Source organism: Burkholderia sp. PAMC 28687 (assembly GCF_001577465.1).
GTDB lineage: Bacteria > Pseudomonadota > Gammaproteobacteria > Burkholderiales > Burkholderiaceae > Caballeronia.
In genome coordinates this window covers 1,083,842-1,309,442 of the sequence record NZ_CP014507.1, presented here as the reverse complement: position 1 = coordinate 1,309,442, position 225,601 = coordinate 1,083,842, and the positions used below count along the sequence as shown (strand labels likewise).

Here is a 225,601-nt window from a genome sequence, read left to right as displayed (position 1 = left end):
ATCGTTGTGGCCGGCAGAATCGCGCGTCTTGTTGAGCGATGCCATCAGCAACGCGCTGCAGGGGCGGCATTCCCGCTTCGAAGCGCTTTGTCCGACAGCCAAAGGCACGCCGAAGTACTGGGAGGTGACGGTTTCACCCGTCAACGGTCCGACGGGCGTGGAATGGCTTGTATCGATTTCCCGCGATATCACTGCGCGCGTGCTCAACCTGCGTTCGCTCGACACGGCGCTGCAGGAGCAAAAACGTCTCAGCGAAGCGCTTGAGCTGCACAAAGAGACGCTGGAACAGCGTATCGATGAAGCCACTGCCGCGCTGCGCGTAAGCGAATCCGAACGCCGCGAGACCGCTGCGGTGCTCGCCCAGTCGCAGAAAATGGACGCGGTCGGCAAGCTGACCGGCGGCGTGGCGCACGATTTCAACAACGTGCTGCAAGTCATTGGCGGCAATCTGCAGCTTGCTGCGCAGGACGCCGAGGGTCACGAGTCCTTGACGCGGCGGCTCGCTGCCGCACACGAAGCAGTCGAACGCGGCGCGAAACTCGCTTCGCAATTGCTGGCGTTCGCGCGGCGCCAGCCGCTCGAACCGGTGGCGCTGGACGTCGCGCGGTTGTTGCGCAGCTCGGACGACATGTTGCGCCGCGTGCTGGGCGAGACCATCGAGCTGGAGACGGTGGTGTCGGGCGGCCTGTGGAATACGCTCGCCGATCCGAATCATCTGCAGAACGTGATCGTCAACCTGGCCATCAACGCACGCGATGCCATGGACGGCGCCGGGCGCCTCACCATAGAAGCCGGCAACGCGATGCTCGATGACGAGTACACGCGCCATTACGACGACCTGCGCAGCGGCCAGTACGTGATGATCGCTGTATCCGACACGGGTACCGGCATGGCGCCCGAGGTTATTGCGCGGGCCTTCGAGCCTTTCTACACGACCAAGCCGGAAGGCCGCGGCACGGGACTGGGTTTGAGCATGGCGTACGGTTTCATGAAACAGACCGGCGGCCACATCAAGCTTTACAGCGAACCGGGCGAGGGCACGACGGTCAAGCTCTACCTTCCACGATCGATGGAAGAAGAAGCGCACCGCGTGGAGACCTTGCACGAACCGGTCACGGGTGGCACGGAAACGATCCTGGTCGTGGAAGACGACCCGAACGTGCGCGCAACGGTTGTCGACACCTTGACCGAACTCGGCTACAACGTCCTGAAATCCGCCGATGCCCAGAGCGCGCTGAACGTGCTCGAAAGCGGCGTTCACGTCGACCTGCTTTTCAGCGACGTGGTAATGCCCGGACCGCTACGCAGCGTCGATATGGCGCGTCGTGCGCGCGAGATGCTGCCGTCGCTGGAAGTCTTGTTCACCTCCGGCTACACGGAAAATGCGATTGTCCACGGCGGCCGGCTCGACGCAGGCGTGGCGCTGATCAGCAAGCCGTACAGGCGGGATGCGCTCGCACGCAAGGTGCGTTCGATGCTGCGCACGGAACAAAGCCAGCCGCCCATTCAGGCGCACCCTGAGGAACCAGCCGGCCCGCAGGCGTTACGCGTCCTGGTCGTGGAAGACGATATCAACACGCGCGAGGCCACGCGGGAGTTGCTGGAACTGCTCGACGCGCAGGTCCACGCGGTGGACAGCGCTCGGGCTGCGCTCGATCTGATCGGCAATCAGACTTTCGATGTCCTACTCACCGATGTCCGTATGCCCGGCATGTCGGGCCTCGACTTGGCGCGCGCTGCGAGGCGATTGCAGCCGCGCGTGCGAGTGGTGCTGGCATCGGGTTATGGCGCGAGCATTGCATCGGAACTCGGCAGTGACTTGAGCGATGCGACATTGCTGGCCAAACCCTTCAACTTCGATCAACTCGAACAGGCCGTGTTCAAGAAGCCATGACGGGTTGCGGCGTGCGCGTGGTTTGCGTCGGCGCGCTGCCGCCTGCATCCGAATAGTCGGCCGCAACCGGCACCACGATCCGCACCATCAGTCCGTGTTCCGGCCCGTTGCTGATCTCGCACCGGCCGCCGAGTTCGCGTGCGAGGCGTCCGACTATCGCCAGGCCGAGTCCGCAATGGCCGTCTCCGGCGCGCGCCGGATCAAGCCGCACGAAGGGCTTGCGGGCATCGCTCAGACGCTCCGGCGGGATGCCGCCGCCGTAGTCGCGTACAGTGATCACCCATTCATTGCCGCGGCGGGATGTGCTGATATCGACGGGCGGTGCGCCGTGTTCCAGCGCGTTATCCACGAGATTCGTCACCAACCGGTCAAGCGATGTCCGCGGCAACCTGAATCCGTCCCCCGCCAGCAGCTCGAGCCGGAACAACGCGTCTTCGCCGGCCTCGTCCTGCGCGAATTGTTCCGCCAGGAAGCCGTCCACGCCGACCGCCGGACCCACCGACGGCGTGCTTGCCGCGAACTCCAGAAACTGCTGCACGATCCGCGTCAGCGAATCGATATCGCGGATGAAATGCGCGCGCTCGGCGTCGTCGTCGACAAGCACGCTCGCCCGCAGTTTCAAGCGTGTGAGCGGCGCTTTCAGATCGTGCGCGATGCCCGCCAGCATCACGGCTTTTTCGTCGTCGGCGTCGTTGATCTGCCGCATCATCTGGTTGAATGCGCGAATCAGGTCGCGCAATTCGCGCGGTCCGCGTTCTTCAACGGGCACCGGCCGCTCGCCCGTTCCGAACTGCCGCGCGCTTTGCGCGACACGCGACAACGGCCGCTGCAATTGCCATGCGGCGACCAGCGAAAGGATCACGGCTGCCAGCAACATCCCCACGGATTCGATCAGAATCGGCGGCGCCGCCGGCAAGTCCACGGGCGTCACGATCCAGTTGGGATTGTCGGGATAACGCACCCAGAGACGCGGCGAATGATTCGGGCCATCGACAGCAATCTGTGCGCCGCGCGGCAGCAGGTTGCGCAGCTCGCGCAGCAAATGCACGATCGGACCATGATCCGGTTCGCGCAACGCGACGCCTTCAGGAAGATTCGCGGCCAATACGAGCTTCGCGTTCAGCGCGGGCGCTATCCGCACGCCCTGGCGCGCGTCGTCGTTCGCGGCGGCCAGCACGAGCGTCAGGCCGCGTGCGTAACCTTCGGCATCGTGATGGGGACGCTGCACGGTCAGTACCGCGAACCAGCAGGCCTGCACGGCAAAGAGCACGACCAGTGAAATGAGCGCCATGCGCCCGAACAGCGAGTTGAACGGGTTGCTCCGGGCAGAGGAGCCTCGGGCAGGAAAGCCTCGGGCGGAAAAGCCCCGGGCAGGAAAGCCGAAGATCTTCATACCGGCGCTGCACGATCGGGGCGGTCGCGGACTCCATCGGGATCGGGGATGAACACGTAGCCCTGGCCACGCACGGTCTGGACATGGCGCGGACTCGCCGGATCTTCTTCGATGATCCTGCGCAAGCGCCAGATGGGAACGTCGAGGCTGCGGTCGTTGAAGGTTGCATCGTCACGATGCACGAGATCGTGAATCAGCACGCGCGACAATACCTTGTACGGATGCTTGACCAGTACCTTGAGCAACGCAAATTCGCTGTCGCGCAACGCAATGCGCTCGGTGCCGCTCAACAGCGCGCGCGTGACGAAGTCGAGCTCGAAGCGGCCGAAACGCTCGCTGGCGCGGGTTTCGGGACGCGCCGAGGACGCAGGCGCGCGCCGCCGCAAAACCGTATCTATTCGGGCAAGCAACTCGCGCGGATCGAAGGGTTTGGAAAGGTAATCGTCGGCACCGAGTTCCAGGCCTTCCACTTTCTCCGTCACGCTGTCGCGTGCAGTGACGAAGATGACTGGAATGTCGTCCCCGGCGGCGCGGACCTGGCGCAACGCGGTGAGGCCGTCGACGCCGGGCATCATGATGTCAAGGACCACAATGGACGGCCGTTCGACTTCCAGCCTCCGGCGCAAGGCGGTGCCGTCGTGCAGGACAGTGACTTCCAGCCCGCGCGTAATCAGGAAACGGCTCAGCAGGTCGCACACTGCCGGGTCGTCGTCGACGATCAATACCGATGTAGTCATGCGGGAAATTTTAGCTGTGCAGGATAAGGATGCGGCTTTTCCGTGACCTTTGCATGGTTACGGATTCTTACGCGACGCCGCCGGGAAAACCGTCGTTTTGCGCGCATTGCCGGCTCGGAGGCTTGGCCGGCGCGGCTCGCCGATTTCGTCTGAGGCACGCGAGCCATCGCTCCTCGTGCAATCCGATGAAAGGCGCGGAAAGGAATCCCTGTCGCGAAAGTCATATTGCGCGTCTTAGAATCGCTGCATGACCCAACACGTTCTTCTCGTCGACGACGACCCCGTAGTGCGCGACCTCGTGCGGGAATTCCTGCAAGGCCATGGCCTCGCGGTATCGGTAATGCACGACGGTACGGGCCTCAAGCGCCGTCTCGACGCAGAACGGCCGTCCATCGTCGTGCTCGACGTCATGATGCCCGAGCAGGATGGCATCAGCGCGTTGCGCGACCTGCGCGCAGCCGGCGACGATATTCCCGTCATCTTCCTGACTGCGCGTTCCGATGTGATCGATCGCGTGATCGGCCTGGAACTGGGCGCAGACGATTATCTGGCCAAACCCTTCGATCCGCGCGAATTGCTCGCACGCATCCGAACAGTCTTGAGGCGGCGTGATGCAGCGTCGCCGGGCGCGCCGGAAGACCGGCCGCCGTACCGGTTCGGTCCGTATGAAGTGGATTTCGCTGCGCGCGAGCTGCGCCACAACGGCCAGCGCGTGCCGCTGCGATCGGGCGAATTTGCAACACTCAAGATCTTCGTCAAGAACGAGATGGTCGTTCTCACGCGCGCGCAGTTGAATGAAAAGCTGCGCGGACAGGCCGGGACTTATCGCGACCGCAGCCTGGATGTATCCATCTGGCGCTTGCGCCGCCTACTTGAAGCCGATCCCTCCGACCCGCGCTACGTGCAGACCGTCTGGGGCCAGGGTTATATCTTCGTCCCGCAGGGCGAGACCGGCGCGGTCGAGCGGGCGCTAAGGCGGGCATCGACTGAAGGGTGAAAAGGCTGTATAGCGGGACTGCAAAGCGGGGCATTCCTATATGTATCCGCTGAAATGATCCGTTACCAACTGCATCAGTTATTTCTTCGCTGCCCGCATAAGATCATTTCCATAGTCCCGACCACGGGATCTGGAGAACTCAAATGAAACGCGTTGCAGCAGTCTTGTTGATGGCCGGTACGCTCACAATGGCAGGTCAGGCGTCCGCACACGATCACGGCGGAAATGGCGGCGCCGTAGTCGGCGCATTGCTGGGTGGTGCAGTGATTGGGGCACTGGTCGGGTCTGCCGTCACGGCGCAGCCGGTGTACGCAGCGCCTGTTTATGCCCCGCCGGTCTACGCTCAACCCGCTTATCAGCCGGTTTATGCGCAACCGGTTTATGCACAGCCGGGCCCGCCGCCGGGATCGTGCTACGACAATTATCGCGGTGCCTATGTGCCGTGCGCTCCGCCGCCCCAGCGCGGTTACTACCAGCAACAACAAGGTTGGTAATAACGGGGTATCGGAATGTTGGACCGAAGACCGGGCACGATGCCCGGTTTTTGTTTTGCGCCTCTAAAAGCCCTTTGACGATACCTTGTCCACGCAGGGCAAGGTCACAAGTGCCGCGCCCTCAGTAATCGCCTGGATGCCCGTCTGGCAAGGCTTACCGCCCATCAAATAAGTGCTTGAGCGGCACGCCGTTTGCAGTACAGGAAGGGCGGGCGTTGCGACATTGTCCTTCGCAACGCAATCAATGGAATTTCCAGGAGGCTGCAATGAAACATATATCCAAGAAAATTTTGGTATCGGCTCTTGTCCTTGGCTTGTCGGGCGGCGTGTACGCTCAGGCGGGCGGTGGCGGTGGTGCAGGCGCCGGTGGCGGCGGTGGCGCTGCAGGCGGAGCCGGCGGTAACGGCGCGGGTGTCGGCGGCGGAGGCGGCATGGGCGGCGCGAATTCGGGCGGCGCGAACGGTGCCGGCATGGGCGCAGCGCCGGGCAGCACCGCAACCGGCGGTGGCATGGGCACGGGAACGGGCACCACGCCGAACATGAAAGCCAACGGCAGCAGCACGAACAACAACGGCAACGTTGCGGCGCCTAATGGCGGCGCCATGTCGAAACCGCAGTAAGCAGGTGTTCAGGCATGAAGGTGGCCGGTTGCATCGATCGATGTAGCCGGCTCTTTTTTGTCCGCCGTATCGCTGAACGTGTTTGCCTACGCACGCCCCTGTTATTTCCGGCACATAATACAAAGCACGCAAGAGCCTTGCCCCGCGCGCGTTCGGCTGGTTATCCAGCTTTCCGTCGCCCGGCTTCAGGACGCTATTGACGTAACCCGATGCCGGGTCATACGCTCATGCGACCTGCTCGCCGGACGACCGGGTTACCCGATTTGGAGACTTCGCGCCTTGCATTCGTCGGATTCCTCGGCACTGGACTTGCCCTTGCCCTTGCGCAATTTCGCCGGAACGCGGCGGATCTTGCTGATGGTGCTGGCGGCATCGATTCTGTTTCCGGTCGCGTTTCTGCTCGGCTACGGTTATTACGATTACCAGCGCCGCATGGAAGATGCCGACGATATCGCCGACCGCATCGCACGCGTCGCCGACGAACATGCGAGCAAGGTGCTCGACCTGAACCGCCAGATGTCGATGCGCGTCGTGGAGATGCTCGGCAACAGCGACGATGCCCGCATCCATGCAAACCAGAAGCCGATTCACGAACGCCTGAGCGAGATAGGCGAATCTTTCGCGCACGTCGCCGGAATCACCGTTTTCGGCGCTACGGGCGACATGCTGGCGAGCAACCGCTTTTATCCGGTACCGTCAATTTCCATTGGTACACGCGATGACTTCGTTAATGGCCGCGCCATTCGTCCGGAACCGTATTTTTCGCTTCCGCTCGTGGGCAAGATTGCCCAGAGCGATGTATTTACGACGAGCGTCGGGCGCAGCGCGAGCGACGGACATTTCCTCGGATTGGTATCGATCGCGCTGAAGCGCGAATATTTCTCAAGCTTCTACAACGATTTATCGAACGGCGATCCGGGCGTGACCGTGGGCCTTTACCGGCGCGACGGCGGCATTCTCGTGCGCGAACCGCCGGGTCCTTCCAACGTGTCCCACGCTCGAAACTCAGCGTTCACGTCGGCCATGCGCAGCAATGAATTGTTCGGGCGCGTGCGGGTGAATTCGAGCGTGGACGGTGTCGAACGGATCCTGGCTTTCCGGCGAGTGGGCGACTATCCGCTATACGTGGCAAGCGGTTTTCCGACGTCCGTCATCTTTGCGAACTGGCGCCGGCATTACGCGCTGATCGCGGTGATCACGGCCGTGCCGTGCATCGCGGTCTGGTTGCTCGTGTTGTTCTCGCTGCGCCAGTTGCGCTCGCAGCAATCCGCATGGGAACGTTGGCAGGCGGAAGTGGCCATGCGGCTTTCGGCGGAAGCGTCGAGCCGGCAACTGCGGCGCATGGGCGCGCTCGGCAATCTGGTCGCGAACGTGGCGCACGACTTCAACAACTTGCTGATGGTGGTATCGGCGAACATGGAGTTGGCGCGGCGCAAGAACTTCAACGGGCTCGAACGGGAAGTGCTGGCGGTGGAACGCGCGACTGCGGGCGCCGAAGCGCTCGCCCGGCGTTTGCTCAGCGTTGCCCGCAAGCAGCCGCTCAAGCAGGAAGCCATCGATCTCACCACGTGGCTGCCCGCTGCGGCCGGGCTGATCGAAACGGCGGTCGGCGAGAAGATTCAGGTCAAGGTGCAGGTTTCGCCCGACATGTGGGGCGTTCGCGCCGACGCCACGGAACTCGAATTCGCGATCATCAATATTGCGGTCAACGCACGCGATGCCATGCCGCACGGCGGCCGTTTCGCGATCCGCTGCCAGAACGTGCGGGTCACTGCCGATAACGTCCTGGCCGACGGCGAATATGCGCTGCTGGCCTTTACCGACACCGGCGAAGGCATGAACGATGTCACCGCCCGCCGCGCGTTCGAGCCTCTTTTCACGACCAAGCTGAGCGGCGCGGGCACGGGCCTCGGGCTCGCTCAAGTGCTGGCGGCGTGCGAGCAGGCGGGCGGCACGGCGCGGCTCGACAGCGTTCCCGGACGCGGCACGACCGTGCGGCTCTATTTGCCGCGCTGGAACATTGCGCCGCAAGTGCCGCCGGATGATCCTGACGCGGACGCTTGCGGCCCGGCGCTGCCGAAGCCCGAGACAACGCAAGGCCCGGGTTCGGTCCTGCTGGTCGAGGACAACGAGGAAGTCGCCGCAGGCGTCGCGGCGGTGCTCGCCACGTTCGGCTGCGATGTGCGCCACGAACTCACCGCCGACAAAGCCTTCGACGTCCTCAACGAAGGTGGACGCTTCGACCTGGTGTTATCGGATATACAGATGCCTGGGCGGCTCAACGGCATCGACCTGGCGGAGAAAGTGCGCGGCACGTGGCCCGCGCAGCGGATCGTGCTGATGACCGGTTATGCCGATGAATTCGAGCGCGCGCGGCACACGGGCGTGACCATTCTGGCGAAGCCGTTCAATATCGACGAATTGCGTGAACTTGTGCAGGGTTGATACCGCAACTCAGCGCGGGGCCGCCGATGAAAAAAATTCGCTGAGCAATTCCGAGACTTGCCACATTGCGCACGGGCGCCGGCAATGGCCGTCGTAGCCGGCCGCCTGCAAGTCCTTCACCACGTCTTCCGGCAGGAAATTGCTCATGGCGAGCAATAACGTTCGAATGTGCGCGGAGTCGAGACTGAGGGTGCGAACGAAGCCGGTGTTACCAGCCAGGGTCAGCCGTGTATCGATCATCAGCGCCTGCGGACGCCATGTATCGATCAGCCCGGCCAGCGCCTCAAGAGTCGTCACGTGTTGGGCGGCCATGCCCTTCAGGCCCAGCAGCAGCACGAATGACTCGCCAATCATTGGATCTCGATGGGCAATGACGACGCGCCGCACGTCCCTGAAAAGGGGCGCACGTTTAGGGTTCCAAAGGGCGAACTGCTCATGGTTTGCTTCGAACGGGCGTCTGGTCACGGCTTCCTCGGAGATGAGGCGATCGGTATGCCGACCGTTGACGCATCGGGGAATCGAAGGCGTAAGGCACTGCGCCGCTGTTGCGGCGTTCAGTCTTCGATAAAAAGCGGAATCAGGAGAGAGCTGCAGCAAGAAACGGTCCGAAAGGGCGGACCGGAGTTGCCAACGATGAAGTGTTACGTCTGCTTATTTGGGGCGATCAATATCCCGCCTGAGCGCCAGCGGGCTCGGCATCGAACTGGGACGAGATCTTTTTGACCTGAAGACCAACTTTTTCGGCGTACGCTTTCGATCCGCCGTAGCTTTTCAGCGCGGCATCCACGTCACCGCGTGCCGACTGCACGTAACCATGCAGAATTGCGGACCCGGCTTCAATGTTGGCATCGGCTTCCGTCAGGTCGATATTGCGCACCAGTTTCTTGTGCGCAGACGGCACGACCTGCATCAATCCGGTTGCGCCATTCGCGCCGCGCGCGTTTTCCTTGAAGCGGGATTCGATCGAGATGATCGCGAGTAAAAGCGCGGGGGGAAGTGAATATTTCGATGCCGCCGACATCACCGCCGCCGAAATCTGCTCGGCCTTCGCACGCGCAACGCCGAATTTCTGCGAGATGAGACGGGAAACCTGGTGCTTTGCCTGGGCGTCGGCATCGGCTTCGCTTGCGGCGAGTTTTTGATCCATGACCGCTGCGGTCGTCTCCAAGGAACGTTCCTGAGCCGTGGCGTCGTGCATCGCGCCGAGCGACAAACTGAAGGTCAGCGTCAGCAGGAAGAGTAGTCGGCTCATGGAGGGGCGCCATCGGAGAGAAGGTCGCATTATACCGATGGAAAAAAACCTTGCAAATCATGCGCTTGGTCGAAATGGCGAATTACGCAGAGGATTGGCCGAACGAGCGCGGCGCGCGTCGTGCTTCAAGACTGCGCGATTTCGACGCTCGCGAGCGTCATCGGGCGGACGCAATCGCGGCCCGCGGCCTTGGCTTCGTAGAGCTGTTGATCCGCGTCGCTGAGCAGGCCGTAAGCGCCGCCGAGCCCCGGCGGCGCGGCCGTGGCGCAGCCGATGCTCACCGTCAGCCGCCCGATCAGACTCCCCCGATGCGCAATCGAACGCGTCCTGATGCGCGCACGGATCGTCTCGGCCAGATGAAGCGCGCCGTCGATCTGGGTATCGGGGAGAAGGACGACGAACTCTTCGCCGCCGTAACGCGCTGGAATGTCGCCGGGCCGACGCACCGACAGCGCGATGCATTCCGCGACCGCCGCCAGCGCGTCGTCGCCGAGAGCGTGGCCGTAGTTGTCGTTGTAGGCCTTGAAGTAGTCCACGTCGATGAACAACACCGATACCGCCGTGTTGCTGCGTCGTGCGCGCCGCCATTCCTCGTCCATGCGCTCGTCGAAGGCGCGCCGGTTGGGCAGGCCGGTCAGCGCGTCGGTGCCCGCGAGCCGCACGAGCTCTTCCTGCGCGCGCGCCCGTTCCCGCAACGACAGCGTCAAAAGCCACGACAGCGCGATAAAACTCAGCCCGAACAGCAGCGTCAGCACGCCGACCACGGTGCTGCGCGCGCGCCACGTTTCGAGCACATCTTCCTGCGCGGGCGCCACGCCCACGATAAACGGCGTGCCTGGCACGTGCGCGAACGTGAAGATGCGCTCGACCCCATCAACAGGCGATTTCGCCACGTATGACCCTGAGCTTGTATGCGTCATGCGGGCGAACGTGGCTGAGCCGGCGACGTTGCGATTGATATCCTCGCCGAGGAAGGGCTTTCGTACGATCAACGCGCCATCGTCCTGAACGATAAAAATCGATCCCTTCGGGCCGACTTCGATCTTGTCCAGGAGCGAACGGAAATACTGGAGGTTCACGGTCAGCAACGCAATGCCGGCAAACGATCCGTCGGGCGCGTTGATACGCCGGCTCATGCCGATCGCCGCGCCGTTCGCGTGGGTCAAGTAGGGATGCGAGAAAAACAAGCCGACCGATGGGTTGTTTCGATGGGCAAGGAAATATTCGCGCTCGGCGAAGGTTTCGGGCGGCGTGGCCGTGGGGTTTTCTTTTATGATGACGCGGCCGCGGGCATCGATAACGTAGCTGCCGCCTATGTATGCCGCCGTGGTCGCGCGGTCGAAGAGAATCCGGCGGCGCAGATTGAGCGGGAGCACCATGATGCTCGCGTCCTGCGCGCCATCGACCACGGCGCGAAGCGACAGATCGTAGATTTCGACGTTGCGGGCAATATCGCCGCCAATGATCGACACCAGATTGGCCGACGTCTCCCGGGCGTGGCTCAGTGCTTCTTCGCGGCCCTGGTACAACGTGGCGATCGACAAGCCTGCCATGACGACCGCAACGGCAGTTCCGGCAATCCCGGCAAGGAGCGGATAGCGTGACAGGGAATTTGCCATGCTGAGCGCTGTCCATCGATACCGGCCGCGGCGCTTTCGCGAAGCTGTTCCAGGTGGCAGGCCGGATCTCATGGCGCGCGCCTCGTCCGGCGTGCAGACGGTTTTGCGCCGGGAGGGCTTTCAGTCGTCAGCATGGATATCGTGATTGGCATCGCGGCTGTATCGGATCGAAGGCGCGGATCTGGGCTGGCCACCTTGTACGGGCCAGGACGTCGCGGAAAACGCGTGGTGGTGGTCAACCAGAGCGGAGGCGCATCGGCTGTGCCTGATGTACGGACGCTAAAAAAACCCGGAGAAGATTACAAATTCATTTCGAACGTGATAGCCTTTGTCCGTCCTTGGGGAGTAGCCGGCTTCCAGCCATTGGAAGCGCTCATGTCAACACGCTTGGTTCGATCGAACCGTGGCATGAGCAACCGATCTGTATTCTGGTTGGCAAGACCATCGATGTAATGCCGCGACCGGTCGGGCTCGGCGAGACATCGTATGTTCCTGTCCCGACCCGAACATGATCATTGTCCCCATGAATATCGCTTCCACCATCCTGCTCGCCTTCGCCATGTCGACGGACGCCTTCGCCGCCGCTGTCGGCAAAGGCGCGACGTTGCGCCGTCCGCGTATGCGCGAGGCGCTGCGCACCGGCCTGATCTTTGGCGTCATCGAGGCGATCACGCCGCTCGTCGGCTGGGCGCTCGGCAAGGCCGCGGCCCCGTACGTCATGTCGTGGGATCACTGGATTGCCTTCGGGCTCTTGCTCGTGCTCGGGTTGCGCATGATTCGCTCTGGGTTCAGCACGCCCACGCCCGAGGCCGAAAAACCCGTGCGCCACGGTTTCTGGCTGCTCGCCGCGACGGGCTTGGCAACGAGCATCGATGCCATGGCGGTGGGCGCGGGACTCGCTTTTATCGATGTGAATATTTTCTCTACGGCTGCGACCATCGGACTTGCGACGCTGATCATGGTGACCATCGGCGTGATGGTGGGACGCTTCTTGGGCCGCGCGGTTGGGCAACGCGCGGAAGTGGCGGGCGGCTTGATCCTGGTCGCCATCGGCTCGGTGATTCTGGCCGAGCACCTCGGATATGTGAGCTGACCGGTCTATTCTCAGACGGTCGAGCGCAGCCGGCGCGAGTTGCTGTCGTTGCGGAAAATGATCGGATGTTCTTCAGGTTCGCGTTGTACCGCAGCCTGCCGCACCACGTTGATCACCGTCTCGTGATGGGGTGATTTATCGCAGACCGGGTCCGCGTTGGCCGGGTCGCCCGTGAGCAAATAGGCCTGGCAGCGGCAACCGCCTGCATCGATCGTTTTCTCTTCGCAGCTTCGGCATGGCTCCTTCATCCAGTCGAAGCCGCGAAAACGGTTGAACGCATCGCTTTCGTACCAGATCTCGCGAACGGACGTGTCCTTGACGTTCGGGAACGTCAGGCCCGGAAGCGAACGCGCGGTGTGACACGGCAAGGCGGCCCCATCGGGCGCCACGCCGAGGAATACCGAACCCCAGCCGTTCATGCATTTCTTCGGCCGCGTCTCGAAGTAGTCGGGCACGACGAAGTAGATCTTGCAGCGATGCCCGATCTTCTCCCGATACCGCTCGACCACCGCTTCGGCTTCTTTTAGTTGCTCGGCTGTAGGCATCAGTTGCGCGCGATTTGCATGGGCCCAGCCATAGTATTGAGTGTTCGCGAGCTCCAGATATTCTGCGCCCATTGCGAGCGCCATGTCGATGATCTTGTCCACGTGCGGCAGGTTGTATCGATGGAGCACGCAATTCAGCACCATCGGGAAACCATGCGCCTTGATCGACCTTGCAACACGGTTCTTCAGGTCGAACGTGCGCGTGCTGCTGAGAAAGTCGTTGAGCTCCTGCGTGGAATCCTGGAACGATAACTGGATGTGATCGAGGCCGGCGTCCTTCAATGCGTCGAGACGCTTGTCCGTCAAACCGATACCCGATGTGATCAGGTTCGTATAGAAACCCAGTTGCCGTCCTTCGCGCACGAGCACTTCGAGGTCATCGCGCAACAGCGGTTCGCCCCCGGAGAAGCCGAGTTGTGCCGCGCCGAGCGCACGCGCTTCACGCAGCACGCCGATCCACTGGTCGGTCGTGAGTTCAGTGCTGTGGTCCGTGTAGTTGACGGGGTTGTAGCAGAACGCGCAATGCAACGGGCATCGATAGGTCAGTTCCGCGAGCAGCCACAGCGGCGGGGCAATGACGCTTGCGGTCATGTCGCTTCCTCCAGCCATCCACGACGCTCGGCTTCGGCGATGAACAACCTCACTTCGCCGCCGAGATCCTGAGTATTGAACGCTTGCTCCAGGTCGGCGATCAGCATGTCGATATCGCGCGTGCCGTCGCAGCGCTTCAGGATCTCGCCGGCGCTCTGATTGAGCTTCACCATGCCTTCAGGATAGAGCAGCACATGCGCGTCCTGCGCCGGTTCCCACTGCAGCCGGAAGATCCCCTTGAGCTTGAGCATTGGCGCTGGCGATGTCATTGCGGAAAGGCCTTTTCGATGGCGTCGAGCATCGACCACAAGATGTCGAGCTTGAATTGCAGGATTTCGAGCGCGCGTTCCTGCTGCTGGCGTGTCCTGAAGTAGTCTAGCGTGACTAGCAGGCCGTGCTCGACGTCGCGCTGTGCAAGCGAGATGCGCGAGCGGAAATACGTAAGGCCGTCGGCTTCGATCCATGGATAACACGTGGGCCATGTCGCAAGCCGGTCCTTGTGGATTTGCGGCGCAAAAATTTCCGTCAGCGATGAACACACCGCTTCTTGCCACGGCGCACGGCGCGCGAAGTTGACGTAGGCATCGACGGCGAATTTCACCCCGGGCGCCACATGTTCCAGCGACCAGAGTTCGTCGCGCGTGAGGCCGACTGCGTCGCCCAGGCGTGCCCATGTTTCTATGCCGCCTTCGTCATCCCCGTAACCGTCGTGATCGAGAATGCGCAGCACCCAGCGCCGCCGCGTTTCCCGATCGGGACAGTTCGACATGACCGCCGCGTCCTTCAGAGGGATGTTGATCTGGTAGTAAAACCGGTTCGCCACCCAGCCGCGAATCTGTTCTCGCGAGCAACCACCTTCGTTCATCTTGACGTTGAACGGATGATGAATGTGATACGCCGTGCCCTTCGCGCGAAGTTGCGCCTCGAATTCTTCGCGGGTCCAGGCAGTTTTGCCGGCGTCTTGCGTATCTGCGTGATTCGGGCCGTTCACATGTTTCTCCTGCGAAGCGCTAATGCATGTTCAAAGATCGAATGCCATTCCGTCGAAGGCGACTTCGATGCCGTGTTCGGCGAGCCGCTGCCGTTCGGGACCGTCTTCGATCAAGATGGGATTCGTGTTGTTGATGTGAATGAGGACCTTGCGCACGCCCGCACGTTCGATCGAATCAAGCACCTCGATCATGCCGCCTGGGCCCGTTTGCGCAAGATGGCCCATGTCGGCGGCGGTCTTCTTCGACAGGCCGAGTTCGATCATTTCGTCCGGCGTCCAGAGGGTGCCGTCGACCAGCAACAGGTCCGCGCCGTTCATTGCTTCGAGTACGTGGAGTTCGAGCGCGCCGAGTCCGGGCGCGTAGAACGCGCGCTTGCCAGTCGCCTCGTTGATGAACGTCAGCCCGATGTTGTCACCACGTTGGGGCGCCGCGCGATGCGGCGAATAGGGCGGCGCCTTGCTCGACAACGGCAATGCTTCAATGCGGATTCCGGGTAATGCGGGAATGCTGAACGACTCGCCATCAAGCGGGACCGCGTGGCGTTCGACGCCGCAGTAATGCGCGAGTATCGATACAACCGGCAAGCCCGTGCTCAGGTCTTGCAGCACGGCGTCGGTGACATAAAGGGGCAACGGGGTATCGCGTTCGCGCAGCATCAGGAGACCGGTGACATGATCGATCTGCGCGTCCATGGTGATGACCGCCGCAATGCCGCTGTCGCGCGGGCGGCGCGCCGGCTGCAACTCCGGATGGGCCGCGATCTGTGCGAGCAGATCCGGCGATGCATTGACGAGCAGCCAGTCGTCGCCGGTTGAACTCACGATGATCGACGACTGCGTGCGCGACTCTGCATCGAGCGTACCGCTACGCACCCCCGCGCAATTGCGGCAATTACAGTTCCATTGCGGAAACCCGCCTCCCGCCGATGAGCCCAGCACTTTGATTTTCATTGGCTGCGTGCCTCTAGAAAAAGACATCCGGGAGCATGATCGACGTCACGCGTGATGGCGAAGAAGGCAGGGTGCGGGATGGGATCGGTGAGCAACGTGAGGTCGGCGAGTAGCCGATAGTCGAAGAACGCTGTGGGAGAGACAGGAGCGCTGCTAAAGCCGCGCGCCGGCATCAACAGCCGACGGCGGCGGCAGCGCTTAACGCGTTGCGATATACATCGTGATTTCGAAACCAAAGCGCATATCGGTAAAGCTCGGGGTCGTCCATTTCATAGCCGTCTCCATCAGGTTAGCCAACGGGTGCCGGCGCCACGACGCATGCGCCAACAAGCTTACTTCGATGCAAGCAGCGTGCCCGAAATGCGTTCGAAAGCGACGCTGCGTGTTTGAAGTTCGTTTCTTACATCGCGGCGGGTGAGGGCGGAGGAACGAAAGAACTGAAAGCGCGCCTGACTGTCGCGGTATGCAGCAAAGTGTCCCACGCCGCAAACCCTTGCGGCCTCAGGGTGAACCCCATATTCGCGAGTCTCGAGAGCGCGCTGGGCTTGAAGCGTTCGATCCCCTGATTCGCTACACTGGAATGCATCCGTTCACGGCAAGGGAGATTACATGGCGACGCGAAAGACAGCGGCGAAAACGCCGGCGGCGAAAAAGACCGCACCGGTAAAAACCGCAAAAACAGCAAAGCCTGCGAAGGATGGCGGGGTCATTCGCGTCGGTATCGGGGGATGGACATTTGAACCTTGGCGCGGCCTCTTCTATCCGAAAGACCTCGTGCAAAAGCGCGAACTCGAATACGCGAGCGGGAAGCTGACGTCCATCGAAATCAACGGCACCTTCTACGGCTCGCAGAAACCTTCGACATTCGCCAAGTGGCGCGACGAGACGCCTGACGATTTTGTGTTCTCGCTCAAGGCGCCGCGCTTTTCGACAAACCGGCGCGTGCTCTCGGAAGCCGGCGAATCGGTCGAGCGTTTTCTTGCGAGCGGCGTGCTCGAACTGCAGGACAAACTCGGCCCGATCAACTGGCAGTTCGCCACAACCAAACAGTTCGACCCAAAAGACTTCGAGGGTTTTCTCAAGCTTTTGCCCGCCAAAGTCGAAGGCCATCCGATCCGTCACGCGGTCGAGGTACGGCACGAAAGTTTTCGCGACGAAGCGTTCGTCGCGCTCGCACGCAAATACGGGGTGGCGATCGTGATGTCGGGAGATTCGGATTACCCCCAGATCGCCGATGTCACCGCGCCCTTTGTCTATGCGCGGATCATGGGGACGACCGAAGGTGAGGCGCAAGGTTATGACAGCGCCGCTCTGGATTTGTGGACCAAGCGGGCGCGCGATTGGGCACAGGGTGCGACGCCGAAGGGACTCGAAAGTGTCGCGAAAGCCGCGCCGAAAGATACCCCGCGCGATGTCTATCTCTATGTGATCAGCGGCTTCAAGGCGCATAACCCGGCGGCGGCCATGGCGCTGCTCGAACGGCTGAAGAGCAAATAAGACGCAGGCGTTCAAGTCTCGGGCTGAGCTTTCACGCGCTTGCGAATCTCGGCGTCGAGGATCAGCCTGCCGCGCAGCTTGCCCTTCATGCGCTTCACGTAACGCGGCGCCTCGGTCATGTGAACGACCATGAGTTCGCGGACTTTATCGGCGTCGCGCTCGCGCGCGGCCTTCGTGATCGCCTTGTGGATTTTTACATTGGCCTGACCGAAGCGTTCAAGTTCGGCGGCCGGCGTGTCGTTACGGAATTCGATCAGTTGCCGGATCATTTCGTTGATCAGTTCGCAGCTAAAACGCAGGAAAGGATTTGGATTGGCGGCCGCGAGGATATCGTGGAAATTCACGTCCTCCTGCCGGCGCTTGACGATATCGCCATCTTGATGCGCGGACGGCGTGTCACAGCAGGCAATGCTGTCATCGAGCGCTGTAAAGTCTGCCTCGGTGAGATGCGCGACGGCGCCGGCGGCAAGTTCGGGCTCGAGCAATTTGCGCACGGTATAAATGTCGTCGATGCTGACATCCTTGAAAAACAGGTAGTTCTGCAGCAATTGCAGGGTGCGATCCAGCGGCACTTCAATAATGGTTCCGCCGCCGCCCGGGCCGGTCGTCACTTTGATCAAACCCTGCACCTCGAGCGACTTCAACGCCTCGCGGATGGTGCTTTTACTTACCGAGAACATCTGCTGCAATTCCACTTCCCGCGGCAGCTTGTCGCCGGGTTTCAGATCCCGTTCAGTGATGAGCCGCTTGATTTCCTCGGCAACCAGATCCGGGCGCTTCTGCTGCCTGATGTCGATCGTGGCACCTGCTTTTCCTCGCTCCATACCCTTCTCCAAAGCGCTTCCTGACGGCTGTTGCAGCGCATTCCGATACCCCGGAATTTTGCCTTATTGACACCCGAATTTATTGTACCTACGATCCAGTTCATCCTATTTATCATGATAAATAGGCACTGGCTAGCAACATAAAAGGTTTCCAGTCAAAGCTGCCGCATGACGTGCGTGGCCGCCAGCAAACATTCTGTAAAAGCTTTTTAGCCGGGCCCGTCAGTCATCCGGGTCTCGCCTTTTCCCGAGGAGCGTCAATTTTGAATCGCCGGAATGTCTTGAAGCTGGCCGCGCTGTCGGCTGTACCCGGGGCTTTGCAAACCCTCGCCACACGGAGCGCCTTCGCGCAAAGCGGTCCCATTCAGTTCGCCTGCCCCGTGCCCATGTCGGGCCCGTTTGCCGCGAACGGCAAGTACGCTGACCTGGGCATGAAGCTCGCCATCGAGCAGTACGGAAAGGTGCTTGGCCAGCCGCTGACTTATACGGTCCTCGATACCGAAGGCAAGCCCGCCACGGCTGTGCGCCGTGTGCAGGAAATCGCGCAGCAAAAGAATGCGCGCTTTTTCGCGGGCGGCATCCTGTCATCCGAATCGCTTGCCATGGGCAAGGAAGTCGAGAAGGCAGGCGGCATTTTCATTACGACCGCCGGCGCCGATGAAATCACCGGCAAGGACTGCAACAGCGCAACGTTTCGCTGGTCCGTGCCCACCTTCGGCGCGATCGAGCAGACCGTACGCCCGCTGATCCAGACGCTGCCGAAAGCGAAGCGCTGGTACACCATCACGCCGCAATATGTTTTCGGCGACGGTTTGTTGTCGGCTGCAAAAGCGATCTTCCAGGAGAAGGGTATCGAGCATGTGGGTAACAGCTACCACTCGCTCAATGAAAAGGAATTCAGCGGTTATCTGACCAATGCAGTCGCGGCGAAACCGGACGTGCTGCTGATCCTGAATTTCGGCTCGCAATCCTCCGATACCTTGCGCCAGGCTGTCAGCTTCGGCATGAAGAACAACTGCACGATCCTGATGGCATGGGCCTCGGGCCTGGAGCAATTCGAGGCGCTGGGTCCGGACCTTTGCGAGGGTGTGTATTTCGGTGCGCAATACTGGCATTCGATCGATTCGCCGCTCAACGCCGATCTCGTGAAGCGCGCGAACGACGCGTTCAAGGCGAACCCGAACTACAGTCTGGCGGGCTCGTACATCTGTACGAAGATTCTGCTGGATGGCATTGTCAAAGCGGGCACGGCTGATCCGAAGAAGGTCATCGCGGCGCTCGAGGGGATGAAGTATGCAGGCCTGACCGGCGCTGAGGAAATCCGCAAGGGCGACCACCAGGTGCTGAAAAACTACTACTTGCTCAAGGGAAAAGCGAAGGCGAAGATGAAGAACAAGGACGATTACGCGGACATCGTGAGTTCGGGCCAGTCGTTCCTGCCGCTCGATAAAACCCAGTGCAAGATGGCTTGATCGCGTGCGGGCGAGCGCGCGACCAAGCGCGTTCGCATCGATTCATTTCAGACGAAAAGCCATGAACGTTTATCTGTTGCAGGTCGTGAACGGCATTGGCATCGGGATGCTGTACTTCCTGCTCGCGGTCGGATTGTCGATTGTCTTTGGCTTGCTGCGCTTCGTGAATTTCGCGCACGGCGCATTCTATTTGCTGGGCGCGTACTTCTGCTACCAGGCCATGCAATGGTCGATGAGCTTCTGGGTCGCGCTCGCCGTGGTTCCAGTGGTGGTCGGCGTGCTTGCATGGGTGGTCGAGAAGCTGATCCTGCGGCACGTCTACGCGCAGCAGCACGAGTTCCATATCCTGGTGACCGTGGGCCTTGCACTCGTGCTGCAAGAGCTCACCATCGTCATCTGGGGTCCCATTGGCGATAACGTGCCGGTGCCTGACATCCTGAACGGCGTGGTGATCTGGGGCAGTTTCATCTACCCGAAATACCGCTTGTTCGTGATCGGCTTTACAGCGGTTCTCGCGCTGCTCCTTTGGTGGCTGCTCGAAGGAACCCGCCTGGGAAGCGCGGTACGTGCAGGCAGCGAATCTACAGAGATGGTGGCGCTGCTCGGCATCAACGTGTTGCGAGTATTCAGCCTCGTGTTTGCACTCGGTGCGGGGACAGCCGCGCTTGCCGGCGTGCTTGCCGCCCCGATTCGCGGGGTCGATCCGTTCATGGGCATCGAAGCGCTGAGCGTCGCGTTCGTGGTGGTCGTGATCGGCGGGATGGGGAATTTCCTTGGTGCGCTGGTAGGTGGCTTGCTGGTTGGAATCGTTCAGAGCGTCATGAGCACGTTGTGGCCCGAAGGCGCGCGTCTGATGATCTATGTCGCCATGGCGGCCGTCCTTTTACTGCGCCCGAACGGGCTGCTTGGCAGGGCCACGTGAATTCGAAACCACTCGATACCCGCGCCCCGCAGCGCTCGTTCAAGGAAGCGCTGTTTCACTATCGGTTCATCCTGTTTGCTGCAATCGTGGTCTGCCTGTTGCCGCTCACTTTGAGTTCGGGATCGCTCGCAACCGAAGTGCTGGTGTACGCGCTGGCCGCGCTCGGCTGCAACCTGCTGCTCGGCGCAACGGGATTGCTGTCCTTCGGGCAAGGCATATTCTTTGGCCTCGGCAGTTACAGCGCCGGTCTCGTGCTCACCAGGACGGGCCTCCAGATTCCGCTCGCTTTGGTCGCCGCGATGCTGGTCGGCGCACTGGCCGCTGCACTCGTCGGCTGGTTCTCGATACGCCAGCGCGGTACGTACTTCGTGATGCTGACGCTTGCGTTCGGGCAGATGTTTTATTTTCTCGCCTATACGTCGCCCGACCTCACGGGCGGCGACAACGGCCTGCTCGGGATTCCACGTCCCGCGCTTTCGCTCTTCGGCAAGCAGCTCTTGCCGCTTGCATCGCCATGGCAGTTCTATGCGTTTGTCGCCGTGCTGTTCCTGCTGGCGTTCTGGATCCTCATGCGCGTGTCGCATTCGGTGTTCGGCCGCACGCTGCTCGCCATTCGCGACAACGAAGCGCGCGCCGCCGCCGTCGGCTACGACGTCAAGCGTTTCAAGCTCGCGGCGTTTGTCGTGTCAGGCGCGGTCACGGGACTTGCCGGCGCGCTGCATGCGTTGATGACGGGCATTGCGCCGCTATCGAACATCGACTATCACACGAGCGAGATGATCCTCGTGATGACGGTGATCGGCGGCACGGGGAATCTGTTTGCCTCGGTGCTCGGCGCGGCATTCTATGTGCTGTTTTCCGACTGGCTTTCGACCTTGTGGCCGCGCTGGCTCCTGCTGCTCGGGCTGGTTTTGATTGGAGTCAGCCTCTTCATGCAGCGCGGCCTGTGGGGACTGGGCGAGCGGATCGTGCAGCGGCTGAGGCAACGCGGTGCGCGCAGCAATACGGAGGTCTCGTGAGCGAAGCCATTCTGCACGCAACAGCGGTGACGAAACGCTACGGCAAGTTCACCGCGCTCGACGACGTCACGCTGAGGATCATGCCGCGCACGGTGCATTCGGTGATCGGCCCGAACGGTGCGGGCAAGACAACGCTGTTCCACGTGCTCACGGGCACGCTGCCGATCACTTCCGGCAACATCGTGTTCGATGGACACGACGTCACGCGCGAAGCGGATTACCGACGTGTGAAGCGCGGCATCGCCCGGTCGTTCCAGGTGACGAGCCTGTTTGCAAACCTGAGCGTGCGCGAAAATTTGCGGGTGGCGGTCCAGGGCGTCGATTCAAATCACGCGTTCAACGCATGGATGCCACCGCGCGGCGCGCTCGAGCACACCGGCATTGTCGACCCCATCCTGGAGCGTCTCGCACTGACGCGTTTTGCAGGGACGCTTGCCGGCGCGCTTTCGCATGGCCAGCAGCGCAGGCTCGAGGTCGGCATGGCGCTCGCGGCGCGGCCCAAGGCGATCTTCCTCGATGAGCCGACGTCAGGCATGGGTATCGATGATCTCGACGACATGAAGCAGCTCATTCGCGGCCTGCGCGACGACTATACGGTGGTTCTGATCGAGCACAACATGGGGATCGTGATGGACATCTCCGACACCATCACGGTCATGCAGCAGGGACGCGTACTGGTCGAAGGCCGACCCGACGATATCCGCGGCGACGAACGCGTGCGCCGTGCCTATCTCGGCAACATGATTACCGGAGGCCGCGCATGAGCATGATCCTCGATGTGCAGGACGTCCACGCGTTTTATGGCAAGAGCCACATCTTGCAGGGCGTGTCGCTGAGTGTAGGCGAGGGTGAGACGGTCACGCTCCTCGGCCGCAACGGCGCGGGCAAATCCACGACGCTCAAAACCATCGCGGGCGTGGTCGCTGCTCAGCGCGGCAGCGTGAAGTTCAAGGGCGCGGACATCGGCAAATCGCAATCGCACAGGATCGCGGCCTTGGGCGTGTGCTTCGTGCCGGAGCACCGTGGCGTGTTCCGTTTGCTCAGCGTTGAGGAGAACCTGAAGCTCGGCGCCCGCCGCGATTCTCCGTGGCAGCTCGCCGATATCTATCGCATCTTCCCGCGCCTGAAAGAGCGTCGCACCAACGGCGGCGCGCAGCTTTCCGGCGGCGAACAGCAGATGCTCGCGATCGGCCGGGCGCTGATGAATCACCCGCGGTTGCTCATGCTCGATGAACCCGTGGAAGGCCTCGCGCCTGTGATCGTGGAAGAGATCGTCGCGCAACTGAAGCTGATCAAGGAGGCGGGCATTGCCATCCTGCTCGTCGAGCAGAACCTCGAAGTCTGCACGCAACTGGCGGATCGCCACACCATCATCGAGCAGGGTCGCATTGTGTATGAAGGCGATAACGCCGCGTTCACTCGCGACGATGCGATCAAGGACCGCTACCTCGGCGTAGGCGTGGTCTGAACCATTCGTGATCCGAAACAATTGACTGGAAGCCGCATGAAAATCCTGATTGCCCGAATGAATCACGAGACCAACACGTTCTCGCCGGTGGCTACGCCGCTGGAGGCGTTTGGCCGCAAAGGCCCGGTTCATGGCGAGGATGCGTATCGCGAGAACAAGGGCATGCAGACTGCGATGTCCGCTTTTATCGATGCCGCGGAAAACGCGGGCGCACAGATCGTCACGCCGGTGTCGGCATCGGCGAATCCGAGCGGGCCTGTCGCAGCGGCTGCCTACGACGCGATCTGCAATGCGATTGTCGATGCCGCGCAGGGTTGCGACGCCGTCATGCTGGATCTCCATGGCGCGATGGTCGCGGAGAATTCGAACGACGGCGAAGGCGACCTGCTCGAACGCGTTCGTGCCGCGCTGCCTGGTGCGCCCATCGCGGTTGCGCTCGATCTGCATGCGAACGTGACGCAGAAAATGATCGATAACGCCGACGTCATGGTCAGCTTCAAGACCTATCCGCACGTGGACATGTACGAATGCGGCGCGCATGCCGCGCGGCTTTTCTTCGATTTGCTGGAGGGACGGTCGCGTCCTGTGATTGCGTGGTCGCAGCCGCCGCTGATGACGCATACGCTGCGCAGCGCGAGCGCGGCCGGCGCGATGAAGCGCGCGGTGGAAGCCGCGCAGGCGGCGGAACGCGAGGGCATGCTGGCCGTTTCCATACTGGCGGGATTTTCTCTCGCTGATATTGCGAAGCCGTGCATCAGCGTGGTCGTGGTCGGCGACGGCGATCGCGAAGCGGCCGCACGCGTGGCCGAGCGTATTGGCCGGCAGATCTGGGACGAGCGCGAGGAATTTCTTTATCGCAGCCCGTCGCTGGCGGATTCCGTGGCGGAAGGTGCGGCGCTCGCTCTAGATGCCGACAAACCGGTCCTCCTCCTCGATCACGGCGACAACTGCATGTCGGGCGGCACATGCGACACCATGGACGTCTATGAGGAAGCTGTCCGTCAGGGCATGACGGGTATCGTGATGGGGCCGATATGCGATCCTGAGGCGGTTACGAAGCTGATGGCCGCTGGCGTGGGTGCAACCGTTACGCTGGACGTCGGCAACAAGCTTGCCGGTCGTGCCGCGCACCCCCATGCGCCGGTGGCGCTCACGGGCGTCGTGCGCGCGCTCACCGATGGCGAGTATGTGATCAGCGGACCGACCTACACGGGACAACGCGCGTATATGGGCCGGGCGGCGGTGCTCGATCTCGGCGTCGCGAAGATCGTCCTGACCGAGCGCACGCACGAACCTTGGGATCTCGGCGTGTTTGAAAGCGTGGGTATCGATCCACGGCGTGCCACCTTCTTGATTCTCAAATCGCGGATGTATTGCCGTCCGGTGTTCGTGCCGATAGCAAAGGGTCTGGTCGAATGCGACAGCCGGGGCGTAACCAGTTCGGATTTCAGTTTGTTTGATTTCGGTAATGTGCAGCGGCCGGTTTATCCGTTGGACGCTGACGTGAGCTGGTAGGTGATTGATCAAGGCAAATGCCGCGCGTTTTCCTGAATTTTTGCGGCGCGGCTCGAACGGATGAATCACCGCTTGGGCAAGCTGGCTTCGTCCTTGATTGCGGTGCAGCAAATGACACGGCGGTGGTCGAGGTCGGGCTCGACGTGAGTGTTGGCAAGAGTGCCACGGTGGGAATTTCGTATTCCGGCCAGTACGGCGGGGGGTATCGCGATAATGCGATTCAGGGAAATGTGATGTGGCGGTTTTGAGGGGTTGAGTGCGGCGGTCGTGGGGTTGATCGCAGCGGCTGCGATCAACCCCACGCTTACTGCCAAAAATCAGCACGAACGAAACGGGCGGCCCAAGCGCCCAACCAAACCTCCTGTACGATTGACGCCTCAATCCAGAGGCGGAGCGCCCAAGGCTCATGAACCTGCAACGATCCCGTGCACGCAATGCCCTTGCGCTGCTCGCCGCATTCCTGATGTGCATGCTCCGCCCCGCGTTCGCGGCCGACACCATGGAGACCGAACAACCATCCACCACGATCAGCGACGTCCACGTCTTTACCATCGCTGACGATGGTTCCCTCACCGAAGACGATGAAATCACGCTGAAAGCCAACACATCCGCAGGTATTGGCGATGTCGCGCAGCGGTATGTCTGGTTCGACAAATCCACATCGACGGTCCAGGTCAGCGACGCCTATTCCGTCAGCGCCGATGGCACCCGCCACGACGTTGCCCCCGACCAGATCCGCGAGATCCAGGAACCGCGCTCCGCCGGCGCCCCGACCTTCGCCGACGGCCGCCTCAAGGCGGTGATCTTTCCTGCCGTCGATGCCGGGTCGACCGTGCATCTGCGTTTTCACAAGACGGTGTCGAAGTCGGTCATCCCCGGACAGTTCGATTATTTCGTGGAGCCCGCCCGCGGTCCCGTTCAAAGCCAGACGCTCGTCTTCGACCTGCCCGAAGACAAGCCGCTTTACGCCGATGCACGCGGCTACAAAGCCCTGCCGCCTGTCACGCACAACGGCCGCACGCGCTACGAATTCGCATACAGCACGCTGCACTACGACCGCGTTGAAGCGGGTGCGGTCGGCTACGTGCAATTCGGCGATCGACTGATGGTATCGACGTTTCCCGATTACAAAAGCTTCGCGGCGAGTTATCGCGATGGCGCCATCGATCCAACCTCAAACGATCCCGCCATTCGCAATCTGGCTGAATCGCTGACGCGTAACAACGCCACCTCCCGCGAAAAAGCCGCGACGCTCTACGACTGGGTTCGTCACAATATTCGCTACGTATCGCTTTATCTGGGGCAAAGCCCCGCCGTCCCGCACAAGGCGTCGCAGATCCTCGCGAACCGCTATGGCGACTGCAAGGACTACGTGGCGCTGTATGGGGCGTTGTTATTGGCGGCCGGAATCGAGAACGAGCCGGCGCTGGTCGCGCTCGGATCGGTGTACACATTACCGTCGGTGCCGGGCTACGGCGCGAGCGCGATCAATCACATCATCACGTGGCTGCCGGGCTTGAATATGTACGCCGATGCCACCGCTTCCGCCGTCGAGTTCGGATATCTGCCGCTTGCCGAGATGGATCGGCCGGCATTGCTCGTTGGCGATGGCACGCTCACACGGACACCGCCAACGCAGCCGCTATCACGCGATGTGCGTTTGCAAATCGCGGTAGCGCCGGATGGATCAGCGGCGTTTTCGTCGCAAGTTGAAGATGGGGGGTGGAGCGCGGGACCCGAGCGCGCGATCCTGCGGCACGCGGCACCCCAGCGCCGTCAACAAATCGCCGATGCCCGTCTGCATGCGACCGGGCTGCGCGGCGCTGCGAGCCTGACGGCAAGCGACCTGGATGCCACCGGCACGCCTGTCACCACGACGTTACGCGGCACGCTCGATGACGTCGTATGGTCAACCGGAACCACGGCATTGCCGGCGCTCACGAGTTTGTCGGGCGGCATCGCATCGCAAGTCGAGAACCTGCTTGCCGAACGCGTTCGCACGCAACCGTTCGTGTGCATTGGCGGCAACTTCAACGAAGTCGCGCAACTCAGCTTGCCGAAGACCGTGCGCGTGAATGACGTCCCCGCGGACACCAATATCAGCGATACGTTCTTTACGTATTCATCTCGCTATGTATTCGATCCTGCGACCAACCTGCTCCAGACCGAGCGTCATCTGCAGGCGAACTTCGGCAAGCAGGTGTGCTCGCCCGCCGAGTTCGCCGCCATGCAGCCGGCGTTGAAACGCATTGAACGGGATACGAAGTCGCAGGTCGTCGTCAAGTCGACGACGAATTGAACGACATCAGGCGGCAGCCTTGGAAAAGTCCTGCTCGCCGCCAAGCGTATCGACGATATCCGCCAGCATCTTTGCGAGTTCGCCCGTCATCAGCGTGAAGTCGGAATCGAAGACTTCGTCGTCACCGTGCGCGGTGGGATCGGTCGCTTCCTTGATGACATCGAGCGGCGTGATGCGCTTGATGGTCAGTGACGGCGTCAGCACGAAAGAGATCCGGTCCTGCCACGTCATCGCAAGACGCATGCATTGCTTGCCCGCTTCGATATGACGGCGCATGTCGTCGATCTCGAGCGCATGGCCGACATAACGCACGGTCGCGTTGCCTTCGCCGCTCGAACGCAGCTCCGTGTCCTGATCGAGTGAAAAGCCACCGGGACCTTCGCCCGACAGCAGCCAGTCCGTCATTGCCGCGACCGGCGCCATTGCGACACGCACGCTTGCAAGCGGCAACTGATCGATCGATTTCACGAGCAGACCGAGGACGTCGTCAGCGAGCGTGGGCGATGCTGCATCGATCACGAGCCAGCCGTTGACGGTATCGATCCACACGCGCGTATCGCGGCGAATGCTGAAGGCGCGCGGCAAGAGTTCGTCGGTGACTTGTTCCTTGAGTTCGCGCATTTGCTTGCGGCCAGGCTTGAATCCCTGCTGCTCTTCCAGCTCAGCGGCGCGTTCCTTGACGAACTGCGTCACCACCGAGGCCGGCAGCAACTTCTTTTCCGCGCGCGCGACGAGCAGCATCTGGCGATTCTTGGCATAGACGAGTGATCCGTCATCGCGCGGCGCTGCCCAGCCGTGGCTCTGCATTTCCACGCCGCCACCCGGCACGAACGCGTGCGGAGCAAGCCATTTTTCGATCTGTTCAGGAGTGACGGCCCAAGGGGCCGGGAGACGATGAAGCTGAAGGTTCTTGAACCACATAGGCATCCGGGCAAAACGCACTATTCTATAGGACAGTGAACAGGCGTTTGCACAAATGAACCTCGACATGCGGCAAGCTGTATCGGCAGACTCTGAATGGTTGTACGAGACCTACAAAGAAACGATGGTCGGCTTCGTCACCCAAGCGACCGGCTGGGACGAACACGCTCAACGAACGGGATTCGCGAAAGGCCTTCGCCAGGGTTCGTGCAGGATCGTGATGCAAGGCGACGAGCGTTGCGGGTTCGTGCACTGGGAGGTCGAACCGGATCTGGTCTGGCTGCGGATGTTGTGCGTCGTTCCTGCGGTGCAGCGGCAAGGCATCGGACGCGAGATGCTAAACGACATGGTGTCGTTGGCGTACAGCTTGAACAAGCCGCTTTACCTGCATGTCTTCCGAAGCAACAGGATCGCGTATGCATGGTACGGCCGGGAGGGTTTTGTCGAGACAGACGATGACGCAACAGTCGCTACATTGATGCTGGGCGGCGGGTAGAACCGGAACCGCCCAACCGAAGCACAGGTTCTAGAGTTCGGCAATCTGCGTGGTCAGTTCCCTGATCATCCCGCCCAGATACATGGCCGTTTCTTTTCCCGATTTCTCCGGGTTGTTGAAGCTGCATGCCACGATTTCCTTCAGCAACCCCGCTTCGAGCGCTGCCTGCACCATTTCGACTGCTTTCCTTGCTGCCTCGTCCCTGGCGTACACGGTCATGGTCGTCCCCTCGAGTGGCCGATATCGGCTGGTTCGATTCTACGCGCGTGCTGACACCGTGCCGCTTGACGACGATACGTTTTAAATGGTGCAACGCAGGGACCATGCGATGAACGGATGATGGCGCGAAATGCGCGCCATCATCCGAGGTGTTTGAAGCGGGGCTGCAAGCTCACTCGCCGCCCCTGGCTCGCTGAAAATGTTTGGCAACAACTTTCGAGGAGAACGCGAGTTGTTTTTAATTTATCCGAAAAACGCGAGTTGCTCAACGGCAATCGAGTTTGTCCGAGGGACATACTTCGCCCAATACCATGTAGCGCCGGCAATTCGCCGGAAACGGCAATTCAGTTTTGCAGTTCTCTGGCAAATAATCGGAATGCGAAGGCACGCAATGCAACTTCAGCGCCGTTGCGTTGTGTGCCGTTTGTCAAAACTATCAGCTTTGATCTTGCGCGTGTTGCGCAGCTTGTTCGATTAACGCGGCGACTTCCTTCGGATGCGACTCATAAACGGAATGGCTGGCGCCCGGGATCTCGACAGTGTGACTGTGCGCACGCGCGGCGTACATGCGCTCCAGATCCGGGTTGATGATCTTGTCCGACTTGGCAACCATGTACCAGCTCGGCTTGGTCTTCCACGCCGGGTCGGGGATCTCGCCGGAGAAGACCGATGCTGCCGTCGGCATCTGCGCATTCGCTTCGAATTGAGCTTGCTTCAGCGGCAAGTCGGCCGCGAAGTCGGCCGGGTAATCGGCCGGATTCAAGAACAGGAAACCGTCCGGCGTCTTCACGACGGCCTTCGTCGAGTTCGGATACTTCTTGCCGTTGCTGACTTCGGTTTCACCCACATCGAGCGCATGTGCTGCGATATAGACCAGCGCCTTCACATGAGGATCGTTGCCGGCTTCCGTGATGATCGCGCCGCCATAGCTGTGACCCACGAGCACGACCGGGCCGTCTTCACGATCCAGAACGCGCTTGGTTGCGCTCACGTCTTCGCCAAACGATGTCAACGGCTCCTGCACGAGCTTCACGTTGTATCCGTCTTTCGTCAGGATGTCATAGACAGGCCGCCATCCGGCTCCGCCAACAAACGCGCCATGAACCAGAACGATGTTCTTGATCGGTCCGTGAGCCGGGGGCGCCGCCATCATGGCAGCGGGTGAAGCCTGCTGATCCTGCACGGGTTGCATCTTCATTTGCATTTGCTGAGCGAATGCGCCGGTTGAAACCAATGCGCTTGCGATGAGCGAGAGGACCAGTTTGGCATGGATCTTCATTTTCAAAACTCCAGGATATAAGCGGTGTGTGTAGGGGCGAACACCGTCATGTCCCACCTATTCCATTTGATCTGAAAAATTTTTAATCTGGCGCAGCGTTAAAGAATGGCGCTCGTTTGCCGTTAATCAGCCTTGGAGTTTCGAAGCGACGCTTGCTTCGAGCCCGGGCTAGACCGAAATTTTCTCCCGCACGGTCTGGCCATCAAATAGAGGGATGCGCGCGCGTTTTCCAAGATGCGAGCCGATTTCCCCTTGTGTCCTGTGGCGCCGAAACCGGAGTCATGACAGAGAGACGACACGCCCAGTTGTCATCGCGATGGCTTACAGCATCGAAAGCTAAGGCATCGTCATTTCGGAAGCCTTGCAAATGATTCGCTTTGGCTTCGCCATGCGCATTGGTATTGCCCGCCTTTCAAACTCAAATAACAAGGTCATGTTGATGAATCAGTTCAAAGTTGTGACGCGCCTCTCGGCGGCTTTTGGTGCATTGCTGGTGCTTCTCGGCGTGGTGGCTTTCGTCGGGCTGTTTGGAATGTCGAGAATCAACGACACGCTGACGAACATCGTGGATCGCAGCACTCAGGAAATGACGCTTGCGCAGACCATGCGTTCTTCGCTGGACCAGCGTTCCATTGCGATCCGCGACATGCTGCTGTTCGAGGACGAGAAAGAGGTCAAGGCCAACGTCGACAAGATCAGGCATGAAGAAGGCATCTATGACGACGCAGCGCGTGCGCTCGCCGCGACGTTTGCATCCAGCGGACATGTCAGCGACACCGAGCAGACGCTCCTGACCAAGCTCAAGTCCGACGAAGCCACCACCATGCCGCTGATGGCGCGCACGGCGCAGCAGATCTTGTCGAACGACAAGGCGTCGGCAAACCAGTCGCTGATCCAGGAAGTGCGTCCCAGGCAGATCGAATGGCGCGGGACGTTGCGCTCGCTGATCGAGCTGGAAAAGAAAACCATGTTCGACGACGCAAGCCGTGCGCAAGCCGGTTACGCGCGCCTTCGTGTGGTGACGCTCGGGGCGGCGCTGGCTGCGTTGATCATCGGCGTGGTGGCCGCGATGGTCATCACGCGAAGCATCCTGAAGCAACTTGGCGCGGAACCCGGTGAAGCGCAGCGCGTGGCAAGCGAGATCGCGGGCGGAAACCTGAGCGTGCCGGTCGTTCTCGGTCGTGACGATGACCGCAGCCTGATGGCATCGCTCGAAGCCATGCGCGCGCAGTTGAGCGCCATTGTCAGCGGCATCAAGACATCGGCGGATTCGATCGCGGTTGCCGCGAACGAGATGGCGCAGGGCAACCTGGACTTGTCGCAGCGCACTGAAGAGCAGGCGGCGTCGTTGCAGGAGACGGCGTCGAGCATGGAAGAGCTGACATCCACGGTCAAGCAGAATACCGATAACGCCAAACAAGCCAACATTCTTGCCAAGAGTGCGTCGGATGCAGCGGCTGCCGGCGGTCATGTGGTCGAGAGCGTGGTCAGCAAGATGCAGGAGATCTCCGCGAGTTCATCGAAGGTGGGCGAGATCATTACGCTGATCGAAGGCATCGCGTTCCAGACCAATATCCTCGCGCTGAACGCTGCGGTGGAAGCGGCGCGTGCAGGTGAACAAGGCCGCGGTTTTGCGGTGGTCGCAGGTGAGGTGCGCACACTCGCACAACGGTGCGCAAGCGCTGCGAAGCAAGTGAAGGATCAGATCGGCGAATCGCTCGGTCACGTGGATACAGGATCGAGTCTCGCCGCCGATGCAGGCCGCAGCATGAACGATTTGCTGACGTCGGTGAGACACGTGACGGACATCATGGCCGAGATATCGGCGGCTTCGTCGGAGCAGAGCACCGGGATAGAACAAGTCAACGTTGCTGTCAGCCAGATGGATGAGGTCACGCAGCAGAATGCGGCACTCGTCGAACAGGCCACCGCCGCGGCGCAAGCGATGGCCGATCAGGCCAACAGTCTGCGTGAAGCGGTCGGGGTGTTCAGGGTGGCAAGCCTGGGTGAGCGCGGGACCCGAATGCTTGCGGCGTGATTTTTTTAAACGCCGCCTGATGCTTGCACCGCCCATGAGGCGAACATGACGCGCTTGTAATCCTGGCGTCAGCCTGGAGCCACGGTTGGGTGCGCAGAATGACAGTCAGGCATCGCTCATAGAAAGCAGTGCCGCACTGACGTTCCACCACTCAAGAGGCAACCATCATGAAAGCATCGATATGCGCAACCATCGCCGCCGCTGTCATCGCGATTCCTTCCTTCGCTTTTGCTCAGGCCGATACCTCGGGCAACGCCCCTATCACGCGGGCACAGGTCAGGGCCGATCTGGTTCGGGTCGAACAGGCGGGGTATAACCCGGCAAGCAGCGACATAAATTACCCGGCGGATATCCAGGCCGCCGAGGCAAAACTCAACGCCGATCACGCTTATGGCGGCGTATCGAACGGTTCGGCGAACGGGGCTGCGGTTCAGAATTAGGGTCAGCGACGCGCCGCCTGAGTTGCGCGGGGTGCGGACAAGCGCCTCGCGCTCAATACTCGCTCGTTAGGCACCCGTCCTCGCGGCGCCAGGCGGATCAGGGTAATTGCCAGTATCTTAAAGTTGTTGGAAATTTGTATGATGACCACATCACCCAACAAATTAATGATGCTGCATACATGTTCGAAAAGATTCCCGCGCGGGCGCTGAGCGACTCCGTCGCGCAACAACTCCTTCTGCAAATCGAAAAGGGCGGCTTCACAAGCACCGGCAAATTGCCGACGGAAGCCGTGCTGGCGCAGGAGTTCGGCGTCAGCCGGACCGTCGTGCGGGAAGCGATTTCCCGCCTCAAAAACGAGGGCATGGTCGAACCGCGGCAGGGTAGCGGCGTGTTTATCGTCGAGCGGGCGGGGATCCGGCCGCTGCGCATCGACTACGCGCAGGCCGTGGAGCCGGGAGCGGTGGTGCAGATACTGGCATTGCGCCGGGCTATCGAAGCCGAAGTCGCGGCGGAAGCGGCCATGCGCCGGACCGATGAACAAATGGACGTCATTGAAGCGAAGCTGGCGCAAATCGATGTCGCCGTTGAGCAAGGCGACGACGGCGTCACTGAGGATGTTGAGTTCCATCGCGCCATTGCGAGCGCCACGGGCAATCCGTACTTCCTCACCACGCTCGCTTTCCTCAATCAATATCTTGAAGCGGGCACGCTGGTGACGCGCCGCAATGAAGCGTTGCGTGAAGATTTTTCTCGGCAAGTGCGCGAGGAACACGCGCGCATTGCAGCCGCCATTCGCGCACGCGATCCGCTGGCCGCGCGCAATGCCGCTCAGACTCATCTATATAACGCCGCTCGGCGCCTGGCGGAAGCCGGAATCTGCTGACGTATCAATCGAAAGGATAACGAAATGTCCAGAAATGTAGGCGTGATCGGTTTGGGTGCAATGGGTCTGGGCGTGGCGCGCTCGCTGCTGCGCGCAGGTTTCAAGGTGCATGCATGCGATGTCCGCACTCAAGTGCTCGAAGCCTTTGCAGGCGAAGGCGGGATTGCCTGCGCGACGCCTGCTGAGTTGGGCAGCCAGTGCGAGGTCGTGGTCACCGTTGTAGTCAACGCAGCGCAGACCGAGACCGTGTTGTTCGGCACAGACGCGCAACCGGGCGCGGTTGTATCGATGAAACCCGGCGGCGTGGTGCTCGCATGTGCAACGGTGTCGCCCGCGTTTGCAATCGAGCTTGGAAAACGCGTGGAAGCGGCCGGTCTGCAGATGCTGGATGCGCCCCTGTCGGGCGGCGCAGCACGCGCCGCCTCAGGCGAGATGACGATGATGACCTCCGGTCCCGCTGCCGCGTACGCTGCCTGCGAAGACGTGCTCGCGGCAATTGCGGGCAAGGTGTACAGGCTGGGTGACACCCACGGCAAAGGATCGAAGGTCAAGATCATCAACCAGTTGCTTGCCGGCGTGCATATTGCCGCGGCCGCCGAAGCCATGGCGCTTGGCCTGCGCGAAGGCGTGGACCCTGACGCGCTCTACGACGTCATCACGCATAGCGCCGGCAACTCGTGGATGTTCGAGAACCGCGTGCCGCATATTCTCGCCGGCGATTACACGCCGCTGTCCGCCGTGGATATCTTCGTGAAGGATCTCGGCCTCGTACTCGATACCGCGCGTGCGTCCAAATTCCCGCTGCCGCTGTCCGCTGCAGCGCATCAGATGTTCATGATGGCTTCCACAGCCGGTCATGGCGGCGAGGACGACTCGGCGGTCATCAGGATTTTTCCGGGCATCGACCTTCCGAAAGGAGAGAAGTAATGACGAAAGCCCTGCTTGGCTGCATTGCCGACGACTTCACCGGCGCAACCGATCTCGCAAATATGCTCGTGCGCAGCGGCATGCGCGCGGTTCAGACCATTGGCATCCCTGCATCGAATACGGAGATCGAAGCCGACGCGCTGATCGTCGCGCTGAAGTCGCGCACGATTCCCGCAGCGAATGCAGTTACGCAGTCGCTGGCCGCGCTCGAATGGCTTCGCGCCCAGGGTTGCCAGCAGTTCTTGTTCAAGTACTGCTCGACTTTCGATTCCACCGATGAAGGCAACATTGGCCCCGTTGCGGACGCATTGCTCGACGCACTCGGCGACGACTTCACCATTGCATGTCCCGCGTTTCCCGAGAACGGCCGCACGATCTATCGCGGGAATTTGTTTGTCGGCGATGTGCTGTTGAACGAGTCGGGCATGCAGAATCATCCGCTTACGCCCATGTCGGACCCGAACCTCGTGCGTGTGTTGCAGCGCCAGACAAAGTCGAAGGTCGGGTTGATCGCGTATGACGTGATCGCAAAAGGCGCGCAGGCGGTGCGCGAGAAGATCACCGCGCTGAAAAGCGAGGGCGTGCGTCTTGCCATCGCCGATGCTATTTCCGACGCCGATCTCTACGTACTCGGCGAAGCATGTGCGCAGCTGAAATTGATCACGGGCGGGTCGGGCATCGCGCTCGGTTTGCCGCACAACTTCCATGCAGCAAATCTGCTGGCTGAGGCCACGCATGCATCCGAGTTACCGTCGATCGAAGGAAGATCGGTCGTACTGGCGGGGAGTGCATCGAAGGCGACCAATGAACAAGTTGCGTATTGGCGCGAGAACAAACCGGGCTTTCGCATCGATCCACTTGCATTATCGCGTGGAGAGTCCGTCGTCGAACAAGCGCTCGCATTCGCCGCGGAGCGTTTGGACGAACCCGTGCTGATCTACGCCACCTCCACGCCCGATGAAGTGAAGGCCGTGCAGAAGGAACTCGGCGTGGACAAAGCGGGCCATCTGGTCGAGCAGGCGCTGGCGTCGATTGCAGCAAAGCTACGCGATGCCGGCGTGCGCAAGTTCGTGGTCGCCGGTGGAGAAACATCGGGCGCCGTGGTCCAGGCGCTGGGTGTGAAGTCATTGCGCATTGGCGCGCAGATCGATCCTGGCGTGCCGGCGACACAGTCCATCGGCGATGAACCCATCGGCCTCGCACTGAAATCCGGCAACTTCGGCACGAAGGATTTCTTCGTGAAGGCGCTGAAGGCTTTGGACGGAGCAGCTTGATGGCGACCGGTGAAACCCGCATTCGCGAAGAGATCTGCGAGACCGGCGCAAGTCTGTATGAGCGTCGATACACCGTCGGCAGCGCCGGCAACATCAGCGCACGTCTCGACGACGGCTGGCTCATCACCCCGACCGACGCCTGCCTCGGCCGGCTCGACCCCGCGGATATCGCCAAGGTCGATAATGCCGGCAATCACGTGTCGGGCGGCAAGCCCTCCAAGACGCTCGCCTTGCACAGAAAGATCTACGAGAACAATAGCGACGCACACGGCGTGGTCCATACCCATTCAACGCATCTCGTTGCATTGACGCTCGCCGGTGTCTGGCGCAACGACGACGTGCTGCCGCCCCTCACGCCTTACTACGTGATGAAAGTTGGACACGTGCCGCTGATTGCTTACCGGCGCCCGGGCGATCCGGCTGTAGCGGAAGAAGTCGCGGCGCTCGCATCGAAGGTGCGTGCCGTGCTGCTGGAACGGCTCGGCCCTGTCGTGTGGGAAAAATCCGTCAGCCACGCGTCTTATGCGCTGGAAGAACTCGAGGAAACCGCGCGGCTCTGGATGCTGGCGCTTTCGACCAATGCACCTCTTCCTGAGCCGCTCGAAGAAGCGGCCATCGATGACTTACGCAAGACCTTCAACGCGCGATGGTAGCGAAGCGGGTCTGATCACCCAACTTGATTCCTGGAGACAAGCATGACCCCTGAACAAGCCGTGCCGCCGGGCGGTACACGCGCGCCCGAAGCAGCCCGTTACGACGACAAAGAACTTGCGAGCACTTACAAGAAAGTCTTCTGGCGCATCGTGCCGTTTCTGATGTTGTGTTATGTGGTCGCTTATCTGGATCGCGTGAACGTGGGCTTCGCCAAGCTGCAGATGTCCCAGGATCTCGGTTTTAGCGAGACGGTATTTGGACTGGGTGCGGGTGTGTTTTTTCTTGGCTATTTTCTGTTCGAACTGCCAAGTAATATATTGATGCACAAGATCGGCGCACGCATCTGGATTGCGCGGATCATGATTACGTGGGGCATCCTCTCCGCGCTTTTCGTGTTCGTCAAGACGCCCACGCAGTTCTACATCTTGCGTTTTCTCCTGGGTCTCGCTGAAGCCGGTTTTTACCCGGGCGTGATCCTGTATCTGACGTACTGGTTTCCATCGCACCGGCGCGCGAAGATCATCGCGGTATTCATGTCGGCTATTCCGGTTGCGGGCATCTTCGGCAATCCGCTGTCCGGCTGGATCATGCAAACCTTCTCCGACAGCCGGCACTTCGAAGGCTGGCAATGGATGTTTCTCATTGAAGCGATCCCGGCGTTGCTGATCGGCATTGCGACCATTCTTTATCTCGACAACAACATCCGCAGCGCGAAGTGGCTGACAGAACCGGAAAAGCGCCTGCTGGAACACGAAATCAGCACGCAGCCGCAACACGCAAGCGATAGCACCAAACATTCGCTGCGCGCGCTTTTCGCCGATCGCCGCACCTGGTGGATGTCGCTGATCTACTTCGCATTCGTGACAGGGCAATACGGCCTCACGTTCTGGATGCCGACGTTCATCAAATCAACCGGTGTGACCGGGGCATTCAACATAGGCTTGTTGAGCGCGATCCCGTTCCTGGTTGCAATCGTCGTGATGAACATCCTGGGCCATAGCGCCGATAAACACCGGGAGCGCCGCTGGCATCTGATCGTGCCCGCGCTTGCAGCGGCGGTTGGCTTTTCGGTTGCGGCATCGTTTGCAGGCAATACAGCGATATCGATCATTGCGTTGTCTGTCGCCGCCGCCGGCGTATTGACCTGCGCGCCGCTGTTCTGGTCGTTGCCTACGGCGTTCATGTCAGGTGCGGCGGCAGCAGCCGGTATCGCGGTCATCAATTCGATCGGTAATCTCGCCGGTTTTGCAAGCCCGTACATGATCGGTTATCTCAAGGACCTCACGCACAGCACCGCGAGCGGCATGTATGTACTTGCGGCCATGCTGGTGATCGGCGCCATTGCCACATGGCTCGTGCCGGCCAAGCTCGTGAATCGCTGAACTGAAAAGGAGTTTATTGCCATGCCCCGTTTTGCCGCCAATCTCACGATGATGTACACCGAGCACGCCTTCCTCGATCGCTTCGCTGCCGCGGCGAAAGATGGCTTCAAGGCTGTGGAATTCCTGTTCCCGTATGACTTCCCGGCCGCCGATATCAAGGCGCGTCTCGACGAAAACGGCCTGAAACAAGCCTTGTTCAATGCGCCGCCCGGTGACTGGGCGGCAGGCGAGCGCGGGATTGCGTCGTTGCCTGGACGCGAAGAAGAGTTCGCGCGTTCGCTCGATAAAGCCCTGGAATACACCGCCGTGCTCGGCAACAAGACGCTGCACGTGATGGCCGGATTGATCACGCCGGAGCAGCCGCGCGAAGAACATCGTGCGGTCTATCTGAAGAACCTCGAACGTGCTGCAGGCGCGGCGCGTTCAGCGGGTATCAAGGTGGTCATCGAGCCGATCAATACACGCGACATCCCGGGATTTTTTCTCAACCGTCAAGACGATGCCCAGGCGATCTGCGCTGAAGTCGGTGCGCCTAACCTTCAGGTGCAGTTCGATTGCTATCACTGCCAGATCGTCGAAGGCGACCTTGCAGTGAAGCTCAAGCGCGACATGAAACGTGCGAACGCGGGCATCGGGCATATTCAAATTGCGGGGGTGCCGGATCGCAATGAGCCGGACGTTGGCGAACTGAATTATCCGTATCTTTTCGATCTTATCGATTCGCTGGGCTATGACGGCTGGATCGGCTGCGAGTACCGGCCGAAAGCGGCTACGTCGGATGGCCTCGTCTGGATCAAACCCTATCTGCAACGTGCGTGAGTGAAGCCATGAACATTCTCATTACCGGCGGCGCCGGTTTTCTGGGCCAGCGGCTCGCACGCGGCCTCCTCGAACGCGGCACGCTGATGGGCAAGCCGATTGCCAGCCTCACGTTGCTCGACGTGGTACGCGCGCCCGATTTCGACGATAAGCGCGTACGCGCCGAGACGGGCGATATCGCGGACAGAAGCGTGCTGGAACGCTGCATCACCACCGATACGCACGCGATCTTCCATCTTGCCGCGATTGTCAGCGGTCAAGCGGAAGCGGATTTTGAACTTGGCATGCGCATCAATCTGGATGCGTCGCGATTGCTGCTCGATGTATGCCGGACCCTCGGCCATGCGCCGCGCGTGTTGTTCACGAGCTCCGTGGCGGTATATGGCGGCGTGCTGCCTGATGTGGTTCGCGACGATACTGCGCTGAATCCGCAGTCATCGTATGGCACGCAGAAAGCGATCGCAGAATTGCTGCTGTGTGATTACTCGCGGCGGGGTTTTGTCGATGGGCGTGTGCTGCGCCTGCCTACCATCAGCGTGCGGCCAGGCAAGCCCAACGCCGCGGCTTCATCGTTTGCGAGCGGCATCATTCGCGAGCCGCTGAATGGCGAACGCGCGGTATGTCCGGTGGACGGCAATACCCGTTTGTGGCTCCTGTCGCCGCAACAGGCGATTGAATCGTTGATCGCAGGGTGCGAACTCGATCAGGCCGCGCTGGGTCTCTGGCCCGTGGTCAACCTGCCTGGTTTGTCGGTCAGCGTGACTGACATGGTCGATGCGCTGAAGGAAGTGGCAGGCGAAGAGGTGGCTTCGCTGATCGACTGGAAGCCAGATCCGAAGATTGAAAAGATCGTGGGAAGCTGGCCTGGCGCGTGGGACGTCTCACGCGGTGAGAAACTGGGCTTGAGCGCCGACAACAGTTTCGCCGATGTAATACGCGCATTCAGGAAAGGTTAGAAACGGTAATCCGGGGATCGCGCTTTGAGTGCGGATCCCCGGCCAACGCACTTAAAGCGCGACTTGCTCACGCCATTTGTATTGCTGCTGCCAGCCAAGCAGGCGCTTCAACTTGTCGTTGCTAAGCAGCGTCTCGAACTCTCCCATTTGCTTCTTCACCGGCACGCCCGGATAAAACTCCTTGAGCAAATCGGCGGTCGACCGGTCCGATGAAACGTCATCGGCCGCGACGTTCATCACTTCAAACCCGAGCCCGTCTTTTTCGATGCCAAGCCGGCACGCCGTCGCCAGATCGCGTCCATCGATATAACTCCATGCAATGCGTTTGCGCAGACCCGGGTCCTTGAGCCATGTCGGGAATTTCTGATAATCGACAGGGTCCAGTACATTGCCAATCCGGAAGCAGTAGATATCCGCGCCGGTGCGCGCATGGAAAGCCTTTGCTGTGACTTCGTTGATCACCTTTGACATGGCGTAGCTGTCCATGGGATCGACAGGATATTCCTCGTCCAGGGGGAAATACTCCGGATTGCGATGCCTGTGCGCGAACACTACGCCGTACGTGGTCTCGCTTGAAGCCACGATCACTTTCTTGATGCCGAGCTTCGACGCCGCATCGAGCACGTTGTAGGTCGCCATCACGTTGATGCGGAAGACCTCGTTGTCCGGCACGATCAGGATCCGCGGGATTGCAGCGAAGTGGACGATTGCATCGATGGGCTTGGGCTCGATGTCGTCCTCGAATTCCTTGAGCACCGTCGTCGACGCAAGCGCATTGAACACTTGGCCCGCATCGGTCAGGTCGGTGATCAGCGTTCGCGCAATAGGCTTTGCCATAGGCACGCGGTCGAGGTTCAACACTTCGTAGCCGTGTGCGACAAGATCCTCAACGACCCATTTGCCGGCCAGCCCGCTGCCGCCGGTCACTATTACTCGCTTCGTCATGTCTCGTGCTCCTGATCTGGTTTTATAGGGACGTCACCTTGAGATGCATGGTACAGAGGCCCGCACGCAGCTTCTGTGACGAACTTCATAGTCCCACGATGCCGCGCATCAGGGACAACCCCGATGCACATGTATGACGCCCGTCACAGACTCGCCAACCTTGCGCCGCCTACGATCCTACTAAACCAGAATCAGAACAAGGAGACATCGGTGGCTGCAATATCGTCCAAAGAAGATCCGCACCGGCAATCGTCGGGACTTACCGCCACGTTGCGCGGCCTGCTCAAGATCCGCGAGCTGAATATCTTCTCCGTATTGCTGCTTGTCGGAATCCTGATCAGCATCTTTTCCCCTTATTTCCTTACTACGAACAACCTGATGGGCGTCTTCAGGTCGTTCTCGCTGATCGCCATCATGGCAATAGGCATGATGCTCGTGATCATTACCGGTGGGATCGATTTGTCTGTGGGATCGGTGATGGGACTTTCATCGCTCGTGACTGCGCTGGCTTTCCAGCACGGCGCGGGTCCTGTGGTCGCGGTGATCGCGGGGCTCGTGGTCGGACTCGCGGTTGGCTGCTTCAACGGTTTGCTGATCACCTGGATTCAATTGCCGCCATTCATTGCCACGCTGGGGACGTTGAGCATTGGACGTGGCCTGATGTACATGATCACGAAGGGCGTGCCGGTCACGCCCGATGTTCCCGACAGTTTCACGTTCATCGGGCAGGGGTATGTGGGATTCGTCCCGTTTCCCGTGATCATCATGATTGTAATGACCCTCTGCTTTTCTGTGCTGATGCGGCAAACGCGTTTCGGCCGGCATGTTTATGCCACCGGCGGTAATGAAATGGCGGCGCGGCTCAGCGGCGTGCGTACGTTCCGCGTCAAGTTCATCGTCTATGCGTTGTCGGGTCTCATCGCCTCCATTGCAGGCGTCGTCAGCTTCTCGCGGTTTGTATCGGCGGAACCGGCTTCGGGGTTTGGCGCCGAGCTGGACGTGATCGCCGCAGCAGCCATTGGCGGTGCGAGTCTTTCCGGCGGTGCGGGCAGCGTGGAGGGCGCGATCATTGGCGCGGCGCTTGCCGGGATCATCACGAACGGCGTGGTGCTGTTGAACATCGATACCTATGCGCAGCAGGCCATTACCGGCTGTGTGATCCTGCTCGCGGTCAGCATCGATATCTGGCGCGTGCGCCGAAAGGGACGTTGAGATCTTCGCTTCCCAACCTTTGTTTCACCACTAAAAACTAGACCTTTGGAGACGAAAATGGATAAAGCATTTCGCAGCGTGATGAGCATGGCCGTGGCGACGGTTGCGCTTTCTATGGGTGCATCGGCAAACGCCAAGGACGCAAAGGATATCTCCGTCGCCGTGGTGCCGAAGGTGGCGGTTCCCTTCTTCGATGACTGCAACAAGGGAGCACAGACAGCCGCCGACAAGCTGGGCGTGAAGTATCAATGGGTCGTGCCGCAAAACACGCAGGGCTCCACGCAGGTCAAGATCATCGAAGACCTGATTTCGAAGCACGTGGATGGCATCGCCATTTCCGTCAACGAACCCAAGTCAGTTGAAAGCGTGATGAAGCGCGCACAGCAAAGTGGTATCAAGGTGTTGACGTTCGACTCGGATTCGCCGAAGAGCGGACGTTCCATGTACATCGGCACGAACAACGAATCGGCCGGCGCGACGATGGCCGAGACCATGGGTCGAGCGCTGAACGGCAACGGCGAGGTTGCGATCATCACTGGTCAACTCGGCGCGGTGAACCTGAACGAGCGCATTGCGGGCATCAAGAAGGGCCTGGCGAAGTATCCGGGCATCAAGATCGTGGAGACGCAGGGAACAGAAGACGATCTTGCAAAAGGCGTTTCGGTTACCGAGACCACCTTGCGTGCGCATCCGCAGTTGAAGGGAATCTTCGGGGTGAGTCAGGTGGGCGGCCCGGCGGTGTCGAAGGTGCTCAACACCAAGGAATTCGGCGCGATGAAAGGCAAGCTCGAAGTCTTGGCATTCGATGATCTCCCCGACACGCTCAAGGCGCTCAAGGACGGTTCCATTCAAGGGATCATGGTCCAGCGTCCCGTCACCATGGGCTCGCTTGCTGTCGATAACCTGGTCGCGCAGATCCAGGGAAAGGGCGAGGCGCCCAAAGATATCGATACAGGCGTGACGGTAGTGACGAAGGACAACATTGGCAGTTACACGAAGTAAGCAAAGGGAACGTCATGGCAACGCCATTCCTGGAAATGCGCGCGATTTCCAAAACCTTTCCCGGAGTGAAGGCGCTCGATGGCGTGAACCTTCAAATCCGGCAAGGCGAAGTGCTCGCGCTTGCCGGAGAGAACGGGGCGGGCAAGAGCACGCTCATGAAAATCCTGACGGGCGTCTACGCGCCTGACCCCGGCGGCAAGATCCTGATAGAAGGCAATGAGGTCGAGATGCGCGATGGCAATCATGCCCGCGCGCTTGGTATCGGCATCATTTATCAGGAGCTATCAGTCGTTGAAAACCTGAGCGTGGCTGAGAATCTTTTTCTCGCGCGCGAGCCGCTCAACCGAGTAGGGTTGCTCGACCGGCCGCGCATGGAGCGCGAGGCCAGGGCGATGCTCGAGACCATCGAACTGGATGTCGATCCGTCAACGCGTGTTAGCGAATTGAGCGTTGGGCAGCAGCAGATGGTCGAGATTGCGAAGGCGCTCGCGTATCAGTCGAAAGTCATCATCATGGATGAGCCGACGGCATCGCTCAGTCATCACGAGACACGCACCCTGCTGCAACTGATCAAGCGGCTGCGCGAGCGGGACATTGCGGTGGTTTATATCTCGCACAGGCTCGAGGAGATATTCGAACTCGCCGACCACGTGACCGTTCTACGCGACGGCCGTACCGTCGATACTTCGCCCATTGCGGAAGTCACGCGCGATTCGCTGGTTCGCATGATGGTCGATCGAGAACTGAGCGACCTGTATCCCGGTTCGTCCAGTTCGCACGCAACCGGGGTTCCCGTGCTGGAGGTTCGCGATTTGTCCTTGCGCGCAACGAAGGGCGCCGAGGCGCGGATCAGGGATATCGACTTCACGCTACATCGTGGGGAAATTCTCGGGGTTGCGGGACTGGTGGGTTCAGGGCGCACGGAAATCATGGAGATGATCTTCGGCATTCGTCCCTGCACGGGAAGTATCGCCGTCGACGGCAAGAGCGTGAGCATCCGCAATCCCCATGATGCGATTGAACATGGCATCGGCTTTGTGACAGAGGACCGCAAGGCGCAAGGACTGGTTCTCGGAATGAGCGTGCGCGAAAACTTCAGCCTCACGCATCTCAAACGTTATTCGCCTTTCCAGTTCTTGCAGCGCGCAAAGGAAGACGAGAGCTGCAAGCAATTCGTACGAAGTCTTGGCATCAAGACCCCAGGTACCGAGCAGAAGGTGGTCAACCTGAGTGGCGGCAATCAGCAGAAGATCGTCATCGCGAAATGGGTTGCACGCAATCCAAAGGTGCTGATCGTCGATGAACCCACGCGCGGTATCGACATAGGCGCGAAAGCGGAAGTGCATGCGCTGCTCGCGCGTCTCGCTTCGCAAGGCATCGGGATCATTGTGATCTCGTCCGATTTGCTTGAAGTGCTCGCCGTTAGCGACAGGATCCTGATCGTGCGTGAAGGGCGACTGAACGGCGAAATGACCCGCGCCGAAGCGACCCAGGAACGCGTGATGGCGGCAGCAACGGCATGAAATTCCCCAACGAACCAACCATTAAAAGCCATGACTACGATAGCTGTGATCCATACTGGACCCGTCACCGTCTTGCCGATCAAGGAGCAACTCAACGAACTGATCGCCGGCGCCCGCATCATCAACATCATGGACGACAGCTTGCTGAACGACGTCCGCGCGGCCGGACATCTGACGCCGGAAGTTGCGAGCCGAATCTATAGCTATATGTCGAACGCGCAGGCGATGGGCGCGGACGTCATTCTCAACGCATGTTCGTCGGTGGGTGAGGCGTCGGATTCGCTTAAGGGGTTCATCCGAACGCCAATAATCAAGATCGACGAGTCGATGGCCGAAGAAGCCAGCGCAATCGGCCGGCGTATCGGCGTGGTGGCGACCGTATCGACAACGCTGGACCCGACTGTACGCCTCATCCGGCGCAAGGCGGAGGAACTCGGCCGTACTGTTGATGTGACCGAGCGGATCGCGGAAGGCGCGTTCGAGGCGTTGCTCGCGGGAGATGGCACGCGCCACGACGAAATCCTCAAGCAGACGATCGCGGCGCTTGCCGACGAGGTCGACGTCGTGGTGCTCGCGCAGGTCTCCATGGCGCGTCTGGTGCCTGCGCTCGGCGCGTTGCGCGTACCGGTTTTGTCCAGTCCGCGCAGCGGCGTTGAGGCGGTCAAACGCGCGCTAGCGGCGCTTTGACATATTGCGAACTGAACGGGGACGGCGGCGCTGGAAATGTCGCCGACGAAATGTGTTGTGCGGGCGTTGCCTTATGCGGCAGATAGCGCGCCACGAAAAGCGGCGTCAGCACGATCTTGCGTTCATGCATGGCGGTGAGCCCGTCGGCCTTGAGATCGTTGAAATGCCGGTTGACCGATTCGCGCGATGTGCCAATGAACTCGGCGAGCTTGTCCTGCGGAATCGACAGGTCGATGAGCACCGAATCACCCGCATCGGCATAGTCGAATTCCACGCCGATCTGGTTGGCGAACATCACGAGGATATTCGTGAGCCGCTTGCGGACATCGTGCAGCGACAGGTTCTCTATGAGCTGCTGCGCTTCCTGCCACCGGCGGTAATGACTTTTCAAAACAAATTGGTTGATGACGTCATAGCGTGCGAGCAGGTGCTTGAAGTCAGGCTTGCGGATATAGCAAAGCATGCTTGGCGCAAGCGTCTGGGCATGATGCGAATAGTTGGCTTCGTTGAGCACGTCGCCATCTCCGAACAACATGCCTGCCTTGATGAACGACAGCGTGATTTCCTGCCCGTCCTCGGTCAGCCTGAAGAGCCGCACGCTGCCGCTCTTGAGCAAATAGACGTGATTGCTCGAATCTTCGGGCCGATAAATCGTCGTATTTTTCCGCACGGTTCGATGCTCGCTGAACGCAGGCATGACTTCATCTAGACAGTGACGTTCTATGAGCGAAAGCAATTCGCTTTTTCCGACAAACCACATTGGGTGTCTCCTTAAACTTTGCCTCGAAAACCGTGAACGGTCATGAGGTGTTTGAATGCACGCGGTCGCTGTCATTTTCCTGACTCATCAAGTCTACACAGAGCTCGCGATCATTGCGCGCAAGGGGTCAACCCCTACGCGCCCGCAAGCTCAAGCTGTCTGCGGCGCATTCGTTTCATGCGGTGCAAGCAGGGCACAGACGGCATCGGTCACCTGCCGCGTCGTGGCCTTGCCACCCAGGTCACCGGTATGCAGCGCAGGGTCGGCCATCACGCGTTCGATTGCATTCATCACGGTGCGGGCCGCATCCATTTCGCCGAGATGCTCGAGCATCATCACGACGGACCAGAACGTGCCGATCGGATTGGCGAGGCCCATTCCCATGATGTCGAACGCGGAGCCATGGATGGGCTCGAACATGGACGGGTAACGTCGTTCCGGATCGAGATTGGCCGTCGGTGCAATGCCGAGACTGCCAGCGAGTGCTGCAGCGAGGTCGCTGAGAATATCGGCGTGAAGGTTGGTGGCCACGATGGTATCGAGCGTGGCGGGGCGATTGACCATGCGCGCGGTCGCGGCATCGACGAGTTCCTTGTCCCAGGTTACGTCGGCGAACTCCTTCGAGACTTGCAGCGCGATCTCGTCCCACATCACCATGGCGTGGCGCTGCGCATTGCTCTTGGTAATGACGGTCAACAGTTTGCGGGGACGTGACGCTGCCAGGCGGAACGCGAAACGCAGAATGCGTTCAACGCCGGCGCGCGTCATGATGGAAACGTCGGTGGCAACTTCTATTGGATGACCCTGATGCGCACGTCCCCCAATACCTGCATATTCGCCCTCGGAATTTTCCCTGACGATCACCCAGTCAAGGTCATTCGGCCCGCAGCGTTTGAGCGGGGCATCGATACCGGCAAGAATGCGCGTTGGACGCACGTTGGCATATTGATCGAAGCCCTGGCAAATTTTCAGACGCAAACCCCACAGCGTGACGTGGTCGGGTATGTCTGGGTCTCCGGCCGAACCGAAAAGAATCGCGTCCTTGTCGCGAAGTGCATCGAGGCCATTGGGCGGCATCATCACGCCATGTGCCCGATAGTAATCCCCGCCCCAGCCGAAGCTCTCGAATTCAAATTTGAATCCGTTAGTACGCGCGGCTAGCGCTTCAAGGATTTCTTGCCCGGCCGGGACGACTTCCTTGCCAATCCCATCTCCGGGAATGGTCGCGATACGGTAATTCTTCATATTCATCTCTTGGCGGATTAAACGTCTAACGCATCCTAAAGCGCAAAAGCGCGTGCTAAACGCTGCTAGACTTAAATCGTTCTTAACCTGAAGTTAAGAATCTTTTTCTTCTGGCGGTTTGCAAAGTGATGCGGAATAACGATGACCTCTCCAATCCAGGCAGAAGACTTAAGCTTTTTTTCGATACTCGCGGGCAGCGGCAGCCTGACGGCGGCAGCCCGCGAGTTAGGATTGAGTACGGCGGCGGTAAGCAAACATCTCGCGCAAATGGAAACCCGAGCTGGCGTTGCGTTGGTGAGCCGCACCACGCGGCGCATGAGCCTGACGCCCGAAGGCGAGATTTACGTGTCGCGGGCGCGCCGCATCCTGACCGAAATGGATGAGCTTGCGCAATTGCTCGGTGGCGCTTCCGCCGCGCCAACCGGGCTACTGCGTGTGAATGCAACGCTGGGTTTTGGCAGAAGTCATATCGCGCCGGCAATTTCGCGATTCGTACGTGCCTATCCAGAGGTCGATGTCCAGTTGCAGTTATCGGTTGATCCGCCGGCGCTTAGCGAAAATGCCTTCGATGTATGCGTGCGCTTTGGCGAGCCGCCCGACGCGCGTGTCATCGCCCGACAGGTTGCGCCCAATCGCCGGTTGTTGTGCGCGGCGCCTGCTTATTTTGCGGACCGTCCGATTCCGCAAATGCCTGACGATCTGGTCCAGCACAATTGCATCGGCATACGCCAGGGCGACGATGGCTACGGTATCTGGCGCCTGATCAGCGGACACGGTGCCGCCGAGAAGACCGAGAGTGTCCGCGTGCGTGGCAACCTGACAACCAACGATGGCGAGATCGCGGTGAAATGGGCGCTGGAAGGCCACGGCATTTTGCTACGTGCGGAGTGGGATATAGCGGATTATCTGCACGATGGCAGGCTCGTGCATGTGCTGCCGGAATATCGCACGCCCGGCGCGGACATCTATGCGGTTATTCCGCAGCACTTGCAGACCACGGCGCGTGTAAAAGCGTTTATCGATTTCCTTATACTTGTCTTGCGCAAGGATGCCTAAAGCAGCGGCACGCAAATCTCCGTGAGCCAATCAGCGGGCGCCGTATCTTTCGGACTGTTCAGATACACTTCGAACGAAGGGGCATCGGCGGCTTCGCGTCCTGACCCTGTAAGCCAGGGTCCGTACAGCCACTCATATGCCGCATGCATCTCGCTATATGGTCCCTTGTGAAGCAGCACCGCGTATTGGCCGCCGAGTATCTGCGTCAAACCTACGGGCGGAGAAACTTCGACTTCGCGCGGCAGCACTGCACATGCCTTGGATCTTAGTTCGGATTCCGGAACGACTTTCGGATTATCGTAATAGATTCCCGCCATGCGGATCTCCGGCGACAGCAGGTCATGGCCTGCAAGCCAGCCGACGAGCGAATCAAACGCCTTGCTGATCTGGATATAAGGTCCCGTGTTATCGACGGAAACTACGGTCATTGCTGGAATGTCGCGAACAACGACATCGTATGTTGTCATTTGATTGTCTCGTGCCGAGCGTATGCACGGCTATTTCATCGTTCTTATGAGTTCATTCATCCATCTCGTTCACGAGCCCGATCAGTCTCCTTGGATCGGTCAGGCAATCTTCGATTGTGCCTTCATCCTCGAACAACATGCGCAAGACGCATGCTTCATCTTCGGTCAAACCGGAGTGCTCAAGTTCGCCATCACGGCCGATGGTGTCGCAATCTTCGAGCGTTAGCTCGGCGATCACTGCTGACGACAACGCCACGGGCCACTTCTCGCTGAACGCAACGGTGATCACCTTGCGTGTTTCATCGTAGGCCCTGATCTCGACGCTGATGTAAGACATGATGTCGAACTCTCCAGTGAAGCGGCCACGAGTGAATCAAGTGTAGCAACACAAAGCGGCTGTAGTAAACCACATGTACCTATGCACCAGAGCAAGGCATTCAATCGCACTAAGATGAAGCGCGTATTCAGAAAAGCATCATTTTGTATGTTTGTTGGCGCAAACCGATTTATATTCGACGTGACTTCCTTATCAACCTTCGCTTTGACACCAATCACCAGCGGCTTTCTCGTAACATTGGCATGAATACAAACGGATAAAACTCATGCCTCAACGACTATTCGACATCAGCGCTCCCATCGATTCGAACACGCCTGTCTGGCCTGGCGATACACCTGTCACGCTCGAACGAGTCTGGAAGATGGAGGCAGGTTCACCCGTGAATGTCGGACGCATGACGCTCTCGCCTCACACCGCCACACACGCCGATGCGCCGTTGCACTATGACCAGGACGGCGCCGCCATTGGCGCAGTCGGTCTGGATGTGTATCTGGGAGAGTGTCTGGTCCTTGCGATCAAGCCACGGGGTTCGCATGTCAGTGTCGAAGAGATCGAATCGGCATTGCGTAGCGCGCAGTTGCAACTCGCTCCACGCGTACTGATCCGGACCTACGCAAAGGCGCCGACGGCTAAATGGGACAGCGAGTTCGCCGCCATCTCGGCCGATGCGATCGACTGGCTCGCTGAGCGTGGCGTGAGGCTGATAGGAGTCGATACCCCGTCGCTCGATCCGCAAGAGTCGAAGACAATGGACGCGCATCACCGCGTGCGCGCGCACAAGATGGCGATCCTCGAAGGTCTGATCCTCGATGATGTTCGCAATGGCACCTATGAGTTGATCGCGCTGCCGTTGAAGTTGAACACGCTCGACGCAAGTCCGGTCAGGGCGATCTTGCGGAGCTTACCGAAGGACTAGCCGCCGGGCATAGGTGAATGCATGCGCGAGATCCGGATTATCATTCAGCGCTTGCCCTAATTTAATTCGGAGAAGATTGGATGATCCACGTCATTGCCACTATCACCGCGAACCCCGGTCAACGCGCCGACATTCTTGCGTTGTTCAGCAAGAACCAGCCGGCTGTCCTGGCAGAAGAAGGATGTATCAGTTATGAGGCCGTGATCGATGTACCTGGTGCCGGGGCAATCCAGACCCCTCTGGGGGACGATACTTTCTTGGTCATCGAACGCTGGGAAAGTATTGACGCGCTCAAGGCTCACGCCGCGTCTGCCCATATGGCGGAGTACGGTCGCAACACGGGGTCGTTTGTTGCCAAGCGAGCGATCAACGTGCTGCAGGTCGCTTAGTCCTAGATATCCGGTTCGCACCGCCGCAATTTGAAAAAACAAAATCTCCGATAGATCCAGTGCGAATCGATCGGAGAGATAAACCGCCGAACAGTTCAAGCCCGAAATTTACGCTTGCCCGCTGCGATTCTTGACGCTGGGCCGCTCCGAGATTTTCGCCTGCCACGCTGAGAGTGCGGTGCAATCATCCGGAATGGCCACGCTTGCAAAACCGGCGTGTAAAAGTGCCGCGTAGGCGGTGATATCGGCCATTGAAAATTCATCGCCCGCTATGTAGGGCTGTGTTTTCAGCACGCTGTCGAAGTAGCGCATGCCGCGCACGAACTTGTCGAGATGGCGCTCGCCCCACTCTTTGCGGTGCGCCCACTCTGGGCTTTTATAAGCCAGCAAGCGATCGCCGAGCCCCGGCGTTGCATGATGAAAGTAAATGCCGATGGCATCGATCAACTGATCATCCGCACGCTTTTGCATCATATGAATCACTGCTTTCTGCTTGGGTGTCTTTCCGGTAAGCGTAGGGTTGCCGTCCAGATTGTCCAGATACTCGGTGATCGCAACGCCTTCCGAGATGAATGTGCCGTCGTCCAGTTCGAGTACGGGAACTGTACCCGTCGGATTGATGGCGAGGAAGGCGTCCTGCTTGTGCTCGGCGGCAAACAGATCCACTTTGACGAACTCAATCTGCGGGTCCAGTCCTTTTTCGGCCAAGACGATGCGAATGCGTGCCGGATTAGGGAAGCCGGGGGTGTCGTAAATTTTCATGATCGTTTCCTTATCTATCGATAGGTTAAGTGTGGAGCGAAGATTAGGTCGTCGCGACCGCGCTGTCAACAACAATCTATCGATAGATAAGGGGTCAGCTCGAGTTATCTATCGGTAGAGATATAATCAAGCTTGATTACAAACAGAGGATGTTCCTCATGGCCAACACTGACACGCGGGAAAAAATAATGAGCGTGGGCCGTCTCATGGTACAGAGCAATGGCTACAACGCGTTGAGTTTTCGGGAAATCGGCAAGGAAGTCGGTGTGTCCAGCGCGAGCATCCATCATCACTTTCCGACGAAAGGCGATCTTGGCGCAGCGCTTGCGCAGCGTTATACAGAAGACGGCGTCGCCGCGTTCGAGCAAATACTCGCGTCGTCCAGGACGGTGCGCGAGTGCATCGACGCTTATGCGGGGATATTCCGGGCAGCGTTAGTGAACGAGAACCGGATGTGCCTTGTCGGACTGATGTCTGCGGAGCATGACGACTTGCCCGACGAGGTGCGCGCGGAAGTGAATCGCTTCATCAGCGTCAATGTCGCATGGCTTGCCGAAGTGCTGTCCCGCAGGAAAACCAAGGCGAGCAAGGAGGCGATTCAGCATCAGGCGCTTGCGATATACGCGGCGATCGAAGGCGCTCAGCTTGTCGCTAGAGGCCGGGGAAACATCGCGTTATTTGATCAGGCGGTGGCGGCCTACCGCGCCGCCGGATTGATTCCGTGAGGTGTTCCGCCTGATCTTCAAACGCGTGCATTCGAGATAAAAAGAATGCACGCGCAAGCGGTCACGGGGTGAACGTATCTCCGAGCACAACACCTTCACGGCGCGGATCGGTGCCGCCTTGCAGGACGCTCGACTGATTCACGCCCGTACGCAGAATCGTATTGACGCCGCTTGCCTGGGCTGCCGTGGACACGATATGACCCAATGCGGTCAAACCGGTGAGCAACGGATCGTTCGCGCCGCCGTTCGACGTGTTGATGTTCGGATGCTCGCCGCCTACCGTCGTAGTCGGACTATTGCTCGCGCCGAAGTCGACCAGATTCGCCGATTGCTGCGCGTCCAGTCCCCAGTCGAGCACGCCGACAACCGTCTTGACCACATATTGCGGAATCGTGCCGCCGCCGGGCGAACCCGTCGCCATCACGAAGTCGCCCTTCGATCCATCGGCGGCGATCTTGAAGACGAGCGTCGGGGCCATCGAGCTGCGCGGCCGCTTGCCAGGCTGCACACGATTTGCGACGAGAGCGCCGGTGGTATCGGTCGGGCTCGCGGAGAAATCGGTGAGCTGGTTGTTTAGCAGGAAGCCGTTGGTCATGTGAAACGAGCCCATGCTCGACTCGACCGTGGTGGTCGCCGTCACCACGTTGCCGCTACCGTCCACGATGGTGAACTGATTCGTGCCGTGTTCGATCAGCGTTTTATCCACGCCAAGCGGAACCGCGCCGAAGTTGCCTGCCGCAGCGGTGCCCATGCTCTTGTTCACGTTGATCAACGCAGCGCGGCTCTGCAGATACGGCTTGTTGAGCAACGTGTTCCACGTTCCGCCCGGTGGCGGGATGAAATCGGTATCGGCCACGTACTTGTCGCGGTCCGCATACGCGAGCCGCTCGGCTTCGGTGATCAGGTGGAAGCCCTGAACCGTGGGCTTGCCGCCTTCAAGATCGATGGCTGTCGGCTTTTGCTGCTGGAGATTGAAGTTCTCGAGAATCCCCAACGCGGACGCAACTGCAATGCCACCCGACGACGGCGGCGGCATGCCGCAGATCCAGTAGTTGCGGTACGTCGTGCAAATCGGCTCGCGCACCTTTGCCTGATAACCAGCGAGATCGGCGAGCGTGGTCTTGCCCGGCGTGATCTTCGATCCATCGGCGCCGGTAGTCACCGCGATCTTCGTCACGATGTCCTGTGCGATCTGGCCAGAGTACAGCGCATTTGCGCCGTTGTTCGCCATCGCCTGAAGCGTCGCGGCATACGCGGGATTCTTCAGCACCGTGCCCAAAGCCTTGGGCGATCCGTCCGCGTTGAAAAAGTAGGCCGCGGCTTCGGGGTCGCGCTTGAGGCTGCTTGCATTCGATGCAATCGCGCCGGCCAGCCGTCCGCCGATAGGAAACCCGTTGGACGCAAGCGAGATCGCGTCGCCGAACAAGTCTTTCCACGCGAGCTTGCCGTGATCGCGCTGCAGCGCCTCGATAAGACGAGGCACTCCGATCGTACCGATCGAGCGGCCGCTTGCCCGTGCGCTCGGTTGCGGCGCGGAATGGTCGCTGTTGTCATCGACATAACGAAGATAGTTTTCCGTGGCAGCGTCAGGTGCTGTCTCGCGGCCGTCGTACGCTTGTACCGCTTTCTTCGACGCGTCGTAATAGAGCAGCACGCCTCCCGAACCCAGTCCCGTTGCTTCGGGCACAGTCAGACCCAGTACCGCTTGAACGGCGACGGCGGCGTCGGCGGCGGTGCCCCCTTTCGCGAGCACGCCGCAACCTGCGGCGCTCGCATACGCGTTCGATGTCGTGACCATATAGGTCTTGGAATAAACCGGCTTCAGACCTGTTCGATAACCCGAAGCCGCTTCCGGGAGCGAGGGATCACCCGGCAGATTCGAGCCGATGACAACGCTCGATCCGTTGCTGTCCACGGCGAGACACGCCGTGTTCTGAGTGGGTGTTGTGGAGACAGGTTGTTTGTCGTCCGAGTCACCGCCGCAGGAGATCAGCAGAAGTGTGGCGGCGGACAGGGCTGTTGCGAGAGTCAGGGAGGGGTGGCGTTTCATCGTGCTCCGGCGAGTCCATTTATTGTCGAGTTCTTATGAAGAGAACTGCGGCCTGGGCGGTTCGTCAACGCACGCGCGAGCGGTCTCGCGACACTTGAACGGTGGCGTGGCGCCGCTGGCTGCAGTCGGCATTCGCTCACCGGGACGGTCTCAACAACTGACGTGCCGGCCCGCAATAAGCCGACAAAATGTTATATGAAACCTTACTTATTTTCTCTAGAAAAATATTATTTTAATGATCGTGCAAAGATTATCGAAAGTAGAAACGCGCACGGCCATCAGGCATGTCCGCGAAATAGCGCGACATCATGCTGAATCGCTCTGCTCAGGCAGTCAGAGGTCTGCGGGTCTGGCCGCGTTCGGTGATCAACGAATCGAAGTCGCCAACTTGTGAAAAGCGCACGGCCTTGACCTTGCCCATCTTGCTGGTATCGATCACGAGGTGCTTTTCCACGGCGCTCGCCATTGCAGCCTGTTTGATTCCAACTTCATGGAAGTTCCAGCACGTCACGCCGCGCGTTTCATCCACCCCGCCCGCCGACATGAACGCCTTGTTGATCCCCATGCGCTTGAGTGTGTCGATGCTTTCCTCGCTCGCGAACGAATCCGAAGACGGAGCATAGACGCCGCCTAGCAGAATCATTCGCACGTTGGATTTGCGGCGCAGGATTTCAGCGATATTGAGCGAATAACAGACCACCGTAAGATGCAGGTCCTCCGGAATCATGCGTGCGAGCGTGGTCAGCGTCGTGCCGCAGTCTATGAAAACTGTTTCGTTATCCGATACGATTCGCACCGCCGTTGCGGAAGCTTCGGCCTTCGCCTGGGCGAAATGATCCTTTTCCTCGTCGATGGTGTAGCTTGTGTGGTTGGGTACGTCGGAGGTCCGAACAATATAACCGCCGAGATAGGTGAACAAGCCGGGGCTTGCGGCAATGTCACGACGTACCGTCATCTCCGATACATCGAGCAGCGTTGCGGCTTCACGCAAGCGCAATACGCTTTGCTCGCGCAGCGTCTCGGCAAGCGTGCGCAGTCGTTCGTTCTTGGTCATGCGTGGGTCAAGCGTGAAAGAAGACGCGCCATTCGCTGGCGGGTTGGACCACCGCGCCCGGCAGCACATTGCACATTGGATGCGCTGCCGGGACCCTTCTCAACACAAGCAGCAAGTGATCAGCCGCAGGCGGGCGCGGCCTTCTTGCATGCGTCCGCGAGCGGGGCCGGCGGGTCTTTCTTGAAGACCGTCTTGTAGGCTTCGAGCACATTCGACTGAACGACCGGCAACGACTGCACGCCGATCCATGCAGGCGGCGTCTGGCCGAGAATGGCCTTCATCATCGCCATGGCTTCGGCCACGCCCTGATCGTAGGGACGCTGCGAACCGGTTGCCTTCAGCGGTCCGCCCTTCGCAATTTCGATTGCCGATTCGAGACCCAGGTCGACGGTCGTCATCGGAATCGTCACGCCTTGCGCGCGCATGGACGTGAGTGTGTCGAGCGCCGGCTGGTCCCATACCGCGAAAAGTCCTTTCACGTCCGGATTGCCGGTCAGGAAGTCGCCTGCGATTTGTCCGACCTTCGACGGATCCGTGAACGCGACCTGCTTGATCTTGATGTCCGGACGGTTCTTTTTCATCCAGTCATTGACGGCTTTTGTGCGCTCTGTCGTGCTGAAGTAATCGACGCCGAAATTCACCAGCCCGATCGTGCCGCCCTTTGCCACGCACGACGCCAGCACCTTGGCCGCGATCTGACCGTTGCCTTCGCTGTCGGCGGAAACCATGGCGGCATATTGTTCGGGATGCTTGAGACCGGTTGGCACGTTGTCCATGAACACGAGCTTGATGCCTGCCTGCGAGACCTTTTTATAGGTGGCGGCGGTCGCGGTGCCATCGACGGGGATGGAGATGATGCCGTCCGGATGACGCTGAATGGTGTTCTCTATATCCGCAATCTGCTTGTCGACCTGATATTCCGCCGAAGCCACGCCGATCACTTCCACGTTGTATTTCTTGAGCGTGTCCGTGATGCCGGCCACCTGTAATTGCGCCCAGTCGAGGTTCATGGTCTGCATGGAAATGCCGACCTTGTATTTGCCTGCCTTGATCTTGTCTGTTTCGGCGGCGGTGAGCTTGACCGTATCGACCGATGCAGCCTTTTCGCCGTTCGGTCCCTGGCCCACGATGGTTGACGGTCCGATCGATGCCACTGGCAAGCCGGTCACGCATTGCGCGCTCGCGTATGTGGTGCAGAGCGCGGCCACGACGCCGGTCAGCGCAATGGCGAAAGTTGATGAACGACGATGATCCATGATTTGTCTCCGTTGATTTTGTGTACTGAGTTTTAACCACACCACCACGGAACCATGCGAAACGTTGTCATGGTTCCTGCATCACGAGTCATCGACGTGCCTCGTTATTTTTTCGTGAAAGCCACCGCCGCCACAATGATCGCGCCCTTGATGACGAGCTGAAGCGACGAACTGACGCCGAGCAGCACCAGACCGTTGTTCAGCGTGCCGATGATCAGGCTCCCCAGCAAGGTTCCAAGCACAAAGCCGCGCCCGCCGAAAAGGCTGCAGCCGCCGAGCGTCACGGAGGCGATGACATCGAGTTCGAGTCCTTGCACCACGTCGGGCCGCGCGGCATGCGAGCGCGCGGCGAGCACGAGCGCCGCAAGACCCGCGAGCGCGCCGGTCAGGATGAAGGTGATCGTCGTCACGCGCCGGATGTTGATGCCGGAGTAGAGCGCGGCGGTCGGATTGCCGCCTGCGGCATAAACCCGTCGGCCGAAGACGCTGTAATGCAGCAGCAAGACGCCGCCGATCACCGCAAGCAGCGTCCACAGAATGGGTACCGGCACGCCGAAGATATCGCCTTCGCCAAAGATCGATACGAACGAGTCGTTGGTGATGATGACCGGCTTCGTGGTGGTGACGAGCAGGGCGAGTCCACGTGCGGCGCTGAGCGTGCCGAGCGTCACGAGAAACGATGGAATGTTCAGCCGCGTCACGACCACGCCGTTGATCGCGCCCACGATCGCGCCGGTCCCGATCCCGGCAATCGCGCCGATGATCCAGTTGTCGCCGAGGTGCGCCATTGCGAGCGCGGCGGACATGCCGGACAGCGCGAGCGTCGAGCCGACTGACAGATCGATCTGCCGCGCGATGATCACGAAAGTCATGCCGATCGCGATGATCGATACAAGCGCGGTCTGCCGCCCGATATTGAGAAAGTTGTCGATGGACAAAAACCACGGCGACGCGAGGCTGAATACGACCAGCAGGATTGCGAAGGCGACATACAGCATGTAGGGCCGTTCGCCCTGCAGCAAAAGCCGCGCGATTCGCAACGCGCGGCTGGGCGGTTGCGCGGTCAGCGGGTCGGACGCGAGCGGCGTGACGGAGTCGTTCATGTTGCGGGCTCTTCCTGGAAACGAGGGAGTTGGATCAGGTGATGCAACGCCTCGGCGTTGCTGACGCTTTCGCGATCGACCGTGTTGACGATGGCGCCGTCCACGACGATTGAAATGCGGTCGCACAGGCGTAGAAGTTCGTCGAGATCCGACGACACGACGAGCACGCCCGTCCCCGCGCGCGTAGCGTCGTGGACGACGGCGTAGAGCTCTTCGCGCGCGCCGACATCCACGCCGACGGTGGGTTCATCGAGTAAAAGCAGCGTGGGGCGCGGGTTGTTCCATTTCGCAAAAACGACTTTCTGCTGGTTGCCGCCGGAGAGGAATTTCACTTGCGTAGTGGGGCCGGGCGCCTTCACTGCAAGCAGTTTCATCGCGCTTTTCGCCTGTTGGGCCGCAGCGTGGCTTTGCAGCCAGCCCGCACGCGAAAAACGCGTGAGCCACGGCAGCGTCAGGTTCCGTTCTATCGAATGGTCCAGCACGAGACCTTCGACGTGGCGGTCTTCCGGCACGAGCGCAACGCCAAGCTTGATGGCGGCGGCGGGCGTCAAACGTCCGGCCTGCTGTCCGTTGATCGCAAGCGTGCCCTGGGTGACTTCACGAAGCCCGAACAGCGTCTGCAGGATTTCCGTACGGCCGCTGCCAATCAAGCCGGCGAGTCCGTGGATTTCGCCCTGGCGCACCATGAGACTGACGTCGTGCAGACGGTCGTTGCTGACGTTGGTCATGGTTAGGACGGGTTTCGCCTCGAGACCGGAAGCGAGCACGCGCGGCGTGCCCGCCGCAACTTCCCGTGCATGCATTGCGGCATGTCCCGGTCCGACGATCGCCGCGACCAGCTCTTTCATGTTCGTCTGAGCGGTCGTATAAGAACCCGCGTTGGCGCCGTCGCGGAACACGGTGACGCGCTGCGAAATACGGAACACTTCATTGAGCCGATGCGTCACATAAATCACGCCGACGCCGCGATCCGTCACCGTGCGGATCGCCTTGAAGAGGATCTCTTCTTCGCCGCCGGTGAGGGCGGACGTGGGTTCATCGAGGATGAGCACGCGCACGTCGCCCATCAGCGCCTTGCAGATTTCCGTCATTTGCCGATACGCGAACGGCAGTGATCCGACCATCGCGCGCGGATCGAGCGGAATGCCATGCGCCGTCAGAAATTCGCCGACGTGCGCCATGAGTTCGCGTTTCTTGACGAAGCCGAAGCGCGTGCGCGGCTCGCGGCCGAGCATCAAATTCGCGCCGACGGACATCGATTCGACGAGGCTCAGATCCTGGTAGACCACGGCGACGCCGGCACCGCGCGATTTCGCGGGGGAATCGAACGCGACGCGTGCGCCGTCGATCTCGATCACGCCCTGATCGCACGCATGTACGCCGCTCAGGATCTTGATGAGCGTCGATTTTCCCGCGCCGTTTTCGCCCAGCAGCGCATGGACTTCCCCAGGAAGCACCTCGAGATTCACGCCGCGAAGCGCCTGCACGCCACCAAATCGCTTGGTGACGCCGGCCATGCGTATCAACGGCGCGGCCATGTACGGCGATAAAGCGGCCACGGATGGCTCACTCATGTCGCATGTCTCCTTCGTCAGGACAATGCCTTCGATTTTTTTGTGCGTTGCGAGAAAAAGCACGCTTTGTTGTCAACTTCCCATCGTGCGGATGATCGATCGATAACATTTGATAGCTACATACTCGGCCCGCAGGAGCGAAGATGTAATAAGTGCATCTTCTAATGTGAAGATCCTGACTTTCCTGTTAGTTTGAACTGCTCGGATTTTGGCTTGCGGTCGGCCGGAGTCGCCGGCGAAATGATTAGTAACCATTGAGTAACCAAATCGGGCCGAATTTGCTCTATTTTCGTGACTTCAGTTTCCTTGGATCGTCACGAAATGAACTCAGGCAAGTTACTCAGCGCAGCCGTGCTCGGCGGCGTGGTGTTGGTCAGCGGTTGCGCGGTCGTGCCGCCAAGCGGGCCGAGTGTTGTTGCGTTGCCGCGTTCGGGCGAACCGCTCGCGACTTTTCGCGCGGACGACTACGAATGCCGTAATTACGCGTATCAGTCAGGTAATCCGCAAGGTGCGGCGCAAGCGGCGACCACGAACAGCGTCAACAGCAGCGTGCTGGGCACGCTCGGTGGGGCGGCTGCGGGTGCCTTGATTGGTGCGGCGGCGGGCAATGCGGGAGCGGGCGCGGCGATTGGCGCCGGCAGCGGGTTGTTACTAGGAAGCGCGGCGGGTGCGAACAGCGCCCAGTATTCTGCGGCCGGCTTGCAAGGCCAGTACGACGCGGCTTACGCGCAGTGCATGACATCGAAGGGCAACACGATTCAGCAGCCGCAAGTCTATGCGCCGCAGCCGGTCTACTATGCACCGCCGCCGCAGTATTACGCGCCGCCACCACCGGTTTATTACGCGCCGTATCCGTACTATTGATTGATATTTGTAACGGCTCGTCAGCTACGCACGCAACGGAACCCGGCGTACACATACTGATAGTGCGCTTGGAACCAGTTGCGAAAACTCGGTCTGAGCATGCATGCCGCCGTGCGCGGCGAGCCGCCTTTGAGCACGTAATGCTGGTCGTCGTAGAAATTCGCCGAGTAGCCCAGATAGAACGAGAACGGTTCGAACCCGGGTAATGGCCCGAACGGGGTCGATGTCCATTCCCAGCCATTGCCGAACTGTCCTTCCACGCCGGCCGCGCTGCGGTTTTCCGGATGCGCCTGAACGGGAGACGGTTCCCATCGGCGGAAATCGAAGTTGCCTGTCTGCGCGTGAGGCGCGCCTTCGGCGGCGCGTTGCCATTGCGCTTCGGTTGGCAACGACTTGCCCGCCCATTTTGCGTATGCGCTGGCTTCGGCATGGCTCACGTAGACGGGCCAGTCAGCCGGAAGGTCAATCTCGTCGAACATGGTTCGCAGTTTCCACGCATCCGCATTCGATGAATCCCGGACCCAGAACGCGGGTTGATCGATGCCTTCCTGCTCGATCCACGCCCAGTCGGCATCGCGCCAGAGATCGCGGTTCGAATATCCATCTGCCCGGATGAAGTCGAGCCAGTCGGCATTCGTCACCATATTGCGGTCGATCTCGAATGCCGGCACGTCCACCTTGTGTTCTCCAAACTCGTTGTCCCAGCCGAATGTTCCGCTTTCGCGCGTAAGGCCGAGCGTGGCCGTGCCCGCAGGCACGTGGACCATTTCGCGTTTTGAGCCGGTATCGAGGGGATGCCGCGCTTCCTGCTCGGTTACCTTCGGGCCAGTTTTCTGGTGTAGCGGCAACTGGTGCAGCATGTACGCAAGCGTCTCGGCATGCATCAGCCGATGCTCGATCGCAACTTCCAGCAACGTCTCCGGCTTGATCGCCGGCTCGACGAAACTGCCGTCCTTGTCGGCACCGTTTGTAATTTCGACGGGGTCGAAGCGCGCATCGATGTCATCGCGAATACGCTGCACATATGCGCGGATCTCTTCCAGCGTCGGCCAGTCTTGCGGCTGGTCGGTTGGCAGGCCGCCGTTGACAGGATCGATACCGAACGCGAACAACTGATCGAACTCTGCATTGGGACTGGGCAGGTCGAACAGGCGCTGATCGAAGAGATTCCGGTCGAACGCTTCCAGGTGACCAATGTAGAACACGATCCGATGCCGCTCGGCAATCGGCCGGTCATACAGGAATTCAGGCTTGACGACGGCGAACAGCGCGTCGGTTGCCTGGCGCGCTTCGCGCAGTCGGGCGAGCAGCGGATGCAGCGGGGTGGGTTCGCGATTCATCGCTCTTTTCTCCGGGCAGTGGCCGTGCGAAACGATAAATCGTAGCAGAGGACATGCCCGACGTGCTTGAACCGCCCGTGAACCGCATGAGCGGCATTCTTCAGACGGCGCGCAGACCTTCGAAGTCGAGGATATGGATCAATTTGCCGTCTGTGCGAAGCAGGCCTTTCGCCTGAAAACGCGAGAGGGTCCTGCTGACGGTTTCCAGCGTGATGCCAAGAAAACTGCCCATGTCGTCGCGCGTGAAACGCAGGTTGAATTCGCTCCCGGCGTACCCGCGGCGCGTGAGGCGCGAAGAGATGTCGAGAAGCAGCGCGGCGACACGTTCGTCGGCGCGCAAGGTGCCGAGGATCATGGTTTGTGTCGATTTGCGGACGACTTCACGGCTGAGCAACTGCAGCAGCCGCCGCTGAATGGCAGTGGTCTCGCGGCACGCGCGTTCAAAAGCGGACAAGGGGACGACGCAGACAGAACTGTCTTCCAGCGCTACGGCGCGGCACGCGTGATGGCCGTTCTCGAAACCTTCCAGCCCCAGCGCGTCGCCGCCCAGGTGCAGACCCATGACCTGATCGCGGCCATTCGCGCTCGTCACGACCGTCTTGAGTGACCCGGAGCGAATGGCGTAAAGCGCATCGAAGGTATCGCCGATACGGAACAGCGTTTCGCCGCGCCTGATGTTGCGCGCATTGACGATGACCGACTGCAGCTTGTCGGTATCGGTGGCGGACAAGCCTTCTGGCATGCAGTACTGCCGCAACGAGCATGTCGAACAGTGCGCGGCGTGGCGCGGGCCGGCGGAATGTGCTGATGCGGAAGTCTCGTGCAAGGTCTGCATGGCGTGCTCGGCTATAAGAACAATTTAGAACCTTGATCTGTAACAAGGAAAATTGTCCCATTGATACCATGCAAAATCCGGCGGCAGAACGTCGCGGACAATTTGTTGCAATGGCGCGGCGCCACCGGGCCCCGCGCGCATGACTGCTCCAACGCCTAAGCCGCGACCTGAGCTGCAACGTCTTCGCCTCCCGCTGCCGAAGGAATCAGCAGCACCGGCAGGGTTGCCTGCCGGAGACACCGCTCCGCCACGCTGCCAAGAATCAGCCGCTGGAATCCCTTGCGCCCGTGCGTGCCCATTACGAGGAGGTCGGCGTTGAATGCGGTCGCGGCCTTGAGAACGAGGTCGGCCACATCTTCCACTGACGACGCTTCACTCACCAGGACCTGGCCTTCCACCCCGCGCTGTTTCATCGCTGCGTTGGTTTCGGCGGCGAGCGTGGCGCCTTGATCCGCAAGCTGGGTACGCAGGATCGAGGGATCGTAGCCGGGGACATCGTAGTAGATGGGCGCCTCTTCGATCACGTAGAACGGCTGAAGCACCGCGTGATGTGTGACGGCGAGTTCGAGCGCGGTGTTAAATGCGCGGCTGGAAGTACGGCTGCCATCGATAGCGACGACTATTCGAGTGAACATGCGATTCTCCTTCTGCGGTTAAGCGTGGCTTTCAATCGTCCGACTGTATTTATTGCCGATCGTTCCATTCTGCACTCGCCGTCGTGGCGCCGATACGCGGAGGAAGACTTAATGGCGGCATACAATTCACCCCTCGCCTTCGATCATCTGCCCACTTTCTGCCCGTGTCCCAAGCCGCCGCCAGTACCGATCCGCATACCGCATCACCCCTTCCTTTTCGAAACGCCCTTTTAGCGATGCTCGGCATAGGTCTCGTCAACATGCTCGTTGCACTGGACCAGACCGTGGTGAGTACGGCGTTGCCGTCCATCGTCGCGGAACTGCATGGCTTCGAGTACTACGCGTGGATTGCGAGCGCGTATTTGCTGGCTTCGGTGGTGACGGTGCCGGTGTTCGGTCGGCTGGGCGATTATTTCGGGCGCAAGCGTTTCGTGATCGCCGCGGTGGTCACGTTCACGGTGGCGTCAGTGTTATGCGGCGTGGCGAACGACATGTTGTTCCTGGTCATCGCGCGCGGCTTGCAGGGCGTCGGCGGCGGCATGATGGTGGGTACCGCGTTTGCATCGATACCCGATCTTTTCCCCGATGCCCGTCTGCGCGTGCGCTGGCAAGTAGTCATGGCGGCGTCGTACGGCATTGGCACGGCGGCGGGGCCGTCGCTCGGCGGCTGGATGAGCGAGCACTGGGGATGGCGTTCCACGTTTCTCATCAACTTGCCGGTGGGCATCGCCGCGTTTTATTTCATCTGGGCGCATTTGCCGAACTATCGGCGGCCACGTCAGGGCGCGGTGAAAATCGACTGGATGGGAGCGGCGCTCGTGGCGCTCGTTCTCGGCGGATTGCAGGCATTCATTGAAGGCGTGCCGAAGAGCGGACTGACGACCGGCAACATCGTTCTCGCGATATGCGTAGTGATCGGCGCCGCAGCGTTATTGATGTGCGAGCGCCGCGCGACGCATCCGATCATTCCGCTCGATCTGTTCAAGGACCCGCAACTCGTGACCCTGTTCACGCTGTCCGTGCTGTCCGGATTCGTGATGTTTTCGCTGATCTTTTTCGCGCCGTTGTTGTTGCAGGGCGGCTTTGGTTTGTCGCCGCAGGAGGCCGGGTTGCTCGCCACGCCGATTGCGATGTTTATCGCGATTGGCAGCTTTATCAACACGCGGATCGTGATTCATTTGCGCAAGCCGACGATGATCCTTTCCATCGGCTTTACGTTGCTGTTGTTTGCGTGCATCGGGCTTTCGTTTGCCAATGCATCGACGCCGCATGTCTGGATCGAGATACCGATGGCCGGGATTGGTGTCGGACTGGGTTTCATCCTGAACAACCTGAATGTATTCGGACAGGAAATCGCCGGGCGCGAACGGTTCGGCATTACCACGGCGTTATTGCAATCCACGCGCATGGTCGGCGGGATGCTTGGAACCAGTGTGGTCGCGACGATCGTTCAGCATCATTATCGCGATGTCATCACGCGCACGCTTCGCGTGTTGGGCGAGCCGGCAAGTACCGCGTGGCTGCCGCGATTCAACGATCCGCGCATTCTCATCGATACAGCCTTGCGCTCCAAGCTTCTTGCCGATCTTGCGCCCGTTGGACTTGACGGCCCGGCGCTGATCGAAAGCGCGCGTGAAGTTCTCGTGCAGTCGATTCATATAGGCGTGCTGCTGACTGCAGTGGCTGCCTTGTCGGCGGTGCTGATGGTGCGGCGGGTTTCGCACATCACGTTTAAAAAGTAGCAGGGCTCGTTATGGATCAACGAGCCCTATCTCAAACCTCAATGCGCGCCGGCCGCCGCGCCGCCACCGCCGCCCTTCGCGCGCTTGGTGATCCAGATCAGCGGAATGATCAGGATGAAGATCACCGCGGACGCAAAGAAGATGTCGTTGAGCCCCATCATCGCGGCCTGGGTGTTCACGGTGAAGTCGAACAACCCGCGCGCCTGGGCTTCGTTGACATGCAATGTGTTCTGCGAAGCCTGAAGCGACGCCATGAAGGCCGGATTATTGGCATTCGCCTGCTCGGTCAGCCGTTCGTGATGAAGGGCAATCCGGTCGGTCCACGCGTTACCGCACAACGACGTGCCTACGGCGCCGCAAAAAACCCGGGCGAAATTCGATAAACCCGCCGCCGCCGGAATCTTGGAAGGCGGCAATCCCGACAAGATGATCGACGTCAGCGGCACGAAGAACAGCGCCATTGGAATGCCTTGCAACAGCGTGGGCAGAACCAGGTGCCATGTATCGATTTCGATCACGTACTTCGAGCGCATATAAAACACGATCGCGAAGCCGACAAACGCCATGGTCGCGACCACGCGTGCGTCGGTGCGCGGCAATACCTTGCCCATGACCGGGGCGAGAATCACCGCGAAAATGCCCAAAGGTGCGGTGACGAGCCCGGCGTCCACGGAACGGTAATTCAGGTACTGCTGCATCCATTGCGGCAGCAAAACGAGGTTACCGAAGAACACGCCATACGCCACGGAAATGGCAACCGTGCCGCCAAAGAAATTGCGTCCCGCGAACAAACGCAGATCCACCACGGGATTCTTTTCGGTCAATTCCCAGACTACGAAAAACGCGAACGCAATTATCGCGATGATCCCGAGCCAGACGACTAGCGGCGATGAAAACCAGTCGAGGTCGCGGCCTTTGTCGAGCATGATCTGCAGGCATGCCACCCATGCGATCAACAGCATCAATCCGACCGTATCGATAGGCGCTTTGCGCGTCGCCGATTCACGTTTGCGGTAGATGAACCACGTCACGCTTGCGGCGAATAATCCCACCGGGATGTTGATATAAAAGATCCATGACCACGAGTAACTGTCGGTGATCCAGCCGCCTAAAGCCGGACCCGCAATGGGGCCGACGACCGCGGTCATCGCCCAGAGGGAAAGCGCCATGGACGCTTTCTCCTTTGGATAAGAGCCCAGCAAGATGGCTTGCGAAAGCGGAATCAGCGGCCCGGCAACGGCGCCTTGCAACACGCGGGCGGCGAGCAGGATCGGCAGTGTCGGCGCAAGTCCGCAAAGCCACGAAGAGATCACGAATAAAATAATCGCGCCGACAAACAACTTGATTTGCCCGATGCGCTGGGTCAGCCAGCCGGTCAGTGGAATCGATACCGCATTGGCCGCGGCAAACACGGTGACAACCCACGTGCCTTCGTCCACGGACACACCCAGATTGCCGGATATGGTCGGAATGGCGACGTTCGCAATCGATGAATCGAGCACGTTCATGAACGTGGCAAGGGCCACGGCGACGGTTGCAAGGACAAGTTGCCCGCCTTTGAGAGGTTCAGGCGGGGCAGGCGCAGCGGGTGCGGCAGCAGGCGCAGTGCTCATGGCAGATCCAGATGAAGCGGCCACACGGAGAACCCATGCGGCCGGCGGTGCTAAAGCATCAATGGATGCTACGACAATGAATGTCATAGCAACGAATTGCCGCTAGTGTGCCAGCGTTCAATAAACCGCGCTGATCACAATACTTTCATTCAGATCCGAAATGCTTTCATTTAACCGACACGTCGATATCGCCGAGATGTTTCTTTGCTGCCCTGGCGATGGTTCCGTCAGCTTGCAACTTCGCGATGGCTGTGTCCAGGCGTTGCTTCAGCGCCTTGTCGCCCTTGCGGATGCCGAACGCAATGCCGCTGCCGAGGATTTTTTCATCGTGCACGGGACCGCCCGCGAATGCGTAACCCGCGCCATCCGGTTTCGATAAAAAGCCCGATTGACCCGCAGCCGACATCACGAGCGTGCCGTCCAGACGCCCGGCCTTCAGGTCCGTATAAGCCTGGTTCTGGTCCTGGTACGCCACCACGTTCACGCCCGCATTCGCCCAATGCGCCTTCGCAAACGTCTCCTGAACCGACCCCGCCAGCACGCCGATGTTCTTGCCCTTCAGCGACTCAGGCGTGGGCGTGAGGCCGCTACCCGTCTTGGCGATCAGTTGCGTCGGCACGTGATACACGATACTCGAGAAGTCGATGGCCTGGCGGCGTTGATCGGTGGCGTTCATCGCGGAGTTGATCGCGTCGAACTTGCGGCCTTGCAGCGCGGGAATCAGGCCGTCGAACGAGGTCTCGACCCACGCGCATTTCATCTTGGCCGCGGCACACACAGCGTTGCCGATATCGATATCGAGTCCCTGCAATTCACCCGATGCCGACTTCGATTCGAACGGCGGATATTGCGCCTCGATGCCGTAGCGCAGCGTGTCGGAATCGGCGGCGAAAGCGGTTGCCGTCGTGCACAACGATGCCGCAACCAGCATGGCGCCGGCCAATGCGTAAAGGCGCTTCTTCATATGATGTATCTCCCTTTGAGTATCGATGAATTCAAACCGCGCACAAACGGCGTGCGCCTTCGCGCAACGTGTCGTCGTCCTTCGCGAAGCTCAGGCGGATGATGCGGTTGTCGGTGCCGTCGGTGTAGAACGCGGATAGCGGGATTGTAGCGACACGCGTTTCACGGATCAGGCGCAGAACGAAGTCGCTGTCGGTTTCATCGGAGAACGCACCGAAGCGGGCCAGCAGGAAAAAGCTGCCCGCGCTCGGCAGCAGTTCAAAGCGCGAACCGGCAAGCGACTCGGCCAGCAAGTCGCGTTTCTTTTGGTAGAACGCGCCGAGGCCCAGATAGCTCGATTCGTCGCCGAGTGCTTCGGCGAACGCGATCTGCATGGGGGTATCGGCGGAGAAGGTCATGAACTGATGGACCTTGCGGATCTCGTTGGTCAGTTCCGCCGGGGCAAGCGTGAAGCCGACGCGCCACCCGGTCACATGATACGACTTGCCGAACGACGAGACGATCACGCTGCGCTCGGCCAGTGCCGGATAACGCGCCATGCTGTGATGCAGGGCGCCGTCGAAGACCACGTGCTCATACACTTCGTCCGACAACACGATGATCTTCGAGTCACGCGTTAGCGCGGTGAGGCGCTCGATATCCACACTCGTGAACGCGCTGCCCGACGGATTGTGCGGCGAATTGACGATGATCATGCGCGTGCGCGGCGTGACGGCGGCCTGAACTTCGTCCCAGTCGATGTGAAAATCCACCGGCGAAAGTTTGATCGCAACGGGCGTCGCGCCCTGCAACTGGACGATCGGGCCGTAGCTGTCGAAGGAAGGTTCGAAGTAGATGACTTCGTCGCCGGGGTGCACGAGCGCGCTGATGGTTGCGTACAGGCCTTCGCTCGCGCTCGCGACCACGGTGATTTCGCTTGCCGGATCGTAGGTCGCGCCGTAGAGCTTTTGCGTTTTCAGCGCGAGCGCGTCGCGCAGCGCGTGAACGCCGGACATGGGCGCGTACTGGTTATGCCCCGCGCGCATGGCTCGCGCGGCGCTTTCCACGAGCTTCGGGTCGGGCGCGAAGTTCGGTGCGCCTTGCGAGAGATTCAGCGCGTGATGTTCCTCGGCAAGCTGGCCGATCACGGTAAAAATGGTCGTGCCGACAGCGGGCAGCTTCGATTGAGGGGTCCAGGCACTTTTCACGACAAATCTCCGTAAGACTGAATTCATATACCGACGATCATTCGACAGCAGTCATTAACCGCCGACAATCGAAAGTTTGTCATACTAGCCATGCCTGCCGCTCATGGCTCACAAGGTTCCCCGATGAAACCGCTGCCTTCTCTCGATGTCCTGAAGACGTTTTCTGTCGTTGCGCAGCGCCTCAACTTTACGCGCGCCGCCGATCTGCTCAATGTCACGCAAGGCGCCGTCAGCCGGCAAATTTCCGGGCTGGAGGCGCATCTTGGGTATGCGCTCTTCGTGCGCCAGCCGCGCGGCCTGGCGCTCACGCCGAACGGCGCCATGCTGCTCGCGCCTGTGCAGCAGGCGCTTGCGCAGATCACCGAAGCGCTCGAGCGCAGCGGCGCGCAGTCGGGCACCTTGCGCGTGAAATGCCCGACGTGCGCCATGCGCTGGATCTTGCCGCGCGTGATCCGTCTGCAGAACGAGAGGCCGGAACTGGTGATCGAGGTGACGGCGGCGGTGTCCCATGGGGTGGAATTCAACGCCGAGCAATTCGATGCCGCCATCGTTTTCGGTCAGCCGGCGCTGAAGGGCGTGAGTTCGCATCATCTCTTCGACGAAGTCCTGACGCCCGTCTGCGCGCCTGGTTTGCTCAAGCGCGTGACGCGAGACATCACGCCGGACGACCTCGCCGAGCAGACCTTGCTGCATCCCACACGGGACCGGCGCGACTGGCTGAGGTGGCTTGCAGCTTATGGGTATCGTGGATTGCCGTCGGCGAAAGCGCAGCACTTCGACACGCTCGACCTTGCGATTTCATCAGCGATGCAGGGCATGGGCGTGACGATCGGCGATTTGTCGTTGATCGAAGAGGATTTGCTCGCGCAACGGATCGTCACGCCGTTTTCGCTTTGCGTGCCGAGCGGAGCTTCGTATTACCTGATTTATCCGGAACGCCCGGCGGCATCGAAGGTATTGAGCGAGTTTGCCGAGTGGATGGAAAGCGAGGCCGCGCTGACGCGGGCGGGGCTTTCGAGGTATCTGGAACGGGCGTAAGCAATTTTCCGCTATGGCAAAACGCGTCCCCGAGCCTTGGTACAAACCACCCGCCGCCGATGAATCCTGCGCGCTATGCGGCCGGCCGGTTCCGGCAAGCCAGCGCGACGAACATCACCTCGTGCCCAAGTCGAAGGGCGGCAAGGACGTCGCGGTGCTGCATCGGGTTTGCCACAGGCAATTGCACGCGCTTTTTAGCGAAGGTCAGCTCGCGAAGGAATATTCGACCGTCCCGGCGTTGCTCGCCAATGACGATGTCCGCAAGTTCGTCGACTGGGTGAGGACCAAGCCGCCCGGCTTCTACGAACGAACCCGGCGAAGCTCCACGAAACGATAGGCGTCGAGTCGCGAGTGTGGCCATGCCGCTATAGTGGGCGACCACACTCAACTCCATGGATCACGCGATGCGTCTGTTTTTTGCCGGGCTTTTTTTGGTGCTGGGCCTCGCCGGTTGCGCGAGTCTGTTCGATCGCGACGCGCCTCGCGTGAGCGTCGCGGGTATCGAACCGATTGCAGGGCAGGGGCTCGAGCTGCGGTTTGTCGTGAAGCTGCGCGTGCAGAACCCCAACGAAACGCCGATCAACTACGACGGCATAGCGCTGGACCTCGAACTCGACGGCAAACCATTCGCGAGCGGCGTGAGCGACGCACGCGGAACATTGCCGCGTTTCGGCGAGACCGTGTTGAATATCCCGTTGACGGTTTCCGCATTCGCCGCCGCGAGGCAGGCATTCGGCCTCTCCGGCGTGATGCAGCGGGGCAGCGTGCCCTACACCGTGCGCGGGAAGCTCGCGGGCAATATGTTCGGCAGCGTGCGCTTCACCAGTTCCGGGACGATCAAATTACCCGCCTCATTGCAAGGCGGGTACTGAAGAGGGCGGCAATCGCCTGATTGCCGCCGCGCTTCATGATGCTTACGTGCCGCTCTTCGTGACGATCGGCACCCAGGCGCCGCTCTTGACCTGGTACATGGTAGAGGAAGCGTTCTTCAAGGCGCCTTTGTCATCGAAAGCGATGGTTCCCGTGATTCCCGGAAACGAGATCGCTTTCAACACCGGCCGATACACCTTAGGATCGATCGATCCCGCTTTTTCCATTGAGTTGATCGCCGCCCACGCCGCGTCATAGCCGAACGGCGCGTACGACAGGATCGCGACGCCAAACCGCTTCTGGAACTTGTCGGCGAACGCCTTGCCTTGCGGCATCTTTTCAAGCGGGCTGCCGTACTCCCAGGCCATCACACCTTCGGCTGTGTCGCCGGCGAGCTTCAGGAAGTCAGCATCCATCACGCCGCCGCCGCCCACGAGCTGCGCGTTGACGCTCAACTGCTTCATCCGCTTGGCCACGGCCGCAGCTTGCCGGTCGAGGCCGCCGAAGAAGATCAGGTCCGCGCCTGCGCCCTTGAGCGCCGTCAGTTGCGCCGAGAAATCGACGGTTTGATTGTCGCTGAACTGACGCGCGATGATCGAGCCGCCGGCTGCTTTTACGGCCTTCTCGAACTCGTCAGCTTCGCCCTGGCCGAAGGCCGTGCGATCATCGATGATCGCGATCTTCTTTGCCTTCGTGACCTTCACCGCGTAGGTCCCGGCGTTGCCGGCGTTCTGGGCATCGCTGGAAATGACGGTGAAGACGTTGTCGAAACCGCGTTGCGTGATGGTCGGATTGGTTGCGGCTGGATCGATCACGGGAATGCCCGCGTTTTGATAGACCTGCGACGCGGGAATCGTCGTGCCCGAATTGAAGTGTCCGACGACCACGGCGACGCCGCCATCCACGAGCTTTTGCGCCGCCTGCACGCCCACGCGCGGGTCGGCCTGGTCGTCTTCGGCCTGGATGATGAAGTTGGCCGTCTTGCCGCCGATCTGGATCTTCTTGGCGTTGGCTTCATCGAGTGCAAGCTGCACGCCGTTCTGCAAGTCCTTGCCATAACCGGCGTTTGCGCCCGTCAGCGGCGCAGCGAAACCGACCTTCACATCGATGTTTTCAGCAGCGGCGGACAGTGGCAACGCACCTGCGGCGGCAGCACACGCGATGATCCAGGCAAGCGGTTTGAGGCTTGTTCGAAGATGCATTTTTTCTTCTCCTTCGGGTTGGACAGGTCGGGCGGCCAGGACGGTTTATTGGTTTGATGACGCGGTTCAGCATCAGGAATGAACCATGGCCGATTTAGCTCGGCAAGGCGGATTTCCCCGCGTCGTCATTATGTTGTCGACGAAATAACTGCTTAAACCAAACCGGGCTTTGAACGCGAGGAAATGCGATTCATCGCCACCAGCAATTTAGGAAACCAAATTAGCGACGTCTTGGCAGTTCATCGCATTCGCGATGCGCATTTCGGCATAGCGGATTTAGCTGAAGCCAAACGGGGCCGCCAGACGGAAGGCACGCCCGGATTGATTCATTTACGCGTTTGTTCAATACAACAGATCGCAGTGTCAACCCACGCCTGAAGATTGCGGCACAAATCAGCTCGGACCGGGGGAGTACTTTCAAGAGACTGGGAATCAATCATATATATCGAAAGCATTACGGATTAATTTCATCCAAGTCATTGAAAGACTTGCGAAAACGGCTAGTTGTAATGTGGTCTTCAACTCGGTGTAATTATAATGAGAATCGTTCTCATTTGTGTTGACGATTCGGGATCGTCTCGGTACGATTCCGTCGCCGGTGCCTTATGGAGAACGGTTCCGGAGAGATTTTCGATATGCGTCGTTACCACGCAACCGGCGATTACCGCCGGCGAAAAGGTCTCAAGAATAATCAACGCGACGCTCGCGTTCGCTTCAATCGCCGCGACAGCCGCCGCAACAAAGACAAAGGATTTCGATGCAACCCGTCCACCCGGTCCAACGCGATATGCGCGTTTCGAAAGCGCCCTTGCGCCGTGCCTTGCTGAGTGCGTGGCTTGCGCTGGCTTCATCGGCGGCAATGGCAGCCGGCAACCCGGCGAATCCGGACGCGACACCCACGGACGCGCCCGAGGCCGACCTGAACATCCAGGCGCAACAAGCGGGTCAATGGACGGGTGTGTGGACCCGCTCGACCTTGCTCGGCGACATGGGCGGCATTCGCTCGTTCCTCGGTAAATACGGCGTCTCGCTCCAGGCGACGGAAACATCGGAATACCTGGCCAACGTGCGCGGCGGCCTGAAAACCGGCGGCACTTACGACGGCCTGACCACGGTCACCCTCGGCCTCGATACGCAAAAGGCTTTCGGCTGGGAAGGCGGCACGTTCAACGCGAGCGCGCTGCAGATCCATGGCCGCAACCTGAGCCAGTACAACCTTGGAACGCTCAACACGGCGAGCGGCATTGAAGCGCAGGACACGACGCGTCTCTGGGAACTCTGGTACCAGCAATCGTTCTTGAACAAGCGCGTGGACGTGAAGGTCGGCCAGCAAAGTATCGACCAGGAGTTCATGGTCAGCTCGTACGCGGCCACCTTCGTGAACACCATGTTCGGCTGGCCGGGCCTGCCGTCCTACGACATGCCCTCGGGCGGTCCGGCTTATCCGCTGTCCGCGCTTGGCGTGCGGGTGCGCGGCCAGATCACGCCGGCGATCACGGCATTGGCGGGCGTCTACGACGGCGATCCGCTCGGCAACAATCCGAACAATCTCAGTGGCACGAACTTCAACCTGCATAACGGCGCGCTGTACATAGGCGAGTTGCAGTACGCGATCAACCAGCCGTCCGATGGCGAAATGGTCGGCCTGCCGCAAAGCGGTTTGCCGGGCACGTACAAGATCGGCTTCTGGTACAACAACGAACGTTTCGACGACCAGGGTATCGACGATACCGGTGTGTCGCTCGCCAATCCGGCAAGCAGCGGCAACGCGCAATCGCACCGCGGGAACTACAGTTTCTACGCGGTCGCGGACCAGATGATCTGGCGCCCCGACCCGGATGAACCGCGCAGTATCGGCGTGTTTGCGCGCGTGATGGGTGCGCCGGGCGACCGCAACCTCGTGAGCCTTTCGGCGAACGCGGGCATCGTGATGAAGGCGCCGTTCAAGGGGCGCGACAACGACAGCGTCGGCATCGGCCTCGCGTACATCAAGGTCGGCAATCACGTGCACGATCTCGACGTGCAGAGCGCGGCGTTCAGCGGCGCCCCGTACGGCGTGCGCACCAGCGAAACCGCGGTCGAAGCCACGTATCAATATCAGGTCACGCCGTGGTGGATCATGCAGGGCGACCTGCAATACACCTTCAACGCAGGCGCGGGCCAGAACCCGAACGACCCGACTGCGGCCCTGCGCAATACCCTCGTGGTCGGCGTGCGCACCACCATTACCTTCTGATCGACGGGACTCGTGACCATGAACCTCGATGCACGCACCCGGAACACTCGCATGAAAAAACTTATCGGCATCATCGCGCTTGCGGGCGGCCTCGCAGGAACCGCCGCACAAGCAGCGCCTGTCGGCTTTCTCGAAACGCTGCATAGAAACACCACGCTCGTGAACACCGTGCCGTCCAACGGCGACCAGAATCCGTATGCGCTCGTGGTCGCGCCGGTTTCAAGCGGGACGGTCAAGCAGGGCGACGTGCTGGTCGGCAACTTCAACAATGCCGCCAACTTGCAGGGCACCGGCAGCACCATCGTCAACTATCACCCTGACACCAAGGAGCTGAGCGTCTTCGCCACCGTGCCGCGCGACTTGAAGGAATGCCCGGGCGGTATCGGCCTCTCGACCGCGATGACCATGCTCAAGTCGGGCTGGGTGATCGTCGGCAGCACGCCGAGCAACGACGGCACGACCAACACCAAGGGCGCGGGCTGCCTGATCGTGCTGGACAACCAGGGCAAGGTTGCATCGACGATCGTGAGCCCGAACATCAACGATCCGTGGGGCAACATGGCGGTGGTCGACAACGGCGATCACGCGACGCTCTTCGTGAGCAACGCGGGCTTCGGTGTGGGCGCCGCGGACGGCACGCCGCCGGTCTTCAAGCAGGCGACCATCCTGCGCCTGGACCTGGATATTCCCGAGGGCCGTGCGCCCGTCGTGAAGCAGGAAACCGTGATCGCAAGCGGCTTCGGCGCGCAGGCGGACAAGGGCGTGTTCCTGGTCGGGCCGACGGGACTGGCGTTGTCTCAGGATCAGAAGTTGTTGTACGCGTCGGACGCCATCGGCAACCGTGTAACGGAAATCGATGACCCCATGACGCGCGACACCAGCGCGGGCGTGGGCCGCCAGTTGACCGCCGACGGCTTCCTGCATCGGCCGCTCGCGATGGTGACCGCGCCCAACGGGCACCTGCTGGTCACGAACGCGTTGAACGGCCAGGTGGTGGAGATCGATCCCGCGACGGGCAAGCAACTGTATGCACGCTGGATCGATACCGACAAGGCGCAATCGCCTCCGGGCAACGGCGACTTGTTCGGCATTGCGCTGACGCCGGAAGGCGACGGTTTCTATTACGTCCAGGACGATGTGAACACGCTGGTCCTGGCGAAGTAACACGCAACACGTAACAAGGCAGGGCGACATCATGGCAAACGATCAGGATCCACCGCGCAGGCGCTTTCTCAAAGCGGGCGTTGCCGCGGGCGCGGCGCTCGGCGCGGGTTCGGTCGCGCACGCGGCGACCAAGGCGCAGTTCAAGCAACCCGCCGACCCGATGACCGTGGTCGAGCCGTTTTTCGGCGAGCATCAGGCGGGCATCGTGACACCGCAGCAGAGTCATACGTATGTGGCCGCGCTCGATCTCACGACCGACAAACGCGACGACGTCATCAACCTTCTCAAGCAATGGACCGATGCGGCGGCGCGCATGTCGCGCGGCGAGACGGCGAAACCGCTGCCCACCGACGATAAATCCGCGCCCGATTCCGGCGATATCCTCGGCGTCGGCGCGGCGGGTCTGACGGTCACGTTCGGCTTTGGCCCGGGCATGTTCGAGCACGAGGGCAAGGACCGCTATGGCATCGCGAAGCACCGGCCGGCTGCGCTCGTCGATTTGCCGCGCTTCAATGGCGACCAGTTGCTGCCGCAGAAAACCGGCGGCGACATCCTCATTCAAGCCTGCGCGAACGATGCCCAAGTCGCGTTTCATGCGGTGCGTCAGCTCGCGCGCATGGGGTATGGCATGGTCGCGATGCGCTGGGGCCAGGCAGGATTCCTGTCGGGTCCGCGCGGACAGACGCCGCGCAACCTGATGGGCTTCAAGGACGGCACGAACAATCCGTCGACGGCGCAACCCGCGCTGATGAACCAGTTCGTCTGGGCCGACGCGCCCGACGCGCCGTGGATGAACGGCGGCACGTACACGGTCGTGCGGCGTATCCGGATCACCATCGAACACTGGGACCAGATGGAACGCGGTTTCCAGGAACAGGTGATGGGCCGCGAGAAATACAGCGGTGCGCCTATCGGCAAGAAGAACGAGTTCGACGCGCTCGATCTCGACGCCGCCGATAAAGACGGCAACCCTGTGATCCCCGACAACTCGCACGTGCGCTTGTCGAACCAGGCGACGAACAAGGGCGCGCAAATCTTGCGCCGCTCGTATTCGTACAACGACGGCACGGATTTTTATATCGAACGGTGGCCGCCGTGGCGTCAGGAAACCGAGTACGACGCGGGGCTAATCTTTATCGCGCATCAGAGTGATCCGCGCACCGGTTTCATTCCGATCAACGACCGGCTCGCGAAGTTCGACATGATGAATCAGTTCACCACGCACGTAGGCAGCGGCGTGTTCGCGTGTCCGCCGGGTGCGCGGCCGGGGTCGTACATCGGTGCGGGATTGTTCGAAGCTTGACCCGTAGTCGCAGTTGCTCAACGTCAAAAACACAACAGGAAAGAATGCAATGAAGACCACACGCTCCATGCCCGTATTGCGCGCGCTGTGCGGCATCGCGGTGCTGTCCGCCTCGGCTGCCCTGCCGTTGAGTTCGGCTGCAGCCACGCTGACCCTGTACAACGCGCAGCACGAACAGGTCGTGGCATCGCTTGCGAAAGATTTCGAGGCGCAAAGCGGTGTATCGGTGAAGGTCCGCAACGGCGAAGGCCCGGCAATGGCCGCGCAACTCGTTGCCGAAGGCTCGGCTTCTCCCGCCGATGTCTATTTCACCGAGAACTCGCCCGAACTCGTGCTGCTCGGCGAGAAGGGCATGCTGGAAAAGACGGATGCGTCCACGCTCTCGGTGATCCCGGCGCGTTTCAACTCGCCGCAGGGCGACTGGGTCGGCGTGCTCGCGCGTGAGAACGTGCTGGTCTACAACACGAAGAAGGTCGAGGCGGCGCAACTGCCGGCATCGCTGATGGATCTCGCCAAGCCGGAGTGGAAAGGCAAGGTCGGCATTGCGCCAAGCGACGGCGATTTCCTGCCGGTCGTGAGCGCCGTGATCGCAATGAAGGGCGACGACCAGGCGCTGCAATGGCTCAAGGGTCTCAAGAAAAACGCGCAACTCTTCGATGACGACGAAGGTGTGGTCGCGGCCGTGAATCGGGGCGGCGTGGCGACGGGCGTGGTGAACAACTACTACTGGGCGCGCCTGCACACGCAACTCGGCGACAGCGCGACCCGCAGCGCGATCTATCACTTCGGCAACGGCGATGTGGGCGCACTGGTGAACGTATCGGGCGCGGCGGTGTTGAAGTCGAGCAAGAACCAGCAGGTCGCGCAGCAATTCCTCGCGTATCTGGTGAGCGAACGTGCGCAGCAACTGATCGCGAAGGGCAAGATCGCGTATGAATATCCGTTGCATGCTGGCGTCGCGCCTGACCCGATGTTGAAGCCTTTCGACCAGTTGAGCCCGCCGTCGTTGAGCATCGAACAACTCGGCGATGACAGCAAGGCCGCGAAGCTGATGCGTCAAGCCGGCTTGTTGTAAAGGCATGAGCGATGTCGTGAACGCCACAGGCATTCAGGCGTCGCCCCAACCCCGCGGCCGCAAACGCGCGCCGCGGGGTTTGCTCGTGGCGGCAGGGTTGTGCGCGCTGCTCGTGCTGATGCCGCTTGCTTTCACGGTTTATCGTGCAGTGACGTATGGCTGGGACGATGCGCTCGAGTTGATCTTCAGGCCGCTTGTCGGCGAATTGCTGATCAATACGTTGTCCATAACGATCAGCGCGACGCTGGTCTCGGCAGTGGTCGGCACGGCGACGGCGTGGTTTATCGAACGCACGCGCGTGCCTGGGAGGCGCTTCTGGGCCGTGCTGACGGTCGCGCCCCTTGCCCTGCCCGCGTTCATCACGAGTTATGCGTGGGTATCGTTGAGCCTGGATTTGCAGGACTTCGCGGGCGCGTTGCTCGTGATATCGACCGCTTATTTTCCGCTGGTTTATTTGCCCGTTGCGGCGGCGCTGCGCGGCATGGACCCGGCGCTCGAAGAAACCGCGCGGTCGCTCGGGTGCGGACGTACCGGCGTGTTCGTTCGCGTGGTGTTGCCGCAATTGCGGCCAGCGTTGCTGGGTGGAATGCTGCTTGTCGCGCTCGGCGTGCTTTCGGAATTTGGCGCGTTCACGCTGTTGCGCTTTCGCACCTTCACCACGCAAATCTACGCTGAATACCGTACGAGCTTCGACAGCAGCGGTGCTTCGGTATTCGCGTGCATCCTCATTGCGATGTGCCTGCTTTGCCTCGCGCTGGAAATGCGCGTGCGCGGCGGCGCGCGTTACGAACGCGTGGACCGCGGCGTTCGCCGCGCCGCATTGCGCTACGACCTCGGTCACTGGCGGTGGATCGTCGCCGCAGGCTTTGCCGCGCTGGCAATCGTGACGCTGGGCGTGCCTATCGGCATGATCGGTTTCTGGCTCACGCAAACCGGCGCAGCCGCGATCACGCCGGCCGAAGTGTCGCCTGAGCTGCTGGTCGAATCCACGTTGTCGTCGCTTGGGTATGGTTTTGCCGCGGCAATTGTCACCACGCTCGCATGCGTGCCGCTTGCGTTCCTGCTCGTGCGTTTTCCGAGCCGTGTCGCGACCATGTTCGAGCGCACCGTCTTTCTCGCGCAAGGCTTGCCCAGCCTCGTGGTGGCGCTCGCAATCGTGTCGTTGGCGGTGCATGCGTTGCGCCCGCTCTATCAAAGCGCCACGCTGCTGGTCGTGGCCTACGCCATCTTGTTCCTGCCGCTCGCGCTCGTGAGCGTGCGCGCAGCGTTCACGCAGGCGCAGCCGCGGCTGGAAGAGACCGCTCGCTCGCTTGGGCTCGGCTGGCGCGAAACCGTGCGTCGCGTCGTGTTGCCGCTGGCCGGTCCGGGTCTCGGCGCCGGCGCGACCATGGTTTTCATCTCGGTCGTCACCGAACTCAATTCCACACTGCTCCTGTCGCCCATCGGCACGCGCACGCTCGCAACGCAAGTATGGATCGACACCTCCACGCTCGCGTTTGCTGCCGCTGCCCCATACGCCGCGTTGCTGGTGGGCATTTCGCTGCTGGCATCGGGCACGTTGTTCGCGTTGCTCGGACGGTCCGCCGTCGCGGGCCGAGCAGGCGATATCAAGGCAGGACTTCAAATCAATGCGCAAGCCGGTTCGCCGTCTGACAAATAGAACGATATGAGCGAACTTCGCGTGACCAGCCTCACCAAATCCTTCGATGGACAAGCCGTGCTGCATGGCGTGGATCTGTCGGTGGAACGAGGCACCTTGCTGGCCCTGCTCGGACCTTCGGGCAGCGGCAAAACCACGCTGTTGCGGGTGCTTTGCGGTTTCGAACGCGCCGACGGCGGCACGGTGGAAATCGATGGCGTGCGCGTCGCCGGACCAGGTGTTCATGTGCCGTCGGAAGCACGAAGGATTGGCTACGTGCCGCAGGAAGGCGCGCTGTTCCCGCACCTTTCTGTCGCCGACAACATTGTCTTCGGGTTGCCACGTGCGCAGCGGCGGGCGCGGTATCGAGTCGATGAACTGCTTGCGCTGGTCGGTCTGCCCGCTGCGTATGGCGACCGTGCGCCGCAGGCCTTGTCGGGCGGTCAGCAGCAACGCGTGGCGTTGGCGCGCGCGCTCGCGCCGTCGCCATCGCTCGTGATGCTCGACGAGCCGTTTTCATCGCTCGATGCCGCGCTGCGTATCGAGACGCGCGAAGCCGTGACGGACGCACTCGCGGCGACTGGCGCGACAGCCGTGCTGGTCACGCACGACCAGTCCGAAGCCTTGTCGCTCGGGCGCGAGGTCGCCGTGCTGTGGCGCGGGCGGCTGGTGCAGACGGATACGCCGGAGGCGGTGTACCGGCGGCCGGTTTCGCGGGAACTGGCGAGTTTTGTCGGCGATGCGGTAATCGTGCCGGGATCGATTGTTTCCGGCGATCCGATGCACGTGCGCTGCGAATTCGGTACGTTGCCAATCACGCGTGCGGTCGCGGCAAGGGATGTCGACGTAATGATCCGCCCGGAACAGATCCGCATCACGGATCACGGCGATGTCCACGCAACCGTCGAAAAAGTCGTCTTTTATGGCCACGATGCCAGCGTCATGCTGCGCTCGGGCGGTGGTTCGCACGGCATGCAGATTCGCGTGGCGGGGTATTCGTATCCGCGCGTGGGCGAGCGGGTGGGGTTATCCGTGGAAGGCGATGTGATGGCTTATCCGCGCACCTGATGACGCGCGTCAAAACATCGAAATGGTGCCAGCTTGACAAAGTGCATATGCACAAACTACTCTGTGCGTATGACTTCCCCTGAATTGTCCTATCTCGACTGCAATTGTTTCGCCATCCGCCAGGCGGCGCGCTTCGTCTCGCAGCTTTACGAGCGCCACGTCGGGCAGGCAGGCGTGACGGCCGCGCAGTACACGCTCCTCGCCGCCATTCACCGGCGGCCAGGGACGACTATGGCCGAACTCGCCGATGCAATGGTGATGGAGCGCACCACGCTGGTTCGCGCGCTGAAGCCTTTGCAACGCGATGGCCTGGTCACGGCCGACCAGCAAGACGCCGGCACGCGCGCTGTGGCGCTGAATCTCACCGAAGGCGGTAAAAAAACGCTTGGCGAAGCCGCTTTGCGCTGGCACGAGGCGCAAAAGGAATTCGAAGAGAAATTCGGCCGGGACCGCGCGAGGGAGTTGAGGAAGTCATTGCTGGAACTGACATCGATGGAATGAAACGAAGCCTGGCATACCGCCGGGCATTTTTTAAACTTATTTAGTGCATATGCACTTTAGGGAGCTGACATGGAAATCAAAGGCAAGGTAGTTCTGGTTACAGGCGCGAATCGCGGCTTGGGCGAGCAGTTCGCAAAGGCGCTGCTGGCAGCAGGTGCGTCCAAGGTCTACGCAACGGCGCGCGATAAATCCGCCATCAAGATTCCCGGCGTGGAAGCCGTCCAGCTCGACGTGACGAACGCGCAAAGCATCGCCGCCGCGGCCGACCGGCTGACCGACGTGCAGATCGTCATCAACAATGCGGGCGCGATCATCGGCGGTTCGCTGCTGGACGCGGGTTCCATCGATGCCGCCCGCTCATTGTTCGAAACCAATGTGATCGGCCCGCTCGCCGTCACGCAGGCGTTCGCGCCAGCCTTGAAGCGCAACGGCGGCGGCGCGGTGGTCAATATCCTGTCGGTGCTGAGCTGGCTGACTATCGATGGAACGGGTGCCTATAGCGCGTCCAAATCGGCCGTATGGGCGATCACGAACGGCCTGCGGACCGAACTGCGCGGCCAGGGCACGCTGGTGGTCGGCGTGCACCCGGCTTTTATCGACACCGACATGACCGCCGGCATCGATGCACCCAAAACCACGCCGCAAGAAGTCGTGCGCCAAGTGCTGGAAGGCATCGAGCAGGGCAAGGAAGAGATTCTCGTCGATGACGTCGGCCGCAACGTAAAGGGATCGCTGTCGTCTGCAACGCCTGCCTACCTGACGCCCGCCCACTAAAACGGGAGAACCACCATGAGTACGCAAAGCCAGTCACGCGAGATCGTGTTGTGCGCGCCGGTCAGAACGGCGATCGGCGCGTTCAACGGGACGCTGAAAGGCACGAGCGCGACCGACCTCGGCGCAGCCGTGATCCGGGAGACGCTGCGACGGTCGGGCGTCGCGCCGGAGAAGGTCGATTCAGTCACGTTCGGCAACGTGATCCAGGCGGGAAATCGCATGAATCCCGCGCGACAGGCGGCGGTGAATGGTGGTTTGCCGGTTTCCGTTCCCGCGCTGACCGTGAACCGTGTATGCGGATCGGGCGCGCAGGCGGTGGTATCGGCGGCAAACGAAATCAGCGCGGGATTCGTACAGCTCGCGGTGGCAGGCGGCATGGAGAACATGGACCGCGCGCCGTACTTGCTCGATAACGGTCGGTTCGGGTATCGCACGGGCAACGCGGAAATCCACGACAGCATGCTGCGCGACGGTCTAGACGATGCATTTTCCGGCAAGCATTCCGGGTGGCACACGGAAGACCTCGTGACGCAGATGGACATCACGCGCGAGGCGCAGGACCGCTTTGCCGAGCGTTCGCAGCAGCGGTTCACATCGGCTGAAGCGAAGGGATTTTTCAAAGCGGAGATCGTCGGGCTGGACGTGAAGGCGGGCAAGCAAACTGTCTTCTTCGATACCGACGAACAACCGCGCCCCGACACCACCCTAGCGACACTTTCGAAGCTCCGCCCCGCATTTCGTCCGGACGGCACGATCACAGCGGGTAACGCGCCCGGCCTGAACAGCGGCGCGGCGGCCATGCTGGTGGCGGACCGTGCGTTTGCGGATCGCAATGGGATCGCGGCATCGGTGCGGCTCGTGGCTTATGGCATCGCGGCGGTCGAACCCGGCATGTTCGGACTCGGACCGGTGCCGGCCGTGCAGCAGGCACTGGATCGCGCGGGCTGGAAGCTGGGCGACCTCGAGCGCATCGAGATCAACGAGGCGTTCGCTGCCGTGCCCATTGCGGTTGCGCGCACGCTCGGTCTGCCCGATGACATCGTGAATCCGGAAGGCGGCGCGATCGCCCATGGACACGCGATCGGCGCGACGGGCGCGGTGCTGGTCACGCGCCTCGTCCACGCGATGAAACGCGACGGCCTCAGGCGCGCAATGGTGACCTTGTGTATTGGCGGCGGGCAGGGCATTGCAGTGGCGCTTGAAAGCCTTTGATCTAGGCGCGTGCCGGCGCTGGATTGAACTCGCGGATGATATCGATAAATGCGCGCAATCCCGCCGGCACATGCCGATGCCCCGGGTAATACAAACACAACCTCGGACCCGGCGGCGACCAGTCTTCCAGCACGCGTACAAGGCGGCCCGAAGCGATGTCTTTCCCCACCGCCCATTCGCTCAGCCACGCGAGGCCGGCGCCGTTCAGCGCGGCGTCGAGCATCAGGTGATGGTTATCTAGCGTGAGCGCGCCTTTGACATCGATCTGGATACGCTCGCCGCGCTTCTCGAAATCCCATTTGTACACGCCGCCGCTTGAATAACGCGCGCGGATGCATTCGTGCGCGAGCAGGTCGTCGGGCACTTTGGGGCGGCGTTTCTTCGTCCTCGTGAAGTATTCGGGCGATGCCACCACGGCAAAGCGCACCGGCCGGCTGCACGGCACCGCGATCATGTCCTGGGGCACCATGTCGAGCACGCGGACACCGGCATCGAAACCTTCCGCGACGATATCGACCAGCCGTCCCTCGGTCACGATATCCAGTTTCATATCCGGATACCGAGCGAGAAAGGCGTAGGCGACGGGCTGCATCAGCTCCAGCGCCGCACCTTCCGACGCGTTGATGCGCAGCGTTCCCGCCGGCGTTTCGCGATGCAGGTTTGCGTCTTCCATGGCCGCCGAGATTTCGCGCAGCGCCGGGGTGACGCGCGCGAGAAACTGCTCGCCCGCCTCGGTGAGCGAGACGCTGCGCGTGGTCCGATGAAACAGCCGCACGCCCATGCGCTGCTCCAGCGCCGCGACCGCGTGGCTCAACGCCGATGGCGACATGCCAAGTTCCGCCGCCGCGCCACGAAAACTTCGATGCGCGGCGACCGCCGTCACTGCGCTCAACTCGGTCAGGCCGGTTCGGCTCATTTGGAACTCATTGTGCTGTTTGCTGCATCAACCTGTGCAGCGCTGTGCGTATTGTCTCACTGATTATCGGACCCTATTGTGATCGCATCTTTTCATTCAACGAAGGAATTCGCGATCATGAGCAAGACCGTTTTGATTACCGGGGCATCGTCGGGCATTGGCCGGGCGAGTGTGGGCTTGTTTGCCGCAGCGGGCTGGAACGTCATCGCGACAATGCGCCAGCTGGACGCGGCGCTTGCCGCCGATAACGTCCTCGTCACGCGCCTCGATGTCCAGGATACCGGCAGCATTCACGCTGCAGTCGATGCGGGCATCGCGCGGTTCGGGGGTATCGACGCGCTCGTCAACAACGCGGGATACGGGCAGTACGGTTTGTTCGAAGCGCTGTCGCGCGAAGACATCCAGACGCAGTTCGACGTAAACGTGTTCGGCGTCATGGACGTCACACGCGCGGTGCTGCCGCATTTCCGGGCGCGCAAAAGCGGAGTGATCGTGAACGTCAGTTCGGGTGCGGGCATTTTCACCTTGCCCATGATCTCGCTCTATTGCGCCAGCAAATTTGCGCTGGAAGGATTTTCGGAGGCGTTGTCGTATGAACTTGGGTCGCAGGGAATCGGCGTGAAGCTCGTGATCCCGCACGGCGGTGTGACCAGCACGAACTTCAACGCTCGCTCGCTGGAAAGCCATGTGCAGGAAGAAAAGCCTGGCAGTTACGATGGTTTTGTCGAACGCACGGCGGCGGCTTTTGGCGCGCTGGCCGCGGCGAGCACCATTCGCGCGGACGATGTCGCGGCGCTCATCCACGAGGCCGCAACCGATGGCACGGACCGGCTGCGTTATCTCATCGGCGATGATTCGCGTGGTTTTGTAAAAGCGCGCCGCACCCTGCCGGATCAGGATTACATTGACTTCATGCGAGCGAAGTTTCCCTCGGTTTAAGGGTTTTCACGCAACGGACCATGAGTCAACGCGCGAAGAAAAGCGGTCCAGCACGCGAAACAGGCCAGAAATGCGAAGACTTGGCGGATTTCGGCGATAGTCTTTCGCACGGGCCCGATGCACCGACAGTATGGTGAAAGCTCGTTTGACCGCGCCCGACCGGCCGTCCGGCTGGCGCGGTCTGGCCGGGTAAGGCCGATCCTGTTTCCGGAGTGCATGAGCTATGAGAGTTTCCCTGTTTGCCGGCGTTGCCATGTTGTGCGTGGGCGCAAGCGCGTTCGCCCAGCAGCCGCCCGCGTTTCCGATGCGCAGTCAAAATTCGGCGCAAGTGAGTATCGATAACGCCATGTGCTATGGCTACGCCAACCAGCACACGGGCGTGAACATGGCGAAGGTGTCACAAGTGCCGATCAAACCGCAGGCGACCAAGCCTGGCGCCGTGAAGCAGGTCGCGGTGGCGGCGCCGTTGCCATCGGCGATGGCTTCCGGGGCTTCCGCGGTTTACCCGGCATCCGCTACGGGCAAGGCGTCGGCTTCGCCTTCAGCTTCAGCTTCAGCGCCGGTGATGGCGTCCGGATCGGCATCGGCATCGGCCGCCAGACCGGGCGTCGCCTCCGATGCACGCGCCGTCGCGAACGCAAGTTCTTCATCCACCGATGCCCCCATGCCCGCGCTGCCTCCGCCCGAGCCGCCCATGGTCCAGTATTGGCGCGCATATAGCGAATGCATGACCGAGCGCGGTTACATGGTTAAGTGACCGCTCAACGTCTTTAACTGCTTGTTCATTGCGCCCGGTTCCGGGCGCAATTCATTTCTGCTCCCGCCCTGCACGAGACATCGCCGAATCAGGCGTAACGCTATATTTAATAAAATATAACGTAACGATTGATGATTTCGATCGTTGCAATGTAACCGTCCGCGCCTTGACGACGAATTAGCTAACAGAAGCATCTGAACGCGGGCTGTTTTCAAGTCAAATACATTTCCACGCGGTCAGGGATTAAACGCGCTTCAGATGTGTTTGCGTATTTATCCGCATGTCAAACGTTGTATTTGCTCAAGCAGCGAGTCTTGTCAAGGAGCACACCATGACCACCAGACGCCGTTTTTTATTCGCGAGCAGCACGTTGGCGGCAGCCGCTTTCGCCGCGTTCAGGCAACGCGATGTCCCGGGCGTGAGTCCGGCTTTGGCGGCCGACGCGAACGAGACCTTCGAGGTCGTTCATACCGATGATCAGTGGCGCAGCACGCTGACATCGGCGCAATACAACGTGTTGCGGCACGAAGGCACTGAGCGGCCCTATAGCAGTCCGCTCAACGCGGAGCATCGCAATGGCGTGTTCTCGTGCGCGGGATGCCAGCTCGATGCGTTTTCGTCGCGCACGAAATTCGAAAGCCACACCGGTTGGCCGAGCTTCTGGGCGCCGCTCGATCATGCGGTCGCCACGCACGACGACCTGTCGTTCGGGATGTCGCGCACTGAAGTTCATTGCCGGCGATGCGGCAGCCATCTCGGTCATGTCTTCGATGACGGCCCCAAACCCACCGGCCTTCGATACTGCATGAACGGCCTGGCGATGAACTTCAAACCGAGTGTCGCCTGAGCGCCGCACAGTCCTAATTTTCGAGATCCTTAGCCCATGCTGCTTATCATCCTGGCTTACCTTGGCGGCGCGCTCACTATCCTGAGTCCGTGCATCTTGCCTGTCCTGCCTTTCGTTTTTTCTCGCGCGGACCAGCCGTTCGTGCGCAGCGGATTGCCGTTGCTCGCCGGTATGGCGCTTACTTTTGCCGCCGTGGCGACACTCGCGGCCGTCGGCGGCGGCTGGGTCACGCAAGCGAACCAGTATGGCCGTTGGCTCGCGGTCGCGTTGCTCGGCATCTTCGGCCTGACGCTGCTGCTGCCGAGTTTTGCGGAACGCGTGATGCGCCCGTTCGTGAGCGCAGGCAACCGTCTCACGCAATTCGCGCAGGCCGACGGACAGCAGGTCAGCGCAGGTTCATCGTTTTTGCTGGGCATCGCGACGGGATTGTTGTGGGCGCCTTGCGCCGGCCCCATCCTCGGTCTCGTTCTGACGGGCGCCGCACTGCGCGGCGCGAGCGTCGGCACGACCTTGCTGCTCGCGGCGTATGCGGCGGGCGCGGCGACATCGCTTGCGGTGGCGTTGCTGATCGGCGGACGCGTGTTTGCAGCCATGAAACGGTCGCTGGGCGCAGGCGAGTGGATCCGGCGCGGCATTGGCGCTGCTATGTTGCTCGGCGTTGTTGCGATATCGCTCGGATTCGATACTGGCGTGCTCGCGCGGGTTTCGACCGTTGCGACGGGTGGGCTGGAGCAAAAGCTGGTCGATCGGTTTTCGCCGGCGTCAACGCCAGCGCCGGCAAGCGCGCCAAGCACAGCCGATACGGCCAACCCGCCCGCAATGATGCGCGCCACCTTCGACACCCCGCTACCAGTCGAACGCCAGTTGCCGCCGCTATCCGGCGCGGTCCAATGGCTCAATTCGGCGCCGTTGAGCGCGGAAGATCTGCGCGGCAAGGTCGTGCTCGTCGACTTCTGGACCTACTCGTGCATCAACTGCCTGCGTTCCCTGCCGTATGTGAAAGCGTGGGCGCAGAAGTACCGCGACAAGGGGCTCGTCGTGATCGGTGTGCATGCGCCCGAGTTCGCGTTCGAACGCAATATCGATAACGTCGAACGTTCCGTGCATGACCTGGGTATCGATTATCCGGTGGCTATCGATAACAACTACGCGATCTGGCGTGCGTTTGGCAACCAGTACTGGCCGGCGCATTATTTTATCGATGCAAAGGGACAAGTTCGCTTTCATCACTTTGGCGAGGGCGATTATGCGCACTCCGAAGAAGTGATCCAGCAGTTGCTCAAGGAAGCCGGCCATAACGACGTCGGCCCGGCCATTACCAACACGGACGCCAAAGGCGTGCAGCAATCCGCCGATAACGCCGACATGCGGTCACCGGAAACCTACGTTGGTTATGAGCGAGCGGAAAACTTCGCGGGGAACGGCGGCGAGGCGCACGACAAGGTCCACACGTACGCGGCGCCCGGCGAGCTTTCGTTGAATGACTGGGGACTCGCCGGCGCGTGGAAAGTGGGCGCGCAAGAGGCTTCGCTCGCGCAATCGAACGGGACGATCGTGTATCGGTTCCACGCGCGGGACTTGCATCTCGTGCTTGGGCCGGGCAAGGACGGCAAGCCCGTCAGGTTCCGTGTATCGATAGACGGCGCCGCTCCCGGCGACGCCCACGGCACCGACGTCGCCGCGAACGGCACGGGCACGGTAACCGAGCAGCGCCTGTATCAGCTCGTGCGGCAACCGGGCAATGTGAAGGACCGGACGTTCAGCATCGAATTCCTCGACGCCGGCGTGGAGGCTTATGCGTTCACGTTTGGCTGAGGCTGCTGCGTTGCGGCAGTTCAGTTGTCATTAAGCCGGTAGATCAGCAGGCGGCCCTTGTAAGCGGCCGTTTCTTGGAAGGCGACGCGATCGAGGCGTTCCTCGCGCATCCGGAAGCCGCGGTCGCCCATCTGCCGGTTGAACGCAGCGCGGTTGCCGCGGTCAGGGTCCACGATCCAGACTTCGGCGCAAGGCAACGCATGCAAGCCGATAAACGCCGCAAGCGTCGCGTTGGCATCGCGTTCGTAGAGCAGGTCGCTGCCCATGATCAGGTCGTAACGGCCATTGACGATACTGCGTCCCGCCGTATCTGCCAGCGTGCCTGCAAGTTCGGGGATGGACCAGTTGCCGTGCAGGTATTTCATCGGCGGGAGGTCGTTCAGGCGCAGGTTTTCATCGAGGAAACTTGCCGTCAGCGGATGGCAATCGCTTGCCGTGACATCCGCCCCTCGCCGGTGCCCCACAAGACTCGCGAGCGCAAGGCCGCAGCCGATTTCGAGGATTCGCTCGGTGGCGAGCACGGGACGCAGCGCGAGCCGCGCGGCTAGATGCGCGCCCGATGGCCACAGCATGCCGAAAAGCGGCCACATCGCGGACGAGATGCCGATGCGTTCGGCGTCGCCCAGAGGGTCGGAGAATTGCTGCAGGTCGAGCAGCGAACGGATGATGAGGTCGTCGACGCCCGTGACGGTGATGTTTTGCTGCTTGGTCAGATAACCGGGCATTGAACGGGACGGGAGGGAGCGGGGACGTAGTATGCGCCCGTTTCCCGTTTGCACCGCGGATTTGGTTTTTCAGATCTGCGCGTGCGCCCGCCGCAGTCTTTCGCGGCTGTTGCTCAGGTGCATCCGCATTGCGGCGCGGGCATCGTCGGCATCCTGGCGCACGATCGCCCGGTAAATCTGCCGATGCTCCGCGAGAACGCTGCGAAGATGAACCACACGGTCAAGCTCCGCAATTTCCGTCGATCCCAGCCGCGTGCGCGGACTTACTGCACGGCCTAGCTGGCTTAGGACATCGAAGAAATAACGATTCCCGCTCGCACGGGCAATCTGGATGTGGAACTCCACGTCGTGCGCCACCACGTCCGTGCTGCCACGTTCGAGTTCGGCCTCGAAACGCGCGAGCGCTGCATCGATCAGTTTCAGATGCTGTTGCGTGCGCCTGCCCGCGGCAAGACCCGCCGCTGCGGCTTCCGTGTCGATGCGGAACTCGATGATGGCCATGACATCCAGCATGTCCGACAGGTCGGATGCCGGCAAACGCAACGTCTCCGCCTGATTCGCATCGAGAATGAACGTGCCGATCCCGTGACGCGTCTCCACTATCTTCGCAGCCTGAAGGCGCGACATCGCTTCCCGCACGACTGAACGGCTGACCGACAATTGCTTCATCAGCGCGACTTCAGTCGGAACCTTGTCGCCTGGGCGCAGCGTGCCGCGCTGGATATCGCCGGACACGGTTGCAATGACTTTGTCGGTGAGGATGCTCATGTATGCGGCTCCAGCTTTGCGATGAACGGAGTCATTCGACCAGACTTACTTGTTGACCAGACGAGCTGGCGTGACCAGCGACAGCAAGCCACCCAGCAGCATGAAACCTGCCAGCAAGAACATGCCGGCCGACGTGCTGTGCGTGCGCACGGTGAGATAACCGAACAACGAAGGCGAGAACAGGCCGGCAAGGTTGCCGAGCGAACTGATCATAGCGATGCCGGCGGCCGCGGCGCTACCGCTCAGCAAGGCAGTGGGTTGCGCCCAGAGCAGCGGTGCGACTGCAAACACGCACATGGAGGCTGCGGTCATGGTGACGATCGTCATCGTGAGGTCGTTGCTCCAGACCGTGCTCAACGCAAGAAGCGCGGCCCCGGCAAACGCGGGGAGCGCCAGATGCCAGCGCCGTTCGCGCCGTTTATCGGAGCTCATCGACAACGCGATCATTGCAACTGCGGCGAAGGCGTAAGGGATGGCGGTCAGGAAACCCACGCTTAGCGAGCTCCCATGGCCTGCACGCTGCACGATGGTCGGCAACCAGAAGCTGATGCCCATGTTTCCCGTAGCAAACGCGAAGAGCATCAGGCTCATCAGCCATATGCGCGGATTGGTGAACACGCTGCTGGTGTTCGCGCTTGGTTTCTCGGCATTTTCAGTTGCGATATTCCGCGCGATCACGCGCTTTTGATCGTCTGTCAGCCACCTGGCGTCGTTCACGCGATCCGGAAGCACGAACCATATGACCACGCCGATCGCAACAGCCGGCAGCGCCTCGATGAAGAATAGCCATTGCCAGCCGTGCAGCCCGGACATGCCGGCAAAGCGCTGCATGATCCAGCCTGAGAGCGGGCCGCCGACCAGCCCGGAAATGGGCAGGGCGGCCATGAACAGGGCCACGATGCGCCCGCGCCGGTGAGCCGGATACCAGTAGGTGAGGTACAGGATGATGCCCGGAAACAGGCCGCATTCGGCCATGCCGAGCAGCAATCGCAGCGCATAGAACGACGCGGGCGTGCGCACGAACAGCATGCACATGGAGACGAGTCCCCACGATACCGCGATCCGTGCGATCCACCGGCGCGCGCCCACGCGATGCATGATCAGGTTGCTCGGTACTTCGAAGATCGCGTACGCAAGGTAGAAGATGCCTGCGCCGAATCCGTACACCGCGTCGCTGAAACCGAGATCGGAGGCCATCTGGAGCTTGGCTAGACCGACATTGATGCGGTCCAGGTAGGCGATGCAGAACGCGGTCAGCAGCGCGGGCAGTAGTCTGCGCGTGATTAACGAGTAGATCTCGTTTTCACCGGTCAGGCTTGAATCTGCGGTTCCGGGATTGCGTTGTGCGGCGCTTGCTGCCGTTTGGGTTTCCATGTCGTCTCCAGCTAAAGACATCTACGTCAAAGGTCATCAGACGTCCTAGTTCGTCTGCGGCGAACTTTGCGTTTGAGCGAGTATATTGCTTATGGCCCTGTTGCTGTTAGTTATCCAAATAGGGTAAACACGACATTGGACGAATTTTCACCGAAGAGTAGACTGTCGTCAGACGACATATAGATGACTTGTTGGTTTTGAACCCGTTGTCGAGCGCGCGGCGTTACGAGTAAGACCCGAGCCGTCGATACGGCACATTTGGAGACAACCTTGACGCCCGCTTTACACACGCCCACAAACCATGTGCTCGAATCGGCTGTATCGAAGGTAAAGCGCCATGTCTTGCCGCTTGTCCTCATCATGTTCATTGCGAACTACATCGACCGGGTGAACATCGGCTTCGTCAATTCGCACATGCAGGCGGATCTTGGCATCGGGGCTGCGGCTTATGGCCTGGGAAGCGGGCTGTTTTTCATCGGCTATGCGCTCTTCGAGGTGCCCTCCAATGTCCTGATGCAGCGATACGGCGCACGCGTCTGGCTGACGCGGATCATGGGGACGTGGGGCATCGTCGCGGCAGCGATGGCGTTTGTCTGGAACGACACGTCGTTCTACGTGCTGCGCTTCTTGCTCGGTATCGCTGAAGCAGGATTCTTTCCGGGCGTCGTGTTCTACTTCACGCAATGGCTTCCGCAGAAAGAGCGCGGCAAGGCCGTTGCCGTGTTCCTCGGCGGTTCGGCGCTGGCATCGGTCCTGTCGGGTCCGATTACCGGTTCGCTTCTCTCCATTCGCGGCTTCGGGCTTTACGGCTGGCAGTGGATGTTTCTGATCGAAGGCGGATTCTCGATTGTGTTGTGCGGCGTGAGCTGGATGCTGCTCAAGTCGCATATCAGCGACGCGAAATGGCTCAGTCCTGCCGAGCAAACCGCGCTTTCAAGTTCGATCGCGAACGAACAGGCCGAGCGCGAAGCGGTGAGCGGCGGCCACCATCTGCCCACGCTCAAGCTTCTCAAGGACCCGCAGATCCTGCTTTTCTGCCTGCTTTACTTTGCAATCCAACTGACCATTTATGCGGCAACGTTCTGGTTGCCGACCATCATTCGAAAGATGGGCGGACTGAGCGATTTCCAGGTCGGCATGTTCAACGCGGTGCCGTGGCTGATCGCGATGGCCGCAATGTATTGCTTCGCGCTTCTCTCCGCCAGATGGCGCTTTCAGCAAGCTTGGCTTGCCGCCGCGCTGGTCATAGCCGCGTGCGGACTGTTTGCATCGACGTCGGGGAATCCGGTTTTGTCGTTTGTCGCGATCTGTTTTTCAGCGATCGGTTTCAAGGCCGCTGCTTCATTGTTCTGGCCGATTCCGCAGGGTTACCTCGATGCCCGCGTGGCCGCCGGCGTGATTGCGTTGATCAACTCGGTAGGCAATCTCGGCGGCTTTTTTGCGCCGGCTACCTTCGGTTATTTGCAGCAACATACCGGCTCGATCACGGGCGGACTCTACGGCCTCGGCTTCGCTTCACTGATTGCTGCCGCCGCTTGCTTCCTGACACGTAACCGCCGGATCAATCGCGATGAAATGGGCGGCCACGTACCGAGCAAAGCGCTTTGATCCCTTCACCTTTTCGGGTCTTAAATACCATGTCGATGACTTCAGTCAAACCCAACGCCACCCCGACCGTCACCGAATTGCGCGTCGTTCCCGTCGCCGGCCGCGACAGCATGCTGATGAACCTGAGCGGCGCGCACGGTCCGTTCTTCACGCGCAACATCGTGATCCTCACCGATAGCGCCGGCAACACCGGCGTAGGCGAAGTGCCGGGCGGCGAGTCGATCCGCAAGACCATCGACGACGCACGCCCCTTGGTCGTCGGTCAATCCATCGGCAATTTGCAGGCGATCCTCAACAAGGCGCGCACGCAGTTCGCCGACCGCGATGCAGGCGGCCGTGGTCTGCAAACCTTCGACCTGCGCACGACGATCCACGCCGTCACGGCACTCGAGGCCGCGCTGCTCGACTTGCTGGGTCAGCACCTCGGTGTACCGGTCGCGGCGCTTCTGGGCGAAGGCCAGCAACGCGACGAAGTCGAGATGCTTGGTTATCTGTTCTACGTCGGCGACCGCAACAAGACGGATCTGCCGTACGCGAGCGGCGCCGATGGCAACGACGACTGGGACCGCTTGCGCACTGAAGAAGCGATGACCCCCGAAGCCGTTGTCCGACTCGCCGAAGCGGCGCAGGCGCGTTATGGTTTCAACGATTTCAAGCTGAAGGGCGGCGTCCTTTCCGGCGATGCCGAGATCGAAGCCGTCACCGCATTGGCTGAACGCTTTCCGAAGGCACGCGTCACGCTTGACCCGAACGGCGCGTGGTCCCTGGCCGAGGCGATCCGTCTGTGCCGCGACCAGCATCACGTCCTGGCATACGCAGAAGACCCATGTGGCGCGGAAAACGGCTATTCGGGACGAGAAGTCATGGCCGAATTCCGCCGTGCGACGGGTTTGCCGACTGCCACCAACATGATTGCGACTGACTGGCGCCAGATGGGCCATGCGATCCAGTTGCAGTCCGTCGATATCCCGCTTGCCGACCCGCATTTCTGGACGATGCAGGGTTCGGTTCGCGTTGCGCAGATGTGCAACGAGTGGGGACTTACATGGGGATCGCATTCGAACAACCACTTCGACATTTCGCTTGCGATGTTCACGCAAGTAGCGGCGGCGGCGCCGGGAAAAATCACGGCGATCGATACCCATTGGATCTGGCAGGACGGCCAGCGCCTGACGCGCAAACCGCTGCAAATCGTTGGGGGGAAGGTGAAGGTACCGGAGCAACCGGGCTTGGGCGTTGAACTCGACATGGATGAGCTTGCGAAGGCGAACGCGCTTTACGAGCAGCATGGGCTTGGGGCGAGAGATGACGGCGTAGCGATGCAGTTCCTGATTCCGAACTGGAAGTTCGACAACAAGAAACCGAGCCTGGTGCGATAGGGAGTTTCACTTCGCCTTGCGCCCTCAACGCGGGGTGGGCCATAAATTTCCTTGGACAGGCACCGCAAACCAGTGCCGCCAACCTTCGTTTGGGCGCCAGTGCGCGTAGCGCGGAAGCCTGGTTAGCGGATTCCCACACTGGTGGCGAAGCGTGTGGGTTGCGGTTGACGGAGGGGGAGGGTTTCAAGTGTTCTGAATTGCGGCGTCGAGCGTTTTTCTGAAGTACCAAACAGATAAACGTGCACGCTTGGGACACTTAAGAATTAGCGGTTGGAAGGCGTTTTCTTTGCTTCGTTTCTTTTTCGCCGTTGGAAAAAGAAATGAAGTCCCGCCACGGACAGTGGCTAAAAGTGCAAAAGAGAACAGCTAGGACAGAACGCGCGGTAGCGTAAAAAGCAGCAACCGAACACCAACCCCGACCGCCCCAAGTGCCAACGCCCCACCCTTGGCGTTTGTCCCTATCGCTAACCCCCCAACCCCGCCCAATAATGTAATCCATTACATCCCCCCATCGTGCGAACGAAAACCCTCGCCCATGCCCGAATCGTTTCGCATCGCCGATGAAATCTCGATCTCCGATGTCGCGCGGAAGGCGGGCGTATCCGTTGCAACGGTCTCCCGCGTGCTCAACGGCCACACCAACGTGCGCGAGCCGACCCGCGAAAGGGTCCTGGCGGCGATCGCATCGAGTGGCTACCGTGTCAACGAACTTGCCCGCAACCTGCGCACTGCGGAAAGCCGCCTGCTGCTCACCATGGTCCCGGACTTCGGCAACCCGTTCTACTCGGCGATCGTGCAAGGCATAGACAGCATCGCGCGCCAGAACGGCTACTTCATGCTGCTGTGCGACACGGGTGCGGACCCTGGCCGCGAGCGCAGCTACTTCGACTTGCTGCGCGGCCGCCGCGCCGACGGCGCCATTTGCCTGGACCCGGCCGCCGTGCAAAAAGCCCTCTCCGAAGAAGCATCCGCGCTCCCCTGGGTCGCATGCTGCGAGTTCGACCCGGCGGCGGGCGTGCCTTATGTGGGCATCGATAATCACAGGGCAGCCGGCGATGCCGTGCGCCATCTCCTCAGCCGCGGTCACAAGAAGATTGCGCTGATCAATTCGGGCCACGGTTATCTGTACGGGCGGCAGCGCGCGGAAGGCTATAGGGATGCATTGAGCGCGGCGGGTATCGATGCCGATCCGGCCTGGCACATCGACCTTGATACGCTCGATTACGCCGCGGGCGAAGCCGCCGCACACACGCTCGCACGCCTTCGACGCAACCGTCCGACTGCCGTGTTCGCCGTGTCGGATACCTTGGCAATCGGTGTGATCAACGGCTTGCGCAGCGCTGGCCTGCACGTCCCCGACGACATGGCGGTGATGGGCTTCGATGACATCGCCGTCGCCGCGCAAATCGATCCGCCGCTTACAACGGTCGCGCAGCCCATGCGAGAGCTCGGCGAGACGGCGGCGAACCTGCTGCTCAAGCGCCTGCGCGATCCGCATGCAGACGTGCCCGGCGTGCTGCTGCCGCACAAACTGATGATTCGAAGGAGCGCGTGACATGAGCCTGGCTGTCGGCTTCGATAACATCGCCAAGCAGTTCGGACCCGTGCGCGTGCTGCACGGCGTCACGTTCGATCTCGCGCCCGGCCGCGTCTATGGTCTACTCGGCGAAAACGGTGCGGGCAAGTCGACCCTCATGAAAATTCTTGCCGGCTACGAACGTCCGACCTCGGGCACGCTGTCGATCAACGGTGTCGTCCAGTCGTTCGACAGTTCCCGCGACGCCGAAGCCGCAGGTATCGTGCTGATCCATCAGGAGCTCAATCTTGCGGATCATCTGAGCATCGTGCAGAACATGTTTCTCGGCCATGAGAAGCGGCGCGGCTTTTTCCTCGATGAACCCACCATGCGTGAGGCCGCCCGCGCGCGTCTCGCCGATGTCGGCCTGCACCAGCATCCGGACACGCGCGTGCGCGATCTGATCGTCGCTGAAAAGCAGCTCGTCGAAATCGCGAAAGCCATGCTGCGCGATGCACGTCTCCTGATCATGGACGAGCCGACCGCGACGCTCACGCCCTCGGAAACGCAGCGCCTCTTTGCATTGATGGCGCGGCTTAAAGAGGACGGCGTGACGATCGTCTATATCTCGCACAAGCTCGACGAAGTGGAGCGCGTGACAGATGAAGTGATCGTAATGCGCGACGGCCGCTTCGTCACGCGCAGCCCGACGGCTGAAACATCGCGCCAGCAGATGGCGAACCAGATGGTCGGGCGCGAGGTATCGGACATGTTCCCCGACAAACCGCCGCTTGCAACGGATGCGCCCATCGCGTTCAAGGTCGATCACGCCTTCGTTCCCGGCTGGGCGGAGAACGTCAGCTTCTCGGTGCGCGCGGGAGAGGTGTTCGGCTTCGCGGGACTCGTGGGCGCGGGGCGCACGGAACTGTTCGAAGGACTCATCGGTTTGCGGGGTTTGACCGCGGGACGCATGGAACTGGAAGGCGTCCAGATCAATCCGCGCAACCCGCGCGCAGCCATGAAAAACGGCATCACGTACTTGAGCGAAGACCGCAAGGGCCGCGGCCTGCACGTCGACATGGCGCTCAAGGACAACCTCACCATGATGACGCTCGAACGCTACGCGCATCCGCTGCTCGATGGCCGCGCCGAACGGGATGCGCTCAAAGAAGCCGTACAGGACTTCGGTATCCGCACGGGCGATCTTGCGAGCCGCGCGCGCATGTTGTCGGGCGGCAACCAGCAAAAACTTGCGCTGGCGAAATTCCTGCATCCCGATCCGCGCGTAGTCGTGCTCGATGAACCCACGCGCGGTGTCGATGTCGGCGCAAAACGCGATATCTATTTCCTCATCCACGCACTCGCCGCCGAAGGGCGCGCGGTGATCGTCATTTCATCCGAACTGATCGAGCTGATCGGCCTGTGTCATCGCGTGGCGGTGATGCGCGGCGGCCAGCTCGTCGCGACGCTCGGCTCCGAACATCTCACCGAAGAGAGGTTGATCGCGCATGCGACCGGCACACACTGAAGGCGTGGAAGTATCGAAACGCAGCCGCCTCGGCGGACTCGCGCGGCGGCTGCACGGCGTCGGGCCGTTGCTCGGGCTGATCGCGCTGTGCGTGGGCGGGACGCTGCTCAATCCCGATTTCGCCACCTTCGACAACGCCATGAACGTTCTCACGCGGACATCGTTCATTGGCATCATTGCGGTGGGCATGACGTTCGTGATCATCTCGGGCGGTATCGATTTGTCGGTTGGATCGATGGCCGCGCTGATCGCCGGCAGCATGATCTGGACGATGAACACGCTCGCTCGCGGCGTGGGCGGCCACAGCTTTGCGCCGCTGACCATCATTGCCTTAGGAATTGTTCTAGCCCTTGTTCTAGGGGGTCTTTTCGGTTTGGCGCATGGTCTGCTCGTGACCAAGGGACGTATAGAACCGTTCATCGTGACGCTGGGAACGCTCGGAATTTTTCGCGCCGTGCTGACATGGCTCGCGGATGGCGGCGCGCTCACACTCGACAACAGCCTGTCCGATTTATACGGCCCTGTGTATTACGCAAGTCTGTTTGGCATCCCGGTGCCCATATGGGTGTTCCTGATCGTCGCGGCGGGCGGCGTGATCGTGCTGAACCGCACCGTCTTCGGCCGGCATGTCCAGGCAATCGGATCGAACGAACAGGTTGCGCGATACGCCGCCATTCGCGTGGACAGCGTGAAGATCGTCACCTATGTGCTGCTCGGTCTTTGCGTGGGCGTGGCGACCGTACTGTATGTGCCGCGTCTCGGGTCGGCGACGCCGACCACCGGCCTTCTCTGGGAGCTCGAGGCGATCGCGGCCGTGGTGGTCGGCGGCACGGCGCTCAGAGGTGGCGAAGGGCGCGTGATCGGGACCGTGATCGGCGCGATCCTCTTGTCCGTGATCGCAAACATCTTGAATCTCACCAGCATCATCAGCGTGTATCTCAACGCGGCAGTGCAGGGCGCCGTGATCATCTTCGTAGCGTTTTTACAGCGTGGACGTCGTTGAAGTCTGTTCGAACCGTGCCCTGAAACCCATCAGGCGCCTGTCATGACAATGGAGACACAGCAATGAAAAACATTCTTCGCGCACTCGGCGCACTGACGCTCGCGGCGAGCGCCGTCTCGGCCAGCGCGGCCGATAAAGTCACGCTCGGCGTCGCCATCCCGACCGCCACGCATGGCTTTACCGGCGGTATCGTGTGGTGGGCCAATGAAGCAAAAAAGGAACTGGAGGCGGCGCATCCGGATCTGAAGATCATCGTCAAAACGGCGGGTGGCGCGCCTGAACAGGCGAACCAGTTGCAAGATCTCGTGACGGTCAACAAAATTAACGCGCTGGTGATCTTCCCGTTTGAGTCGGCTTCGTTGACGCAGCCGGTCGCGCAGGTCAAGAAGAAGGGTGTGTATGTGACGGTGGTGGATCGCGGCCTGACCGACACAAGCGCGCAAGACGCCTACGTGGCCGGTGACAACACGGCCTTCGGCAAGCTGCCGGCCGAGTATCTGGCGAAGACGCTGGATGGAAAGGGTGACATCGTCGCGCTGCGCGGCATCCCGACCACGCTCGACAACGAACGCTGGACCGCGTTCGAATCGGTGATCAAGCAGCATCCCGACATGAAGGTGCTCGACGCGAAATACGCCAACTGGAATCGCGACGACGCATTCAAAGTGATGCAGGACTACCTCACGCGTTTCAAGCATATCGATGCAGTCTGGGCCGCTGACGACGACATGATGATCGGCGTGCTGAAGGCCATCGACCAGGCGAAGCGCACGGACATCAAGGAAGTGTTCGGCGGGGCGGGGTCGAAGGAAGCGGTCAAGCGGATCATGGATGGCGACAAGCGGGTGCAGGCCGACGTGTCGTACTCGCCGAAGTTCATCTACGACGCGATCAAGCTCACAGCCGAAGCGCGCCTGAAGGGCGAAAAACTGCCCGCCACGACCATCATTCCTTCGGTGCTGATCACGAAGGAAAACGCCAAGCAGTTCTATTATCCGAACTCGCCGTTCTGAGTTTTATCCTAGCTGAGCACACGTTCGTGGATCGACGATCATGAAAACCATCAAGGGCCCGGCCATTTTTCTCGCGCAGTTTCTCGGCGATGAACTGCCCTTCGACAACCTCGCGCACCTTGCAGGCTGGGCGAAGGGGCTGGGCTACGAAGGTATTCAGGTTCCTTGCGATCCGCGGCTGATCGATCTCGAACAGGCGGCCAAAAGCGATGCCTATTGCGACGATCTGCGCCGGATCGTAGAGGATGCGGGCGTGTGCATTACGGAGCTGTCGACGCATCTGCAGGGGCAACTCGTGGCGGTTCATCCCGCGTACGACACGCTCTTCGATGGCTTCGCAGCCAAGCACGTTCGCGGGAATCCGGAGGCCCGCACGGCATGGGCCATCGAACAGGTTGGATTCGCAGCGGCCGCGTCCAGGCGCTTGGGCCTGAGCGCGCACGTGACGTTTTCGGGCGCGCTGGCCTGGCCGTATTTGTATCCGTGGCCGCAGCGTCCGCCGGGTTTGATCGAGACAGCGTTCGGCGAGCTTGCCAAGCGGTGGCGTCCCTTGCTCGACGCTTTCGATCAGGCCGGCGTGGACGTGTGCTACGAGTTGCACCCGGGCGAAGACCTGCACGACGGCGTAACCTTCGACCGGTTTCTGGATGCGGTAGATCATCACCCACGCGCCAACATTCTCTTCGATCCCAGCCACTTCCTGCTGCAACAACTGGATTACCTACAGTTCATCGATATCTATCACGAACGCATCAAGGCCTTTCACGTGAAAGATGCCGAGTTCCGGCCAAACGGACGACAGGGCGTGTACGGCGGTTACTCGGGCTGGGTGGACCGCGCGGGCCGCTTCCGTTCTCTCGGCGACGGACAGATCGACTTCAGCGCAATTTTCTCGAAGATGGCGCAACACGATTTCCCTGGTTGGGCGGTGCTCGAATGGGAATGCGCGTTGAAACATCCCGAGGATGGCGCAAGCGAAGGCGCCACCTTTATCCGCGATCATATTATTCGCGTTGCAGATCGTGCCTTCGATGACTTCGCAGGAAGCGGCGCGAACGGTGAGTCTTTACGGGAGGTGCTTGGGATTCGCCGGTAGATTTCCTGCGCCCCACCCGTCCCGCTCTTGCGCTCTTGCACATCGTCACTCCGGACCGATCAAGGTGAAGCTGGTGACGTCGACCAGCGTACGCGGTTGTCGCCCGGGACGCAGCCGCCCTGCGATGCGGACGAAAGTCCGATCGTCCAGATGCGCGGCAACCGCGCTTGCATATTGATCGTGATTGAGCACAACGCGCGCCTTGATAGTTCCCTTGTCATGCTGGAGCAATCCGACGACGACCTCGCCCGCCCGGTTGCCTTGAAGATCGAATTGCCCATTCAGATGCTCGACTGTCCCAATGAATACGTCGTCGCGGTCATGCTCGACCGCACGCAACTCGCGGCGAACTTCGTCGATACGCCCAAAGTGATCGCTTTTTATTCGTATGCTTGCGGCCGCGGCGATCTCCTGGGGTAGCGCCACGGTTGTTGCCCAACGAAACGACAGGTCGATGCTGTTCTGCATTTCTTCATCATGCATACGCGTCAGTGCTTCGCACAGATTGGAAGAAACAACGGGCGAGCGCGCGTCTTTTTGCGAGTCGACGAAGCGGGTAAGCGTGTCTGTCTCGATGGCGTCAACCAGATCGCGCACGCCGCGACGGGCGCTCAGCATGGTCATGCGCACAAATGATTCGTTGGTGTTGGCGAGCGCAAGCGCGGCTGGCGTTTCCATGGCATCGACGGGGCACGAAACGCGCACGACGAAGCTGCCGCGCTCCGTGTGGCCGAACCGCGCATGACTGGCAAGCTGTGTGGCTTCGCTTCTGTGCAGACGCGGATGATGAGCCTGCGGCCGCAACACCGTGCAAGCCGAAGCAAGCAGAACCTGCTCCGCGCCAAGCAGCAACGACGCCGCAAACGACAAGGGCAGGCCTTCGTTGAACGCACCGCGCCCGGTCACCCGGTAATACATGGAGTCGTCACGGGAGATTGCTGCAAGCTGAATCAGCTCTGTGAGCTTCATACCCTGCAGGTCGGCGAGCTTTGACATGGCGAGCTCGCATGCCTCCGCGTAGTCCAGCGCGTGCTGATCCATTGGAATGACAATCTGGCGACGCGGTGCGCAATCATGATGGAACACGTACAGTCCATCCACCATGCCATCAGGCAGCAATTTCCACCCGAGCGATTGAACGAAATCGCGCAGGCCTGAAGGAGATAGCGTGCTAAGCGTCATGTGGCACCTGGTCAGAAAGGTTTCGATAAGCAGGAATTTCGCGCCGCGAGATGCTTGCCATGAGTTGCATGAGACCGGCTCCGTCGAACGTCTGGCTCTTCGGGATCTTCACGGTGACGCCTGCTGTGTTGTCCGTGGGCGGGGCGCCGCGCAGACTGACCCAGTACGCGCATTTTCGCAGCACGAGTTGCTCTTCTGAGTACTCCAGCCAGTCCTCGGCGTTGGGAGGGAGGAACAGTACGGCGAGTATTCGCGGCGACGCGTGCGTCTCCCGGCGCAGGGCGTCGTACTGTTGCGTCCTGGAGAGGAAGTAGGAGAGCGATTCACCGTCGTCGAACGGTGTCTTGACCGTTGCCTTCAACTGGACCTTGACGTCGACTTCGGTCAACGGGCCGCCGTTCGGAAATGGTTCCCAGCCCGTGAGCATGGCGTCGATGCCGGCGTTGTCGTCGTGCCGGTTGCTGATCTTGCAGTTGACCCCTGCGTGCGAAGCGATCGCATGAAGATAAGCGTAGCTCAGCTCCGATTCCCTGTTTAATACTGAAAGTGCAGTGGCCATGATCCCCCCGTTATGTTTCCATCGACAGGGAGATGCTAGCGACAAGTGAAAAATGTCGCCTGATGAAATTTTCACAGCGACAAAATTTGGCAATTCTGTGCGGCTGCAAAACAAAACGCCGACGCGTTTGCGTCGGCGTTTGCACTGCATCGATCAGCTATTTGAGAGGCTCTTACGACCAGTCAGCGTGGAAGCTGCCCTTCTTGTCCACACGCTCGAAGGTATGCGCGCCGAAGAAGTCACGTTGTGCCTGCACCAGATTCGCCGGCAGCGTCTCCGAGCGATAGCTGTCGTAATACGCGACTGCCGATGAAAACGCCGGCACCGGCACGCCTGCCTTCACCGCGGCGACCACGACGTCGCGCAGCGCGTCCTGATACTTCGCGGCGATATCGCTGAAGTACGGATCGAGCAGCAGGTTATGCAAATCGGCGTTGGTCTTGTAGGCATCCGTGATCTTCTGCAGGAACCCTGCGCGGATGATGCAACCAGCCCGGAAGATCTTCGCGATCTGACCGTACTGCAGATCCCATTTGTATTCTTCCGATGCCGCGCGAAGCTGCGCAAAACCCTGTGCATACGAAACGATCTTGCTGAGGAACAACGCGCGCCGCACGGATTCCACGAACGCATCGCGATCGCCATCGAACTTGGGCGAGGGGCCCTTTAACTGCTTGCTCGCTTCCACGCGCTGGTCCTTCAGCGACGACAGCACGCGCGCAAACACGGCTTCCGTGATCAGCGGCAGCGGCGCGCCCAGATCGAGCGCGTTCTGGCTCGTCCACTTGCCCGTGCCTTTTTGCGCGGCGCGATCGAGGATGACATCGACGAGATCCTTGCCGGTCTCTTCGTCCTTCTTCGCGAAGATCTTCGACGTGATCTCGATCAGGTAACTATCCAGTTCACCCTTGTTCCACTCGACATAAACGTCGCCCAGTTCCTTGTTCGACAAACCCGCCACGCGCTTGAGCACGTCGTAGCTTTCGGCGATCAACTGCATGTCGCCGTATTCGATGCCGTTGTGAACCATCTTCACGTAATGTCCCGCGCCGTCCGGGCCCATGTAAGCCACGCACGGCTCGCCGTCCGGCGCCTTTGCGGCGATCTCGGTCAGGATCGGGGCGACGAGATCATAGGCTTCCTTCTGGCCGCCCGGCATGATAGAGGGACCCTTCAGCGCGCCTTCCTCACCGCCCGATACACCCGTGCCGATGAAATGCAGGCCCGACTTCGCGAGGTCCGTATTGCGGCGGATGGTATCGGTGAAATGGGTGTTGCCGCCGTCGATCAGGATGTCGCCTTTTTCAAGCAGCGGGCGCAGCGAATCGATCGTCGCATCCGTGCCTTGGCCGGCCTTCACCATCAGCAGGATGCGGCGCGGTTTTTCCAGCGACTCGACGAATTCTTCCAGCGTGTAAGACGGCACGAGCTTCTTGTCGGGATGCTCGGCCATCAGGTCATCGGTTTTTTCGCGGCTGCGGTTGTAGACCGATACCGCGTGCCCGCGGCTCTCGATATTCAATGCCAGATTGCGTCCCATGACGGCGAGGCCGACAACGCCGATTGCTTGTTTGCTCATGTTTCTCTCCGAATGACCGGAGCGTTTGCGGTTCGTGGCCGCGCACGCTGCGGATGCGTTTGTGTCAATGGGGGCGGTGCCCGCGAGGCGTTCCGGCCGGACTTCTGCGCCACCATGTGGGGAGCGCCGGGGCACTGGGCCCGCCGCCTGCCGAACGCCGCGCAGCACGCGCAGACCGAGCGAGATTACCACTTTGACACGCAACTGGCAGACATGGGGTGTGGACGGGCGGTCCGCACAGGCACTATGCGCCAGCGTTTGACGGGTAAAAAAAGTGCCCTCGAAAGCACGCGCAATAAGCGCCTCGTTCAACGCCGGTCTAAAATAAGCGTCCCCAGCCCGTTCCAGGACCGATCTGCGCACGGAATAAGCGCAACAAGGCAAATGCATGGCGCTTCGAAGGAAGGTTCACCATTACCACGTCTACGTGATCGAACTCGCCGATACGGTCTGGAACGAAGCGCGTTTCCGGCGCGCCAACCCGGATTACGTGCTGGGCAAGCCTTTTGTATATGTGGGCATGACGGGTATCGACCCTGACGTTCGTTTCGATAAACACAAGGCCGGCATCCAGTCGAACCGTTATGTGCGGGATTTCGGCTTGCGCCTGTTGCCGCAACTGTACGAGTTGTATAACCCGATGCCGTACGAAGGCGCTCGGGAGATGGAAGTGGAACTTGCTATTGGCTTGCGGGAAGCGGGTTATGGCGTCTGGCAGGCTTGAGCTGCATGATCAGGAGCGGCGCGCGGTCACATGAAAATCCACGCGCAAAAAATCAGACTATTCAGGAGGAGTACATGCGGATTCTGGTGGTGGGCGCAGGCGCAATCGGCGGTTATTTTGGCGGACGGCTGCTTAACGCCGGAAGGGAGGTGACGTTCCTCGTACGTGAACGGCGCGCTGCGCAACTTGCGCAAACGGGCCTCAACCTGCGCAGCCCGAACGGCGATTTATCGATACCGAATCCGCCCGTCGTACTGGCCAAGGACGTGGCCGAACCGTTCGACCTGATCGTGCTCAGTTGCAAGGCTTACGATCTGGACGGCGCCATCGAATCGATAAAAACCTCGGTCGGCCCGAACACCGCCATCCTGCCGTTGCTCAACGGCATGCATCATCTCGATGTACTCGAAACGCAGTTCGGCCCTGACCGCGTGCTGGGCGGCCAGTGCGTCGCGGCTGTAACGCTCGATGCCGAAGGCACGGTCGTGCATCTGAACAAGCTGCATTCCCTGACGTTTGGCGAGCGCGCGGGCGGAACTTCGACGCGCATCGAGGCGATCACGGCCGAGCTGACTGGCGCGCAATTCGACGCCGTCGCAAGCCAGAACGTTCTCCAGTCCATGTGGGAAAAGTGGACCTTTCTCGCGACGCTTGCAGCCGGCACGTGCCTGATGCGCGCACCGGTGGGCGATATCATCGCGGCGCCGGGCGGCCAAAAACTGTTGCTCGATCTTTTCGATGAAGCCCGCGCCATCGCCGCGGCAAACGGTTTCCCGCCGGGCGAAGCCGCTGTGACCCGCACGCATTCCATGCTCACCGAAACCGGGTCCGGCATCACCGCTTCGATGCTGCGCGACCTCGAGAACGGCGCGCGTATCGAAGCGGATCACGTGGTGGGCGACCTGATTGCGCGCGGCAAGGTGGCGGAGCAAGAGCAACATTCGCCGATCTTCTCGACTGCCTATACGCATCTGAAAGCTTACGAATCCCGCCGGGATCGCAACGCGGCGAAGCCCTCTTAAAGATCTGGACAACGATACGCTGGCGCAGTCAACGCTTTGAATCCGCGCGAACAAAGCGTTACCCTCTCTCGCTTTTCCAAAGCACTCATTGCGATCAATGCACGAAGACGCTCACGCACAGCCGCCGGCGCCGCCGACCGTCGCGGATATCTTTATCGGCTTCCTGACGCTCGGGCTGACCGCGTTCGGTGGCGCGCTGCCGCTGGCACGCCGCGAAATCGTGGAGCGCCGCAAGTGGCTCAACGCCGACGAATTCACCGATCTGCTCGGCCTTTGCCAGTTCCTGCCGGGCGGCAACGTGATCAACTTGTCGGCCGCGATCGGGATGAAATTTCGCGGCGTGCCCGGCGCGCTCGCCGGGCTGCTCGGATTGCTGGTCGGGCCTTCGCTGATCGTGATCGGGCTCGGCGTGCTCTATCAGCGCACTCATAACGACGTACACATCCGCCACCTTTTCGCCGGACTGGCTGCTGCAGCGGCGGGTCTGCTGGTATCGATGGCCGTGAAAGTCGCGTGGCCCTTGCGCAAGAAAGTGTCGATGGCAGTCGTCGCCGCGCTGGCGTTCGTGGCGATCGCGTTGCTGCGCTTGCCGCTGCTGCCCGTGATGCTCGTGCTCACGCCAATATCGATATTCATCGCATCCAGAACGAATCGCGAGGCGAACCGATGAACCACGATCTCGCTTCCCTCGCCGCGATTTTCAGCCAGCTCTCGCTGCTCGCATTCGGCGGCGGCAACTCCATCCTGCCCGAGATGCAGCGGCAAGTCGTCGAGGTGCATCAGTGGATGTCGAAAGCGGATTTTTCCGCGATGTTCGCGCTCGCCCAGGCTGCGCCGGGGCCGAACATGATGATCGTGACACTGATTGGCTGGCACGTCGCGGGATGGCCCGGCGTGATCGTGACATCGATTGCGAAGTTCGGGCCTTCGTCCGTCGTGACCATTGCGGCCATGCACGCGTGGGAGCGCTTCAGGTTGCATCCGTGGCGACGATACGTACAACTCGGCCTCGTGCCGATGACCGCAGGTCTCCTTGCGGCGAGCGCCGCGCTGATCGCGGAGGCGTCGGACTCGCAATGGGTGCTTGGCGGCATCACGGCGGTGATCGCGGTGTTGTCTTTCAAGACGAAGGTGCATCCGTTGTGGTTGCTGGCGCTGGGAAGCCTGATCGGATTGACGGGGTTCGGCCAGTTCTAAGGCCAGCGTCAAGCCGCCGACGCCTCGACGCGCAGCGGCGACGCCAATACGCACCGCGGGCGCCGTGAGACCTTGCGCGAGACCGAACCGCCCGGTCCCGCGCATCAAGTCCTGCGCCATTACGACGGCGACCACTCAGAAGATTCCGGCCGTGGGATCAGGCAGCATCGACCAGCTTGGCGATGTCATGGACGTCGATCGTGCGGCCATACTTGTTCTTCACGCCGTTCCCCCATGCCTGAACACATGCGCCCGGGCTCAGATAGTCCACGAGTTCGGCCGCGGCGTGAGGCGGCATGCGCAGCGATGTGCCGTCGTCGAGAAGCGCGCCGCGCAGCTCGCCCTTCGGGCCATACAGCGACAGGGTCACTTCGCCTTGAACGTCCATTGGTTTGCTTTCGGGTTTCGGGGCCTTCGGACCGTGATGCTGCGGGCCTTCATCAACGAGCTCCGCGCCTTGCGCACTCGTCAGCGATACTGCCGCGATGACATTCGCGTCACGCGGTTTCACGCCGTGTACGCGAATGGCGTTGCCCACTGAAATGTGCTTCATGACCTGCTTCGTCATATGCGGCGGGAAGTGAACTTGCAGTGTGCTGCCGGCGGTATTCAGTACGAGTCCGTCGAGTTCACCGTGCGGATTCAACAGGAATTGCGTGACCTTGCCGCGCGTTTCCGGCAGGCAGGCGGGATCGATCCAATGCATGTGTGCTCCTTCATGAAGTTGAAAAGAATCAGTCGGCGCGGCCATATAGCTGCGTCAGATTGCCGGGGGTGCCGAAGGACGTGGCCTGCAGCGACTGACCGAAACGATTGCGGGTGCCGTAGCCGTGCGCTGCAACGAGCGCGCCCGGTTGCAGCAACGCAGGGAATTGACGTGCGCCCGGTGGCGTCAGCTTGATGACCGTGCCATCGGCGAGCAGCACGCCGTCCGGCTCGCCGCGCGGCGCGGTCGTCACCTTCAGCACGCGGCCGCTCGCATCGAGTTTGACGAGACTCACGCCACGAAGCGAGGGCGGCAAGCGCTGAGCATTGCCAGCGGGCGGTTGCTCGACAGCCGACTGTCCGTTGCGCGTATTGGTGATCTCTCTCGCGCGAAGTGCACCTTCCGCTTCGGGCACGCCGCTCACGCGAATGGTGTCACCCGGAGCGGCGATTGCCGCGACGTTCGCACCCATGTTCGGCGGAAAGCGGACAAGCGAATCGTCGCTGAAAAGCAGGCCGTCCACGTCGCCCTCCGGATTGATCACGTATTGCTTGATGACGCCGGTGGTGACGCTCGCCGCGCTCGTGCTATCCATAGGCCCGGTGGCATCCATTGGCGGGGGCGCGTTGCCCATGACCGGCGGTGGCGCCACGTCACGCGGCGTCGGTGCGGCCTGTGCAGCGCACGCAACAGCGCCGGTGATGATGGCCATAAGGCCGGCCGATTTAATTGCGATCGTAAGTGCTTTCATCTTGGCTCCTGCAAAGCTGCGAGTGGTGGCAGCCTTACTTTGCAAGCCCTATGCCATGCATGAAAGCCTCATCCAGCAAAGGTTTTGAGGCGGTCCCCGCTGATAGATGTCCAGTTTGATGACAGTCGATGTCGTTAATCTGGACAGCATCCGCTTTATCCGAGTCCGTAAGCGGCGAGCTTCGTGTAGAGCGATTGCCGGCTGATGCCAAGCCGTCGTGCCGCTTCCGCGCGGTTGCCGGACGTGACCGAAAGCGCGTGGGCGATCGCAAGCCGTTCGAGCTGTTCCACTGCATCGGGAAGCGGCAGGTCGAGCCATCCCGCGGGCAAACCGCTGGTGGTGTCGCCGGAGCCTGGCGTGCGGGAAAGAAAAGCGAGGTCGTTCGCTACAACCACGGGTCCGCGCGCCAGGGCGAACACGCGCTCCATCGCGTTCTTGAGTTCGCGGACATTGCCGGGCCACGCGTGCTGCAGCAGCAGTTTTCTAGCGTCGTCGCCGAGCGTTTTTGGGCGTGTCGAGCCCGTCGCTGCGATCGCAAGAAAATGCGCAGCAAGGGGAGCGATGTCGGCGGGGCGCTCACGCAGCGGCGGCAAATGAATGGGAATCACGTTCAGACGATAAAACAGGTCTTCCCGAAACCGCTGCGCTGCGACCTCCGCCTGCAGGTCGCGGTGAGTGGCGGCAACGATCCGTACATCGATGCGGACTTGCGCGTTGCTTCCAACCGGCGTCACGATGCGTTCCTGGAGCACGCGCAAAAGTTTCGCCTGTAGAGGCCACGGCAGGTCGCCGATTTCATCGAGGAAAAGTGTGCCTCCGTCCGCTCGCGCAAACTGGCCGAGCCGCTCCGATACCGCTCCCGTAAACGCGCCTTTGGTATGCCCGAAGAGTTCACTTTCGAGCAGGTCTGCGGGGATCGCCGCGCAGTTCACCGCAATGAACGGCGCCTGCCGACGGTCGGACGCATCATGCAGCACGCGCGCGGCGACTTCCTTGCCCGTGCCGGTTTCGCCATTGATCAGCACGGTGGCATCGGTCGCGGCGGCTCGGCCGATGCTCTTCTGCACATCGCGCAGCGCGTCACTGAAGCCGAGCAGGCGCGGGGCGCTGCGGGCTTCGCGGGCTTCATCGGGCAGCAAGGAAGCATTGGGTTGTATCGACGCCGCATCGCGCGAGCCCGATTGCGATAGTTCGATTTTCTTCAGCAAAGCGGCGATCTGATCGCGGCCGATGGGCTTTGTCAGGTGGTCGAACGCGCCGAGGCGCATCGCGCGCACAGTGTTCTCGCTGGTGGCGAATGCAGTGAGCACGACAACCGGCAAGGCGGCGCGTGCGGGCATGTTGCGCAGTTCTTCGAGCACTTCCAGGCCGCCGCCGGCGTTTGGGTCTCTTGAAACACCGTCGGGCATTCGCAGGTCGAGGAAAACGCAGTCGATGGGCTCCATGCTTTCAAGCAACCCGAGCGCTTCTCGTTTGCTGGCCGCTTCGAGCGTCTCGTGGCTCATATCGGCGAGCGTTTCGGCGAGGCTTTCGCGAAAGGCGCCGTCGTCGTCGACAATCAGGATGTGCGCCATGGAATCTCGATGACAAAACACGCGCCCGTGCTGCGCGCTTCATAAAACGCCCGGCCGCCATGCGCGGCTGCAATCTCGCGCACCACAGCCAGACCCAGTCCCGAACCGGCGGCATGACCCGTGACGAACGGTTCGAATATTTCTTCACGATCGTCTTGCGGCACACCAGGGCCGTCGTCGTTCACTTCGAAACGCAGGAGGTCGCGAGTCCGCGTTGCCTGTACCGTCACGCTGCCGTCGGGCGGCGTATGACGTATGGCGTTCAGCACGAGGTTATCAAGCGCGCGTGCGAGTTGCACGGGATCGAAAACGGCGTGCTCGGGCGTCGCTGCCGGTGCCTCCGCCACGGTAAGCACGACCTGCGCATGTGCCGCCGCTTCCTGATGCAGCGCGACTCGATCGTCGAGCCACGCCCGAAGCGGGACGTTCATATTGTCGATGCGAACCGGCTGAGTGAGCGCCAGCAAGCCCACAAGCTGTTGCTCCACCCGATGAATCTGCTCGAGGATCGTCGCGAGCGCCCGTTGCTTGCGATCTTCATCGCCGACGAGAGCGTTTTCTGCTTTGAGCCGCATTGCGCCGACTGGATTGCGGATCTCGTGCGCAATCTGCGCAGCAAGCCGGCCGAGTGCGGAGAAGCGCTCCGCTTGCGCGAGGCGAGCGCTCAGCGCTGCCGCTTGTGATCGCAACGCGGCGGTGCGCGCCGCGTGCGTGTTGAATGCATCCACGATGCGGTCGAGCTCCGGCTCGCCCGTCTTTCCGATCGGCTCGGAAATGGTGGCGCAGCCATCCGGTTCGGCTCCCGCATGTTGCGCGACGCTGCGCTCCACGTGAGCAAGGTTCGCGCGCCAGCTACGCAATCGCATACCGAGAGCGATGGAGCTACCGACGATGATTGCAAGCAGCGCGGCCAGCCCCGCAAGCAGGCTGCGTCCCCAGGCGCCGAGAGACGGCTGTGAGCGCGTGAGCGTCCACGCGAGCAGCGCCGGGTGGTGCGGGATCGTACACGCCGTCACGATCACCGCGCCTTGCTGACCACTGACGACATCCGTCAGCGCCGTTTGTTTGATCGCCGCTGCGCGCAGCGTACGCAGGATCAAAGGCGTTTCGGCGTCGGGCACATCGCGCTTGATGCCACTGCCCTCGTAGGTCGGGAATGCATACGCATCGAACACGCCCCGGTCAGTGCCTGCATTGCGCCAGAATCCGCCTTCCACGCCGGACATCTGCGCCAGCACGACATCGAGAATGGCGTGCATCAGATCGGCGTGCGGATCGAGATGATCGGCGCCGGCGTTTCTGTCGATGGAGAGATCGTAGCGCGACGCCACTGCCTGGCAGCCGGCCAGACTGCGCTCGCGAGCGATGTCGATACGCCGTCCCGCGTTTTCCTGGGCCATGAACAGCACGAGGGCGCAAAGCAGCGCGCACATGACTGCCACCAGCGCCCAGAAGAAGGCTAGCTGGCTGGAGAACGACAGGCGCGTGGAAGAAGCTGGCATGTACAGGCGTGGCGAGGAGGTGCAGCACTGGAGCAAGAAACCTGCCGGACCACCGCCCGCGCGCAAGAAAGCCACGCCAAGCGCGCAAACCCGCCGCCCAATAGAATGTCAGTGATCCGATAAAAGGAGCAACACTCATGGCCATGGCAACCGAATACACACCAGACGCGCCGGCGCGTGCGGATGTCGATGCTTTTGCGGGCCCGTCGGTGATCGAGTTCGGCACCAACTGGTGCGGTTACTGCAAAGCCGCCCAGCCCGCGATAGCGCAGGCGTTCAAGGACCACGCCGACATGCGGCATCTGAAGATCGAGGACGGCAGCGGCCGGCCGCTGGGACGGTCATTTCGGGTCAAGCTCTGGCCCACGCTGATCTTCATGGTCAACGGGCGCGAAGTCGCGCGGCTGGTCCGGCCAAACGATGTATCGGAAATCCGCGATGCATTTGCGCTCCTTGACCAGGCTTCCTCTGCGTAAAGTGCGTCCTGGCGAGGGTTTCCACTGAGCCTCGGCGGCGTGGAGGGGAGCAATATCATCGATGAGAGCGGGCGCAAGAGTTGCACGCCATGAGCAACCGTCTTGTCCCATCAGGAGGATCGTCATGCCGCGTTTCGCTGCCAACCTCACCATGATGTACAACGAGCACGCGTTCATCGACCGGTTTTCGGCGGCGGCGCGCGACGGTTTCAAGGCCGTGGAATTCTTGTTCCCGTATGAATTTCCGCCGTCGGACATCAAAACCCAACTCGACGATAACGCCCTCAAACAAGCGCTTTTCAACGCGCCGCCGGGTGACTGGAGCGGCGGTGAGCGCGGGCTTGCCTCGCTGCCGGGACGTGAGGATGAATTCAGGCGCAGCATGGACATTGCGCTCGACTATGCGCGCATTCTCGGCAATGACAAGCTGCATGTGATGGCTGGTCTCATTGCTCCGGAGCAGTCGCGCGAGCAGCATCGCGAGGTGTATCTGAAGAATCTCGCGCTCGCGGCCAACATGGCGGCATCCGCCCATGTGACTATAGTCATTGAGCCGATCAACACGCGCGACATGCCGGGCTTTTTCCTCAACCGGCAGGACGAGGCGCAAGCCATCTGCAGCGAAATCGGTGCGTCGAACCTGCAGGTCCAGTTCGACTGTTATCACTGTCAGATCACGGAAGGCGATCTCGCCGTCAAGTTGCGGCGCGACATGAAGCGGCGCAATGCGGGTATCGGCCACATTCAGATTGCGGGCGTGCCGTACAGGAACGAGCCGGATACGGGCGAAGTGAATTATCCGTACCTGTTCGATCTTATCGATTCACTTGGTTATAGCGGCTGGATCGGGTGCGAATACCGGCCGCGCGCCGGGACGTCCGACGGTTTGGGGTGGCTCGCGAATTACAGGCATTCCGGTCATTCACCGCGCACGTGACAAAGCGCGCTGCGATGCGGTCCATCGTCGGTAGATGAATTTTGAATGACGAGCCGTCAACGATTTATCCGCTGTTTTCAGGAGATTTCACATGCAGATCACGGGCGAAATGCTGATCGGTAGAACGGCAGTGCGCGGAACAGACTCGACGTTGCACGCCTTCGATCCCGCGCGCAATGTCGAGTTGAAACCGGCGTTCGGCGGGGGCGGCGCGAAGGAAGTTGCACGCGCGGCCGAGCTTGCCGAATCCGCTTTCGATGTTTACCGGCTCACTGCGCTCGAAACGCGCGCGCAGTTTCTCGAAGCGATCGCGGACAACATCGTGGCGCTGGGCGATGCGCTCATCGAACGCGCGCATGCCGAATCCGCATTGCCGAAGGCACGACTCGAAGGCGAGCGCGGCCGCACGGTCGGGCAGTTGAAGCTGTTTGCATCGCTCGTGCGCGAAGGGCGCTGGTTGAGCGCCACGCTCGATTCGCCGCAGCCCGATCGCAAGCCGTTGCCGCGTCCCGACCTGCGTCTGCAGAAGATACCGGTAGGCCCGGTTGCGGTGTTCGGCGCGAGCAATTTCCCGCTGGCGTTTTCAGTGGCCGGCGGAGACACGGCTGCCGCGCTCGCCGCCGGATGTCCTGTCGTCGTCAAGTCGCATCCCGCGCATCTGGGTACGTCCGAGATGGTAGGCCGCGCAATACAAAAAGCGGCGTTGGACATGGGTTTGCCCGAGGGCGTGTTTTCGCTCGTGGTGGGCGCGGGCAACGAGATCGGCGAAGCGCTCGTCGCGCATCCGGCCATCAAGTCCGTGGGGTTCACGGGCTCAAGGCGCGGCGGTCTTGCGCTGATCGATATTGCATCGAAACGGCGGGAACCGATCCCCGTCTTCGCGGAAATGAGCAGCATCAATCCGTTCTTCGTGCTGCCGGGCGCACTGGCCGCGCGTGCCGAGTCGCTCGCGAACGGCTTCGTGGATTCGGTCACGCTGGGTGTAGGGCAATTCTGTACAAACCCCGGGCTCGTGCTTGCGCTGGAGGGGCCGCATTTGCAGGGTTTTATCGACTATGCGGTGAGCGCGCTGGAAAAGAAGGGCGCTCAGACCATGCTCACGGCCGGGATTGCGAAGGCGTATGAGGAAGGCATCGCGCAACGCGATAAATCCGGCGTCGAGCGCATTGCGACGGGCGCCGAAACCGAGGCGCCCTTTGCCGCAATGCCCGCGCTCTTTTCCGTCAACGCCGAGCGTTTCGCGGGCACGCCGCATCTGGAGGACGAGATCTTCGGGCCGACTGCGTTGATCGTGATCTGCCGCGATGAAGACGAAATGCTGGACCTGGCGCGGCGTATCGAAGGGCAATTGACGGCCACTTTGCAACTCGAAAACGATGACGTGCCCTTCGCTCGCCGCCTGATGCCGATACTGGAACGCAAGGCCGGCCGCATTCTTGCGAACGGCTTTCCAACGGGCGTCGAGGTATCGTATGCAATGGTGCACGGCGGCCCGTATCCGGCGACCTCCGACAGCCGCGCTACATCGGTGGGCGCAATGGCAATCGAGCGTTTCCTGCGGCCGGTGTGTTATCAGGATTTGCCGGCGGCCTTGCTGCCGCTTGCACTTCAGGACGACAATCCGCTGAGCCTCTGGCGTTTGCGCGATGGCGAACTTGGACCCAACTGAAAGGAGACTTTATCTTGATGGAGCGCCGTTATCCCGATCCCGCTGTCCGCGTGCTCGATGAGCGATTCAACAAGCTGCGCGTGGCGGCGGCATCGGTGGAATGTTTGTATCAGGGCGCTCGATGGTCGGAAGGCCCGGTCTGGTTCGGCGACTCGCGCTCGCTGTTGTGGAGCGACATTCCGAACAACCGCATGCTTCGATGGGACGAGGAAACCGGCGTTGTCAGCACGTTTCGCAAGCCCTCGAACAACGCGAACGGCAACACGCGGGACCGCGAGGGCCGGCTTGTCACGTGCGAGCATCTGACGCGCCGCGTGACGCGCACGGAGTACGACGGATCGATTACGGTCATCGCGGATCAATACGAGGGCAAGCCGCTCAATTCGCCCAACGACCTGATCGTGAAGTCCGATGGCTCCATCTGGTTCAGCGATCCGACATTTGGTATCGATGGATTCTATGAAGGTGAGCACAAGTCGCCGGAGCTGATGCCGGGGGTGTATCGCGTGGATGCACAAAGCGGCGAGATCACGCTGATGATTTCGGATCTTGCCGGTCCGAACGGACTCGCGTTTTCGCCCGACGAGACCGTACTTTATGTGGTCGATTCACGCGCATCGCCGCGCGAAATCCTTGCATACGAAATGGCGCCCGACGGTCGTTCGTTCAAGGACTCGCGCGTGGTGATCGACGCACGGGACGGTACGCCCGATGGTTTTCGTGTCGATATCCACGGCAACCTCTGGTGCGGCTGGGGCATGGGCAGCGACGAGCTCGACGGCGTGCGCGTCTTTACGCCGCAAGGCGAAGCGATCGGACATATTGCGTTGCCCGAACGTTGCGCGAACGTATGTTTTGGCGGCCGTCACCGCAACCGCTTGTTCATGGCTGCAAGTCACGGCCTTTATTCACTCTACGTCAACACGCAGGGCGTGAAAGGCGGATGACATTTCATGGCGCCGCGCGCCTGACGTTCTTGCGTGGCGCACGGTGACCAGTAGCGGACTTCGCTCGAATAACGATGCACACATCGATGTCCGGCTCACGAATATCCGTTATCAGCGAACCTTGTAAATGCGGCCGGTTTCGAGGCCCTCCACACTGCGGCTATAGGCCAACGCGACGCGCGCGCCGGACGCGGCTTCAAAGCCACGGAAGTACGGGCCGAAGGCTTCACGCGCTTCTTCCAGCATGGTTGCATTGACGACATTGATGCGCAGGCCGCGCGGCAGTTCGATCGCCGCGCCGCGCACGAAACCTTCAATCGCACCGTTCACCGCAGCCGCGCTCGCGCCGTACTTGATCGGCTCATCGCCCACGATACCGCTCGTCAGCGTGAACGAGCCGCTGTCATTCAGATAGCGCTGCGCGTGGAGTACGAGATTGACCTGGCCCATGAGTTTGTCATCGAGGCCTATGCGGAATTGCTCCGAGGTCATCTGGGAAAGCTCGCCGAAATGTACGTGACCGGCGGTGGCGACGATGGCGTCGACGTGCCCGATCGATTTGAAAAGCGCATGGACGCTGTCGAGATTCGTCAGGTCCGCACGATGCGCGCCACGTGTGGCGCCAACCTCGAACACTTCATGACGCGGGGCGAATTCGGCGAGGACGGCACGGCCTACTGTGCCGGTTGCACCGATGACGGCAATTTTCATGAGAGGCTCATCGAAAAAGAAACGGGCTCTCATTGTGCGTTTTCACGGCCGCTTGAACAAGCTGCGGCTTCTGCAGACGGCTAGCTGTGTTCGCGCGATGCGTCCGGCGACAGCAGGAAGATCGATGCCGCCAGCTTTGCCACCAGCACCGCGCCGGTAACGACGGCTGCCGTGGGGAACATTTTCCACTCTGCGGCAAGCATAGGACCCACGAAGGCGACCGACGCAAGGCCAAGTGCAACGGTTGTCCAGCGCGCCCACTGCAAGCGCATTGCCACGCAGACATACAAGCCGCCAACGAGTATGCGCGATGCAACCAGCGGCGCCAGAGGCTCGTCCGGACCCACCATCAACGCGAGTCCCATTTCGGCCCACGAGAAGACGTAGGCGATGCCCAGACACGCGATAGCGGTCGAAAGCGCCTGCTGTGTCCAGGGTGCGCGCAGATCGAACGAGCGTGACGCGCCTTGCGGCGCGGCTTCGTTCGAGTAAGTATTGGTCGTAGTCATGTCTGGTCCCGTGGCGTACTTTTTCTAGAATTTTCGAAGCTTTTGTTTGACCCCGGCCTCTCCATGCACGAGGCATGCCAGGCGCATCCCACGTTGGGAACATCGCTTGCTTTCAGTGCCTTCAAGCCCGCTGGGAGCGGATTTGCCTGAAGAAAGCAAGTGTCGGCCGCTGGCCTCAGCAGAACGGAAAAGCGGCGGCGGCACTGCCTCATTGCAAGCTCGTTCGTCGCAATGGCAGGCTTTACACACTGACCCGGCGAACCGGATCGAACGAAGTTGATGACAGAGGAGCATTCATGAGCAGCGCACAATCCAACGAACCCAAGGAACAAAACCCGCATTCGGAGCGCGCAGAGGAGGATGTCGACAAGGCCGTGGAAGACACCTTCCCGGCAAGCGATCCGCCTTCGACAGGCGGCGTGACCCGCATTGAATCGGACGGCGACAAGGACAAGTCGAAAACCAATTAAACAAAAACCGCGCTCGGCGCGGTTTTTTCTTGGAGACGGGGAGTTACGGTGCGATCAGGACTTATCGCGCCGCTGGATTTCGATCAGCCTCGACGGGCGGACGTGATTGACCGCGTAGTGCTTGCGTCCGCGCAACGTGTCGCCGCGTGCGTCGCGGTCAACAAAGTCGTACTGCCTTTCCACCTCTTCCGCATCGGGCGCGACCATCCCTTTATCCACGACGCTGAACCCATTTTCCAGTTTGAGCGCAAGGCCGTTACGCGCAGGGCGGCTGTCGAAACCACCGAGGCCGTCGCCCTGTTCGAAATGCGAATTGACGAGCGACGCGTTAACGCCAACGAACGCATTCGGATTCTCTTCGATCAGGAACTCGTCCCTCGCGGCATCATGATTCTTGCTGTCGGCGTCGACGGTATCGTCGAGCGTGTCGTCGTTGAGCACATCGATTGCGTGACGCGTGATGTTCAGCTCGCTGATCGGGCCGCCTTCATCCTTCGATGCCTTGGGTGTTTCCCCATCTTGCCGCGGACCTGCCTGATTGCTTTGTGCTGCAGCGGCGACATCGCTTGTCTTGGCGTGCGCAGTTTCCGTCTCGGGTTTCTTCAACGGACTGTCCGCAGCGCGTTCCTTTTGTTTGTCCTGCGACTCATTATTCTGTGCATTATTCATGGTTCACTCCGGCTTGACTTGATTAACGCAAGTATAGAACGCAAGAAGTATTCCGGAACGCACGCGGGCCTTGCGCCGAGCGCACGGAATAAACAACGGCATAAATCATCAGTAAATGTTCTAAGCGCCATCGATTTTTTTCAGTCGAACATGAGATTTCGCGAGAGTATGATTTGATGTTCGCGGGGCCTGTGCACGATTCCGGACGGTTCAGACCGTACCCGTACCGTGTGCACGAGCGAGCAGGAGACGACCATCGCGAATCCAGCGAGGCACTTAAAATATGGGGGTGATCTGTGCAATACGACGATGCATTTTCACATCGCGGATATCTGCTTAATTGTGCGCCGGCGCGTCAGGGCGACGGTTATTTTCAGCCATACGTAGTGATCTCGCGTTCGAGCGATGGCGAACTGGTCGCCAACCGTTTTTTCCCCGCTGACTTACGTTTCGGCAATGCCGACGAAGCCATTGCCCATGCCCGCGACTGGGCCGTCCGATGGATCGACGCGAGCCATGTAAAGGTGGACCCAAAGTCCTGAGTGCTTCGGGAACGTCGACCGGACGTGGCGGAATAGGGCGTGTACCCGGTCCGGCATATCGCCGAAAAAACGGTTAATCTCGGGGATCGATTAGAACGTGCCGTCACGGCGTCCACCGCTCAAGCCCCAAGACATGCCCAAAACCGTTTTTCCCGAAGCTTCAGCTTCATCCCACGAATGGGGCCTCGACCAGATCGTGGCCGACCTGCGCGCGTCGCGCGAGCAATTGCATCGCACGCGACATCCGCTCGGCATACGAGAGTTGCCGTCGCGTGAAGCGATCATCAAGATCGTCAACGGCTTGCGGGCCGCCCTCTTTCCCACGCATTATGGCGCCGCTGACCTGACGGCCGAAAGCGTGGATTACTACGTCGGTCATACGCTCGAAAGCACGCTACGCCTGCTTGCTGAACAGATTCGCCGCGCGCTGCGTTTCCTTCCTGAAAATCACGATCTCAGCGATGCCGAACTCGGCACGCACGCGTTCGAACTTGCACGGGAATTCGGCACGCAGTTGGCCGGCATCCGTGCACTGCTGGTAAGCGATATCCAGGCCGCATTCACCGGCGATCCGGCCGCGCAGCACATCACCGAAATCCTGCTGTGCTATCCGGGCGTCTGGGCCATGACGCATCATCGGCTGGCGCATGCGTTGCACAAGCTCGGCGTGCCGCTGCTTGCGCGCTTCATCAACGAGATTGCGCACTCGGCGACAGGCATCGATATTCATCCGGGCGCGACCATCGGGCCGAGCTTCTTTATCGATCACGGGACGGGTGTCGTGATCGGCGAGACGGCCGTGATCGGCGAACATGTGCGCGTGTATCAGGCGGTGACGCTCGGCGCGAAGAGCTTTCCGGCCGGCAACGACGGTGTCCTCGTCAAGGGCAACGCGCGGCATCCGATCGTGGAAGATCACGTGGTCATCTACGCCGGCGCGACCATTCTTGGGCGCGTGACGATCGGGCGTGGATCGGTGATTGGCGGCAACGTGTGGTTGACCCACAGCGTGCCGCCCGGCAGCAGCGTCTCGCAGGGCAAGGTCCGCGAAGTGGGCGAGGGCGGTGCACCGGAGGCCGGCGCCTGAAGCGCACGCCCCGGCTTCAGCTATTCGATACGCTGAAGCCGCTCGAATGCCCGACGATTGCGAGGAATTCGCGCCGTGTGGAAGGATCGTCGCGGAAAGTGCCGAGCATGCGCGATGTCACCATCGAGGCACCCGCCTTATGCACGCCACGCGTGGACATGCATTGGTGTGATGCCTCGAGGATCACGCCCACGCCTAGCGGCTGAAGCACTTCTTCGAGCGTATCGGCGATCTGCGCCGTCATCTTTTCCTGGATTTGCAGGCGCTTCGCGAATGCATCCACGAGCCGCGCCAGCTTCGAAATTCCCACTACGCGTTCGCGCGGCAAGTAGGCCACGTGCGCCCGGCCGATGATCGGCACCATGTGATGTTCGCAATAGCTTTCGAAGCGGATGTCCTTCAACACGATCATCTCGTCGTAGCCCTGCACTTCGGAAAACGTGCGCGCGAGGATGTCGCGCGGATTCTGTGCGTAGCCCGCGAAGAACTCTTCGTAGGACCGGATCACGCGTGCGGGGGTATCGAGCAGGCCTTCGCGCGAAGGATCGTCACCGGCCCATTTGATCAGCACACGAACGGCAGCTTCTGCTTCTTCACGGCTCGGACGATCAGCACCGTCGGCGTGATCAGCGTGGATGTCCGGGGACGCGTCGGGGTTGTTGCGCGTGGCGCTCATCAAAGGCTCCAGATGCTTGTAGCGAAGTCACGAAGCCACCATTGTTCCACGTTTTCCCGACCACAAGACCCCGGCGCAGTGTCGGGTTCTTCAGGTTTTGCCGCCTCCGTCGATGCCTGAACCCGTTTGCCAGGCTTTTTTTCCTTCATCGGACAAGTTGCCTGAACTGTTGTGTTTGTCGGGTTCCGTGCCCTTTTCGGCCATCGAACCGCCTGGCTGCTCTTGCGCGCGCTGCTTTTCGCCTTTGCGCTGTGCCCGGCGTTCTTCCTGCGATCGGCCGGCGTAGGTAGTGTCGGTTGGCTTGTCTGTCATGTCGATCTCCGAAGGTGAGTGACAACATGACGCGCGCAAGCGGCGTTCCTTCTGCAGGCAGGGTAGACGCCATACCGGGATAAACACCCAACTGTTTGTGCTGCGGTTCAGGCGCTAGAGTGGCTGCACGATCAACAACCTCCAGCCACCAGGAGCCGCCCCATGAAACGATTCCACATTGCGCTCGCCGTTGGCAGCCTCGATGCTTCCATTGCGGATTATTCACACCGTCTCGGTCAGGCGCCTACCGCGGTGGTACCTGGTGCCTATGCAATGTGGCGCACCGATTTGCTGAATTTTTCGATCAATGAAACAAGCGATCCGGCGAAAGTGGGATTACTGAGGCACATCGGTTTTGAAGACGATTCGGCGGCAGGTTTTGCAAAGACGCGTGATATCAACGGTATCGAATGGGAGCAGTTTTCGCCGGAAGAACAGGACCGGCGGATCGTCGAGACGTATGGCAGCGCGATTCGGCCGGCCTCTGGTTTGGGTGGGGGGCGGGGTGGCGCTCTGGGGTAGGCTGGCGCGGGCAGGCAGGGCAGTTGTTTTTTAGTGGCCGGGGATGGTGTCGGGTTGCTGCTCGTTGGGCGAAGACCTAAGAAGCAGCAACCCGGCATCAAAGCAGAACGACTGCCCCAACCCCAAACCAGCGCCAGCAAACCCCTAAGCCGATAACAACGACCCCGTCCGGAACGCGGTAGCACTTGCAATCCGGGCCACTTCCATCCCCGCGGTAGTAAACCGCGCAATCTGCCGAGCATACAAAATACCGGAAACGGTGCTGTACAGCGTGGTAACAGTGTCGGAAAGAGGATCAACAACATCTGCGACCGCCTCACCCGCATTCACCATAGCGCCCACCTTCGCGCGAAACACGAGCACGCCACTCGCAGGAGCGACAATCGGCTCGGCCCCGGCAAGCGGCGTCGCCGGGTACGACAACTCCGGCATGGCGGGCGCGGGCGCATCGACCACGCCACGATGTATCAGGTAATTGATGATGCCTTGAGCGTCGGCATCGGCGAATTCATACGATACGTCATGCTGGCTGCGCAGCTCCACGGTCACCGAAATGCCGCCGTTCGGGATCGGAAAACGCTCGCCGAATTTAGTGCGCAGATCCGACCAGCAGAAGCTGTGGATTTCATCGAAGGGATTGCCCACCGAATTCAGCGCAAGGAGCGACGCTTTCGAGTCCAGGTAGCGCGCGAGCGGCTCGACTTCTTCCCAGATGTCCGGGTTCGTATAGATGTGCAGCGCGGCGTCGAGATCACAATGCAGGTCGAGCACGACATCAGCGTCATACGACAGTTTTTGCAGCGCGAGACGTTGCGATTCGAGTTCGGTTTGCGGCGTTTGTTCGTCGAGCGCGGCGCGCATGGCTTCGCGAATGGCGAGCTTGTTCTCACGGATATCGCCCGTGAGCCGGCCTTCGATACGCGACGCAATCAGCGCACCGAGATCGTGGAAATTACGGTTGAAGTTGTGACCGCTATTGAGCTCGAACCGGCCGAGCAAGCTGCCATGCATGTTCTGGTTCAGCCCGATAGGATTCGACACCGGCACGATCACCACTTCGCCGCGCAATTTACCGGCGGTTTCCAGTTCTGCAAGCTGACGGCGCAAGCGCCATGCGACCAGCATGCCGGGCAACTCGTCGGCGTGCAGCGAGGACTGGATGTAGATCTTCTCACCGCCGCCGGGCCCGTAGTGAAAGCTCAGGATATTGCGGGTGGTGCCAAGCGACGGGGAAATCAGGGTGTGCGTTTTGGTTTGCATGGTGGTCGGACGCGCGACGGGCCGTTAAGGCTTCGCGCTTCGATGGGTTGTGTCGGCGTGTTCAGGAGAGCGGGGCGGCGTGTGAACCCAAAGTCGCGGCGCGTGCTGCAGGCCCGGTTCGACCCCGGCGCCGCCTGCTCCGGACCTTCGATCTTAGCTGAAAACGGCCCCGTTGCCCCACGCAGCGTGCGTGGACCGCTAAAACAAAACGGGCTCCGCAATATCGCGGAGCCCGTCTTTGAAACAACTTAGGCGCTGTTTAGCCGCCGTACACGTCGAAGTCGAAGTATTTCTTTTCAAGCTTCTTGTACGTGCCGTCCTTGATGATCGAAGCAATTGCTTTGTCGATCTGTGCCTTCAGGTCGGTGTCTTCCTTGCGCAGGCCGATACCCGCGCCGTTGCCGAGAATCTTTTCATCGACCAGATCCTTGCCCACGAAGTCATAACCGGCGCCACGCGGGGTCTTCAGGAAGCCCACGTCAGCCTGCACTGCGTCCTGCAGCGCCGCGTCCAGACGACCAGCCAGCAAGTCGGCATACACGCCGTCCTGGTTCTGGTACGGCGTAACCGTCACGCCCTTCGATGCCCAGTAGGTCTTGGCATAGGTTTCCTGGATGGTGCCTTGTTCCACACCGACCGTCTTGCCCTTCAGGCCATCAGCCGTCGGCAGGATGCCGCTGCCCTTCTTCGCGATCAGGCGCGTCGGCGTATTGAACAGCTTGCTCGAGAAAGCGATCTGTTCGGCGCGCTGCGGCGTCATGGACATCGACGAAAGCACGCCATCGAACTTCTTGGCCTTCAACGCCGGGATCATGCCGTCGAAGTCGTTTTCCACCCATACGCACTTCGCCTTCAGGCGCGCGCAGATTTCATTGCCGAGATCGATGTCGAATCCGACCAGCTTGCCATCCGGACCTTTCGATTCGAACGGGGCGTAGCTGGCGTCGACGCCGAAACGGATGGTCGAGTAATCCTTCGCATTGGCGGTGACGGAGGTGATCGATGTGACGGCAAGCAGGGAGATCGTCAAAGCCGCGAGCAGTTTTTTCACTGTTTTTACTCCAAAGGTGGTCAGTACGTCCCGGACAGGTTGGTGTCCAGGTTCGTCCGGCGCGAGGCCCCTCACCGCCGGACGGCTTGCATTCCGCGGATTGTGTCCGCAACAGAATCGCAGCAGGTTACCAAGCCAAAAAAATATGGGAGTTAGTGAAAGCCCCGATAGTAAATCTCAAGACCGTTGATTGACGGGCCTTTTCAGGCTGTGCAGGTAAAACGGTAATATTTGTTTGGGGTAGATCGTTGCCGCCGGTTGTCGGCGGCAACGACGGTTCCCGCTCTGCTTACTGCGCATCGATACGGCCGTAAATGCCGGTGGTCGGGCTCGGACCGGCTGCAAAGAAGAGTGTGTTGGTCGGCTGGCTTGCGGCGTTATTGCCGAACGACATGCCCCAGATGCCCGTTTGCCTGACCGGCGTGCCGTCCGCCTGCGTCAATGCGCCGACAAACGCGCCGCTTGTCGGGTCGAACGCGTTGATGGTGCCGTCGCCGAAGTTGCCGATCAGCAGGTCGTTGCTCACCGCGCCGAAGTTGGCCGGCGCCATCGCGATACCCCAGGGCGAGTTCAGCGCGCCGCCCGAGGCGATGCGCTTGATGAAGTGGCCATCGGTATCGAAGGTATCGATCACGCCGTTGCCTGCGCCGTTGACCTGTCTGGAGCCATCGGTGCCTTGCTTCGCATACGTTACGGTGACCGTCGTGCCCGTCACGTTGATGCCGAACGGCGCAAAACCCGCAGGCAGCGACGGGTCCTGGAAGCTGCCGGCAAGCTGGACCTTGTTGAAAGTCTTGTCGAAGACATCGACTTTGTTGTTGTGGAAGTCGGTCGCGTACAGGAAATTGCCCGTCGCGTTCTTGCCGAGTGCGAGGCCCTTGTAGACCGCGGCGCCGGCGCCGTCATCGAAGCCGATGACAGCAGTGGTCGGCAGGACCTTGGGCGACCAGCCCGCGATGGTGCCCGCTTCCGTCGCCCACATGAACAGCGCGTTGCTCGTGGCGCCGTTCGCGCTGATCTGGAAGTCCGTGCTCGTGTTGAACACGATGCCGGTCGGGCCTCCCGCGCGGCCGTTCGCAGCGGCCGGAATGCTGACCACGAGCGATTGCGGCACGCCGTTGCCGTCGTACAGCGTGGACTTGCTCGTGGTGTTATCCGATACCCACATCACGCCCGTCGGATTGAACGCGATGCCCCAGCCGTTTTGCAGGCTGGCGTCGGTATGAGCGGCCGGCGTGCTGCCGTCGGAGACGAGCACCGTGGTCTTGAACGGGCCCGTCACCGCCGCGTTGTTGTTCGAGTTGGAATCGCTGCCGCCACATGCCGCGAGCGTTGCAACGGCGAGTCCCAGCATCACGGACAAGGCAAGCATTTGCTTAAGTTTCATTGGAATTTTCCTCCTGGCGCGTATGAGTGATGTCCGCCGGTCGCTTCGTTTTTGAAGCACGGCCGGCAGACGACATGGATTCGCCGGACACGGGCGCCGTCTGCCTCCGCAGCCGGTTGCCTGTCTCCTTCAAGCGTCCGAACGTCTCACTTTGAACGCGCGCATCGAATGATTTATTCCAAAGTATTTCCTCGGAAATACTATAGGGTTTCCTAAATAATAAACATCTTGACCGGTGTTCAACGGAGCACTTAAACGATCAAGCTCGTGGATTATTCCGCGATCGAGCGGATATTTTTTCCGTCGGGAGATGGAATAAGTCTCTTGGAAGGTGTTTGAGTGTCTAAGCGTTGTCCTCGAGCGGCACGCCGGTAAGTGACACGAGAAAATCGAAAAACACACGCACCTTCGCGGGCAAGTGATGACGCGACGGATAAGCTGCATAAAGCGGAAACGTCTCGTCGGCCCAGTCGGGAAACAGGTCGATCAGCCGGCCGCTTGCGAGCAACTGCTCGACACCGAGTGCCAGCACCTGTGCAATGCCATGACCCGCAAGACACACGCCGTGCATGGTGCCGACGTCGTTCACACTAAGCCGGCCGCGCGCTGCGATGACGATCTTCTTCTTCCCGCGATGAAACTCCCACGGAAATGGCCGGCCGGTTTCGGGGTCGCGAAAATTGATGCATGTATGCGGCTCGCGTTCGAGGTCCGCAGGTGCGAGTGGCCGCCCGTACTTCTTGATATACCCCGGCGACGCCACCGTGATGATGCGTGTATCGAGTAATTTCCTTGCGATCAGTGCAGACTCGCGCGGTTCGCCGAAGCGCACGGCGAGATCGAAGCCGTCGGCGACCATATCGCCGAGTTGATCGCGCGTGATCAGATCGAGTTGCAATTCCGGATACTTCTCGACGAACGCACCCAGCCGCGGCCCGAGAAAGAGACGCGAGAAAAACGGATCGATATTCACACGCAAGCGTCCGCGCACGGCGCTTGCGCCAAGCGACGCCGATGCCGCCGCCTCTTCAAGCCCGCTCAGCAACGGCACGATTTGTTCGTAGAAACGGCGGCCTTCGTCGGTGAGCGTCACCGAACGCGTGGTCCGGTCGAAGAGCCTGATGCCGAGCCGCGCTTCGAGTCGCGCAACGGAACGGCTGACGCCGGACTGCGACATGTCGAGCGCCTCGCTCGCAGCGGCGAAACTGCCGCTGTTGACGATCGCACTCAATACGCCCATGCCGTTCAGTATTTTTTCGTCGAAGCTCATTGGCATGCCTTCCGGTCATCAATTCAGTGGAATGCATGCTAGCGCGAAATGAATGGAACAGGGCCGCTCGTCGCCCCGCGTGGCCGTACCCGCTGATCAAACCTTCTCGGACACCCGGTCCCTTTTCGAACCACTTTCGGCATTGCCCAGATCGTTGGACCGGAACCGCTGGCGGTACTCCATCGGACTGATATGCAGGCGCTTGCTGAATGTGCGCCTGAGCGTATCGGCGTTTTCGAAGCCGCAGCGCCGCGCGATCACGGATACGGCGTGGTCCGTGCTCTCGAGATAACGCCGGGCGGCATCGATACGTGCATCGTTGAGAAACGCAATCAGGCTGACGCCACATTCCTTGCTGAAAACCCGTGATAGATTGCGCGCGCTCATGTTCAGCCGCTGGGCAAGCGATGTCATGGTGTGCGGCAGATGAAGATTGTCGAGCAGGTACTGCCTGACGGGCTGGATCTGCGAATCCGCCGCACCCTGGGTTTCCAGCAGCGGACTGAACTGTGATTGACCTCCCGCGCGCCGGACATACACGATCAGATACTTGGCGACATCCAGCGCCATCTTTTTGCCGAAGTCCTCCTCGATCATCACCAGCGCCAGATCGATACCCGCCGTCACGCCCGCAGTCGTGTAGATACCTTCGTCCTTGACATAGATCTGGTCGGGTTCGACATTCGCCTTCGGGAACATGGTGGCGAGGCGCGCTGCGTCCATCCAGTGAGTGGTGACGGTACGGTTGTCGATCATGCCTGCCGCACCGAACGCAAAGACGCCGTTGCAAATCGCTGCGATACGGCGGCTGAGACGGCGTTGCCTGACGAGCCACTCGCTAAGCGTGGAATCTTCCAGCACTTCGAAGATGCCGAGGCCGCCAGGGATGATGACCGTATCGAACTGCGGGCACGGGTCGAAGATCGTCCTGTCGGGGACGACCGTGAGGCCGCTCGATGACTGTACGGAACCGCGAGTGGTCCCGACCGTCAGCATCTCGTACTCGCATTCCCCGTGACTCAGGATGCGAACTTCGGCGAACGCATCCTTGGGGCCTGCGATATCGAGCAACTGAAAGCCGGGAAACAACACCATAGCGACGGTGATCTTGCGCATACGCAGTCCCAGGATTCGACGACTAACCGTTTGAGTAAGCCCGCGGCATGGCTTGCCGCGATGACACGCTGTACAGGCTTCGCTCTGCGAGGGCTCCGAATAAAAGCCCCAGCGCAGTCCACATGATCACCTGCATTCCGAAGGCCGCCAGGCGAAATTTCCAGAGCAGCACCGCGGGGAAAGCGCTTGGCACTTCATTGATCGCGGGCATCGCAATCTGCACGGCGGCGATGACCACGACAAATAGTGCACCGCCAATAATAGACGCGTTCCAGGCGCCAAGCCGACTTAGCGCAGCGCGTCGAACGCCAAGCGAAAACACCATCGCTGCCAGGGAAATGGCAATCATCAGGAAGTAGAGACCGGTCCTGAAGCCGATCGTCTCCGGGTCCCCGACCGATGGTGGATTAGCCGGATACTTGATCCCGGGCACGACGACCAGGACCACGAAGCCGCCGAGCGCGATCAGTGCGGACAATGGTTTCGCGCCAAGCTTGCCGACCCGGCCGATCATCGCGGCAAAGCTTAGTGCGAATAATCCGCCTATCGCCGCGCCATACGCAAGCACTCCCGTGAGCAATCCGATGCCCGCCTGCGTGTGACGGCTGACGAGTTCGGGCTCGGGCGCTTCGCCTTTGGCTTCATCCGCTTTTTGCTCGAACGATATCGCCTGATCGACTTGCGGCTCGCCTGCGATCTTTGCAAAACTGAAAGTCAGCAAGCCGGCGGCGATTCCCGCAAGCATGCCACGCACCAATAATTTACCGACCATGAGACGCTCCTTGTCAGTGGCAGGGAAAGCCGAGCAAATGCCGGCCGTCGTGGACAAATTCATGCACGTACATTCCCGGAACCAACGATGTAGCGCCTTCTTCCGCGCCGACAAAGTAGATGGCAAGAAGCATGATCAGCCCGCCAAAAATGGCCCACGGCATCAGTTCGCGAACGGGTAGCGGCGAGGGGAGTGCAATCGGATCGAGTACAGCTTCGTTCATCATGTGAATCTCCAGAGGGTGTGAGCCCGGATGTGAATAAGTGATCGCTCAGGCGCCGGCATCTGCGAATACCGCATCGATCTGCGCCATTTCGGAAGCCGACAACACGCCTGTCTCTATGAGCGTTTTTTTCAGTGCGACAAAAAAGCGTTCGTAATAGTCCCAGCGCGGTTGCCCTTCGCAATAGCCGTCCTCCCATTGCGCAATGGATTCGATCAGGTTCTGCCGGAAGGCTTCCCATTCGAAATAACCGGCCTTCGATAACGACAGCGCAAGGCCGAAGACTTCGCGTTCCCAGGGTTTGTCGAAGAGAAACTTGCCTTGCAGGCGTGGCGGCGAATCAGGTTGGCCGAGCATGCTCGACGCGGCGTATTCCTCGAAGCGCGTGAACATGATCAGGCCGCAACCGATGCTGCGGATAATGGCGAAGGCACGAGCGCCACGCCCATCATCGCTTCCGGCGTGATGAGGGCAGCCAGTTCATCTTCGCTCATGTCTTCCGTTCCGGCGGGTCGTTCGGGTATGACGAACCACCGGATCTGCGCGCTGCTGTCCCAGACCTTGACCTCCGTTTCCGGCGCGACAGGAACGCCGAATTCGCGCAGCACCGCACGTGGTTCGCGCACGCCGCGTGCACGGAACACAGGGTCCTTGTACCAATACGGTGGCAAGCCGAGGACCGGCCATGGATAACACGAGCACAGCGTGCAGATGATCAGGTTGTGCACGCCGTTGCCGTTTGCGACCGCCGCCATGTGCTCGCCTTCGGCGCCATCCATGCCTTGCGGGAGTTGCATGGACGCAATGGCTTTGGGTGTGTCGTCTATCAGGAGTTGCTTGAATGCCGGGTCCACCCAGGCGCGCGCCACGATGCGTGCGCCGTTGAACGGTCCCGCAATCGTTTCGAAATGGCCGAGCACGGTGTCGACGGAATCGCTGCCGAGCACACCTTTCTCGATCAGCAGCGCCTCCAGCGCGCGAACCCTTGCTGCACTCGCGGCTTCGCGTTCATCGTCGTATTTGAATAGTTCGCTCATGTTGTCGGTTCCTGGCTCATGGTGAAGATGTCAGTCGGAGGCAAGCAGATAGGCGTCGAACAGATCGGCGTAGATGGTCGTGTTGGGCTCGCTTTTCTCCTTGCCCCAGATATCCGCCGCATCGAACGCCACGCGATACACCGGCATCGCGTGACCGATTCCGTCTGGTCCCGTCGACACGAAGTAGGAAAATGCGCCGGGATAAACGAGATCCACCGTTCCTTCCTTGTTGCGCAAATACCCCGGCAGCCGCGTGTGATCCACCGCGTCGGGGTCGGCCACGCGCACGCGCGCGCCTGTTGCGAAACGCGGCGCCTCCTTGAACTCGTGGAAGCCCGAGTCGCCTTTCACCAGATACGCGTTGATTTGCGTGGCGATCGCTGGGTTGGGTTGATCCGGAAGTGCAGCTTGCGGATTAGCGCGGAAATGGCGAGTCTTTTCGTCGAGCTCGTCAGCCGATACATAACCTTCATCGATGAAAAACTGCGAAATGCCCATCAGCCACTTCTCGTAGTAACGATATTTGAAGTACTCGAACGGCTGCATGCCTTCGGCGCCGGTACGCAGGGACGCCCATGTCCACGTGTTCTTGAATGTAGTGGGCAACTCGGCGACGGGATAGCGTGGCAGCGCATCAGCGAGGTGCGTGCTCTCGGCCATCATCACGGTGTGGATGCCGAAGATGCGTTTCTCCCATGGCTGCACGAACACATTCGTTTCCACATTCACCGGGCCGAGATTCTCGAGTCCGCCGAGGTTGTGCTGGAGTTTCATTCTCTACTCTCCTTTCCGTGAAATCAGTTGAGCTGCGGTTCGGGCTTGCGCGTAAGCGCATCGCCGAGCACTTCCGAGACGATGCCGAACAGCGCACCGGTAATCAGCGCGGCCGCGGCGACGAGCGCAGGATTGTGAATGCCCGCAGTCGTGATGGCCTTGCCCGTTGCCACCGTGGTGCCGACCGTCGATGCAAAGCCCCACACCACCGCAGGCAGAACGTTCAGCAACTTGAGCTTCGACGCCTGCACCATTGCCGCGCTGCCTACGCCTACGCATATAGCGGCGATGATGGGCGTCTGTGCCGAGCTTGCGATCGCGAGCAGCGAGAGCGATGCAATGACAAGCCCGACCAGGTTCGATGCAACGCTCTGAACGAACCCGGCCGGCCCGCCGCCAACCACGAAGAACGACGCCCACGCGATAAACGTCACCCATACCGGGACGGGAAAAACGGTGGCGGTGACATAAGTGTCGACAACAGCCAGGACACCGATGCTAAGCGTGAACGCTTCAGACTTTTTCATTGCAGGCTCCTTGAGGTTAGAAATTCACGACGGGCAAAGACAATCTACGAACGCTTCCCGAAGACGCGGCATATCCAGATCGCGGCCAATGAAAACAAACTTGTTTTCACGCGTTTCATCCGCACGCCATACGCGGCCAGGGCGCGCTTCCAGAAGCATATGAACGCTATGAAAGTGAAACTGGCGCGGCTCCGACGCAAAGTGCAACACGCCCTTCATGCGCATGAGTTGCTGCCCGCGTTCCTGTACAAGCTGATTGATCCATCGATTGAACCGGTCCGGATCGAGCGCGCCGGTTTCGATCAACGCGCATGATTGAATCGACACATCGTGCTCGTGGTCGTGTGCGTTTTCATCGAGTAGATCGGGTTCCAGTTCGAGCAGCGCAGGCAACGAGAAGCGCCGCACGCCGAGCAGCGAATCAGCGGCAACGCGTGAATGACTTGCGGTAGTAATGGATGCAGTCGGATTGAGTGCGCGAATCTGAAGTTTGAGTTGCTGCAACGCGGGTTGATCGATGAGATCGATCTTGTTGATCACGATCACATCGGCGAATGCGACTTGCTCGCGGACGATTTCATCGTTGAGTTGCTGGCCAAAGTGGTGCCCATCGACCACGGTCACGACTGACTCGAGTTCCACTGCTTCCCGCAAGCCGGGGTCCGCAAGGAAGGTCTGAAGCACCGGCGCGGGGTCGGCAAGCCCGGACGTTTCCACGATCAGTCTTTCGATCCCCGCATGCGATCGTGCAAGGAGTTCTTTCACGCTTGCTACGAGGTCGGCGCGCACGGTGCAACACACGCAGCCGTTATTGATTTCTATCAGCGCCTCTTCTTCGGCGACGATCAATTGACCGTCTATACCGACTTCGCCGAACTCGTTCACGACCACGCCAATGCGGCCGCCCGTGTGTTGTTGCATGAGGTGATTGACGAGCGTGGTCTTGCCCGCGCCGAGAAAACCGGAAATCACGGTGACGGGGATTTTGCGTTGCGCCTGGCGCTGGTGCATGGCTGATACCTACGAGGGCTGAGTGAAGTCAGCCTCGTAAAGAGCGAGTATCAGGCCTGTTTTGGACAAGCGGCTTTTGCGAGACGTGCAATGTCTCGAATGCACTTATCTCATGTCTTTATTTGTCAGCACGGTTGATAACGGACAAATTCGGTCCGCATCTGCTCGAGTGTGGACACTTCAGAAGTGGTGCGGCAATGCGCATGTGCGCCCGTGTCTGGGGCGCGTTGGTGGCGCGATGCGCCACAACTGAGCGCCAGCGGCATCCATACAGAACCGGTCTTCGCTGACAGGTCTTTCCTGCGGGGATTGCATCAACGACGTGACCTCACGATGCGAAGATCACGACGCGGTATTCCGCGTCTTGCTGTGCTTGCGATGCTTGGGCGCAGACGAGTGATGTTTCGTGCTTCCGCCCGATACGGACGATTGTCCTTCGCCGAAGTGATAGGTTTCGGCGAATGCGCGGCTTGAAATGAGGGCGAACGCGCCGAGTGTCGAGACGATGATCACGTGCTTGAGTTTCATGGAGCGGATATCCTGAATTGCGACTGATTTAAAGTGCGTCAGCTTATACCAAACGAATCGAATCAAGGCCGACGCACCCTCGCATTTCATTACTTCCGTAACGGCCGGTCCTGCATGAACCAGGACAATGCAAACGCCAGCACTACAACGGCGCTCGCCACCAGAAACACCACATGCATGGAGCCGGCGAAGGCGTTGAGATAAACATCGCGCATGGTAGCCGGCAACTGGTGCACCATTGCGGGCCCCATCGAACGCGGCAGTTCGGTGTTCGCCGGAAGGGCATTGGCGAGCCGGCTTTGCAAGCCGTTCGAAAAAATCGCGCCGAACGTGGCGACGCCGACTGAACCGCCTATCGACCGGAACAGTGTCGCGCCGGATGTCGCCACGCCGATATGCTTGAACGGCACCGCGTTCTGCACCGCCAGCACGAGCACCTGCATCACCATCCCGAGTCCAAGGCCGAGCAGCAACATGTACAGGTACATGATGTGCAGCGGCGTGGCGAGTTCGAGCCGTGACAACAGGAACATCGCAACCGCCACCAGCGCCGTGCCGCAAATCGGGAACCAGCGGTACTTGCCAATCTTGCTGATGATCCGGCCGCTGATGATGGACGTTGAAAGCACGCCGGCCATCATGGGCAGGATCTGCAAACCGGCTTGCGATGGCGTCGAACCCTTCGCCACCTGCAGATAGAGCGGCAGGAACGTGGTCGCGCCGAACAGCGAAAAGCCAATAATGAACCCGATCATCCCGCTCAATATAAAAGTGCGCTCCTTGAAGAGACCAAGCGGCATAATTGGTTCATCTGCCAGACGTTCTTCGTAGATGAAACCGCCCATCGCGATGACTCCGAGCGCCAGCGTGAACCATAGTTGCGGCGAACTCCAGGGCAGCAATGTGCCTCCCTGACTGGTGAAAAGGATGATGCAAGTGAGCGACGTAGCCAAAAACGCTGCGCCCATGTAATCGATTTTATGCTTCACATGTGCCACATGGGGCTTGAACACCAGCCCGATCACGATCAGCGCCACGACGCCTAACGGCACGTTGATATAGAAGATCCAGCGCCATGAAAGATGCTCGACGATAAACCCGCCCAGCAAGGGCCCAAGCACGGTAGCGAGGCCGAACACGCCGCCGAACAGGCCCTGGTAGCGGCCGCGTTCCGCGGGCGGGATCACGTCGGCAATGGCGGCCATCGTCACGACCATCAGGCCGCCGCCGCCCAGCCCCTGCAGCGCGCGCAGCACGATCAACTGCGTCATGTCCTGCGCGACGCCGCACAGGATCGAACCCGCCAGGAAAATGAGGATGGCGGCCTGGATCACGACCTTGCGGCCGAACAGATCGCCGAACTTGCCGTACAGCGGCACCACGATAGTGGACGTCAGCAAATAGGACGTCACGACCCAAGACAGGCTTTCGAGCCCGCCGAGTTCGCCCACGATGGTCGGAAGTGCTGTCGACACGATTGTCTGGTCGAGCGCGCCGAGCAGCATGACGAGCAGAAGCGCCGTGAACAACAACCGGATGGGCGGCCGCTCTGTTGCGGGAAGCGCAACGGTGGGTTGGAAGGTTTCCATCGAGTGCCTGCAATTAATTAACATTGAAGTTAATATTAGGTCACGTCTCTTCCCGGGTCAATTGCGACTATGACTAAAAATGTAACCGAAGCTTCCCGAAGTGATGTTTCAGCCGACCCCGAAAAGCCCGTGCGCCGGCGCGGGCGCCCGTCTGGCGGGCAAAACGGTGAGCCACGGACGCTTCTGCTCGACGTCGCGCTGTTGTTGTTCGCGCGTCAGGGAATCATGGAAACCACGCTCGGCGCGATCGCGCGCGAGGCGGGAGTCACGCCGGCCATGGTTCATTACTACTTCAAGACGCGGGACCAGTTGCTGGACGTGCTCATCGACGAGCGCTTCGTCCCTTTGCGCACCAAGCTTGGGTCCGCGTTTGCCAACTCGGATGCGGAACCGGCTGAGGCGCTGCGTGGTTTTGTGGAAGGGCTAGTGACGGTGGCCGAGCAAAACCCGTGGTTTGCGACCCTGTGGATTCGCGAAGTGATCAGTGAAGGCGGCTTGCTGCGCCAGCGGATAGCAGAACGTTTCGGCGATGAAAACCAGAAGGCATCGATTGAACGTATCGAAAAATGGCAGAAGGAGGGCAAGCTCAATCCGCACCTTGAGCCGTCCCTGTTGTTCGTCTCGTTGTTCGGGCTCACCTTGTTGCCGCTCGCCGCAAATTACAAATGGGCCGAAGAGCGCGGATGGAAGCCGAGACGCGACAACATCGCGCCCCATGCCGTTGCGTTGCTGATGCAGGGAATCGGGCCGATCTGAGGCCGCGGGCTTCTCGAGCCGGGACTGCGCAGGCGCCGAGTCGCTGCCTGCATCGAGCAATCAGGCAATCGTCATCGCCTCAATGTTTGTCGACGCCTGTTTGCGACTTTTGCTGAACGTTTGCCGCAAGTAAACCGAAACCCCGCAGTCGATGCGTGCTACCGTTTCGACTTTTTGCAGCCAGGAGACGGCCATGCCGACCGGACGAGTGAAGTGGTTTAGCGATGCAAAGGGTTTTGGGTTCATCACGCCGGACGATGGCAGCGAAGAATTGTTCGCCCATTTCTCCGAGATCAAGACAGAAGGGTTCAAGACGCTGCTGGAGAACCAGAAGGTCAGCTTCGATATCGGCCAGGGGCCGAAGGGCAAGCAGGCGTCGAATATCCTGCCTGCCTGAGTGTCTCGCCGCGCCGCCTGACTATTTGGCGTGCGTCTCCGGATGCCGCAGGCGTGAGTGATTGCGACCGTACGAGACGTAGATCACGAGTCCGATCACCAGCCAGACGACAAGCCGCATCCACGTGACGAGCGGCAGACCCGTCATGAGCAACAAGCAGAACAGGATGCCGAGAATCGGCACGATAGGTACGCCCGGCACGCGAAACGGCCGGTTTGCGCCCGAGTCGCTGCGCCGCAGGTAGATCACCGCGCCGCATACGAGCACGAACGCGAACAGCGTCCCGATGCTGACCATCTCGCCCAGCACATTGATCGGCGTAAAGGCCGCGACGACGGCGACTACCGCGCCAATCATCGTCTGGCTCAGGTGCGGCGTCTTCAGCCGCGGGTGAACCCGCGCGAACAGTCCAGGCAGCAGTCCGTCTTGCGACATCGTGAAGAAGATGCGGCTCTGGCCGTAGAGTAAAACGAGGATCACGGTCGTCAGCCCGGTCAGCGCGCCTACCTTGATCAGGATGGAGAACCACGTGAGGCCGATCACGTCGACGCCTTTGGCGATCGGATCGGGCACGTTCAGTTGGCCATAAGGCACGAGACCTGTCAGCACGCCGGCCACGGCGATATACAAGATCGTGCAGATGACGAGCGACCCGAGAATGCCGATAGGCATGTCACGTTGCGGCTTGCGTGCTTCTTGCGCGGCGGTGGAAACGGCGTCGAAGCCAATGAACGCAAAGAACACCACCGCCGAACCGCGCAAGATTCCACTCATGCCGAAGTTGCCGAACTCGCCGGTGTTGGGCGGAATGAAGGGATGCCAGTTACCAGGATGCACGAAGAAAACGCCGAGCGCGAGAAACGCAACCACCACGAATAACTTGATCGCGACCATCACATTGTTGAGGCGCGCCGATTCCTTGGTGCCCATCACGAGCATCAGCGTGAGTGCCGCAATGATGAACACGGCTGGAAGATTGACCAGGCCGGAAACTGATGTGCCATCGGCGAGCTTGACCATGGTGCCGGGAGCGGCGGCAAAGCGCGGCGGTATCGTCATGCCGAGGTTATGCAGAAAGCTCACGATATACCCCGACCATCCGACCGCGACCGTGGCGGCGCCCATCGCGTATTCGAGTATCAGGTCCCAGCCGATGATCCACGCAAACACTTCTCCGAGCGTGGCATACGTGTAGGTGTAGCTGCTGCCGCAAACGGGCAGCATGGCGGCGAGCTCCGAGTAACAAAGTCCGACGAAAGCGCATGCGACACCGCCGAGCACAAACGAAAGAATGATGGCTGGCCCGGCGAACTGAGCGGCGGCGGTGCCTGTCAGCACGAAGATTCCTGCGCCGATGATTGCGCCTATGCCCATTGCAGTGATGCTGAGCGCGCCGAGTGTTTTTGCGAGCGGGCGTTCGCCGCCGTCAGCACTCTTGATGATATCTTCGACCGACTTGCGCGCCATGTAACTGGTATCAGCCATCAGTGTCGCCTCGCTTACGTTGTTGGATACGAACCCAACCGGCGTGGCCGGTCGATCTGCGAATCACTACGAAAAACGTTTGATGCAAGACGACTCTGTGGCCCAGTCTATGCCGAATGAATTTGCTTGTGAAGCTGGAAAATATGCTGCGTTTTTGCGCGGCGCTGTGCGAAACGAGTGGGAAGGGTATGAAGCGGGGCGGTGGACGAATCAGGGACTGCAGCATGCGACGGGCCGAAAACGGTTTCGGCGCGTCGTTCGATCAATGTATTAACAACGCATCTTCAGTGCTTGCGACGCTCGCGCACCGCTGCGGCGAGCGTTTGCAAAACGGGCTCGGTCTGCGTCCATGCGAGACATGCGTCGGTAATCGATACACCCCGGCGCAACGGCACACCCGGGTTCAAGTCCTGCCGTCCCTCTTCGAGATGACTTTCGATCATCACACCTATGATCCGCTTGTCGCCATCGTTCAATTGACGCGCAATGTCTTCGCCCACTTCGACCTGACGCAGATGTGACTTGCCCGAGTTTGCATGCGAGCAATCGATCATCACCTGCTCACGCAAGCCCACGTCCTTCAACGCGGCGCAGGCTGCAGCCACGCCTTCGCGATCGTAGTTCGGACCTTTCTTTCCGCCGCGCAGGATGACGTGTGCGTCCGCGTTGCCGCGCGTTTCGAAGATGGCGGCCATGCCCATCTTCGTCATGCCCATGAACGCGTGGCTGGCGGCGGCCGCGACGATTGCGTCTGCTGCTATCTGCACGCCGCCGTCGGTGCCGTTCTTGAATCCGATCGGGCAGCTCAGGCCTGATGCCAGTTGCCGATGACTCTGGCTCTCGGTCGTGCGCGCCCCGATTGCGCCCCACGCGATCAGATCCGCAATGTATTGCGGGCTCAGCAGGTCGAGGAATTCCGTGCCGGTGGGCAGCCCCATGTTTCCGATATCGAGCAGCAACTGACGCGCGCGGCGCAGGCCTTCATTGATGCGGAAAGTGCCATCGAGCAAGGGGTCGTTGATGTAACCCTTCCAGCCTACTGTCGTGCGCGGCTTTTCGAAATACACGCGCATGACGATCAGCAAATCGTCGCGTAGTGCGTCGGCGGCGGTTTTCAAAAGTTGGGCATATGCGATCGCCTGATCGTGATCGTGGATGGAGCACGGTCCGACCACGACGACCAGACGGTCGTCCCGTCCTTGCAGGATATTGGCGATCTCGACGCGGCTTTGTTCGACCAGCGTCTGCACGGACGGCGTCACGGGCAGGTCGTCTTGCAATAGCGCGGGCGAGATCAGCGGACGGACGGCGCCGATGCGGACATCGTCGATGCGCGTGGTGTCCTGGGTCGCGTCGGCCCGGCCGGCCTCCTGGTCGTGGAATGGGTTGTCGAGGCGGCTCATTGTGGGTTCTCCGGAACTGGGCATAGCCCGCGATTATCGCATTTGTGCCGGTCTCCGCGCGTTCCCAGGCGGGTTAACGCGGCTGTAATGTGAAGCGCGTGCTGAATATAGTGTGACTCTTCGCGTCCTCAAAGAGGACGTTCAATCGCGTAGACGAGGAGCCGGACGTGGCCGAGAAGCTGGGATCCCCTGCAGTCGTTGCAAGCACAACCAGCATGAACTTCCGATGGACCGTGCTGATCTGGCTGGTGGCCGGCGGCATCATCAATTACATCGACCGTGCAAGTCTTTCCATTGCAGCGCCGGAAATGATCAGGGAGCTGGGGTTGTCGAGGACGCAGATTGGGCTGCTCGGCACCGTGTTCGCGTGGACCTATGCCGTGATGCAGTTGCCGGCGGGATGGGTCATCGACCGCTTCGGCGCGAAAAGAGCGTATGCGGTCGCGATGATCTGGTGGAGCGTCGCGACCTACATGACCGGCGTGGTGGGCTCGGTGAGCGGATTGCTCGTGATGCGCGCGTTGCTCGCGGTCGGCGAAGCGCCATGCTGGCCGACCTCCGCAAAAATCACGGCGGCGTGGTTCCCGAACAAGGAACGCGGTTTTGCGACGGGGATCTGGGATTCATCATCTAAATGGGGACCGGCGCTCGCGCCTGCCGTACTCGTTGCGCTAATGGTCGCATTTGGATGGCGCTCGCTCTTTCACGTGGCAGGCGCAGTCGGCATTGTGTTCGCGATTGTCTTCCTGCTTTTTTATCGTAATCCGGAGCAAAGCAAGCGGCTTTCGAAAGAGGAATTTGCGTACATAGAGGGGGGCGGTGGCGGGCGCGAACGGTCCATCAGCAACTCTACGCACGAGTGGCGCGGCTTGTTCACGCATCGAAGCGTCTGGGGCATGATCCTCGGATACTTCTGCGCGATCTGGTTGTGGAATCTGTTCCTGGTTTTCCTCCCTTTGTACCTGCTCGACCGCTTCCACATTTCGTTCGTACAGCTTGGTTTTTACGCCAGCATTCCGTGGATTGGCGGCGCGGTGGGAGAAATCATTGTCGGGTATCTGACGAAGAAAATGGTCGATCGCGGCATGGCGACGCCTATTGATGCGAAGCGCATGTGGATCGTGATCTGCGCAATCGGCGCTGCAATTTCGGCTGTCGCGATTCCGTTCGTTGACTCGCTTGGAATGACGATCACGCTCATGACACTCGGCCTTGCGTTCCTTGCCGCGATCATTGGCGCGGCATGGGCGTTGGCCTCGGATGTCGCGCCCAAGTCTATGGTCGCCTCCGTGAGCGCAATCCAGAACTTCGGCGGTTATTTTGGCGGTGCGTTCTCGCCCGTGGTAGCCGGGTTTATTGTCGATAGAACCGGTTCGTACACCATCGCGCTGATTTCAGGCGGCGTGATAGCGGGGTGTTCCGCGCTCTTCTATTGGTTCATGGTGAAGCGCGTAGTGGCAGAACGAGGCGAAGCGTAGACGAAAAAAAGCCCTTCCAGTGTGTGCTGGAAGGGCCTTGGTGCGTTACGACACCATCGCCTGACCCGATCCCAGATCGGCGCCTGTCGTCGGATCCGAACTCGGATCTGATGCCGTGCGTGCGGCCATCGCCTGCAGCACGTCGATGTCTGCTTCCGATACCCCAACGCTTGCCAGTCCGTCACCGCCGTCCACGGCCGGCTGCGGATCTTCCACGAACTTCCAGTCGCCGCCTTCGTTCCACGGTCCGCGCAACGCCGGTTCCGTGCCTTGCGACATGTTGTAGTACACGCTGGTGAATTCTGGCTTGCCCGGCAACTTTCCCTGCGGGAAATTCGGCTGGATGGAGTGCAACGCCTTCTCGAACGACTTCTGGTGCGCGATTTCGCGCGTCATCAGGAAGCCGAGCGTGTCGCGGATGCCAGGGTCGTCGGTGAGATTGATCAGGCGTTCGTAGACGATCTTTGCGCGCGCTTCGGCTGCAATGTTCGAACGCAGATCGGCAGTCGGCTCGCCAATCGTGTCGATATAGGCAGCCGTCCAGGGAACCCCGGCCGAACTCGTCAGCGCGGGACCGCCGCCATAAAGCAGCGACGTGATGTGCGAGTCGTTGCCGTTGCCCGTCAGCGAGCGGTACAGCTCGGCTTCCTCTTCCACGCCTTCAGCAAGCTGGCCCTTGGCGCCTTTGTTCAGCATCGCGACGATCGAACCGATGATCTCGAGGTGGCTCAGTTCTTCAGTGGCGATGTCGAACAGAAGGTCCTTGCGGCCCGGATCGTCTTCACCGACTGCTTGCGTGAAGTACCGGCATGCGGCCGCGAGTTCGCCTTGCGACCCGCCGAATTGCTCGAGCATCAGATTGGCGAGACCGGGATTCGGCGCTGCGACGCGCACTGTGTACTGCAGGCGTTTGTTATGTACGAACATGGGTGAATCTCCTTTGAGGTTAGTCGAAGCATGGCGTCGTGTTTTCGACAGACGTGTCCACGCCCGCGAATCATCGCGACGAAAAAACAGACCGGACATGTCGAGTTGCTCCGGACGGTAACGCACTCCAAACCGCGTTACACCCAATGAAGGGCGCCCGGATCTCAAAGCATCTGCAATGCTCTGGCGAACTCGCGGCGACGTCACCGCGAGGGTAAAGAAAAGGACTACGGGATTGACTTCAGCATTGGCCGTTCCCGATGCATTGCATTGCGTTTTTTGCGGTTAAAAAACTGAAAAAATTTGACGCGATGCAAAAACCAGCCTATAACCATCTCATGGGATGGTAATGGGAAGGAAAATAGAGCAATGCAGAAACTCGAAGTGGTCCGGCCGAAAGGCGGCGAGACCGAGAAGATCACGATCAATCTGGGCCCGATCGACCTCGGGCAGATCGACTTGCTGGTCGAAGAAGGCTTTTATTCAAACCGCACGGATCTGATCCGAACAGCGATTCGCAACCAGCTTGCAACGCATGCGAACGTCGTGAACGAAACCGTTACCCGCCGCGCGCTGGTGCTCGGCATGCAGCATTTTTCGAAACACGATCTGGAAGCCGCGCGTGATGCGGGCGAGCGTTTCGATATCCAGGTGCTAGGACTTGCGAGCATCGCCGCCGACGTCACGCCTGAACTCGCGCTGGAAACGATTGCATCGATAGTCGTGCTTGGCGCATTCCACGCATCGCCGGCGGTGAAAGCAGCGCTGGCCGGCCGGATCGGCTGAGCGCTCCAACAGCTACTACTGGAAAAATAATGAAACTCGACGACGGATTCCTGCACTCCATGCAGGATGCAATGAAGTTGCTGCGCACACGCGGCCCGAAGGAAGCGACCGCGGCGCTGCAGCGCGCACTGGGAGCGCATGCACCGCACGCGCAGCAAGCGTTCACAGCGGACACGCCGCCCGCACAAACGTCCGGCACGTTCAGCACGAATACCCATGCGAACGCGGCGGGACTGCGGACATACAAGTTGTATGTGCCGACGAAGTACAACGGCCAACCAATGCCGCTCGTCGTGATGCTCCACGGCTGCACGCAAGATGCCGATGATTTCGCCGCCGGCACGCAGATGAACGCATTGGCCGAGCGCGATGGGTGCATCGTCGTGTATCCCGTGCAGCCGCAGCAGGCGAATGCATCGAAGTGCTGGAACTGGTTCAAGCCGGCCGATCAGCGGCGCGACTCCGGAGAGCCATCGTTGATCGCGGGCATCACGCGCGAGGTGATGGCGAAGTACGCCGTCGATCCGGCGCGTGTGTATGTGGCGGGTTTGTCGGCGGGCGGCGCAATGGCCGCGATCATGATCCGCGCATATCCCGATCTTTACGCCGCGGCGTGCGTGCATTCCGGGCTTGCGGCGGGTTCCGCACACGATCTGCCGTCGGCGCTCGCGGCCATGCGCGGCGGGAAGTCTGTGAACGCCCGCGATATCGAATCGCCAAAACGGCCGATGATCGTCTTTCACGGAGACGCCGATACCACGGTGCATCCAACGAATGCCGCTGAATTATTGCGTGCGTTCGGCGGCCAGGCCGTGGTGTTCGATGAAGCCACAAGCGCCGAGCCGGGCAAGCGCCAGAGCACCGTGGAACGCGTGAAATCCGCCGATGGCGTGGATGCCGAACTGTGGCTCATCCATGGCGCGCCGCACGCGTGGGCAGGTGGAAGTGCACGAGGTTCGTACACCGATGCAACCGGGCCTGACGCCAGCGCGGCCATGATGCGCTTTTTCCTCGATCATCCAATACGCGGCTAAAGGAAAGGACACCATGAACGAAAATGCAAATACAAATGCAAACGAACGGGACATGGCGCTGCTGCGCGAGGTGATCGCGTTATCGGAGAAGTCGAGACGTGATGGACGGCATCCGTTCGCCGCGCTCATAGCCGACGAACACGGCCGGATCGTCGGGCAAGCGGGCAACAATTCCATGCCACCGCTAGGCGACCCCACGCAGCATGCCGAGTTGCGCGCCGCCGCGCAGGCGGCGAAGGCGCTGTCGCCGGAGCAGTTGCTGAAGTGCACGCTCTATACGAATGCCGAGCCGTGCTGCATGTGTTCGGGCGCAATCTATTGGTGCAATATCGGGCGTGTCGTGTATGCAATGTCCGAGCGGCGTTTGCTCGAGATTACCGGCGCTCATCCGGAAAACCCGACCTTCTCGCTGCCATGCCGCGAGGTGTTCGCGCGAGGGCAGCGGAAGGTGAGCGTGGTCGGGCCGCTTATTGAAGATGAAGCGGCCGTCGTGCACGAGGGATTCTGGACGTGACCAGCACCTGAAGCTCGCGTCCAGACTACCTTCAAGCCGGCAGCGAAAAACTTCCGATCGCTTCGCGCAGCACATCGACCTGATCCTTCAGTGAATGCGCCGCGGCCGCTGCCTCTTCAACCAGCGCCGCATTTTGCTGCGTGACCTGATCCATCTCGCCCACCGCACGGTTCACCTGTTCGATGCCCGCGCTTTGCTCGTTGGAAGCGTGGCTGATTTCATCGAGGATCTCGTTCACGCGACGCACGGAGCTCACGATCTCGCCCATCGTCGCGCCCGCGTTCGATACCAGCGACGCCCCTTCTTTCACCGTATCCGTCGACGTCCCGATCAGCGCCTTGATCTCTTTCGCAGCCGTCGCCGAACGCTGCGCGAGGCTGCGCACTTCCGCCGCCACGACCGCGAAGCCACGTCCTTGCTCGCCTGCCCGAGCCGCTTCAACGGCTGCGTTCAATGCGAGGATATTCGTCTGGAACGCAATGCCGTCGATCACGCCGATGATGTCGCCAATCTGCTTCGAGCTTTCGGTGATGCGCGTCATGGTGTGGATCACTTCTTCGACCACGCCGCTGCCGCGCTGGGCGACATCGGCGGCTTCGCCCGCGAGTTTCGCCGCTTGCGTGGCGCTATCGGCGTTCTGCTTCACGTTTGCAGTCATCTCGTCCATGCTCGATGCCGTTTGCACGAGCGCCGCGGCTTGCTGCTCGGTGCGCTGCGACAGGTCGGTGTTGCCTGCAGCAATCTCCGATGCCCCCACGTTGATATTCTCGGTTCCGGCACGAACCCGCGATACGGTCTCGACCAAACCGCTTTGCATCTCGCTCAGTGCGTACATCAGGCTGTGTGAATCGCCTGCGGCAAGCGGTACATGCGTGGTCAGGTCGCCGCGTGCAATGCGTTGCGCCGCGCTGACCGCAATGGACGGATCGCCACCGAGTTCACGCTTGATACTGCGCAACACCAGCAACATGACGAGCGACGCCAGCACGCCGAGCACCGCCGTGATCGCGAACCAGCGCAATGCGCTCGCGTAGAAGGCTCTCTGGATATCGTCGGTGTACATGCCGGTCACGATGTACCAGTCCCACGGCACGAAGTGATTGGCGAAGCTGATCTTCGGCACCGGCTTTTCGCTGCCGGGCTTCGACCACAGGTAACTGATGAAACCGCCTTCAGGCGTCGAATTACCCGCGGTGACGATATTGACGAACAGTTTGTTGCCGTCGGGATCGGCGAAGTTGGCCAGGTTCTGGCCGTTCAGCGCGGGTTTGATCGGATGCATGATCATGACGGGGCGCGAGTCGTTGACCGAGATGTAGCCGTCGGTACCGTATCGCATGGAAGCGAGGACATCGAGCGCGCGCTTTTTCGCTTCGTCTTCGGAGATCGTCTTGTTTGCGGCGAGGCTCTGGAAATGCGCCGTCATGCTTGCGCCCTGCGCCACCAGCGCTTTCAATTGGTCGCGCCGGTCATCGAGTGTGGCAGAACGGCTTTGCCACGCTCCTATGAATCCAATCGCCACAAGTCCGAGCCAAAGCACGGCGATCATCGATCCGAGCTTTTGATTCAACGTCATCTTATTCATGTCTACCGCCGTCGCCTGTGTTGAACCGTGTGTACGAATATGTGGGGCGTCGGGCGCTGCCGATCGCCATGCCTGACTCATTTACGGCATGACAGCGGAGGAATGTAGGGGTGGGATAACCCGTAGCCAAGCAGGATTTCTGCGAGTTTTCACACTGCCGCTTCGCCTGGCGTTGAGCAAGAAGCGGTGGAACTCGCCGTCTCCCTCAAGTCCCGGTTCCTGCCTGCCGATAAACATTCAAAGGACGCGTCTGTCGCACGTCTTCGATTTGAACCTTCCCCGAGCCTACCTCGTTAAAAACTGTTGCGATTTTGCCTAAGTCACACCGCGACGGGTAATGGAGGCATAGAGTTAAAGTGCTTTCTGAGGTATGTGGTGCGTTGCGGGAGGGCGTATGAAACGCAGAACGGTTAGACAGCTTGTTGCTCAGTTGGCGGATTTGAGGAATCTCGCGCGGTGTAGCGCACTGAGAGCTTCTTCCGCCAGCAGCACGATGATGCAAAGCTCGCTTGAAGGTGCCGGGCGGAAGACGCCGGACGTGTCAAGCGAGGCGGACGAAGTTGGGCAGGAATCGTTTGTTGGAGCGGCACATGAAATCCACGCATGAGCATTCGCTGCGGACCCAGGTCGAAAAATGGCTTGCGCCAGGTTTGTCGACACCTGTTCGCGTCACCGAATTCAGCCGTACGCGCGTTGGGCGGCGGCGTTATGTATGTGTAGAAACGGCGCTGCCGCGGGGCTTGCGCGCGCTGCTGTTCTTTCGTCACGACGATGGCTGCTGGTGCGTGTTTCCTCCCGCTTCAGACGGGGCGTCCTCTGATCGATCGATGATGAACCGCGCGCAGCTTGGATGAATCGATCAGCTTCAGATAGTTCGGAATGCTTGGTTTAAAGAACGCACAGGGATGTGCCTACTGCGCGTGATGTACGGTTCACATGGCCGCCCTTCTTTTGCCATGTGCTAAAAAACATGCTGGGAGAATCGCCATGTACATCGGCCTGCTCGTTTCGCAAGTGCGGCATCCTCAAGAACGGCTTTCTTATCCCGACGCCGCGTTGTCCCAGGCAGAACCTTCGGCGCACCGGTTCGCTGCACTCTGGAACAGAATCAAGGGTGCTTTTTCGCATCGAGCCTGAAGCATTCCGTTATTCTCCGCGTCCTTCAGCACGGCCGGAATGATCCGGCTGGAGCCTTCCTATACTGTTTCGTAAGTGCTGCGGTCGCCTGACGGCCACATCAATTTCTACTTCCTCCATGCAGCGCATCGGCGTGTTCGACGTCAATTGCGTTCGCCTCACCTTTCTGATATCGGTCGACCAGGTTAGCCGGATTACGTTGACCTGCTGATCTACTGACTTGTCAGCGATCCCGTTCGCTCGCTGTTTTTCCGGTTGCGAAACGAATACGGCACAAACACGTTTATTGAAAATACTCGCTTGACGAAAGTAAAGGCGATGCACGCTTTGCTTCAGGAAGTGGCGCTCTCCTGGTCTTTGATCTTCATTCAACGGATCGCCCATGAATAAGCGAAACGAGCGCTCGATGCTCGCAGGCCTGCGGGTTCCTTTTCTTCTTAGCGGACTGATCGTGGCGCATGCAAGCCACGCCGCAGCCGTCGATCTTCCAGGCATGCTTCCCAGCATGATTGGCGGCGGCCTCGGCTCCACGACCGACTATGCGGGCGGCAAGGATCGATTTGTCGGCGTTGTGCCGGGCGTGCGCTACGTGACCGATGGCGGGCGCTTGTTCGAATTGTATGGGCCGTACGCACAATTCGATTTTGGCGGCATCACCGGGCTGCAATATGGACCGGCCATATCGCTTCGTCTTGGGCGCAGTAATGTCGATGACCCGGTCGTCTCCCAGGTCCACGAAGTTCACACCACGGTCGAAGGCGGGGGGTTCGTCGGCTACGAGTACGAGCATGTGGGGACTGTGCCGTACCGGCTGCGCGGGTCTGTGACGGTCGTGACCAACGCGGGCATCGTCTATACGGGGGCGCGCGTTTCTGTGAATGGCAGCTTCTGGATGCCGCTGAACCGGCGGGTTTTCGCCGGCGTGGGCGTCGGCGCGAGCTGGGTCAGCCAGGGCTTCAACCCATCGCGTTATACACAAGTGTCGTCGCCGTCGGCTTCGCGTAATAGGCGCAGTGTTTTTGCGGCAATATGAACTTCCCTGAGTCCGAGCCAGATCGTTTTCGCGCCGGGTTCGCCGTCGCTTTTGCGTCCGAGGAATCCCCCCAGGCGTGCGATCAGGCGCAATACTTCATTGAGCTTGGGCTGGGTCGGACGGGGTACTTTCGTGAACAGGTAGGCACTGCGAATTTCGTCTGGATCAAAGAAAAGATGCGCGTCCAGATCGGGGCAAGTGCGTCCCAGCCGCATCAGATAGGCCACGCGCCAAGCCACTACCAGGAACAGCGCCAATGCGCGCTCGAGCTGTTCGATCGAGCCGAGCTGAAGCGCCTCGACGCGGCAAGCATTCTTCAAGATGTTGAACAACATCTCAATTTCCCAGCGCGCTCGATACCAGTCGATCAATTCGATCGCCTCTTCCGAGGTCGTCGCCACGCGGTTGGTCAGCAAGCGCCATTCGATCGGCTTGACTCCCGCGGGCGCATCAAACTCGCGCGCGACCAGACAGGTGGCCGCCACGCACTTGCCTCGGCCTGTGGGCAACTCTACGCGCTGCATCCACAGGTGCTGGCGCACCGTGCGTGCCTTGACACCATGACGCGAGGCCATTGTGAAGCTGATCTGCCCGATGGATTCGCCACGGGTCGCGCGGTCCCACAGCTTGTCTCCCTCCGGCAAGCAGCGGTTATGCGTGGCACGTACCAGCCAGTCGGCCGGCGTACCCAGTGCTTGGGCGCGCTCCATGAGCGCCATCAGGTCCGCTTCGCGGTCCGCCACGTACACCAGGCGCGTGGATGGCAGGCTCGGTGCCATCTCGGCAATGCGTTCATACCCCTCGATCCAACGCAGACTTTCCTTCAGCCCGCCGCGCTTGCCCGATTCGTCCTTCTTCTCGCGCGCCCACATCCACGCGTCCAAAATACCCAAGGGCTCGCGCTGCGGCGTGACCGCGTAGGTCGGATGCAGATACATGCCGCGCTGGGCCTCATAGCTCAGTGGTCCGAGTCCGAACGTGCCTTGACCGTTAAAGTCCAGCTCCGTGGTGTCTTGCAGGCACAGCACCACACGATGCGCTTCCATCCGCTTTTGCGTGTGCTGCCAATGGGGCTCGAGAATCGCGTGCCAGTCGACGTTCTCGTTGTCGAAGAAGCGGTACGCCGCCATCGTCTCGCCCCAACCCTGGCATGCCTTGGGGACACTGGCCATCGGGTCGGCCGCCAATCGTTGCATCAAAAGCCTCGCTCGCTTGTTCAGGCGCGCATCGCCGAGCTCGAGTTGCTCGAATTCCGTCTGGGTCCAGGGCGTCGTTTCGGTGACCAATACGTTCACTCAAAAAGCGAAAGTAAACGCGATTTGCCGAAAGTTTACAAGCCCCCACTCCATGTCATTGAAAGTAAACATGTTTCTCTGCGCTCAGCGACCACCGATCAGAGATGTGTATAACGCAATGGCTTCAACCAGGTCTACTTCGGTGTCACACAGGAAGATTCGGCGCGCAGCGGGCTGCCCGCGTTCAGTCCTTCAGGCGGACTGGAACAGATGACAGGATGGCTCGCTGCAATCTATCAATTCGACAAACACTGGTTCGGCGGCGCGATGATCTATTGCCAGCGAATCTCGGGTTCGGCGGCGGACAGTCCTATCGTGACGCAGCGTGGCAATCGCAATCAGATCACGTATGGCGCAGGCGTCGCTTATGCATTCAAATGAGCATTCAAATAATGCACTGGTTCATTCGAGTTCCACGCCCTTCAGCTCGGGAATGAGAAAAACCGTCGCCAGCATATCGAGCACGTATATGCCCGCGAGCGATGCAATCGCGACTTGCAGCGAATACGACGCAGCCAGTCCGCCCACGATGATCGGACCGAATCCGCCGACCGCCCGTCCGATATTGAACAATACGTTCTGCGCTGTCGCACGAGCCGCGGTCGGATAGGCTTCTGAAATCAGCGCCCCGTAGCCGCCGATCATCCCGTTGATGAAGAGTCCCATCACCGCACCGGCCCAGAGCATGGCGCCCGGCGTGGATAACGTCGAATAGAAGATGACCATCACGACGGAACCCGCCTGGAAGAGCAGGAAGGTCGGCTTGCGGCCAATGCGGTCAGCAAGTTGGCCGAAGAGATAAACGCCGATCATCATTCCGACAATGGTCACCGAGGTCCACAACGCCGACTTGGTCAGGCCGAAGCCGAGCGTCTTTCCAAGGTAGGTCGGCAGCCAGATCATGATGCCGTAGTAGCCGAAGTTCTGGACAGAACACAGGATCACTATTCCGATGCTCGCGCGCGTCGTGACGGCATTGGCGACAAGCAGTCTGAAAGCGTTTGCGCGGCGCTCGGGTTTGATCGCACTTCGCACGAATACCTCAGGCTCATGCAGCGAGTTCCTGACCATCCACGCGATGACCGCCGGCGCCACGCCAAGCAGGAACATGCCGCGCCAGCCAATGTGTGGCAGCAGCAGCGGCGTCAGCAAGGACGCGGCGAGGACGCCTGTCTGCCATCCCAGCGCAACGTAGGACGACGCCCGCGCACGATACTTCGCGGGCCATGCCTCGGCCGCCAATGCCATGCCAATACCAAACTCGCCGCCGAGCCCGATCCCCGCGATGGTCCGGTACGCAAGCAGATCCCAGAAGCCCGTTGCAAACGCGCACAGTCCTGTGAAGACCGCGAACAGCACGATGGTCCACGTCAGCACGCGAATCCGGCCGTAGCGGTCGCTCAGCGAGCCGAACACAATACCGCCCGCGACCGCGCCGATCAGCGTCCACGTCACCAGTGCGCCGGATTGCTGCGTGCTCAGATGCAATTCCAGCGCGATGGCGGGCAGCATGAAGCCGAGGATGAGCAGATCGAAGCCGTCCATCGCGTAGCCGGTTGCCGAGGCGATGAGCGCCTTCCACGCGTTTTTATCGGCGGTAAGTTTGGTGCTCGGTGCTGTCGGCACGCTGCTTCCGGATGCCTTTGCGTCGGCTTCCATATAAGCTCCAGTGGGGATTCGTTTTGAATTTGAAAGCGTCGCGTGCAGCTGAGAGTCGAGCGAGCAAGCATTCGATGCTGGACCAACCGACGGGGGCTGGTGCCCCCGATCGCCCGCCGTGCAGACTTGCTTAGCTCGTTGTCTGGCTCTCGGCCACGGCTTCTACCGCGCGTTTGCGCGCTGCTTTTTTCGCCGGCGCGGTCTTCTTCAATGCTACGGCTTTTTTCGCGACGCCTTTCTTTGCTGCCGCTTTCCTGGCCGGTTTCAAGGCCGCTTTCTTCGCCGCTTTCTTCGCTGTTGCGCCGCTCGTGGCAGAAGACTTTGCCTTGGCGTTCTTGCGGGCTGCGCCCGGTTGCGTGACCTTGGCATCTGCCGCAGCAGCGCCTTCCGCAATCAGGAACTTCGAGCGGTCCTTGACCTGGGCAATCCATGCGGGTGCACGCCCGTGTCCGGTCCAGGTTGCGCCGGTCTTCGGATGAAGATACTTGGCCGCGCCCTTGCCCGGCAGACTGCCTGCCGTCTTCCGCCTTGTTTTCAAGGGTGTTTTCGCCGCGCTGCCTTTGGCCGCTTTTGCATTGCGCAGGGCCTTTGCTTTCTTCTCGATGTCCTCGGTTGTCAGGCCGTGCTCAAGCATGATGTTTCGAATCTGATCGACTGCCGCTTGCATCTTTTTTGCGATCAACGCGTCAGCCTGAACCTGTAGCTTCGTTATTTTGACGCGAAGCTGTTCGATTGTAGGCATTGGGACCTCCTGTAATGGATGTGGCCGCACTATGCCATGAGCGCCTGATTTGCAAAAGTGCCGATGAAGTGGAGGCACGCGAGAGGCACCATTTCGTATCGATACGAAGTCTTCAAAAGCGACTTGAGAGAAGAGCTAAAGACAGCGGCCAACGAACGTCATGGGTGCTCTTGAACAAGGTTTTTCCATATCCAAGTCAATGAAGTGAGGTACAGGTACCCGGATTCGTGACTTTCATGCAAAAAACCCTTTAATTTATGGTCTGAGATGTTGCGTCTTGAAGGCGGTGTTGTTACGCTGGCGCCCAACCCGAGGATTTGTACCTTTGCGTTAGTCGGTGACGGCGCAAAGGCAAAGGTCTTGGGCAACTTTTGACTATAAGCGAGGCACTCATGGCAACAACCACCACGAAGAAAACCGCAGCTCCGGCATCGAAGAAAGCAGCAGCGCCGGCGACCAAGAAAGTGACGGCCGCAAGCAAGAAAGCAGCGCCGGTAGCAAAGAAGGCAGCAGCGCCTGCAGCCAAGAAAGCAGTTGTGGCCACGCCGCTGAAACCCATCAAGGACTCGTTCACCAAGGCGTCGCTGACTGTTCATCTGGCAGAACGCTCGGGCGTCGAGCCGAAGGCAGCGAAGGCATTGCTCGCGGCACTCGAAGAAACGCTGCTCGCATCGATTCACAAGAAAGGTGCCAAGGAGTTCACGCTGCCGGGCTTGCTGAAGGTCGTTGCGCAAGACGTGCCGGCGAAGAAGAAGCGCTTTGGCAAGGACCCGTTCACGGGTGAAGACAAGTGGTTCGCGGCGAAACCGGCATCGGTGCGCCTGAAGGTGCGCCCGCTGAAGAAGCTGAAGGACGCAGCACTGTAATCGAAGCACGGCAGTTGAGTCGTCAGAAGTAAGAACGCCCCTCGCGATGAAAATCCGAGGGGCGTTTTTTATTGTCAGCCTGAAAGATGTTGCAGGCTATTTCGACTGCTCCATCGATGACTTCAGTTCCTTTGCCGCCTCTTCAATCCGCTTTGTCACGATCGCGTACGCTTCGGTCTGTGCCTGCTGCGTTTTCTGTGCGATATCCTGCATGTCGGCAAGCGCCTGATGCAGCGCCTTTTGTACGACCTCGGTCGGATTGGCTGCGGCTTTCGCCGGCGACGTAGCGAACTCCTGCGCGATGGTCTGGAAATCGCCTAGCGCCCGGCGAAGGATTTCGAGCTGTTTGTCGCGTAGCGCTTCCATGCCGCCGAATGCGACGCGATTCGCGGCCGCCAGCGCTTCGACGTCCTTGCGGCGGGCATCGAGGATTGCCTGGACATCGAATCCGGGAAGCTTGTATTGCTGGAACATTGCGGCAAACTGACTAAACGGGTCGGCGTACTCGGGCTTTGCCATGTGCGTCTCCAATAGGTTTGTTAGCGTTCGAAAAACGCCGGCGCTACTGCGTGTACCACCTTCCGCGCCCAACGCTCATTCGATATTACAGCGGAACGGCCGTTACCGAACCCGAGGGAAAACGCGCGGGAGTTTCGCGGACATGCGCGACGCACTGTAATTTAAAGAGACAATTACCCGGGAACGTAGCGCGTTTGAGTGGCTCATAAGAATGAAGGGACGTTGCGTGTCCCGGCGCACGAGTGGAGTGAATGATGAAAGTCGCAGCGAAGATTTTTATATCTGTGCTGATTGCGGGCACGTCGGCGGGGGTTCATGCGCAGGCAAGCGCGGCTCCGGACGATGCCGCAAACTCATCGCTCACACGCAGTTCCGCTCCTACGGGAAATGCCGCCGGTAATGATCCTCAAACGAGCACGGGCTTGAGCAAGGGAACAGACGGCGTTATCAGCAGCATGAGAGCCAACGGCACGCGGACCACTGAAAGTCCTCTTGTCAGGGCGCCGAACAGAACCGGGACCATGCCCCGCACGCGTTGATCTCCCGCACGTTCACCTGAACACCAGCCCGCGAGCGCCGTCTCGCTGCAGTACGAAGTCCTGGATCACCATGGCGAGGTCTTTCTCGTTAGGACGCGTTCCCCAGGTGCTGTACCCCGCGACCGAAGCAATCACGAACCACGAGTGGGGCGGGAACCATTCGGCGATCACACCGCCTTCGCCGATGATCCTCAGGCGCCCGGTATCCCGATGAAATTCCGCCGACATCGACACACCGTCAATGTCCCTGCTTGTCCGGACCGGTCTGCTTAGCATCATGCGCTCCCTGTTGCGGCGTGTTTTATGACATCGGTGATATGGAATGTTTGGATCAAGCGGATCCCGGGCTATCGTGCGCAGCGAGCGCGACAGTCCGGGCTTTTATTGAAGGCGTTGAATCATTCGCACGATGAAAACCGTGCGGCGGCAAAACGGCGCGGTAAGGCCGCACCAAAATTTACCCAAGCGGCTTGTGATTCCGGATGCGCGGCGAGGACCGCGCATGACTGAAACATAAGTCGACGATATCCAACAGGCAATCCCTCTTTTAGGAGGGCATCGACTGATCGGGTATTGAGTCAGATAAGACAATAGATCGACGGACAGGCAGGCCGCAATGCACTTAAATGCGGCCTGCCTCGCGAAGCAAACGTCGAAGCAACATGACCTGGTTGACGGCATCGGCTTCGAGCAATGACAAGCCGTCCTTCGAGAAGACCTCTTCGGGATGATGCTGCGGGTCGCCGGCGAGCCCCGACTCGATGCTCTGCCCAACGCACGTGATCCATTCTGCAAGCGGCGCGTTTGCGGCGAACCCTGCGCCGAACGAGCGTGCGCGTGTCGCCGTTCCCGCCACCCGGCGCAGCAGCGCGAGCGCAGTGGAGCCGGTGCGGTCCTCGCTGGATGTATCGAGTTTTTCGAGCCGTAGACGTGCGAGCACTTCCTCCGCGTTGTTGCTTGCAAGACCCGCGGCGCGTCTTAACCGCTCGAGCTCGAGTTCATCGCGTTTCGATCTTCCGAGCGACTCGGCAAGGTAAGCGAAGTTGGCCGCGATTGCCTCGATCAATCGTTGATTGAAGCGGGCCGGTTCACGGCTTGGCCATAGCAGGAAAGTCGCGAGCAATGCAACGACACAACCAAACACGTTGTTCGAAAGCCGCGTGATGGCATAGCCAAGTTCAGCACCGCCGGGCGCCGCGAAGTCCGCGACGAGCACGAACGTCGGCGTGATGAAAAGCACAAAAAGGCTGTAGCTCACGGGTCTGAGCGCCATGGTCGCGCACACGAGCGGGAACACGACCAGCGAAATCGCCACGGGCGAATGAACGGCAAGACCGATTGCGGCGGCAAGCAAGCCGCCGACAATGCTCCCCGCCGCGCGCTCGATGCTGCGTGGCCAGCTCGTTGCAATGGACGGCTGCAGGATCAGCAGCGTGGCCATGGTCGCCCAGTATCCGAACGGCAGGTGGAGCAGGCGCACCGTGATGAACACGATGGTCGCCGCCACCGCAACACGCGCCCCATGCCGCGCGCCGATGGAATCGGTGGACGCATTCGCCTTCAACGTTTCGACGCCACGTTTCAGAGTCGCTACCGCCGCATTCCACCAAGCGTCCTGCACGATCGGAGCGGGTTCGAGCTCGCTGAAATCGACATCGAATCGAAGTGCGATCTTTTCGCCCAGCGCGGTTTCCAGTTGCTGCGCAAGCGAGTGAAGCCGGTCGCGCTGATGCCACGTCGGTTCCCAGGGTTGATCGGCGAGGGCGCGCGACAGTCGTGACAGTACTTCAGCAAAGGCCTCCAGAGCACGCGCCGCACGCTTCGAATTGGGCAGCCTATGATGACCGCGCTCGCAGGCATCGGTGACGGCAATCAAATACGCGAAGATCTGCTCGCTGTCGGCGAGTGCGAGAAGCAGGTTGTTGTAGGTGTCGCGCCGGTCTGCCTTCGCCGATGGAACCCGCGCCAACGCCTTGCGTGTCGTCTCGATCGCGGCGCGCGCCTGCCCCCGATACCGCGACGCATGCGACGCCCATTCCTGGAATCCGGCGCGGTCGCGCTTGAGCAGGCGAGCGCTGTCGCTGGCGATATCGGCGAGTCGCGCATAGGTCGAGCGCATGGCGGCGCGGCTCGATCCAAACGGATGAATGCGCCAGACGGTGAAGCTGAGTGCAGTCGCGAACAGGCATCCGGCAGCATATAACGCGAGAAATCTAAAGCTTTCAAATGAACCGTGAATGGGACGATCGACCATCACCACGCACGCCGTTGCGGCGAGAATGCCGACTTGCGCCGATGCCGATCCCCAGATCCGGGCCAACGCGCCGAGGCCTGAAAACACAAAAACAGCAACAGCCGCAGCGACAATATTCGATCCCGACGCGTAGGCCGTCAGCCCTCCGCACACGGTGGATAACAACGCGAAGGCGCTCATGGATGCAAACCGCATCCGGTTCGATCCGGCCGCGTCCGCGAGGCACGTCCAGAACGCGCCGATTGCCGCCCACGAAAACTCCGGCATGTGCAGCAGGTTGCCGAGCAGCAGCATGACCGTCGATGCAAACGCGGCGCGCAAGCCTTCCGACAAATCCGCCTGGCTGACCGCGAACGACACCATCCACACGGGACGATTCCGCGCGACGGAGTCGAGCAAGCCGGATGCCGCCTTGCCGTGGCGTCCCGCTACTTTTCTTGATTCGCGATGAAGATCTCGCAGGCGCGACATAAGCTCGATGGACGTCCGTGTGTTGCGCTACGTTGAGGGACCGCGTTGTTTCTCGTTGATGATCCACAGCACTTCGGCGTCTTCCTGACTCGTCGATACCGCCGCGTGCCCCGTGCGGCTGTCGAAGTAGATGCTGTCGCCGGCTTCCAGATGTGTCGGCGCGTAGAGCTCGGAGTAAAGGCAGACCGCGCCGCTCAGGACGAACAGGAATTCCTCGCCTTCATGCCGGCCCCATTCCTCGAATGCATCGAGTGAATGCGCGGTGATACGGATGCGAAACGGGTACATGGCCTTTTGCGCGAGTTCGGTCGCGAGCAGTTCCATTTCGTAGCAACCGGCCGTGTGCGGGCTTCCCTGCCCCTTGCGTGTCAGCGCACGTCGGCCTCCGGCATTGGCTTTGGGACTGGAGCCGAACAGCTCGACCAAGTCGATCTTCAGGCCATGGACGATCCTTTGCAGCACGTCGAAGGTCGGCGACATCAACCCGTTTTCAACCTTCGATAAAGTCGAACGCGATACGCCGCACAAGCGGCTCGCGACTTCGAGCGTCAGCGTTTGCTGGAGACGCGCAGCTTTGACCCGGCGGCCAAGGTCTGTCGATGATTGCTCGGCTGGCCTCAAGAGATTCGTGTCCATGGATCGCGGAAAGAGAAGCGGAAAGGCGTGACTGTTTCCGATAATAGCATCGGCTCAAATACGCTTTATTGGCGGGTCGAGAATGGGTCGAGTCGCACCTTGATGCAGATCGGTGCCAAGATTCTTGCAATATTGCCAACAAAAAAACCGCGTAGTATAGTTTCCGGGCTTACAAAAGTTTCCTATCGGAAACTAGCTAGAGAGCCGATCCGGCAGCCTTGCGGGTCGTCATCCCGTCCTACCCGTCTCGTTGCGTCTGGAGTCAGTCGTGAGTTCAAAAGTCGTTATTGTCGGCGGCGGGGTTATCGGCAGTTCGGTGGCCTATTTCCTGCGCGCGTCGGACCCGACCGTGTCCGTCACCGTCATTGAACGCGACACCACTTACGCCCGGTCTTCCTCGGCACTGTCTGCTGCCTCCATTCGACAGCAATTCTCCACGCCCTTGTCCGTGCAAATGTCCTTGTATGGGATCGAATTCTTGCGCGGTATCGGCAAGATGCTCGAGATCAATGGCGAAAAACCGTGTATCGATCTGCATGAGGGCGGTTATCTCTTTCTCGCAACGCCGCCTGGCGAATCCACGCTGCGCGAGAACCACGCCATGCAAACGGGCCTGGGCGCCGATATTTCCCTGCTCGACAAGACATCGCTTGGCGCGAAGTTTCCATGGCTCAATACCGATGACCTGATTGCGGGCGCCTACGGCAATTCCGGCGAAGGCTGGTTCGACGGATATGGCCTCGTGCAAGCGCTGAAGAAGAAAGCGCAGGCGCTTGGCGCGCGTTATGAGTGTGCCGACGTTGCGCAAATGGAACTGGCGGGCAACCGCGTGATACGCGTAATCACGCAAAGCGGCGAGCGTTTCGATTGCGATACCGTTGTGAACGCCGGTGGTCCATGGGCGCGCAATATCGCCCTGATGATGGGTATCGACATACCTGTGCGTGCGCGCCGGCGCAGCATATTCAATGTGTCATCGCCGGCCCGGCTGAGCGCGTGTCCGCTGCTCATCGATCCGACCGGCGTCTACTTCCGCCCTGAAGGGAAGACGTATATATGCGGTACGTCGCCGGACGCGAACAACGATCCGGACGACTTGCCGCTGGATCAGGTCGATCACGCCATCTTCGACGACGTCATCTGGCCGACGCTTGCGCATCGTGTGCCGGAATTCGAGGCGCTGCGTGTAGAAAATTGCTGGTCAGGTTACTACGAGTACAACGTACTCGATCAGAACGCGATCATTGGTTATCACCCGCAAATCGATAATTGCGTGTTTGCCAACGGCTTCAGCGGTCATGGTTTGCAGCAAGGCCCGGCGACCGGGCGCGGTGTCAGCGAACTGATTCTTGGCGGGGCATACAAGACGCTGGATCTGTCGTCGCTGGGCTGGACGCGCGTGATTGAAAACCGGCCTATCGTGGAGAAGAATGTCGTGTGACGTTCGCCGACCAGGAGAAGCACGTAACCTTTCCTTTGGTGAAAACCAATTGCGCCCGGCTCTATGCCGGGTTTTTTTCGTGCGATGGCGTTAAGAGAACGCGGCTTGATAGACCTTCGGCGTGACGCCAGTCTGCTGCTTGAACACACGCGTGAAATGCGACTGATCCGAGAAACCGGTTCGTGCGCCCACTTCGGCAATCGCCCGTCCGCCGCGCAAGAGCGGCATTGCGCTGCGCACGCGTTCTTGTTGAAGAAACGCATGCGGACTGAGGCCTGCTTCGCGGACAAAGGCGCGAAGCAGCACGAACGGGGTGACATCGAATTCTCTTGCAAGCGTCGATAAAGTCAGGCCCGCGTGCAGGTCATCACGCAAACGATCCTTGACCGCGCGCACGAGCGCGGGTTCGTTGCGCACGACGGGCAGATCGGCAGGACGGCCCGCATGCCGCGCATACAAACCGGTGACGGCAGTAGCCAGCACTTCGCTGCGCTTGAACGCATCGTGGTCCACTTCCGAGCACCAGTTCACACCGTAGAGATGCTGCGACAGTTCGGTATCGGCGATGAAAGGGCTCGGCATGTCGAATCGCTCGCGCCGCGCAATGCCCAGACGCTCGCAATACGCGGCAAGCGCGCCCGGCAGCACATGCGCCACGCGCATTTTCCATTGACCGTCGCCGGCGGCGAGGCCTGCGTGGACCCGATCGGCGTCGATGACAATCACGTCGCCGCGGCGGCACAAACGACGCTGCTGCTGGACCTCGACCGCAAGCACACCGCCGGTGATGACGGCCAGGCAATGTGTATCGTGCGAATGGGGCGGATACCGGTGACCGACGAAACGGCCCTTGAGCATGACGGCGTCCATTACGTCGGGCGCGTGCCAGAGCTTGATCGATTTGGTAGGCGCGGTTGCGGTCATGGAGTGCGGCCCGTGGAAGCGGCGGAAAACATCATGATAAGTCCTGGCCTTCCGGGCTGCAGGCGCTGAGGCAAGGCTTGCATGAGACTTACCGGAAGCTCACGCAAAGAGCGATAGCCCGCCCACGAGTTTGCCGACTTTTTTCTTCGGTCCGACGAGTCCAACTGCGAGGTATTGCAGCGCTTCCCCCGGCAACGCATTGACGGCGCCCAGAAAGGCCGCGTAGTCGGTCGTAGTCTGGCCCTGCACGGGGAAGTCGACGACATCGCAGTTCGCAAGCGACTTCCGGCGAAGCGCGCTCAGTTGCTCGGCCGTGGCCTTGAGCACAGGAATGCCGATGGGGATGAGGCCCGGGTGAGCGGTTCCGTCGAGTTCGCGCAGCGGTTCACCAACCAGATGCTGATGCCGCTGGCCCAGCGTGAACGCCACCACTGCGGCGGCGTTCGACGCCTTGCCGGGCGGCAACGCTTCGTCCACGACGATGACGCACCGTTCGGGTTCGGCGGGCGTCTCGGCGCCGGCCGCGGCGATTGCTTCGTTTTGCACTAACAATGCTTTCTCCTGAGAAAGACACGGAAAAGACAATGCTAGGGAAACGCTTTCCAAATGTATTGGACGATTTTGCAGCGGAAACGCTTTTAGCCGGCAGCCGACTCACTCGTTGTATGTGAGTTGGCGGTCGCGAGATTTTTCACGCGTCCACCGTATCTCGAAACTGGACGTCTGAAAAAAGTCCTGACCAACGCGCGATGTTCGCCCCTGCCTGTTTCCATGGTCTATGCGAGCGGACGGAACGCGAGCGCTGCAACTCGGGCGTTTGTGGAATGGATTGCGGCGAGCTTTGACGAGAACGACTTTAATCCAAGGAACGTTTAGCTGGACGGCATAAACGCGTGCTGTTTCCGGTCGAGCAACTTCGTTTATCGCGAACAATCCTTCAGATGCATTGAAAAAATCCTGCGCGCGTGTTTAAGTGCCCGCTGACGTCTTTTTTCGCGCTCGTGCAGAGCGACCAAAAACGACGGTCCCTGGCCGCCAATGTGAATTTCAATGAACGCCGTCTTCAAGACTTTTCTCGCGCTGATCCGTCTTCCCGGTTATCCCGGCATTTCTCTCGCGATGTTTCTCTCGGGCATAGCGTCCTCGTTCGCCGTGCCTTACACATCGCTGTTCGGCGCGACCGAGGCGCACATGACGCCGGTGCGCCTCGGCATCTTCATGACGCTGACGGCCGTCAGCAGTGTGGTGGTCAGCGCCTATCTCGGGCGCATTGCCGACCGGCGCAGCGATAAAAAACGCATCGTCCTGCTATCGATCGCCGGGTCGGCGCTTGGCTACGCGCTGCTCTGCGTCACGCGCAACTACATCTTGCTGACCATTTTCGGTTGCGTGTTCCTGAGCATCGGCGCTGCGGTGTTTCCGCAACTCTTCACGTTCAGCAAGGCGCGACTGCACGCAGAAGGCATCAAAGACACCGAATTGCCGATGGCTACGCTGCGCACGACGCTTTCCTGCGCGTGGGTGTTCGGGCCGGCGGCCGGTGCGATCGTGCTCGGTGTATCCGGGTTCAACGGGTTGTTTTTATCGGCGGCGGGCGCGTTTGCGGTGGCCGGCGTGATCGTGTTGTTCATGCGCGAGCCGAAGGTGTACGACGCGCTCGAAGCAGGCGACAAAACCAGCAGCGAGATCCCGCAGCAAGGAAAGAACGCGCATGTGTACGCGGCGCTCGTGAGTTTCACGCTGATCGGAATGGGCTCGGCGATCGCGACGATCATGTTGCCGGTGCTGATCGTGGACCAGTTGCACGGCACGACTGCACATGTGGCGCAGATGGTCGGCCTCGGCGCGTTCGCCGAAATCCCGATGATGCTGATGCTCGGCGGCGCGTCCCGCCGGATCAACAAGTCAAACATGATCGCGTTTGCGTCGTTGTCACATATTGTTTATTTCGCCGGAATCGCGATGGCGCCCAACCTCTGGGTTCTCGTGCCGCTGCAGATCTTGAACGCGGTCGTGGTGGCAGTGACGTCGTGTCTCGGGATGTCGTATTTTCAGGAAATGATGCCCGGCGCTCTTGCCCGCGCGACCACGCTGTTTTTCAACACGATGCGTACCGGTTCCGTCATGGCTGGCGTGGCGTCGGGGTTCGTTGCGGCGACTTGGGGGTACCGCGCGGTATTCGTATTTTGCGTGATGCTGGCGACGACAGCGTCTGTCGTGCTTTTTATCTTCAACTATCAGCGGGGCGCGAAAGTGTTTATCGATCCTCCCGTCGAGCCCGCTGTTTTACCGGTCGCGCTTGGCACGGCGCTCGAGGTCGCCGATCACGCGCAATCGGCGACCAAGGTGTGACGCTCAGATCGGATGACCATCCGGCGGCGCATCGGGCTGCTGCGGTTCCTCCGGCCGATGCCCCGGCGAAGGCGGCGACAACGGGTCCGCTTCCGGGTCGCGGTTCGGATCGGCGAGGGGATCGGGGATCGGATTGGTCTGCATCCGGTAGCTGTGATGACTCAGTGTTTGCGTATTCATGGCTCGCCTCTTGGGGTAAATCGCGTTGAAAGTTCATGCTGCGTCTTTCAGCATAGGCGTATGCAGCGTGAAAGGCAGCCCGGGACGCGCGGAACCTTGCGTATGAAGTTCGGCAAGTGCCGCGCCGGCAATGGCTTCAGCGCGGCCGCCAAAACCCACGCGATGGATGTCAATTAAAGGAGTGCCGCGTTCATGAGCAATGCGCGCGACCGCGGATCCTTCAGCGCATTCGCTCAACACCAGCCGGGCATTGCCTATCAGGGCGGCCTGGGTCTCGGACGTCATCGCGCCGGCGAGATAAAGCGCGCCGGATTGCATCGCGCCCAGAACCGCACCGGTGCTTTCCGACTCCGACGCGTCGCCGATTATCGCGATTTGCCAGCCATCGGCGGCGAGGGTGTCGCTGATATCAGCCATTAGCTGGCCATTACTGGAGGCGCTCGTTTCGTCGTGCGGATCGATGAGAACCAGGCGGTCCGGTTCGATGCCGTGAAACGCAAGCAGCGCCGCGTAGTCGTTCTCGGGATGCACGGCGGGTTCGAAAGCGCAGGCGCCCGAAGCGGAAAGCTCGGCACTCAAGGGTTCGTCGAACGTCGAAAAGGCGGAATCGGCGAGCATGGATCGGCTCCGGAACGTTGTTGCTTGCGATTGGAATTGCGCGAGGCACTGCACGCGCCGGGGAGCTTCCCGCACGGTTCATGCCTGTTTCTCAGTTCGATGCCGCCTTGGCGTCACGCCGCTGTTTTTTGCAGCCGTATCGGGATTGCCTTGGCCGCCGGAACCTTGCTGCGCTTCGCATGGTGCGACACAGGAATCAGCCGGTTGCACTCGGGGTAATAGCCCATGACGCAGCCGGCCGGGATGTCGTACGCATGAACCTGCAGGCCGCCAAGCTCGCGCAGCACGTCATCCTTGGCCACCGTGGTCGCTTTCACCGTGTCGTCTTCGGCAAGCCCGAGACGGATCATGTCGTCCTTGTTCATCAGCAGGACATCGCGCGACTTGGTGATGCCGCGAAACCGGTCGTCGAGCGCGTAGACCGTCGTGTTGAACTGGCTGTCGCCGCGCGTGGTCATCAGGCGCAGCGTGCGTTCTCCATCGAATTGCATATCGGGGTCCTCACCAAACCCTGCCGGCACGATGAAATTCGCCTTGCCCGTCCTGGTTTTCCATTCGCGTTTGGCTGCGGGAAGCGGCCGATGAAACCCGCCCGGCTGCGACATGCGCTCGTTGAATTCCTTGAACTGCTCGGGATACGTCCGCTCGATTGCGCTGCGCACGAGCCCGTAATCCGCCACCCACGCATCCCAGTCGATCTTCGGATTCGGCGGCAGGATTGACTTCGCGAGCGCCGCAACAATGGCCGGTTCGGACAACAGATGTTTGCTCGCCGGCTCGACCATTCCCTTCGATGCATGAATGCATGCCGTGCTGTCTTCCACCGTGACGGTCTGTTCGCCGCTCGCCTGCTGGTCCACTTCGATGCGCCCGAGACACGGCAGCAAATAAGCCGCGCGCCCGTGCACGATATGGCTACGGTTCAATTTCGTCGCAATCTGCACGGTCAGCGGCAGTTTCTTCCACGCCGGATCGAGCACGCCCTGGTCCGGAATCGCACGTGCGAAATTGCCGCCGAGTCCGATAAACGCATCGATACCGCCATCGCGCACCGCCTCGCAGGTATCGACGGTCGTGAGCCCCGTGTCCTTGGGCGGCTCGAACTGGTACAGCTCGGTGAGCTTGTCCATGGGCACGAGTCCAGGCTTTTCCGTAATACCGACCGTGCGTTGTCCCTGCACGTTCGAGTGGCCGCGAATCGGGCAAATCCCGGCTCCCTTCTTGCCGATATTGCCGCCGAGCAGCATCAGGTTGGTCAGCATCTGCACGGCGAGCACACCTTCCCGGTGCTGCGTGATTCCCATGCCGTACAGGATGATTACGGCTTTCGCGCGAGCATATTCGGTCGCGGCCGCCTCCAGCGCGGAGCGCGTCAACGCCGATTCCAGTTCGATGTCCTTCCAGTGCGCCGCACGCATCGCATCGGCAAATGCTTGAAACCCATGCGTATGTTCGGCGATGAAATCCGCGTCCAGCACGCGCGGTGTGTTCCCGGCGATGGCTTTGTCGTCGGCTTCGATCAGCGCTTTGCAGATTCCCGTGACCGCCGCGATGTCGCCGCCGATCTTCACTTGGTGATACTGCGTGCTGATGCAGGTTTGTTCATTGGAAAGCATCTCCTTCGGCGACTGCGGGTTGGCGAAACTCACCAGACCCCGCTCGCGCAGCGGATTGAACGTAATGATCTGCGCGTTGCGTTTGCGCGCTTCCTGCAGCGGATGAAGCATGCGCGGCGCATTCGTGCCAGTGTTGTGGCCGAAGAAGAACATGCAGTCGGTGTGCTCGAAGTCTTCGAGCGTCACGGTTCCAACCGGCACGCCGATGGTCTCGGGCAACGCCACCGAGGTACTTTCGTGGCACATGTTCGAGCTGTCCGGCAGGTTGTTGCAGCCGTATAGCCGCGCCATGAGCGCATACATATAGGAGGTTTCAAGCGATGCACGCCCTGACGCGTAGAACACCACGCGCTTCGGATCGTAGCCGCGCAGCTTCTCGCCGATTTCATCGAAGGCTTGCTGCCACGGGATTGCCAAGTAGCGATCGGTTTCGGCGTCGTAGCGCATGGGCTCGGTCAGCCGTCCTTGCGATTCGAGCTCCATATCGCTCCACGCTTCGAGCGCGGCGAGCGTATGGTGATCGAAGAACTCGGGCGTGGCGCGTTTTGTCGTGATCTCCCATGCAGTGGCCTTCGCGCCGTTCTCGCAGAACTCGAAGAGATGCGGATCGGCGGGTTTTGCCCACGAGCAGCTCACGCACGCAAAACCATCCGGTTTGTTCTGCTTGAAGAGAACGCGGGTGCCGTTGACGGCGACGTGCTCTTCAAGAAGTATCGATGAAACCGCTTTCACCGATCCCCAGCCGCCTGCGGGATGGTTGTACTGCTTGATGTTGGGCTGATTGCTCATGCTGAGACGCTCCGCGGATGGACAAGAAGCGAACGGCTCGAATGCGTTCGCTGGCGGAGTTTCATTCAGCAAGAAACAGGCTCAAGGCGTGGTCAGAAAAATGAAAGCCGCCGGCCCGGGCGTTCGGGGCGGCGGCTTTCAAATGTTCGAAGCTGAGTCGAGCGGCGTTTTCTTTACAAGTCGCCGATGTCAGGCTTCCTCAGTTTGCTGGCCTTCGGGTGCCGGTTTGAATGCGTCGGCGCGACGGCGGATCTCCTCCACTTCGACTGTCACGAACGTGCGGTTCTCGGCGGCCAGCGCGCTTTGGTAGGACGCACCTTCCGGCACGCGATGCAGCAACGCGCGCATTTCGCCTTGCGTGGTCTGTTCGACCGGTTCGAAGTTGTAGAGACGCAGCATCAATTCAGCGCGCTCGTGCAGCAGGAACAGGCAGGCGGCGAACACCGCTACGGCGACCACTTCCTGCGCGCCGAAGCTGAAGTCGGCCGGGATCGGCGAGAACGGCATGGTCACTACGGCGATCAATCCTGCGAAAGCCAGCACAACCGTCGCGTACAGGAAAAATTTCGCGCGGCCGACGATCCGGTCGTGTTCTTTCCTGAGTTGCACGGCAGTACGCGCAATGAGCGCCGTGTGACCGTGTTTTTGTTCGCGTTGCTGGATTGCTGAAAGCGGAAGCGCGGCCATGGAGTCGGTTGCCTCGAAGTTCGGTAAGTTTGTCGCCAGGAATTGGCGCTGTCACCGGGTTAACGCCAAGCTTTCAGGAAAGTTGACGCCGGTTACGTGTTGTTTCAGTCAGGTCTCGAAATGTTTCTGAGACGAGGGCGGGAAGGCACTGTTCATCCGCACAGGTCGGATTGACTGGCGACGGCGGTCCAGAGCCACGCAAAGCGCTGTTTCTGCACGTCTTTTCTTCATTGCGTCTTCGTGGGAATGCCCATTGCTGTGGGCTTTCAGCAACTGTCCGGAGCGTTCCGGATAACGAAAATGCGAACGGAGAGAAGAACATGATTGGCATCATTATTCCGGCTCATAACGAAGCGGCGCAGATCGGGGCATGTGTAACAGCAGCGAAACGGGCGGCGAGCCACCATCAATTGCTTGGCGAAGAGGTGCGCGTGATCGTTGTCGCCGACCATTGCTCGGATGACACGGCGGCAATCGCCGAGTCCCTCGGCGCCGACGTGCTTGCAGTGAACGCGCGCAATGTCGGCATTGCGCGTGGGGAGGGGGCGCGGCGTGCGTTGTCGCTGGGTGCAAGGTGGCTGGCTTTCACAGACGCCGACAGCGTCGTCGCCGATGACTGGCTCGTCCGCCAGCTCGACCTTTGCGCCGATGCGGTGTGCGGCGTCATCGCGATTCACGACTGGTCGCCGCATTTGTCGGCGGTGCGCGAACACTTCGCACGGACTTATACCGATGCCGATGACCATCGGCATATTCATGGCGCGAACATGGGAGTATCGGCGGCGGCTTATTTGCGGGTCGGCGGTTTCGCACCGCTGGAACATAGCGAGGACGTGGCGCTGGTCGAGGCGCTGATTGCCGATGGCGCGTCGATCGCATGGAGCGCGGCGCCGCGCGTGGTGACGAGCGCGCGGACGGACTTCAGGGCACGCAAAGGGTTTGGCGCCACGCTGGTCGATGTGAGCCGGCGGTACTTCCTGGCGTCGTCGGATGAGGATGGCGCGTTGGCGGCTTGAGACATGCGGGGCTCATCGTCCTGGCAAATCTCCCGGCACATCGACATCGCGCAAGATATTCGCATCGTCGACATCGATCTTTTCCACCATCTCCGACATGAACAGCGCGCGGGCCCCGGCGTCGCCATCGAGCACGCTGAGCGTTTGAAGGTGCATCGCGCCAAACCCTGCCGGATGCCCACGCTGCCCACGATAAAACGGCGCCACGATCGATGCGCCCGCGTCCAGCGACCGCGCAACCGCCTCTACTGTTCCCGGCTCGATCCACGGCATGTCGCCAAGCGTCACGAGCCATCCTTCCGCTTCGGGCGTCGCGCGCACCGCGGCGGCGAGCGTCGCGCCCATGCCGCGTTCGGCATCGATGCAAAACATCACATTGCAGCCCGCTTCGTTCAAGACTTCAGCCAGCTTTTCCGATCCCGGCCGGACCACGGCAAGCACGCTCGATACCGCCGACAACAACCGCCGCGCCGATTGGAACACGACGGGCGTACCGTCGGGCAGCGTGGCGAGGAGCTTGTTGTGCAGGCCGCTCGGGTCAAAGCGGGAACCATAGCCGGCGGCAAGCAGGATGCCGGTAGCGCTCGATGAATAACTCATGGCCGGCGTCCTGACGAGGGGTTAAAGAAAGAAGCGTCGATTTTGACAAGCCGGATCGCTCGCGGCAAGCACGAAAAAAACCGCGCGGCTTTGCAACGCCGCACGGTTTCAGAACGTAAAAGCCATCAAACCATCGTCTTGGGCATGACCTTGTCGAGCGTGATCGGCAGATCGCGCACGCGCACGCCGGTCGCGTGATACACCGCGTTTGCGATCGCGCCGGCCACGCCCGTGATGCCAATTTCGCCGATACCCCGTACGCCCAGCGAATTGATATGCGGATCGGTCTGGCCCAGCACGGTGATATCGATCGTGTTGATATCAGCGTTTACCGGCACGTGGTACTCCGCGAGATTGGCGTTCGTGTAGCGGCCATAACGCGGATCGAGTTCGCTTTTCTCGGTCAGCGCCGACCCAATGCCCCATACCACGCCACCCATCAACTGGCTGTGCGCGGTTTTTTCGTTGAGCAGGCTGCCCACGTCGTACACGCTCACCACGCGTGCTACGCGGATCGTGCCGAGATCGGCATCGACATGAACCTCCGCGAACACCGCGCCGAACGAGTGGAACGCGTACTCCTTTTTCTCGTCGCCGGGCTTGACCGTCGCCGTCGCTTCGATCGGCTTGCCGCCGTTCCTCGCGATAATCGCCGCCGCAGGATCGCGTTTCGCCGGGTCCGCGCGGCTGATGACCCAACCGTTGTTGACCGTCACGTCATCGGCCGATGCGCCGGCGAGCGGCGAACCCGAATCGGCGATGGCCATCGCGATCAATTTGCCACGCGCCTGAGACGCAGCTTCACGCACTGCCGGCGACACGCTCGCCGCCGATTGCGATCCGCCCGATACCGGCGCTTTCGGCAACGATGAATCCCCGAGCGCGAACGTGACCATCTCCATTGGGAAGCCGAGGGCATCGGCGGCGACTTGCGTCATCACGGTGAACGTGCCGGTGCCGAGATCCTGCGTGCCCGATGCCGCCATCGCCGTGCCGTCGGGCAAGATTCGCACAACCGCCGATGCCTCGCTGCGGTTCGCTGGATACGTCGCGGTCGCCATGCCCCAGCCGATCAACGTGTTCCCTTGCTGCATGGAACGCGGTTTCGGATTTCGCCGCGACCACCCAAACTTCGCCGCGCCCTTTTCGTAACACTCGCGCAACGACTTCTCCGACCACGGTTTTTTCTCCTGCGGTTCCATGTCGGCGTAGTTCTTGAGGCGCAACGCGAGCGGGTCCATGTTCAACTGGTACGCCATTTCGTCCATCGCGGATTCGAGCGCGAACGAGCCGCTCGTCTCGCCCGGCGCGCGCATGAACGTCGGCGTGCCGATATCGAGTTTCACGAGCTTGTGCGTGGTTGCCTGATTCGGCGTGGCGTACAACATGCGCGTGAGAATGGCGGAGCTTTCGTTCCAGTCCTCGAACGTGGATGTCGTCGATATCACGTCGTGGCGCATGCCGGTAAGCGTGCCGTCATCGCGTGCGGCGACCTGGAAGTGCTGTTCCGTGAACGGCCGGTTGCCGACCATGCCGAACATTTGCGGACGTTCCAGCACGAGCCGCACGGGCCGGCCGGTCTGCTTCGCGGCCATCGCGGCGAGCACCACGTGCGACCACGCCGATCCCTTGCAGCCGAATCCGCCGCCGACGAACGGGCAGATCACGCGCACGTCGTCCTCGCTGATGCCCAGTGTCTTCGCGACCGCGCTGCGCGCGCCCGATACGCCCTGGGTTGCATCATAGAGTGTGAGCTTGGGGCCGTCCCAGCGCGCCAGCGTGGCGTGCGGTTCCATCGGATTGTGGTGCTCGTTCGGCGTGGTGTAGACCACGTCGAGCCGTGTCGGACCCTGGCGCAGGCCGGCGGCAACGTCGCCGCGTTGTGTATCGATAGGCCGTCCCATCATTTTTTCCGGCCTGTATGCCGAACCCTTCGCGCGTCGATAATCCGCGTTGGGCGTGGCGGCCTCGTACTTGATCGATGCCTGCAGCTTGCGCGCGCCATCGGTTGCACGTTCAAGCGTATCGGCCACCACGACCGCAACGGGCTCGTTGCTGTAGCGCACTTCATCGGTTTGCAGCAGGGTCAACCGGCGTACGGCCGGCGGCGATGCATCCGGCTTGCCGCCATTGGGCAAGCGCATCGCGGTTTCATGCGTCATCACGAGCAGCACGCCGGGCATGGATTGCACGCGTGCGGTGTCCATCGACAGCACCCGTCCACGCGCAATCGTGCTCGTTACCAGCACTGCATGCGCGAGCTTGGCTTCGGGGTTGTCGGCGGAATAACGCGCCTGGCCGGTGACCTTCAGAAGGCCGTCGGTACGATCGAGCGGTTGTCCGATAACACTCATGCGACACCTCCAGCGGTTGAAACGGCGCGAACGATCGCGCGCTGAGCCAGCTCGATCTTGAAGCCGTTCTCGCGATAACCCTTCGCGTCGCGCACGGCGAGCGCAGCGGCGCGCTGCAACGTGTCGTGCGACAAGGTCTTGCCGACGAGCATCTGCTCCGTCGTCATCGCCCGCCATGGTTTATGAGCGACGCCGCCCAACGCGATGCGCGCCGTCTTCACGGTGTCGCCATCCATCTGCAAGGCGGCCGCGACCGAGACGAGCGCGAACGCATAACTCGCGCGGTCGCGCACCTTCAGGTAATGCGAATGCTCGGCGAACAAGGGCGGCGGCAAGTCTACCGATGTGATCAGTTCGCCCGGCTTCAGCGTGGTATCGACTTCCGGATGATCACCCGGCAAACGATGAAACTCCGCAAACGGAATCGCACGTTCACCTTGCGGACCGTTCACGCGCACGACGGCGTCGAGCGCGGCGAGCGCCACGTTCATGTCGGAGGGGTTCGTCGCGATGCACTGATCGCTCGCGCCAAGGATCGCGTGAATGCGATTGTTGCCTTCCAGGGCTGCGCAACCGCTGCCTGGCGTGCGTTTATTGCACTGCTGGAAACCGGTGTCGTAGAAGTAATAACAGCGCGTGCGTTGCATCAGGTTGCCGCCGACGGTTGCCATGTTGCGCAATTGCGCCGATGCACCCGCAAGAAACGCCTGCGATAACAGCGGATATCGCTCGCGAATCCACGCGTGGTTCGCGGCGTCGCTATTGCGAACGAGCGCGCCGATACGCAAACCGCCATCGGGAAGCGGCGTCACGGCGCCGAGTCCGTCGATATGCGTGATATCGACGAGCTTCGACGGCCTTGCGACGCCGCCTTTCATGAGGTCCAGCAGATTCGTCCCGCCGCCGATAAACGCAACGCCCGGCTGTTGTGCAGCCTTGATTGCCGCGCTGACATCGGCTGCGCGTTCGTAGGAAATGGCATCCATGTCGCGCTCCTAGGCCTTGTTGATCGCGACGACGGTTCTAACCGCCGAGACAATATTTGGATACGCGCCACATCGACAGATGTTGCCGCTCATGCGTTCGCGGATTTCATCGTCGGAGAGGTGGGCCGGGCGGAAGCGGACATCGGCGGTGGCGGCGCTGGCATCGCCGGCGCGGAATTCATCGAGCAAGGCCGTGGCCGAACACAGTTGCCCGGGCGTACAGAAACCGCACTGAAAGGCATCGTGTTCGATGAAAGCCGCCTGTATGGGGCTCAGCGTCTGCGCGGTTGCAAGACCTTCGACGGTCGTGATCGATTCGCCTTCGTGCATGACGGCGAGCGTCAGGCAGGAGTTGATGCGCCGGCCGTTTGCGATCACCGTGCAAGCGCCGCATTGTCCGCGGTCGCAGCCTTTCTTGGTTCCCGTGAGGCTCGCGTATTCGCGCAGCGCGTCGAGCAGCGTGGTGCGCGCTTCGAGTTGCATTTCGTAAGGATGACCATTGATTGTCAGCTTCACGGGCATCAGAGGCGCGGCGGCGCTCGGATTAGTCGATGGCGTGGGCGCTTCGGCGCTTACCGGTTGTTGCTGGGCGTGCGCCAAGGGAGCGGTTGAGACTGCTGCGGCGGCTGCAGCGGATTGCAGGAAACGGCGTCGTGATGGTTTGGCTATGTCGGGGGATGAGGTCGTGCTATCGGTCGTGTGGGGCATGGCGATGTGAAAGCTCCTCGCTGAGTCGGTCGGCGTTGGCTCGACGCACTCAAATGTCGCGATGCGTCTGGCTAACAGCGGTGCTGTCCGCAATCGCCCTGCGGATGTTGAATAGGCGAATGGAGACAAAGGCCATGAGCAAGTCCGGTGCCATCGATCCGGCACGCCTGCACATGGGGCGGGGATCGCGTGATTGCAGGTAAGGGCTACATTCAACGGTAAAAGCGGAGAAGGCATGCGCGCGTGCCTTTCCGGGATTTTCGAAAGGAGTTGTTCATGTTAACCAAGTAGGTTAATATGATTAAATGGAAAAAAGCGTCCCTCACTGCCGGCTCGCGATCGTTCTCGCCCTGCTCGAAGCGGGCATGGTGCGCTCGACCATGTCAGCACTGAGTGGCGCGGCGGCAATGGGTTTGACTTCAACGACATGATCGAAGTCATCAGGGCATTGGCGCCAAAAGATTTTTATAAGAGCATGACAACGCACGCCGATCACCGCGTTTGGCAGGACGTCTACCAACCAACCACATCCGCCGGGCCGGTGTACTTGAAACTGACGGTCATAGATGACGTGCTTGTGGTGTCCTTCAAGGAGCTATGAACATGAAGTGTCCAGTCTGCGGCGCAGCAGAACTCGTTCGTGATACACGCGACTTGCCATACGCGTACAAAGGCGAGTCGACAATGATCCCTGACGTAACCGGCGACTTTTGCCCGGCCTGTGGCGAAGCCATTTTCGATGCGACCGAGTCGTTGCGCATCAATGCAGCGATGCTGGAATTCAACAAGCAAGTCAACGCAACGATTGTCGATCCGGCTTTTATTGCAAGCGTGCGCAAAAAGCTTGCTCTCGATCAACGCGAAGCGGCCGAAATATTTGGCGGTGGTGTGAACGCGTTTTCCCGCTACGAAAACGGTAAGACAAGGCCGCCTTTGGCCTTGGTGAAGCTGTTGAAGATTCTGGATCATCACCCTGATCTGTTGGAAGAGGTCAGAGCTGCATGATCGCCAAACGCAAACTGCCGCCCAAAGGGCGGCAGTATTACAAGAGGCCGTTACGTCAGTACCCCTGAGCCGGCTTACAAATCGCTCGGATACGGCGCCTTAAGCCACTTCGTCGACAGCTTGTTCAGTGTGCCGTCGTTCTTGGCCTTCAACACGGCTGCATCGACTTCCTTCAGCAAGCGCGTCTCGCCCTTGTTCACCGCCACATGATCCGGCGAGCTGAAAAGCTGGAACTTCTGTTCCGGCGCGATCGGCGGGTTACGGGCGATGATCGTTGCACCGACGTCGTTGCCGACCACCATCAACTGGACCTGGCCCGACAAAAACGCCGAGATTGCACCGTTGGGGTCATCGAAACGCTTGATGGTCGCATCCGGCGGCGCGACCTTCGTCACGCTCAGGTCTTCCAGCGTGCCGCGTGCAACCGAAATCGTCTTGCCGGCCAGATCCTTCTCGCTTTTCACGGGCAATGACTTGGGCCCGAACACCGCCAGGTAATACGGCGCATACGGTCGCGAAAAATCCAGCACCTTGTCGCGCTCGGGCGTCTGCCCCACGCTCAGCAGCACGTCGGCTTTGCCCGTCGCGATGTACGCCATGCGGTTTTCGCCGGTGATGGGCACGAGTTCGACCTTGACCTTCATCGCTTTCGCCAGGTAATCGGCCATCTCGATGTCATACCCCTGCGGCTTCATATCCGGACCGATAGAGCCGAACGGCGGGTAATCCATGAACACGCCGACCCGGACGACGCCGCTTTTCTGCACGGTATCGAGGGCATCGGCATGGGCGAACGAGGCCCCGGCGATCGGCGCGGCGAAAGCAGCGGCCACGAAAATGCGCCGGGCAAGGCGTGAAAGACGAAGGGTCATGATGGTGGCCTTGAGCAGAGGTCGAGAAAACAAATGGTTCGCGGATCGAATGAACGCCCGCATGAACGGACTGTAGGGAGGCCAAAATCCCGTAACAATCGAAATCTGCTCATGCCAGCCATGACGGCCAGGCATGGCTCGCACTTATTTGACGAGCGCGAGGACGTCCTTGAAGCGCGGATGCCGGCAGCTTTCCAGCCAGCCGAAGATCACGGTTTCGGCGGTAGTGGGTACCGCGCCGTCTTGCTGGGCTCTCGCCAGTGCGATTGCCTTATTCTCCGGCGCGCGTGAACCGGTGGCATCGGCGACAAGTTCTACCGTATAGCCGAGCCTCAGCAAACCGCGCACGGTCAGCAGCACGCAGACATGCGCTTCGCAACCGGCCACGAACAACACGGTGTTCCTCGACGGCAGCGCAGCGGTGAATTCGGGGCAGAGGGTGGCGTCGAAGGTATGTTTTTCTATTGATCGATGCCGCTCGCCAGTCAAGCCATCCACGGTCGCACCCAGGCCATGCGAATTTTGTTCCGTGAAAAGTACCGGGATATGGAGCAGATCCGCCGCCCTGATGAGCGCGGCGCAATGCCTGAACACGCGTTCCCCGTGTTCGATATGCGGCATCAGCTTCGCCTGCATATCGACTACGATCAAAGCGCGGTCGGGCTTCGATTCAGGCTTCACTTTCCATGATCCGGTCGATCAGCCGCGCGTTTTCTCCCGCCGATCCAATGCCTTCGTGCTTGGCCATTGGAATGAAGAAGTGCGTCTTCACGTTCGGCAGATTGGCGCGTTCGAGCCACCCGTTCAGATGTTGCGTGAGGCGGTGCGCAGGGGCATCGAGTTCTTCACGCAAGCTCGCAGGCAATTGCTCCAGATAGCGCGCCTCGGTCTGATACGGTTCGGGGGCGACGCACAATGCATCGGGACGGCCATCGGGGTCGGCCGGCAGGCGTTCGAGCGCCTCGCGCAAAAGCGCCACGCCCAGACCCTGACTGCGCCAGCTCTTGCGCACTTCCCACGTACCGATAAACACCACCCGGTGCGTATTGAACACTGAACACAAACGTTCCGGCCCGAGCGCCTCGGTCGCGGCGAGCGCCATAGACAGCATTTCGCCGGAATACGTATCCAGCACATACACCAGGTCGGCGCTGCTCTGAATGGGCGGCACTTTCACGAGCTTCAATTCGACGGCAGCCACGACAATATCCGTCCCCGCCTCGTGGAAGACGGCGAACGCGGTGCCGAGGCGTTCGTCGTCGACTTGCGGATATTCATGACGGTACGTCATTGTCAGCAGGAACGGGCCGATCTTTTCCCTGTACGCGAGCGGTTTGTCGACGTCATAGTCGCTCGTGCCTTCCAGCCCGTACGGATCGTAATCCTGCGCTGCCGTCTCGCCCGGTGCACGCAGTCCACCAACGGCCGCAGCCGGCCGGCGCGATTTCGGCACGAGGTCTTCCGGCAAACCTTCCCAGCTCAGCCGGAGAAATTCGCGTCCGCCGCGATAATGCGTTTCAAACAGCGACGCCACCGGCGCGCCCGAAAACGGCGCGAGGATGCGCTCGGCCGATTCCATCGCGCGATCCATGAGCTGGTCGGCTTCGGCAGGATCGGGCACATGGCGCGTGGTGTCATCGGCCGATCCGCCTTCTGCCGCGTGCTGCTGGCGCGCGAGCTCGAGCCATTGATCCGCGGCGCGTTCGGCCAGAAAGCCCGCTGCGATCTGATAGCCGGACAAGACGATCGACTTGCCGGTTTCTCCAAGCGGGAACACGTACTCGTCGGTCATTACATCCGCGACGCTCACCGTTTTGTAATCCGTACGGGGTGACGGCGCGTTCGCGGTTGCATCGTAACGTTCATGCGAAAGCACGTAGGCAGCGAGATCTGTCGCGCCGGGTGCTGCGTTCGGACCAGCCGTCGTTGCGAATGCCGAGGCGCTGGTGGGGAGCAGAGCCAGCAGGGAAACGTGCTTCATGAATGCCATCTCCGTCTCTTGGGGTTGTCATCGTAGCAAAACCGGCGCCTTTTGCTGCGGCCGCCGGCGGTTCGGCGCGAGAGTTGCTACTGGTACGCTGTTTGGTACCACCATTTTCATTGCCTGGCGCAGTACCGACACCAGATTATAGGGAGCCGCGATGAACCGCCTTATGAGCAACTCTAATGATGAAGCGCGCGACAGGGAAGCCGCACTGGTCAGAGGTGGCGAAGCGAAGCACGAAGGCGGCTGCGCGTGCGGTGCGTGGCGGTTCGTGGTTTCATCGGAGCCGGATCGCGTCGGGCTGTGCCATTGCATGACGTGCCGCAAGGTGCACGGCTCGGCATTCGGCGCGTACGCGGTTTATCACGCCGAGCAGGTGAGTATGTCGGGTGCGACCCGCGCCTGGCAAAGCTCCGCCGATGGCCGCCGTCACTTCTGCACCGTGTGCGGGTCGGTCGCGTACATGGCGTATGTGAACACCGACGAAATCGAGTTGCCCATCGGCGCATTCGATGAAACCGGCTTCCTAAAACCCACCTACGAGCTGTTTTGCGTCCGCCGCGAGCCGTGGTTATCCGCCGGTGGCCGCCGCGAGTATGCCGGGGACCGGCCCTGAATCCCGCCTCCCATTTGGTCCTCGCATGCTTCAGCTCCAGTGCAGGCCTGGGCCAGAGCGCAATCGTTTGCCAGTTTCGGAACTGCGCTGAGCGCGGCATGTCGGAACAAGGCTGTGAGGCGCGACTTCGGCCAACGCAGATCGTACGTCATCTCGAAGACCCAATCCACGCGACACGAATTTCGTAACAGCAAGGAGTCCGAGCACCATGACCGTTACAAACCGTCCCGCAGACCATCCTGTTCCAGGCAGCGACAAATCGCAGCCCGAAGGCGCGCAGTGCCTCGGCGCATGCAATCCGGAAGAAAAGATCGAAGTCGTGGTGATGCTTCGCCGGCAAAACGAGGGCGAATTCAAGCAGTTGATGCAAAAGATCAACGAAGGCGCCGCCGATGCCGCCCCTATTTCCCGCGATGAATTCGGCAAGCGCTTCGGCGCATCCCAGGCCGATGTGACGCGGATCGAAGCGTTCGCGAAGGCGCACGGGCTCGATGTGGTCCGCGCCGATGCAAGCTCGCGCAGCGTCGTGCTGTCCGGCACCATCGCGCAGTTCAGCACCGCGTTCAGCGTCAAGCTGGAGCGCTTCGAACACCACGCCATTGGTGAATATCGCGGACGCTCGGGCCCGGTGAACGTGCCATCGGACATGAAGGACATGGTCACCGCCGTGCTGGGCCTAGACAGCCGGCCTCAGGCACGCCCGCACTTCCGTTTCCGGCCGCCGATCAAGCCGGCGCGCGGCGGCACGAGCACGTCCTACACACCGCTCGATCTCGCACGTCTCTACAACTTTCCCGCCGGCGATGGTAGCGGCCAGTGCGTTGGCATCATCGAACTGGGGGGAGGCTACAAGCAGAGCGATCTCAGCGCGTATTTCTCGAAGCTCGGCGTAGGGAAGCCGGACGTGGTGTCCGTTGGCGTCGATCAGGCGAATAACGCGCCGAGTGGCAACCCGAACGGGCCGGACGGCGAAGTGACGCTGGATATCGAAATTGTCGGTGCGATCGTGCCGGGTGCGCGCATCGCGGTGTACTTCACGACCAACAGCGACGCGGGATTCGTCGATGCCGTGAACCGCGCAATCCATGACGATGCCAACAAACCCTCCGTTGTATCCATCAGTTGGGGCGGCCCGGAATCGAACTGGACGGCGCAATCGCAAAACGCATTCAACGATGTGCTGCAATCGGCCGCGGTCATGGGCGTGACGGTCTGCGTGGCTTCGGGCGACAGCGGCTCGAGCGACGGTGTGGCCGACAACGGCGATCACGTCGACTTCCCGGCATCGAGCCCTTACGTGCTCGCGTGCGGCGGGACGCATCTGAGTGCATCGGCGAACGGAATCGGCAGTGAAGTTGTCTGGAACGACGGCGACCAGGGCGGCGCCGGCGGTGGCGGCGTGAGCGCGGTGTTCGCGTTGCCGGTCTGGCAGAAAGGCCTGAGCGTGACGCGCACGGAAGGCGGCAAGGCTGCGCTTGCCAAACGTGGTGTACCCGATGTCGCCGGCGACGCGTCGCCGCTTACCGGCTACGACGTGCTGATCGGCGGCACGGAAACGGTCGTGGGCGGCACGAGCGCGGTTGCGCCGCTTTGGGCGGCATTGATCGCGCGGATCAATGCCGCGGCGGGCAAGCCGGCAGGTTTCATCAACCCGAAGCTGTATCTTGCGAAAACGGCCGGGCACGACATCACGCAAGGCAATAATGGGAGCTTCGAGGCATCGGCGGGATGGGATGCATGCACGGGTCTCGGCAGTCCCGATGGCGCAAAAGTCGCGGCGGCGCTTAAATAGGGAAACGCAAGAAAGCAGGCAGGCAAACGGCAAGAACTCCAACAACAAAGCTAGGAGCAAACATGACGAACTCACCGGCGGCAGCGAAATCCTCAAGTGCATCTTCCGGCAGGAAAGACCAGCCATATTTCGATCCGACGCCGTACGGCAATGGTCCCGATGACGCCATTGACGCCACCCTGACCGACGAAAGTGCCGCGATCACGCATCACTCGGCGGTTATCGGCGGGAAGACGATCAACTATACGGCGACCGCCGGGCACCTCGTGATCGTCGATCCAAGCAGCTCGAAGCCTACCGCCAAACTCTTCTACGTTGCGTTCACGCAGGACAACCAGACCGAGGAAGCGCGTCCGCTGACGTTCTTCTACAACGGCGGGCCGGGGTCGTCGTCGGTGTTCGTGTTGCTGGGTTCGTATGCGCCAATGCGCATCAAGACTTCGACACCCGACTTCACGCCGCCCGCGCCGTACCAGATGGAAGACAATCCGGACAGCCTGCTCGACAAGAGCGACCTCGTGTTCATCAACCCGGTAGGGACGGGCTACTCGGCGGCGATCGCGCCGAACAAGAACCGCAATTTCTGGGGCGTTGATCAGGACGCCGATTCAATCAAGCAATTCATCAAGCGCTTCCTGACCAAGAACAATCGATGGAATTCGCCCAAGTTTCTGTATGGAGAGTCGTATGGCACGGCGCGCAGTTGCGTGCTTGCGTACCGCCTGCATGAGGACGGCGTGGACCTGAACGGCATCACGTTGCAGTCGTCCATTCTCGATTACACGCAGACGGGCAACCCGGTCGGCGCACTGCCGACCGCCGCTGCCGATGCGTGGTTCCACAAGAAGCTCGGCGTTCATCCGCGGCCAGCCGATCTGCTGGAATTCTCGGAAGAGGTGGCGCAGTTTGCGCGCACGGATTACATCGCGGCGTTGCGCAAGTTTCCGCAAACCGACGACGATATCGTCGAGAAACTCTCGGAATACACGGGTATCGACAAAGCCACGCTGATTGCGTGGAGTCTCGATGTCGCTTCGTATGACAGCCGCGGCAATTCGCTTTTTCTCACCACGCTGCTGAAATCGAGGGGCGTGGCGCTCGGTTCCTACGATGGCCGTGTGACGGCGATATCAACGGGCATCGCCGGGAAGATCGATCCGAATTCCGGCGGCAACGATCCGACCATGACGGCAGTCACCGGCGTGTACACCGCGATGTGGAACCAGTACCTGAACGAGAAGCTGAAGTTCACATCCACGTCTTCTTTCACCGATCTGAACGACCAGGCCTTTCTCAACTGGGATTTCCATCACAAGGACCCGACCGGCGCGGAAAAAGGCATGGACGCCAAGGGCAATATCATTCTCTACACGGCGGGGGATCTTGCAGCGGTGATGGCGTTGAACATCGACTTGAAGGTGTTGTCGGCGAACGGATTCTATGACTTCGTGACGCCGTTCTACCAGACGGTGCTGGATCTGCAGCAAATGCCGCTCATCGATAAAACCGTGCGCGAGAATCTCTCCGCAAAGTTTTATCCATCGGGTCACATGATTTATCTCGATGGTGGATCGCGCACGCAGCTCAAGGCGGATCTCTCGACCATGTACGAGGCAGCAACGGCGAACCACAATGCGATGAGCCGCATTCGCGCATTGCAGGAGCGCAAGAGAGACTAGGGGTTTGCGCTTCGGCGGCATTGGCGGGAACACGGTTTGCGAAAGAAGGGCGAACGCATGTCAGATGCGTCAGTTCAATTGCAAAATGGAGTTCTCCCCAATGCCGACCCCGAAGAAGAATGGAAGCGCTGCTGCGCCCCAGTCAAACGCCAGCGCTGTTGCGCGCACGCCCTCGCAGAACAATACGAATCCCAAGCTGGACAGCCTCGAACAATTCCGTTCGGACGCGACGAACCAGGCGCTGACGACCAATCAAGGCGTCAAGGTCTCCGATAACCAGAACACACTCAAAGTGGGTCCGCGCGGCCCGTCGCTGCTCGAAGATTTCATCATGCGTGAAAAAATCACGCACTTCGACCATGAGCGCATTCCCGAGCGGATCGTGCATGCACGTGGTTCCGCCGCGCATGGCGTGTTCAAGCCGTACAAGGCCCACACCGATCTGACGAAGGCCGCCTTCTTGTCGGACCCGAACAAGGAAACGCCCGTCTACGTGCGTTTTTCGACGGTTCAGGGTTCGCGCGGCTCCGCAGATACGGTGCGCGATGTACGGGGTTTCGCGGTCAAGTTCTACACGGACGAAGGCAACTTCGATATGGTCGGCAACAACATGCCGGTCTTTTTTATTCAGGACGCCATCAAGTTTCCGGACTTCGTGCATGCCGTGAAGCCCGAACCGCATAACGAAATGCCGCAGGGCGGATCGGCGCATGACACGTTCTGGGACTTCGTCTCACTCGTGCCGGAGTCAGCGCATATGGTCCTGTGGACCATGTCGGATCGCGCAATTCCGCGCAGCCTTCGCACCATGGAAGGATTCGGCATCCATACATTTCGTCTGGTGAATGCCGAGGGCAAGGGACGCTTCGTCAAGTTCCACTGGCGTCCGACCATCGGATCCGCATCGCTTTTGTGGGACGAAGCGCAAAAACTCGCGGGCAAGGACGCGGACTTTCACCGGCGCGACCTGTGGGAGGCGATCGACATGGGCGATTACCCGGAATGGGAATTGGGCGTGCAGATCGTGGAAGAGGATCAGGAGCACTCGTTCGACTTCGACATTCTCGATCCGACCAAGATCATCCCGGAAGAAATCGTGCCGATCACCATGCTCGGCAAGCTCACGCTGAACCGCAATCCGGATAACTTCTTCGCCGAGACCGAGCAGGTTGCGTTCTGTCCGGGACACATTGTTCCGGGTATCGATTTCTCGAACGATCCGCTGCTGCAAGGCCGTTTGTTCTCCTACACCGACACCCAGATCAGCCGCCTTGGCGGTCCGAACTTTCACGAAATTCCGATCAACCGCACGATCGCGCCGATGCACAACAATCAGCGCGATGCGAAGCACCGGATGACAGTGAACCGCGGGCAGGCATCGTACGAACCGAATTCCATCGACAGCGGCTGGCCGAAGGAAACGGCGCCGGCCGCGGTTGGCGGCGGTTTCGAAACGTATCCGGAACGCGTGGATGCCGTAAAGATCCGCCAACGCAGTGAATCGTTCGCCGACCACTACTCCCAAGCCACGCTGTTCTGGAAGAGCATGACGCAGCCGGAGAAGGACCATATCGTCGGCGCGTATTCGTTTGAACTGAGCAAGGTCGAGCGCAAGTTTATCCGCGAACGGCAGCTTGGAATCCTGGCGAATATCGATAGCGCGTTGTGTGCGCGTGTTGCCGACAATCTCGGTCTTCCCGCGCCGGCAGCGAGCGCGAGTCCGGAAGAGCTCGGCAAGTCGTCTCTCGAGCAATCGCCGGCGCTGAGTTTGATTGCGAAGGCGGTACCCTCGGTGAAAACGCGCAAGGTCGCCATCCTTGCCGCGAAGGGCGCGGATGTTGCAAGCATCAAGGCGATCAAGGACGCGCTCACGGCTGAGGGTGCGCACGCGAAAGTCGTTGCGCCGCAACTTGGCACGTTGGGTGATGGCGTTGAAGTGGATGCAACCATTCTCGCGCTGCCGTCGATCATGTTCGACGGTGTGGTCATTGCCGGCGGCGCGGCGAGTGCAAAGCTGCTGGCAGAGTCCGGCGACGCCCGCCACTTCGTGCTTGAAGCGTTCAAGCATCTGAAGGCGATCGGTGCCGTGGGCGATGGCGAGGATGTGCTCGCAGCCGCACACCTGCCGACAGGCGATGAAGGCGTAAGCGTGGGCAGCGACGTGAAGAAAGTGATGAAGGCCTTCATTACGGCGATGTCGGCGCATCGGGTTTGGGCGCGAGCCGAGAAGGCAGAGAGCGTTCCGGCTTAAGTATCTGGCGTAACAAAAAAATGGCCGCCAACGCGACGTTGGCGGCCATTTTTTTATGCAGAATCGCTTTATTGCCCGAAGTAAGTCGAGCGCGTTCCGTCCGGCTGAGCAACAAGCGCCCGCGTTCCAGCGGCTGACGAACCGCTCATTGCCGGTCCGTACGATGTCGCCATCACGCCCTGATTGGTTTCCACGCGTTGCTCGGCGGCCTGTGTTTGAACGGGATATGTTGTGTGATCGCCTTCGACGTTGTAGCCCGACCGCTCCATCTGAGACAGATCCGCTTTTACTGCCGCGCGGGTCACCGTGTCGCTGGATTGTTGCGCGCTTGCCAGAGCCGGAGCGCCTAAAGCTGCTGCCACAACGATAGCGGGAATGAGTGCCTTGAGCATGGTGGTGTCTCCTCGAATGTCATTGTTGCTTCTGGCGTCGTGAGTAACCGGATGGTCGCATGGACGACGCGAGACAGATCGAAGTGTAGACACGCATTGCTCTTTCTATTAACGCTGAATTACGCGAATTAGTGTTGTGGGAGTTGCAATAATGCTTGCATTACTTGGAGCTTGGCAAAGCGTTGCGCCAGGACTGTATCGGCCCGGACGATGTGTTGTTTCACGATTCCTTATTGGCCTTGCGGCCTGAATTTGCGACACTGGCAATCCTCTTAAAACAGGCGTGTATTGCGTCGTTTCTTTAGGGAATTGCTGATGGCTTCACTAAGGACGCTCGCCACGATAAAACCGCCAAGTTTTCTGCGCATTGCGTTGCTATCTTGTATCGCATTATTGTTTTGCGTTTCGGTAAGCGCCCGGACCAACGTTTCAGCAATTCCAGTTTTAGCAAAGCCGTTGATAGTGGGCGTCGTGCCCGGCGCGTTGCCGCCCATGGAAATGAGTAATCCGAATGATGCGGATAACCCCGTGCGCGGTGTAAGTGCGGATTTTGTGCAACGAATCGCAGGAGCGTTGCAGAGGCCGGTTCAATGGCAGACCTTCGCCGATCGCGGCGCAATGATCGACGCGTTGCGGCAGCGTCGAATAGATGCCGCGACCAGCGCCACTGGTAACGACGGCGGCGTCGCGTTGCTTTACAGCACGCCGTATGTTGCGACAAAGCAGGTCTATGTTGAGCGTCGTGTCGCAGGATCACACACAGGACGGATCGCATACGTCGAGTCGCAGACATCGCCACAACGGTTGCAGGATGCGTATCCATCGATGCATCCCGTTGCTTATCGCGATACGTTGAGCGCATTGCTTGCCGTATCGCTGGGCGATGCGGACGCTTTCGTGGGCGATCTGGTCACAGCGGGTTATGCGGTCGATCATTTCGATCTGGTCAACCTTACGCTGTCCGGTTTCGCTCCATTCGATGAAGCCGGATACAGCTTCGCATTCGCCGCCGATGCAACCGGCGAGGCCCTGCGCCGGCGCATGGACGCGGCGCTTGCCGCATTGCCGCCGCGTTTCTTGATGGAAGTACGCGCACGCTGGGCCGTCGCCGCGGCCGTGACGTTCATCCAACCGCTCGAATTAAGCGGCCCCGAGCTTGCCTGGGTCGCGGCACATCCCGTGGTTGACTACTCCATGTACGCGGACGCCGCGCCCATGACGTTTCGCGATTCGGGTGGCAAGCCGGCAGGACTTGCCATCGATATGTTGTCGGCTATCGGTGCCGCGACCGGGCTGACATTTGAAGGCCACTTGCGCGATTCGGTCGAAGCCGTCACGCAGGATATCTTCGACGGCAATTCGGCCTTGATCCCATATGGATTCAGCGCCGGGCAGATTCCGCCGCAGTTCGTGCCAAGCAAACCCTACGGCGAAGGCGTGCTCGCGATCGTGACCCGCGCGGGCGCCGAGCCGCTCCACGACGCCCGCGCGCTTGCCGAAAAACGCGTCGCGTTGTGGCGCAACCATGCGCTGATGGCCATGCTGCACGAGCGCGTGCCCACGGCGCGAATCGTCGAGACTTTACCGGTCAAGGGCCAGTTCGACGCGGTGCTCGACGGCGACGCGGACGCGACCGTCATCGACATGACGTTCGCGAATTACGCCGTCGGCAATCCGTATCGCGGCAAGCTCGCGATCACCGGCGCATTCATCGATCAACCCGTGCAGCACGGCTTTCTCATCGCGCGTGGCGAGCCGATGTTGCTGTCGATCGTGAACAAGGCGATCGCGCACATGCAGCCCGCCGAGCTCGATGCCATCCGCCGCCGGTGGCTGCTGATCGAGCATCCCGAGAGCAAGTGGGAGCAGCGGCGTCCGCAAGTCATCTTCGGCGCGTTACTGGCGGTGGCCCTGCTTGCGTTGCTCGCCGGATGGGGCTGGTCGCTGAAGAAGCAGGTGGATCGGCGCCGCATCGCCGAGGACGCAATGCGGCGCGCCAGGAACGACGCCGAGAGCGCGAACCGTGCGAAGTCCGTCTTCCTCGCGGCGATGAGCCACGAGATCCGCACGCCCATGAATGCCGTTCTCGGTCTCCTCGAACTCGAACTGCGCAGTCCGGGCGACAGGGAATCAACAGTAAAAGCGCTCAGCACGGCGCACAATGCGGCGCGCGATCTGCTTGGCATGATCGACGATATCCTCGACATGGCGAAGATCGAAGCGGGACGGCTCACATTGATGCCCGCGCCCGTGGAACTCGGGGCGTGGGTGCAGAGCGTTGCAGCGATCTACGAGCCGGCGGCGCGCGTGAAGGGCCTGGCACTGAGGGTTCGCGCGAACGGCGAAAGCGAACACGCATGGGTGCTGACCGATGCATTGCGACTGCGGCAGGTGCTGGGCAATTTGTTATCGAACGCGATCAAGTTCACCGATGCCGGCGAGATCGTGATCGACTATTCGATCGCGCGGACGAACACGCGCTGCGCGTTCGTGTTCACGGTGTCCGATACTGGTCTCGGGATCGCGGGCGATCAGCAGGCCTTGCTCTTCACGCCCTTCACGCAAGCGCGTCAGGAACAGCCGGGAAGGTTCGGCGGAACGGGTCTTGGCCTGACGATCTGCAGGCGGCTGATGACGTTGATGAACGGCACCATCGAGTTATCGAGCACGCCGGGGCAGGGGAGCCGGTTCACCGTAAAAATGAGCTTGCCGCTGAGCGAGCCGCCCTTGCAAACGGCCGTTCCGGAAGACGCCGAAACGCGGGTGCCCGAAGGCTTGCGCATACTTGTAGTCGATGATCATCCCGCCAATCTCATCCTGCTCACAAGCCAGTTGAAGAACCTTGGCTGCGAGATCGAAACGGCCAGCGAAGGCGCAGCCGCATTCTCGCGATGGGATCAGCAAAGACTCGAAGGTTCGCCATTCGACCTGATCCTGACCGACTGTTCGATGCCCGTCATGAGCGGCGAGGATCTCGCCCGCGCTATCCGCAAGCGCGAGGCCGAGGGGCAGGGAACGCGGGTACCTATCGTGGGCGTGACGGCGAACGCGCAGCGCGAGGCCGTGGATCACGCGCTCGCGTCAGGCATGACGCAGTGCCTGGTCAAGCCGCTGGGACTGGACGCGCTGCGACATGCGCTCGTGCTTGCATCGCAAAGGACGGAGGAGGTGCATGAGGCCGCAACACCGGTAATCGCCGATCCCACGTCACCGGACGCCTATGCGAGGTTTTTCCCGGTATCCGACGCCCCGATCCGTCTTTCCAGGCGCACTACAGGAACACGGGCCTATGGCCCGACACACGCTTTCCCGTCCAATACGCCTCGCCAGCAGTCGGTGATTACAGCGCACACGGCGGACGCAAATCATCAGACGAAGCGCTTGGCGATTGCCGCACCGCGCTTTGATGCCGACCTTCTGAACAGTCACGGAGATCAGGCGGCGCTCCTCGTCGATGTGCTGAAGTGGTCGAACCAGGTCGATCTCGAAGCCAGTCGCGCGGCACTCGACTCGGGCGACTTCCAGCGCCTTCATGAACTCGTGCATCGCATGAAAGGAGCGTCCCTGGTGATCGGGGCCACGCCGTTTGCCGATGCCTGCGTCGCGCTGCAAAGCCTGATCGAGCACGACGAGCATCCGTCCGACATGGCGAAACTCTGCGATGCCTACGCGCGTTTCAACGACGAAGCCATAGCACTGGATGCGGCGTTGACACAGCACGCTGCATTAACACAAAACGTCGCCTGAAGCGAATGCCTGAGCCCGGCTTCGGGTTCACCATTAATGTCCATTGTGATTATCGAGTCGCGCATGTGTTTTAATTAGGCCCTCCTCTCGCTCCGACATTTTGCTCTCGCTGATTCTGGCGTGGCACGCTCGCCGAATGAATAGAAGGCCTCTTTCGTATCACCGGCATGGTTCTCGTCTGGCGGTCGCCGCCGCGTGGCTCCTGCTCGCCGCCGCCAGCGCGGCGCATGCTCAGAGACCTGAGTTGCTGGATCCGCGCGTGAAGCAAACCACCATCGTGGACACGATTTGCCGTCCGGGTTACGCCGACGACGTGCTGCCTCCGTTCGATACCCTGCAGCGTCAGAAAGACCAGTTGCTCAAGCAGCGCAAGGTCGACCCGGCGACCGCGTCGCAATATGCGCTCGATCACCGCATGCCTGTATTGCTCGGCGGTTCGCCGACGTCTGCAGCCAATCTCGACATTCGCCGCTGGGATGGCCGCGCGGGACAGCGCCGCAAGGAACGGCTGGCGGTGTTCCTGAAGCGCTGTGTGTGTACGGGGGATTTGTCGTTGGCGGCGGCCCAGACCGCCATGAGCGGTGACTGGTCGAACCAGTTCCGGAATCTGTCCAGTTCGAGTTGCACCGGAGACTGAGCGTCGAAGTCATTCAATGGTGAACGTGTCGAGCGGCTGGTTCGCCTGCGTTTCCCCTGCGAAACGGCGCGCCAGCTGATCATGGAGCCTGCGGGCTTCATCGAGTGTCAGGTCGATCCAGTACGGGTCCCCGGCGCCATCGTTCAGACGTTCGGGCGAAAACTGGATCTCCAGCACAATGCCTTTCTTGTAGCTCATCGCTTGAAACTCCGCGTCGTGGCAAAGAAAGGCATCGAGTCTACCGGCGCGCAAAGGCAGCATTGGCGCTCGACCGGGAAACATATTCTTGCCGGTCGCTCAATAAACAAAGCCTCTTCGACACGGCGTCACAGCTTGGGCAGCGCGGCGCCATCGAGCAAATGGCTCACCACCCGCTCGCCCAGCGCAGGCCCGACGCTCATTCCCACGCCGCTATGCATGAACACGCCGGTGACGGCGGGCGATGCCCGCAGCACGGAAAACGGCGCGTCCGATGTGCCGGTTCGCGCGCCATACACGCCTTGCCAACGTTCGATCACGTCGAGCTTGCCGCCGAGCGTGCTTTCGGCAAGCGTGAGCAGCATGTCATCGACAGATGCCGCGTTGAACGGCGACGGATCGTCACCGTAATCATGCGAATCGCCGATGATCAAGTCGCCCGCCGGCGTCGGGCTGGCCAGCAAATGAATGCCGTGTTCGAGCAACGCGGGTTCTTGCGCGGCCACCTCTTCGTGCAGCGCGGCGGCTTCGGGCAGGTCCGAAAACGCGCCGTAATGCAGGCAGCTCAAACCAGTCAGCACCGCATGATCGAGGGCGAATGGTTGGGCGGGCCTCACACGCAGCATCTGCAAACGGCACACGCGCGGCTCGATTGCGGCAAGCTTGGGTGCAAGCAGCGACAAATAATCGTGTCCCGCACAAATCACCACATGTTCGGCGCGCCACTCGCCAGCCGTCGTGTCGAGAACGCCGTTGTCGATACCGCGCACCATCGTTCCAAAGCGGAAATCCACGCCATGCGCGCGCCGCAAATAGTCGATCAACCCTGGCACCGCCTCGCGCGAGAAGACCTGCAAGTCGGCGCGTCCATGCAACGCGGCGTGATGTTTGCTGAAGCGGCCGCCGTAGAGATCGTTGAGCGCGGCGCGTGACACCATGGCGGCGTCGTAGCCCGCCTCGCGGGCGCGCGTCTCGGCGAACGCCTCCATGACGTGCGCTTGCGCTGAGCTTCGGGCGAACATCAGCGAGCCCGAGCGGCGCATATGGAGGCCGGCATCGCGTGCCCAGCCAACCCATATTTCCCGCGATGCCTGTGCGAGCGCATGCATGGCACCCGGCGGCTGGCCGGTCACGAGCACCATGCCGAAGTTGCGGATGGACGCGCCAACCGGCGTGCCGCTGCGCTCGAAAACAGTGACGCGCAAGCCACGCCGGGCGAACGCATGAGCATGCGACAGTCCGAGAATGCCGGCGCCGATAATGGCTACATCTGTGTGAGGGGTCGTCGTCATTGGGTTTGTCAAAGCGTTGTGCGTACTACAATACGCGCGGTTTCACGTCTTTTAACCGATGTCCATTCATTGCCGGCATGTCCGGTCGCCCCGATGCTCGCCGAACAACGTCATCAATACATCCTGTCCGAGTTGTCGAAGAACGGCGCGTTGTCGGTCGCCGAGCTCGTGCGCGCGCTCGACGTCTCGCGTGAAACCATCCGCCGCGATCTCAACGCACTCGCCGAACGCGGCCTGATCGCGACTACGCATGGCGGCGCGCTGTCGAATGACCGGCGCGAGCCCGACCTCGATACCCGCGAAGCGGCGAACGCATCCGCCAAGCGCGCGATAGGCGAGCGCGCCGCGCAATTCGTGCCGGACGGCGCGTCCGTGATCATCGATTCGGGCAGCACCACGCAAGCCGTGGCGCGCGCGCTTGGCGACCGGCATCGTCTGACGGTCTACACCAACGACTGGCGCATCGCGTTGCTGCTCGGCCGGCGCAATGACAACAAGGTCACGCTGCTCGGCGGCGAACTCTCCGACAACGAAGACGCCACGTTCGGCCTCGATACCGTGCAGCAGCTTTCGCAGTATCACGTGGACTTCGCGTTCGTGGGCGCGGGCGCGATCACGTCCGATGGTTTCCTGACCGACTATTCGCGGCTCGCCGCGGAAGTGCGCAGCCGGATGATCGTGGCTGCGAGCGCCGCGGTGATCGTCGCGGATCATTCGAAGTTCGGTCACGTCACGCCGGTGCGCATCCGCGACTTCGAGAAGGCGCGATACCTGGTCACCGAACTCACGCCCGACAAGGCTTTGCGCAAGGCGATCGCCTCGCGCGGTCCGGAGCTGGTGATTGCCTGACCGCTTGCCGGGCATGGATCAGGCCGCGAGCCGCACGTGCAACATGCCCAACGCGCGGTTGATTGCAGCCACTGCGTTCAGCATCTCGTTGGCATCGATAGCGCCAATGCATCCCACGCGAAACGTCTCCACTTCCGTCAGCTTGCCCGGGTACAGCACGTATCCTGCATCGCGCACGGCTTCGTAAAAGCGCTTGAAATCGTAGGCCGGATCGCGCGGCGCATGGAACGTGACGATCACCGGCGCCTGCACCGAAGCGTCCAGGAAAGGCCTGAATCCAAGCGCCGCCATGCCCTCGATCAACGCCGCGCAATTGCGCCTGTATCGAGCGCCGCGCGCAGCCTGGCCGCCTTCCGCCTTGTATTGATCGAGCGCCGCGCGCAACGCGGCGACCACATGCGTGGGCGGCGTGAAGCGCCATTGCGTGGTCTTCTGCATGTACGCATATTGATCGTAAAGGTCGAGCGCGAGCGAACGGGAAACGCCTTCCGCTGCTTCCAGCAAACTTCGCCGCACGATCACGAAGCCCATCCCCGGCACGCCTTCAAGGCACTTGCCGCTCGCCGATACGACAGCATCGATCCCACCCTTCGATACATCGATAGGCAAGGCACCGAACGAACTCATTGCATCGACAATAAGACGCTTGTCGAAACGCGCGCACGACGCGGCGATCTCATCGAGCGGATTGAGCAAACCTGCGCTCGTCTCCAGATGCACCTGCGCCACGTGCGTGATGCGCGGCTCGCGCAGGAACATCTCCTCGATACGCGCGACGCCGGCCGGTTCGTCATCGCGCAATTTCAATTCGATCGCCGCTACTCCGAGCCGCTCGAGGATCTTCAGCAAACGCGTGCAATACGCGCCGTTGTTCGGTACGAGCACGACCGCATCGCGCGGCACGAGCGACCCGAGCGCGGCTTCGACCGAAAACGTGCCGCTTCCCTGCATGGGCACGCATACAAAATCTTTTTGACCGGACACGATAGAGAGCAGGTCGCGGCAGATCGAGTCTGTCATCTGGTTGAAAGCCGCATCCCACGATCCCCAGTCGCGCAACATCGCCTGACGCGTGGCCGGCGTTGTGGTGAGCGGGCCGGGCGTCAGCAAAATCGGGTCACTTCCGTTGATCACAATCTTCTCCGTTCGTATTTTCAGGCAGGCATGAAATAGTCTACGTCGGAATTTTGGCGAAATGTGGTCTTTGTTGTAGAAATGTGGCATCGTCATGGCGTTGTCATAGAGTTCTGTGATGCTTCGATCCGGCTGCGGGTGATACCAGATCAACCTCCGCGCCAAAGAATCATCGGACGCAAGCGGCCTTTCGAAAACCGCGCGTCATCCTCACGCCACCTGGTTGTTTCCGTCTTCCGGAGAACTTGCAACATGACAAAAAATCGCTTCCCCAAAGCTCGTCTGGCTTCGTGTCTTGCCGTGGCCGTGTTCGCAAGCGTCGCGGCCATGCAGGCGCATGCCGCCGATGCAGTCGTGCTGTACACCGCCGACGGCCTTGAAAACCTGTACAAGGATGTGCTGCCGGCCTTCGAAAAGAAGGAAGGTGTGAAGGTGAATATCGTGACGGCGGGTAGCGGGGAAGTGGTGAACCGGGCGCAGGTGGAGAAGGATTCGCCGAAGGCCGACGTGCTCGTGACGCTGCCGCCGTTCATCCAGCAAGCATCGCAAGGCGGCCTGCTGCAGCCGTACCAGAGCGTGAACTACGCGAATGTGCCGGCGATTGCGAAGGCATCCGATGGTGCGTGGGCGACCTTCGTGAACAACTACTTCTCGTTCGCCATCAACCCCGAAGTCACGAAGACCGCGCCGAAGACGTTTGCCGACTTGTTGCATCCGGACTTCAGCGGCAAGGTGGCTTACTCGAATCCCGCAACCGCCGGCGACGGCATGGCCGTGATCATCCTGACGAGCGCGCTGATGGGCGAGGACAAGGCGTTCGACTATCTGAAAGACCTGGAAAAGAGCGCGAAATTCCACACGAAGGGCACGGGTTATCTCGACGTGCTGCTTTCGCGCAACGAAATCTCATTCGCGAACGGCGACCTGCAGATGGATCTGGACGATGCCACCAACGGCGGCCTTTCGCTCAAGCCGATCTTCCTCTCGGCCAAGGCCGGCGAAGCGCCGACCACGTTCCAGTTGCCCTACGCGATCGGCCTGATCAAAGGCGGCCCGAACCAGGCTGAAGGCAAGAAGCTGGTCGACTACCTGATGTCGAAGGAAGTGCAGGCGAAGGTGCCGGACATCTACGGCATTCCGGGCCGCACCGACGTTCCGCTTGCCGGCAAGAATGGCGAGGCGGTCAAGCAGGCCATCGCGGGCGTGAAGCTGATTCCGGTGGACTGGAACCAGGTCATGGACAAGAAAGCCGCGTGGACCACGCGCTGGAAAAACGACGTGATCGGCAACTCCGGCAAGCAACTCGACGTGGTCAAGCCGAAGTCGTAAGCGCTTGCGTTCTTATCGAAGCTCTCAGGGATGCGAACCGTGAACACTTTGACGCTGGCTCCGGCCACTCGCGAAGCTGCTGCCGCCGATTCTTTCAAGCCGGCGCATGGCGGCGTGCATATCGAAGGCCTGAGCGTGCGCTTTGGCGCGCGTACGGTGCTGGATGACCTCTCGCTGACTATCGAGCGCGGCGAACTGCTTACCGTGCTCGGCCGCAGCGGTTGCGGCAAGACGACGTTGCTGCGGTTCATCGCGGGATTCGTGGAGGCGGACGGGCTCGCGGGCCGGTTGACGGTGGCCGGGCGTGATCTTACGCACGTGCCGCCGTTCAAGCGCAACCTCGGGCTTCTGTTTCAAAGCTATGCGCTGTTCCCGCATCTTTCCGTGTTCGATAACGTCGCGTTCGGCCTGCGGGCGCGGCGTCTGAAAGCCGGAGAGATAGCGCGGCGCGTGGCGGATGCACTCAAGCTCGTGCAACTCGGCGACGCGGGGCACGTGATGCCCGCGCAGTTGTCGGGCGGCATGCAGCAACGCGTGGCGTTGGCGCGAGCGCTGGTGATCGAGCCGGATGTGCTGCTGCTCGACGAACCGCTCTCGGCACTCGATGCCAACCTGCGCGCATCGGTCCGTACCGAACTGAAGTCGTTGCATGAGCGCCTGCCGAACCTGACCATTGTCTGCGTGACGCATGATCAGGACGATGCCCTGGTGCTCTCCGATCGCACGTTGCTGATGCGCGACGGCCGTATTGCGCAATTGGGCACGCCGCGCGAACTCTACGATAACCCCAAGGACGCGTTCGTCGCGCGCTACCTTGGCGCGGCGAACTTGTTGCCGCCATCGATCATGTTTCCTGTTGGCGATGCACGGCACGACGAACGCGGCAGGCTTGCGTGCATCCGTCCCGAGTGCCTGTCGATCGTACCGTTGGGCAGTGCGCAATTGCACGGCACGATCTCCTCGGTTGAATGGTACGGCGCGGCGCTCTCGGTCTCGGTAATGCTCGATGCATTGCCCGACCAGCCCGTGCTCGTCACCATGCAACGATCGCATGGTCCGATGCCCGAGAAGGGCGCGCGTGTTTCCCTACGCCACGAGGTTGACGATGTCGTCCTTATCAGCGAGTGAACACCTGGTCGACGACCCCGCGCACACGCTTGCCAAGCGTCGGCGCGAACGGCGTGCGCAGTGGCAGCTCTGGTTCATTCTGGTGGTCGTGCTCGGACCATTGGTGCTGTATCCGCTCGTGCAATTGTTGTGGCTGAGCGTGACGGGCAAGCATGGCTTGAGCCTGCAGGCGTACACCGCGTTCTTCACCAATCCCGAAACCAGCGGTGTGATCGGCACGACGCTCGGCATCCTCTTCGCGAGTGCAACGCTTGCGTCATTGCTCGGTGTCCTGCTTGCATCCATATTGTTTTTCAAGCCATTTCCCGGCGCGAAACTCGTGACGCGTTTCCTCGAATTGTTTGTCGCGTTCCCTTCGTTCCTGGTCGCGTTCACGCTGATCTTTCTGTATGGATCGCAGGGATCGGTGAGCATCGGCTTGCAGCGTTTGTTCAACTTGCAGAATCCGCCGCTCGACTTCTTGTTTGGCATTGGCGGTGTGATTCTCGCGGAGGTCGTGTTCTACGCACCGTTCGTGGTGCGGCCGACGCTTGCGTCGTTTGCAACGCTCGACATGCGTCTGATCGAAGCCGCGAAGAGTCTGGGTGCGAGTGGCTGGATGGTCGCGTTCAAGGTCATCCTGCCGCTCGCATGGCCGGGTATCGCGGCGGGAACGATCCTGTGTTTCCTGCTGACGCTCAACGAATTCGGCATACTGCTGGTATTGGGAAGCGCACATCTGATTACCTTGCCGATGGCAATCTACAGCTCGGCAACGGTCGATCTGGACTTGCCGACAGCCGCGGCCGGCGCGGTTGTCATGCTTGCAATGTCGCTCTCGTTGTACGCGCTCTACAGACGCGTGAACCGACGCACAGGAGGCCGCAATGGCAACTGACCTTTCGCTGCCGGTTGCAGCGTCGAAGCCGCATTCGCTCAAGCGCGTCGGCGCGTGGATCTTCACCTGTTTCGCCGCGCTTCTGTGCTTCTGGCTGTTTGTATTGCCGGTGATCGTGGTTGCGCTTTCCAGCGTGGCGTCGCACTGGTCGGGAACGATCTTCCCCGATGGCTTCAGCATGCGCTGGTTCGAACGCCTCGGTTCAAGCGACTTCGATGCGCTGACAACGAGCCTTGAGGTCGGCTTCGGCGTGGCCGTGCTCGGGACCGTCCTCGGTCTCTGGCTGGCGCTCGCGCTCGAAGGCCGCGACCGGCGCGGTGTGGGCGCATGGGTCGATACCATCGCGATGATGCCCAACGGCGTGCCGAGCGTCGTGCTCGGACTGGCCGTGCTGATTGCGTATCACAAGAAACCGCTGGATATTTCAGGGTCCGCGGCAATCGTCGTGCTGGTGCAGTTGGCGCTGGTGCTGCCGTTTTGTTATCGATGTGCGGCCGCTGCGCTGCGGCCTGAACTTACGATCCTGCGCGAAGCGGCTGCGAGCCTTGGCGCACCGCCATCGATGGTCCTTTCGCGTGTCGTCCTGCCGCAACTCGTTCCCGCAATCCGCGCGAGTCTTGCGCTTGGTTTCGCGTTGTCGCTGGGCGAGCTCGGCGCGACGCTGACCGTTTATCCGCCGGGATTCGCCACGGTACCGATCGTTGTGGTGGGACAGGTGAATCGCGGTTATTACCTGCCGGCATCGGCGCTTTCGCTGATCCTGCTGGCGGTATCTCTCGCTGCGCTGTTGCTGATCGCGGCGAAGGTTCCCCGGCGGCGCATGGCCTGAATCGAAGCTATCGCAAGATGTATCCCGCTTGCGCGGGACAATTTCTCACGCCGAAAAATGTGGCAAATATTGGCGTTGTAAGTCAAAATATGTAAATCGCGCCGAATTAAAAGTGCCGGTTCACGCTCGAAAAGGAACGTCATGTCCATCTCTACTGAAACGTCTATCGAAGTCAACGGCCGCGCGTACGGTCCGGTGCGCGCATTGACGGTCGTCGTGTGCGTCGATGGTTGCGAGTACGACTACCTCGAAGCAGCGGTTGCTGCGGGGGTGGCGCCGTTCATCGGCACGATGCTCGAAGGTGGTTCCGCCTTTCGTGCCGACTGTGTGATCCCGTCGTTCACGAACCCGAACAACTTGTCCATCGTGACGGGTGTGCCGCCTTCCGTGCACGGCATCTGCGGCAACTATTTCTTCGATCCGGACGCGAACGGCGGCAAGGGCGCCGAGGTCATGATGAACGACCCGGCCTACCTTCGCGCCGGGACGATTCTCGCGGCCGCGGCGCAGCGCGGCGACAAGGTCGCGGTGGTCACGGCGAAGGACAAGCTGAGGCGTTTGCTTGGCTGGCAGCTCGACGGCATTTGTTTCTCGGCTGAAAAAGCCGATGCCGCCACGTTCGCGGAAAATGGCATCGACAACGTGCTGAAGCTCGTTGGCAAACCTGTGCCCGATGTCTACAGCGCGGGGCTTTCCGAGTTCGTGTTCGCAGCGGGCGTGCGGCTGGCAGAGACGCGCGACATCGACCTGATGTATCTCTCGACAACCGATTATGTACAGCACAAGTTCGCACCCGGCACGGACGGCGCGAACGCGTTCTACGCCATGATGGACGGCTACCTCGCGCAGTTGAATGCGCTCGGCGCGGTGATCGGGCTCACCGCCGACCATGGCATGAACGCGAAGCACGACCCATCGACGGGCGAGCCTAACGTCGTGTATCTGCAGGACTGGCTCGACGGAACACTGGACATTCCCAACGCACGGGTCATCCTGCCCATCACCGATCCTTACGTCGTTCATCACGGCGCGCTTGGGTCGTTCGCGACGATCTACCTGCCGCGTTCCGTCGATGCAAAAGCACTGGCGAAGCGCATCGCCGAGTTGCCGGGCGTCGAGATCGTGCTGGACAACGCAGCGGCCTGCGAACGCTTCGAACTGCCGAACGATCGCGTGGGTGACCTCGTTGTGGTGAGCGGGTGCAACACGGCGCTTGGCACGCGTCGGGCGGAACACGATCTTTCGGGCCTCACGGTGCCGCTGCGCTCGCATGGTGGTGTGTCGGAGCAGGAAGTGCCGTTGCTCTTCAATCGGAAAACCGACGGCTTCGAGTCGAAGCTCAACGGCAAACGTCTGCGTAATTTCGATGTATTGAGCATCGCACTCAACCATCTGGTGCTTGCATCATGAGCGCCGTCCTGGCGGCCGAGCAGCACGCGCTGCGCATGGAGAAACTCCGGCTCAAGGGCGAGCGTGCGGCGCGTACACGCAATCTCGATGTGCTCGATCCGTACACGAATACGCGCGTCGGCACCGTGCCGATGGCCAGTGTCGACGATGTCCGCGACGCCTTCGAGTATGCGGCAAACTACCGCGCAACGCTCACGCGCTACGAGCGTTCGCAGATCCTCGAACGCGCGGCTAGCATCATGCGTGAACGCACGGAAGAAGCGTCCGACCTGATTTCGCTGGAGTCGGGTTTATCGAAGCAGGATTCGCGGTACGAAATCGGCCGCGTCGCCGACGTGCTGAAATTTGCGTCCATGGAGGCCTTGCGCGACGACGGCCAGAGCTTCTCCTGTGATTTGACGCCGCACGGCAAGGCGCGCCGCGTGTTTTCGCAACGCGAACCGCTTGCCGGCGTCATTGTCGCGATCACGCCGTTCAACCATCCAATGAACCAGGTCGCGCACAAGATCGCACCGGCCATCGCGACGAATAATCGCGTGATCCTGAAGCCCTCGGAGAAGGTGCCGTTATCGGCTTATTACTTCGCGGATGTGCTCTACGAAGCCGGTTTGCCCGCCCCGATGCTGCAGGTCCTGACCGGCGATCCGCGCGAGATTGCCGACGAACTCGTCACGCACCGCCTTGCAGAACTGGTCACTTTTACCGGCGGCGTGGCGATAGGCAAAGCGATCGCCGCGAAGGCGGGGTACCGGCGAGTGGTGCTTGAACTCGGCGGCAACGATCCGTTGATCGTGCTCGATGACGCCGATGTCGAACGCGCCGCCACGCTTGCCGTACAGGGTTCGTACAAGAACTCGGGACAGCGCTGTACGGCGGTGAAACGCATGCTGGTTCAGAAGGGGATCGCCGCGCGCTTCACCGAACTCGTGCTGGAAAAAACGCACGCATGGAGCTACGGCGATCCCTTCGATACCGCCAACCGGATGGGCACGGTAATAGACGCGGGCGCCGCGGAATCGTTCGAGACGCGTGTGAACGAAGCGGTGCGGCAAGGCGCGCGCTTGCTCTGCGGCAATCGCCGCAATGGCGCGCTGTATTCGCCGACCGTACTTGACCGGGTCGATCCTTCCATGACCTTGGTGCGTGAGGAAACTTTTGGCCCGGTCTCGCCTATCATTGAATTCGATACCATCGACGACGCCATCCGCATCAGCAACGGCACCGCGTTCGGTTTGTCGTCCGGCGTGTGCACGGACCGCGCCGACCTCATCACGCGGTTTGTGAACGAACTGCGCGTCGGCACGGTGAACGTGTGGGAAGTGCCCGGCTATCGCATAGAACTGACACCTTTCGGCGGTATAAAGGACTCAGGCCTCGGCTACAAGGAAGGCGTCCAGGAAGCGATGAAAAGCTTCACGAGCCTCAAGACTTTTTCGTTACCGTGGGAATGATATGGCGCTGACACTCCCTGACATCCGTCATCTCTTCGATACTTACGGCGCCATGGCTTACAGCGGCGAGCCGGTGACGCAACTGCAGCACGCATTGCAGAGCGCGGCGCTGGCCGAAGGCGCGGGCGCAAAAGATGCACTCGTCGGCGCGGCGTTCCTGCACGATCTGGGCCACTTGCTGAACCTGCAAGGCGAGACGCCGACCGCGCGGGGTATCGACGACATGCACCAATATTTCGCGCTGCCGTTTCTGCGGCCGCTTTTCAGTGACGCCGTGCTTGAACCCATCCGCCTTCATGTGGATGCGAAACGCTGTTTGTGCGCGATTGATGCGGATTATTTCTCAAAGCTCTCGGCCGACTCGGTACGCAGCCTGAAGCTGCAGGGCGGTGTTTTCAGCGAACCAGAAGCTGAAGAGTTCCTGCGCAAACCCTTCGCACAAGATGCGCTTTCCTTGCGGCGCTGGGATGATCTTGCAAAGCAGCCGGAACGCGATACGCCCCCGCTCGACCACTACATTCAGCTAATCGAAAGGCTTTCCGCACAGCATGGTGCCACGACCCAGGCTGACATCTAATTAAGGAAAACGAACTAAAACCAGGCACGTAAAAGTCGCTATTTCTCATCCGCGAATGACGGAAATACGACAGGAAATTGAACGCCCCGGGGCTGTCGCGCATATTCCACGCCTGCCCCGGAAAGGCGCACAGGCATTACCAAAAAAATAAAAATAGCGTAATCTGCCTGTTCGCCCGGCCCGTCCCGCTTGGGTGTGGCCGGTCCAGGCCATGTGCCCCAGGGCTTTGTGCGTTACTGCTTTCTGGAGAGTTCGATGACATCCGTCGACCTGGAGTTCGAACAACTCAATAGCACCGTCGATGCGCTGCGGCGCTCCATTTCAAACCGTCTCATGTACGGCGTCGGTAAAGATGCCGTTACCGCCCAGCCACGTGACTGGCTGCATGCGGTGGAACTGGCGGTCCGCGACCGGCTGGTCGCCCGCTGGATGAAAACCACGCGCCAGCAATACGAGCAGGACGTGAAGCGGGTTTATTACTTGTCGATGGAATTTCTGATCGGCAGGACCTTTACCAACGCGTTGCTCGCGCTGGGCATTCACGAGGAAGTCCGGGAAGCGCTCAACGGCCTGGGCGTGGATATCAACGCGCTCGAGAACCTCGAGCCTGATGCCGCGCTCGGCAACGGCGGCCTTGGCCGTCTCGCCGCCTGCTTCCTCGATTCCATGGCGACGGTCGGCATTCCCGGCTTTGGCTACGGAATCCGCTACGAATACGGCATGTTCAAGCAGACCATCGTGGACGGCAATCAGGTCGAAACGCCCGATTACTGGCTGCGCGCCGGCAACCCCTGGGAGTTTCCGCGCCCGGAAGTGAACTACGTGATTCACTTCGGCGGTCGCACCGTTCGTCATGAAGACCGCACCGAATGGATCGATACGGAACACGTGAACGCCATGGCGTACGACACCGTAATCCCGGGTTTCGCCACGACCGCGACCAACACGCTGCGCCTGTGGTCGGCGCGCGCCACGGATGAATTCGATCTTTCGGCGTTCAATCAGGGCGATTACCGCCGTTCCGTTGAAGCAAAAAATACCTCTGAACACGTGTCGCGGCTGCTCTACCCCGACGACTCCACGCAGGCCGGCCGCGAACTGCGCCTGCGCCAGGAATACTTTTTTGTATCGGCGACCATGCAGGATCTGATCCGCCGGTATCAACGCACGCACACGCATTTCGGGCGGCTTGCGGAGAAGGTCGCGGTTCACCTGAACGACACGCATCCGGTGCTCGCCATTCCCGAGTTGATGCGGCTGCTCGTGGACACGCATCATGTCCCGTGGGACAAGGCGTGGAAGCTCATCCAGCAGATGTTCTCGTACACGAACCACACGCTGATGCCCGAGGCGCTGGAAACGTGGGACGTGGAAATGTTGTCGCGCCTGCTGCCGCGTCACCTCGAAATCATCTTCGACATCAACGCGGATTTTCTCAAGCAAGTGGGCGAGAAGTTCGGCCGCGACGTGGACCTGATCCGCCGCATTTCGCTTGTGGACGAATACGGCCAGCGCCGCGTGCGCATGGCGCATCTGGCGATCGTCGCAAGTCACACGGTCAACGGCGTGTCGAAGCTGCATTCGCAACTGATGACGCAGAATATCTTTGCGGATTTCGCGCGCATGTATCCCGATCGCTTCACGAATGTGACGAATGGCATCACGCCGCGCCGATGGCTGTCGCAAGCGAGTCCGAAGCTGTCTTCTCTCATCGATGAACGGCTTGGACCGCGCTGGCGTACCGACTTGTTCGAGCTCGCACGTTTGCGCGAATGGCGCGACGACCCCGAATTCAGGTCGGCTTTTCACGAAGCCAAGCTTGCCAACAAGGTGAAGCTCGCCGCGCGTGCGAAGCTGGAAACGGGCGCGATCATCGACCCGAATGCGCTCTTCGATTTGCAGGTCAAACGCATTCACGAATACAAGCGGCAACTGCTGAATATCCTGCATGTGATCGTGCGCTACAACCGGATTCGCGAGGCGCCGGAGAAGGCGTGGACGCCGCGCGTGGTGATGTTCGCGGGCAAGGCGGCATCGGCGTACAAGATGGCGAAAACCATCATCAAGCTGATCAACGACGTAGCCGAGATGGTCAACAACGATCCGCTTGTCGGCGACCGGTTGAAGGTAGGTTTCATTCCGAACTATGGGGTGAGCGTTGCCGAGCTGATCATTCCGGCCGCGGACTTGTCGCAGCAAATTTCGATGGCCGGCACGGAAGCTTCAGGGACCGGCAACATGAAGCTCGCATTGAACGGGGCGCTGACCATCGGCACGCTTGATGGTGCGAACATCGAAATCTGCGATGCCGTCGGCCGCGAAAACATGTTCATCTTCGGGCATTCGACCGAGGAGATCGATGCATTGCGTGCGACCGGGTATCGGCCGCGCCAGATCTACGAAGAGAATCCCGAACTGAAGATGGCGCTCGACCAGATCCGGCTCGGGCACTTTTCGCCGGACCAGCCGCACCGGTTCTACGACATCTTCCACACGCTCGTCGACTGGGGCGATCACTACATGGTGCTCGCCGATTTCGACAGCTTCGATCGCACGCAAGCAGAGGTCGATGCCAAGTTCCTCGACAAAGATGCGTGGACGCGAAGCGCGATCGAGAACGTCGCCGGCATGGGCATCTTCTCGTCGGATCGCACGATTGCCGAATATGCGAAGCACATCTGGCACGTGGAGCCCTTGCAGGTTTAGACGTAGGTTCTAGCGCCGCAGGCTGTAGGTCGTTGCACGTCCCAGCGTTGCCTGTTCAAAGCGCGAAATGACAATGCCGATCACGTCGGCGAGCGAACGTGACGGCACTTCCACATGCAACGTAAGGCAGTCGTGACGACGATCCGTCGCCACGACTTGCATGCGTGCTTCGCCGCCGAGCGCCCTTTGCAATACGCGGCGCGGTTCGCTGGAGTCGAGACCCGGCAGGGTGACGTCGAAAGCGACTACTGTATGGAGCTTGCGTGTGGCCCGTGCAATCGACTGGGCTACCGAGATGGAAGTACGGACCGGCGAAGGAGCGCTTGCCTGAACAACGCTTGCTTTAACAACGCTTGCCTGAAGCATCGGATGTTGCGCCGTCTCGCGACGGGCGGTGGTGGGAACATCACCACTTTAGCGAGCGGCGCATTAACGCGGGGCATCGATCGGCCTTGTCCGCGTAAAGAAAGTATTAAAGCCCTTCCTGAACCGGTGGTGTTGTTGCCGGTATCTGAGTATCCGCCTGGGCCGCCGTCCGAGCGGCGACTGCTTCACGCACGAGCGTTGCAACGCGTTGTGCAAACTCCTCGTCTTTCGTCGTGAACACTTCACGCTCGCCGTCCGGTACCGTCACATACATGCGATAGATCACGTCCTGCGTGATCCACGACAGATAGCCGACCACCGCGATCATGATGCCGAGCACCAGCGCCGGACCCGAACCCAGCATGCCGCCGATCGCTGCAACGATCACGCCGATAACACTCACAGCGATAGGCAACGGTTTTTGCCGCGGGATCATTTTTACGGTCGCGCCGCGCAGATCGCGCAACGGAAAAAGCTGTCCCGCAGCGCTCAAGCCTGCGCGGGCAAACGTGATTCCTCGTTCATTGAAGGGCAGATCGTGTTGCATGTGGCTAGGTCTTCAGCAAAATAAAGGCGCAGATTAACAGACCGGCGGCGCTTTGACGTCTCACCCATCGTCGCACCGTGGGCTTTGGGCGTATGGGCGTGGTTACATGTCGAAACGCTCACACTTGCGTTCGCTGTCGATTCTGACCGTCGGCATTCGTCGTTCAGGTGGGACCCTCATTGGAGACAACCCATGACTACGCTATTGAAAGAAAGCCACGCCTTCAGCGGCTTTGCGGTGCCGGACCTCGATGCTGCAAAGAAGTTCTACGGCGAGACGCTCGGACTCGATGTCACAACCGGCTCCATGGACGTTCTCGAGTTGCATCTGGCGGGCGGCAATCATGTGCTGATTTACCCCAAGCCCGACCACGTAGCCGCGACATATACGATCCTCAACTTCCCAGTCGCGGATGTGGAGCGCATCGTCGATGACCTGACCGCACGCGGCGTGCGCTTCGAACACTACGACACGCCGCGCCTGAAAACCGATGCCAAAGGCATATGCCGGGCGTCGGGCGGTCCGGTCATCGCCTGGTTCAGGGATCCGGCGGGAAACCTACTTTCCGTGCTCGAATCGGATAGGTAGGCCTTGAAGCAGCGGCTTTATGCGTGGATTGCCGATTCACTGGACACGAGCCGCAATTCATCGGCGATGGTCGCGATCAGCGCTTCGGCCGCCGCGCTCAGCGGACGCCGCGGATGGCTGATCCGCACGATGTGCCGCACGATGCGCGGCGCAAGGATCGGATAGGCGCGCAACGTGCCTTGCCGGACCGCGCGCTCGACCACGATGCGCGGCAGGATCGTCGCGAAGCGCGTGCTTTCCACCAGCTTCACGATGGTGCTGAGCACATCGATCTCGAAGCGCGGCGCAAGCAGCACGTCCTCGTGCTGGGCGGCGGTATCGAGCACACCCCGCAGACCGTGGCGCTTCGTTGGCAACACCAGTTCCAGATCGGGCAACTGCGCGAGTTCGATTGCATGTGGCAAGTCGGGCCCGTGCACGGCGCTCGTCACGAGCACCATCTCTTCATCCAGCAGCGGCTGCGAGTCGAGCGAAAGCCGCGCGCGCGGCTTGTTGATGAGCGCGGCATCGAGCTGCCCGCCCGACACCCAGTCGATGAACGTCGCGGTGTAACCGTCGGCCACGGTCACTTCCACATGCGGATAGCGCGCATGAAAACGCGAGAGTGAATCAGCCAGCACGCTCTCCGTCACCGATGCAATCAGCCCGATCGACACATGCCCGGTCACCACTTCGTCGCGCTGCACGAGTTGCTGGCGCGCGTGGGCGAGGTCGCGAACGATGGGGAGAAACAGTCGATACATGAGGCGTCCGGCAGCGGTCGGCGCCATGCCGTGGGCACCGCGCTCGAAGAGTTGCTGATGCAGTTCGTCTTCGAGCTTCGCAATCTGCATGCTCAACGCTGGTTGCACGATGTTCAACCGCTTGGCCGCACGCGTGACCGAGCCGTCCTCGAACAGAGCGATGAAATATTGAATCTGCTTCAGGTCCATGTAGGCGGCTCGGTGGCATTGGTCCCATGTCTCGGGCCATCAGTAAGTCTAATGAGAGTGCCTGGGTTTATCAGAACCATCGTACGTGATGATCGCTTCAAGGGCGCAACTGGGTGTTATCCCAACCATGGATTGACCGCATTGGGGCAAACACGGATATCACCGCGAATGATCGACCGCATCAAAAAACAATATTAGAAGTTATAGCGCGATCTCGTTACTCTTCAGATCAGCAACGAGGAGACGAGATGGACCACCATGAAGCCGCAGAGCACGGCAGCGCAAGCATTGCACCGGGCAATAAACCGTTCGATGCATTGTCGCTGCGTGGCTGGCTCGCGCATCTTTCCGCCACCGCACGCGTGGCGACGATCGACAAGCATGTATCGCTGAAACACGAACTTGCGGCAATCGCAAAGCGCCTCGACGGCAAGCAGGCGGCGGTGTTCCTTGCTCCCGGCGATCACGCAATCCCCGTGGTCAGTGGTTTCATGTCGAAGCGCGCATGGATCGCGGAAGCCATGGGCGTGGCCGAGAAAGACCTGTTGAAACGTTTCCGCGATGCCGCCGACAACCCGTTGCCGTGGAGCGAAGTTGCTTCCCGTGAGGCCGCTTGCCAGCAGGTCGTACATACCGACGGGATCGACCTGCATGCGCTGCTGCCCATTCCCACGCACAGTGAACACGACAACGGTCCTTACATTACCGCGGGTCTGGTCATCGCGCGCAATCCGCGTACGGGCGTGCAGAACGTGTCGATCAACCGGATCCAGGTTCACGCACGCGAGCGCATGGCGATCCTGCTGTTGCCGCGTCATTTGCATGCATTCCAGAAAGAGGCGGAAGCGGCGGGCGACGCGCTCGATGTGGCCGTCGCGATCGGCGTCGATCCGCTGACGATGCTCGCATCGCAAGCCATATCGCCCATCGACTTCGATGAACTTGAAATTGCCGGCGCATTGCATGGCGCGCCGTTGCCGGTCGTGAAATGCGTCACCAACGATGTACGCGTGCCGGCTTTTGCGGAGATCGTGATCGAGGGACGCATCCTGCCGAATGTACGTGAAGCCGAAGGACCGTTCGGTGAGTTCCCCAAGTACTACAGCGCGCAGGAAGCACGCGAAGTGATCGAGGTGACGGCGGTAACCCATCGCAGAAATCCGATTTATCACACGATCGTTCCAGCCGAGATGGAGCACTTGCTGCTCGGCGCCATTCCGCGCGAGGCGACGCTGTTGTCGCATCTTCAGCGCAGTCATCCTGGCGTGACCGATGTGCATCTTTCAGTGGGCGGCGTATGCCGTTATCACCTCTGGGTGCAGTTTGCGAAGAAGCGGGAAGGCGAGGCGAAGAACGTGATCCTGTGCGCGTTCGGCGCGCATTACGACATCAAGCAAGTGGTGGTGGTGGATACGGATGTCGATATTCACGATGCTTCGGAAATCGAATGGGCGATTGCGACGCGCTTTCAGGCAGATCGCGACCTCGTGCTGATTTCCGGCGCACAGGGATCGCCGCTGGACCCGTCGACGACCGTGGGCCAACCCGATGACGCGCCATCTCACCTTCAGGGCGTCAGCACGAAGATGGGACTCGATGCCACGCGTCCGGTCGTTTATGCGGGCCATGTGTTCACCCGCGTGCGTATTCCGGGTCACGATGCGGTCGATCTGGAAACACTCGTCGCCGCCGACAACACCGGATTCGATACCTACCTGAGCCAATCGCGATGAACGCGCAAACGCCCCAGCGTATTGTCGTCGGCATCTCTGGCGCAAGCGGCGCGATGATCGGCGTGCGGCTGCTCGAAGCGCTGCGCCGTATCGGCACGCATGAAACGCATCTGATCGTGTCGGCATCGGGCGCAGTGACGGCGGCGCAAGAGCTCGGCGTCGGGCGCAATGATCTCGATACGCTCGCTGATGTAGTTCACAACGTCCGCGACGTGGGGGCATCGGTTGCAAGCGGTTCGTTCGTCACGAGCGGTATGGTGATCGCGCCATGTTCCATGAAAACGCTCGCCGCCGTGGCAAACGGTTTCTCCGACAATCTCCTCACGCGCGCGGCTGACGTGATGCTCAAGGAGCGCCGCCGGCTGGTGCTCGTCGCCCGCGAAACACCGCTGAATCTCGCGCATCTGCGCAACATGACGCTAGCAACCGAAATGGGCGCGATCGTGATGCCGCCCGTGCCGGCTTTCTATGCGCATCCGCAGACTATCGATGACGTGGTGAGCCATACCGTCGGGCGCATCCTGGATTTATTCGGTATCGAGCATCGAGAGATCGAAAAACGCTGGAGCGGTCTGGCCGATGAATTCAGCGCGCGCGGTGATGCTGGAGCCGACGAATGAACCAGCGTGATCAGGCCGGCTTTGCCGCAATCAACGCGCACGCGTCTGACGTCGTCGAGGCGCCCGCAACGAACGCATCGCCCGATGCGCGCCCGAAACGTCATGTCGGCCAGTCGGTGGAACGCTTCGAGGATCCTGCGATTCTCACGGGCCGGGGCCGGTATGGCGATGACATCGGCATCAAGCCAGGCACGTTGCACGCGGCGATTCTTCGCGCGCCGCACGCGCATGCCGAGCTGGTTTCGCTGGATACGAGCAACGCTGTGACAGCCGAAGGTGTGCGCGCGGTGCTGACGCGCGATGACCTTCGCGCGTGGTCGCGGCCGTTCGTGGTCGGCGTGAAATCGAAGATGGAGCAATGGTCGCTCGCGATGGATCGCGTGCGCTACGTGGGTGAACCGGTTGCAGTCGTGATGGCCGAGTCGCGGGCGCTTGCCGAGGACGCGCTTGATCTGATCAAGGTCGAATATCGCACGCTCGAACCGGTGACATCGATTGAAGGCGCGTTGAAGGACGATGCCTGCATGCTGCATCCGAGTGTGCAGACCAACGTAATCAGTGATCGCAGTTTCCGTTACGGCGAGCCTGAGGCTGCGTTCAGCAATGCGCCGCACCGCGTGAAGATCGACGCGCATTATCCGCGCAATACCTGTGCGCCGATCGAATGCGGCGTGGTCATCGCCGAGTTTCTTTCTGGCGACGAAGGCTACGACGTCACGTCGAATTTCATGGGCCCGTTTTCGCTGCATGCCGTCATGGCGCTTGCGCTGAACGTCCCGGCCAACCGGCTGCGTCACAAGGCGCCGCGTGACTCGGGTGGCAGCTTCGGGGTCAAGCAAGCCGTGTTTCCGTATGTGGTGCTGATGTGTCTCGCATCGCGCAAGGCGAACGCGCCGGTGAAGTATGTCGAGGACCGGCTTGAACATCTGAGCGCGGCGACATCGGCTACCGCACGGTTCACAACGCTCGAAGCCGCCGTCGAAGCCGATGGCCGCATCACCGCGCTCGATTACGATCAGGTCGAGGACTGCGGCGGGTATCTGCGTGCGCCGGAACCTGCCACGTTTTATCGGATGCATGGGTGCTTGACGGGTGCCTACGACGTTCCCAACCTGCTCGTGCGCAACCGGGTCGTATTGACGAACAAGACGCCTACGGGCCTCGTGCGCGGCTTTGGCGGACCGCAGGTCTACTTCGCGCTCGAGCGGCTGATGCAGCGCATTGCCATTGAATTGAAGCTCGACGTGCTCGATGTGTATCGCCGAAATTTCGTGCCGGCCAACGCCTTCCCGTATCGTGCCGCAGCGGGCGCCTTGCTCGATTCGGGCAACTACCAGGAAGCATTGAGACGCTCGATTGCGGAGGGCGGTTACGAGGAGTTGAAAACCCGCCGCGATAGCGCGCGCGGGGAGGGCCGTCTGTACGGCATCGGCTTTGCGGCGATTGTCGAACCTTCCGTATCGAACATGGGTTACATCACGACCGTGATGCCCGTCGATGCACGCAAGAAAGCCGGTCCCAAGAGTGGTGCGATTGCGAGCGCAACGGTCAGCGTCGACTTGCTGGGCGGCGTGGTCGTGACGATCGCGTCCACGCCGGCGGGGCAGGGACACATGACCGTTTGCGCGCAAGTTGTAGCCGATGCGCTCGGTCTGTCGCCCCATGAGGTCGTGGTGAACGTGGAGTTCGATACCCACAAGGATGCATGGTCGGTTGCAGCCGGAAATTATTCGAGCCGTTTTGCAGGCGCGGTCGCGGGCACGGTGCATCTCGCGGCCGTCAAGGTGCGCGACAAGCTCGCGCGTATCGTCTCGTCGCAGCTCGAATGCAAGCCCGAGGACATCCGTTTCGAAGGCGGACGGGTCTATCGGGACGGCGACGAAGACCACGCCATGCCCTTCGGGCGCGTGGCGAGCAATGCGCCTCACTGGGCGCCTGCGTTACTGCCTGTGGGCGAAGAACCGGGCTTGCGCGAAACTGTTTTCTGGACTCCGCCGAACATGGATGCGCCGGATGAACAGGACCGCATCAATACATCGGCGGCTTACGGTTTTGCATTCGACATGTGCGGCGTGGAAGTGGATCGTGCCACGGGGCGTGTGCGTATCGACCGTTATGTGACCACGCACGATGCAGGCAAGCTGCTGAACCCCGCACTCGCCGACGGCCAGATTCGCGGCGCTTTCGCGCAAGGACTCGGCGCGGCGTTGATGGAAGAATTCCGCTACGGGTCCGACGGCAGTTTTCAGTCGGGCACGCTCGCGGACTACCTGATGCCGACCACGTGTGAAGTGCCTGATCCGATCATCCTCCATATGGAAACGCCGTCGCCATTCACGCCGCTCGGCGCGAAGGGTCTGGGCGAAGGCAACAACATGAGCACGCCGCCATGCGTGGCCAATGCGGTTGCCGATGCACTTGGCGTCGATGACATTCGCTTGCCGCTGACGCCATCGAAAGTGATGGGGCTGATCGGTATCGATGACCCGGAACCGTCCCGGCCCGAGTTCCGCGAAGCGCAGCAAAAGACGCCAGTGCTGCCGGGCGGCAAGGCGCTGACCGCGCAAGGCAGCGTGGATCTGCCGGCGTCGCCTGAAGCGATCTTCGCAGTGCTGCTCGATCCGGTTGCGCTCGCGAAGGTCATCCCCGGTTGTCATGCGCTCGAGGAGAAGGGCGAAAACACGTATCGCGCGGATGTGACGGTTGGCGTCGGCATGATCAAGGCGCGCTTCGAAGCGGAGATCGTGCTGTCGGATCTCGATCCGCCGCATCGTTTGCGGCTTGCCGGTGCGGGCATGTCATCGCTCGGCAGCGCGCGCGGTAACGGTCTGGTCGAGCTGACGCCTATCGATAAAGGCACACGCCTGACGTACGACTACGAGGCGCAGGTCTCAGGGAAGGTCGCGGCGGTCGGTGGCCGCATGCTCGAAGGCGCGGCAAAGGTCGTGTTGCGGCAACTGTTCGAATCGCTGGGACGTCAGGCCGCAGGCAAGCCCGTGAAGTCGATTGGCGGGTCGTGGCTTGGCCGCATCCTCGGCCGGTTCGGGAGGCGTTCATGAAACCCGCACCATTCGATTATCTGCGCGCCGCGAACACGCACGATGCGCTCGACGCCCTCGCGCAATCAGGCGAAGACGCGCGCATCCTCGCCGGCGGCCAGTCACTCATGGCGGTGCTCAACATGCGGCTTGCGCAACCGCGCGTGTTGATCGACATCTCGCGTACGGCCGATCTGGAAGCGGTGCGCATCGAGAAGAACCATCTGGTCGTGGGTGCGGCAGCAACGCAAGGCAGCGTGGAATGGCGCGCATCCTTGCGTGATGAAGTGCCGCTGCTCGCACTCGCTTTTCCGAACATCTCTCACTTTCAGGTCCGCAACCGCGGCACGGTTTGCGGCTCGATCGCGCATGCCGATCCCAGTGCGGAGTTGCCGCTCGTGCTGTCTCTGCTGGGCGGCGATGTGATGCTGCGTTCAAAGAAGCGCAAACGCACGCTCAAGGCGGAAGACTTCTTCCAAGGCATGTTGATGACCGCACGCGAACCCGATGAGCTCCTCGAAGCCGTGCGCTTCCCGCTGAAGAAACCCGGCGAACGATACGGCTTCGAGGAATTCTCCGCACGGCACGGCGACTTTGCGATGGTCGGCTGCGCCACGGTCGTGACCGACACCGCCATCCGCATCGCGGTTGGCGGCGTTGCAGACAGACCCGTGGTCGAACAGTGGCCCCGTCTGCAAGGCGACGACTTGCGCGGCGCCCTGAACGACCTGAGCTGGAAGCTGAACGCGCAGGACGACGCGCACGTCAGCGCAACATACAGACGCCATCTTGTGCGGCAACTTGGATGGCGCGTCATTGAGGAGGCGAAGTGAGCAACACGTTATCGGTCAGGCTGGATCGCGGCGAGCGTCGGAAGATCACGCTGACGTTAAACGGACGTGAACGCAGCGGCTATTGCGAGTCGCGCGACTTGTTGTCGGACTTCGTGCGGCATGAACTGGGCGCAACCGGAACGCACGTGGGCTGCGAGCACGGCGTATGCGGCGCGTGCACGGTGCACGTGGACGGCGTTGCCGGGCGGTCGTGCCTGATGCTTGCGGTCCAGGTGGAAGGGCGCCGCGTGGATACCGTCGAAGGTCTTGCGGCGGATCAGACACTGGGGGACTTGCAGCAAGCGTTCCAACGCCATCATGCGTTGCAGTGCGGCTTCTGCACGGCAGGAATCCTGATGTCGTGCGCGGACTATCTCAAACGCGTGCCCGACCCCAGTGAAACCGAAGTACGCGAAATGCTCTCTGGCCATCTGTGCCGATGTACCGGCTATACGCCGATAGTCGCCGCCGTGCTCGACGTGGCGGCGCGAAGAAATGCGGGCAGGAAGGAGCCGGAACATGCTTGATCTCGGCCGAACCTTCTTGCAGAGTGTGGAGCGCAGTCCGAACACGCTCGCACTTGTGGATGGCGACAAACGCCTGACCTATGCGCAGTGGCACGAAGTCATTCTGCGTGTAGCCGGTGGCCTGCGCGATGTGGGCATCGGGCGCGGCGACCGTTTGCTCGTCGTGCTGCAAAACCGATGGGAGATGGCGACGCTGCACTGGGCCTGCCAGTTCGCGGGCATCGTCATGACGCCGCTGAACTGGCGTGCAAAGCCGGAAGAACTGGATTATTGCGTGACAGATTCCGGCGCGAAAGCAATCGTATTCGAGCCTGTTTCCGCCGACGCCGTGCAGGGCAGCGCAGCAGCGCAGGAGATCCCGCGCATCGCACTGGACGAAGCGCGCGGCACGCTCTCCTTCGACACGCTCCTCAACGCGAACGCAGCGAACACCACGGCCGAAGCCACCGCCGACGATGTCTCTCTGATCCTTTACACATCCGGCACGACCGGCAAGGCGAAGGGCGTGCCACGGCGCCATCGACACGAACGTGCCGCTGCGCTCGCACATGTTGCGCAAAACTTGTATCGATATAACGAACGCACGCTCGGCGTCATGCCGCTTTATCACACCATGGGCGTGCGTTCATTGCTCGCCATGGCGCTGGTCGACGGCTTGTTCGTCTGCGTGCGCCGCTGGAGTGCGGCGCAGGCGCTTGCATCGATCAGTGAATTCGAACTCACGTGCCTGTACCTCGTGCCGACGCTCTATCACGATCTCCTGGCAGCGCCAGGTTTTGCGGACGCTACGACGAGATCGGTCACGAAGCTGGGTTTTGCAGGCGCTCCCATGAGCGACGGCTTGCTCAAACGTCTCTTCGCCGCATTCAAACCCGAGCTCTTCGTGAACCACTATGGATCATCCGAGGTGTACACGGTCAGCATCGATCAGGATGCCATGCGCAAGCCGGGCAGTGCCGGGCGCGCAGGCATCAATACGCGATTGCGAGTGGTCAAGCTCGACGCCTCCTCGCCAACGGACTTCGCGGCGGTCAACGAGGAAGGCCAGATCATCGCGGACCTGCTGGGCGACGAAGCGTTCGAAGGCTACTGGAACCGTCCGGACGCGAACGCAAAGTCCCTGCGCGACGGCTGGTACTTCACCGGCGACACTGGCTTCTTCGACAAGGACGGCGACCTCTTCGTGAGCGGCCGCGTTGACGACATGATCATCAGCGGGGGTGAAAACATCTCGCCGGTCGATATCGAATCGGTCCTGTCATTACATCCCGCAGTGGACGAAGTGGCGGTGGCCGGCGTGAAGGACGAACGCTGGGGCCAACGCGTGGTGGCCTTCATCAAGCGCCGCGATTACGTGAACGCCGAGATCCTCGACGGCTGGTGCCGCGAGTCCGACCTCGTGAATTTCAAGCGGCCGCGCGACTATGTTTTCGTCGATGACATTCCGAAATCTCCCGTCGGAAAAATCCTGCGCCGCAAGCTCTCGGCCGGCGAATACGAAGTCGACACATCAATCAACCCGAAAGAAACAACGAAGGAGTAACCGATGACCGAACTGACCCATCGCGGCCAGACGCTGTTGCAGGACCTGGACGGCTTCTCGATCGAAGTCGATGAACAACTCGAGCGCGCCGACATCATCCTGCATCGTCCGCCGTTGAACGTCATTTCCATGCACGCGCGCGACCAGTTGCGCGCGGCCTTCGAAGCACTCGATGAAGACGACCGCGTGCGCGTGATCGTCGTGCGTGCGAACGGTGAGCATTTCTCGAGCGGCGGCGACATCAAGGGCTTTCTCGAAGCATCGCCGGAACATGTGTCGAAACTTGCGTGGAACATCGCGGCGCCAGCGCGCTGCTCCAAGCCCGTTATCGCGGCGAATCGCGGGTTTTGTTTTGGTGTGGGCTTCGAGTTGTCGCTCGCGTGCGACTTCCGTATCGCGACGGACACCACGTTCTACGCGCTGCCGGAACAGAAACTCGGGCAGATTCCCGGCTCGGGCGGCTCGGCTCGGTTGCAGCAGATGGTGGGCGTTGGCAGGACCAAGGACATCGTGATGCGCTCGCGCCGCATTCCAGGCAAGCAGGCATACGAGTGGGGCATCGCCGTGGAGTGCGTGGCCGACGCGCAGCTCGAAGCCACGACCGATGCGCTGGTCGATGAGCTGCGCGCGTTCTCGCCGTTGGCACAGCGCACGGCAAAAAAGCTGCTCAACGATACGGAAGATGCGCCGCTCTCGATTGCCATCGAACTTGAAGGGCATTCCTACAGCCGGTTGCGTACATCGGATGACTTCCGTGAAGGCGTGGAAGCGTTTCATAGCAAACGCAAGCCGGTGTTTCGCGGTAGCTGACCTTTAGCCATAACAAACAGGGGACTTGCATGGAGGCGTTCGACTACGTGATCGTGGGCGGCGGGTCGGCGGGATGCGTGCTTGCGCATCGGCTATCGGCCGTGCCGTCGCTGCGTGTCGCGTTGATCGAAGCCGGCGCGGACACGCCCCCGGGCAACGTGCCCGCAGCGATCCTCGACAGCTATCCCATGCCTGTGTTTTGCGGCGACACTTACATCTGGCCTGGACTGAAAGCCCGGGCTACAAGGCAAGCTGCTGAACGTGTGTACGAGCAAGGCCGTGTCATGGGCGGCGGTTCGAGTATCAACGTGCAATCGGCTAATCGCGGCTTGCCGCGCGACTACGATGAGTGGGCCGAGAACGGCGCGCCGGGCTGGGCTTGGGACGATGTCCTGCCGTACTTCCGCAAGCTGGAAAGCGACGCAAATTTCCCCGCTGACCCGCTGCACGGCGAGGACGGTCCCGTTGCGATTCGCCGCATCATGCCTGATGAATGGCCGCCGTTTTGCCACGCGTTTGCGAAGGGTTTGAAGAGCAATGGATTCGCGACACTACAAGACCAGAATGCCGAATTCGGCGACGGTCTGTTTCCCGGGGCGTTTTCAAACTTCAACGACCGGCGTGTGACGACAGCGACGGCTTACCTCGATGCCGCCACGCGCAAGCGTCCGAACCTGTCGATCTTCGCGAACCTTCGCGTTGAACGCATCCTCATGAGCGGCGTGACCGCGCATGGTGTTCTAGCAGTAGCGGCGAATGGCGAAGAGATCAAGTTCGAAGCGCGAGAAGTGATCCTGGCAGCGGGCGCGCTGCAGTCGCCCGTCATGTTGCTGCGGGCGGGTATCGGAAATTCGAAGGAGCTCGATCAACTTGGTATTCGCTGCGCGATCGATTTACCCGGCGTCGGAAGGAATCTTCAGGACCATCCGTCGCTGACGTTCTGCCATTTCCTCGAACCGCAGTTCCGCATGCCGCTCACGCGTCGTCGCGCGAGCATGACGGCCGCGCGATTCACATCTGGCCTGGAAGGGTGCGACGTCTCGGACCTGTATTTATCGAGTGCAGCGCGCGCCGCATGGCATGCGCTGGGCAATCGCCTCGGTTTGTTTTTCTTGTGGTGCAACCGGCCCTATTCGCGCGGCCGTGTGCAACTCGTGTCCGCAGACTCCGACATCGCACCACGCGTGGACCTGAACCTGCTTGACGACGAACGCGATATCGCACGCCTTGCCATTGGCGTTCGCCTGCTCGCCAAAGTGGTCGAAGCATCGGGCCTGGGTGAAGACAGGCGTGATTTTTTCCCAGCCGCATTTTCGCCGCACGTGAAGGCATTGAGCCGCGTGGGCAAGGTCAATGCAATCTTGACATCGCTGCTTGGCGCTCTGCTCGACACACCTGCGCCCTTGCGTCGATTGCTGATCGAACGTTTCTTTACGCGTGGTCAGGCCATGGCCTCAATGCTTGCGAGCGACGACGCGCTGAACGCGTTCATTCGCGCGAATGTATTCGGCGTATGGCACGCGAGCGGAACATGCCGGATGGGCGTGGCAGGCAATCGCCAGGCTGTCGTCGATACACAGGGCCGCGTGCACGGCGCGCGAGGCCTGCGCGTGGTCGATGCATCGCTCATGCCGCGCCTGCCTTCGGCCAACACGAATATCCCGACCATCATGATCGCGGAAAAAATCGCGGACACGATGCTGCGCGAACGGCCGCCCAGTGCTGCAAGCAACAAGACGATCTATTTGCATGCAACGATTTCATAAACGCCAACAAGAGCACGAACCAATATACGTGCCACGTACACGGCGCCTTCCATAAGGCGGCGCCGCGACCTTCAAGGAGATAAAAATGTCCGTTGCAGCTCAGGAAAGCACCGCCGTGCCCGAGGTCAACTCGCGGCAGGTCATGGGTGCAGTGGTAGCCTCGTGCCTGGGTTGGGCACTCGATCTTTTCGATCTGTTCGTGCTCCTGTATGTCGCGCCGGTGGTCGGCAGGCTGTTCTTCCCGTCCGAACACGCCATGCTTTCGCTGGCGGCAGTGTATGCGTCGTTTGCCGTGACCCTGTTGATGCGGCCGCTCGGTTCGGCATGGTTCGGATCTTATGCGGACCGTCATGGACGCAAGGGCGCGATGATTCTCGCAGTCGTTGGCGTGGGGATATCGACGGCGCTTTTCGGGGTGTTGCCAACGGTCGCGCAAGCCGGACTCGCCGCGCCAATCCTCTTTCTTCTGTTGCGCCTCGTGCAGGGTGTGTTCGTAGGTGGCGTGGTGGCGTCCACGCATACCATCGGCACGGAGTCCGTTGCGCCCAAGTATCGAGGCGCGGTCTCGGGATTGATCGGCGGCGGCGGTGCAGGGCTCGGTGCACTGCTCGCGTCCATTGTGTTCCTGACCATGTCCGCGATCTTCCCCGGCGAACTGTTCGATGTCTGGGGATGGCGCTGCATGTTCTTCACCGGCATCATCAGCTCGGTGCTCGGCCTGTTCGTTTTCAATACGCTCGAGGAGTCGCCGCTCTGGCAGAAGCTTGCGGCCGAGAAGGCGGCCAAGGCTGCGAATCGTGATCCGTCGGTGCCGGTCGAAGTGATTCGATCGCCGATCAAGACGTTGTTTTCCCGCGAATATCGCGGCATTCTTTTCGTGAACCTGCTGCTCACGATTGGCGGCGGCAGCGGCTATTACCTCACGTCGGGCTACCTTCCTACCTTTCTAAAGGTGGTCAGCCACGCGCCCAACGGCGCGGCTGCGGCCATCCTGATGATCGCAAGCGTGGGAGTGCTGCTGGCCTCGGTCGCAGCGGGCCATCTGAGCACCTTCATTGGACGCAAGAGTGCGTTCATCTGGATCGGACTCGTGCGTCTCGTCGCGTTACCCGCGTTGTTCCTGTTGTTGCCTACTGCGCAAAGCATTACGATGATCGGCCTCTACGCCGTGATACTGAGTGCGCTCGGCAGCGCGGGTTATGCGCCTATCCTGATCTTCCTGAATGAACGATTTCCCACCGCGATCCGCGCAACGGGAACGGGCCTCTCGTGGAACATCGGCTTTGCAATCGGCGGGATGATGCCGACGGCCGTGTCGCTCGTCGCGAAGGACCCGAGTGAATTGCCCATGACGCTGGCTATTTTTGTCGGTGTGATCAGCGTGATCTTTCTAGTTGGCGCTTTCATTGTTCCGGAAACGCTCGGCAAGCTGGAGAACAACGCGCGAGCCGTACATTGAAGGTCAGGGTGCGGTAGTCACGCGGCGAATGTCTTCCGTGATGATATCGATGAGGGCGCTCGCCGCAGACCCAAGCGGCCGCTTCGGGTGACTGACGCACACGATCTGCCGCACGATAACCGGGTTCGCAATCCGGTGAATCCGCAGCACGCCGTCGTCCACTTTGCGCTGCACGACCACGCGCGGCATGATGGTCGCCACGCTGCTCTGTTCCACGAACTGCACGATCGTGGTCAACAGGTCGATCTCGAACTTCGGCTTGATCACGATATCCGCGTTGAGAAGCGCGGCATCGAGTGCGCCGCGCAAGCCGTTGCGCCGCGTGGGCAGGACCAGTTCGAGATCGCCGAGCCTGGACAGGTCGATCTCGTCGGGCAGAACGCGACCGTGGGTTGCACTGACCACGAGGACCATTTCTTCGTCGAGTAACGCGCGGGTATCGAGCGTGAGACGTCCGCGCGGCTTGTTGATGACCGCGGCGTCGAGCCGTCCGGCTTCCACGGCATCGATCAGTTGTGCGCTAAAGCCGTCCGCCACCGATACCTCGACTTGCGGAAACAGTGCATTGAAGGTCGCGAGCGACTCGGGCAATACGCTTTCCGCTTCCGATGCCACCATGCCCAGCGACACGCGTCCCGTGACGATCACGTCCGTGCTGCTGAGCTGCTCGCGCGCATGGTCGATGTCTCGAATGATCGGCACATACAGCCGGTACATGAGGCGCGCCGCGTCGGTCGGCGTCATGCCATGCGGGCCTCGTTCGAAGAGCGGCTGATTCAATTCCGCCTCGAGCTTCGAAATCTGCATGCTCAATGCGGGCTGAACGATATTGAGCCGCTTCGCAGCGCGCGTGACCGAACCATCTTCAAACAGCGCGATGAAATATTGAATCTGCTTCAGGTCCATGGGCGGGCGGCGAGTGAGTCGATGCACGATGAGACCACAACCGGCCGCCCGATACCAGCATACTATCTACCCAGGTAACGCTTCTGCGCCTGCACCACGAACGCCTGCGCGTCACGTGCCGCTTGCACGACCGTTGCCATGCCGAAGAACTCGTGCGTTGCGCCCTGGTAATTCTGAATCTCTACTTCTACGCCCGCGCCGCGCAATTGATCCGCGAGCTTTTCGCCATCGGAACGCAGCGGGTCGATGCCGGCAGTCACCACCGTCGCCGGCGGCAAACCGTGGAGATCGGCGCTGACGACATCGATGAGCGGATTCTTCAGGTCGGTTTTCTGGTTGATGAGGTGATCGACGAACCACAGCATCATCGGCTTGTTCAGCGGCTTCGCGTTGCGGTTTTCCTCATAGGAAATCGACATCACGTTGTTGCTCGCGACCGGGTAGACCAGCGCTTGATGCAGCGGGAGTTGCAAGCCGGCGTCACGTGCGTATATGGCTACGTTCACAGCCAGGTTGGCGCCCGCGCTTTCGCCCATCACCGCAATTCGCGCCGGGTTACCGCCGAGACTTGCGGCATGATCGACGATCCATTTCCATGCTGCGAAAGCGTCTTCATGCGACGCAGGAAACTTGTGCTCAGGCGCTTGCCGATAATGCGCCGACACCACGATCGCATTCGTCTGCGCGGCGATGGAACGCGGCGTTGCATCGTAGACGTCGATGTCGGCAAACACGAAGCCGCCGCCGTGGAAATACAGGATCACGGGGAACGGGCCTTCGCCCGCAGGCTTGTAGACACGTGCGGGGTTTTCGCCTGCCGCGCCCGGAATCATGATGTCCTGTGTCTGCACCTGCTGTACGGCTGGCGGTGGCGTGATGCCGCGTTCCTGCATCAGCTTCACCACGGCGTCGGTGACGGTAGGTTGCTGACGCGCTTCGTCTGGAGTGCAATCTTCGATTGGCTTCGGGTTCAGGCTCTCGAATGCGTTGAGCACGTCCTTCATGTCGGCGTCGGCATGCTCGGTCGGGTCCATTCCCACGACACCCTTGATCGTATCGGCGAGGCTCATGTCATCTCCAGAATTGATGGAAACCGCTCCACGAATGGCGGTTCCTTACACTTGAGGTGCAAGCGTTATGCCCATCGATCCTCGCTTTCCGACCAGCAGCATGACGCGGTATTTTTGTCTTTGGGCGCTGCGGAATACTATTTGCTGCAATGCGATTGTCCTAACCCAACCATGGACCTCCCATGAAGCCCTACATTGTTTGCCACATGATGTCTTCCGTCGATGGTCGCAGTCTCACTGACGGCTGGCACCTCGACTATGCTTCCGACTTGTACGAAAGCACCGCTGCCACGTTCGAGGCCGACGGCTGGATTTGCGGACGCGTCACGATGCAGGAAATCGCGCATGGCGACGGTTATCCGAAGGGCCTCGCCGAGGAACCCGTTCCGCGCACGAATCATTTCGCCAAACGCGGTGCCGACCAGTACGCCATTTCTATCGATCCGAAGGGACTGGTCGAGTGGAAATCGGACACCGCGCTCAAATCGCACATCATCGAAGTCGTAACCGAGCAGGTCGCGGACGACTATCTTGCGTACCTTCAGTCCATTGGTGTGTCGTATGTTTTCGGTGGCAAGACGGACATCGACCTGGGTCATGTGATCGAAACGCTCGCAGACGAGCTCGGCGTAAAAAAGCTGATCGTGGAGGGCGGTTCCCATGTAAGCGGTGCGTTCGTGAATGCCGGTCTTGTCGATGAGGTCAGCGTGCTGATCTTGCCGCTCGTCGATGGCCGCACCGAACATCCGTCGTCGTTCGAAGTTTCGATGGACGCATGGAAGCAGCCGGCGTACCTCACGCTGACGTCAGTTGAACAGACGGCCAACGATGGCGTGTGGCTGCGCTACACGCAGAAAACGAAGTAAGGGATTACCCCTAATGGCGGAAGTGCCTTTATTGTATTTCGGGTTTTTACGAAATATAATTCGGTTCATCGCGAATTCATCCGCTGGACCCAACCGTACTTACTGCCGTCTCATGGACATCGACGCTATTCACAAAGCCCTGGCCAATCCGGTGCGCCGCGAGATCCTCGCGTGGCTCAACGAACCCGGGGTTTATTTCAGCGAGCAGGACATGCTGCTGGAGAATGGCGTGTGTGCGGGGCAGATCTACGCGCGCTGCAATATGTCGCAATCCACGGTTTCGGCTCATCTGGCAACGCTTCACAAGGCGGGTCTGGTCACGTCGAAAAAAGTCGGCCAGTGGATCTTTTTCAAGCGCGACGACGCGGTAATCAATGCGTTTCTCGAACAGTTGCACCGCACGCTCTAAACGCGACACATCGATCAACGAACGTTCCCCATACTCTATTTAGGATTACTTCCAAAATGCCAAATCTCCTCGATCCGCTCAAAGCAGGCGCTTTCAATCTTCGCAACCGTATTGTGATGGCGCCGCTCACGCGGCAGCGCGCTGGTGAAGAACGCGTGCCGAACGCGTTGATGGCACGGTATTACGCCGATCGCGCCGCAGCCGGCCTGATCCTGAGCGAAGCGACCTCGGTCACGCCACAAGGAGTGGGTTATGCAGAAACGCCGGGAATCTGGTCGGACGAGCAGGTCGAAGGCTGGAAGCTGGTCACGAAAGCCGTGCATGACGCAGGCGGCACGATCCTGCTGCAACTCTGGCACGTCGGACGTATCTCGGACCCGATCTTCCTGAACGGCGACCTGCCCGTTGCGCCGAGCGCCATTGCCGCAAAGGGGCACGTGAGCCTCGTGCGTCCGCAGCGCGAGTTCGTGACGCCGCGCGCACTGGGACTCGATGAAATTGCAGGCGTCGTCTCCGCTTTCCGTAAAGGAGCTGAGAACGCGAAGCTGGCCGGTTTCGATGGCGTTGAAATCCATGGCGCTAACGGTTATCTGCTTGACCAGTTCTTGCAGGACAGCACGAACACGCGCACGGACAATTACGGTGGTCCTGTTGCAAATCGCGCGCGCCTGATGCTCGAAGTCGTCGACGCATGTATTGAGGTGTGGGGCGCGGATCGCGTCGCCATGCATCTCGCACCGCGCGCTGATTCGCACAGCATGGGCGACAGCGATCGCGCCGCGACTTTCGGTTATGTCGCACGTGAGCTGGGCAAGCGCAAGATCGCGTTCATTGCTGCACGTGAACGTGTGGCTGAAGATTCGATCGGACCGTTGCTGAAGAAAGAGTTCGGCGGCGTTTATATCGCGAACGAAAAGTTCACGAAGGAAAGCGCGCAGGCCGCACTCGATCGCGGTGATGCGGATGCTGTGGCATGGGGCCAGTTGTTCATCGCAAATGCGGATCTGGTGAAGCGCTTTGAAACCGATGCCCCGTTGAACGCGCCGATTCCCGAGACGTTCTATGCACGCGGTACCGAGGGGTACACGGACTATCCGACGCTCGAAACCATGGACTGAGCTTTTTGGTTTCATGAAAAACGGTGGCCTTGGGCCACCGTTTTTCATGTCATGCACGCCTTCAGATATTTCGCTGTATGACCGCGCGCTCCCTTCTTCACCACGTCCTCTGGCGTTCCGCTTGCCACGACATTGCCACCGCTCTCTCCCGCGCCCGGCCCCATGTCGATGACCCAGTCGCTTTGCGCCGCCACGCGCATGTCGTGCTCGACGACAATCACGGTATTGCCCGCATCGACGAGACCCTGTAACTGCACCAGCAACCGGTCGCTGTCGACGCAATGCAGGCCCGTGGTGGGTTCGTCGAGTATGTAGAGGTGCTTGCCCCGCTGCGCGCGCTGCAGTTCCGTTGCGAGCTTGATGCGTTGCGCCTCGCCGCCCGAGAGCTCCGTCGCGGGCTGCCCGAGCCGCAGATAGCCCAGCCCGATGTCACGCAATACCGCGAGCGCACGCATGATCTGTGGCTCGTCTGCGAAAAAGCCGCAGGCGGTATCGACGGTCATCTGCAGGACTTCCGCAATGTCCTGGTCGTTCCATTTGATTTCGAGCGTCTCGGGGTTGTAGCGCGTTCCGCCGCAAGTGGAGCATGGCGCATAGACGCTCGGCATGAAAAGCAATTCCACACTGACGAAGCCTTCACCCTCGCACGTCGGACAGCGGCCTTTTGCGACGTTGAATGAAAAACGGCCGGCATCGTAGCGTCGGCGGCGCGCTTGCGGCGTGTCGGCAAACAGCTTGCGAACATGGTCGAAGAGGCCGGTATAAGTGGCGAGATTGGAGCGCGGCGTGCGGCCAATCGGCTTCTGGTCGACCCTTACGAGGCGGCGTATGTGTTCCATCCCTTCCACGATCTCGCCGTCTGTCTGAATGTCTTCCGTGTCGAGGAGAGGATCGCGTTCTTCGTCGGTTTCGGTCGCTATCGGACTGCCGAGTTTTTCCGCGATGAGTTCCGGCAGCGCCTGACTTACCAGACTGGATTTCCCCGATCCCGAGACGCCGGTGACCGTCGTGAAGCACCCAAGCGGAAATGCTACGTCGAGAGCTTGCAGGTTGTTTCGAGTGACGTTGGCAAGCCGCAACCATCCAGCCGGAGAACGCTTCGTGCGTCCGACAGTCCGGCGTTCCCCAAACAGATGCAGCCGTGTCTGCGATGCTTCCACGTCGGCTAATCCTGCAGGCGGACCGCTGTACACGATGCTCCCGCCTGCCGTCCCCGCCGCCGGCCCGACATCCACCAGCCAGTCCGCGCGACGCATCATCTCCAGATCGTGCTCGACCACGAAGAGCGAATTGCCGGCTTCTTTCAAGCGCTGCAGCGCGCTGTAGAGCGCCTCGCCATCGGCGGGATGAAGTCCGGCGGAGGGTTCGTCGAGGACGTAGATAACGCCAAACAACTGCGATGCCAGTTGCGTCGCGAGCCTCAGGCGCTGCAGTTCGCCCGATGACAACGTCGGCGTGCTCCGGTCCAGCGCAAGATACCCGAGACCGAGGTCGATCAGCGTGGACAAGCGCTCGAGCAGCTCTCTTGCCATGCGTTGTGCGGCGACCTGCTTTTCGCGGGATTGATTCGTTGTCCGTCGTATATCGGGCGATGCCTTGTGCGCAGATCCTCCCGACGCAACCCGGCGCTCCACGGCTTCGCGCATTTCTGTTTTGTTCAGCACTTCGCCGGTTTTTACATCGGGCGACGCCTCGCCGCGCGCAACGGGGCGCAATATTTCCGCGACCCGCGCCATCGGCATCTGCGACAACTCCGCTATATCCAGTCCCGCGAACGTGACGGACAGCGCCTCGAGCTTCAGCCGCTTGCCATGGCATGTCGGACACGCGCTGCTCACCATGAAATGCGACACGCGCTTTTTCATCAACGCACTTTGCGTGTTGGCGAACGTGTGCAGCACATAGCGGCGCGCGCCTGTGAAGGTGCCTTGATAACTCGGTTCGGCGTGACGTTTGAGCGCGGCTTTCGTTTCCTGGGGCGTGAGGCCCGCATAGACGGGCACGGTCGGCGTTTCGTCGGTAAAGAGGATCCAGTCGCGAGCTTTCCTGGGAAGGTCACGCCAGGGGGTATCGACGTCGTAACCCATCGTGACGAGAATGTCGCGCAGGTTCTGGCCATGCCACGCCGGTGGCCACGCAGCGACCGCACGCTCGCGGATGGTCAGCGAGTCGTCGGGCACCATCGACTGTTCGGTGACTTCGTACACGCGTCCGAGGCCGTGGCATGTGGGGCAGGCGCCTTGCACGGTGTTCGGCGAGAAGTCCTCGGCGAACAGCATGGGCTGCTTTGCCGGGTATGTGCCGGTTCTCGAATACAGCATGCGCACGAGGCTCGACAATGTGGTGACGCTGCCGACCGACGACCGCGCGTTCGGCGTACCGCGTTGCTGCTGGAGCGCTACCGCAGGCGGTAATCCGTCGATCGAATCCACCTCCGGCACGCCAACCTGATCGATAAGACGGCGTGCGTAGGGCGCGACCGACTCGAAGTACCGGCGCTGCGCTTCGGCGTAAAGCGTGCCGAATGCAAGCGACGATTTGCCCGAGCCCGACACGCCGGTGAAAACCACGAGTGCGTCGCGTGGTATGTCGACATCCACGTTGCGCAGATTGTGCTCGCGTGCGCCACGTACACGAACGAAGCCGGGTTGAGGAGACGAAGATTTGTTATTTCGATCTGTCATGCGCCTTTTCTTTGGTTTGCAGTTAGGGCTCAGCATTAATCGACTCGCAGAGCTTGTGCCCGGGCTTTCGCATGGGCGCACAAGCGAGGCATTCGACAGGCGGCGTTTAAAAGCCGCTTTTGATACCGCCAAATTCTCGCGCCATCGAATCCGCTCTCGCTACGCGGACGTGATATTAGTGAGGGGTGCGAGATGCGATTTTGCAAAATCGCTTTGCTGTTTCAAATCATGAAGCGGTTGCGGCTTTGTGCGTTGGACAGGTTTATCGCGTTTTTTTCCTGCAATGGAATGAGTAATTGTTTCATTGCCTGCGATAAATGTCGCGACTTATGTATGTAGACCTGGCATGTGGACCAGGGCATGGAGCCCAACGCAAAACGCTCGACCCTTTCGATCAGGAGATGTGGGATGCCTTGATTATTAGTCGCGGCAAGCATGCATTCCCTGACTCTCATTGCCGCTTCTCCCGAGGGCCGGCGCCAAGACAACGCGCGCCGCTCTCTTTCAAAGCAGTCGATTATTTCTGGAGGTACTGGATGTCCAAATCCAAGAAAGCGGGTTCGCAGGAGCAGTCCAAGATTGCAGCACTCAGCCCGTTCGAACTGAAGGACGAGTTGATCAAGGCTGCGGGCGGCGGCGCGGTCGACCGCCCGGCCAACGTCGCCATGCTCAACGCAGGCCGCGGCAACCCGAACTTCCTCGCCACCATCCCTCGGCATGGCTTCTGGCAACTGGGTCTGTTCGCCATGCGCGAATCCGAGCGTTCATTCGCACATATGCCAGAAGGGCTGGGCGGGTTTCCAAAACATGAAGGACTTGAAGAACGCTTCGAGATTTTCGCACGCGACAACAAGGGCGTTCCGGGTATCGATTTCTTGCGCGGCGCACTGTCGTACGTGCGCGATCAACTGGGTTTGAACGGCGGCGAATTCCTTTACGAAATGTGCGAGGGGATTCTTGCTTCGAATTATCCGGTGCCCGACCGGATGCTGAAATTGTCTGAAGTGATCGTGGCGCAGTATCTAAAAAAGGAAATGGTCGGCAAGCATCCTTTCATTGGCGATTTCGACATCTTCGCGACCGAAGGCGGCACCGCGGCCATGACGTATATCTTCAATACCTTGCGCGAGAATCACCTGATCAAGCCGGGCGACACCATTGCGCTCGGGTCACCGATTTTCACGCCGTACATTGAAATCCCCACGCTCAACGACTACAAGTTGAATGTGGTCAATCTCAATGCCGACGTTGAACGCGGCTGGCAATATTCGAAGGAAGAACTCGACAAGCTGCGCGACCCGAAGGTCAAAGCGTTTTTCCTCGTGAATCCGAGTAACCCGCCGTCGGTCAAGATCGATACCGAAAGCCTGCAGTACATTGCAGCTATCGTGAAGGAACGGCCGGACCTGATCCTGCTCACCGACGACGTGTACGGCACCTTTGCTGACGACTTCGTTTCGCTTTTCGCCTTGTGCCCGAAGAACACCATCCTCGTGTATTCGTACTCGAAATACTTTGGCGCCACGGGCTGGCGGCTCGGCACCATCGCGACACACCAGGACAACGTGATCGACGAACTGATCCGCAGGCTGCCCAAGGAACAACGCGCCGAACTGCATGAGCGTTATGAGTCCATTACCACGGAGCCGGAGAACCTCAAGTTCATCGACCGGCTGGTTGCGGACAGCCGCACCGTCGCACTGAATCACACGGCGGGTTTATCGACGCCGCAGCAGGTGCAGATGGTGCTGTTCTCGCTCTTCTCGCTGATGGACACGCCCGAGGCGTACAAGAACGCGTTGAAGCGCCTGATTCGCGGACGCAAGGAGGCGTTGTATCGTGAGATTGGAATCAGTTTCGACGACAGCGACGTGAACCAGGTCGATTACTACACGATCCTCGACCTCGAGTTCCTCGGCAATCGTGCGTATGGACCAGAATTCGTGCAATGGCTGTTCAAGAACACCGAACCGTCAGAGCTGCTGTTCCGCCTTGCGAAGGACGCACGCGTTGTGCTGTTGCCGGGGCGTGGCTTCGGTACGCAGCATCCGTCGGGCCGCGTGTCGCTCGCCAATCTGAACGAAAGCGACTACAAGCAGATCGGCCGTGCGTTGCGCAAGCTGATGGCGGAATACGTGGATCGGTATAACGCGGAAACGGGCAAGTCGCTCGACAGTAAAAAGGTGCTGTAATCAGGCATCGAAATGGAAACGGGCCGCTCTTCAGCGGCCCGTTTCCGTATCAGCTAAACGTTCAGAACTTGTGGCGGATACCCACGCGCCCAGCGATCTGGTTGTCCGTACCGCGGCCCGACGTGCCGAAGTAGCTCGTGCTCGAACCAATCTGCGCCTGCACGCCGGTTCCGTTGTTCGAACCCGACGCGTGTTGATAAATGCCCAGCACGTAGACATCGGTACGCTTGGAGAGCGCGTAATCCACGCTTGCATCGACTTGTTGCCACTTGCCTTGAGCCGCGTCCGTCAGCTTCATGTACGTGTAGCCGAGGCTCGCCGTTGCAGCTGGCGTGAACGCATACTTGGCACCCGCTTCATACGTATTGAACTTGGAAGTAGCGCCGCTGATCGCTTCGAAGCGCGTGTTGGTCCACAACGCGAAGAGGGTCGCAGCAGCGATCTTGTAGTTCGCGCCAATGCCGAACGTGCGCAGGTCCTTCGAGCCACCCGTCGCCACGTTTGCAATGCTCGTGCTGAACGCCGGGGTGGAGGAAGCCGGGAAGTGAATGTCCGTGTAAGCCGCGCCAACGCTGAACGGGCCGTTCGCGTAGTTCAGGCCGAAGCTGTATGCACGCGATGAACCTTGCGTGGTCACGCCGGCCGTCGTGGTCGTGGGCGAACCCGAGAATGCACCTGCAGCGTTCGAGAAGCCATACAGGCCACCGAACGTCACGCCGTAGAAGTTGGCGCTGCTGAACTTGATCGAGTTGTTGATACGGCTCGACGTCAACTGGTCCACGTCATTGATGTGATACGCGTAGTTGCCTGCAACCGTCTGGCCGCCAATGGAATAAGCGCCGCCCAGGTAATCAGTCGAGAACGAGTACTGGCGGCCGAGTGTCACCGAGCCCACGTCCGACTTCGAAATACCCACGTAAGCCTGACGGCCGAATTCCGCGCCGCCCTGACCGAGCGTGCCGTTGCCGCTGTTGAAGCCGCTTTCCAACGTGAAGATGGCCTTGAGTCCGCCGCCCAGGTCTTCAGCACCACGCAGGCCCCAGCGGCTGCCTTGCGATACGCCGTCGTCGTACTTGAAAATCTTCGAGCTGCCGGTGCCGGCGGTGCTGTGGTTCGCGTAGCTGATACCGGCATCGATCAAACCATACAGCGTGACGCTGCTTTGAGCTTGCGCAGGTGCGGCCGATGCGGCAAACGCAGCGAGTGCGGCGATGGCGAGCAGTGATTTACGGTTCAAGACATTCTCCGTGAGCGTGGGTGGTAGCGTGATGGGTCTGGTGCAACAAGTGCGTGGATACGCGGGACTCTGAAGGTCCGCTGACTTGCGACGGGCGGACTTTACGGGAGGCGTATGTAAGGTCTATGACAGTTGTAATGAAACGACGGCCACGCTGCACAGGCCGCTGCTGTGCTATGGGAAAGGTTCGCGCGAGATGCCGGCGATGTATTACTGGAGGGGAAGGGGAAGTGATGCGATGAGCGCCGCGAGCGAATGGGTATCGTCGCGGCGCCTGCGGCGTGTCAGCCTTTCGAAGAGACTTCGCCGCTTGGGGAGAACGGCCGCGGTTTTGCTTGCTCTTGCGCCACCTTCGCGGGGATCACGGCGCTCGCCGGTTGCGAATCATCCACCGAAGTCCGTCCGCCATCCGCGAAGAACGCCTGCTCCGCCGCCTTGTTCAACACGAGAATGCTGATGCGCCGGTTGGTGGGTTCGTCGGCGACGGCCTTGTTGAGCGGCAGCACATCGGCCAGGCCGCGTACCTGCAGGATCTTGCCTTCGCTCATGCCGCCTGCGATCAGCGAGCGGCGCGCGGCGTTCGCGCGTTCGCTCGACAGTTCCCAGTTCGAGTAACCCGCCTGGCCGCCGGAATAGGGCACGGCGTCGGTATGACCTGCAATCGATACCCGGTTGTCCACGTCGTTCATGGATGCCCCGATCTGCGCAAGGATCACGCCCACATAGCTTTCGAGCTTCGAGCTGCCCGATGCAAACATCGGACGCTTGAGCGAATCGACGATCTCGATGCGCAATCCCTCGCTCGTGATATCGATACGAATCTGGTCCTTGAATGCACGCAGCGCCGGCGTATTGTCGATCAGCGCCGTGAGTTTCTCTTTCAGTTGCTTGAGGCGGCGCGCGTCGTCCTCCGCGGCAATGCGCGCGGGGGTCTTGGGCATCGGCTGGGCCTGGCTCTTGGTCGCTTCGCCCGGACGTGAACTTGACAGGTCGCGGCCGCCGCCGTTGATCACGCTCGAGCGCGCAGCGCCACTGCCGTCCTTGCCGCCAAAGAGCGTGGAGAGCGGAGCGTTGAAGTAATCCTCGATGCCCTGCTTGTCGTATTTCGATGTCGAACCGAGCAGCCACATCAGCAGGAAGAACGCCATCATGGCCGTGACGAAGTCGGCGTAGGCAATCTTCCACGCGCCGCCATGATGCGCCCCGTGTCCGGACTTCTTCTTGCGGCGTACCACGATGGTCGGCGCAAGCACCGACTGCAGGGGATCGCGGGATGGTTTTTCAGCCATGTTCGTTACCCGTGGTGTCTGAGTGCAAGCAACGCATCAGGCCGACTTCGGCGATTTGGTGGCGCGAACGGCTTCATCGAGTTCCTTGAAGCTCGGCCGGTCAGCCGTGAGGAGCACCTTGCGGCCGAACTCCACGGCAATGGCGGGCGCATAACCGTTCATCGATGCAAGCAGTACCGACTTCACGCACTGGAACGGCTTGGACTCAGCCTGTCCCTTTGCCGCGAGCAGATCGGCAAGCGGTCCAAAGAAACCGTACGCGAGCAGGATGCCGAGGAACGTGCCGACGAGTGCGCCGGCAATCATCTCGCCCAGGATGGCGGGCGCGGCGCCGACAGAGCCCATGGTGTGAACCACGCCCATCACGGCCGCAACAATGCCGAATGCGGGCAGGCCGTCGGCCATCTTCTGGATCGCGCCGGATGCCACCGATGCCTCTGCATGATGCGTCTCGAGTTCTTCATCCATGAGGTCCTGCATCTCGAGCGCGTTGACGTTACCGCTCGACATCATGCGCAAATAATCGACGATGAACTCCAGCAGATGGTGATCGTTGAGCACGTGTTCGTACTTCATGAAGGTCGGGCTTTTCTCCGGCGCTTCCACATCGACTTCGAGCGCCATCATCCCTTCCTTGCGCGCCTTTTGAAGCAGCTCATAAAGCAGCGCGATCAATTGCACGTACTTTTCTTTCGAGTATCCGCCGCCCTTGAACGCAGTCGGGATGCTCTTGAGCGTCTTCTTGAGTGTCGCGGGGGGATTTGATACGACGAATGCCCCGATGGCCGCACCGAAGATGCACAGCAGTTCGAAGGGCTGAACGAGCGCTGCCAGATGACCGCCAACCCCCATGAAACTCCCGATCACCGAGCCGATGACCAACACCCATCCAATAACGACAAACATGCTCTCTCCGCGTAAATGTGTGCTTCGATTGAATGAAGCTGTCATAGAACTTAACGGCAAGCGGGCTCTCACATTTAGGGTAGATGCGAGGAATCTTTTCTTACCGACTTACGCAAGTCAGCAAAATTTACTCTGGCAAACATGCATTTTTTGCATCGAGGATGAACGGACTAACCCACAGGGGTTGAACCTCCCGCCCGCCTCACGCTCAATAGTAAGGAAGACGCGCGTCAGGCGGGTTGGCATGGATGATGCGTCCCCTTCTAAGGACTTACCGTTCATTTACCAGAGGCGGACCTTCAATATGATTCAAACCTTTGAGCAAACCATTGACGGACAGCCGATGCAATTCTGCGCAAGCATCGCAGACGGCGGCAGCCCGCAGCGCGTGATCATCAGCCGTGCCGATTCGGCGAAATCGCTGGTGATTGTCGAGGCGTCCGGGATCATCAGCGCAATCAAGGCTGAGGTCGAAGCGCCCGAATCCTTTGTAGCCGATGCCGTGCGCAAGGCCCAAGCAGACGGGCTGATAGAAAAAGCGCTCAAATCCGGCGACGTATTGACCACGACGCTTTGATCACCTGCTTCGAATCTTGAACTGAAGAAATGCCCGGACGCGTTTTTCGCGTGCCGGGCATTTTTTATACGGCGACATCCCGGGATTTAAAGGCGCGGAGAGCCGTTGTTGGGGTCAGCGGGAACGAGCGGTGTCGCGGAATCAGGGCCGTCGGGGAGATCGGGGTCGTCCGGATTCGGCGGCGCATCGGGGTCGAGCAGTTCGTCGGCGTCGGGTTCTATCGGCAGTTGCGTCGGATCTATGGGCGTGGACATGGTTCGATACCTCCAGCGGCCTGCGGACCGCGCGTTGCACGAGAGGTGCTCCAGACAATTCGCAACCCACGTTCCCGGCGCGTGGGATGCACCGCTAGCGATGGTTTTTCTGTTTGTTCTCCGCTACGCGCCATGCCATCGCGGCTGCCATCAACAGCAGCGCCATCGATATTGCCGCCGAGAGCCTGACCCCCATCACGATCTGCGCAGTCTCGGCCGACGCCGCATGACTTGCCAAAGCACCGAAAATCGCCACGCCGATCGCGCCAGCCGCTTGCCGCGCCGTGTTGAGCACCGCCGACGCCGTGCCTGCGCGTCTGGAGTCCACCGTTCCGAGCATCGCGGTGCTCATGGCGGGAACAGCGAGCCCCATGCCTGTCGGTATCAGCAGGAACGGCAGCAGCAACACGGCAACGGGCGTGCGGGCATCGACAAAACAAAGCGCGGCGAAGCCGGCGGCATCGATCAATGCGCCGATGATCATTGGCAACCGCGAACCGAAGCGCGCCACGACCGGGCCGGCCGCGAGATTCGATAACAGGAAACCTCCGGTCAGCGGCAGGAATGCGAGCCCTGCGTGAAGCGGCGAGAGACCCAGCACGCGCTGCAAATACAGACTCAGCACGAACACCATGCCGTAGTAAGTCAGGTTCACGCAGATGCCAAACCCGATCGCCGAATTGAACGTGCGGTCGCGAAAGAGCGCCGGCGGCAGCATGGGCGCCCGGGCACGCCGTTCCACCACAACAAGCCCTGTTCCGGTCAGCAGCGCCAGCACCATCCCGCCGATAACGACCGGATGCGCGATTCCCAGCGGCCGAAGCTCGATCATCGCGCCGACGAAAGACGTGAGCGCAACGATCGCCAGCACTTGCCCCGGCAGGTCGACGCCCTGGCCTTTTTGCGCGGTTTTTTGATCGGCGATCCATGCGCAGGTCGCGGCAATGCCGACCAGGCACAGCGGCACGTTGACCCAGAAGATGCTGCGCCAGCCGAACGCCGCGATGAGCGCGCCGCCGACCACCGGCCCCGCCGCGATCGATACCGCGCCCGCCGCCGTCCACAGGCTCACGGCGCGCGCCCGCAAGCCGTCGTCGTGGCCGCAGGACTGGTTGAGCAGCACGAGCGAGTTCGGCAGCATGGCGGCGGCGCCCACACCCTGCAACGCGCGGGCGGCGATGAGCTGGCTGGCATCGGCTGCAAATCCGCATGCCGCCGACGCCAGTCCGAACAGCGCCAGTCCTGCCACGAACAGCCGCCGCGCGCCGAAGCGGTCGCCAAGCACGCCTGCTGAAAGCATCAGCGCCGCGAAGGCGAGCGCGTAGGCGTCCACGGTCCATTGCAGGCTCGCGACGCTCGCGTGCAAGTCGCGTCCCATGCTCGCCA

The 225,601-nt window shown here is 60.7% G+C and carries 218 protein-coding genes, 1 pseudogene and 1 riboswitch (2 of these 220 cut by a window edge); of the genes and pseudogenes, 116 read left to right on the top strand and 103 right to left on the bottom strand.

What is annotated here, in order from left to right; all coding sequences use genetic code 11:
* Window positions 1-1,894, top strand: the 3' portion of a protein-coding gene (locus AX768_RS28875) for a hybrid sensor histidine kinase/response regulator (RefSeq protein WP_062003450.1). The gene continues 332 nt to the left of window position 1, outside the view; 1,894 of the gene's 2,226 nt are visible here — the last part of the coding sequence; the start codon falls outside the window, past its left edge; it ends in the stop codon at window positions 1,892-1,894.
* Here AX768_RS28875 and AX768_RS28870 read toward each other — a convergent pair.
* Both AX768_RS28870 and AX768_RS28865 read right to left on the bottom strand, forming a co-directional pair.
* Window positions 1,881-3,185: an ATP-binding protein gene (locus tag AX768_RS28870; protein WP_082779121.1), complete on the bottom strand. Its 1,305-nt coding sequence runs from the start codon at window positions 3,183-3,185 to the stop codon at window positions 1,881-1,883. The two genes, AX768_RS28875 and AX768_RS28870, sit on opposite strands and share 14 nt — an antisense overlap.
* Before the next feature lie 98 nt (window positions 3,186-3,283).
* The gene (locus AX768_RS28865) at window positions 3,284-4,024 is read right to left on the bottom strand and encodes a response regulator (RefSeq protein ID WP_062003449.1); all 741 of its coding nucleotides are present in this window, start codon (window positions 4,022-4,024) and stop codon (window positions 3,284-3,286) included.
* A 247-nt stretch (window positions 4,025-4,271) separates the two neighbouring features.
* On the opposite strand from AX768_RS28865, the gene AX768_RS28860 reads away from it, so the two are divergent.
* The 4 genes from AX768_RS28860 (at window position 4,272) to AX768_RS28845 (ending at window position 8,580) form a co-directional block, all read left to right on the top strand.
* On the top strand, window positions 4,272-5,021 hold the full coding sequence (locus AX768_RS28860; RefSeq protein WP_062003448.1) for a response regulator: 750 nt from the start codon (window positions 4,272-4,274) through the stop codon (window positions 5,019-5,021).
* A gap of 143 nt (window positions 5,022-5,164) precedes the next feature.
* Window positions 5,165-5,515 carry a hypothetical protein gene (locus tag AX768_RS28855; protein WP_062003447.1) on the top strand — a complete coding sequence of 117 codons (351 nt, stop codon included), beginning with the start codon at window positions 5,165-5,167 and terminating at the stop codon, window positions 5,513-5,515.
* Between the two features lie 266 nt (window positions 5,516-5,781).
* Window positions 5,782-6,135 carry a hypothetical protein gene (locus tag AX768_RS33385; RefSeq protein WP_062003446.1) on the top strand — a complete coding sequence of 118 codons (354 nt, stop codon included), beginning with the start codon at window positions 5,782-5,784 and terminating at the stop codon, window positions 6,133-6,135.
* Between the two features lie 279 nt (window positions 6,136-6,414).
* The gene (locus tag AX768_RS28845) at window positions 6,415-8,580 is read left to right on the top strand and encodes a hybrid sensor histidine kinase/response regulator (protein WP_062003445.1); all 2,166 of its coding nucleotides are present in this window, start codon (window positions 6,415-6,417) and stop codon (window positions 8,578-8,580) included.
* Window positions 8,581-8,589: 9 nt separating this feature from the next.
* On the opposite strand, the gene AX768_RS28840 is transcribed toward AX768_RS28845, so the two are convergent.
* From AX768_RS28840 to AX768_RS28830, 3 genes are all read right to left on the bottom strand, one after another.
* A complete protein-coding gene (locus tag AX768_RS28840) occupies window positions 8,590-8,934 on the bottom strand; it encodes a hypothetical protein (RefSeq protein WP_062003444.1) in 345 nt (114 codons plus the stop codon).
* A 310-nt stretch (window positions 8,935-9,244) separates the two neighbouring features.
* A complete protein-coding gene (locus tag AX768_RS28835; protein ID WP_062003443.1) occupies window positions 9,245-9,832 on the bottom strand; it encodes a transglycosylase SLT domain-containing protein in 588 nt (195 codons plus the stop codon).
* A gap of 125 nt (window positions 9,833-9,957) precedes the next feature.
* Window positions 9,958-11,451, bottom strand: a complete 1,494-nt coding sequence (locus AX768_RS28830; RefSeq protein ID WP_062003442.1) for a sensor domain-containing diguanylate cyclase — start codon at window positions 11,449-11,451, stop codon at window positions 9,958-9,960.
* A gap of 328 nt (window positions 11,452-11,779) precedes the next feature.
* A riboswitch (yybP-ykoY riboswitch) is annotated at window positions 11,780-11,959 on the top strand.
* 15 nt (window positions 11,960-11,974) lie between these two features.
* Between AX768_RS28830 and mntP the strand changes: the two genes are divergently transcribed.
* On the top strand, window positions 11,975-12,544 hold the full coding sequence (gene mntP, locus AX768_RS28825; protein WP_062003750.1) for a manganese efflux pump MntP: 570 nt from the start codon (window positions 11,975-11,977) through the stop codon (window positions 12,542-12,544).
* Between the two features lie 11 nt (window positions 12,545-12,555).
* Here mntP and pqqE read toward each other — a convergent pair whose 3' ends face one another.
* From pqqE to pqqA, 5 genes are all read right to left on the bottom strand, one after another.
* The gene (gene pqqE / locus AX768_RS28820; RefSeq protein WP_231941578.1) at window positions 12,556-13,680 is read right to left on the bottom strand and encodes a pyrroloquinoline quinone biosynthesis protein PqqE; all 1,125 of its coding nucleotides are present in this window, start codon (window positions 13,678-13,680) and stop codon (window positions 12,556-12,558) included.
* Window positions 13,677-13,949, bottom strand: a complete 273-nt coding sequence (gene pqqD / locus AX768_RS28815) for a pyrroloquinoline quinone biosynthesis peptide chaperone PqqD (RefSeq protein ID WP_062003440.1) — start codon at window positions 13,947-13,949, stop codon at window positions 13,677-13,679. The genes pqqE and pqqD overlap by 4 nt, the downstream gene beginning before the upstream one ends.
* Window positions 13,946-14,671 carry a pyrroloquinoline-quinone synthase PqqC gene (pqqC, locus tag AX768_RS28810; RefSeq protein WP_086381248.1) on the bottom strand — a complete coding sequence of 242 codons (726 nt, stop codon included), beginning with the start codon at window positions 14,669-14,671 and terminating at the stop codon, window positions 13,946-13,948. The genes pqqD and pqqC overlap by 4 nt, the downstream gene beginning before the upstream one ends.
* A gap of 30 nt (window positions 14,672-14,701) precedes the next feature.
* Window positions 14,702-15,622, bottom strand: coding sequence for a pyrroloquinoline quinone biosynthesis protein PqqB (gene pqqB / locus AX768_RS28805; RefSeq protein ID WP_062003438.1), 921 nt, complete (start codon window positions 15,620-15,622; stop codon window positions 14,702-14,704).
* 198 nt (window positions 15,623-15,820) lie between these two features.
* Entirely contained in the window at window positions 15,821-15,895 is a 75-nt protein-coding gene (gene pqqA, locus AX768_RS28800; protein ID WP_062003749.1) for a pyrroloquinoline quinone precursor peptide PqqA, read from the bottom strand.
* A gap of 336 nt (window positions 15,896-16,231) precedes the next feature.
* On the opposite strand from pqqA, the gene AX768_RS28795 reads away from it, so the two are divergent.
* Window positions 16,232-17,119: a DUF72 domain-containing protein gene (locus AX768_RS28795; RefSeq protein ID WP_082779119.1), complete on the top strand. Its 888-nt coding sequence runs from the start codon at window positions 16,232-16,234 to the stop codon at window positions 17,117-17,119.
* Between the two features lie 11 nt (window positions 17,120-17,130).
* Here AX768_RS28795 and AX768_RS28790 read toward each other — a convergent pair whose 3' ends face one another.
* The gene (locus AX768_RS28790; RefSeq protein ID WP_062003437.1) at window positions 17,131-17,943 is read right to left on the bottom strand and encodes a FadR/GntR family transcriptional regulator; all 813 of its coding nucleotides are present in this window, start codon (window positions 17,941-17,943) and stop codon (window positions 17,131-17,133) included.
* A 263-nt stretch (window positions 17,944-18,206) separates the two neighbouring features.
* On the opposite strand from AX768_RS28790, the gene AX768_RS28785 reads away from it, so the two are divergent.
* From AX768_RS28785 to AX768_RS28750, 7 genes are all read left to right on the top strand, one after another.
* Complete coding sequence (locus tag AX768_RS28785; RefSeq protein ID WP_062003436.1) at window positions 18,207-19,415, top strand: ABC transporter substrate-binding protein; 1,209 nt, start codon at window positions 18,207-18,209, stop codon at window positions 19,413-19,415.
* A 61-nt stretch (window positions 19,416-19,476) separates the two neighbouring features.
* Window positions 19,477-20,337: a branched-chain amino acid ABC transporter permease gene (locus AX768_RS28780; RefSeq protein ID WP_062003435.1), complete on the top strand. Its 861-nt coding sequence runs from the start codon at window positions 19,477-19,479 to the stop codon at window positions 20,335-20,337.
* Window positions 20,334-21,356, top strand: a complete 1,023-nt coding sequence (locus tag AX768_RS28775) for a branched-chain amino acid ABC transporter permease (RefSeq protein ID WP_062003434.1) — start codon at window positions 20,334-20,336, stop codon at window positions 21,354-21,356. The genes AX768_RS28780 and AX768_RS28775 overlap by 4 nt, the downstream gene beginning before the upstream one ends.
* On the top strand, window positions 21,353-22,120 hold the full coding sequence (locus tag AX768_RS28770) for an ABC transporter ATP-binding protein (RefSeq protein WP_062003433.1): 768 nt from the start codon (window positions 21,353-21,355) through the stop codon (window positions 22,118-22,120). The genes AX768_RS28775 and AX768_RS28770 overlap by 4 nt, the downstream gene beginning before the upstream one ends.
* Before the next feature lie 2 nt (window positions 22,121-22,122).
* On the top strand, window positions 22,123-22,824 hold the full coding sequence (locus AX768_RS28765; protein WP_062003747.1) for an ABC transporter ATP-binding protein: 702 nt from the start codon (window positions 22,123-22,125) through the stop codon (window positions 22,822-22,824).
* 36 nt (window positions 22,825-22,860) lie between these two features.
* Window positions 22,861-24,339, top strand: coding sequence for a M81 family metallopeptidase (locus AX768_RS28760; protein ID WP_062003432.1), 1,479 nt, complete (start codon window positions 22,861-22,863; stop codon window positions 24,337-24,339).
* Between the two features lie 406 nt (window positions 24,340-24,745).
* A complete protein-coding gene (locus tag AX768_RS28750; RefSeq protein WP_062003430.1) occupies window positions 24,746-26,638 on the top strand; it encodes a DUF3857 domain-containing transglutaminase family protein in 1,893 nt (630 codons plus the stop codon).
* Window positions 26,639-26,644: 6 nt separating this feature from the next.
* Here the strand turns inward: AX768_RS28750 and AX768_RS28745 are convergent, their stop codons facing one another.
* On the bottom strand, window positions 26,645-27,559 hold the full coding sequence (locus tag AX768_RS28745) for a recombination-associated protein RdgC (protein WP_062003429.1): 915 nt from the start codon (window positions 27,557-27,559) through the stop codon (window positions 26,645-26,647).
* 55 nt (window positions 27,560-27,614) lie between these two features.
* On the opposite strand from AX768_RS28745, the gene AX768_RS28740 reads away from it, so the two are divergent.
* Window positions 27,615-28,055, top strand: a complete 441-nt coding sequence (locus tag AX768_RS28740; protein WP_062003428.1) for a GNAT family N-acetyltransferase — start codon at window positions 27,615-27,617, stop codon at window positions 28,053-28,055.
* Window positions 28,056-28,085: 30 nt separating this feature from the next.
* Here AX768_RS28740 and AX768_RS28735 read toward each other — a convergent pair whose 3' ends face one another.
* Complete coding sequence (locus AX768_RS28735; RefSeq protein WP_062003427.1) at window positions 28,086-28,274, bottom strand: hypothetical protein; 189 nt, start codon at window positions 28,272-28,274, stop codon at window positions 28,086-28,088.
* 436 nt (window positions 28,275-28,710) lie between these two features.
* Window positions 28,711-29,559, bottom strand: a complete 849-nt coding sequence (locus AX768_RS28730) for an alpha/beta hydrolase (RefSeq protein ID WP_439823411.1) — start codon at window positions 29,557-29,559, stop codon at window positions 28,711-28,713.
* A gap of 433 nt (window positions 29,560-29,992) precedes the next feature.
* Between AX768_RS28730 and AX768_RS34210 the strand changes: the two genes are divergently transcribed.
* The 9 genes from AX768_RS34210 (at window position 29,993) to denD (ending at window position 38,927) form a co-directional block, all read left to right on the top strand.
* Entirely contained in the window at window positions 29,993-31,591 is a 1,599-nt protein-coding gene (locus tag AX768_RS34210; RefSeq protein WP_172812038.1) for a methyl-accepting chemotaxis protein, read from the top strand.
* Window positions 31,592-31,758: 167 nt separating this feature from the next.
* A complete protein-coding gene (locus AX768_RS28720; protein ID WP_062003425.1) occupies window positions 31,759-32,031 on the top strand; it encodes a DUF4148 domain-containing protein in 273 nt (90 codons plus the stop codon).
* A gap of 179 nt (window positions 32,032-32,210) precedes the next feature.
* Window positions 32,211-32,915 (top strand): FadR/GntR family transcriptional regulator, encoded by a 705-nt coding sequence (locus AX768_RS28715; protein WP_062003424.1) that lies wholly within the window; start codon window positions 32,211-32,213, stop codon window positions 32,913-32,915.
* Window positions 32,916-32,939: 24 nt separating this feature from the next.
* Window positions 32,940-33,842, top strand: coding sequence for an L-threonate dehydrogenase (ltnD, locus tag AX768_RS28710; protein ID WP_062003423.1), 903 nt, complete (start codon window positions 32,940-32,942; stop codon window positions 33,840-33,842).
* Window positions 33,842-35,116 (top strand): 3-oxo-tetronate kinase, encoded by a 1,275-nt coding sequence (gene otnK / locus AX768_RS28705; protein WP_062003422.1) that lies wholly within the window; start codon window positions 33,842-33,844, stop codon window positions 35,114-35,116. Before ltnD ends, otnK begins: the two co-directional genes overlap by 1 nt.
* Entirely contained in the window at window positions 35,116-35,769 is a 654-nt protein-coding gene (gene otnC, locus AX768_RS28700; RefSeq protein ID WP_062003421.1) for a 3-oxo-tetronate 4-phosphate decarboxylase, read from the top strand. The genes otnK and otnC overlap by 1 nt, the downstream gene beginning before the upstream one ends.
* Window positions 35,770-35,811: 42 nt before the next feature.
* Window positions 35,812-37,152, top strand: coding sequence for an MFS transporter (locus AX768_RS28695; protein WP_062003420.1), 1,341 nt, complete (start codon window positions 35,812-35,814; stop codon window positions 37,150-37,152).
* A gap of 21 nt (window positions 37,153-37,173) precedes the next feature.
* Window positions 37,174-37,971, top strand: coding sequence for a 2-oxo-tetronate isomerase (otnI, locus tag AX768_RS28690; RefSeq protein ID WP_062003419.1), 798 nt, complete (start codon window positions 37,174-37,176; stop codon window positions 37,969-37,971).
* A gap of 8 nt (window positions 37,972-37,979) precedes the next feature.
* The gene (gene denD / locus AX768_RS28685) at window positions 37,980-38,927 is read left to right on the top strand and encodes a D-erythronate dehydrogenase (protein ID WP_062003418.1); all 948 of its coding nucleotides are present in this window, start codon (window positions 37,980-37,982) and stop codon (window positions 38,925-38,927) included.
* Between the two features lie 51 nt (window positions 38,928-38,978).
* On the opposite strand, the gene AX768_RS28680 is transcribed toward denD, so the two are convergent.
* The gene (locus AX768_RS28680; RefSeq protein WP_062003417.1) at window positions 38,979-39,872 is read right to left on the bottom strand and encodes an NAD-dependent epimerase/dehydratase family protein; all 894 of its coding nucleotides are present in this window, start codon (window positions 39,870-39,872) and stop codon (window positions 38,979-38,981) included.
* A 210-nt stretch (window positions 39,873-40,082) separates the two neighbouring features.
* Between AX768_RS28680 and AX768_RS28675 the strand changes: the two genes are divergently transcribed.
* The 4 genes from AX768_RS28675 to AX768_RS28660 all read left to right on the top strand — a co-directional run bounded on the left by AX768_RS28675 (window position 40,083) and on the right by AX768_RS28660 (window position 44,296).
* Window positions 40,083-41,084: an ABC transporter permease gene (locus AX768_RS28675; protein WP_062003745.1), complete on the top strand. Its 1,002-nt coding sequence runs from the start codon at window positions 40,083-40,085 to the stop codon at window positions 41,082-41,084.
* Between the two features lie 81 nt (window positions 41,085-41,165).
* A complete protein-coding gene (locus AX768_RS28670; RefSeq protein ID WP_442857277.1) occupies window positions 41,166-42,086 on the top strand; it encodes a sugar-binding protein in 921 nt (306 codons plus the stop codon).
* A 14-nt stretch (window positions 42,087-42,100) separates the two neighbouring features.
* Window positions 42,101-43,609, top strand: coding sequence for a sugar ABC transporter ATP-binding protein (locus AX768_RS28665; protein WP_062003415.1), 1,509 nt, complete (start codon window positions 42,101-42,103; stop codon window positions 43,607-43,609).
* A gap of 30 nt (window positions 43,610-43,639) precedes the next feature.
* On the top strand, window positions 43,640-44,296 hold the full coding sequence (locus tag AX768_RS28660; RefSeq protein ID WP_062003414.1) for an aspartate/glutamate racemase family protein: 657 nt from the start codon (window positions 43,640-43,642) through the stop codon (window positions 44,294-44,296).
* Here AX768_RS28660 and AX768_RS28655 read toward each other — a convergent pair.
* Both AX768_RS28655 and AX768_RS28650 read right to left on the bottom strand, forming a co-directional pair.
* Window positions 44,271-45,056: a Crp/Fnr family transcriptional regulator gene (locus AX768_RS28655; protein ID WP_062003413.1), complete on the bottom strand. Its 786-nt coding sequence runs from the start codon at window positions 45,054-45,056 to the stop codon at window positions 44,271-44,273. The two genes, AX768_RS28660 and AX768_RS28655, sit on opposite strands and share 26 nt — an antisense overlap.
* A gap of 150 nt (window positions 45,057-45,206) precedes the next feature.
* Entirely contained in the window at window positions 45,207-46,301 is a 1,095-nt protein-coding gene (locus AX768_RS28650; protein ID WP_062003744.1) for a tartrate dehydrogenase, read from the bottom strand.
* A gap of 141 nt (window positions 46,302-46,442) precedes the next feature.
* On the opposite strand from AX768_RS28650, the gene AX768_RS28645 reads away from it, so the two are divergent.
* Complete coding sequence (locus AX768_RS28645) at window positions 46,443-47,357, top strand: LysR family transcriptional regulator (protein ID WP_062003412.1); 915 nt, start codon at window positions 46,443-46,445, stop codon at window positions 47,355-47,357.
* On the opposite strand, the gene AX768_RS28640 is transcribed toward AX768_RS28645, so the two are convergent.
* Together AX768_RS28640 and AX768_RS28635 are read right to left on the bottom strand one after the other, a co-directional pair.
* Window positions 47,354-47,824 carry an AraC family transcriptional regulator gene (locus tag AX768_RS28640; RefSeq protein WP_062003411.1) on the bottom strand — a complete coding sequence of 157 codons (471 nt, stop codon included), beginning with the start codon at window positions 47,822-47,824 and terminating at the stop codon, window positions 47,354-47,356. The two genes, AX768_RS28645 and AX768_RS28640, sit on opposite strands and share 4 nt — an antisense overlap.
* A 52-nt stretch (window positions 47,825-47,876) precedes the next feature.
* The gene (locus AX768_RS28635; protein ID WP_062003410.1) at window positions 47,877-48,161 is read right to left on the bottom strand and encodes a hypothetical protein; all 285 of its coding nucleotides are present in this window, start codon (window positions 48,159-48,161) and stop codon (window positions 47,877-47,879) included.
* Between the two features lie 265 nt (window positions 48,162-48,426).
* On the opposite strand from AX768_RS28635, the gene kynB reads away from it, so the two are divergent.
* Both kynB and AX768_RS28625 read left to right on the top strand, forming a co-directional pair.
* A complete protein-coding gene (gene kynB / locus AX768_RS28630) occupies window positions 48,427-49,077 on the top strand; it encodes an arylformamidase (protein ID WP_062003409.1) in 651 nt (216 codons plus the stop codon).
* A gap of 80 nt (window positions 49,078-49,157) precedes the next feature.
* A complete protein-coding gene (locus AX768_RS28625) occupies window positions 49,158-49,466 on the top strand; it encodes a putative quinol monooxygenase (protein ID WP_062003408.1) in 309 nt (102 codons plus the stop codon).
* Window positions 49,467-49,574: 108 nt separating this feature from the next.
* On the opposite strand, the gene AX768_RS28620 is transcribed toward AX768_RS28625, so the two are convergent.
* The gene (locus tag AX768_RS28620; protein WP_062003407.1) at window positions 49,575-50,228 is read right to left on the bottom strand and encodes a glutathione S-transferase family protein; all 654 of its coding nucleotides are present in this window, start codon (window positions 50,226-50,228) and stop codon (window positions 49,575-49,577) included.
* A 158-nt stretch (window positions 50,229-50,386) separates the two neighbouring features.
* Here AX768_RS28620 and AX768_RS28615 point away from each other — a divergent pair, with 158 nt between their 5' ends.
* Window positions 50,387-50,953, top strand: coding sequence for a TetR/AcrR family transcriptional regulator (locus AX768_RS28615; RefSeq protein WP_086381229.1), 567 nt, complete (start codon window positions 50,387-50,389; stop codon window positions 50,951-50,953).
* Window positions 50,954-51,014: 61 nt separating this feature from the next.
* On the opposite strand, the gene AX768_RS28610 is transcribed toward AX768_RS28615, so the two are convergent.
* The 5 genes from AX768_RS28610 to AX768_RS28590 form a co-directional block, all read right to left on the bottom strand.
* Window positions 51,015-53,003: a gamma-glutamyltransferase family protein gene (locus tag AX768_RS28610; protein WP_062003405.1), complete on the bottom strand. Its 1,989-nt coding sequence runs from the start codon at window positions 53,001-53,003 to the stop codon at window positions 51,015-51,017.
* Between the two features lie 325 nt (window positions 53,004-53,328).
* Window positions 53,329-54,057 carry a DeoR/GlpR family DNA-binding transcription regulator gene (locus AX768_RS28605; protein WP_062003404.1) on the bottom strand — a complete coding sequence of 243 codons (729 nt, stop codon included), beginning with the start codon at window positions 54,055-54,057 and terminating at the stop codon, window positions 53,329-53,331.
* 119 nt (window positions 54,058-54,176) lie between these two features.
* Window positions 54,177-55,313: a substrate-binding domain-containing protein gene (locus tag AX768_RS28600; RefSeq protein ID WP_062003403.1), complete on the bottom strand. Its 1,137-nt coding sequence runs from the start codon at window positions 55,311-55,313 to the stop codon at window positions 54,177-54,179.
* A gap of 104 nt (window positions 55,314-55,417) precedes the next feature.
* Window positions 55,418-56,416, bottom strand: coding sequence for an ABC transporter permease (locus tag AX768_RS28595; RefSeq protein ID WP_062003402.1), 999 nt, complete (start codon window positions 56,414-56,416; stop codon window positions 55,418-55,420).
* Complete coding sequence (locus AX768_RS28590; protein ID WP_062003743.1) at window positions 56,413-57,990, bottom strand: sugar ABC transporter ATP-binding protein; 1,578 nt, start codon at window positions 57,988-57,990, stop codon at window positions 56,413-56,415. The genes AX768_RS28595 and AX768_RS28590 overlap by 4 nt, the downstream gene beginning before the upstream one ends.
* 321 nt (window positions 57,991-58,311) lie before the next feature.
* Between AX768_RS28590 and AX768_RS28585 the strand changes: the two genes are divergently transcribed.
* Window positions 58,312-58,854, top strand: a complete 543-nt coding sequence (locus tag AX768_RS28585) for a glycine zipper family protein (RefSeq protein ID WP_062003401.1) — start codon at window positions 58,312-58,314, stop codon at window positions 58,852-58,854.
* Between the two features lie 20 nt (window positions 58,855-58,874).
* On the opposite strand, the gene AX768_RS28580 is transcribed toward AX768_RS28585, so the two are convergent.
* The 3 genes from AX768_RS28580 to AX768_RS28570 all read right to left on the bottom strand — a co-directional run bounded on the left by AX768_RS28580 (window position 58,875) and on the right by AX768_RS28570 (window position 61,664).
* Window positions 58,875-60,194: an SUMF1/EgtB/PvdO family nonheme iron enzyme gene (locus AX768_RS28580; RefSeq protein WP_062003400.1), complete on the bottom strand. Its 1,320-nt coding sequence runs from the start codon at window positions 60,192-60,194 to the stop codon at window positions 58,875-58,877.
* Window positions 60,195-60,294: 100 nt separating this feature from the next.
* On the bottom strand, window positions 60,295-60,936 hold the full coding sequence (locus AX768_RS28575) for a helix-turn-helix domain-containing protein (protein ID WP_062003399.1): 642 nt from the start codon (window positions 60,934-60,936) through the stop codon (window positions 60,295-60,297).
* Between the two features lie 248 nt (window positions 60,937-61,184).
* The gene (locus AX768_RS28570; protein WP_062003398.1) at window positions 61,185-61,664 is read right to left on the bottom strand and encodes a universal stress protein; all 480 of its coding nucleotides are present in this window, start codon (window positions 61,662-61,664) and stop codon (window positions 61,185-61,187) included.
* Window positions 61,665-61,900: 236 nt separating this feature from the next.
* Here AX768_RS28570 and AX768_RS28565 point away from each other — a divergent pair, with 236 nt between their 5' ends.
* Window positions 61,901-63,406, top strand: a complete 1,506-nt coding sequence (locus tag AX768_RS28565; RefSeq protein WP_062003397.1) for an MFS transporter — start codon at window positions 61,901-61,903, stop codon at window positions 63,404-63,406.
* 38 nt (window positions 63,407-63,444) lie between these two features.
* On the opposite strand, the gene AX768_RS28560 is transcribed toward AX768_RS28565, so the two are convergent.
* From AX768_RS28560 to AX768_RS28550, 3 genes are all read right to left on the bottom strand, one after another.
* Complete coding sequence (locus AX768_RS28560) at window positions 63,445-65,019, bottom strand: DHA2 family efflux MFS transporter permease subunit (RefSeq protein WP_062003396.1); 1,575 nt, start codon at window positions 65,017-65,019, stop codon at window positions 63,445-63,447.
* A 166-nt stretch (window positions 65,020-65,185) separates the two neighbouring features.
* Window positions 65,186-65,950, bottom strand: a complete 765-nt coding sequence (locus AX768_RS28555) for an ABC transporter substrate-binding protein (RefSeq protein WP_256927629.1) — start codon at window positions 65,948-65,950, stop codon at window positions 65,186-65,188.
* A 64-nt stretch (window positions 65,951-66,014) separates the two neighbouring features.
* Window positions 66,015-67,169, bottom strand: coding sequence for a methionine aminotransferase (locus tag AX768_RS28550; protein WP_062003394.1), 1,155 nt, complete (start codon window positions 67,167-67,169; stop codon window positions 66,015-66,017).
* A gap of 123 nt (window positions 67,170-67,292) precedes the next feature.
* Between AX768_RS28550 and AX768_RS28545 the strand changes: the two genes are divergently transcribed.
* The 3 genes from AX768_RS28545 to AX768_RS28535 all read left to right on the top strand — a co-directional run bounded on the left by AX768_RS28545 (window position 67,293) and on the right by AX768_RS28535 (window position 69,079).
* Entirely contained in the window at window positions 67,293-68,207 is a 915-nt protein-coding gene (locus AX768_RS28545; protein ID WP_062003393.1) for a LysR substrate-binding domain-containing protein, read from the top strand.
* Window positions 68,208-68,220: 13 nt separating this feature from the next.
* A complete protein-coding gene (locus AX768_RS28540) occupies window positions 68,221-68,544 on the top strand; it encodes an HNH endonuclease (RefSeq protein ID WP_062003392.1) in 324 nt (107 codons plus the stop codon).
* Window positions 68,545-68,611: 67 nt separating this feature from the next.
* The gene (locus tag AX768_RS28535) at window positions 68,612-69,079 is read left to right on the top strand and encodes an LEA type 2 family protein (protein WP_155524355.1); all 468 of its coding nucleotides are present in this window, start codon (window positions 68,612-68,614) and stop codon (window positions 69,077-69,079) included.
* Window positions 69,080-69,121: 42 nt separating this feature from the next.
* Here the strand turns inward: AX768_RS28535 and AX768_RS28530 are convergent, their stop codons facing one another.
* A complete protein-coding gene (locus AX768_RS28530) occupies window positions 69,122-70,279 on the bottom strand; it encodes a branched-chain amino acid ABC transporter substrate-binding protein (protein WP_062003390.1) in 1,158 nt (385 codons plus the stop codon).
* Between the two features lie 183 nt (window positions 70,280-70,462).
* Between AX768_RS28530 and AX768_RS33060 the strand changes: the two genes are divergently transcribed.
* The 10 genes from AX768_RS33060 to AX768_RS28485 all read left to right on the top strand — a co-directional run bounded on the left by AX768_RS33060 (window position 70,463) and on the right by AX768_RS28485 (window position 81,251).
* Complete coding sequence (locus tag AX768_RS33060) at window positions 70,463-70,657, top strand: hypothetical protein (protein WP_155524354.1); 195 nt, start codon at window positions 70,463-70,465, stop codon at window positions 70,655-70,657.
* 409 nt (window positions 70,658-71,066) lie between these two features.
* Window positions 71,067-72,515, top strand: a complete 1,449-nt coding sequence (locus AX768_RS28525; RefSeq protein ID WP_442857276.1) for a carbohydrate porin — start codon at window positions 71,067-71,069, stop codon at window positions 72,513-72,515.
* A gap of 51 nt (window positions 72,516-72,566) precedes the next feature.
* Window positions 72,567-73,679, top strand: coding sequence for a hypothetical protein (locus AX768_RS28520; RefSeq protein ID WP_086381217.1), 1,113 nt, complete (start codon window positions 72,567-72,569; stop codon window positions 73,677-73,679).
* Window positions 73,680-73,710: 31 nt separating this feature from the next.
* Window positions 73,711-74,982 carry an iron uptake transporter deferrochelatase/peroxidase subunit gene (gene efeB / locus AX768_RS28515; protein ID WP_062003387.1) on the top strand — a complete coding sequence of 424 codons (1,272 nt, stop codon included), beginning with the start codon at window positions 73,711-73,713 and terminating at the stop codon, window positions 74,980-74,982.
* A 49-nt stretch (window positions 74,983-75,031) separates the two neighbouring features.
* Complete coding sequence (locus AX768_RS28510) at window positions 75,032-76,057, top strand: iron ABC transporter substrate-binding protein (RefSeq protein WP_062003742.1); 1,026 nt, start codon at window positions 75,032-75,034, stop codon at window positions 76,055-76,057.
* 4 nt (window positions 76,058-76,061) lie between these two features.
* Window positions 76,062-77,717, top strand: coding sequence for an ABC transporter permease (locus AX768_RS28505; RefSeq protein WP_062003386.1), 1,656 nt, complete (start codon window positions 76,062-76,064; stop codon window positions 77,715-77,717).
* A 6-nt stretch (window positions 77,718-77,723) separates the two neighbouring features.
* Window positions 77,724-78,764 carry an ABC transporter ATP-binding protein gene (locus AX768_RS28500; RefSeq protein ID WP_062003385.1) on the top strand — a complete coding sequence of 347 codons (1,041 nt, stop codon included), beginning with the start codon at window positions 77,724-77,726 and terminating at the stop codon, window positions 78,762-78,764.
* 69 nt (window positions 78,765-78,833) lie between these two features.
* Window positions 78,834-79,265, top strand: a complete 432-nt coding sequence (locus AX768_RS28495) for a MarR family winged helix-turn-helix transcriptional regulator (protein WP_062003384.1) — start codon at window positions 78,834-78,836, stop codon at window positions 79,263-79,265.
* Window positions 79,266-79,334: 69 nt separating this feature from the next.
* Window positions 79,335-80,039: an SDR family oxidoreductase gene (locus tag AX768_RS28490; protein WP_062003383.1), complete on the top strand. Its 705-nt coding sequence runs from the start codon at window positions 79,335-79,337 to the stop codon at window positions 80,037-80,039.
* A 15-nt stretch (window positions 80,040-80,054) separates the two neighbouring features.
* Window positions 80,055-81,251 (top strand): thiolase family protein, encoded by a 1,197-nt coding sequence (locus tag AX768_RS28485; protein ID WP_062003382.1) that lies wholly within the window; start codon window positions 80,055-80,057, stop codon window positions 81,249-81,251.
* 1 nt (window position 81,252) lies between these two features.
* Here AX768_RS28485 and AX768_RS28480 read toward each other — a convergent pair whose 3' ends face one another.
* Complete coding sequence (locus AX768_RS28480; RefSeq protein WP_062003381.1) at window positions 81,253-82,167, bottom strand: LysR family transcriptional regulator; 915 nt, start codon at window positions 82,165-82,167, stop codon at window positions 81,253-81,255.
* 117 nt (window positions 82,168-82,284) lie between these two features.
* Between AX768_RS28480 and AX768_RS28475 the strand changes: the two genes are divergently transcribed.
* The 4 genes from AX768_RS28475 (at window position 82,285) to AX768_RS28460 (ending at window position 86,525) form a co-directional block, all read left to right on the top strand.
* Window positions 82,285-83,106, top strand: coding sequence for an SDR family oxidoreductase (locus AX768_RS28475; protein ID WP_062003741.1), 822 nt, complete (start codon window positions 82,285-82,287; stop codon window positions 83,104-83,106).
* Between the two features lie 223 nt (window positions 83,107-83,329).
* A complete protein-coding gene (locus tag AX768_RS28470; protein WP_082779117.1) occupies window positions 83,330-83,863 on the top strand; it encodes a hypothetical protein in 534 nt (177 codons plus the stop codon).
* A 331-nt stretch (window positions 83,864-84,194) separates the two neighbouring features.
* Window positions 84,195-84,710 (top strand): peptide-methionine (R)-S-oxide reductase MsrB, encoded by a 516-nt coding sequence (gene msrB, locus AX768_RS33055; protein ID WP_062003379.1) that lies wholly within the window; start codon window positions 84,195-84,197, stop codon window positions 84,708-84,710.
* A 36-nt stretch (window positions 84,711-84,746) separates the two neighbouring features.
* Window positions 84,747-86,525: a cytochrome c biogenesis protein DipZ gene (locus AX768_RS28460; protein ID WP_062003378.1), complete on the top strand. Its 1,779-nt coding sequence runs from the start codon at window positions 84,747-84,749 to the stop codon at window positions 86,523-86,525.
* A 20-nt stretch (window positions 86,526-86,545) separates the two neighbouring features.
* On the opposite strand, the gene AX768_RS28455 is transcribed toward AX768_RS28460, so the two are convergent.
* The 3 genes from AX768_RS28455 to AX768_RS28445 form a co-directional block, all read right to left on the bottom strand.
* On the bottom strand, window positions 86,546-87,250 hold the full coding sequence (locus AX768_RS28455) for a class I SAM-dependent methyltransferase (RefSeq protein WP_062003377.1): 705 nt from the start codon (window positions 87,248-87,250) through the stop codon (window positions 86,546-86,548).
* A 69-nt stretch (window positions 87,251-87,319) separates the two neighbouring features.
* Complete coding sequence (locus AX768_RS28450) at window positions 87,320-88,018, bottom strand: FadR/GntR family transcriptional regulator (RefSeq protein ID WP_062003376.1); 699 nt, start codon at window positions 88,016-88,018, stop codon at window positions 87,320-87,322.
* Between the two features lie 45 nt (window positions 88,019-88,063).
* Window positions 88,064-89,392, bottom strand: a complete 1,329-nt coding sequence (locus AX768_RS28445) for an MFS transporter (RefSeq protein WP_062003375.1) — start codon at window positions 89,390-89,392, stop codon at window positions 88,064-88,066.
* A 360-nt stretch (window positions 89,393-89,752) separates the two neighbouring features.
* On the opposite strand from AX768_RS28445, the gene AX768_RS28440 reads away from it, so the two are divergent.
* The 7 genes from AX768_RS28440 (at window position 89,753) to AX768_RS28410 (ending at window position 98,535) form a co-directional block, all read left to right on the top strand.
* Window positions 89,753-91,000: an MFS transporter gene (locus AX768_RS28440; RefSeq protein ID WP_082779151.1), complete on the top strand. Its 1,248-nt coding sequence runs from the start codon at window positions 89,753-89,755 to the stop codon at window positions 90,998-91,000.
* Window positions 91,001-91,029: 29 nt separating this feature from the next.
* Window positions 91,030-92,379, top strand: coding sequence for a glucarate dehydratase (gudD, locus tag AX768_RS28435; RefSeq protein ID WP_062003373.1), 1,350 nt, complete (start codon window positions 91,030-91,032; stop codon window positions 92,377-92,379).
* A gap of 535 nt (window positions 92,380-92,914) precedes the next feature.
* On the top strand, window positions 92,915-93,934 hold the full coding sequence (locus tag AX768_RS28430; RefSeq protein WP_062003372.1) for a LacI family DNA-binding transcriptional regulator: 1,020 nt from the start codon (window positions 92,915-92,917) through the stop codon (window positions 93,932-93,934).
* Between the two features lies 1 nt (window position 93,935).
* Window positions 93,936-95,423: a sugar ABC transporter ATP-binding protein gene (locus AX768_RS28425; RefSeq protein ID WP_062003371.1), complete on the top strand. Its 1,488-nt coding sequence runs from the start codon at window positions 93,936-93,938 to the stop codon at window positions 95,421-95,423.
* Complete coding sequence (locus tag AX768_RS28420; protein WP_062003370.1) at window positions 95,404-96,426, top strand: ABC transporter permease; 1,023 nt, start codon at window positions 95,404-95,406, stop codon at window positions 96,424-96,426. The genes AX768_RS28425 and AX768_RS28420 overlap by 20 nt, the downstream gene beginning before the upstream one ends.
* Window positions 96,427-96,488: 62 nt before the next feature.
* Entirely contained in the window at window positions 96,489-97,439 is a 951-nt protein-coding gene (locus AX768_RS28415; RefSeq protein ID WP_062003369.1) for a substrate-binding domain-containing protein, read from the top strand.
* 40 nt (window positions 97,440-97,479) lie between these two features.
* Window positions 97,480-98,535 (top strand): sugar phosphate isomerase/epimerase family protein, encoded by a 1,056-nt coding sequence (locus tag AX768_RS28410; RefSeq protein ID WP_062003368.1) that lies wholly within the window; start codon window positions 97,480-97,482, stop codon window positions 98,533-98,535.
* A 45-nt stretch (window positions 98,536-98,580) separates the two neighbouring features.
* Here the strand turns inward: AX768_RS28410 and AX768_RS28405 are convergent, their stop codons facing one another.
* The 3 genes from AX768_RS28405 to gndA form a co-directional block, all read right to left on the bottom strand.
* Window positions 98,581-99,717, bottom strand: a complete 1,137-nt coding sequence (locus tag AX768_RS28405; RefSeq protein ID WP_062003367.1) for a hypothetical protein — start codon at window positions 99,715-99,717, stop codon at window positions 98,581-98,583.
* Complete coding sequence (locus tag AX768_RS28400; protein ID WP_062003366.1) at window positions 99,707-100,276, bottom strand: DUF4365 domain-containing protein; 570 nt, start codon at window positions 100,274-100,276, stop codon at window positions 99,707-99,709. Before AX768_RS28400 ends, AX768_RS28405 begins: the two co-directional genes overlap by 11 nt.
* 172 nt (window positions 100,277-100,448) lie before the next feature.
* Entirely contained in the window at window positions 100,449-101,855 is a 1,407-nt protein-coding gene (gene gndA / locus AX768_RS28395; RefSeq protein WP_062003365.1) for an NADP-dependent phosphogluconate dehydrogenase, read from the bottom strand.
* 388 nt (window positions 101,856-102,243) lie between these two features.
* On the opposite strand from gndA, the gene AX768_RS28390 reads away from it, so the two are divergent.
* From AX768_RS28390 to AX768_RS28375, 4 genes are all read left to right on the top strand, one after another.
* The gene (locus tag AX768_RS28390; RefSeq protein ID WP_062003364.1) at window positions 102,244-102,579 is read left to right on the top strand and encodes a hypothetical protein; all 336 of its coding nucleotides are present in this window, start codon (window positions 102,244-102,246) and stop codon (window positions 102,577-102,579) included.
* A 74-nt stretch (window positions 102,580-102,653) separates the two neighbouring features.
* A complete protein-coding gene (gene panE / locus AX768_RS28385) occupies window positions 102,654-103,601 on the top strand; it encodes a 2-dehydropantoate 2-reductase (protein WP_062003363.1) in 948 nt (315 codons plus the stop codon).
* Between the two features lie 97 nt (window positions 103,602-103,698).
* Complete coding sequence (locus AX768_RS28380; RefSeq protein ID WP_062003362.1) at window positions 103,699-104,271, top strand: chromate transporter; 573 nt, start codon at window positions 103,699-103,701, stop codon at window positions 104,269-104,271.
* On the top strand, window positions 104,268-104,798 hold the full coding sequence (locus AX768_RS28375) for a chromate transporter (protein WP_062003361.1): 531 nt from the start codon (window positions 104,268-104,270) through the stop codon (window positions 104,796-104,798). The genes AX768_RS28380 and AX768_RS28375 overlap by 4 nt, the downstream gene beginning before the upstream one ends.
* A gap of 157 nt (window positions 104,799-104,955) precedes the next feature.
* Here AX768_RS28375 and AX768_RS28370 read toward each other — a convergent pair whose 3' ends face one another.
* The 4 genes from AX768_RS28370 to AX768_RS28355 all read right to left on the bottom strand — a co-directional run bounded on the left by AX768_RS28370 (window position 104,956) and on the right by AX768_RS28355 (window position 109,262).
* Window positions 104,956-105,504, bottom strand: a complete 549-nt coding sequence (locus AX768_RS28370; RefSeq protein WP_062003360.1) for a hypothetical protein — start codon at window positions 105,502-105,504, stop codon at window positions 104,956-104,958.
* Between the two features lie 28 nt (window positions 105,505-105,532).
* Window positions 105,533-106,255 (bottom strand): hypothetical protein, encoded by a 723-nt coding sequence (locus AX768_RS28365; RefSeq protein ID WP_231941574.1) that lies wholly within the window; start codon window positions 106,253-106,255, stop codon window positions 105,533-105,535.
* Between the two features lie 155 nt (window positions 106,256-106,410).
* A complete protein-coding gene (locus AX768_RS28360) occupies window positions 106,411-107,829 on the bottom strand; it encodes a sigma-54-dependent transcriptional regulator (RefSeq protein ID WP_062003359.1) in 1,419 nt (472 codons plus the stop codon).
* Complete coding sequence (locus tag AX768_RS28355) at window positions 107,814-109,262, bottom strand: sensor histidine kinase (RefSeq protein WP_231941573.1); 1,449 nt, start codon at window positions 109,260-109,262, stop codon at window positions 107,814-107,816. Before AX768_RS28355 ends, AX768_RS28360 begins: the two co-directional genes overlap by 16 nt.
* On the opposite strand from AX768_RS28355, the gene AX768_RS33380 reads away from it, so the two are divergent.
* From AX768_RS33380 to AX768_RS28335, 5 genes are all read left to right on the top strand, one after another.
* Entirely contained in the window at window positions 109,261-109,446 is a 186-nt protein-coding gene (locus tag AX768_RS33380; protein ID WP_172812015.1) for a hypothetical protein, read from the top strand. The two genes, AX768_RS28355 and AX768_RS33380, sit on opposite strands and share 2 nt — an antisense overlap.
* 22 nt (window positions 109,447-109,468) lie before the next feature.
* Entirely contained in the window at window positions 109,469-109,807 is a 339-nt protein-coding gene (locus tag AX768_RS28350; RefSeq protein WP_062003357.1) for a thioredoxin family protein, read from the top strand.
* Window positions 109,808-109,931: 124 nt separating this feature from the next.
* The gene (otnI, locus tag AX768_RS28345; RefSeq protein WP_062003356.1) at window positions 109,932-110,744 is read left to right on the top strand and encodes a 2-oxo-tetronate isomerase; all 813 of its coding nucleotides are present in this window, start codon (window positions 109,932-109,934) and stop codon (window positions 110,742-110,744) included.
* Between the two features lie 91 nt (window positions 110,745-110,835).
* Complete coding sequence (locus tag AX768_RS28340; RefSeq protein ID WP_062003355.1) at window positions 110,836-112,413, top strand: aldehyde dehydrogenase (NADP(+)); 1,578 nt, start codon at window positions 110,836-110,838, stop codon at window positions 112,411-112,413.
* Between the two features lie 17 nt (window positions 112,414-112,430).
* A complete protein-coding gene (locus AX768_RS28335; protein WP_062003354.1) occupies window positions 112,431-113,360 on the top strand; it encodes an SMP-30/gluconolactonase/LRE family protein in 930 nt (309 codons plus the stop codon).
* Between the two features lie 111 nt (window positions 113,361-113,471).
* On the opposite strand, the gene AX768_RS28330 is transcribed toward AX768_RS28335, so the two are convergent.
* The gene (locus tag AX768_RS28330) at window positions 113,472-114,071 is read right to left on the bottom strand and encodes a short chain dehydrogenase (protein ID WP_062003353.1); all 600 of its coding nucleotides are present in this window, start codon (window positions 114,069-114,071) and stop codon (window positions 113,472-113,474) included.
* Window positions 114,072-114,151: 80 nt separating this feature from the next.
* Window positions 114,152-114,580 carry a hypothetical protein gene (locus AX768_RS28325; protein WP_062003352.1) on the bottom strand — a complete coding sequence of 143 codons (429 nt, stop codon included), beginning with the start codon at window positions 114,578-114,580 and terminating at the stop codon, window positions 114,152-114,154.
* Between the two features lie 296 nt (window positions 114,581-114,876).
* On the opposite strand from AX768_RS28325, the gene AX768_RS33375 reads away from it, so the two are divergent.
* Window positions 114,877-115,050 carry a hypothetical protein gene (locus AX768_RS33375; RefSeq protein ID WP_172812036.1) on the top strand — a complete coding sequence of 58 codons (174 nt, stop codon included), beginning with the start codon at window positions 114,877-114,879 and terminating at the stop codon, window positions 115,048-115,050.
* Window positions 115,051-115,104: 54 nt separating this feature from the next.
* Here the strand turns inward: AX768_RS33375 and AX768_RS28320 are convergent, their stop codons facing one another.
* Window positions 115,105-115,719: a DUF3005 domain-containing protein gene (locus AX768_RS28320; protein ID WP_062003351.1), complete on the bottom strand. Its 615-nt coding sequence runs from the start codon at window positions 115,717-115,719 to the stop codon at window positions 115,105-115,107.
* A gap of 296 nt (window positions 115,720-116,015) precedes the next feature.
* On the opposite strand from AX768_RS28320, the gene AX768_RS28315 reads away from it, so the two are divergent.
* Window positions 116,016-116,261 (top strand): hypothetical protein, encoded by a 246-nt coding sequence (locus tag AX768_RS28315; RefSeq protein ID WP_062003350.1) that lies wholly within the window; start codon window positions 116,016-116,018, stop codon window positions 116,259-116,261.
* A gap of 133 nt (window positions 116,262-116,394) precedes the next feature.
* Window positions 116,395-117,348, top strand: coding sequence for a serine O-acetyltransferase EpsC (gene epsC / locus AX768_RS28310; RefSeq protein WP_062003349.1), 954 nt, complete (start codon window positions 116,395-116,397; stop codon window positions 117,346-117,348).
* A 16-nt stretch (window positions 117,349-117,364) separates the two neighbouring features.
* On the opposite strand, the gene folE is transcribed toward epsC, so the two are convergent.
* Together folE and AX768_RS28300 are read right to left on the bottom strand one after the other, a co-directional pair.
* A complete protein-coding gene (gene folE / locus AX768_RS28305; RefSeq protein ID WP_062003348.1) occupies window positions 117,365-118,024 on the bottom strand; it encodes a GTP cyclohydrolase I FolE in 660 nt (219 codons plus the stop codon).
* A gap of 90 nt (window positions 118,025-118,114) precedes the next feature.
* Window positions 118,115-118,336, bottom strand: coding sequence for a hypothetical protein (locus AX768_RS28300; RefSeq protein WP_062003347.1), 222 nt, complete (start codon window positions 118,334-118,336; stop codon window positions 118,115-118,117).
* Window positions 118,337-118,498: 162 nt separating this feature from the next.
* On the opposite strand from AX768_RS28300, the gene AX768_RS28295 reads away from it, so the two are divergent.
* The gene (locus tag AX768_RS28295) at window positions 118,499-118,858 is read left to right on the top strand and encodes a hypothetical protein (RefSeq protein WP_062003346.1); all 360 of its coding nucleotides are present in this window, start codon (window positions 118,499-118,501) and stop codon (window positions 118,856-118,858) included.
* A gap of 144 nt (window positions 118,859-119,002) precedes the next feature.
* Here the strand turns inward: AX768_RS28295 and AX768_RS28290 are convergent, their stop codons facing one another.
* The 14 genes from AX768_RS28290 to AX768_RS28225 all read right to left on the bottom strand — a co-directional run bounded on the left by AX768_RS28290 (window position 119,003) and on the right by AX768_RS28225 (window position 131,403).
* On the bottom strand, window positions 119,003-120,118 hold the full coding sequence (locus AX768_RS28290) for a succinylglutamate desuccinylase/aspartoacylase family protein (RefSeq protein WP_062003345.1): 1,116 nt from the start codon (window positions 120,116-120,118) through the stop codon (window positions 119,003-119,005).
* A gap of 259 nt (window positions 120,119-120,377) precedes the next feature.
* The gene (locus AX768_RS28285; RefSeq protein WP_062003344.1) at window positions 120,378-121,169 is read right to left on the bottom strand and encodes an ABC transporter substrate-binding protein; all 792 of its coding nucleotides are present in this window, start codon (window positions 121,167-121,169) and stop codon (window positions 120,378-120,380) included.
* Between the two features lie 289 nt (window positions 121,170-121,458).
* A complete protein-coding gene (locus AX768_RS28280) occupies window positions 121,459-122,556 on the bottom strand; it encodes a TIGR03118 family protein (protein ID WP_062003343.1) in 1,098 nt (365 codons plus the stop codon).
* Between the two features lie 343 nt (window positions 122,557-122,899).
* Window positions 122,900-123,826: a LysR family transcriptional regulator gene (locus AX768_RS28275; RefSeq protein WP_062003342.1), complete on the bottom strand. Its 927-nt coding sequence runs from the start codon at window positions 123,824-123,826 to the stop codon at window positions 122,900-122,902.
* A gap of 96 nt (window positions 123,827-123,922) precedes the next feature.
* Window positions 123,923-124,942 carry a GlxA family transcriptional regulator gene (locus AX768_RS28270; protein ID WP_062003341.1) on the bottom strand — a complete coding sequence of 340 codons (1,020 nt, stop codon included), beginning with the start codon at window positions 124,940-124,942 and terminating at the stop codon, window positions 123,923-123,925.
* A gap of 22 nt (window positions 124,943-124,964) precedes the next feature.
* The gene (locus tag AX768_RS28265; RefSeq protein WP_062003340.1) at window positions 124,965-125,714 is read right to left on the bottom strand and encodes a CbtA family protein; all 750 of its coding nucleotides are present in this window, start codon (window positions 125,712-125,714) and stop codon (window positions 124,965-124,967) included.
* Between the two features lie 13 nt (window positions 125,715-125,727).
* Window positions 125,728-125,937 carry a CbtB domain-containing protein gene (locus tag AX768_RS28260; RefSeq protein WP_062003739.1) on the bottom strand — a complete coding sequence of 70 codons (210 nt, stop codon included), beginning with the start codon at window positions 125,935-125,937 and terminating at the stop codon, window positions 125,728-125,730.
* A 48-nt stretch (window positions 125,938-125,985) separates the two neighbouring features.
* The gene (locus tag AX768_RS28255; RefSeq protein WP_062003339.1) at window positions 125,986-126,330 is read right to left on the bottom strand and encodes a nitrile hydratase accessory protein; all 345 of its coding nucleotides are present in this window, start codon (window positions 126,328-126,330) and stop codon (window positions 125,986-125,988) included.
* A 2-nt stretch (window positions 126,331-126,332) separates the two neighbouring features.
* Entirely contained in the window at window positions 126,333-126,974 is a 642-nt protein-coding gene (gene nthA / locus AX768_RS28250) for a nitrile hydratase subunit alpha (RefSeq protein ID WP_062003338.1), read from the bottom strand.
* 30 nt (window positions 126,975-127,004) lie between these two features.
* Window positions 127,005-127,748: a nitrile hydratase subunit beta gene (gene nthB / locus AX768_RS28245; RefSeq protein ID WP_062003337.1), complete on the bottom strand. Its 744-nt coding sequence runs from the start codon at window positions 127,746-127,748 to the stop codon at window positions 127,005-127,007.
* 23 nt (window positions 127,749-127,771) lie between these two features.
* Window positions 127,772-128,275 (bottom strand): DUF1097 domain-containing protein, encoded by a 504-nt coding sequence (locus AX768_RS28240; protein WP_062003336.1) that lies wholly within the window; start codon window positions 128,273-128,275, stop codon window positions 127,772-127,774.
* A 24-nt stretch (window positions 128,276-128,299) separates the two neighbouring features.
* Window positions 128,300-129,286 carry a CobW family GTP-binding protein gene (locus AX768_RS28235; protein ID WP_062003335.1) on the bottom strand — a complete coding sequence of 329 codons (987 nt, stop codon included), beginning with the start codon at window positions 129,284-129,286 and terminating at the stop codon, window positions 128,300-128,302.
* 342 nt (window positions 129,287-129,628) lie between these two features.
* Window positions 129,629-129,814: a hypothetical protein gene (locus AX768_RS28230; RefSeq protein WP_144022075.1), complete on the bottom strand. Its 186-nt coding sequence runs from the start codon at window positions 129,812-129,814 to the stop codon at window positions 129,629-129,631.
* Window positions 129,815-129,903: 89 nt separating this feature from the next.
* On the bottom strand, window positions 129,904-131,403 hold the full coding sequence (locus AX768_RS28225; protein ID WP_062003333.1) for an MDR family MFS transporter: 1,500 nt from the start codon (window positions 131,401-131,403) through the stop codon (window positions 129,904-129,906).
* Window positions 131,404-131,472: 69 nt separating this feature from the next.
* Here AX768_RS28225 and AX768_RS28220 point away from each other — a divergent pair, with 69 nt between their 5' ends.
* Both AX768_RS28220 and AX768_RS28215 read left to right on the top strand, forming a co-directional pair.
* Window positions 131,473-132,159 (top strand): TetR/AcrR family transcriptional regulator, encoded by a 687-nt coding sequence (locus AX768_RS28220; protein ID WP_062003332.1) that lies wholly within the window; start codon window positions 131,473-131,475, stop codon window positions 132,157-132,159.
* A gap of 193 nt (window positions 132,160-132,352) precedes the next feature.
* Window positions 132,353-132,556, top strand: a complete 204-nt coding sequence (locus AX768_RS28215) for a cold-shock protein (protein WP_060818122.1) — start codon at window positions 132,353-132,355, stop codon at window positions 132,554-132,556.
* 21 nt (window positions 132,557-132,577) lie between these two features.
* Here the strand turns inward: AX768_RS28215 and AX768_RS28210 are convergent, their stop codons facing one another.
* Both AX768_RS28210 and AX768_RS28205 read right to left on the bottom strand, forming a co-directional pair.
* Window positions 132,578-134,041 (bottom strand): amino acid permease, encoded by a 1,464-nt coding sequence (locus AX768_RS28210; protein WP_062003331.1) that lies wholly within the window; start codon window positions 134,039-134,041, stop codon window positions 132,578-132,580.
* Window positions 134,042-134,325: 284 nt separating this feature from the next.
* A complete protein-coding gene (locus tag AX768_RS28205; RefSeq protein ID WP_062003330.1) occupies window positions 134,326-135,444 on the bottom strand; it encodes a 3-deoxy-7-phosphoheptulonate synthase in 1,119 nt (372 codons plus the stop codon).
* A gap of 167 nt (window positions 135,445-135,611) precedes the next feature.
* Between AX768_RS28205 and AX768_RS28200 the strand changes: the two genes are divergently transcribed.
* Window positions 135,612-136,922, top strand: coding sequence for an MFS transporter (locus tag AX768_RS28200; protein WP_231941571.1), 1,311 nt, complete (start codon window positions 135,612-135,614; stop codon window positions 136,920-136,922).
* Window positions 136,923-136,967: 45 nt separating this feature from the next.
* On the opposite strand, the gene AX768_RS28195 is transcribed toward AX768_RS28200, so the two are convergent.
* A complete protein-coding gene (locus AX768_RS28195) occupies window positions 136,968-137,849 on the bottom strand; it encodes a manganese catalase family protein (RefSeq protein WP_062003329.1) in 882 nt (293 codons plus the stop codon).
* A gap of 369 nt (window positions 137,850-138,218) precedes the next feature.
* On the opposite strand from AX768_RS28195, the gene AX768_RS28190 reads away from it, so the two are divergent.
* From AX768_RS28190 to AX768_RS28180, 3 genes are read left to right on the top strand one after another with little or no spacing between them, the layout of a single operon-like run.
* Entirely contained in the window at window positions 138,219-138,635 is a 417-nt protein-coding gene (locus AX768_RS28190; RefSeq protein WP_062003328.1) for a hypothetical protein, read from the top strand.
* Between the two features lie 29 nt (window positions 138,636-138,664).
* On the top strand, window positions 138,665-139,669 hold the full coding sequence (locus AX768_RS28185; protein ID WP_062003327.1) for an extracellular catalytic domain type 1 short-chain-length polyhydroxyalkanoate depolymerase: 1,005 nt from the start codon (window positions 138,665-138,667) through the stop codon (window positions 139,667-139,669).
* A gap of 13 nt (window positions 139,670-139,682) precedes the next feature.
* Window positions 139,683-140,183 (top strand): nucleoside deaminase, encoded by a 501-nt coding sequence (locus AX768_RS28180; protein ID WP_062003326.1) that lies wholly within the window; start codon window positions 139,683-139,685, stop codon window positions 140,181-140,183.
* Window positions 140,184-140,214: 31 nt separating this feature from the next.
* Here the strand turns inward: AX768_RS28180 and AX768_RS28175 are convergent, their stop codons facing one another.
* Entirely contained in the window at window positions 140,215-141,759 is a 1,545-nt protein-coding gene (locus tag AX768_RS28175) for a methyl-accepting chemotaxis protein (protein WP_062003737.1), read from the bottom strand.
* 599 nt (window positions 141,760-142,358) lie between these two features.
* On the opposite strand from AX768_RS28175, the gene AX768_RS28170 reads away from it, so the two are divergent.
* Complete coding sequence (locus tag AX768_RS28170) at window positions 142,359-142,622, top strand: hypothetical protein (RefSeq protein ID WP_062003325.1); 264 nt, start codon at window positions 142,359-142,361, stop codon at window positions 142,620-142,622.
* Window positions 142,623-142,914: 292 nt separating this feature from the next.
* Here the strand turns inward: AX768_RS28170 and AX768_RS28165 are convergent, their stop codons facing one another.
* Window positions 142,915-143,289, bottom strand: coding sequence for a hypothetical protein (locus AX768_RS28165; RefSeq protein WP_062003324.1), 375 nt, complete (start codon window positions 143,287-143,289; stop codon window positions 142,915-142,917).
* Here AX768_RS28165 and AX768_RS28160 point away from each other — a divergent pair.
* Window positions 143,288-143,938, top strand: a complete 651-nt coding sequence (locus AX768_RS28160; RefSeq protein WP_062003323.1) for a MipA/OmpV family protein — start codon at window positions 143,288-143,290, stop codon at window positions 143,936-143,938. The genes AX768_RS28165 and AX768_RS28160 overlap by 2 nt on opposite strands.
* Here the strand turns inward: AX768_RS28160 and AX768_RS28155 are convergent.
* Window positions 143,875-145,224 (bottom strand): IS4 family transposase, encoded by a 1,350-nt coding sequence (locus tag AX768_RS28155; protein WP_062000703.1) that lies wholly within the window; start codon window positions 145,222-145,224, stop codon window positions 143,875-143,877. The genes AX768_RS28160 and AX768_RS28155 overlap by 64 nt on opposite strands.
* Window positions 145,225-145,407: 183 nt before the next feature.
* Here AX768_RS28155 and AX768_RS28150 point away from each other — a divergent pair, with 183 nt between their 5' ends.
* Window positions 145,408-145,614: a MipA/OmpV family protein gene (locus AX768_RS28150; protein ID WP_231941620.1), complete on the top strand. Its 207-nt coding sequence runs from the start codon at window positions 145,408-145,410 to the stop codon at window positions 145,612-145,614.
* A 21-nt stretch (window positions 145,615-145,635) separates the two neighbouring features.
* Here the strand turns inward: AX768_RS28150 and AX768_RS28145 are convergent, their stop codons facing one another.
* Window positions 145,636-146,892 carry an MFS transporter gene (locus tag AX768_RS28145; RefSeq protein ID WP_062003322.1) on the bottom strand — a complete coding sequence of 419 codons (1,257 nt, stop codon included), beginning with the start codon at window positions 146,890-146,892 and terminating at the stop codon, window positions 145,636-145,638.
* Window positions 146,893-147,022: 130 nt separating this feature from the next.
* Entirely contained in the window at window positions 147,023-147,634 is a 612-nt protein-coding gene (locus AX768_RS28140; protein ID WP_062003321.1) for an H-NS histone family protein, read from the bottom strand.
* A gap of 392 nt (window positions 147,635-148,026) precedes the next feature.
* Here AX768_RS28140 and AX768_RS28135 point away from each other — a divergent pair, with 392 nt between their 5' ends.
* Window positions 148,027-148,500, top strand: coding sequence for an HU family DNA-binding protein (locus AX768_RS28135; protein WP_062003320.1), 474 nt, complete (start codon window positions 148,027-148,029; stop codon window positions 148,498-148,500).
* Between the two features lie 96 nt (window positions 148,501-148,596).
* Here the strand turns inward: AX768_RS28135 and AX768_RS28130 are convergent, their stop codons facing one another.
* From AX768_RS28130 to AX768_RS28115, 4 genes are all read right to left on the bottom strand, one after another.
* Window positions 148,597-149,019, bottom strand: a complete 423-nt coding sequence (locus AX768_RS28130; RefSeq protein WP_062003319.1) for a phasin family protein — start codon at window positions 149,017-149,019, stop codon at window positions 148,597-148,599.
* Window positions 149,020-149,570: 551 nt separating this feature from the next.
* The gene (locus AX768_RS28125) at window positions 149,571-149,837 is read right to left on the bottom strand and encodes a hypothetical protein (RefSeq protein ID WP_069638392.1); all 267 of its coding nucleotides are present in this window, start codon (window positions 149,835-149,837) and stop codon (window positions 149,571-149,573) included.
* A gap of 343 nt (window positions 149,838-150,180) precedes the next feature.
* Window positions 150,181-152,283 (bottom strand): FUSC family protein, encoded by a 2,103-nt coding sequence (locus AX768_RS28120; RefSeq protein ID WP_082779115.1) that lies wholly within the window; start codon window positions 152,281-152,283, stop codon window positions 150,181-150,183.
* A gap of 27 nt (window positions 152,284-152,310) precedes the next feature.
* Entirely contained in the window at window positions 152,311-152,919 is a 609-nt protein-coding gene (locus tag AX768_RS28115) for a helix-turn-helix domain-containing protein (RefSeq protein WP_062003318.1), read from the bottom strand.
* A gap of 268 nt (window positions 152,920-153,187) precedes the next feature.
* On the opposite strand from AX768_RS28115, the gene AX768_RS28110 reads away from it, so the two are divergent.
* Window positions 153,188-154,360 carry an NAD(P)/FAD-dependent oxidoreductase gene (locus AX768_RS28110; protein ID WP_062003317.1) on the top strand — a complete coding sequence of 391 codons (1,173 nt, stop codon included), beginning with the start codon at window positions 153,188-153,190 and terminating at the stop codon, window positions 154,358-154,360.
* Window positions 154,361-154,450: 90 nt separating this feature from the next.
* Here AX768_RS28110 and AX768_RS28105 read toward each other — a convergent pair whose 3' ends face one another.
* Window positions 154,451-155,284: an AraC family transcriptional regulator gene (locus tag AX768_RS28105; RefSeq protein WP_062003316.1), complete on the bottom strand. Its 834-nt coding sequence runs from the start codon at window positions 155,282-155,284 to the stop codon at window positions 154,451-154,453.
* A 99-nt stretch (window positions 155,285-155,383) separates the two neighbouring features.
* A complete protein-coding gene (locus tag AX768_RS28100) occupies window positions 155,384-155,830 on the bottom strand; it encodes a DUF2000 domain-containing protein (protein WP_231941619.1) in 447 nt (148 codons plus the stop codon).
* Between the two features lie 504 nt (window positions 155,831-156,334).
* On the opposite strand from AX768_RS28100, the gene AX768_RS28095 reads away from it, so the two are divergent.
* The gene (locus AX768_RS28095) at window positions 156,335-157,636 is read left to right on the top strand and encodes a sugar efflux transporter (protein ID WP_062003314.1); all 1,302 of its coding nucleotides are present in this window, start codon (window positions 156,335-156,337) and stop codon (window positions 157,634-157,636) included.
* A 3-nt stretch (window positions 157,637-157,639) separates the two neighbouring features.
* On the opposite strand, the gene AX768_RS33370 is transcribed toward AX768_RS28095, so the two are convergent.
* From AX768_RS33370 to AX768_RS28080, 4 genes are all read right to left on the bottom strand, one after another.
* Window positions 157,640-157,816, bottom strand: a complete 177-nt coding sequence (locus AX768_RS33370) for a hypothetical protein (protein WP_162916083.1) — start codon at window positions 157,814-157,816, stop codon at window positions 157,640-157,642.
* 33 nt (window positions 157,817-157,849) lie between these two features.
* Window positions 157,850-158,434 (bottom strand): hypothetical protein, encoded by a 585-nt coding sequence (locus tag AX768_RS28090; RefSeq protein ID WP_062003313.1) that lies wholly within the window; start codon window positions 158,432-158,434, stop codon window positions 157,850-157,852.
* Window positions 158,435-158,547: 113 nt separating this feature from the next.
* Entirely contained in the window at window positions 158,548-160,839 is a 2,292-nt protein-coding gene (locus AX768_RS28085; protein WP_062003312.1) for an FdhF/YdeP family oxidoreductase, read from the bottom strand.
* Between the two features lie 189 nt (window positions 160,840-161,028).
* Window positions 161,029-161,526 carry a hypothetical protein gene (locus tag AX768_RS28080; RefSeq protein WP_062003311.1) on the bottom strand — a complete coding sequence of 166 codons (498 nt, stop codon included), beginning with the start codon at window positions 161,524-161,526 and terminating at the stop codon, window positions 161,029-161,031.
* A 320-nt stretch (window positions 161,527-161,846) separates the two neighbouring features.
* Between AX768_RS28080 and AX768_RS28075 the strand changes: the two genes are divergently transcribed.
* A complete protein-coding gene (locus AX768_RS28075) occupies window positions 161,847-162,542 on the top strand; it encodes a glycosyltransferase (protein WP_062003310.1) in 696 nt (231 codons plus the stop codon).
* A gap of 12 nt (window positions 162,543-162,554) precedes the next feature.
* On the opposite strand, the gene AX768_RS28070 is transcribed toward AX768_RS28075, so the two are convergent.
* From AX768_RS28070 to AX768_RS28055, 4 genes are all read right to left on the bottom strand, one after another.
* Window positions 162,555-163,142 carry a nucleotidyltransferase family protein gene (locus AX768_RS28070; RefSeq protein WP_062003309.1) on the bottom strand — a complete coding sequence of 196 codons (588 nt, stop codon included), beginning with the start codon at window positions 163,140-163,142 and terminating at the stop codon, window positions 162,555-162,557.
* Window positions 163,143-163,267: 125 nt separating this feature from the next.
* A complete protein-coding gene (locus tag AX768_RS28065; RefSeq protein ID WP_062003308.1) occupies window positions 163,268-165,496 on the bottom strand; it encodes a xanthine dehydrogenase family protein molybdopterin-binding subunit in 2,229 nt (742 codons plus the stop codon).
* Entirely contained in the window at window positions 165,493-166,482 is a 990-nt protein-coding gene (locus AX768_RS28060; RefSeq protein WP_062003307.1) for an FAD binding domain-containing protein, read from the bottom strand. Before AX768_RS28060 ends, AX768_RS28065 begins: the two co-directional genes overlap by 4 nt.
* Window positions 166,483-166,491: 9 nt before the next feature.
* Window positions 166,492-167,190 (bottom strand): 2Fe-2S iron-sulfur cluster-binding protein, encoded by a 699-nt coding sequence (locus AX768_RS28055; RefSeq protein ID WP_062003306.1) that lies wholly within the window; start codon window positions 167,188-167,190, stop codon window positions 166,492-166,494.
* A 305-nt stretch (window positions 167,191-167,495) separates the two neighbouring features.
* On the opposite strand from AX768_RS28055, the pseudogene AX768_RS28050 reads away from it, so the two are divergent.
* Both AX768_RS28050 and AX768_RS28045 read left to right on the top strand, forming a co-directional pair.
* A pseudogene (locus AX768_RS28050) lies at window positions 167,496-167,791 on the top strand (type II toxin-antitoxin system MqsR family toxin).
* Window positions 167,792-167,793: 2 nt separating this feature from the next.
* Entirely contained in the window at window positions 167,794-168,195 is a 402-nt protein-coding gene (locus AX768_RS28045; protein ID WP_062003305.1) for a type II toxin-antitoxin system MqsA family antitoxin, read from the top strand.
* Between the two features lie 74 nt (window positions 168,196-168,269).
* Here AX768_RS28045 and AX768_RS28040 read toward each other — a convergent pair whose 3' ends face one another.
* The 3 genes from AX768_RS28040 to AX768_RS28030 form a co-directional block, all read right to left on the bottom strand.
* Window positions 168,270-169,067, bottom strand: a complete 798-nt coding sequence (locus tag AX768_RS28040; RefSeq protein WP_062003734.1) for a transporter substrate-binding domain-containing protein — start codon at window positions 169,065-169,067, stop codon at window positions 168,270-168,272.
* A 144-nt stretch (window positions 169,068-169,211) separates the two neighbouring features.
* On the bottom strand, window positions 169,212-169,748 hold the full coding sequence (locus AX768_RS28035; protein ID WP_231941570.1) for an isochorismatase family protein: 537 nt from the start codon (window positions 169,746-169,748) through the stop codon (window positions 169,212-169,214).
* Window positions 169,738-171,048: an inositol monophosphatase gene (locus AX768_RS28030; RefSeq protein WP_231941569.1), complete on the bottom strand. Its 1,311-nt coding sequence runs from the start codon at window positions 171,046-171,048 to the stop codon at window positions 169,738-169,740. The genes AX768_RS28035 and AX768_RS28030 overlap by 11 nt, the downstream gene beginning before the upstream one ends.
* A gap of 172 nt (window positions 171,049-171,220) precedes the next feature.
* Between AX768_RS28030 and AX768_RS28025 the strand changes: the two genes are divergently transcribed.
* The 4 genes from AX768_RS28025 to katE all read left to right on the top strand — a co-directional run bounded on the left by AX768_RS28025 (window position 171,221) and on the right by katE (window position 177,389).
* Complete coding sequence (locus tag AX768_RS28025; RefSeq protein WP_082771542.1) at window positions 171,221-171,667, top strand: GFA family protein; 447 nt, start codon at window positions 171,221-171,223, stop codon at window positions 171,665-171,667.
* 208 nt (window positions 171,668-171,875) lie between these two features.
* Window positions 171,876-173,459: a S53 family peptidase gene (locus AX768_RS28020; protein ID WP_062003303.1), complete on the top strand. Its 1,584-nt coding sequence runs from the start codon at window positions 171,876-171,878 to the stop codon at window positions 173,457-173,459.
* 62 nt (window positions 173,460-173,521) lie between these two features.
* Complete coding sequence (locus tag AX768_RS28015) at window positions 173,522-175,138, top strand: S10 family peptidase (RefSeq protein WP_062003302.1); 1,617 nt, start codon at window positions 173,522-173,524, stop codon at window positions 175,136-175,138.
* Between the two features lie 100 nt (window positions 175,139-175,238).
* The gene (gene katE, locus AX768_RS28010; RefSeq protein ID WP_062003301.1) at window positions 175,239-177,389 is read left to right on the top strand and encodes a catalase HPII; all 2,151 of its coding nucleotides are present in this window, start codon (window positions 175,239-175,241) and stop codon (window positions 177,387-177,389) included.
* Between the two features lie 68 nt (window positions 177,390-177,457).
* Here the strand turns inward: katE and AX768_RS28005 are convergent, their stop codons facing one another.
* Window positions 177,458-177,781, bottom strand: a complete 324-nt coding sequence (locus AX768_RS28005; protein WP_062003300.1) for a DUF4148 domain-containing protein — start codon at window positions 177,779-177,781, stop codon at window positions 177,458-177,460.
* A gap of 272 nt (window positions 177,782-178,053) precedes the next feature.
* Window positions 178,054-178,275, bottom strand: coding sequence for a hypothetical protein (locus AX768_RS33365; RefSeq protein WP_172812034.1), 222 nt, complete (start codon window positions 178,273-178,275; stop codon window positions 178,054-178,056).
* A gap of 4 nt (window positions 178,276-178,279) precedes the next feature.
* Between AX768_RS33365 and AX768_RS28000 the strand changes: the two genes are divergently transcribed.
* Entirely contained in the window at window positions 178,280-181,528 is a 3,249-nt protein-coding gene (locus tag AX768_RS28000; protein WP_172812033.1) for an ATP-binding protein, read from the top strand.
* Window positions 181,529-181,664: 136 nt separating this feature from the next.
* Entirely contained in the window at window positions 181,665-182,165 is a 501-nt protein-coding gene (locus AX768_RS27995; RefSeq protein ID WP_062003299.1) for a hypothetical protein, read from the top strand.
* A gap of 9 nt (window positions 182,166-182,174) precedes the next feature.
* On the opposite strand, the gene AX768_RS27990 is transcribed toward AX768_RS27995, so the two are convergent.
* Both AX768_RS27990 and AX768_RS27985 read right to left on the bottom strand, forming a co-directional pair.
* Entirely contained in the window at window positions 182,175-182,363 is a 189-nt protein-coding gene (locus AX768_RS27990; protein WP_062003730.1) for a hypothetical protein, read from the bottom strand.
* Window positions 182,364-182,491: 128 nt separating this feature from the next.
* Window positions 182,492-183,655 carry a TIGR03364 family FAD-dependent oxidoreductase gene (locus AX768_RS27985; protein ID WP_062003298.1) on the bottom strand — a complete coding sequence of 388 codons (1,164 nt, stop codon included), beginning with the start codon at window positions 183,653-183,655 and terminating at the stop codon, window positions 182,492-182,494.
* A 93-nt stretch (window positions 183,656-183,748) separates the two neighbouring features.
* Between AX768_RS27985 and AX768_RS27980 the strand changes: the two genes are divergently transcribed.
* Window positions 183,749-184,504, top strand: a complete 756-nt coding sequence (locus tag AX768_RS27980) for a DeoR/GlpR family DNA-binding transcription regulator (protein ID WP_062003297.1) — start codon at window positions 183,749-183,751, stop codon at window positions 184,502-184,504.
* 18 nt (window positions 184,505-184,522) lie between these two features.
* Here the strand turns inward: AX768_RS27980 and AX768_RS27975 are convergent, their stop codons facing one another.
* Window positions 184,523-185,638, bottom strand: coding sequence for a 2-aminoethylphosphonate--pyruvate transaminase (locus AX768_RS27975; RefSeq protein WP_062003729.1), 1,116 nt, complete (start codon window positions 185,636-185,638; stop codon window positions 184,523-184,525).
* Between the two features lie 252 nt (window positions 185,639-185,890).
* Here AX768_RS27975 and phnS point away from each other — a divergent pair, with 252 nt between their 5' ends.
* The 8 genes from phnS (at window position 185,891) to AX768_RS27935 (ending at window position 195,945) form a co-directional block, all read left to right on the top strand.
* On the top strand, window positions 185,891-186,967 hold the full coding sequence (gene phnS / locus AX768_RS27970) for a 2-aminoethylphosphonate ABC transporter substrate-binding protein (protein WP_062003296.1): 1,077 nt from the start codon (window positions 185,891-185,893) through the stop codon (window positions 186,965-186,967).
* A gap of 39 nt (window positions 186,968-187,006) precedes the next feature.
* Complete coding sequence (gene phnT, locus AX768_RS27965) at window positions 187,007-188,095, top strand: 2-aminoethylphosphonate ABC transport system ATP-binding subunit PhnT (RefSeq protein WP_062003728.1); 1,089 nt, start codon at window positions 187,007-187,009, stop codon at window positions 188,093-188,095.
* On the top strand, window positions 188,073-188,972 hold the full coding sequence (locus AX768_RS27960; protein ID WP_062003295.1) for a 2-aminoethylphosphonate ABC transporter permease subunit: 900 nt from the start codon (window positions 188,073-188,075) through the stop codon (window positions 188,970-188,972). The genes phnT and AX768_RS27960 overlap by 23 nt, the downstream gene beginning before the upstream one ends.
* Complete coding sequence (gene phnV / locus AX768_RS27955) at window positions 188,962-189,801, top strand: 2-aminoethylphosphonate ABC transport system, membrane component PhnV (RefSeq protein WP_062003294.1); 840 nt, start codon at window positions 188,962-188,964, stop codon at window positions 189,799-189,801. The genes AX768_RS27960 and phnV overlap by 11 nt, the downstream gene beginning before the upstream one ends.
* Window positions 189,802-189,942: 141 nt before the next feature.
* A complete protein-coding gene (gene phnA / locus AX768_RS27950; protein ID WP_062003293.1) occupies window positions 189,943-191,211 on the top strand; it encodes a phosphonoacetate hydrolase in 1,269 nt (422 codons plus the stop codon).
* Window positions 191,208-192,662: a phosphonoacetaldehyde dehydrogenase gene (gene phnY, locus AX768_RS27945; protein ID WP_062003292.1), complete on the top strand. Its 1,455-nt coding sequence runs from the start codon at window positions 191,208-191,210 to the stop codon at window positions 192,660-192,662. Before phnA ends, phnY begins: the two co-directional genes overlap by 4 nt.
* A 1-nt stretch (window position 192,663) precedes the next feature.
* A complete protein-coding gene (locus tag AX768_RS27940; RefSeq protein WP_062003291.1) occupies window positions 192,664-193,239 on the top strand; it encodes a phosphonate degradation HD-domain oxygenase in 576 nt (191 codons plus the stop codon).
* Window positions 193,240-193,494: 255 nt separating this feature from the next.
* Complete coding sequence (locus AX768_RS27935) at window positions 193,495-195,945, top strand: glycogen/starch/alpha-glucan phosphorylase (RefSeq protein WP_062003290.1); 2,451 nt, start codon at window positions 193,495-193,497, stop codon at window positions 195,943-195,945.
* Window positions 195,946-195,954: 9 nt separating this feature from the next.
* On the opposite strand, the gene AX768_RS27930 is transcribed toward AX768_RS27935, so the two are convergent.
* Window positions 195,955-196,311 carry a hypothetical protein gene (locus AX768_RS27930; RefSeq protein ID WP_062003289.1) on the bottom strand — a complete coding sequence of 119 codons (357 nt, stop codon included), beginning with the start codon at window positions 196,309-196,311 and terminating at the stop codon, window positions 195,955-195,957.
* Window positions 196,312-196,417: 106 nt separating this feature from the next.
* A complete protein-coding gene (locus AX768_RS27925) occupies window positions 196,418-196,858 on the bottom strand; it encodes a DUF6232 family protein (protein WP_062003288.1) in 441 nt (146 codons plus the stop codon).
* 192 nt (window positions 196,859-197,050) lie between these two features.
* On the opposite strand from AX768_RS27925, the gene AX768_RS27920 reads away from it, so the two are divergent.
* Complete coding sequence (locus AX768_RS27920; RefSeq protein WP_062003287.1) at window positions 197,051-197,446, top strand: VOC family protein; 396 nt, start codon at window positions 197,051-197,053, stop codon at window positions 197,444-197,446.
* Window positions 197,447-197,463: 17 nt separating this feature from the next.
* Here AX768_RS27920 and AX768_RS27915 read toward each other — a convergent pair whose 3' ends face one another.
* On the bottom strand, window positions 197,464-198,378 hold the full coding sequence (locus AX768_RS27915; protein WP_062003286.1) for a LysR family transcriptional regulator: 915 nt from the start codon (window positions 198,376-198,378) through the stop codon (window positions 197,464-197,466).
* Window positions 198,379-198,626: 248 nt separating this feature from the next.
* On the opposite strand from AX768_RS27915, the gene AX768_RS27910 reads away from it, so the two are divergent.
* The 9 genes from AX768_RS27910 to AX768_RS27870 all read left to right on the top strand — a co-directional run bounded on the left by AX768_RS27910 (window position 198,627) and on the right by AX768_RS27870 (window position 210,707).
* Window positions 198,627-200,111 (top strand): UbiD family decarboxylase, encoded by a 1,485-nt coding sequence (locus AX768_RS27910; protein WP_062003285.1) that lies wholly within the window; start codon window positions 198,627-198,629, stop codon window positions 200,109-200,111.
* Window positions 200,108-200,731, top strand: coding sequence for a UbiX family flavin prenyltransferase (locus AX768_RS27905; RefSeq protein ID WP_062003284.1), 624 nt, complete (start codon window positions 200,108-200,110; stop codon window positions 200,729-200,731). Before AX768_RS27910 ends, AX768_RS27905 begins: the two co-directional genes overlap by 4 nt.
* Window positions 200,728-203,790 carry a xanthine dehydrogenase family protein molybdopterin-binding subunit gene (locus AX768_RS27900; protein ID WP_062003283.1) on the top strand — a complete coding sequence of 1,021 codons (3,063 nt, stop codon included), beginning with the start codon at window positions 200,728-200,730 and terminating at the stop codon, window positions 203,788-203,790. Before AX768_RS27905 ends, AX768_RS27900 begins: the two co-directional genes overlap by 4 nt.
* Window positions 203,787-204,602 (top strand): FAD binding domain-containing protein, encoded by an 816-nt coding sequence (locus AX768_RS27895; RefSeq protein ID WP_062003282.1) that lies wholly within the window; start codon window positions 203,787-203,789, stop codon window positions 204,600-204,602. The genes AX768_RS27900 and AX768_RS27895 overlap by 4 nt, the downstream gene beginning before the upstream one ends.
* The gene (locus tag AX768_RS27890; protein WP_062003281.1) at window positions 204,599-205,129 is read left to right on the top strand and encodes a (2Fe-2S)-binding protein; all 531 of its coding nucleotides are present in this window, start codon (window positions 204,599-204,601) and stop codon (window positions 205,127-205,129) included. The genes AX768_RS27895 and AX768_RS27890 overlap by 4 nt, the downstream gene beginning before the upstream one ends.
* The gene (locus tag AX768_RS27885) at window positions 205,122-206,672 is read left to right on the top strand and encodes an AMP-binding protein (protein WP_062003280.1); all 1,551 of its coding nucleotides are present in this window, start codon (window positions 205,122-205,124) and stop codon (window positions 206,670-206,672) included. The genes AX768_RS27890 and AX768_RS27885 overlap by 8 nt, the downstream gene beginning before the upstream one ends.
* A gap of 3 nt (window positions 206,673-206,675) precedes the next feature.
* Complete coding sequence (locus tag AX768_RS27880; protein ID WP_062003279.1) at window positions 206,676-207,482, top strand: enoyl-CoA hydratase/isomerase family protein; 807 nt, start codon at window positions 206,676-206,678, stop codon at window positions 207,480-207,482.
* 29 nt (window positions 207,483-207,511) lie between these two features.
* On the top strand, window positions 207,512-209,248 hold the full coding sequence (locus tag AX768_RS27875; protein WP_062003278.1) for a GMC family oxidoreductase: 1,737 nt from the start codon (window positions 207,512-207,514) through the stop codon (window positions 209,246-209,248).
* A gap of 85 nt (window positions 209,249-209,333) precedes the next feature.
* The gene (locus tag AX768_RS27870) at window positions 209,334-210,707 is read left to right on the top strand and encodes an MFS transporter (protein WP_062003277.1); all 1,374 of its coding nucleotides are present in this window, start codon (window positions 209,334-209,336) and stop codon (window positions 210,705-210,707) included.
* Window positions 210,708-210,710: 3 nt separating this feature from the next.
* Here AX768_RS27870 and AX768_RS27865 read toward each other — a convergent pair whose 3' ends face one another.
* Both AX768_RS27865 and AX768_RS27860 read right to left on the bottom strand, forming a co-directional pair.
* Window positions 210,711-211,613 carry a LysR family transcriptional regulator gene (locus AX768_RS27865; protein ID WP_062003276.1) on the bottom strand — a complete coding sequence of 301 codons (903 nt, stop codon included), beginning with the start codon at window positions 211,611-211,613 and terminating at the stop codon, window positions 210,711-210,713.
* A gap of 62 nt (window positions 211,614-211,675) precedes the next feature.
* Window positions 211,676-212,683 (bottom strand): alpha/beta hydrolase, encoded by a 1,008-nt coding sequence (locus tag AX768_RS27860; protein WP_062003275.1) that lies wholly within the window; start codon window positions 212,681-212,683, stop codon window positions 211,676-211,678.
* Between the two features lie 182 nt (window positions 212,684-212,865).
* On the opposite strand from AX768_RS27860, the gene AX768_RS27855 reads away from it, so the two are divergent.
* From AX768_RS27855 to AX768_RS27845, 3 genes are all read left to right on the top strand, one after another.
* Window positions 212,866-213,549 carry a dihydrofolate reductase family protein gene (locus tag AX768_RS27855; protein WP_062003274.1) on the top strand — a complete coding sequence of 228 codons (684 nt, stop codon included), beginning with the start codon at window positions 212,866-212,868 and terminating at the stop codon, window positions 213,547-213,549.
* 112 nt (window positions 213,550-213,661) lie between these two features.
* Window positions 213,662-213,958, top strand: coding sequence for an ArsR/SmtB family transcription factor (locus tag AX768_RS27850; protein ID WP_062003273.1), 297 nt, complete (start codon window positions 213,662-213,664; stop codon window positions 213,956-213,958).
* Window positions 213,959-214,014: 56 nt separating this feature from the next.
* The gene (locus tag AX768_RS27845) at window positions 214,015-215,076 is read left to right on the top strand and encodes an alkene reductase (RefSeq protein WP_062003272.1); all 1,062 of its coding nucleotides are present in this window, start codon (window positions 214,015-214,017) and stop codon (window positions 215,074-215,076) included.
* Between the two features lie 44 nt (window positions 215,077-215,120).
* On the opposite strand, the gene AX768_RS27840 is transcribed toward AX768_RS27845, so the two are convergent.
* Window positions 215,121-217,760, bottom strand: coding sequence for an excinuclease ABC subunit UvrA (locus AX768_RS27840; protein WP_062003271.1), 2,640 nt, complete (start codon window positions 217,758-217,760; stop codon window positions 215,121-215,123).
* Between the two features lie 536 nt (window positions 217,761-218,296).
* Here AX768_RS27840 and AX768_RS27835 point away from each other — a divergent pair.
* Window positions 218,297-219,952, top strand: coding sequence for a bifunctional aspartate transaminase/aspartate 4-decarboxylase (locus tag AX768_RS27835; protein WP_062003270.1), 1,656 nt, complete (start codon window positions 218,297-218,299; stop codon window positions 219,950-219,952).
* 61 nt (window positions 219,953-220,013) lie between these two features.
* On the opposite strand, the gene AX768_RS27830 is transcribed toward AX768_RS27835, so the two are convergent.
* From AX768_RS27830 to motA, 3 genes are all read right to left on the bottom strand, one after another.
* Window positions 220,014-221,189: a porin gene (locus tag AX768_RS27830; RefSeq protein ID WP_062003269.1), complete on the bottom strand. Its 1,176-nt coding sequence runs from the start codon at window positions 221,187-221,189 to the stop codon at window positions 220,014-220,016.
* A gap of 284 nt (window positions 221,190-221,473) precedes the next feature.
* On the bottom strand, window positions 221,474-222,478 hold the full coding sequence (gene motB / locus AX768_RS27825; RefSeq protein WP_062003268.1) for a flagellar motor protein MotB: 1,005 nt from the start codon (window positions 222,476-222,478) through the stop codon (window positions 221,474-221,476).
* A 36-nt stretch (window positions 222,479-222,514) separates the two neighbouring features.
* Window positions 222,515-223,384 carry a flagellar motor stator protein MotA gene (gene motA / locus AX768_RS27820; RefSeq protein ID WP_062003267.1) on the bottom strand — a complete coding sequence of 290 codons (870 nt, stop codon included), beginning with the start codon at window positions 223,382-223,384 and terminating at the stop codon, window positions 222,515-222,517.
* 304 nt (window positions 223,385-223,688) lie between these two features.
* Here motA and AX768_RS27815 point away from each other — a divergent pair, with 304 nt between their 5' ends.
* Entirely contained in the window at window positions 223,689-223,961 is a 273-nt protein-coding gene (locus AX768_RS27815; RefSeq protein ID WP_062003266.1) for a hypothetical protein, read from the top strand.
* An 86-nt stretch (window positions 223,962-224,047) separates the two neighbouring features.
* On the opposite strand, the gene AX768_RS33050 is transcribed toward AX768_RS27815, so the two are convergent.
* Complete coding sequence (locus AX768_RS33050) at window positions 224,048-224,215, bottom strand: hypothetical protein (RefSeq protein WP_155524353.1); 168 nt, start codon at window positions 224,213-224,215, stop codon at window positions 224,048-224,050.
* A gap of 94 nt (window positions 224,216-224,309) precedes the next feature.
* Window positions 224,310-225,601, bottom strand: partial view of an MFS transporter gene (locus AX768_RS27810; RefSeq protein ID WP_062003265.1) — the 3' portion only. The gene runs 121 nt beyond the window's last position; only the last 1,292 of its 1,413 coding nucleotides appear in the window; the start codon falls outside the window, past its right edge; the stop codon is at window positions 224,310-224,312.

Excerpts from the sequence above, each read along its gene's own strand:
- AX768_RS28870 (WP_082779121.1), bottom strand. The coding sequence starts at position 3,185 with ATGGCGCTCATTTCACTGGTCGTGCTCTTTGCCGTGCAGGCCTGCTGG.
- AX768_RS28865 (WP_062003449.1), bottom strand. The coding sequence starts at position 4,024 with ATGACTACATCGGTATTGATCGTCGACGACGACCCGGCAGTGTGCGAC.
- AX768_RS28860 (WP_062003448.1), top strand. The coding sequence starts at position 4,272 with ATGACCCAACACGTTCTTCTCGTCGACGACGACCCCGTAGTGCGCGAC.
- AX768_RS28855 (WP_062003447.1), top strand. The coding sequence starts at position 5,165 with ATGAAACGCGTTGCAGCAGTCTTGTTGATGGCCGGTACGCTCACAATG.
- AX768_RS33385 (WP_062003446.1), top strand. The coding sequence starts at position 5,782 with ATGAAACATATATCCAAGAAAATTTTGGTATCGGCTCTTGTCCTTGGC.
- AX768_RS28840 (WP_062003444.1), bottom strand. The coding sequence starts at position 8,934 with ATGATTGGCGAGTCATTCGTGCTGCTGCTGGGCCTGAAGGGCATGGCC.
- AX768_RS28835 (WP_062003443.1), bottom strand. The coding sequence starts at position 9,832 with ATGAGCCGACTACTCTTCCTGCTGACGCTGACCTTCAGTTTGTCGCTC.
- AX768_RS28830 (WP_062003442.1), bottom strand. The coding sequence starts at position 11,451 with ATGGCAAATTCCCTGTCACGCTATCCGCTCCTTGCCGGGATTGCCGGA.
- mntP (WP_062003750.1), top strand. The coding sequence starts at position 11,975 with ATGAATATCGCTTCCACCATCCTGCTCGCCTTCGCCATGTCGACGGAC.
- pqqE (WP_231941578.1), bottom strand. The coding sequence starts at position 13,680 with ATGACCGCAAGCGTCATTGCCCCGCCGCTGTGGCTGCTCGCGGAACTG.
- pqqD (WP_062003440.1), bottom strand. The coding sequence starts at position 13,949 with ATGACATCGCCAGCGCCAATGCTCAAGCTCAAGGGGATCTTCCGGCTG.
- pqqB (WP_062003438.1), bottom strand. The coding sequence starts at position 15,622 with ATGAAAATCAAAGTGCTGGGCTCATCGGCGGGAGGCGGGTTTCCGCAA.
- AX768_RS28795 (WP_082779119.1), top strand. The coding sequence starts at position 16,232 with ATGGCGACGCGAAAGACAGCGGCGAAAACGCCGGCGGCGAAAAAGACC.
- AX768_RS28790 (WP_062003437.1), bottom strand. The coding sequence starts at position 17,943 with ATGGAGCGAGGAAAAGCAGGTGCCACGATCGACATCAGGCAGCAGAAG.
- AX768_RS28780 (WP_062003435.1), top strand. The coding sequence starts at position 19,477 with ATGAACGTTTATCTGTTGCAGGTCGTGAACGGCATTGGCATCGGGATG.
- AX768_RS28765 (WP_062003747.1), top strand. The coding sequence starts at position 22,123 with ATGATCCTCGATGTGCAGGACGTCCACGCGTTTTATGGCAAGAGCCAC.
- AX768_RS28760 (WP_062003432.1), top strand. The coding sequence starts at position 22,861 with ATGAAAATCCTGATTGCCCGAATGAATCACGAGACCAACACGTTCTCG.
- AX768_RS28750 (WP_062003430.1), top strand. The coding sequence starts at position 24,746 with ATGAACCTGCAACGATCCCGTGCACGCAATGCCCTTGCGCTGCTCGCC.
- AX768_RS28745 (WP_062003429.1), bottom strand. The coding sequence starts at position 27,559 with ATGTGGTTCAAGAACCTTCAGCTTCATCGTCTCCCGGCCCCTTGGGCC.
- AX768_RS28740 (WP_062003428.1), top strand. The coding sequence starts at position 27,615 with ATGAACCTCGACATGCGGCAAGCTGTATCGGCAGACTCTGAATGGTTG.
- AX768_RS28735 (WP_062003427.1), bottom strand. The coding sequence starts at position 28,274 with ATGACCGTGTACGCCAGGGACGAGGCAGCAAGGAAAGCAGTCGAAATG.
- AX768_RS34210 (WP_172812038.1), top strand. The coding sequence starts at position 29,993 with ATGAATCAGTTCAAAGTTGTGACGCGCCTCTCGGCGGCTTTTGGTGCA.
- AX768_RS28720 (WP_062003425.1), top strand. The coding sequence starts at position 31,759 with ATGAAAGCATCGATATGCGCAACCATCGCCGCCGCTGTCATCGCGATT.
- AX768_RS28715 (WP_062003424.1), top strand. The coding sequence starts at position 32,211 with ATGTTCGAAAAGATTCCCGCGCGGGCGCTGAGCGACTCCGTCGCGCAA.
- ltnD (WP_062003423.1), top strand. The coding sequence starts at position 32,940 with ATGTCCAGAAATGTAGGCGTGATCGGTTTGGGTGCAATGGGTCTGGGC.
- otnK (WP_062003422.1), top strand. The coding sequence starts at position 33,842 with ATGACGAAAGCCCTGCTTGGCTGCATTGCCGACGACTTCACCGGCGCA.
- otnC (WP_062003421.1), top strand. The coding sequence starts at position 35,116 with ATGGCGACCGGTGAAACCCGCATTCGCGAAGAGATCTGCGAGACCGGC.
- AX768_RS28695 (WP_062003420.1), top strand. The coding sequence starts at position 35,812 with ATGACCCCTGAACAAGCCGTGCCGCCGGGCGGTACACGCGCGCCCGAA.
- otnI (WP_062003419.1), top strand. The coding sequence starts at position 37,174 with ATGCCCCGTTTTGCCGCCAATCTCACGATGATGTACACCGAGCACGCC.
- denD (WP_062003418.1), top strand. The coding sequence starts at position 37,980 with ATGAACATTCTCATTACCGGCGGCGCCGGTTTTCTGGGCCAGCGGCTC.
- AX768_RS28680 (WP_062003417.1), bottom strand. The coding sequence starts at position 39,872 with ATGACGAAGCGAGTAATAGTGACCGGCGGCAGCGGGCTGGCCGGCAAA.
- AX768_RS28670 (WP_442857277.1), top strand. The coding sequence starts at position 41,166 with ATGAGCATGGCCGTGGCGACGGTTGCGCTTTCTATGGGTGCATCGGCA.
- AX768_RS28665 (WP_062003415.1), top strand. The coding sequence starts at position 42,101 with ATGGCAACGCCATTCCTGGAAATGCGCGCGATTTCCAAAACCTTTCCC.
- AX768_RS28660 (WP_062003414.1), top strand. The coding sequence starts at position 43,640 with ATGACTACGATAGCTGTGATCCATACTGGACCCGTCACCGTCTTGCCG.
- AX768_RS28655 (WP_062003413.1), bottom strand. The coding sequence starts at position 45,056 with ATGTGGTTTGTCGGAAAAAGCGAATTGCTTTCGCTCATAGAACGTCAC.
- AX768_RS28650 (WP_062003744.1), bottom strand. The coding sequence starts at position 46,301 with ATGAAGAATTACCGTATCGCGACCATTCCCGGAGATGGGATTGGCAAG.
- AX768_RS28645 (WP_062003412.1), top strand. The coding sequence starts at position 46,443 with ATGACCTCTCCAATCCAGGCAGAAGACTTAAGCTTTTTTTCGATACTC.
- AX768_RS28640 (WP_062003411.1), bottom strand. The coding sequence starts at position 47,824 with ATGACAACATACGATGTCGTTGTTCGCGACATTCCAGCAATGACCGTA.
- AX768_RS28635 (WP_062003410.1), bottom strand. The coding sequence starts at position 48,161 with ATGTCTTACATCAGCGTCGAGATCAGGGCCTACGATGAAACACGCAAG.
- kynB (WP_062003409.1), top strand. The coding sequence starts at position 48,427 with ATGCCTCAACGACTATTCGACATCAGCGCTCCCATCGATTCGAACACG.
- AX768_RS28625 (WP_062003408.1), top strand. The coding sequence starts at position 49,158 with ATGATCCACGTCATTGCCACTATCACCGCGAACCCCGGTCAACGCGCC.
- AX768_RS28620 (WP_062003407.1), bottom strand. The coding sequence starts at position 50,228 with ATGAAAATTTACGACACCCCCGGCTTCCCTAATCCGGCACGCATTCGC.
- AX768_RS28615 (WP_086381229.1), top strand. The coding sequence starts at position 50,387 with ATGGCCAACACTGACACGCGGGAAAAAATAATGAGCGTGGGCCGTCTC.
- AX768_RS28610 (WP_062003405.1), bottom strand. The coding sequence starts at position 53,003 with ATGAAACGCCACCCCTCCCTGACTCTCGCAACAGCCCTGTCCGCCGCC.
- AX768_RS28605 (WP_062003404.1), bottom strand. The coding sequence starts at position 54,057 with ATGACCAAGAACGAACGACTGCGCACGCTTGCCGAGACGCTGCGCGAG.
- AX768_RS28600 (WP_062003403.1), bottom strand. The coding sequence starts at position 55,313 with ATGGATCATCGTCGTTCATCAACTTTCGCCATTGCGCTGACCGGCGTC.
- AX768_RS28595 (WP_062003402.1), bottom strand. The coding sequence starts at position 56,416 with ATGAACGACTCCGTCACGCCGCTCGCGTCCGACCCGCTGACCGCGCAA.
- AX768_RS28590 (WP_062003743.1), bottom strand. The coding sequence starts at position 57,990 with ATGAGTGAGCCATCCGTGGCCGCTTTATCGCCGTACATGGCCGCGCCG.
- AX768_RS28585 (WP_062003401.1), top strand. The coding sequence starts at position 58,312 with ATGAACTCAGGCAAGTTACTCAGCGCAGCCGTGCTCGGCGGCGTGGTG.
- AX768_RS28580 (WP_062003400.1), bottom strand. The coding sequence starts at position 60,194 with ATGAATCGCGAACCCACCCCGCTGCATCCGCTGCTCGCCCGACTGCGC.
- AX768_RS28575 (WP_062003399.1), bottom strand. The coding sequence starts at position 60,936 with ATGCCAGAAGGCTTGTCCGCCACCGATACCGACAAGCTGCAGTCGGTC.
- AX768_RS28570 (WP_062003398.1), bottom strand. The coding sequence starts at position 61,664 with ATGTTCACTCGAATAGTCGTCGCTATCGATGGCAGCCGTACTTCCAGC.
- AX768_RS28565 (WP_062003397.1), top strand. The coding sequence starts at position 61,901 with ATGCTCGGCATAGGTCTCGTCAACATGCTCGTTGCACTGGACCAGACC.
- AX768_RS28560 (WP_062003396.1), bottom strand. The coding sequence starts at position 65,019 with ATGAGCACTGCGCCTGCTGCCGCACCCGCTGCGCCTGCCCCGCCTGAA.
- AX768_RS28555 (WP_256927629.1), bottom strand. The coding sequence starts at position 65,950 with ATGCTGGTTGCGGCATCGTTGTGCACGACGGCAACCGCTTTCGCCGCC.
- AX768_RS28545 (WP_062003393.1), top strand. The coding sequence starts at position 67,293 with ATGAAACCGCTGCCTTCTCTCGATGTCCTGAAGACGTTTTCTGTCGTT.
- AX768_RS28540 (WP_062003392.1), top strand. The coding sequence starts at position 68,221 with ATGGCAAAACGCGTCCCCGAGCCTTGGTACAAACCACCCGCCGCCGAT.
- AX768_RS28535 (WP_155524355.1), top strand. The coding sequence starts at position 68,612 with ATGCGTCTGTTTTTTGCCGGGCTTTTTTTGGTGCTGGGCCTCGCCGGT.
- AX768_RS28530 (WP_062003390.1), bottom strand. The coding sequence starts at position 70,279 with ATGCATCTTCGAACAAGCCTCAAACCGCTTGCCTGGATCATCGCGTGT.
- AX768_RS33060 (WP_155524354.1), top strand. The coding sequence starts at position 70,463 with ATGCGATTCATCGCCACCAGCAATTTAGGAAACCAAATTAGCGACGTC.
- AX768_RS28525 (WP_442857276.1), top strand. The coding sequence starts at position 71,067 with ATGCGCGTTTCGAAAGCGCCCTTGCGCCGTGCCTTGCTGAGTGCGTGG.
- AX768_RS28520 (WP_086381217.1), top strand. The coding sequence starts at position 72,567 with ATGAAAAAACTTATCGGCATCATCGCGCTTGCGGGCGGCCTCGCAGGA.
- efeB (WP_062003387.1), top strand. The coding sequence starts at position 73,711 with ATGGCAAACGATCAGGATCCACCGCGCAGGCGCTTTCTCAAAGCGGGC.
- AX768_RS28510 (WP_062003742.1), top strand. The coding sequence starts at position 75,032 with ATGAAGACCACACGCTCCATGCCCGTATTGCGCGCGCTGTGCGGCATC.
- AX768_RS28505 (WP_062003386.1), top strand. The coding sequence starts at position 76,062 with ATGAGCGATGTCGTGAACGCCACAGGCATTCAGGCGTCGCCCCAACCC.
- AX768_RS28500 (WP_062003385.1), top strand. The coding sequence starts at position 77,724 with ATGAGCGAACTTCGCGTGACCAGCCTCACCAAATCCTTCGATGGACAA.
- AX768_RS28495 (WP_062003384.1), top strand. The coding sequence starts at position 78,834 with ATGACTTCCCCTGAATTGTCCTATCTCGACTGCAATTGTTTCGCCATC.
- AX768_RS28490 (WP_062003383.1), top strand. The coding sequence starts at position 79,335 with ATGGAAATCAAAGGCAAGGTAGTTCTGGTTACAGGCGCGAATCGCGGC.
- AX768_RS28485 (WP_062003382.1), top strand. The coding sequence starts at position 80,055 with ATGAGTACGCAAAGCCAGTCACGCGAGATCGTGTTGTGCGCGCCGGTC.
- AX768_RS28480 (WP_062003381.1), bottom strand. The coding sequence starts at position 82,167 with ATGAGCCGAACCGGCCTGACCGAGTTGAGCGCAGTGACGGCGGTCGCC.
- AX768_RS28475 (WP_062003741.1), top strand. The coding sequence starts at position 82,285 with ATGAGCAAGACCGTTTTGATTACCGGGGCATCGTCGGGCATTGGCCGG.
- AX768_RS28470 (WP_082779117.1), top strand. The coding sequence starts at position 83,330 with ATGAGAGTTTCCCTGTTTGCCGGCGTTGCCATGTTGTGCGTGGGCGCA.
- msrB (WP_062003379.1), top strand. The coding sequence starts at position 84,195 with ATGACCACCAGACGCCGTTTTTTATTCGCGAGCAGCACGTTGGCGGCA.
- AX768_RS28460 (WP_062003378.1), top strand. The coding sequence starts at position 84,747 with ATGCTGCTTATCATCCTGGCTTACCTTGGCGGCGCGCTCACTATCCTG.
- AX768_RS28455 (WP_062003377.1), bottom strand. The coding sequence starts at position 87,250 with ATGCCCGGTTATCTGACCAAGCAGCAAAACATCACCGTCACGGGCGTC.
- AX768_RS28450 (WP_062003376.1), bottom strand. The coding sequence starts at position 88,018 with ATGAGCATCCTCACCGACAAAGTCATTGCAACCGTGTCCGGCGATATC.
- AX768_RS28445 (WP_062003375.1), bottom strand. The coding sequence starts at position 89,392 with ATGGAAACCCAAACGGCAGCAAGCGCCGCACAACGCAATCCCGGAACC.
- AX768_RS28440 (WP_082779151.1), top strand. The coding sequence starts at position 89,753 with ATGTTCATTGCGAACTACATCGACCGGGTGAACATCGGCTTCGTCAAT.
- gudD (WP_062003373.1), top strand. The coding sequence starts at position 91,030 with ATGTCGATGACTTCAGTCAAACCCAACGCCACCCCGACCGTCACCGAA.
- AX768_RS28430 (WP_062003372.1), top strand. The coding sequence starts at position 92,915 with ATGCCCGAATCGTTTCGCATCGCCGATGAAATCTCGATCTCCGATGTC.
- AX768_RS28425 (WP_062003371.1), top strand. The coding sequence starts at position 93,936 with ATGAGCCTGGCTGTCGGCTTCGATAACATCGCCAAGCAGTTCGGACCC.
- AX768_RS28420 (WP_062003370.1), top strand. The coding sequence starts at position 95,404 with ATGCGACCGGCACACACTGAAGGCGTGGAAGTATCGAAACGCAGCCGC.
- AX768_RS28415 (WP_062003369.1), top strand. The coding sequence starts at position 96,489 with ATGAAAAACATTCTTCGCGCACTCGGCGCACTGACGCTCGCGGCGAGC.
- AX768_RS28410 (WP_062003368.1), top strand. The coding sequence starts at position 97,480 with ATGAAAACCATCAAGGGCCCGGCCATTTTTCTCGCGCAGTTTCTCGGC.
- AX768_RS28405 (WP_062003367.1), bottom strand. The coding sequence starts at position 99,717 with ATGACGCTTAGCACGCTATCTCCTTCAGGCCTGCGCGATTTCGTTCAA.
- AX768_RS28400 (WP_062003366.1), bottom strand. The coding sequence starts at position 100,276 with ATGGCCACTGCACTTTCAGTATTAAACAGGGAATCGGAGCTGAGCTAC.
- gndA (WP_062003365.1), bottom strand. The coding sequence starts at position 101,855 with ATGAGCAAACAAGCAATCGGCGTTGTCGGCCTCGCCGTCATGGGACGC.
- AX768_RS28390 (WP_062003364.1), top strand. The coding sequence starts at position 102,244 with ATGGCGCTTCGAAGGAAGGTTCACCATTACCACGTCTACGTGATCGAA.
- panE (WP_062003363.1), top strand. The coding sequence starts at position 102,654 with ATGCGGATTCTGGTGGTGGGCGCAGGCGCAATCGGCGGTTATTTTGGC.
- AX768_RS28380 (WP_062003362.1), top strand. The coding sequence starts at position 103,699 with ATGCACGAAGACGCTCACGCACAGCCGCCGGCGCCGCCGACCGTCGCG.
- AX768_RS28375 (WP_062003361.1), top strand. The coding sequence starts at position 104,268 with ATGAACCACGATCTCGCTTCCCTCGCCGCGATTTTCAGCCAGCTCTCG.
- AX768_RS28370 (WP_062003360.1), bottom strand. The coding sequence starts at position 105,504 with ATGCATTGGATCGATCCCGCCTGCCTGCCGGAAACGCGCGGCAAGGTC.
- AX768_RS28365 (WP_231941574.1), bottom strand. The coding sequence starts at position 106,255 with ATGAAAGCACTTACGATCGCAATTAAATCGGCCGGCCTTATGGCCATC.
- AX768_RS28360 (WP_062003359.1), bottom strand. The coding sequence starts at position 107,829 with ATGGCGCACATCCTGATTGTCGACGACGACGGCGCCTTTCGCGAAAGC.
- AX768_RS33380 (WP_172812015.1), top strand. The coding sequence starts at position 109,261 with ATGACTGCCACCAGCGCCCAGAAGAAGGCTAGCTGGCTGGAGAACGAC.
- AX768_RS28355 (WP_231941573.1), bottom strand. The coding sequence starts at position 109,262 with ATGTGCGCGCTGCTTTGCGCCCTCGTGCTGTTCATGGCCCAGGAAAAC.
- AX768_RS28350 (WP_062003357.1), top strand. The coding sequence starts at position 109,469 with ATGGCCATGGCAACCGAATACACACCAGACGCGCCGGCGCGTGCGGAT.
- otnI (WP_062003356.1), top strand. The coding sequence starts at position 109,932 with ATGCCGCGTTTCGCTGCCAACCTCACCATGATGTACAACGAGCACGCG.
- AX768_RS28340 (WP_062003355.1), top strand. The coding sequence starts at position 110,836 with ATGCAGATCACGGGCGAAATGCTGATCGGTAGAACGGCAGTGCGCGGA.
- AX768_RS28335 (WP_062003354.1), top strand. The coding sequence starts at position 112,431 with ATGGAGCGCCGTTATCCCGATCCCGCTGTCCGCGTGCTCGATGAGCGA.
- AX768_RS28330 (WP_062003353.1), bottom strand. The coding sequence starts at position 114,071 with ATGAAAATTGCCGTCATCGGTGCAACCGGCACAGTAGGCCGTGCCGTC.
- AX768_RS28325 (WP_062003352.1), bottom strand. The coding sequence starts at position 114,580 with ATGACTACGACCAATACTTACTCGAACGAAGCCGCGCCGCAAGGCGCG.
- AX768_RS33375 (WP_172812036.1), top strand. The coding sequence starts at position 114,877 with ATGAGCAGCGCACAATCCAACGAACCCAAGGAACAAAACCCGCATTCG.
- AX768_RS28320 (WP_062003351.1), bottom strand. The coding sequence starts at position 115,719 with ATGAATAATGCACAGAATAATGAGTCGCAGGACAAACAAAAGGAACGC.
- epsC (WP_062003349.1), top strand. The coding sequence starts at position 116,395 with ATGCCCAAAACCGTTTTTCCCGAAGCTTCAGCTTCATCCCACGAATGG.
- folE (WP_062003348.1), bottom strand. The coding sequence starts at position 118,024 with ATGAGCGCCACGCGCAACAACCCCGACGCGTCCCCGGACATCCACGCT.
- AX768_RS28300 (WP_062003347.1), bottom strand. The coding sequence starts at position 118,336 with ATGACAGACAAGCCAACCGACACTACCTACGCCGGCCGATCGCAGGAA.
- AX768_RS28295 (WP_062003346.1), top strand. The coding sequence starts at position 118,499 with ATGAAACGATTCCACATTGCGCTCGCCGTTGGCAGCCTCGATGCTTCC.
- AX768_RS28290 (WP_062003345.1), bottom strand. The coding sequence starts at position 120,118 with ATGCAAACCAAAACGCACACCCTGATTTCCCCGTCGCTTGGCACCACC.
- AX768_RS28280 (WP_062003343.1), bottom strand. The coding sequence starts at position 122,556 with ATGAAACTTAAGCAAATGCTTGCCTTGTCCGTGATGCTGGGACTCGCC.
- AX768_RS28275 (WP_062003342.1), bottom strand. The coding sequence starts at position 123,826 with ATGAGCTTCGACGAAAAAATACTGAACGGCATGGGCGTATTGAGTGCG.
- AX768_RS28270 (WP_062003341.1), bottom strand. The coding sequence starts at position 124,942 with ATGCGCAAGATCACCGTCGCTATGGTGTTGTTTCCCGGCTTTCAGTTG.
- AX768_RS28265 (WP_062003340.1), bottom strand. The coding sequence starts at position 125,714 with ATGGTCGGTAAATTATTGGTGCGTGGCATGCTTGCGGGAATCGCCGCC.
- AX768_RS28260 (WP_062003739.1), bottom strand. The coding sequence starts at position 125,937 with ATGAACGAAGCTGTACTCGATCCGATTGCACTCCCCTCGCCGCTACCC.
- AX768_RS28255 (WP_062003339.1), bottom strand. The coding sequence starts at position 126,330 with ATGTTCACGCGCTTCGAGGAATACGCCGCGTCGAGCATGCTCGGCCAA.
- nthA (WP_062003338.1), bottom strand. The coding sequence starts at position 126,974 with ATGAGCGAACTATTCAAATACGACGATGAACGCGAAGCCGCGAGTGCA.
- nthB (WP_062003337.1), bottom strand. The coding sequence starts at position 127,748 with ATGAAACTCCAGCACAACCTCGGCGGACTCGAGAATCTCGGCCCGGTG.
- AX768_RS28240 (WP_062003336.1), bottom strand. The coding sequence starts at position 128,275 with ATGAAAAAGTCTGAAGCGTTCACGCTTAGCATCGGTGTCCTGGCTGTT.
- AX768_RS28235 (WP_062003335.1), bottom strand. The coding sequence starts at position 129,286 with ATGCACCAGCGCCAGGCGCAACGCAAAATCCCCGTCACCGTGATTTCC.
- AX768_RS28230 (WP_144022075.1), bottom strand. The coding sequence starts at position 129,814 with ATGAAACTCAAGCACGTGATCATCGTCTCGACACTCGGCGCGTTCGCC.
- AX768_RS28225 (WP_062003333.1), bottom strand. The coding sequence starts at position 131,403 with ATGGAAACCTTCCAACCCACCGTTGCGCTTCCCGCAACAGAGCGGCCG.
- AX768_RS28220 (WP_062003332.1), top strand. The coding sequence starts at position 131,473 with ATGACTAAAAATGTAACCGAAGCTTCCCGAAGTGATGTTTCAGCCGAC.
- AX768_RS28215 (WP_060818122.1), top strand. The coding sequence starts at position 132,353 with ATGCCGACCGGACGAGTGAAGTGGTTTAGCGATGCAAAGGGTTTTGGG.
- AX768_RS28210 (WP_062003331.1), bottom strand. The coding sequence starts at position 134,041 with ATGGCTGATACCAGTTACATGGCGCGCAAGTCGGTCGAAGATATCATC.
- AX768_RS28205 (WP_062003330.1), bottom strand. The coding sequence starts at position 135,444 with ATGAGCCGCCTCGACAACCCATTCCACGACCAGGAGGCCGGCCGGGCC.
- AX768_RS28195 (WP_062003329.1), bottom strand. The coding sequence starts at position 137,849 with ATGTTCGTACATAACAAACGCCTGCAGTACACAGTGCGCGTCGCAGCG.
- AX768_RS28190 (WP_062003328.1), top strand. The coding sequence starts at position 138,219 with ATGCAGAAACTCGAAGTGGTCCGGCCGAAAGGCGGCGAGACCGAGAAG.
- AX768_RS28185 (WP_062003327.1), top strand. The coding sequence starts at position 138,665 with ATGAAACTCGACGACGGATTCCTGCACTCCATGCAGGATGCAATGAAG.
- AX768_RS28180 (WP_062003326.1), top strand. The coding sequence starts at position 139,683 with ATGAACGAAAATGCAAATACAAATGCAAACGAACGGGACATGGCGCTG.
- AX768_RS28175 (WP_062003737.1), bottom strand. The coding sequence starts at position 141,759 with ATGACGTTGAATCAAAAGCTCGGATCGATGATCGCCGTGCTTTGGCTC.
- AX768_RS28170 (WP_062003325.1), top strand. The coding sequence starts at position 142,359 with ATGAAATCCACGCATGAGCATTCGCTGCGGACCCAGGTCGAAAAATGG.
- AX768_RS28160 (WP_062003323.1), top strand. The coding sequence starts at position 143,288 with ATGAATAAGCGAAACGAGCGCTCGATGCTCGCAGGCCTGCGGGTTCCT.
- AX768_RS28165 (WP_062003324.1), bottom strand. The coding sequence starts at position 143,289 with ATGGGCGATCCGTTGAATGAAGATCAAAGACCAGGAGAGCGCCACTTC.
- AX768_RS28145 (WP_062003322.1), bottom strand. The coding sequence starts at position 146,892 with ATGGAAGCCGACGCAAAGGCATCCGGAAGCAGCGTGCCGACAGCACCG.
- AX768_RS28140 (WP_062003321.1), bottom strand. The coding sequence starts at position 147,634 with ATGCCTACAATCGAACAGCTTCGCGTCAAAATAACGAAGCTACAGGTT.
- AX768_RS28135 (WP_062003320.1), top strand. The coding sequence starts at position 148,027 with ATGGCAACAACCACCACGAAGAAAACCGCAGCTCCGGCATCGAAGAAA.
- AX768_RS28130 (WP_062003319.1), bottom strand. The coding sequence starts at position 149,019 with ATGGCAAAGCCCGAGTACGCCGACCCGTTTAGTCAGTTTGCCGCAATG.
- AX768_RS28125 (WP_069638392.1), bottom strand. The coding sequence starts at position 149,837 with ATGATGCTAAGCAGACCGGTCCGGACAAGCAGGGACATTGACGGTGTG.
- AX768_RS28120 (WP_082779115.1), bottom strand. The coding sequence starts at position 152,283 with ATGTCGCGCCTGCGAGATCTTCATCGCGAATCAAGAAAAGTAGCGGGA.
- AX768_RS28115 (WP_062003318.1), bottom strand. The coding sequence starts at position 152,919 with ATGGACACGAATCTCTTGAGGCCAGCCGAGCAATCATCGACAGACCTT.
- AX768_RS28105 (WP_062003316.1), bottom strand. The coding sequence starts at position 155,284 with ATGACCGCAACCGCGCCTACCAAATCGATCAAGCTCTGGCACGCGCCC.
- AX768_RS28095 (WP_062003314.1), top strand. The coding sequence starts at position 156,335 with ATGAACGCCGTCTTCAAGACTTTTCTCGCGCTGATCCGTCTTCCCGGT.
- AX768_RS33370 (WP_162916083.1), bottom strand. The coding sequence starts at position 157,816 with ATGAATACGCAAACACTGAGTCATCACAGCTACCGGATGCAGACCAAT.
- AX768_RS28090 (WP_062003313.1), bottom strand. The coding sequence starts at position 158,434 with ATGCTCGCCGATTCCGCCTTTTCGACGTTCGACGAACCCTTGAGTGCC.
- AX768_RS28085 (WP_062003312.1), bottom strand. The coding sequence starts at position 160,839 with ATGAGCAATCAGCCCAACATCAAGCAGTACAACCATCCCGCAGGCGGC.
- AX768_RS28080 (WP_062003311.1), bottom strand. The coding sequence starts at position 161,526 with ATGGCCGCGCTTCCGCTTTCAGCAATCCAGCAACGCGAACAAAAACAC.
- AX768_RS28075 (WP_062003310.1), top strand. The coding sequence starts at position 161,847 with ATGATTGGCATCATTATTCCGGCTCATAACGAAGCGGCGCAGATCGGG.
- AX768_RS28070 (WP_062003309.1), bottom strand. The coding sequence starts at position 163,142 with ATGAGTTATTCATCGAGCGCTACCGGCATCCTGCTTGCCGCCGGCTAT.
- AX768_RS28065 (WP_062003308.1), bottom strand. The coding sequence starts at position 165,496 with ATGAGTGTTATCGGACAACCGCTCGATCGTACCGACGGCCTTCTGAAG.
- AX768_RS28060 (WP_062003307.1), bottom strand. The coding sequence starts at position 166,482 with ATGGATGCCATTTCCTACGAACGCGCAGCCGATGTCAGCGCGGCAATC.
- AX768_RS28055 (WP_062003306.1), bottom strand. The coding sequence starts at position 167,190 with ATGCCCCACACGACCGATAGCACGACCTCATCCCCCGACATAGCCAAA.
- AX768_RS28045 (WP_062003305.1), top strand. The coding sequence starts at position 167,794 with ATGAAGTGTCCAGTCTGCGGCGCAGCAGAACTCGTTCGTGATACACGC.
- AX768_RS28040 (WP_062003734.1), bottom strand. The coding sequence starts at position 169,067 with ATGACCCTTCGTCTTTCACGCCTTGCCCGGCGCATTTTCGTGGCCGCT.
- AX768_RS28030 (WP_231941569.1), bottom strand. The coding sequence starts at position 171,048 with ATGAAGCACGTTTCCCTGCTGGCTCTGCTCCCCACCAGCGCCTCGGCA.
- AX768_RS28025 (WP_082771542.1), top strand. The coding sequence starts at position 171,221 with ATGAGCAACTCTAATGATGAAGCGCGCGACAGGGAAGCCGCACTGGTC.
- AX768_RS28020 (WP_062003303.1), top strand. The coding sequence starts at position 171,876 with ATGACCGTTACAAACCGTCCCGCAGACCATCCTGTTCCAGGCAGCGAC.
- AX768_RS28015 (WP_062003302.1), top strand. The coding sequence starts at position 173,522 with ATGACGAACTCACCGGCGGCAGCGAAATCCTCAAGTGCATCTTCCGGC.
- katE (WP_062003301.1), top strand. The coding sequence starts at position 175,239 with ATGCCGACCCCGAAGAAGAATGGAAGCGCTGCTGCGCCCCAGTCAAAC.
- AX768_RS28005 (WP_062003300.1), bottom strand. The coding sequence starts at position 177,781 with ATGCTCAAGGCACTCATTCCCGCTATCGTTGTGGCAGCAGCTTTAGGC.
- AX768_RS33365 (WP_172812034.1), bottom strand. The coding sequence starts at position 178,275 with ATGGGCGGCAACGCGCCGGGCACGACGCCCACTATCAACGGCTTTGCT.
- AX768_RS28000 (WP_172812033.1), top strand. The coding sequence starts at position 178,280 with ATGAGTAATCCGAATGATGCGGATAACCCCGTGCGCGGTGTAAGTGCG.
- AX768_RS27995 (WP_062003299.1), top strand. The coding sequence starts at position 181,665 with ATGAATAGAAGGCCTCTTTCGTATCACCGGCATGGTTCTCGTCTGGCG.
- AX768_RS27990 (WP_062003730.1), bottom strand. The coding sequence starts at position 182,363 with ATGAGCTACAAGAAAGGCATTGTGCTGGAGATCCAGTTTTCGCCCGAA.
- AX768_RS27985 (WP_062003298.1), bottom strand. The coding sequence starts at position 183,655 with ATGACGACGACCCCTCACACAGATGTAGCCATTATCGGCGCCGGCATT.
- AX768_RS27980 (WP_062003297.1), top strand. The coding sequence starts at position 183,749 with ATGCTCGCCGAACAACGTCATCAATACATCCTGTCCGAGTTGTCGAAG.
- phnS (WP_062003296.1), top strand. The coding sequence starts at position 185,891 with ATGACAAAAAATCGCTTCCCCAAAGCTCGTCTGGCTTCGTGTCTTGCC.
- AX768_RS27960 (WP_062003295.1), top strand. The coding sequence starts at position 188,073 with ATGTCGTCCTTATCAGCGAGTGAACACCTGGTCGACGACCCCGCGCAC.
- phnV (WP_062003294.1), top strand. The coding sequence starts at position 188,962 with ATGGCAACTGACCTTTCGCTGCCGGTTGCAGCGTCGAAGCCGCATTCG.
- phnA (WP_062003293.1), top strand. The coding sequence starts at position 189,943 with ATGTCCATCTCTACTGAAACGTCTATCGAAGTCAACGGCCGCGCGTAC.
- phnY (WP_062003292.1), top strand. The coding sequence starts at position 191,208 with ATGAGCGCCGTCCTGGCGGCCGAGCAGCACGCGCTGCGCATGGAGAAA.
- AX768_RS27940 (WP_062003291.1), top strand. The coding sequence starts at position 192,664 with ATGGCGCTGACACTCCCTGACATCCGTCATCTCTTCGATACTTACGGC.
- AX768_RS27935 (WP_062003290.1), top strand. The coding sequence starts at position 193,495 with ATGACATCCGTCGACCTGGAGTTCGAACAACTCAATAGCACCGTCGAT.
- AX768_RS27930 (WP_062003289.1), bottom strand. The coding sequence starts at position 196,311 with ATGCTTCAGGCAAGCGTTGTTAAAGCAAGCGTTGTTCAGGCAAGCGCT.
- AX768_RS27925 (WP_062003288.1), bottom strand. The coding sequence starts at position 196,858 with ATGCAACACGATCTGCCCTTCAATGAACGAGGAATCACGTTTGCCCGC.
- AX768_RS27920 (WP_062003287.1), top strand. The coding sequence starts at position 197,051 with ATGACTACGCTATTGAAAGAAAGCCACGCCTTCAGCGGCTTTGCGGTG.
- AX768_RS27915 (WP_062003286.1), bottom strand. The coding sequence starts at position 198,378 with ATGGACCTGAAGCAGATTCAATATTTCATCGCTCTGTTCGAGGACGGC.
- AX768_RS27910 (WP_062003285.1), top strand. The coding sequence starts at position 198,627 with ATGGACCACCATGAAGCCGCAGAGCACGGCAGCGCAAGCATTGCACCG.
- AX768_RS27905 (WP_062003284.1), top strand. The coding sequence starts at position 200,108 with ATGAACGCGCAAACGCCCCAGCGTATTGTCGTCGGCATCTCTGGCGCA.
- AX768_RS27900 (WP_062003283.1), top strand. The coding sequence starts at position 200,728 with ATGAACCAGCGTGATCAGGCCGGCTTTGCCGCAATCAACGCGCACGCG.
- AX768_RS27895 (WP_062003282.1), top strand. The coding sequence starts at position 203,787 with ATGAAACCCGCACCATTCGATTATCTGCGCGCCGCGAACACGCACGAT.
- AX768_RS27885 (WP_062003280.1), top strand. The coding sequence starts at position 205,122 with ATGCTTGATCTCGGCCGAACCTTCTTGCAGAGTGTGGAGCGCAGTCCG.
- AX768_RS27880 (WP_062003279.1), top strand. The coding sequence starts at position 206,676 with ATGACCGAACTGACCCATCGCGGCCAGACGCTGTTGCAGGACCTGGAC.
- AX768_RS27875 (WP_062003278.1), top strand. The coding sequence starts at position 207,512 with ATGGAGGCGTTCGACTACGTGATCGTGGGCGGCGGGTCGGCGGGATGC.
- AX768_RS27870 (WP_062003277.1), top strand. The coding sequence starts at position 209,334 with ATGTCCGTTGCAGCTCAGGAAAGCACCGCCGTGCCCGAGGTCAACTCG.
- AX768_RS27865 (WP_062003276.1), bottom strand. The coding sequence starts at position 211,613 with ATGGACCTGAAGCAGATTCAATATTTCATCGCGCTGTTTGAAGATGGT.
- AX768_RS27860 (WP_062003275.1), bottom strand. The coding sequence starts at position 212,683 with ATGAGCCTCGCCGATACGATCAAGGGTGTCGTGGGAATGGACCCGACC.
- AX768_RS27855 (WP_062003274.1), top strand. The coding sequence starts at position 212,866 with ATGAAGCCCTACATTGTTTGCCACATGATGTCTTCCGTCGATGGTCGC.
- AX768_RS27850 (WP_062003273.1), top strand. The coding sequence starts at position 213,662 with ATGGACATCGACGCTATTCACAAAGCCCTGGCCAATCCGGTGCGCCGC.
- AX768_RS27845 (WP_062003272.1), top strand. The coding sequence starts at position 214,015 with ATGCCAAATCTCCTCGATCCGCTCAAAGCAGGCGCTTTCAATCTTCGC.
- AX768_RS27840 (WP_062003271.1), bottom strand. The coding sequence starts at position 217,760 with ATGACAGATCGAAATAACAAATCTTCGTCTCCTCAACCCGGCTTCGTT.
- AX768_RS27835 (WP_062003270.1), top strand. The coding sequence starts at position 218,297 with ATGTCCAAATCCAAGAAAGCGGGTTCGCAGGAGCAGTCCAAGATTGCA.
- motB (WP_062003268.1), bottom strand. The coding sequence starts at position 222,478 with ATGGCTGAAAAACCATCCCGCGATCCCCTGCAGTCGGTGCTTGCGCCG.
- motA (WP_062003267.1), bottom strand. The coding sequence starts at position 223,384 with ATGTTTGTCGTTATTGGATGGGTGTTGGTCATCGGCTCGGTGATCGGG.
- AX768_RS27815 (WP_062003266.1), top strand. The coding sequence starts at position 223,689 with ATGATTCAAACCTTTGAGCAAACCATTGACGGACAGCCGATGCAATTC.
- AX768_RS33050 (WP_155524353.1), bottom strand. The coding sequence starts at position 224,215 with ATGTCCACGCCCATAGATCCGACGCAACTGCCGATAGAACCCGACGCC.